The sequence below is a fragment of the Streptomyces peucetius genome (genome assembly GCF_025854275.1).
In the GTDB taxonomy this organism is placed as follows: Bacteria; Actinomycetota; Actinomycetes; order Streptomycetales; family Streptomycetaceae; genus Streptomyces; species Streptomyces peucetius_A.
On sequence record NZ_CP107567.1, the window covers coordinates 5,409,728 to 5,640,413 of the forward strand.

The 230,686-nt window shown below is 69.5% G+C and carries 174 protein-coding genes, 11 pseudogenes and 1 riboswitch (2 of these 186 cut by a window edge); of the genes and pseudogenes, 104 read left to right on the forward strand and 81 right to left on the reverse strand.

Annotated elements, in window-relative coordinates; genetic code table 11:
* The 12 genes from OGH68_RS25035 to OGH68_RS25090 form a co-directional block, all read left to right on the forward strand.
* A protein-coding gene (locus OGH68_RS25035) for an MraY family glycosyltransferase (protein WP_264247210.1) crosses the window boundary here: on the forward strand, positions 1–506 show its 3' portion. Its footprint begins 826 nt before the window's first position; only the last 506 of its 1,332 coding nucleotides appear in the window; the start codon falls outside the window, past its left edge; it ends in the stop codon at positions 504–506.
* 260 nt (positions 507–766) lie between these two features.
* Positions 767–1,099 (forward strand): hypothetical protein, encoded by a 333-nt coding sequence (locus OGH68_RS25040; protein WP_264247211.1) that lies wholly within the window; start codon positions 767–769, stop codon positions 1,097–1,099.
* Positions 1,100–1,458: 359 nt separating this feature from the next.
* Entirely contained in the window at positions 1,459–1,896 is a 438-nt protein-coding gene (locus OGH68_RS25045) for a hypothetical protein (protein WP_264247212.1), read from the forward strand.
* 225 nt (positions 1,897–2,121) lie between these two features.
* Positions 2,122–2,943 (forward strand): F0F1 ATP synthase subunit A, encoded by an 822-nt coding sequence (atpB, locus tag OGH68_RS25050; protein WP_264247213.1) that lies wholly within the window; start codon positions 2,122–2,124, stop codon positions 2,941–2,943.
* Positions 2,944–3,019: 76 nt separating this feature from the next.
* A complete protein-coding gene (locus OGH68_RS25055; RefSeq protein ID WP_005311859.1) occupies positions 3,020–3,259 on the forward strand; it encodes an ATP synthase subunit C in 240 nt (79 codons plus the stop codon).
* A gap of 41 nt (positions 3,260–3,300) precedes the next feature.
* Complete coding sequence (locus OGH68_RS25060) at positions 3,301–3,855, forward strand: F0F1 ATP synthase subunit B (protein ID WP_264247214.1); 555 nt, start codon at positions 3,301–3,303, stop codon at positions 3,853–3,855.
* Positions 3,852–4,667, forward strand: coding sequence for a F0F1 ATP synthase subunit delta (locus tag OGH68_RS25065; RefSeq protein ID WP_264247215.1), 816 nt, complete (start codon positions 3,852–3,854; stop codon positions 4,665–4,667). Before OGH68_RS25060 ends, OGH68_RS25065 begins: the two co-directional genes overlap by 4 nt.
* Positions 4,668–4,802: 135 nt before the next feature.
* Positions 4,803–6,395 carry a F0F1 ATP synthase subunit alpha gene (gene atpA, locus OGH68_RS25070; protein ID WP_264247216.1) on the forward strand — a complete coding sequence of 531 codons (1,593 nt, stop codon included), beginning with the start codon at positions 4,803–4,805 and terminating at the stop codon, positions 6,393–6,395.
* A 21-nt stretch (positions 6,396–6,416) separates the two neighbouring features.
* The gene (locus tag OGH68_RS25075; RefSeq protein WP_264247217.1) at positions 6,417–7,334 is read left to right on the forward strand and encodes a F0F1 ATP synthase subunit gamma; all 918 of its coding nucleotides are present in this window, start codon (positions 6,417–6,419) and stop codon (positions 7,332–7,334) included.
* Positions 7,334–8,776 carry a F0F1 ATP synthase subunit beta gene (gene atpD / locus OGH68_RS25080; RefSeq protein WP_264247218.1) on the forward strand — a complete coding sequence of 481 codons (1,443 nt, stop codon included), beginning with the start codon at positions 7,334–7,336 and terminating at the stop codon, positions 8,774–8,776. The genes OGH68_RS25075 and atpD overlap by 1 nt, the downstream gene beginning before the upstream one ends.
* 196 nt (positions 8,777–8,972) lie before the next feature.
* Positions 8,973–9,347 carry a F0F1 ATP synthase subunit epsilon gene (locus OGH68_RS25085; protein ID WP_264247219.1) on the forward strand — a complete coding sequence of 125 codons (375 nt, stop codon included), beginning with the start codon at positions 8,973–8,975 and terminating at the stop codon, positions 9,345–9,347.
* Between the two features lie 133 nt (positions 9,348–9,480).
* On the forward strand, positions 9,481–9,927 hold the full coding sequence (locus tag OGH68_RS25090) for a DUF2550 domain-containing protein (protein ID WP_100109167.1): 447 nt from the start codon (positions 9,481–9,483) through the stop codon (positions 9,925–9,927).
* A gap of 104 nt (positions 9,928–10,031) precedes the next feature.
* Here OGH68_RS25090 and OGH68_RS25095 read toward each other — a convergent pair whose 3' ends face one another.
* The 3 genes from OGH68_RS25095 to OGH68_RS25105 all read right to left on the reverse strand — a co-directional run bounded on the left by OGH68_RS25095 (position 10,032) and on the right by OGH68_RS25105 (position 13,942).
* The gene (locus OGH68_RS25095; protein ID WP_264250276.1) at positions 10,032–11,798 is read right to left on the reverse strand and encodes a glycoside hydrolase family 18 chitinase; all 1,767 of its coding nucleotides are present in this window, start codon (positions 11,796–11,798) and stop codon (positions 10,032–10,034) included.
* Positions 11,799–12,053: 255 nt separating this feature from the next.
* On the reverse strand, positions 12,054–12,737 hold the full coding sequence (locus tag OGH68_RS25100; protein WP_264247220.1) for a response regulator: 684 nt from the start codon (positions 12,735–12,737) through the stop codon (positions 12,054–12,056).
* Entirely contained in the window at positions 12,734–13,942 is a 1,209-nt protein-coding gene (locus tag OGH68_RS25105) for a sensor histidine kinase (protein ID WP_264247221.1), read from the reverse strand. Before OGH68_RS25105 ends, OGH68_RS25100 begins: the two co-directional genes overlap by 4 nt.
* A gap of 152 nt (positions 13,943–14,094) precedes the next feature.
* Here OGH68_RS25105 and OGH68_RS25110 point away from each other — a divergent pair, with 152 nt between their 5' ends.
* Positions 14,095–14,670 carry a hypothetical protein gene (locus OGH68_RS25110; protein WP_264247222.1) on the forward strand — a complete coding sequence of 192 codons (576 nt, stop codon included), beginning with the start codon at positions 14,095–14,097 and terminating at the stop codon, positions 14,668–14,670.
* Between the two features lie 3 nt (positions 14,671–14,673).
* On the opposite strand, the gene OGH68_RS25115 is transcribed toward OGH68_RS25110, so the two are convergent.
* Positions 14,674–15,246 (reverse strand): cob(I)yrinic acid a,c-diamide adenosyltransferase, encoded by a 573-nt coding sequence (locus OGH68_RS25115; RefSeq protein WP_264247223.1) that lies wholly within the window; start codon positions 15,244–15,246, stop codon positions 14,674–14,676.
* A 260-nt stretch (positions 15,247–15,506) separates the two neighbouring features.
* On the opposite strand from OGH68_RS25115, the gene OGH68_RS25120 reads away from it, so the two are divergent.
* From OGH68_RS25120 to OGH68_RS25130, 3 genes are all read left to right on the forward strand, one after another.
* Complete coding sequence (locus OGH68_RS25120; RefSeq protein ID WP_264247224.1) at positions 15,507–16,355, forward strand: 3-hydroxyacyl-CoA dehydrogenase family protein; 849 nt, start codon at positions 15,507–15,509, stop codon at positions 16,353–16,355.
* A gap of 197 nt (positions 16,356–16,552) precedes the next feature.
* On the forward strand, positions 16,553–16,876 hold the full coding sequence (locus tag OGH68_RS25125) for an STAS domain-containing protein (protein ID WP_018845393.1): 324 nt from the start codon (positions 16,553–16,555) through the stop codon (positions 16,874–16,876).
* Between the two features lie 435 nt (positions 16,877–17,311).
* The gene (locus OGH68_RS25130; protein ID WP_264247225.1) at positions 17,312–19,723 is read left to right on the forward strand and encodes an ATP-binding protein; all 2,412 of its coding nucleotides are present in this window, start codon (positions 17,312–17,314) and stop codon (positions 19,721–19,723) included.
* Positions 19,724–20,265: 542 nt separating this feature from the next.
* Here OGH68_RS25130 and nucS read toward each other — a convergent pair.
* On the reverse strand, positions 20,266–20,928 hold the full coding sequence (nucS, locus tag OGH68_RS25135) for an endonuclease NucS (protein ID WP_264247226.1): 663 nt from the start codon (positions 20,926–20,928) through the stop codon (positions 20,266–20,268).
* A 244-nt stretch (positions 20,929–21,172) separates the two neighbouring features.
* On the opposite strand from nucS, the gene OGH68_RS25140 reads away from it, so the two are divergent.
* Positions 21,173–21,565: an SCO5389 family protein gene (locus OGH68_RS25140; protein WP_100109179.1), complete on the forward strand. Its 393-nt coding sequence runs from the start codon at positions 21,173–21,175 to the stop codon at positions 21,563–21,565.
* Between the two features lie 98 nt (positions 21,566–21,663).
* Here OGH68_RS25140 and OGH68_RS25145 read toward each other — a convergent pair whose 3' ends face one another.
* Positions 21,664–22,695 carry an LLM class flavin-dependent oxidoreductase gene (locus tag OGH68_RS25145; protein ID WP_264247228.1) on the reverse strand — a complete coding sequence of 344 codons (1,032 nt, stop codon included), beginning with the start codon at positions 22,693–22,695 and terminating at the stop codon, positions 21,664–21,666.
* 211 nt (positions 22,696–22,906) lie between these two features.
* Between OGH68_RS25145 and OGH68_RS25150 the strand changes: the two genes are divergently transcribed.
* Complete coding sequence (locus OGH68_RS25150; RefSeq protein ID WP_264247229.1) at positions 22,907–23,236, forward strand: ATP/GTP-binding protein; 330 nt, start codon at positions 22,907–22,909, stop codon at positions 23,234–23,236.
* Between the two features lie 15 nt (positions 23,237–23,251).
* On the opposite strand, the gene OGH68_RS25155 is transcribed toward OGH68_RS25150, so the two are convergent.
* The 7 genes from OGH68_RS25155 to mce all read right to left on the reverse strand — a co-directional run bounded on the left by OGH68_RS25155 (position 23,252) and on the right by mce (position 33,190).
* Positions 23,252–24,079, reverse strand: a complete 828-nt coding sequence (locus OGH68_RS25155) for an ABC transporter permease (RefSeq protein ID WP_319020240.1) — start codon at positions 24,077–24,079, stop codon at positions 23,252–23,254.
* Complete coding sequence (locus OGH68_RS25160) at positions 24,076–25,212, reverse strand: ABC transporter ATP-binding protein (protein WP_264247230.1); 1,137 nt, start codon at positions 25,210–25,212, stop codon at positions 24,076–24,078. The genes OGH68_RS25155 and OGH68_RS25160 overlap by 4 nt, the downstream gene beginning before the upstream one ends.
* A gap of 279 nt (positions 25,213–25,491) precedes the next feature.
* The gene (locus OGH68_RS25165) at positions 25,492–26,271 is read right to left on the reverse strand and encodes an ABC transporter permease (RefSeq protein ID WP_264247232.1); all 780 of its coding nucleotides are present in this window, start codon (positions 26,269–26,271) and stop codon (positions 25,492–25,494) included.
* Positions 26,272–26,274: 3 nt separating this feature from the next.
* On the reverse strand, positions 26,275–27,285 hold the full coding sequence (locus OGH68_RS25170; RefSeq protein ID WP_264247233.1) for an ABC transporter ATP-binding protein: 1,011 nt from the start codon (positions 27,283–27,285) through the stop codon (positions 26,275–26,277).
* A gap of 154 nt (positions 27,286–27,439) precedes the next feature.
* On the reverse strand, positions 27,440–28,378 hold the full coding sequence (locus tag OGH68_RS25175; RefSeq protein WP_264247235.1) for a cellulose-binding protein: 939 nt from the start codon (positions 28,376–28,378) through the stop codon (positions 27,440–27,442).
* A 113-nt stretch (positions 28,379–28,491) separates the two neighbouring features.
* Entirely contained in the window at positions 28,492–32,595 is a 4,104-nt protein-coding gene (scy, locus tag OGH68_RS25180) for a polarized growth protein Scy (RefSeq protein ID WP_264247236.1), read from the reverse strand.
* 166 nt (positions 32,596–32,761) lie between these two features.
* Positions 32,762–33,190: a methylmalonyl-CoA epimerase gene (gene mce, locus OGH68_RS25185; protein WP_005311803.1), complete on the reverse strand. Its 429-nt coding sequence runs from the start codon at positions 33,188–33,190 to the stop codon at positions 32,762–32,764.
* A 145-nt stretch (positions 33,191–33,335) separates the two neighbouring features.
* Here mce and OGH68_RS25190 point away from each other — a divergent pair, with 145 nt between their 5' ends.
* Both OGH68_RS25190 and meaB read left to right on the forward strand, forming a co-directional pair.
* Positions 33,336–34,538, forward strand: a complete 1,203-nt coding sequence (locus OGH68_RS25190) for an acetyl-CoA C-acetyltransferase (RefSeq protein ID WP_264247237.1) — start codon at positions 33,336–33,338, stop codon at positions 34,536–34,538.
* Between the two features lie 27 nt (positions 34,539–34,565).
* Complete coding sequence (gene meaB / locus OGH68_RS25195) at positions 34,566–35,522, forward strand: methylmalonyl Co-A mutase-associated GTPase MeaB (protein WP_264250279.1); 957 nt, start codon at positions 34,566–34,568, stop codon at positions 35,520–35,522.
* A 290-nt stretch (positions 35,523–35,812) separates the two neighbouring features.
* On the opposite strand, the gene OGH68_RS25200 is transcribed toward meaB, so the two are convergent.
* Positions 35,813–36,394 carry a PepSY domain-containing protein gene (locus tag OGH68_RS25200; RefSeq protein ID WP_264247238.1) on the reverse strand — a complete coding sequence of 194 codons (582 nt, stop codon included), beginning with the start codon at positions 36,392–36,394 and terminating at the stop codon, positions 35,813–35,815.
* Between the two features lie 121 nt (positions 36,395–36,515).
* Here OGH68_RS25200 and OGH68_RS25205 point away from each other — a divergent pair.
* Both OGH68_RS25205 and OGH68_RS25210 read left to right on the forward strand, forming a co-directional pair.
* A pseudogene (locus OGH68_RS25205) lies at positions 36,516–37,175 on the forward strand (response regulator transcription factor); the annotation flags it as partial.
* A gap of 71 nt (positions 37,176–37,246) precedes the next feature.
* Positions 37,247–38,665 carry a sensor histidine kinase gene (locus OGH68_RS25210; protein ID WP_264247239.1) on the forward strand — a complete coding sequence of 473 codons (1,419 nt, stop codon included), beginning with the start codon at positions 37,247–37,249 and terminating at the stop codon, positions 38,663–38,665.
* Between the two features lie 51 nt (positions 38,666–38,716).
* Here OGH68_RS25210 and OGH68_RS25215 read toward each other — a convergent pair whose 3' ends face one another.
* From OGH68_RS25215 to OGH68_RS25230, 4 genes are all read right to left on the reverse strand, one after another.
* On the reverse strand, positions 38,717–39,193 hold the full coding sequence (locus OGH68_RS25215) for a MarR family winged helix-turn-helix transcriptional regulator (protein WP_264247240.1): 477 nt from the start codon (positions 39,191–39,193) through the stop codon (positions 38,717–38,719).
* A gap of 122 nt (positions 39,194–39,315) precedes the next feature.
* Positions 39,316–40,098, reverse strand: coding sequence for an AIM24 family protein (locus tag OGH68_RS25220; protein ID WP_264247241.1), 783 nt, complete (start codon positions 40,096–40,098; stop codon positions 39,316–39,318).
* On the reverse strand, positions 40,095–40,745 hold the full coding sequence (locus OGH68_RS25225) for an AIM24 family protein (RefSeq protein WP_264247242.1): 651 nt from the start codon (positions 40,743–40,745) through the stop codon (positions 40,095–40,097). The genes OGH68_RS25220 and OGH68_RS25225 overlap by 4 nt, the downstream gene beginning before the upstream one ends.
* Positions 40,745–41,377: an AIM24 family protein gene (locus OGH68_RS25230; RefSeq protein WP_264250281.1), complete on the reverse strand. Its 633-nt coding sequence runs from the start codon at positions 41,375–41,377 to the stop codon at positions 40,745–40,747. Before OGH68_RS25230 ends, OGH68_RS25225 begins: the two co-directional genes overlap by 1 nt.
* Before the next feature lie 170 nt (positions 41,378–41,547).
* On the opposite strand from OGH68_RS25230, the gene OGH68_RS25235 reads away from it, so the two are divergent.
* The 3 genes from OGH68_RS25235 (at position 41,548) to OGH68_RS25245 (ending at position 43,036) form a co-directional block, all read left to right on the forward strand.
* Entirely contained in the window at positions 41,548–41,892 is a 345-nt protein-coding gene (locus OGH68_RS25235) for a DUF3817 domain-containing protein (protein ID WP_264247244.1), read from the forward strand.
* Positions 41,889–42,182 (forward strand): MTH1187 family thiamine-binding protein, encoded by a 294-nt coding sequence (locus OGH68_RS25240; RefSeq protein WP_264247246.1) that lies wholly within the window; start codon positions 41,889–41,891, stop codon positions 42,180–42,182. The genes OGH68_RS25235 and OGH68_RS25240 overlap by 4 nt, the downstream gene beginning before the upstream one ends.
* Before the next feature lie 203 nt (positions 42,183–42,385).
* Complete coding sequence (locus tag OGH68_RS25245) at positions 42,386–43,036, forward strand: TMEM175 family protein (RefSeq protein WP_264247248.1); 651 nt, start codon at positions 42,386–42,388, stop codon at positions 43,034–43,036.
* Between the two features lie 120 nt (positions 43,037–43,156).
* Here OGH68_RS25245 and OGH68_RS25250 read toward each other — a convergent pair whose 3' ends face one another.
* On the reverse strand, positions 43,157–44,155 hold the full coding sequence (locus OGH68_RS25250) for an ArsR/SmtB family transcription factor (protein ID WP_264247249.1): 999 nt from the start codon (positions 44,153–44,155) through the stop codon (positions 43,157–43,159).
* Positions 44,156–44,230: 75 nt separating this feature from the next.
* On the opposite strand from OGH68_RS25250, the gene OGH68_RS25255 reads away from it, so the two are divergent.
* The 4 genes from OGH68_RS25255 to OGH68_RS25270 all read left to right on the forward strand — a co-directional run bounded on the left by OGH68_RS25255 (position 44,231) and on the right by OGH68_RS25270 (position 48,344).
* On the forward strand, positions 44,231–45,559 hold the full coding sequence (locus OGH68_RS25255; RefSeq protein ID WP_264247250.1) for an MFS transporter: 1,329 nt from the start codon (positions 44,231–44,233) through the stop codon (positions 45,557–45,559).
* 21 nt (positions 45,560–45,580) lie between these two features.
* Positions 45,581–46,093, forward strand: coding sequence for a MarR family winged helix-turn-helix transcriptional regulator (locus OGH68_RS25260; protein ID WP_264247251.1), 513 nt, complete (start codon positions 45,581–45,583; stop codon positions 46,091–46,093).
* Positions 46,094–46,235: 142 nt separating this feature from the next.
* Positions 46,236–46,565, forward strand: coding sequence for a DUF3817 domain-containing protein (locus tag OGH68_RS25265; RefSeq protein WP_264247252.1), 330 nt, complete (start codon positions 46,236–46,238; stop codon positions 46,563–46,565).
* Positions 46,566–46,643: 78 nt separating this feature from the next.
* The gene (locus tag OGH68_RS25270; protein WP_264247253.1) at positions 46,644–48,344 is read left to right on the forward strand and encodes a methylmalonyl-CoA mutase; all 1,701 of its coding nucleotides are present in this window, start codon (positions 46,644–46,646) and stop codon (positions 48,342–48,344) included.
* A gap of 8 nt (positions 48,345–48,352) precedes the next feature.
* On the opposite strand, the gene OGH68_RS25275 is transcribed toward OGH68_RS25270, so the two are convergent.
* Positions 48,353–48,988, reverse strand: coding sequence for a TetR/AcrR family transcriptional regulator (locus tag OGH68_RS25275; RefSeq protein ID WP_413471028.1), 636 nt, complete (start codon positions 48,986–48,988; stop codon positions 48,353–48,355).
* Positions 48,989–49,192: 204 nt separating this feature from the next.
* On the opposite strand from OGH68_RS25275, the gene OGH68_RS25280 reads away from it, so the two are divergent.
* The 4 genes from OGH68_RS25280 to OGH68_RS25295 all read left to right on the forward strand — a co-directional run bounded on the left by OGH68_RS25280 (position 49,193) and on the right by OGH68_RS25295 (position 53,516).
* Positions 49,193–50,161, forward strand: coding sequence for a tetratricopeptide repeat protein (locus OGH68_RS25280; protein WP_264247256.1), 969 nt, complete (start codon positions 49,193–49,195; stop codon positions 50,159–50,161).
* Between the two features lie 731 nt (positions 50,162–50,892).
* On the forward strand, positions 50,893–51,552 hold the full coding sequence (locus tag OGH68_RS25285) for a DUF6230 family protein (protein WP_264247258.1): 660 nt from the start codon (positions 50,893–50,895) through the stop codon (positions 51,550–51,552).
* Positions 51,553–51,643: 91 nt separating this feature from the next.
* On the forward strand, positions 51,644–52,204 hold the full coding sequence (locus tag OGH68_RS25290) for a DUF6114 domain-containing protein (RefSeq protein WP_264247259.1): 561 nt from the start codon (positions 51,644–51,646) through the stop codon (positions 52,202–52,204).
* Positions 52,194–53,516: a hypothetical protein gene (locus OGH68_RS25295; RefSeq protein WP_413471029.1), complete on the forward strand. Its 1,323-nt coding sequence runs from the start codon at positions 52,194–52,196 to the stop codon at positions 53,514–53,516. Before OGH68_RS25290 ends, OGH68_RS25295 begins: the two co-directional genes overlap by 11 nt.
* A gap of 120 nt (positions 53,517–53,636) precedes the next feature.
* Here OGH68_RS25295 and OGH68_RS25300 read toward each other — a convergent pair whose 3' ends face one another.
* The 4 genes from OGH68_RS25300 to pta all read right to left on the reverse strand — a co-directional run bounded on the left by OGH68_RS25300 (position 53,637) and on the right by pta (position 60,094).
* Positions 53,637–55,112: an AAA family ATPase gene (locus tag OGH68_RS25300; RefSeq protein ID WP_264250283.1), complete on the reverse strand. Its 1,476-nt coding sequence runs from the start codon at positions 55,110–55,112 to the stop codon at positions 53,637–53,639.
* Between the two features lie 156 nt (positions 55,113–55,268).
* A complete protein-coding gene (pyk, locus tag OGH68_RS25305) occupies positions 55,269–56,699 on the reverse strand; it encodes a pyruvate kinase (RefSeq protein WP_264247261.1) in 1,431 nt (476 codons plus the stop codon).
* A gap of 102 nt (positions 56,700–56,801) precedes the next feature.
* Positions 56,802–58,004 carry an acetate kinase gene (locus OGH68_RS25310; protein ID WP_264247262.1) on the reverse strand — a complete coding sequence of 401 codons (1,203 nt, stop codon included), beginning with the start codon at positions 58,002–58,004 and terminating at the stop codon, positions 56,802–56,804.
* On the reverse strand, positions 58,001–60,094 hold the full coding sequence (gene pta, locus OGH68_RS25315) for a phosphate acetyltransferase (protein ID WP_264247263.1): 2,094 nt from the start codon (positions 60,092–60,094) through the stop codon (positions 58,001–58,003). The genes OGH68_RS25310 and pta overlap by 4 nt, the downstream gene beginning before the upstream one ends.
* A gap of 389 nt (positions 60,095–60,483) precedes the next feature.
* Here pta and OGH68_RS25320 point away from each other — a divergent pair, with 389 nt between their 5' ends.
* The 4 genes from OGH68_RS25320 (at position 60,484) to OGH68_RS25335 (ending at position 65,932) form a co-directional block, all read left to right on the forward strand.
* Positions 60,484–61,509 (forward strand): ATP-dependent 6-phosphofructokinase, encoded by a 1,026-nt coding sequence (locus OGH68_RS25320; protein ID WP_264247264.1) that lies wholly within the window; start codon positions 60,484–60,486, stop codon positions 61,507–61,509.
* Positions 61,510–61,686: 177 nt separating this feature from the next.
* Positions 61,687–62,847, forward strand: a complete 1,161-nt coding sequence (locus tag OGH68_RS25325; protein WP_264247265.1) for a helix-turn-helix domain-containing protein — start codon at positions 61,687–61,689, stop codon at positions 62,845–62,847.
* 314 nt (positions 62,848–63,161) lie between these two features.
* Positions 63,162–64,817 (forward strand): M4 family metallopeptidase, encoded by a 1,656-nt coding sequence (locus tag OGH68_RS25330; RefSeq protein ID WP_264247266.1) that lies wholly within the window; start codon positions 63,162–63,164, stop codon positions 64,815–64,817.
* Between the two features lie 143 nt (positions 64,818–64,960).
* Positions 64,961–65,932, forward strand: a complete 972-nt coding sequence (locus tag OGH68_RS25335; RefSeq protein ID WP_264247268.1) for a helix-turn-helix transcriptional regulator — start codon at positions 64,961–64,963, stop codon at positions 65,930–65,932.
* Positions 65,933–66,020: 88 nt separating this feature from the next.
* On the opposite strand, the gene OGH68_RS25340 is transcribed toward OGH68_RS25335, so the two are convergent.
* The 3 genes from OGH68_RS25340 to OGH68_RS25350 all read right to left on the reverse strand — a co-directional run bounded on the left by OGH68_RS25340 (position 66,021) and on the right by OGH68_RS25350 (position 69,164).
* Positions 66,021–66,632 carry a helix-turn-helix domain-containing protein gene (locus OGH68_RS25340; RefSeq protein WP_264250284.1) on the reverse strand — a complete coding sequence of 204 codons (612 nt, stop codon included), beginning with the start codon at positions 66,630–66,632 and terminating at the stop codon, positions 66,021–66,023.
* A 229-nt stretch (positions 66,633–66,861) separates the two neighbouring features.
* Positions 66,862–67,485, reverse strand: coding sequence for a response regulator (locus OGH68_RS25345; RefSeq protein ID WP_413471125.1), 624 nt, complete (start codon positions 67,483–67,485; stop codon positions 66,862–66,864).
* A 53-nt stretch (positions 67,486–67,538) separates the two neighbouring features.
* Entirely contained in the window at positions 67,539–69,164 is a 1,626-nt protein-coding gene (locus tag OGH68_RS25350) for an ATP-binding protein (RefSeq protein ID WP_264247270.1), read from the reverse strand.
* 128 nt (positions 69,165–69,292) lie between these two features.
* Between OGH68_RS25350 and OGH68_RS25355 the strand changes: the two genes are divergently transcribed.
* Together OGH68_RS25355 and OGH68_RS25360 are read left to right on the forward strand one after the other, a co-directional pair.
* Positions 69,293–70,663 (forward strand): cation:dicarboxylate symporter family transporter, encoded by a 1,371-nt coding sequence (locus OGH68_RS25355; protein ID WP_264247271.1) that lies wholly within the window; start codon positions 69,293–69,295, stop codon positions 70,661–70,663.
* Between the two features lie 829 nt (positions 70,664–71,492).
* The gene (locus OGH68_RS25360) at positions 71,493–72,944 is read left to right on the forward strand and encodes a cellulase family glycosylhydrolase (protein WP_264247273.1); all 1,452 of its coding nucleotides are present in this window, start codon (positions 71,493–71,495) and stop codon (positions 72,942–72,944) included.
* A 171-nt stretch (positions 72,945–73,115) separates the two neighbouring features.
* Here OGH68_RS25360 and OGH68_RS25365 read toward each other — a convergent pair whose 3' ends face one another.
* Positions 73,116–73,994 (reverse strand): aldo/keto reductase, encoded by an 879-nt coding sequence (locus OGH68_RS25365; protein ID WP_264247274.1) that lies wholly within the window; start codon positions 73,992–73,994, stop codon positions 73,116–73,118.
* Complete coding sequence (locus tag OGH68_RS25370) at positions 73,994–74,917, reverse strand: NAD-dependent epimerase/dehydratase family protein (RefSeq protein ID WP_264247275.1); 924 nt, start codon at positions 74,915–74,917, stop codon at positions 73,994–73,996. The genes OGH68_RS25365 and OGH68_RS25370 overlap by 1 nt, the downstream gene beginning before the upstream one ends.
* Before the next feature lie 91 nt (positions 74,918–75,008).
* Between OGH68_RS25370 and OGH68_RS25375 the strand changes: the two genes are divergently transcribed.
* Genes OGH68_RS25375 through trxA form a run of 3 tightly spaced genes read left to right on the forward strand, consistent with a single transcriptional unit; the run spans position 75,009 to position 76,320 of the window.
* A complete protein-coding gene (locus OGH68_RS25375) occupies positions 75,009–75,530 on the forward strand; it encodes an Lrp/AsnC family transcriptional regulator (RefSeq protein WP_264247277.1) in 522 nt (173 codons plus the stop codon).
* Between the two features lie 58 nt (positions 75,531–75,588).
* Complete coding sequence (locus OGH68_RS25380; protein WP_264247278.1) at positions 75,589–75,981, forward strand: MerR family transcriptional regulator; 393 nt, start codon at positions 75,589–75,591, stop codon at positions 75,979–75,981.
* A 3-nt stretch (positions 75,982–75,984) separates the two neighbouring features.
* Positions 75,985–76,320 (forward strand): thioredoxin, encoded by a 336-nt coding sequence (gene trxA, locus OGH68_RS25385; RefSeq protein ID WP_264247279.1) that lies wholly within the window; start codon positions 75,985–75,987, stop codon positions 76,318–76,320.
* Positions 76,321–76,375: 55 nt separating this feature from the next.
* On the opposite strand, the gene OGH68_RS25390 is transcribed toward trxA, so the two are convergent.
* Entirely contained in the window at positions 76,376–77,815 is a 1,440-nt protein-coding gene (locus tag OGH68_RS25390; RefSeq protein ID WP_264247280.1) for a WGR domain-containing protein, read from the reverse strand.
* 283 nt (positions 77,816–78,098) lie between these two features.
* Here OGH68_RS25390 and OGH68_RS25395 point away from each other — a divergent pair, with 283 nt between their 5' ends.
* Positions 78,099–80,327: a HelD family protein gene (locus OGH68_RS25395; RefSeq protein WP_264247282.1), complete on the forward strand. Its 2,229-nt coding sequence runs from the start codon at positions 78,099–78,101 to the stop codon at positions 80,325–80,327.
* A 48-nt stretch (positions 80,328–80,375) separates the two neighbouring features.
* On the opposite strand, the gene glgB is transcribed toward OGH68_RS25395, so the two are convergent.
* From glgB to OGH68_RS25415, 4 genes are all read right to left on the reverse strand, one after another.
* Complete coding sequence (glgB, locus tag OGH68_RS25400) at positions 80,376–83,423, reverse strand: 1,4-alpha-glucan branching enzyme (RefSeq protein WP_413471030.1); 3,048 nt, start codon at positions 83,421–83,423, stop codon at positions 80,376–80,378.
* Between the two features lie 72 nt (positions 83,424–83,495).
* On the reverse strand, positions 83,496–84,872 hold the full coding sequence (locus OGH68_RS25405; protein WP_264247283.1) for a maltokinase N-terminal cap-like domain-containing protein: 1,377 nt from the start codon (positions 84,870–84,872) through the stop codon (positions 83,496–83,498).
* Between the two features lie 177 nt (positions 84,873–85,049).
* On the reverse strand, positions 85,050–86,786 hold the full coding sequence (gene treS, locus OGH68_RS25410; RefSeq protein ID WP_264247284.1) for a maltose alpha-D-glucosyltransferase: 1,737 nt from the start codon (positions 86,784–86,786) through the stop codon (positions 85,050–85,052).
* A complete protein-coding gene (locus OGH68_RS25415; RefSeq protein WP_264247285.1) occupies positions 86,783–88,780 on the reverse strand; it encodes an alpha-1,4-glucan--maltose-1-phosphate maltosyltransferase in 1,998 nt (665 codons plus the stop codon). Before OGH68_RS25415 ends, treS begins: the two co-directional genes overlap by 4 nt.
* Before the next feature lie 478 nt (positions 88,781–89,258).
* Here OGH68_RS25415 and glgP point away from each other — a divergent pair, with 478 nt between their 5' ends.
* The gene (gene glgP, locus OGH68_RS25420) at positions 89,259–91,937 is read left to right on the forward strand and encodes an alpha-glucan family phosphorylase (protein ID WP_264247286.1); all 2,679 of its coding nucleotides are present in this window, start codon (positions 89,259–89,261) and stop codon (positions 91,935–91,937) included.
* 65 nt (positions 91,938–92,002) lie between these two features.
* Here glgP and OGH68_RS25425 read toward each other — a convergent pair whose 3' ends face one another.
* Together OGH68_RS25425 and OGH68_RS25430 are read right to left on the reverse strand one after the other, a co-directional pair.
* On the reverse strand, positions 92,003–92,143 hold the full coding sequence (locus OGH68_RS25425; RefSeq protein ID WP_264247287.1) for a hypothetical protein: 141 nt from the start codon (positions 92,141–92,143) through the stop codon (positions 92,003–92,005).
* Between the two features lie 62 nt (positions 92,144–92,205).
* Positions 92,206–93,354, reverse strand: a complete 1,149-nt coding sequence (locus OGH68_RS25430; protein WP_413471031.1) for a hypothetical protein — start codon at positions 93,352–93,354, stop codon at positions 92,206–92,208.
* Positions 93,355–93,803: 449 nt separating this feature from the next.
* Between OGH68_RS25430 and OGH68_RS25435 the strand changes: the two are divergent.
* From OGH68_RS25435 to OGH68_RS25455, 5 genes and pseudogenes are all read left to right on the forward strand, one after another.
* Positions 93,804–94,151, forward strand: a pseudogene (locus tag OGH68_RS25435) (glycerate kinase); the annotation flags it as partial.
* A 1,330-nt stretch (positions 94,152–95,481) separates the two neighbouring features.
* The gene (locus OGH68_RS25440; RefSeq protein WP_264247288.1) at positions 95,482–97,050 is read left to right on the forward strand and encodes a VCBS repeat-containing protein; all 1,569 of its coding nucleotides are present in this window, start codon (positions 95,482–95,484) and stop codon (positions 97,048–97,050) included.
* A 23-nt stretch (positions 97,051–97,073) separates the two neighbouring features.
* The gene (locus OGH68_RS25445) at positions 97,074–100,724 is read left to right on the forward strand and encodes a LamG domain-containing protein (RefSeq protein WP_264247289.1); all 3,651 of its coding nucleotides are present in this window, start codon (positions 97,074–97,076) and stop codon (positions 100,722–100,724) included.
* A 150-nt stretch (positions 100,725–100,874) separates the two neighbouring features.
* Positions 100,875–107,759 (forward strand): polymorphic toxin-type HINT domain-containing protein, encoded by a 6,885-nt coding sequence (locus OGH68_RS25450; RefSeq protein ID WP_264247290.1) that lies wholly within the window; start codon positions 100,875–100,877, stop codon positions 107,757–107,759.
* A 1-nt stretch (position 107,760) separates the two neighbouring features.
* Positions 107,761–108,216 (forward strand): SUKH-3 domain-containing protein, encoded by a 456-nt coding sequence (locus tag OGH68_RS25455; RefSeq protein ID WP_264247291.1) that lies wholly within the window; start codon positions 107,761–107,763, stop codon positions 108,214–108,216.
* A 124-nt stretch (positions 108,217–108,340) separates the two neighbouring features.
* Here the strand turns inward: OGH68_RS25455 and OGH68_RS25460 are convergent, their stop codons facing one another.
* The 3 genes and pseudogenes from OGH68_RS25460 to OGH68_RS25470 form a co-directional block, all read right to left on the reverse strand.
* Entirely contained in the window at positions 108,341–109,597 is a 1,257-nt protein-coding gene (locus OGH68_RS25460; protein ID WP_264247292.1) for a tyrosine-type recombinase/integrase, read from the reverse strand.
* Positions 109,594–109,779, reverse strand: coding sequence for a helix-turn-helix domain-containing protein (locus OGH68_RS25465; RefSeq protein WP_264247294.1), 186 nt, complete (start codon positions 109,777–109,779; stop codon positions 109,594–109,596). The genes OGH68_RS25460 and OGH68_RS25465 overlap by 4 nt, the downstream gene beginning before the upstream one ends.
* A pseudogene (locus OGH68_RS25470) lies at positions 109,772–110,167 on the reverse strand (replication initiator); the annotation flags it as partial. The pseudogene OGH68_RS25470 and the gene OGH68_RS25465, both read right to left, overlap by 8 nt.
* A gap of 64 nt (positions 110,168–110,231) precedes the next feature.
* Here OGH68_RS25470 and OGH68_RS25475 point away from each other — a divergent pair.
* From OGH68_RS25475 to OGH68_RS25500, 6 genes and pseudogenes are all read left to right on the forward strand, one after another.
* Positions 110,232–111,478 (forward strand): IS3 family transposase gene (locus OGH68_RS25475; RefSeq protein ID WP_264241225.1). Its coding sequence is split into 2 segments (ribosomal slippage): positions 110,232–110,565 and positions 110,565–111,478, totalling 1,248 coding nucleotides; the frame shifts between segments, so codons are not numbered across the junction.
* A 636-nt stretch (positions 111,479–112,114) separates the two neighbouring features.
* The gene (locus OGH68_RS25480) at positions 112,115–118,204 is read left to right on the forward strand and encodes a DNRLRE domain-containing protein (RefSeq protein ID WP_264247295.1); all 6,090 of its coding nucleotides are present in this window, start codon (positions 112,115–112,117) and stop codon (positions 118,202–118,204) included.
* A gap of 146 nt (positions 118,205–118,350) precedes the next feature.
* Positions 118,351–118,812 (forward strand): hypothetical protein, encoded by a 462-nt coding sequence (locus OGH68_RS25485; RefSeq protein WP_264247296.1) that lies wholly within the window; start codon positions 118,351–118,353, stop codon positions 118,810–118,812.
* A gap of 52 nt (positions 118,813–118,864) precedes the next feature.
* Positions 118,865–119,992, forward strand: coding sequence for an FKBP-type peptidyl-prolyl cis-trans isomerase (locus OGH68_RS25490; RefSeq protein ID WP_264247297.1), 1,128 nt, complete (start codon positions 118,865–118,867; stop codon positions 119,990–119,992).
* Positions 119,993–120,422: 430 nt separating this feature from the next.
* Positions 120,423–120,608: pseudogene (locus OGH68_RS25495) on the forward strand (IS630 family transposase); the annotation flags it as partial.
* Between the two features lie 69 nt (positions 120,609–120,677).
* Positions 120,678–121,924 (forward strand): IS3 family transposase gene (locus OGH68_RS25500; RefSeq protein WP_264241225.1). Its coding sequence is split into 2 segments (ribosomal slippage): positions 120,678–121,011 and positions 121,011–121,924, totalling 1,248 coding nucleotides; the frame shifts between segments, so codons are not numbered across the junction.
* Here OGH68_RS25500 and OGH68_RS25505 read toward each other — a convergent pair.
* From OGH68_RS25505 to OGH68_RS25515, 3 genes are all read right to left on the reverse strand, one after another.
* Positions 121,885–122,916 (reverse strand): replication initiator, encoded by a 1,032-nt coding sequence (locus tag OGH68_RS25505; RefSeq protein ID WP_413471032.1) that lies wholly within the window; start codon positions 122,914–122,916, stop codon positions 121,885–121,887. The genes OGH68_RS25500 and OGH68_RS25505 overlap by 40 nt on opposite strands.
* A 168-nt stretch (positions 122,917–123,084) precedes the next feature.
* Positions 123,085–124,413 carry an FtsK/SpoIIIE domain-containing protein gene (locus OGH68_RS25510; RefSeq protein ID WP_264247298.1) on the reverse strand — a complete coding sequence of 443 codons (1,329 nt, stop codon included), beginning with the start codon at positions 124,411–124,413 and terminating at the stop codon, positions 123,085–123,087.
* Positions 124,413–124,739 carry a hypothetical protein gene (locus OGH68_RS25515; protein WP_264250289.1) on the reverse strand — a complete coding sequence of 109 codons (327 nt, stop codon included), beginning with the start codon at positions 124,737–124,739 and terminating at the stop codon, positions 124,413–124,415. Before OGH68_RS25515 ends, OGH68_RS25510 begins: the two co-directional genes overlap by 1 nt.
* Before the next feature lie 258 nt (positions 124,740–124,997).
* Here OGH68_RS25515 and OGH68_RS25520 point away from each other — a divergent pair, with 258 nt between their 5' ends.
* Entirely contained in the window at positions 124,998–125,858 is an 861-nt protein-coding gene (locus OGH68_RS25520; protein ID WP_264247299.1) for a GntR family transcriptional regulator, read from the forward strand.
* 69 nt (positions 125,859–125,927) lie between these two features.
* On the opposite strand, the gene OGH68_RS25525 is transcribed toward OGH68_RS25520, so the two are convergent.
* Together OGH68_RS25525 and OGH68_RS25530 are read right to left on the reverse strand one after the other, a co-directional pair.
* Positions 125,928–126,266 carry a hypothetical protein gene (locus OGH68_RS25525; protein ID WP_264247300.1) on the reverse strand — a complete coding sequence of 113 codons (339 nt, stop codon included), beginning with the start codon at positions 126,264–126,266 and terminating at the stop codon, positions 125,928–125,930.
* Between the two features lie 245 nt (positions 126,267–126,511).
* Positions 126,512–127,696, reverse strand: a complete 1,185-nt coding sequence (locus OGH68_RS25530) for a helix-turn-helix domain-containing protein (protein WP_264247301.1) — start codon at positions 127,694–127,696, stop codon at positions 126,512–126,514.
* 1,146 nt (positions 127,697–128,842) lie between these two features.
* On the opposite strand from OGH68_RS25530, the gene OGH68_RS25535 reads away from it, so the two are divergent.
* Positions 128,843–129,082: a hypothetical protein gene (locus tag OGH68_RS25535; protein ID WP_264247302.1), complete on the forward strand. Its 240-nt coding sequence runs from the start codon at positions 128,843–128,845 to the stop codon at positions 129,080–129,082.
* A gap of 102 nt (positions 129,083–129,184) precedes the next feature.
* On the opposite strand, the pseudogene OGH68_RS25540 reads toward OGH68_RS25535, so the two are convergent.
* Positions 129,185–129,601 (reverse strand): annotated as a pseudogene (locus OGH68_RS25540) (tyrosine-type recombinase/integrase); the annotation flags it as partial.
* Between the two features lie 162 nt (positions 129,602–129,763).
* On the opposite strand from OGH68_RS25540, the gene OGH68_RS25545 reads away from it, so the two are divergent.
* A complete protein-coding gene (locus OGH68_RS25545; RefSeq protein ID WP_264247304.1) occupies positions 129,764–130,216 on the forward strand; it encodes a hypothetical protein in 453 nt (150 codons plus the stop codon).
* 14 nt (positions 130,217–130,230) lie between these two features.
* On the opposite strand, the gene OGH68_RS25550 is transcribed toward OGH68_RS25545, so the two are convergent.
* Positions 130,231–131,286: a protein kinase family protein gene (locus OGH68_RS25550; protein WP_413471126.1), complete on the reverse strand. Its 1,056-nt coding sequence runs from the start codon at positions 131,284–131,286 to the stop codon at positions 130,231–130,233.
* 312 nt (positions 131,287–131,598) lie between these two features.
* Here OGH68_RS25550 and OGH68_RS25555 point away from each other — a divergent pair, with 312 nt between their 5' ends.
* Complete coding sequence (locus OGH68_RS25555) at positions 131,599–132,270, forward strand: transposase family protein (RefSeq protein WP_264247307.1); 672 nt, start codon at positions 131,599–131,601, stop codon at positions 132,268–132,270.
* 68 nt (positions 132,271–132,338) lie between these two features.
* On the opposite strand, the pseudogene xerC reads toward OGH68_RS25555, so the two are convergent.
* The 3 genes and pseudogenes from xerC to OGH68_RS25570 all read right to left on the reverse strand — a co-directional run.
* Positions 132,339–133,268, reverse strand: a pseudogene (xerC, locus tag OGH68_RS25560) (tyrosine recombinase XerC); the annotation flags it as partial.
* Positions 133,268–133,540 (reverse strand): helix-turn-helix domain-containing protein, encoded by a 273-nt coding sequence (locus OGH68_RS25565; RefSeq protein ID WP_319020241.1) that lies wholly within the window; start codon positions 133,538–133,540, stop codon positions 133,268–133,270. The gene OGH68_RS25565 and the pseudogene xerC, both read right to left, overlap by 1 nt.
* Positions 133,489–134,809: pseudogene (locus tag OGH68_RS25570) on the reverse strand (replication initiator); the annotation flags it as partial. The gene OGH68_RS25565 and the pseudogene OGH68_RS25570, both read right to left, overlap by 52 nt.
* A 44-nt stretch (positions 134,810–134,853) precedes the next feature.
* On the opposite strand from OGH68_RS25570, the pseudogene OGH68_RS36495 reads away from it, so the two are divergent.
* Positions 134,854–135,411, forward strand: a pseudogene (locus OGH68_RS36495) (ATP-binding protein); the annotation flags it as partial.
* Here the strand turns inward: OGH68_RS36495 and OGH68_RS25575 are convergent.
* Entirely contained in the window at positions 135,314–135,991 is a 678-nt protein-coding gene (locus OGH68_RS25575; RefSeq protein ID WP_264247310.1) for a helix-turn-helix domain-containing protein, read from the reverse strand. The pseudogene OGH68_RS36495 and the gene OGH68_RS25575 overlap by 98 nt on opposite strands.
* Positions 135,992–136,267: 276 nt before the next feature.
* Here OGH68_RS25575 and OGH68_RS25580 point away from each other — a divergent pair, with 276 nt between their 5' ends.
* Both OGH68_RS25580 and OGH68_RS25585 read left to right on the forward strand, forming a co-directional pair.
* Entirely contained in the window at positions 136,268–137,713 is a 1,446-nt protein-coding gene (locus OGH68_RS25580; protein ID WP_264247312.1) for an NCS2 family permease, read from the forward strand.
* A gap of 453 nt (positions 137,714–138,166) precedes the next feature.
* Positions 138,167–139,233, forward strand: a pseudogene (locus tag OGH68_RS25585) (M20/M25/M40 family metallo-hydrolase).
* A gap of 474 nt (positions 139,234–139,707) precedes the next feature.
* On the opposite strand, the gene OGH68_RS25595 reads toward OGH68_RS25585, so the two are convergent.
* Together OGH68_RS25595 and OGH68_RS25600 are read right to left on the reverse strand one after the other, a co-directional pair.
* Positions 139,708–140,445: a Clp protease N-terminal domain-containing protein gene (locus OGH68_RS25595; RefSeq protein WP_264247313.1), complete on the reverse strand. Its 738-nt coding sequence runs from the start codon at positions 140,443–140,445 to the stop codon at positions 139,708–139,710.
* Between the two features lie 356 nt (positions 140,446–140,801).
* Entirely contained in the window at positions 140,802–141,344 is a 543-nt protein-coding gene (locus tag OGH68_RS25600) for a low molecular weight phosphatase family protein (RefSeq protein WP_264247314.1), read from the reverse strand.
* Between the two features lie 701 nt (positions 141,345–142,045).
* Here OGH68_RS25600 and OGH68_RS25605 point away from each other — a divergent pair.
* Positions 142,046–142,402, forward strand: a complete 357-nt coding sequence (locus OGH68_RS25605; protein WP_264247315.1) for a hypothetical protein — start codon at positions 142,046–142,048, stop codon at positions 142,400–142,402.
* A 588-nt stretch (positions 142,403–142,990) separates the two neighbouring features.
* On the opposite strand, the gene OGH68_RS25610 is transcribed toward OGH68_RS25605, so the two are convergent.
* The 3 genes from OGH68_RS25610 to OGH68_RS25620 all read right to left on the reverse strand — a co-directional run bounded on the left by OGH68_RS25610 (position 142,991) and on the right by OGH68_RS25620 (position 146,178).
* Positions 142,991–143,968, reverse strand: a complete 978-nt coding sequence (locus OGH68_RS25610) for a GDP-L-fucose synthase family protein (protein WP_264247317.1) — start codon at positions 143,966–143,968, stop codon at positions 142,991–142,993.
* Positions 143,969–144,087: 119 nt separating this feature from the next.
* A complete protein-coding gene (locus OGH68_RS25615) occupies positions 144,088–144,969 on the reverse strand; it encodes an FkbM family methyltransferase (RefSeq protein WP_264247318.1) in 882 nt (293 codons plus the stop codon).
* Positions 144,970–145,086: 117 nt separating this feature from the next.
* On the reverse strand, positions 145,087–146,178 hold the full coding sequence (locus tag OGH68_RS25620) for a glycosyltransferase family 61 protein (protein ID WP_264247319.1): 1,092 nt from the start codon (positions 146,176–146,178) through the stop codon (positions 145,087–145,089).
* 226 nt (positions 146,179–146,404) lie between these two features.
* Between OGH68_RS25620 and OGH68_RS25625 the strand changes: the two genes are divergently transcribed.
* The 7 genes from OGH68_RS25625 to OGH68_RS25655 all read left to right on the forward strand — a co-directional run bounded on the left by OGH68_RS25625 (position 146,405) and on the right by OGH68_RS25655 (position 154,456).
* Positions 146,405–147,670 carry a nucleotide sugar dehydrogenase gene (locus OGH68_RS25625; protein ID WP_264250291.1) on the forward strand — a complete coding sequence of 422 codons (1,266 nt, stop codon included), beginning with the start codon at positions 146,405–146,407 and terminating at the stop codon, positions 147,668–147,670.
* A 174-nt stretch (positions 147,671–147,844) separates the two neighbouring features.
* The gene (locus OGH68_RS25630) at positions 147,845–148,699 is read left to right on the forward strand and encodes a glycosyltransferase family 2 protein (RefSeq protein WP_264247321.1); all 855 of its coding nucleotides are present in this window, start codon (positions 147,845–147,847) and stop codon (positions 148,697–148,699) included.
* Positions 148,700–148,703: 4 nt separating this feature from the next.
* Positions 148,704–150,017 (forward strand): O-antigen ligase family protein, encoded by a 1,314-nt coding sequence (locus OGH68_RS25635; RefSeq protein WP_264247322.1) that lies wholly within the window; start codon positions 148,704–148,706, stop codon positions 150,015–150,017.
* The gene (gene gmd / locus OGH68_RS25640; RefSeq protein ID WP_264247323.1) at positions 149,960–150,973 is read left to right on the forward strand and encodes a GDP-mannose 4,6-dehydratase; all 1,014 of its coding nucleotides are present in this window, start codon (positions 149,960–149,962) and stop codon (positions 150,971–150,973) included. The genes OGH68_RS25635 and gmd overlap by 58 nt, the downstream gene beginning before the upstream one ends.
* 3 nt (positions 150,974–150,976) lie before the next feature.
* On the forward strand, positions 150,977–151,873 hold the full coding sequence (locus OGH68_RS25645) for an FkbM family methyltransferase (protein ID WP_264247324.1): 897 nt from the start codon (positions 150,977–150,979) through the stop codon (positions 151,871–151,873).
* A gap of 35 nt (positions 151,874–151,908) precedes the next feature.
* Positions 151,909–153,354 (forward strand): oligosaccharide flippase family protein, encoded by a 1,446-nt coding sequence (locus tag OGH68_RS25650; RefSeq protein WP_264247326.1) that lies wholly within the window; start codon positions 151,909–151,911, stop codon positions 153,352–153,354.
* Positions 153,355–153,658: 304 nt separating this feature from the next.
* Positions 153,659–154,456, forward strand: a complete 798-nt coding sequence (locus tag OGH68_RS25655) for a class I SAM-dependent methyltransferase (RefSeq protein ID WP_264247328.1) — start codon at positions 153,659–153,661, stop codon at positions 154,454–154,456.
* A gap of 464 nt (positions 154,457–154,920) precedes the next feature.
* On the opposite strand, the gene OGH68_RS25660 is transcribed toward OGH68_RS25655, so the two are convergent.
* From OGH68_RS25660 to OGH68_RS25695, 8 genes are all read right to left on the reverse strand, one after another.
* Complete coding sequence (locus OGH68_RS25660; protein ID WP_319020242.1) at positions 154,921–156,120, reverse strand: glycosyltransferase family 4 protein; 1,200 nt, start codon at positions 156,118–156,120, stop codon at positions 154,921–154,923.
* A 155-nt stretch (positions 156,121–156,275) separates the two neighbouring features.
* Positions 156,276–157,412 carry a glycosyltransferase gene (locus OGH68_RS25665; RefSeq protein ID WP_264247330.1) on the reverse strand — a complete coding sequence of 379 codons (1,137 nt, stop codon included), beginning with the start codon at positions 157,410–157,412 and terminating at the stop codon, positions 156,276–156,278.
* Between the two features lie 86 nt (positions 157,413–157,498).
* On the reverse strand, positions 157,499–158,197 hold the full coding sequence (locus OGH68_RS25670; protein WP_264247331.1) for a class I SAM-dependent methyltransferase: 699 nt from the start codon (positions 158,195–158,197) through the stop codon (positions 157,499–157,501).
* 98 nt (positions 158,198–158,295) lie between these two features.
* Positions 158,296–159,075: a glycosyltransferase gene (locus OGH68_RS25675; RefSeq protein WP_264247332.1), complete on the reverse strand. Its 780-nt coding sequence runs from the start codon at positions 159,073–159,075 to the stop codon at positions 158,296–158,298.
* Between the two features lie 452 nt (positions 159,076–159,527).
* Positions 159,528–160,715: a glycosyltransferase family 4 protein gene (locus OGH68_RS25680; protein WP_264247333.1), complete on the reverse strand. Its 1,188-nt coding sequence runs from the start codon at positions 160,713–160,715 to the stop codon at positions 159,528–159,530.
* A gap of 59 nt (positions 160,716–160,774) precedes the next feature.
* Positions 160,775–161,587: a class I SAM-dependent methyltransferase gene (locus OGH68_RS25685; RefSeq protein WP_264247334.1), complete on the reverse strand. Its 813-nt coding sequence runs from the start codon at positions 161,585–161,587 to the stop codon at positions 160,775–160,777.
* Between the two features lie 64 nt (positions 161,588–161,651).
* Positions 161,652–162,467: a WecB/TagA/CpsF family glycosyltransferase gene (locus OGH68_RS25690; protein ID WP_264247335.1), complete on the reverse strand. Its 816-nt coding sequence runs from the start codon at positions 162,465–162,467 to the stop codon at positions 161,652–161,654.
* A 65-nt stretch (positions 162,468–162,532) separates the two neighbouring features.
* Positions 162,533–163,528, reverse strand: a complete 996-nt coding sequence (locus OGH68_RS25695; protein WP_264247336.1) for a UDP-glucuronic acid decarboxylase family protein — start codon at positions 163,526–163,528, stop codon at positions 162,533–162,535.
* 55 nt (positions 163,529–163,583) lie between these two features.
* Here OGH68_RS25695 and OGH68_RS25700 point away from each other — a divergent pair, with 55 nt between their 5' ends.
* Positions 163,584–164,372: a sugar transferase gene (locus tag OGH68_RS25700; RefSeq protein ID WP_264247338.1), complete on the forward strand. Its 789-nt coding sequence runs from the start codon at positions 163,584–163,586 to the stop codon at positions 164,370–164,372.
* A gap of 15 nt (positions 164,373–164,387) precedes the next feature.
* Positions 164,388–166,211, forward strand: a complete 1,824-nt coding sequence (locus tag OGH68_RS25705) for a DUF4012 domain-containing protein (RefSeq protein WP_264247339.1) — start codon at positions 164,388–164,390, stop codon at positions 166,209–166,211.
* 69 nt (positions 166,212–166,280) lie between these two features.
* Here OGH68_RS25705 and OGH68_RS25710 read toward each other — a convergent pair whose 3' ends face one another.
* Positions 166,281–167,141, reverse strand: a complete 861-nt coding sequence (locus tag OGH68_RS25710; protein ID WP_264247340.1) for a glutaminyl-peptide cyclotransferase — start codon at positions 167,139–167,141, stop codon at positions 166,281–166,283.
* Positions 167,134–167,460 (reverse strand): hypothetical protein, encoded by a 327-nt coding sequence (locus OGH68_RS25715; protein ID WP_264247341.1) that lies wholly within the window; start codon positions 167,458–167,460, stop codon positions 167,134–167,136. Before OGH68_RS25715 ends, OGH68_RS25710 begins: the two co-directional genes overlap by 8 nt.
* A 278-nt stretch (positions 167,461–167,738) precedes the next feature.
* On the opposite strand from OGH68_RS25715, the gene OGH68_RS25720 reads away from it, so the two are divergent.
* Complete coding sequence (locus OGH68_RS25720; RefSeq protein WP_264247342.1) at positions 167,739–169,178, forward strand: polysaccharide biosynthesis tyrosine autokinase; 1,440 nt, start codon at positions 167,739–167,741, stop codon at positions 169,176–169,178.
* Positions 169,179–169,291: 113 nt separating this feature from the next.
* On the opposite strand, the gene OGH68_RS25725 is transcribed toward OGH68_RS25720, so the two are convergent.
* The 3 genes from OGH68_RS25725 to OGH68_RS25735 form a co-directional block, all read right to left on the reverse strand.
* Positions 169,292–171,319, reverse strand: coding sequence for a M4 family metallopeptidase (locus OGH68_RS25725; protein ID WP_264247343.1), 2,028 nt, complete (start codon positions 171,317–171,319; stop codon positions 169,292–169,294).
* 458 nt (positions 171,320–171,777) lie between these two features.
* Positions 171,778–173,673 carry an ABC transporter ATP-binding protein gene (locus OGH68_RS25730; RefSeq protein ID WP_413471033.1) on the reverse strand — a complete coding sequence of 632 codons (1,896 nt, stop codon included), beginning with the start codon at positions 173,671–173,673 and terminating at the stop codon, positions 171,778–171,780.
* Positions 173,670–175,475 (reverse strand): ABC transporter ATP-binding protein, encoded by a 1,806-nt coding sequence (locus tag OGH68_RS25735; protein ID WP_264247345.1) that lies wholly within the window; start codon positions 175,473–175,475, stop codon positions 173,670–173,672. Before OGH68_RS25735 ends, OGH68_RS25730 begins: the two co-directional genes overlap by 4 nt.
* Positions 175,476–175,929: 454 nt before the next feature.
* On the opposite strand from OGH68_RS25735, the pseudogene OGH68_RS25740 reads away from it, so the two are divergent.
* Positions 175,930–176,179, forward strand: a pseudogene (locus OGH68_RS25740) (response regulator transcription factor); the annotation flags it as partial.
* Positions 176,180–176,281: 102 nt separating this feature from the next.
* On the opposite strand, the gene glgX reads toward OGH68_RS25740, so the two are convergent.
* Positions 176,282–178,573, reverse strand: a complete 2,292-nt coding sequence (gene glgX, locus OGH68_RS25745; protein WP_413471034.1) for a glycogen debranching protein GlgX — start codon at positions 178,571–178,573, stop codon at positions 176,282–176,284.
* Positions 178,574–178,770: 197 nt separating this feature from the next.
* On the opposite strand from glgX, the gene OGH68_RS25750 reads away from it, so the two are divergent.
* From OGH68_RS25750 to OGH68_RS25775, 6 genes are all read left to right on the forward strand, one after another.
* Entirely contained in the window at positions 178,771–179,994 is a 1,224-nt protein-coding gene (locus tag OGH68_RS25750; RefSeq protein WP_264247347.1) for a L,D-transpeptidase, read from the forward strand.
* Positions 179,995–180,165: 171 nt separating this feature from the next.
* The gene (locus OGH68_RS25755) at positions 180,166–181,416 is read left to right on the forward strand and encodes a L,D-transpeptidase (RefSeq protein ID WP_264247349.1); all 1,251 of its coding nucleotides are present in this window, start codon (positions 180,166–180,168) and stop codon (positions 181,414–181,416) included.
* Between the two features lie 75 nt (positions 181,417–181,491).
* Positions 181,492–182,259: an enoyl-CoA hydratase/isomerase family protein gene (locus tag OGH68_RS25760; protein WP_264247350.1), complete on the forward strand. Its 768-nt coding sequence runs from the start codon at positions 181,492–181,494 to the stop codon at positions 182,257–182,259.
* A gap of 367 nt (positions 182,260–182,626) precedes the next feature.
* Positions 182,627–183,130 carry an ATP-binding protein gene (locus OGH68_RS25765; protein ID WP_264247351.1) on the forward strand — a complete coding sequence of 168 codons (504 nt, stop codon included), beginning with the start codon at positions 182,627–182,629 and terminating at the stop codon, positions 183,128–183,130.
* A 414-nt stretch (positions 183,131–183,544) separates the two neighbouring features.
* On the forward strand, positions 183,545–184,738 hold the full coding sequence (locus tag OGH68_RS25770; RefSeq protein ID WP_264247352.1) for a hypothetical protein: 1,194 nt from the start codon (positions 183,545–183,547) through the stop codon (positions 184,736–184,738).
* Between the two features lie 27 nt (positions 184,739–184,765).
* Positions 184,766–184,981: a hypothetical protein gene (locus OGH68_RS25775; protein ID WP_413471035.1), complete on the forward strand. Its 216-nt coding sequence runs from the start codon at positions 184,766–184,768 to the stop codon at positions 184,979–184,981.
* Between the two features lie 56 nt (positions 184,982–185,037).
* Here the strand turns inward: OGH68_RS25775 and OGH68_RS25780 are convergent, their stop codons facing one another.
* Positions 185,038–185,676: a GNAT family N-acetyltransferase gene (locus OGH68_RS25780; protein ID WP_264247353.1), complete on the reverse strand. Its 639-nt coding sequence runs from the start codon at positions 185,674–185,676 to the stop codon at positions 185,038–185,040.
* A gap of 100 nt (positions 185,677–185,776) precedes the next feature.
* On the opposite strand from OGH68_RS25780, the gene OGH68_RS25785 reads away from it, so the two are divergent.
* On the forward strand, positions 185,777–185,992 hold the full coding sequence (locus tag OGH68_RS25785; RefSeq protein ID WP_264247354.1) for an EF-hand domain-containing protein: 216 nt from the start codon (positions 185,777–185,779) through the stop codon (positions 185,990–185,992).
* Positions 185,993–186,052: 60 nt separating this feature from the next.
* Here OGH68_RS25785 and OGH68_RS25790 read toward each other — a convergent pair whose 3' ends face one another.
* Positions 186,053–189,052, reverse strand: coding sequence for a DNRLRE domain-containing protein (locus OGH68_RS25790; RefSeq protein WP_264247356.1), 3,000 nt, complete (start codon positions 189,050–189,052; stop codon positions 186,053–186,055).
* Between the two features lie 671 nt (positions 189,053–189,723).
* On the opposite strand from OGH68_RS25790, the gene OGH68_RS25795 reads away from it, so the two are divergent.
* Positions 189,724–197,601, forward strand: coding sequence for a ricin-type beta-trefoil lectin domain protein (locus OGH68_RS25795; protein ID WP_413471036.1), 7,878 nt, complete (start codon positions 189,724–189,726; stop codon positions 197,599–197,601).
* Positions 197,602–197,682: 81 nt separating this feature from the next.
* A complete protein-coding gene (locus OGH68_RS25800; RefSeq protein WP_264247357.1) occupies positions 197,683–198,324 on the forward strand; it encodes a HEAT repeat domain-containing protein in 642 nt (213 codons plus the stop codon).
* Between the two features lie 257 nt (positions 198,325–198,581).
* Here the strand turns inward: OGH68_RS25800 and OGH68_RS25805 are convergent.
* The 5 genes and pseudogenes from OGH68_RS25805 to gcvT form a co-directional block, all read right to left on the reverse strand.
* Positions 198,582–199,153: pseudogene (locus tag OGH68_RS25805) on the reverse strand (transcriptional regulator); the annotation flags it as partial.
* Positions 199,154–199,194: 41 nt separating this feature from the next.
* Positions 199,195–200,565: an L-serine ammonia-lyase gene (locus OGH68_RS25810; RefSeq protein ID WP_264247358.1), complete on the reverse strand. Its 1,371-nt coding sequence runs from the start codon at positions 200,563–200,565 to the stop codon at positions 199,195–199,197.
* 158 nt (positions 200,566–200,723) lie between these two features.
* A complete protein-coding gene (gene glyA, locus OGH68_RS25815) occupies positions 200,724–201,983 on the reverse strand; it encodes a serine hydroxymethyltransferase (protein ID WP_264247359.1) in 1,260 nt (419 codons plus the stop codon).
* 33 nt (positions 201,984–202,016) lie between these two features.
* Entirely contained in the window at positions 202,017–202,391 is a 375-nt protein-coding gene (gene gcvH / locus OGH68_RS25820; RefSeq protein ID WP_264247360.1) for a glycine cleavage system protein GcvH, read from the reverse strand.
* A 78-nt stretch (positions 202,392–202,469) separates the two neighbouring features.
* A complete protein-coding gene (gene gcvT / locus OGH68_RS25825; RefSeq protein WP_264247362.1) occupies positions 202,470–203,585 on the reverse strand; it encodes a glycine cleavage system aminomethyltransferase GcvT in 1,116 nt (371 codons plus the stop codon).
* A 147-nt stretch (positions 203,586–203,732) separates the two neighbouring features.
* Positions 203,733–203,829, reverse strand: a riboswitch (glycine riboswitch).
* A 144-nt stretch (positions 203,830–203,973) separates the two neighbouring features.
* Between gcvT and OGH68_RS25830 the strand changes: the two genes are divergently transcribed.
* The 10 genes from OGH68_RS25830 to OGH68_RS25875 all read left to right on the forward strand — a co-directional run bounded on the left by OGH68_RS25830 (position 203,974) and on the right by OGH68_RS25875 (position 214,677).
* On the forward strand, positions 203,974–204,651 hold the full coding sequence (locus tag OGH68_RS25830) for an AAA family ATPase (protein ID WP_264247363.1): 678 nt from the start codon (positions 203,974–203,976) through the stop codon (positions 204,649–204,651).
* Between the two features lie 472 nt (positions 204,652–205,123).
* Positions 205,124–205,873, forward strand: coding sequence for an enhanced serine sensitivity protein SseB (locus OGH68_RS25835; protein WP_264247364.1), 750 nt, complete (start codon positions 205,124–205,126; stop codon positions 205,871–205,873).
* A gap of 148 nt (positions 205,874–206,021) precedes the next feature.
* On the forward strand, positions 206,022–206,813 hold the full coding sequence (locus OGH68_RS25840) for an enhanced serine sensitivity protein SseB C-terminal domain-containing protein (RefSeq protein ID WP_264247365.1): 792 nt from the start codon (positions 206,022–206,024) through the stop codon (positions 206,811–206,813).
* Positions 206,814–207,026: 213 nt separating this feature from the next.
* Positions 207,027–208,694, forward strand: coding sequence for an ABC transporter substrate-binding protein (locus OGH68_RS25845; protein WP_264247367.1), 1,668 nt, complete (start codon positions 207,027–207,029; stop codon positions 208,692–208,694).
* 86 nt (positions 208,695–208,780) lie between these two features.
* Positions 208,781–209,785, forward strand: a complete 1,005-nt coding sequence (locus OGH68_RS25850) for an ABC transporter permease (RefSeq protein WP_264247368.1) — start codon at positions 208,781–208,783, stop codon at positions 209,783–209,785.
* A gap of 10 nt (positions 209,786–209,795) precedes the next feature.
* Positions 209,796–210,749 (forward strand): ABC transporter permease, encoded by a 954-nt coding sequence (locus tag OGH68_RS25855; RefSeq protein WP_264250297.1) that lies wholly within the window; start codon positions 209,796–209,798, stop codon positions 210,747–210,749.
* 6 nt (positions 210,750–210,755) lie between these two features.
* Positions 210,756–211,754: an ABC transporter ATP-binding protein gene (locus OGH68_RS25860; RefSeq protein ID WP_264247369.1), complete on the forward strand. Its 999-nt coding sequence runs from the start codon at positions 210,756–210,758 to the stop codon at positions 211,752–211,754.
* Positions 211,751–213,082 (forward strand): oligopeptide/dipeptide ABC transporter ATP-binding protein, encoded by a 1,332-nt coding sequence (locus OGH68_RS25865; protein WP_264247370.1) that lies wholly within the window; start codon positions 211,751–211,753, stop codon positions 213,080–213,082. The genes OGH68_RS25860 and OGH68_RS25865 overlap by 4 nt, the downstream gene beginning before the upstream one ends.
* A 46-nt stretch (positions 213,083–213,128) precedes the next feature.
* Positions 213,129–213,803 (forward strand): trimeric intracellular cation channel family protein, encoded by a 675-nt coding sequence (locus OGH68_RS25870; RefSeq protein WP_264247371.1) that lies wholly within the window; start codon positions 213,129–213,131, stop codon positions 213,801–213,803.
* Positions 213,804–213,828: 25 nt separating this feature from the next.
* Positions 213,829–214,677, forward strand: a complete 849-nt coding sequence (locus OGH68_RS25875) for a thioesterase family protein (RefSeq protein WP_264247372.1) — start codon at positions 213,829–213,831, stop codon at positions 214,675–214,677.
* A 303-nt stretch (positions 214,678–214,980) separates the two neighbouring features.
* Here OGH68_RS25875 and OGH68_RS25880 read toward each other — a convergent pair whose 3' ends face one another.
* Positions 214,981–215,553 (reverse strand): TIGR03086 family metal-binding protein, encoded by a 573-nt coding sequence (locus OGH68_RS25880; protein ID WP_264247373.1) that lies wholly within the window; start codon positions 215,551–215,553, stop codon positions 214,981–214,983.
* 86 nt (positions 215,554–215,639) lie between these two features.
* Between OGH68_RS25880 and OGH68_RS25885 the strand changes: the two genes are divergently transcribed.
* A complete protein-coding gene (locus OGH68_RS25885) occupies positions 215,640–216,683 on the forward strand; it encodes a helix-turn-helix transcriptional regulator (RefSeq protein WP_264247374.1) in 1,044 nt (347 codons plus the stop codon).
* On the opposite strand, the gene OGH68_RS25890 is transcribed toward OGH68_RS25885, so the two are convergent.
* Positions 216,652–217,266: a TetR family transcriptional regulator gene (locus tag OGH68_RS25890; RefSeq protein ID WP_264247375.1), complete on the reverse strand. Its 615-nt coding sequence runs from the start codon at positions 217,264–217,266 to the stop codon at positions 216,652–216,654. The two genes, OGH68_RS25885 and OGH68_RS25890, sit on opposite strands and share 32 nt — an antisense overlap.
* 100 nt (positions 217,267–217,366) lie before the next feature.
* Between OGH68_RS25890 and OGH68_RS25895 the strand changes: the two genes are divergently transcribed.
* The 3 genes from OGH68_RS25895 (at position 217,367) to OGH68_RS25905 (ending at position 219,202) form a co-directional block, all read left to right on the forward strand.
* Positions 217,367–217,528: a hypothetical protein gene (locus OGH68_RS25895; protein WP_264250466.1), complete on the forward strand. Its 162-nt coding sequence runs from the start codon at positions 217,367–217,369 to the stop codon at positions 217,526–217,528.
* A 62-nt stretch (positions 217,529–217,590) separates the two neighbouring features.
* On the forward strand, positions 217,591–217,926 hold the full coding sequence (locus tag OGH68_RS25900; RefSeq protein WP_264247376.1) for a hypothetical protein: 336 nt from the start codon (positions 217,591–217,593) through the stop codon (positions 217,924–217,926).
* 112 nt (positions 217,927–218,038) lie between these two features.
* On the forward strand, positions 218,039–219,202 hold the full coding sequence (locus tag OGH68_RS25905; protein ID WP_264247377.1) for a cysteine desulfurase family protein: 1,164 nt from the start codon (positions 218,039–218,041) through the stop codon (positions 219,200–219,202).
* On the opposite strand, the gene OGH68_RS25910 is transcribed toward OGH68_RS25905, so the two are convergent.
* Positions 219,199–219,900: an N-acetylmuramoyl-L-alanine amidase gene (locus OGH68_RS25910; RefSeq protein ID WP_264247378.1), complete on the reverse strand. Its 702-nt coding sequence runs from the start codon at positions 219,898–219,900 to the stop codon at positions 219,199–219,201. The genes OGH68_RS25905 and OGH68_RS25910 overlap by 4 nt on opposite strands.
* 61 nt (positions 219,901–219,961) lie before the next feature.
* On the opposite strand from OGH68_RS25910, the gene mnmA reads away from it, so the two are divergent.
* Positions 219,962–221,089, forward strand: coding sequence for a tRNA 2-thiouridine(34) synthase MnmA (mnmA, locus tag OGH68_RS25915; RefSeq protein ID WP_264247379.1), 1,128 nt, complete (start codon positions 219,962–219,964; stop codon positions 221,087–221,089).
* A 45-nt stretch (positions 221,090–221,134) separates the two neighbouring features.
* Here the strand turns inward: mnmA and OGH68_RS25920 are convergent, their stop codons facing one another.
* Together OGH68_RS25920 and OGH68_RS25925 are read right to left on the reverse strand one after the other, a co-directional pair.
* Entirely contained in the window at positions 221,135–221,959 is an 825-nt protein-coding gene (locus tag OGH68_RS25920; protein WP_264247380.1) for an alpha/beta fold hydrolase, read from the reverse strand.
* 113 nt (positions 221,960–222,072) lie between these two features.
* Positions 222,073–222,870 carry an alpha/beta fold hydrolase gene (locus OGH68_RS25925; RefSeq protein WP_264247381.1) on the reverse strand — a complete coding sequence of 266 codons (798 nt, stop codon included), beginning with the start codon at positions 222,868–222,870 and terminating at the stop codon, positions 222,073–222,075.
* Between the two features lie 102 nt (positions 222,871–222,972).
* Between OGH68_RS25925 and OGH68_RS25930 the strand changes: the two genes are divergently transcribed.
* The 6 genes from OGH68_RS25930 to gatC form a co-directional block, all read left to right on the forward strand.
* Positions 222,973–223,512 (forward strand): TIGR00730 family Rossman fold protein, encoded by a 540-nt coding sequence (locus OGH68_RS25930; protein ID WP_264247382.1) that lies wholly within the window; start codon positions 222,973–222,975, stop codon positions 223,510–223,512.
* Positions 223,513–223,528: 16 nt separating this feature from the next.
* Complete coding sequence (locus OGH68_RS25935) at positions 223,529–224,218, forward strand: SDR family oxidoreductase (protein WP_264247383.1); 690 nt, start codon at positions 223,529–223,531, stop codon at positions 224,216–224,218.
* Between the two features lie 478 nt (positions 224,219–224,696).
* Positions 224,697–225,710, forward strand: a complete 1,014-nt coding sequence (locus tag OGH68_RS25940; protein WP_264247384.1) for a methionine synthase — start codon at positions 224,697–224,699, stop codon at positions 225,708–225,710.
* Between the two features lie 30 nt (positions 225,711–225,740).
* Positions 225,741–227,921, forward strand: coding sequence for an NAD-dependent DNA ligase LigA (gene ligA, locus OGH68_RS25945; RefSeq protein ID WP_264247385.1), 2,181 nt, complete (start codon positions 225,741–225,743; stop codon positions 227,919–227,921).
* Positions 227,922–228,234: 313 nt separating this feature from the next.
* Positions 228,235–230,364, forward strand: coding sequence for a putative bifunctional diguanylate cyclase/phosphodiesterase (locus OGH68_RS25950; protein WP_264247386.1), 2,130 nt, complete (start codon positions 228,235–228,237; stop codon positions 230,362–230,364).
* A gap of 290 nt (positions 230,365–230,654) precedes the next feature.
* Positions 230,655–230,686: the start of an Asp-tRNA(Asn)/Glu-tRNA(Gln) amidotransferase subunit GatC gene (gene gatC, locus OGH68_RS25955; protein ID WP_005311569.1), read on the forward strand. It continues 265 nt past the right edge of the window; the window shows 32 of its 297 coding nt (coding positions 1–32); it begins with the start codon at positions 230,655–230,657; its stop codon lies off the right edge, out of view.

Consider the following 230,686-nt stretch of genomic DNA (forward strand, 5'->3'; position numbering starts at 1 on the left):
CGCTCACGATCATCGCCATCCCGGTCGCGGACCTGCTGCTGGCGATCGTCCGCCGCACCTGGAAGGGCCAGTCGCCGTTCGCCGCGGACCGCGGTCATCTGCACCACCGGCTCCTGGAGATCGGGCACTCCCACAGCCGGGCCGTGCTGATCATGTACTTCTGGTCGGCGCTGATCGCCTTCGGCGTCGTGGCGTACTCGGTGCACTCGGTGATCTGGATCGTGCTCCTGGTCGTCGGTCTGAGCGCGGTCGGCCTCGTGCTCCTGCTCCTCCCGCGCTTCACTCCCCGCGCCCCCGGCTGGGCGGAGAGCTTCGTCCCGCCCCGCTATCGCCGCAGCCGCCGGGCCCGGCAGGCGGCCGCGGCCGAGCAGCCCGAGCCGGCGGTGTCCGGCACCGAGGAGCCGCGCGTGCCGGTCGGGGTGGGCGTCAGCGGTGTCAACGGCGCGACGGCCGTCGGATCGCGCTCCCGCTTCCCGGTCAGGGACCGCGCGGGCTCCAGCCGCTGACTGGAACGTTCCGTAACGTAGATCACAAATTGACGCCCGGCAGAGCGCGTGAACCTACGGCACGGGCCGGATTCGCCCTCGTCGGGATGCGGCCTCGTCGCACGGCGGCGGAGGCCAGTACCTAATGAGCCGTTCGCGCCTGACGATCCCTTACTGATAACTGTGCGTAATCGCCATGTGTTCTAGGGTGATGAACGTCGAAGCGGCGGGCTCAGACCAAGCCGGCCGTGCATCATTCTGGTTTCCAGAGGGGGAAGTTCATGCGCAAGACAGTAACGACAGCCATAGCCGCAGCAACGATCTTCGGGTCGATGGGCATGCTGGCGCCGACCGCCGTGGCTGCCGCTCCGGCTGAGCGGCAGTCCGTGACTGCGCGGGCTGCGGACTGCGTCAAGGTTGTCCGCTGGTACAGCAAGCGTTTCGACCGGATGGTCGAGGTGGAGAACAAGTGCTCCCGAAAGGCGTGCTTCAGTGTGACCGTGGCAGCGCGACGGGACCCGGAGTTCGCGATCGGGGCCAACAAGAAGCAGTCGTTCCGCTACAGCGGGACCCTGTGGACCAAGGGCACCGGCATAAAGAACATCGGCTGCTGACACTTCACTAACCTGGGCCCTGACGCTGCGTGCGTCAGGGCCCAGGTGTGTCCGGGTGTCAACGTGGCTCAGCCCTCGGCGCCACCCCTGAGGCTGGTCGACGCGCTGAGAGTGTCCCATTAACAGACATAGCGGTCTGTTGTCGTGCACACACGGGCGCGTTCACTCTCATGTGTGAGTGTTGGCACACCACTGGGTAAAGACCTCATCAAATAGTTTGTGATACCGTTCACGAGACCCGGAGACAGCGCCGAAGGACCGTAGTGCGACGGTTCGTTGGCCCCCGAGGCCCATCTCGGGACCGGGCCTACGCTCGTCCATGACGACACCTGCCCCCACCAGTTAGCGGAGATGCCGCCATGCCGTCCACCGACGCACGCACCCTTGTTCATGCCGCCGTACCCACCGCAGCCGCCGGCGCTGTTGCCGCCGTCGTCAGCGGTGTGGTCGCGGGTGGCAAGGGCGCGATCGGGGCGATCGTGGCCACGCTGGTGGTGATCCTCTTCATGGGTATCGGGCTCTATGTCCTGCAGCGCGTGGCGAAGTCGCTGCCGCAGCTGTTCCAGGCGATGGGCCTGATGCTCTACACAGCCCAGTTGCTGTTGCTGTTCATCTTTGTTGCGATGTTCAAGAACACGACGTTGTTCCACCCCAAGGCCTTCGCCATCACGCTGGTCGCGCTGACCCTCGTCTGGATCGGTGCGCAGACCCGCGCACACATGAAGGCCAAGATTCTTTACGTCGAACCCGACTCCTCGACCGGCAGCAAGCCCGGAAACAAGGGGCAGTCGTCGTGAGGGGTAGGGCCGGTATAAAGGCGCGTTCGGGATCCTGCTATCGTCCGGTGCCAACTGCGGCATCGCGGGCGCGGGCATCTGAGCTGACGCCTGCTTATTCGCGAGGCTTGATGCCCCACTGCCGCCCCACCATTCGAAACACCAGTCCAGTGCCGACCCGCGGCTGTGTGCCGCGCCGACACAACGAGGTTGCCGTACCTATGCGCCACGCTGAAGGAGCCCGCGGTGAGTGCTGACCCGACGCAGGTGCTCGCCTTCGAGACCGACTGCCACATCTTCGACGGTTGTGGCTTTCCGGCACCGGGCCTGCACTCGTTCCTGTTCGAGCCGCTCTGGGGCGACGGGGACAGCAATCTGTACTTCAACAAGACGATGCTTCTGGCGCTTCTGGGCTCCGTCATCATCGTCGGGTTCTTCTGGGCTGCTTTCCGCAACCCGAAGGTCGTCCCGGGCAAGCTGCAGATGGTCGCCGAAGCCGGCTACGACTTCATCCGCCGTGGCATTGTCTACGAGACGATCGGCAAGCGTGAGGGCGAGAAGTACGTTCCGCTCGTGGTCTCGCTGTTCTTCTTCGTCTGGGTGATGAACCTCTGGTCGATCATCCCCCTGGCACAGTTCCCGGTGACGTCGATCATCGCGTACCCGATGGTCCTGGCACTGATCGTCTACATCCTGTGGGTCAGCCTGACGTTCAAGCGTCACGGATTCGTCGGCTTCTGGAAGAACGTCACGGGCTTCGACAAGTCGCTCGGCCCGGTTGCCTACCTGGCCGCGACGATCGAGCTGTTCTCGAACCTCCTGGTCCGTCCGTTCACTCACGCGGTCCGTCTTTTCGCGAACATGTTCGCGGGTCACACCCTGCTGCTGCTCTTCACGATCGCCAGCTGGTACCTGCTGAACGGCATCGGTTTCGCCTACGCCGGCGTCTCGTTCGTGATGGTCGTCGTCATGACGGCTTTCGAGCTCTTCATCCAGGCGGTTCAGGCGTACGTCTTCGTCCTCCTGACCTGCACCTACATCCAGGGCGCGCTCGCCGAGCATCACTGAGCTCCGCTCGCCCCGTACCCCGCAGACTGCCGGTGGCCAACCCCCACCGGTTCTTGAAAGAGAAGGAAGAACTGGCATGTCCCAGACTCTTGCCGCCGTCACCGGTGACCTCAAGGCCCTCGGCTCCATCGGCTACGGCCTCGCGGCCATCGGCCCCGGCGTCGGCGTCGGCATCATCTTCGGAAACGGCACCCAGGCTCTTGCCCGTCAGCCCGAGGCTGCCGGTCTGATCCGCGCCAACCAGATCCTCGGCTTCGCCTTCTGTGAGGCGCTCGCCCTCATCGGCCTGGTCATGCCGTTCGTCTACGGCTCCTGATCCTCGGACCAGTCCAGTAGAAACAGACGAAAGGCACTGATGTGAACCCCATGGTTCAGCTCGCGGCCGAGGGAGCGGAGAATCCGCTCATCCCGCCGATTCCCGAGCTCGTCATCGGCCTGATCGCCTTTGTCATCGTCTTCGGCTTCCTCGCCAAGAAGCTCCTCCCGAACATCAACAAGGTTCTGGAAGAGCGTCGCGAGGCGATCGAAGGCGGTATCGAGAAGGCCGATGCGGCCAAGACCGAGGCCGAGAGCGTCCTTGAGCAGTACAAGGCGCAGCTCGCCGAGGCCCGTCACGAGGCCGCGCGTCTCCGCCAGGAAGCCACCGAGCAGGGCACCGCGATCATCCAGGAGATGAAGGCGGAAGGCCAGCGGCAGCGTGAGGAGATCATCGCGGCCGGCCACGCCCAGATCGAGGCCGACCGCAAGGCCGCGGCCGCGGCGCTGCGTCAGGACGTGGGCAAGCTCGCCACCGACCTGGCCGGCAAGCTGGTCGGCGAGTCCCTCGAGGACCACGCCCGCCAGAGCCGCACCATCGACCGCTTCCTCGACTCGCTCGAGGACGGCGCTTCGAAGGCCGAGGCAACCCGATGAACGGAGCCAGCCGCGAGGCGCTGGCCGCCGCGCACGAGTCCCTCGACGCGCTGACCGACAACACGTCGGTCGACGCGGCGAAGCTCGCCGGCGAGCTGGCTGCCGTCACCGCGCTGCTCGACCGTGAGGTGTCGCTGCGTCGGGTCCTCACCGACCCGGCGCAGGCCGCCGAGGCCAAGGCCGAGCTGGCCGGACGCATCTTCGCAGGTCAGGTCGGCGGCGAGACCGCCGACCTGCTGAAGGGCATGGTCCGGTCCCGCTGGTCGCAGTCGCGCGACCTGGTCGACTCGCTCGAGGAGCTGGCGAACACCGCAGACCTCACCGCCGCGCAGCGGACCGGTGTGCTCGACAACGTCGAGGACGAGCTGTTCCGCTTCGGCCGGATCCTTTCGTCCAGCACCGAACTGCGGTCGGCACTGACCAACCGGTCGGCCCCGGCCTCCGCCAAGGGCGAGCTGCTGAGCAGCCTGCTGGGCGGCAAGGCCGATGCGGTCACCGAGCGTCTGGTCGTCCGTCTCGTCACGCACCCGCGGGGACGTAGCCTGGAGTCGGGACTCGAGTCCCTGTCCAAGCTCGCCGCGGAGCGGCGGGACCGGATGGTCGCCGTCGTCACCTCGGCGGTGCCGCTCACCGAGGCGCAGAAGCAGCGCCTCGGCGCGGGTCTGGCGCGGATCTACGGCCGTGACATGCACCTCAATCTCGAAGTGGACCCCACGGTCCTCGGCGGGGTCTCGGTGCGGGTCGGTGACGAGATCATCAACGGCACCGTCGCGGAGCGTCTCGACGAGGCGACCCGCCGGATGGCCGGCTGACGCGCGCAGCGCACGAACAGAACAGCAAGACCAGCGGCCCGGTTGGGCCGTGCAGAGATTGCAGAAGATTCCTGGGGGTCGGCCCCCAGACCCCCAAAGAAACTTCGGGCCCAACAAGGAGAGCAGGGAACCCAGATGGCGGAGCTCACGATCCGGCCGGAGGAGATCCGGGACGCGCTGGAGAACTATGTCCAGTCGTACCAGCCGGACGCGGCCTCGCGCGAGGAGGTCGGCACGGTCAGCCTGGCCGGCGACGGTATCGCGAAGGTCGAGGGTCTTCCCTCGGCCATGGCGAACGAGCTGCTGAAGTTCGAGGACGGCACCCTCGGTCTCGCCCTCAACCTCGAGGAGCGCGAGATCGGCGCGATCGTCCTCGGCGAGTTCAACGGTATCGAGGAGGGTCAGCCGGTCACCCGCACCGGTGAGGTCCTCTCGGTCGGTGTCGGCGAGGGCTACCTCGGCCGTGTCGTCGACCCGCTCGGCAACCCGATCGACGGACTCGGCGAGATCGCGACCGAGGGCCGCCGCGCCCTTGAGCTGCAGGCCCCGGGCGTCATGGCCCGTAAGTCGGTGCACGAGCCGATGCAGACCGGCTACAAGGCCGTCGACGCCATGGTGCCGATCGGCCGTGGCCAGCGTCAGCTGGTCATCGGCGACCGCCAGACCGGCAAGACCGCCCTGGCCGTCGACACGATCATCAACCAGCGTGACAACTGGCGTTCCGGCGACCCGAAGAAGCAGGTCCGCTGCATCTACGTCGCCATCGGCCAGAAGGGCTCGACCATCGCGTCCGTGCGCGGCGCCCTGGAAGAGGCCGGCGCGCTCGAGTACACGACGATCGTCGCCGCCCCGGCGTCCGACCCGGCAGGCTTCAAGTACCTCGCCCCGTACACCGGCTCGGCCATCGGCCAGCACTGGATGTACGACGGCAAGCACGTCCTCATCATCTTCGACGACCTCTCGAAGCAGGCCGACGCCTACCGCGCCGTGTCCCTGCTGCTGCGCCGCCCGCCGGGCCGTGAGGCCTACCCGGGTGACGTCTTCTACCTGCACTCGCGTCTGCTGGAGCGCTGCGCCAAGCTCTCCGACGACATGGGCGCCGGTTCGATGACGGGTCTGCCGATCGTCGAGACCAAGGCGAACGACGTGTCGGCGTTCATCCCGACCAACGTCATCTCCATCACCGACGGCCAGTGCTTCCTGGAGTCCGACCTGTTCAACGCCGGTCAGCGTCCGGCTCTGAACGTCGGTATCTCGGTCTCCCGTGTGGGTGGTTCCGCCCAGCACAAGGCCATGAAGCAGGTCTCCGGCCGTCTGCGCGTGGACCTCGCCCAGTACCGCGAGCTGGAGGCGTTCGCCGCCTTCGGTTCCGACCTGGACGCGGCCTCCAAGGCTCAGATGGAGCGCGGCAAGCGCATGGTCGAGCTGCTGAAGCAGGGCCAGTACCAGCCGATGCCCGTCGAGGAGCAGGTCGTCTCCGTCTGGGCCGGTACCACCGGCAAGATGGACGACGTCCCGGTCGCCGACATCCGTCGCTTCGAGGCCGAGCTGCTGGAGTACCTGCGCCGTGAGCGCAAGGACCTCCTGACCAGCATCGCCGAGGGCGGCAAGATGTCGGACGACACCCTCCAGTCCGTCGCTGACGCCATCGCCGCGTTCAAGAAGCAGTTCGAGACCTCGGACGGCAAGCTTCTGGGCGAGGACGCTCCGGTCAGCACCGCCAAGTAGACGACGGAAGGGACCTGACTCATGGGAGCCCAGCTCCGGGTCTACAAGCGTCGCATCAAATCCGTCACCGCGACCAAGAAGATCACCAAGGCGATGGAGATGATCGCCGCCTCGCGCATCGTCAAGGCGCAGCGCCAGGTGGCGGCCTCCACGCCGTACGCGACCGAGCTCACCCGTGCGGTGACCGCGGTGGCGACGGGGTCGACGACGAACCACGCCCTGACCACCGAGGCGGAGAACCCGACCCGGGCCGCGATCCTGCTCATCACGAGCGACCGCGGTCTGGCCGGCGGCTACTCCGCCAACGCCCTCAAGGCGGCGGAGCAGCTCACCGAGCGGCTCCGCGGCGAGGGCAAGGAGATCGACGCCTACATCGTCGGTCGCAAGGGCGTGTCGTACTACGGCTTCCGTGAGCGCAAGGTCACGGAGTCGTGGACGGGCTTCACCGACAACCCGACGTACGCGGACGCCAAGATGGTCGCGGCCCCGCTGATCGCGGCGATCGAGAAGGACACGGCCGAGGGTGGTGTGGACGAGCTCCACATCGTCTTCACCGAGTTCGTCTCGATGCTGACGCAGACGCCGGTGGCGAACCGGCTGCTGCCCCTCAGCCTCGAGCAGGCTGAGGAGGAGACGGCGAAGAAGGGCGAGATCCTTCCGCTGTTCGACTTCGAGCCGTCGGCCGAGGACGTCCTCGACGCCCTTCTGCCGCGCTACGTCGAGAGCCGGATCTACAACGCGCTGCTCCAGGCGGCTGCCTCCAAGCACGCCGCCACCCGCCGCGCGATGAAGTCGGCGACCGACAACGCCGGAGAGCTCATCAAGAGTCTCGGCCGGCTTGCCAACGCGGCCCGCCAGGCCGAAATCACCCAGGAAATCAGCGAGATCGTCGGTGGCGCCAGCGCCCTGGCCGACGCGACCGCGGGGAGTGACAAGTAATGACGACGACAGTTGAGACGGCCGCTGCCACGGGCCGCGTCGCCCGGGTCATCGGCCCGGTCGTCGACGTGGAGTTCCCCGTCGACGCGATGCCGGAGATCTACAACGCGCTGACCGTCCAGGTCGCCGACCCGGCCGAGGACGGCGCGCTCAAGACGCTGACCCTCGAGGTCGCCCAGCACCTGGGTGACGGCGTGGTCCGCGCGATCTCGATGCAGCCCACCGACGGTCTGGTCCGCCAGGCCCCGGTGACCGACACGGGCAACGGCATCACCGTTCCCGTCGGTGACTTCACCAAGGGCAAGGTGTTCAACACCCTCGGTGAGGTGCTGAACGTCCCCGAGGAGAACGGCAACGCCACGGAGCGCTGGCCGATCCACCGCAAGGCCCCGAGCTTCGACCAGCTCGAGTCCAAGACCGAGATGTTCGAGACCGGCGTCAAGGTCATCGACCTTCTCACCCCGTACGTCAAGGGTGGAAAGATCGGTCTGTTCGGTGGTGCCGGTGTCGGCAAGACCGTGCTGATCCAGGAAATGATCTACCGCGTCGCCAACCTCCACGAGGGTGTTTCGGTGTTCGCGGGCGTCGGTGAGCGTACCCGTGAGGGCAACGACCTCATCGAGGAGATGTCGGAGTCGGGCGTCATCGACAAGACCGCCCTGGTCTTCGGTCAGATGGACGAGCCCCCGGGCACCCGTCTCCGTGTCGCCCTGGCCGGTCTGACCATGGCGGAGTACTTCCGCGATGTTCAGAAGCAGGACGTGCTCTTCTTCATCGACAACATCTTCCGGTACACCCAGGCCGGCTCCGAGGTGTCCACCCTGCTCGGCCGTATGCCGTCCGCGGTGGGTTACCAGCCGAACCTGGCCGACGAGATGGGTCTGCTGCAGGAGCGCATCACCTCGACGCGTGGTCACTCGATCACCTCGATGCAGGCGATCTACGTCCCCGCGGACGACCTGACCGACCCGGCCCCGGCCACCACCTTCGCCCACCTCGACGCGACGACGGTTCTCTCCCGTCCGATCTCCGAGAAGGGCATCTACCCGGCCGTGGACCCGCTGGACTCCACGTCCCGGATCCTGGACCCGCGCTACATCACGCAGGAGCACTACGACGCCGCCACGCGCGTCAAGGGGATCCTGCAGAAGTACAAGGACCTCCAGGACATCATCGCGATTCTCGGTATCGACGAGCTGGGCGAGGAGGACAAGCTGGTTGTCCACCGTGCCCGTCGCGTGGAGCGCTTCCTGTCCCAGAACACCCACGTCGCCAAGCAGTTCACCGGCGTGGACGGCTCGGACGTGCCGCTCGACGAGTCGATCGCCGCGTTCAACGCGATCTGCGACGGTGAGTACGACCACTTCCCCGAGCAGGCGTTCTTCATGTGCGGTGGCATCGAGGACCTCAAGGCCAACGCCAAGGAGCTCGGCGTCTCCTGAGTCGGCCGACTCAGCTGTTGGGGGCGGGCACGTCCCGCCCCCTTCGGCACGCATCTCGCTGCACCCCTGGGGGACCGATCCCCCGACCCCGGTCGTGTGCCGGGGGCGGGCCGGGACGCTTCGGTGTCCCGAGCCCTATTAGACTTATGACCCAACACCCGGCATGACCGCCGGGTGGTGACCCGAGGAGCCAACCTTGGCTGCTGAGCTGCACGTCGAGCTGGTCGCCGCGGACCGCAGTGTCTGGTCCGGCGAGGCCACCCTGGTCGTCGCGCGCACCACGTCCGGCGACATCGGCGTCATGCCCGGTCACCAGCCGCTGCTCGGTGTGCTGGAGTCGGGCCCGGTGAACATCCGTACGAGTGAGGGTGGAACTGTCGTCGCCGCGGTGCACGGCGGATTCATCTCCTTCGCGGACAACAAGCTGTCGCTGCTGGCGGAGATCGCCGAGCTGGCGGACGAGATCGATGTCCAGCGCGCCGAGCGTGCGCTGGAGCGCGCCAAGTCGGACACGGATGCCGCCGCCGAGCGGCGCGCCGACGTCCGTCTGCGTGCGGTGGCGGTGCGCTAGTCGCGCCGACTCCGCGGATAGGTTTGTCCCTCAGCCGCGGCCGGCCCGGATCTCCTCCGGGCCGTGCCGCGGCTGAGGCGATGCGGGTGCACGTGGTATTCGGTTACTAGGCGATGCGAGGAGGTCGGTGGAGATGTTCCTCGCTCTGCTTGTGAGCGGTTGCGTTGTCGCGCTTGTGGTGGTCGGACTGTTCGTCTTCGGACTGCGCAGGAGACTGATCCAGCGGTCCGGCGGCACCTTCGACTGCAGCCTCCGCTGGAACATCCGGGAGGGCCAGGACGCTTCCGGCAAGGGCTGGGTGTACGGCGTCGCGCGCTACAGCGGTGACCGGGTCGAGTGGTTCCGGATCTTCTCGTACGCTCCCCGTCCCCGCCGGGTTCTGGAGCGCTCGGCGATCGAGGTGCTGGCCCGCCGTACGCCCGAGGGCGAGGAGGAGCTGGCGCTGCTGTCCGACGCGGTCGTACTGGCCTGTCTGCACCGCGGGACGCGTCTGGAGCTGGCGATGAGCGAGGACGCGCTGACCGGTTTCCTCGCCTGGCTGGAGGCGGCACCGCCCGGCCAACGAGTCAATGTGGCGTGACGTTTCCACCGAGTCGGGTGATTTTGCGTCCCACCGTATGAGCGTGCACGACGAAGCCCGGGAGAGGTGACGCTCCCGGGCTTCGTCGTCAGTGGGGCCCCGGCTTATCCGAGGCCGCTGTTGATCGCGCCGACCAGCTCTCCGTTCGACGTGTCACCGCTGAACTCCCAGAAGAACGCGCCTCCCAGTCCCTGGTTGTTCGCCCAGCGCATCTTGGAGGTGACGGTCGCCGGGGTGTCGTAGCTCCACCAGTTGGTGCCGCAGTGCGCGTACGCGGTACCCGCGATCGTCCCGGTGGCCGGGCAGCTGTTCTTGAGGACCTTGTAGTCCTCGATGCCCGCCTCGTACGTCCCCTGAGCGGGTCCGGTCGCCGTGCCGCCCGGGGCGGACTGGGTCACACCGGTCCACCCGCGCCCGTAGAAGCCGATGCCGAGCAGCAGCTTCTTGGCCGGTACGCCCTTCGCCTTGAACTTCGCGATCGCCTCGGCCGAGTTGAAGCCGGCCTGCGGGATGCCCGAGTACGAGGTGAGCGGGGAGTGCGGGGCCGTCGGACCGTTCTTGGCCCAGGCGCCGAAGAAGTCGTACGTCATCACGTTGTACCAGTCGATGTACTGCGCGGCGCCGCCGTAGTCGGCCGCGTCGATCTTGCCGCCGGACGAGGCGTCGGCGGTGACCGCCGCGGTGACCAGGTTGTTCGTGCCGAACTTGGCGCGCATGGCCTGCATCATGTTCTTGAAGGCCGCCGGGCCGGACGTGTCGCAGCTCAGACCGCAGGCGTTCGGGTACTCCCAGTCCAGGTCGATGCCGTCGAAGACATCGGCCCAGCGGGGGTCCTCGACGAGGTCGTAGCAGGACTGGGCGAAGGCGGCCGGGTTCTGCACGGCCTGGCCGAAGCCGCCGGACCAGGTCCAGCCGCCGAACGACCACAGCACCTTGATGTGCGGGTACTTCGCCTTGAGCTTGCGCAGCTGGTTGAAGTTGCCGCGCAGCGGCTGGTCCCAGGTGTCGGCGACGCCGTCGACGCTCTGGTCCGCGGTGTAGGCCTTGTCGTAGTCGGCGTAGGCGTCACCGATGGTGCACTTGCCGCCGCTGACGTTGCCGAAGGCGTAGTTGATGTGCGTGATCTTCGCCGCCGAGCCGGAGGTCACCAGGTTCTTCACGTGGTAGTTGCGCCCGTAGACGCCCCAGTTGGTGAAGTAGCCCAGCTTGACCTTGTCGCCCGGGCCGGGGCCCGGGTCGCCACCGCCGCCGGTCGTACGGACCGCGACGGCGCCGCTGACCGGTCCGGTCTGGTCGGCGGTGTCACGGGCCTGGACGGTGTACGAGTAGTCGGTGCCGGCGGTCAGGCCCGTGTTGGTGTACGTGGTGCCGGTGACCGTGGCGACCTTGGCGCCGTCGCGCAGGACGTCGTAGTTCTTGACGCCGTTGTCGTCGGTGGCCGCGCCCCAGCTGAGCTTCACCGAGGTGTCGGTGACGTCCGAGGCTGTGGGGGTGCCGGGGGCGGAGGGCGGGTTGTCGCCCGGAACGCTGCCGCCGTCGCAGGAGGCGCCGTTGAGCTTGCAGCCGGACGGCGAGCCGGAGCCGCTGCCGTTGAAGCCGAAGGAGACGGAGGCGCCCGGGGACAGGGTGCCGTTCCAGCCGACGTTCTTGGCGGTCCAGTGGTCGCCGGAGTTGGTGACGGTGGCGTCCCAGGCGGAGGTGACCTTGGTGCCGGAGGGGAAGTCCCACTCGACGGTCCAGGAGCTGATCGTCGTGGTGCCGGTGTTCTTCACCGTCCACTTGCCTTCGAAACCGGTGCCCCAGTCGGAGGTCTTGACGTAGTCGGCGGTGGCCGAGGTGGCCGCCTCGGCGGGCGAGGCGAGGCCCACCATCGCGGCGAAGGGGAGGAGCAACGCGGTCAGGCCGGCGGTTGCTCTCGCTGGCAATCTCGGTCTCGTGCGGGGGGTTTGTGGCGCTTGAGTGCTCAAGGATGCTCCTCGAGTTGAGTGCGGACATGTCAGGGGTGGTCCGTGCACTGGCGCATGCCGCGTGGCTCGTCGCGGCGTGCTCGGTGGAGATTAGGGTGGTCTGGACCAATCGTCAATAGGTCCAGACCAAGGAGGTCGCCCCTGTTGCCCGTTGCGGCGTCAGACCCCCAACTCCTGCGCCAGCACCGCCGCTTGCACCCTGCTCCGCAGCTCCAGCTTCCCCAGCAGCCTGCTGACGTGGGTCTTGACCGTGGCCTCCGCCATCGACAGCCGCCCCGCGATCTCCGCGTTCGACAGCCCCTCCCCGAGGCACGACAGGACCTCCCGCTCCCGCCGCGTCAGCACCTCCAGCACCGCGCGGTCCGAAGCGCCCGCGGACCGTACGGTCCGGGGTGCGGCGAACTCCGCGATCAGCCGCCGGGTGACGGCCGGGGCGATCAAGCCCTCGCCGCGTGCCACCGTCCGCACCGCCCGCAGCAGATCGCCCGCGTCGGTGTTCTTCAGCAGAAAGCCGGCCGCCCCCGCCCGCAGCGCCCCGAAGACGTACTCGTCCAGATCGAAGGTCGTCAGCACCAGCACGTCGGCCAGCTCCTCCGTGACCACCTGCCGGGTCGCGGACACCCCGTCCAGCCGGGGCATCTGCACATCCATCAGGACCACCTCCGGGCGCAGCTCCCTGGCGAGGCGCACCGCCTCCTCGCCGTCCGCGGCCTCTGCGACCACCTCGATGTCCGCGGCGCTGCGCAGGATCAGTACGAGTCCCGCCCGTACCGCGCTCTGGTCCTCCGCGACCAGCACCCGGATCCGGGGGGTGTCCTGCGCGGCATCCGCTTCCACGGTCATGCGGAAGGCTCCTTGTCGTCGTCCGCCACGGGCAGCACCGCCCGCACGCGCCAGATCTTCGCGTGCCCGCCCGCCGGGTCAGGGGCGGGGCCCGCCTCGAACCTTCCGTCCAGCAGCGCCACCCGTTCCTCCATGCCCACCAGCCCGGCCCCCGACCCCGGCGCCCGGGGCCCCGGCCGCCGCCCGAACGGGCTGGTCACCGTCACCCGCAGCGCGCCGCCCGCCCCGCCGGACACCTCGACACGCACGTCGCCGGCCTCCGCGTGCTTGATCGCGTTGGTCAGCGACTCCTGCACGACGCGGTAAGCCGCGAGCTCCACCGGAGCGGGCAGCCGCGTCCCCGTGTCCCGTTCGTCGTGCAGCACGAACGTCAGGCCGCTCGCCGCGCCGTTGGTACCGGCCTGCGCCACCAGGGCGTCGAGGCCCGCCAGGGTGGGCGCGGCGGCCGGCTCCACGTCGCCGCTGCGCTCGCGCAGCAGCCCGATCAGCCTGCGCATCTCGGCCAGCCCCTCGACGCTGTTCTCCCGGATCACCGTCAGCGCCTGTTTCGTGGTCGACGCGTCGTCGATGGAGAGCGCGGCCGTCGAGTGGATGGCGATCGCCGACAGGTGGCCCGCCACCAGGTCGTGCAACTCGCGGGCCATCCGGGCGCGCTCCGCCGCGATCGCCTGCGTCCGGTCCATCTCCGCGAGCAGCGCGGTCTGCTCGGCCCGCAGCCGGGCGGCGTTCGCCGCCTCCCGGTGGTTGCGCACGATCGCCCCGGTGGTCGCGGGGCCGAACGAGACCAGCCCGGTGACGACACCGATCAGCAGGGCGACGGGCTCCCGCAGCCACGCCAGGAACCCGATCGTCACCGCGAGGGTGATCATGCCGGTGGTGACGGGGATCCGGCGGGCGGAGGCCGGAGTGCCGTACACCACCGCCGCGTACACGAGGTCGGCGAACATCAGGACGGTCGCGATGTTGCCGGGGGTGAACGGGTCGAGCACGATCGCGGCGGTGCCGACGGCCAGGGCCGTGCGGGGCATGGTCCGGCGCAGCGGCTCCAGCCCTGCCACCACCACCAGCGGCACCAGCGTCACCCAGGACGGCAGCGGCGCCCGGAGTCCGTTGGTGTGGAGCCCGAGCGCCCAGAGCAGGAGACCGCCGAGCAGACCGGTGACCCCGAGCAGCACGTCGTCACGGTGGGGGCGGGGGAAGCTCACCCGTCCATCAAACACGGCGCCGCTGCCGCCGGGCGTCCGCGCGCGGGGTGAGCCCGCAGTACATCGAAAGATGCAGTCCCGGTTCGTCACCGCCGACGACGAATCCGCGCCCGCCGGCCGACACGCTTGAACCGTACGAAGGGAGAGCTGTCGTGATCGTCACGCTGATCGTGATCTGTGAGATCGGCTTCTGGGTGCTGCTGGCAGCGGGCCTCGCCGTCCGCTACCTGCTGAAGATGCCCCGCACAGGGGCCGCGCTGCTGCTGTGCGAACCGCTGCTGGAGGTTCTGCTCCTGGTGGTCACGGCGATCGACCTCAAGAACGGCGCGGACCCGAGCTGGAAGCACGGCCTGGCCGCGATCTACATCGGTTACACGGCCGGCCACGGCCACCGCACCGTCGAGTGGCTCGACGGCCACGCCGCCCACCGCCTGGCCGGCGGCCCGCCCCCGCAGAAGCCGCCGCGCCACGGCATGGCCCGCGCCCGGCACGAGGGCAGCATCTGGCTGGGCACGCTGGTGGCCGCGGCGGTCGCGACCGGACTGCTCCAGATCGCGATCTGGTACGTGGGCGACGCGGGGCAGACGGAGTCGCTGCGGAGCTGGATGTACGGGGCCTGGCGTGCGGCCGGCATCCACGGCGTGATCGCGCTCAGCTACGCGATCTGGCCGAAGAAGGCCCCGGCCGGCACGTCGGACCGCGAACCGGTCCGCGTCGGGCGTCCCTAGCGGCTAGCGCTCGCCGCCGGGCACCCACAGCACGTCCCCGACCTCCTTGTTCGCCACCCTGGCCAGGATGAACAGCAGGTCGGAGAGGCGGTTGAGGTATGTCGCGGTCAGCGGGTTCATCGTCTCGCCGTGCACCTCCATGGCTGCCCAGGTCGACCGCTCCGCCCGCCGCACGACGGTGCACGCCTGGTGCAGCAGCGCGGCGCCCGGGGTGCCGCCTGGAAGGATGAAGCTCCGCAGCTTCTCCAGCTGCTCCAGGAAGCGGTCGCAGTCGGCCTCCAGCTTGTCGATGTAGTTCTGCTCGACCCGCAGGGGCGGGTACTCCGGGTTCTTCACGACCGGTGTGGAGAGGTCCGCGCCCACGTCGAACAGGTCGTTCTGCACGCGGACGAGGACCTTCACGACCTCCTCGTCCAGCTGCCCCAGCGCGATCGCCGTGCCGATGACCGCGTTGGCCTCGTTGGCATCGGCGTACGCGGAGATCCGCAGGTCGGTCTTGGCGGTGCGGCTCATGTCGCCGAGGGCGGTGGTGCCCTGGTCGCCGGTACGGGTGTAGATACGCGTCAGATTGACCATGTGGCCAGCCTAGTTACGCTCCGGCCCGGCCGGAGACACCTGTGCCGGCCGTCACGGCCCGTGCCGCGGGGGCCGGCCCTCCCCGTCCCGGACAGCCCGCCCCGGCGCCCCGGTGGCCCGTCCCGGTGTGATGTCCGCCATGTGGGACGTGACGCGCATCTCTTAGCGGTCACAGGGGCGCCTCACGGGCGCTAATCTCCGGCAGAGAGCGCACATGTAAACAGTCGTTAAGGCCGTCGAGGCCGTTAAGGAGTGCCGCAGTGGCCAGGAAGCTCGCCGTCATCGGTGCCGGACTCATGGGTTCCGGAATCGCGCAGGTCTCCGCCCAGGCGGGCTGGGACGTCGTACTGCGTGATGTGACCGACGAGGCTCTGACCCGCGGCAAGGACGGCATCAAGGCGTCCTACGACAAGTTCGTCTCCAAGGGGAAGCTCGAAGCCGCCGCCGCCGAGGCCGCGTTGGCGCGCATCACCACCACGACCGACCTGGACGCCGTCGCCGACGCCGACATCGTCGTCGAGGCCGTCTTCGAGAAGCTCGAGGTCAAGCACGAGATCTTCCGTGCGCTCGACAAGCTCGTACGGGACGACGCCGTCCTCGCCTCCAACACCTCCGCCATCCCGATCACCAAGATCGCGGCCGTGACGGAGCGTCCGGAGCGCGTGGTGGGCGCCCACTTCTTCTCGCCCGTCCCGATGATGCAGCTGTGCGAGCTGGTGCGCGGCTACAAGACGAGCGACGAAACCCTCGCCACCACACGGGAGTTCGCCGAGTCGGTCGGCAAGACCTGCATCGTCGTCAACCGCGACGTCGCGGGCTTCGTCACCACTCGCCTCATCTCGGCGCTCGTCGTCGAGGCCGCGAAGCTGTACGAATCGGGCGTCGCCACCGCCGAGGACATCGACATCGCCTGCAAGCTCGGCTTCGGGCACGCCATGGGGCCGCTCGCCACCGCCGACCTGACGGGTGTCGACATCCTGCTTCACGCCACGAGCAACATCTACACCGAGTCCCAGGACGAGAAGTTCGCACCGCCGGAGCTGATGCGCCGGATGGTGGACGCCGGTGACATCGGCCGCAAGAGCGGGCAGGGCTTCTACAAGCACTGACATCGCGACCGGCGTTATCGACCGGTTCGGTATCACCCGCCGGGGTGAATTCGGTATCGGTTCGCTTACAAGTAGCAACCCCTCCGCCTATGCGGCAGTCAGTTGTTGCAAGACGGAGAAGAACAGAAGAAGAACAGTCAGCAGCACAGTGGACACGGGCCGACACGGGGCACGGTAAGCACACTCGGGGAGCGCATATGCACATCAGGGGCGACCATGCCGAGCTGGTCGTCGGGGGCCGCCTCGACGTCCGCAGCGCGGCGGACGCCCGTACGGTCCTGCACTCGGCCGTCGACGACGGAGCCGGCGACCTGGTGCTCGACCTGACCCACCTCGACTCCTGGGACGCCACCGGGCTCGGGGTCATCATGGGCGCGCACCGGCGGGCCGGCCGGTGCGGCCGCCGACTGGTGCTGCGGGGTGTGCCGCCGCAGATGCAGCGGCTGCTCGTGGCCACGCGGCTGCACCGCATCCTCGCCATCGAGGGCGGCCTCGCAGCGGAATCGCTGCCGCGGGTGTGACGCCGGGCTTCCGCGGGTGTGACGCCGGTCCGCCGGCCGCCCGCGGCGGCGAGCGCGCGGACGGTGGCGGTGGCACCGCCGGCGACGGTGGTGGCTTCTGCGGTGGCGGCTCCGACGCGGCAGCGGCGGGAGCGGGCAACGGCGGTGGATGAATCGGTTCGTCAGATGTGACGGGGGCACCAACCGGGCGAGCGGCGCAATCCTCCTGAGACCATGACGTCAGGGACCGGGCGGTACCCCGCAGGTTTCGCGATGCGTGGCGAACGTCTAGGGTTCGATCGCCTGCCCATTCGACAGACCCATGAGGCGGGCTCCGGACCGAGGCGGGCGAAACGTGCAGGAAGGCCGGGAGGGCACCGCACGCGGCCTCGGCACCAAGAGCGCAGTGATCTTGGCGGCGGCAGGCCGGGCGAACCTTATCTGGGAGCTTTGACGATGGACAACGACAGCTTCGGCGAGGGCACCGGACCGGCACGGCCGCCGCGCGACGCCATCACGCCCGGACAGTCCGCGCCCGCGCCCCGGCGTACGGTCCAACTGGTCTCCGGCGACTTCCTGCTCACCGTCAACCCCGTCGACGGCAGCGAGATCGAACCGTGCCCGCCCGGTGAGCAGCCCGGCCGCCCCTCCCGCCGCAGCGCGGTCGACCGCGCCGAGCGTCACCGCGCCGCGCAGCCTCCTGTGCCCCCGGGCCCGGCCGCACCGAGGCCGGCGCTGCTGGAACGCGACGAGGAGCGGGAACGGCTCGTACGGCTCCTCGGTCGCGGCCGGTCCGTCAGGCTCACCGGACCGTCCGGCTCCGGCCGCACCGCACTGCTCGACGCCGTCGCCGCGCAGTGCGACGGCTTCGCGCCCGACGGAGTCGTACGCCTCAACGGCCGGCACCGCTCCCCTGCGGAGCTGCTCCAGGAACTGTTCACGGTCGTCTACGACGCCCCCGGGCACCGCCCCGACCGGAACGCGCTCGGCGGTTTCGTACGTGACATCGGAGCCGTCGTCGTCCTCGACGACCTCGAGTTCGGCGGCGCGGGCCTCGACGAACTGCTCGACGCCGCCCCGGAATGTGCCTTCCTCGTCGCCGCCACTCCCGATGTTCCCGCACCGAGCGCCGACTCCCACCTCGAAGAGGTCTTCCTCAGCGGGCTGGGCCGCGCCGCCGCGCTCGAACTGCTCGAACAGGCCGTGGAACGGCCGCTGACGGAGGAGGAGAGCAACTGGGCGGGCGACCTCTGGTTCGAGTCGGAAGGGCTGCCCCTGCGGTTCGTCCAGGCGGCCGCGCTGCTGAGGCAGTGCGACGAACTGCGGGCCGACCCGGAGGCCTTCGAGGAGTTCGCGCCGTTCGCGGCGGCCGGCGGCAAGGACGTACCGCTGCCGACGCTCGGTGAGGGCGCCGCTCCCGCCCCGTTGCTCGCGTCCAGGCTCAGCGACTCCGCCCGGCGCACCCTGCGCATCGCGGTCGCCCTCGGCGGCGAGGTCCCGCACCAGGCGCATCTGCCGGCCCTCGTCGGCGACACCCACGCGGACGCCGCGCTCGGTGAACTCATGAGCTGCGGACTGCTCTCCCCGGCCGGCCCGCGCTACCGGCTCGCCGCCGGGGTGCTGGCCCAGCTCCGCGAGAAGGGCTACGACGAGGACGCGGTCGGCCACGCCCACACCGCCGCCCGGCACTACACCTGGTGGGCCGGACACCCCTCCGTCACGCCCGAGCGGGCCGTGGCCGAGGCGGACGGCATCCTGGCAGCCCTGAGCGCGCTGGTGCCCGGCCGGGAGGCCGGCCACCCCAGCACGGCGGTGCTCCTCGCCCGCAGCGCCGCGCCCGCCTTCGCGGCCGGACTGCACTGGACGGGCTGGGAACGGGCCCTGCGCGTGGGCTCCGAGGCCGCCCGGATCGCCGGAGAGGTCGCGGAAGAGGCGTACTTCCACCACGAACTGGGCGTCCTCGCACTCTGCACCGGCAACCTGGACCGGGCCCGGGCGGAGCTCGAGACGTCGATCGGCATGCGCGGCGCGCTCGCCGACAAGAGCGGCACCGTCGCGGGGCGCCGGGCCCTCGCGCTCGTCGCCGACCGCGAGTCCCTGCCGACGCCCGCGTCGCCGCTCGCCCTGGGCGACGGGGGGCCCGTCTCCCCTCCACTGGGAGTGCCGGGACTGCCGCCGACGAAGCGGCTGCCGCGGACGGGGCCGGCCGCCGACACGGTCGCCACGGTCGTCGGCGGCGCTTCGGTGGCCCCGCCGGAAACCCCCGCCGGCCCCCCGGCGGGCCGGCGCACGCTCGCCCTGCTCGGCGGCGCCCGCCGCAACCGCGTCGCCGCGGGAGCGGGCACGCTGCTCGCGGCGGTCCTCGGCACGGTGGTCACCCTCGGCATGACCTCCGACCAGGAGGAGCCGCCCGGCGACGGCGTGCGCAACGGGCAGAACGTGAACGAGGGCGACGCCGACGACGACTGGACCGTCGAGGACCCGGTCGCCGACCCGTCCGACGCCCCGTCCAACGACAAGGACGACCCCAAGAAGCCGACGGAAACGGCGACACCGGCCACGGCACCGACATCGACGGGCCGGGCGCCGGCACCGGGGGACAGCCCGTCACCGAGCTCGTCGCGGTCGGGGAGTCCCTCGGACCCGGATTCGCCCTCGAAGTCGCCGTCGAAGTCACCGTCGACGAAGCCGACACTTCCGACCTCACCGTCGCAGTCTCCGGATCCGACACCTCCGCCGGACTCGCCCAGTCCGTCTCCCACTGATTCTTCGACCGGCGACCCTCAAGGAAGCGCGTCCGCCACTGAGTCCGGGGACGCGACCGTCACGAGCAGTGCGTCGGGCTCCAACTCCCCGTCCATCATCTGAGACGCCCGGCCGGGTGCGGGCGGGGGTGTTCCTGCCCCGCCCTGCCTCGGCGGCAGTCTCGCCCCGCATCCGGGCTCCTGGCGTCGCCGCCGCAGACTGTGACCGCAGCTGAGCGTTCACGCGGCCCGGCCCGCGCTACGCGCAGCCGCATGCGGCCCCGCCCCGTCGGTGCCTGGCCGACCGCCCGTTGCGCCATGCGGCTTCAGGGGGTGCGGCCCGGCCTCCGTTGGTGCCAGGCACGAGCGTTCGGCGTGCTACGCATGGTGCGGCCCGCCCCGCCCCCGTCGGTGCCCTGGCCGACGGCCCGGCACGACATACGGTCACAACGCCGTCCTGCCGGCGGACGGCGCCGTCACGGCGGGGGCGGTGCCCGGCGGGCCGCTCGCAGCCGCAGTGAGTGGCCACGGGAGCGCCCCGGTGCGCGGCACGGCCGCACGGGCCGGCCACCGGGTCGGCGTCGGCGGCGGCCGTTTGGGGCGCGGCCGCGCCGCGGTCGCCCGGCGTCGGCGACACCATAAGGGCGGCGTGGCCGGGCCGGTGGGTCAGAAGAGGCGGAGCTTGTCGTCCTCGATGCCGCGGAGGGCGTCGTAGTCGAGGACCACGCAGCCGATGCCGCGGTCGGTCGCCAGGACGCGGGCCTGGGGCTTGATCTCCTGGGCTGCGAAGACGCCCTTCACCGGGGCGAGGTGCGGGTCGCGGTTGAGCAGTTCGAGGTAGCGGGTGAGCTGCTCGACGCCGTCGATCTCGCCGCGCCGCTTGATCTCGACCGCCACCGTCGCGCCGTCGGAGTCCCGGCAGAGGATGTCGACCGGGCCGATGGCCGTGGGGTACTCGCGGCGGATCAGGCTGTATCCCTCGCCAAGTGTCTCGATCCGGTCCGCGAGGAGCTCCTGGAGGTGCGCTTCCACGCCGTCCTTGATGAGGCCGGGGTCGACGCCGAGCTCGTGCGACGAGTCGTGGAGGATTTCTTCCATAGTGATGATCAGTTTCTCGCCCGCTTTGTTCACCACGGTCCAGACGCTGTCGTCACCTTCCTTCAAAGTGCAGGGAGGGGACATCCAGTTCAGCGGTTTGTACGCCCTGTCGTCGGCGTGGATGGAGACACTGCCGTCCGCCTTGACCAGGATCAAACGAGGGGCGGAGGGCAGGTGGGCGGTGAGCCGGCCGGCGTAGTCCACGGAGCAGCGGGCGATGACGAGACGCATGGTCCGCAACGCTACTCGACTCACGCCACACCGCGCGATTCGCCCCGGAAGCGCCCCTCGTTATTTGGCCGGTTGTGTTCCCAATCTCCTGGTGCGCTCAAGTCGGCGCACTTACCGTGGAAGACGGGAGGTTGTCGGCCGTGCACTCTGCGTCGCCGTACAGCATTGGTATGCCGTCGTATCGTCCGCTTCCTCCTTCCCTGCCCGTAAGGCCCCGTTTCGCGGGGCCGCGAGAGGAGAACCCATGTCGCTCGACGTCTCACCGGCGCTGTTGGAACAGGCCGAGCGAGGCGAGGTCGACGAAGCAGCTTTCGTCGACTGCGTCCGGACCTCCCTGCCCTACGCATGGGAGATGATCAGTTCTCTGGTGGCTCAGCTGAAGGTGGACGGCGGCGAGTTCGCCGACAACCAGACGCCTCCGCCGGACGAGCAGGCACGTGGTCAGCTGCTGCGCGCACTCGCGAGTGACGCCATTCGCGGAGCGCTTCAGCGGCACTTCGGAGTGCGTCTGGCATTCCAGAACTGCCACCGCGTCGCGGTGTTCCCGCTGGACTCCTCGGTCGACGAGCGGCTCGCCCGCTTCACCTCGATCCGGGGACAGTTGCTCAATCAGTCGCCCGAACTGCGCGACTGCTGAAGTCTTCTGCTGCCGCTCCGCACCGCAGATGTCCGCCCGGTGCCGGAGCGGCAGCACCTGACCTCAGCCGGTACCCGACCTCCGCCATGACGATGGACTCAGCCGAGCAGCGGCAGTACCTCCGCGCCCACCCGCCGTACGTTCTCCTCGGTGGCCGCGAGGTCGCCCGAGCCCTCGGCGAGGAGCGCGAAGCGGGTGATGCCGGTGCGCTCCGCGGTCGCCGCGAGACGGTCCCCGGCCAGCCGTGGCGGCCCCACCGGATGCAGCGAGCAGAGCAGTTCCGTGTACGCGACGGGGTCGCGCATCGCACGGTGCCGGCCGTCGACGGTCACATGCGCGTCCAGCCCCTGCTTCAGCCAGCCCGGCATCGCCTTGACGAGCGTCTCGGTGGCCTCGTCGGCGCGGTCGGCGATCTGGACGACGCCGGCCGACACATGCCCGGCCGCCCGCACCTGGTCGGGCGAGCGGCCCGCGGCGAGCGCGTGCCTGCGCCACAGGGCGACCATGTCGGCCTTCTCCTCGTCGCCGCAGTGCATACCGAGGAGCATCGGCAGACCCCGCTCCGCCGCCAGCCTGACGCTCTTCGGGGAGGTGCACGCGACGACGACCTCCGGGCCGTCCCCGGGCCCGGCGATCAGCTCGTCCGGCCGGGGGACGACCGGGACCTCCCGGAAGGAGAACCGCTCGCCGTCCGCTCCCACGCGCGGCTCGCGCAGCCAGCGCAGCAGCAGGTCCAGGGACTCGGGGAAGTGCTTCTCGTACGCCGCCGCTCCGGTGCCGAAGACCTCAAGGTCGACCCAGGGGCCGCCGCGCCCCACACCGAGCACGAACCGTCCGCCGGAGGTGAGGTGGAGCAGCGCCGTCTGCTCGCCGAGGGCCACGGGGTGGGCGGTCGGCAGCACGCTCACCGCGGTGCCCACCTGGATCCGGCGGGTGCGGCCGAGCAGGAGCGCGGCGAGCGTCACGGCGGACGGGCACACCCCGTACGGCACGAAGTGGTGCTCCGCCAGCCACACGGCGTCGAGGCCCGCCTCCTCCGCCACCTCGGCGGTGCGCACCGCTCTGTGGAGCGCCTCCCCCTGCCCCTGGCCCGGGAACTGTGCCGCCAGTACGAAAGTTCCAACGCGCATCGCCTTCTGCCTCCTTGCGGCCGACGCGTCACTCCCCCCACAGGCAACAACGCCTGACACGTGCCAAAGGCACGGCCGTTCGCGAAGATCTTGCGATTTTCCGGTAACTGCTCCTGGTGCAGCAGCCGCTTCCCCCGCTGCGGGACGGGCGCCGGCCCCCGGGACCGTACGCTGGACGGGCAACTGTCAGGTCCTGCCCCGTGAGGTGTCCGTGTCCCCGCGCCGCAACCGCCCCCGAGGCGGCGAGAACCCGTCTCAGCGCACAGGCGACGTCGCCGGCCGGTACGGCGGCTTCGGCCGGAGCGAGACCTGGCAGGACGAGGAGTGGTCGGTGCGCCACGTCGCCGGGGCAAATGCCGCCGGCAAGAGGTACCGCTGCCCGGGGTGCGACCAGGCGATCCCCTCCGGTATGCCGCACGTGGTGGCCTGGCCCGAGCACGGCGGGATCGACGACCGGCGCCACTGGCACAAGGCGTGCTGGAACGCGAAGGACCGCCGCACCTCGAAGGTGCAGCGGTCCAGGAACGCGCCGCGGTACTGAACCGCGCCGCCGTTCTCACACGTCGCGGCTGCTCATGGTCGCGTACGCCCCGCCGAGGGCCGCGAGCGAGACACCGAGCATGATCCACACGGATGTCCAGCCGAGCGGGCCGGAGCCTCCGCCCGTCGCTTCGCCGTAGATGCCGATGAGCTGGCTCGGGATCGCGTAGGTGAAGAGGAAGTCGCGCACGCCGGACATGGAGTCGAACCCGAGCATGAAGACCCCCGCCACCATGGGCATCAGCATCAGACCGAGCATGATCGTGATCGCCCCTGCCGAGTGCCTGATCATCGCGCCGATCCCAAGGGCCAGCAGCCCGAGCGAGGCGATGTAGAGGCCCACGCCGACGGTGGCGCGCAACCACTCGTCACCGGTCGGCTCTCCGGCGTCCACCATCGCGTTCTGCATGACGGCCGTGAGCCCGGCGGTCACGGTCGTGATGGCGAAGACGAGCAGGAAGAACACGGCCGCCTTGGCGGCCAGCACCCGGCCCCGGCTCGGGCAGGCCGTCAGCGTCGTGCGGATCATGCCGGTGCCGTACTCGGAGGAGATGGTGAGTACGCCCAGCGTCATCACACAGATGGAGCCGGGCAGTACACCGAAGAAGCCCATACCGAGCACGGACTCGTCGCCCAGCTCGGCAGAATCCCCGGCTGCGGCGACCAGCGCGGCGACCGCGAGACCGATGCCGAGCACGAGCACGATCATCACGCTCAGGGTCCAGATCGTGGACCGCACCGAACGGATCTTCGTCCACTCGGAGGCGAGCGCGTCACCGAAGTGGGCCCCGCGCACCGGGATCGGGGAGGCGTACGAACCGGGCTGCTGGTAGGAGGTGCTCATCGTGCGTCCTCGGGCTTGGTCAGGTCGGCGGGTGCGGCGGCCGGGGGAGCGGCGGGGGCATCCGGAGCGGAGGGCGCTGCCGGCGCCGCGTACGGGTTCTGGCCGGGCTGGGGCGGCGGCGGGGCGTAGAAGCCCTGCTGCGGCACCTCGGGGATGTGCGGCTGCGGCGGGACGTGTCCCATCGGCGGCTGCTGCATCAGGCCCGACTTCTCGTCCGCGGTGGAGCGGTAGTCCACCGCGCCCTGCGTCATCCGCATGTACGCCTCCTCGAGAGAGGCCTGGTGCGGCGACAACTCCCACAGCCGGACGTCCGCCTCGTGCGCCACGTCGCTGATGCGCGGCAGTGGCAGCCCGGTCACCCGCAGCGCACCGTCGGGCTCGGACAGCACCTGGCCGCCCGCCTCGGCCAGCGCGGAGACGAGCTTCTCACGCTGCTGCGGCTCCGTCTGCGGCGTGCGGACCCGGGCGAAGTCCGCCGAGTTGTGCGAGATGAAGTCCTTCACGCTCATGTCGGCCATGAGCTGCCCGCGGCCGATCACGATCAGGTGGTCGGCCGTCAGGGCCATCTCGCTCATCAGGTGCGAGGAGACGAAGACCGTACGGCCCTCGGAGGCCAGCTGCTTCATCAGGTTGCGGACCCACAGGATGCCTTCGGGGTCCAGGCCGTTGACCGGCTCGTCGAAGAGCAGCACCCGCGGGTCGCCGAGGAGCGCCGCGGCGATGCCGAGCCGCTGCCCCATGCCGAGCGAGAAGCCCTTGGACCGCTTATTGGCGACCTCGTGCAGGCCGACGACGCCGAGCACCTCGTCCACCCGGCGGGCCGGGATGCCGGAGAGCTGCGCCAGCGACAGCAGATGGTTGCGGGCGCTGCGGCCGCCGTGCACCGCCTTCGCGTCGAGCAGGGCACCGACCTGGCGGGGTGCGTTCGGCAGTTGCCGGAAGGGGCGGCCCTCGATCGTCACCTGACCCGACGTCGGACGGTCCAGGCCGAGGATCATGCGCATCGTCGTGGACTTGCCGGCGCCGTTGGGGCCGAGGAAGCCGGTGACGGCCCCGGGCCGCACCTGGAAGGAAAGGTTGTACACGGCCGTCTTGGCGCCGTAGCGCTTCGTCAGGCCGACTGCCTCGATCATTCTCCAGCCCCATCGACTTTCGGGTCGTCGGGGCACAGGCGGGTCCAGCCGTACGCCCCCGTAAGTGCTAGGAGGATAACCGGGGCGCGGCGGTTCCGGCCAAGGCGTAACGAAGGGGCCTCGGTCACGGCCGTCCGTGACCGCATTACGGTGGACCACGAGGGCCTTTCTGGTTGGTGTAGACGTCGTAATCCACACCGAACCGGAAGGCCCTCACCTGTTCAAGATCCCTCAGCCGAGACCTGGCTCACCCGTCCACAACCTCCCGGGACAGAACACCTAGGCGTCCCGCTTCTTCAGCACGAGGAGGCCCCCGGCCAGCGCCGCGGCGACCCAGAGCACCATGATGCCCAGGCCCGTCCAGGGACCGTACGGGGAGTCGCCGCTGTTCATGGCGTTCGGGACCACCTGCATGATCTTCGCGCCGGCCTGGTCGGGGAAGTAGCGCGCGACGTCCCTGGCGCCCGGCACCGCGGAGAGGATCTGCGAGACCAGGAAGAAGAACGGCATCAGGATGCCCAGCGACAGCATCGAGCTGCGCAGCATCGTGGCGACGCCCATCGAGAAGAGCGCCATCAGGCCCATGTAGATGCCGCCGCCGACGACGGCCCGCAGCACGTTCTCCTCGCCGATCGTCGTGCGGTGCTCGCCGAGCAGCGCCTGGCCGAGGAAAAAGGTGAGGAAGCTGGTCGCCATCCCGACCGCGAGGGCCAGCAGCCCGGCCACCGCGATCTTGCTGAAGATGAAGGTGGCGCGCTGCGGCACCGCGGCCAGTGAGGTGCGGATCATGCCGGAGCTGTACTCGGTGCCCACGACCAGCACCCCGAAGACCACCATCGCCAGCTGCCCGAGCACCAGTCCGGAGAAGCTGATGAGCGTCGGATCGAAGGTCAGCCGCTCGGCGGGGGGCAGATCGTCGAAGGTCGCGTTCATCAGGGCACACAGGGCCGCGCTCATCGCGACCGTCACGACAAGGGCGCTGATCAGCGTCCAGCGCGTCGACGCGACCGTACGGATCTTGGTCCACTCGGACCGCAGGACGGCAGGTGTCGAGGCCATCGGTCAGGCTCCCTTGTCGCGCGGGGCCCACTGGGGGGCGCCTCGGCCGGCGGGCGGGGCGACGGCGTCCGGTGGCGGGGCGACGGCGTCCGGTGGCGGCGCGCCCGGGGCGGAGTGTGCGTGGTACTCCACCGCGCCTGCCGTCATCTGCATGAATGCCTCCTCGAGCGAGGCCCGCTGCGCACTGAGCTCATGCAGCACGATCCGGTGCTCGGCCGCCAGCTCGCCGAGCTGCTCCGTGCTCGCGCCGTCCACCTCGAGCGCGCCGCCGCCGGTCTCGACGACCGTCATACCGGCGGCGTGCACCATGTCCCGCAGCTGTTCCTGCTGCGGCGAGCGCATCCGTACATAGCTGCGGGAGTTCTCGTGGATGAAATCGGCCATGGAGGTGTCGGCGAGGAGCCGGCCCTGCCCGATCACGATCAAGTGATCGGCTGTCAGGGCCATTTCACTCATGAGGTGCGAGGAGACGAAGATCGTCCGGCCTTCCTGCGCGAGGGTTTTCATCAGATTGCGGATCCAGTGAATTCCCTCAGGGTCCAGACCATTGACCGGTTCGTCGAACATCAGGATCTCCGGATCGCCCAGCAGAGCCGAGGCGATTCCCAGCCGCTGGCCCATGCCCATCGAGAAACCCTTGGACTTCTTCCGCGCCACCGGCGTCAGCCCGACCAGGTCGAGCACCTCGCCGACCCGGCGCTCCGGGATGCGGTTGGACTGCGCGAGGCAGAGAAGGTTGTTGTACGCGCTGCGGCCGCCGTGCATCGCCTTGGCGTCGAGCAGGGCGCCGATGTACTTCAGCGGCTCGTCGAGGTCACGGTAGTGCCTGCCGTCGATCCGGACCCTCCCGCTGGTGGGATTGTCCAGGCCGAGCACCATGCGCATCGTCGTGGTCTTGCCCGCACCGTTGGGACCGAGGAAACCGGTCACCACACCCGGCCGGACCATGAAGGAGAGATGGTCGACGGCGACCTTCGTACCGAAGCGTTTGGTGAGACCCTCGAGCTCGATCATGCGTTCACGCTACGGGCGCCCGAGGGGCCGCGCCACCCTGTTCCTCCAACTTGAGGGCTCGGTTCGCGAAGCGGCCGTTCCTCCTCCGGTGGACGCACGGATGCCCGGTGCCATGTGGCACCGGGCATCCGTGCGAGCGACCGACCCGAAGGCGTCAGCGGGACTGCTGCGCCGGGACCCCGCGGGAGATGGGCTCCTCGTCGGCGGGCGTGCCCGCCGCGGCCACCGCGGCACCCGTCAGCGTCGCCAGCATCTCGCGGACGTTGGTCAGCTGGGCGTTGATCGAGTCGCGGCGGTTGGTGAGCGCCGCCAGCTCGCGCTCCGACTCGCTGCGGATACGGTCGGCCTTGGCGTTCGCGTCGGCCACGATGTCCTCGGCCTGGCGCTGCGCGGTCTCCACCGTCTGACGGGCGCGGCGCTCCGCGTCCGTGCGCAGCTTCTCCGCCTCGAGGCGCAGCTGCTCGGCGCGGTGCTCGATCTCCGCCAGCCGCTTCTCCGCCTTCGCCTGACGCGACGCCAGGTCGCGCTCCGACTGCTCGCGGCGCTTGGCCAGGTTGGTCTCGAAGTCCGCGGCGGCCTGGGCGGCCTTGGCGCGGGTCTCCTCGAAGAGCGCGTCGGCCTCCTCGCGCTTGGACTGCGCGTCCTTCTGCGCCTCGCTGCGCAGCGCCTGGGCCTCGCTCTTCGCCTTGTCGACGATGCGGATGCCCTCGTCCTCCGCCTTGGCCTTGCGCTCGGCGGCGAACGACTCGGCGTCGTTGCGCACCTGCTGGGCGGCGGACTCCGCGAGCTCACGGTGCTGCTCGGCGGCGCGACGGGCCTCCTCGCGCAGGTCCTTCGCCTCCTCCTCGGCGAGGCGGAGGATCTTCTCGACGCGCGCACCGAGACCCGCGTACGACGGCTCGGCGTCGTTGACCTGGGCCTGGGCGTTCTGCGTCTCGAGGTGGAGCTCCTCGATGCGCTTTTCCAGAGAGGTGATTCGGGCCAGAGCACTATCACGGTCGGCGACGAGTTTGGTAATGCGGTCGTCCACCTGACCGCGGTCGTAACCACGCCGCACGAGCTCGAAGCCGAAGGGGGAGGAAGTGTCGCTCATGGGGTTCCTGTCAATGAGACCGGTGAGGTGTTAGAGGGAATCCTAGGGGTCGAAGCGGCGTGTCATCGAGCGGATGCCGGTTTGATCTGGAGAATGTCCAGCCTTTTGAGTGGCTAGCCGTCGGACGACTTGCCACTCGAACGTGTACCCCCTGCTGACGCACCGGCCTTGACACCTCCGGCGGAACCGCCGCCCGCCGACTTGCCACCGGCCGGGGCCTCGAAGGATTCCAACGCCTCGAGGACGTCCTGGACGCGGGAGATCTCCGCCTGGATGTCCTCGCGCCTGCGCACCAGTACGTCCAGCTCCCGCTTGCCCTCCTCGACGGTGCGTCCGGCCTCGCGGTCGGCCTCCGCCTTGGCCCGCTCGCCCTCGCGGATCAGCTCGGCCTTCTTCTGCTCGGCCTCCTTCAGCAGCCCCTCCGCCTTCTTCACGGCGGCGATCCTGACCTTGCTCGCCTCCGAATTGGCGTCGGACAGCAGCTCCTTGGCCTTCGCCTCGGCCTCCGCGCGCTGCTCCTCGGCCGCCTTGACCAGATGGTCGACGCGCTCGCCGGCCGTCCGCATCTGCTCCGCGGTCTCCCGGCGGGCACGCGCGTGCAGTTCCTCGACCTCGCTCTCCACCCGGGCCCGCAGCTCCTCGCCGCGCTCCCTTATGGCCGTCGCGTCGCGCCGGGCACCCACGAGCAGCTCGTCGGCGTCCGTACGGGCCTTCTCCACCAGCGAGTTGCCCTCGACCGTGGCCTCGGAGACCAGCCGCTCCGCCTCCTTGCGGGCCACGCCGACCATCGTGTCGGCCTGCTCCTCCGCCTCGGTGGCCGCGCGCAGCGCCTCCTCCTGGGCCTTGGCGATGAGCTGGTCGGCCTGCTCCGCGGCGTCCGCACGGCGCTTGGCGGCCGCCTCTCGCGCCTCGTCGAGCAGCCGGTCGGCCTCCGCGCGGGCCTCGGCGCGCAGTTGCTCGGCCGCCGCCTCCGTCTCTGCGCGGTGCCGCTCGGCCTCGGCCCGGATGCGTTCCGCCGCCTGCTGCGCGGACCCCACCGTCTCCGCGGCCTCGGCGCGCAGCCGCTCCGCCTCGCTGTTCGCCTCGGCCCGCAGGCGCTCGGCGTCGCTCGTGGCCTCGGCCCGCAGCCGTTCGGCGTCGCTCGTGGCGTCCGCCCGCAGCCGCTCCGTCTCCGCGGCGGTCTCCGCCGTGATCCGCTCGGCCTCGCCGCGCGCCTCACCGATGAGCTGGTCGGCCTGCTCGGCCGCGTCGGCACGCCGCTTGTCCGCCGCCTGCCGCGCCTCGTCGAGCACCTGCTCGCGGTCGGCCCGCACGGCCGCCCGCAGCTCCTCGATCTCGGCCTCGCCGTCCACCTTGATCTGCTCGGCCTCGGTGAGCAGCCGTGTCGCCTCGGCGTCGGCCGAAGCACGCAGCTCCGCCGCCTCGTTCCGCAGCCGCTCGCTCTCACTCGCGGCCTCGCCGATCAGCAGGTCGGCCTGCGCGGCGGCCTCGGAACGGATCCGGTTGGCGTCCTCCCGGGCCTCCGCCCGGGTCCGCGCCGCGTCCTGCTCGGCGGACGCGACGGCGTCCGACGCCTCGGTACGCATCCGCTGCACGTACTCAGCGGTGTCCGCCCGCAGCCGGTCCGCCTCGCTGATCGCTTCCGTGACGGTCCGCTCGGCGAGCGCCTGCGCGGCGTCCGCCTCCTCCTGGGCCCGGGACCGCAGCCGGCCGGCGTCCTCCGCCGCCCGCTCGCGCTCCGCGTACGCGTCGGCGCGGACCCGGTCGGCCTCCTCCTGGGCCTCCGACCGGGTGCGCTCCGCCGAGTGTTCGGCGGCGCTGCGCAGCCCGGCGATCTCCTGCTCGGCCTGCTCCTGCAGCCCGGCGACGGAGTCCCGCACCTGCTGGGCCGTCTGCTCGGCGGAGGACACCATCTCGGTGGCACGCCGGTCGGCCTCCTCGACCAGCCGCTGCGCCTCGGCCTGTGCCTCCTCCACCCGGTTACGGGCGGACGCGAGAAGCTCCTCGCTCTGCTCGCGGGCCCGTTCGCGCTCCTCGCCCGCCTCGGCGCGCGCCGACTCGAGGGTCTCCTCGGCCTCCCGGCGGCGGCGGGCCGCCTCCTCCTGGGCGGCCGCCAGCGCCTCCGCGGCCTCCGTGCCCACCCGCTCGGCGGCGGCCGCGGCCTCCGCCCGTACCCGGTCGGCGGTCTCCTGGGCCTCGTGCTTCAGCCGCTCGGCCTCCGCGGCGGCGTCACTGTGCAGCCGTACGGCGGCGGCCTCGGCCTCGGCGCGGGCCGCCGACGCGTCGGACGCGGCCTCGGTCCGCAGCCGCTCCGCCTCCTGCTCCGCCTGCTCCTGGAGCGTCCGCAGCCGCTCGGCGGCCTCCGCGCGCAGCCGTTCGGTCTCCTCCGCCGCCTCGCGGCGGATCCGCTCGGCCTCGCCACGGGCCTCGGCCAGCCGCTCCTCGGCGGCGGCGAGCCGTGCCTCCGCCTCGGTGTGCAGCCGGGTCAGTTCCTCGGCCGCCTCCGCCTGACGGGCCGCTATGCCGCGCTCGCTCTCCTCGCGCAGCTCGGTCGCGGCCGTCTCCGCGGCCGTGCGCACACCTTCGGCCTGCTCCTCGGCCTCCGCGCGCAGCCGGTCGGCCTCGGCACGGGTGCGCTCCAGCGTCTCCTCGGCCTGCTTGCGCAGGGTCGTGGCACGCTCGATGGCCTCCGTACGGACCTTCTCGCTGTCGGCACCGGCCTTCGAGCGCAGTTCGTCGGCGTCGGTGCGCGCCTTGGTCAGCAGCTCCTCAGCGGTGCTCGCCGCCTCCTCGATCTGCTGGACGGCCTCGCGTCGGGCCTCGCCGCGGATCCGCTCGCCCTCGGCGACGGCCTCCGCGCGCAACTGCTCGGCCTCGCCGCGCAGCCGGCGGGCCTCCTCCTGGAGCTCGACCGTCTTGGCGCGGTACTCCTTGGTGTCGTCCTTGGCGGCGCCCTTGAGCTGGTCGGCCTGCTCCGCGGCCTCGCCGCGCAGCCGGTCCGCCTCCGCCTCGGCCTCACGCCTGATGCGCTCGGCCTCCTCGCTTGCCGCGCGGGTGGTGGCCTTGGCGTCCTCCGACGCCTTGGTCAGCACCTCCTCGGCGGTGCGGGCGGCCTTCGCGAGCGCGGCGGCCGAGTCCTCCGCAGCGGCGGCCCTGGCCTTCTCGGTCGCCGCCTCGACCAGCTTCTCCGCCTCGGCGCGGGCGTCGGCGAGCGCCTGCTCCGCCTCCGCCTTGAGGGTCTCGGAGTCCTTGGTCGCCTCTTCGACGAGCCGCGCGATCTGGGCCTTGGCCGTACGGGTGCGCTGCTCGTTGATCGACTCGGCCGACGAAAGCTGCTTGGCCGCCGACTCCTTGGCCTCCGAGAGCACCTTCTCCGACTCCGCGCGGGCCTCGCGCAGCTTCTCCTCGGCCTCCTGCATCCGCTGCTCGGCCGCACGGCTGAGCTCCGCGGCCTGCTGCCGGGCCTGGTCGGACTCGGCGGTCGTGGACGAACGCAGCCGCTCCGCGTGGGCGGTCGCCTCCTGCGCCTGGCTGGACGCGGCGTTCAGCAGCCGCTCGGCGTCCTTGCGGGCCCGCAGCAGGATCGCCTCGGCCTCGGCGCGGGCGGTCTCCGCCTCGGAGCCGAGCCGCCTGCGGGCTTCCTCCGCGATACGGGCGGCCTCCGCGCGGGCGGCCGCGACCGCCTGCTCGGCCTCGGCGCGGGACTCCTCCAGCAGCCGGTGCGCCTGCGACTCGCTGCGGGCGCGCAACTGCTCGGCCCACGCGACGTTCTCGTTGACGTGCGCCTCGACGGTCTGGCGACGCTCGGCCAGCTCCTGGTCGAGACGCTGCCTGCGCTGCACGGCCTCGTTGTGCAGCTCCGCCTGCAGCCTCGCCTGGTGCTCGGCGTGCTCCTGGAGGATGCGCTGCGTCTGCGCCCGCACCTCGCGCAGTTCACGCTCCGCGTCCTGGCGGAGCTGGTCGGCCTGGAGCTGGGCGTTCCGCAGCAACTGCTCGGCCTGGTAACCGATGTCGGCGCTGTCGTAGGCCGGACGGGAGGCGAGACTGCGCCGCGCCTCGTGGAGTTTGGCGCGCAAGACCTCGACCTGGTAGCCGAGGTCCTCGGCATGCTGGACGGCCTTCTCCCGCTCGGTCTTCAGCCGGTCCATCTCGGCCTCGAACCGCGAGAGGTGGTCGTCGTCAGCTCGGTGGCTCTCCTGGCGTTCGTAGCCCCGCACTGCGCGGTCCCATCCGTCCCCTGGTCGCAACTGTCTCCAAGCGAGCACCGTTCGCCGGCGAACGGCCCCCCGGGGAATGGTGACAGATCAATGACGGAGACGCGGCACGGCCCCGACCCGGCCCCGGCCCGGAACGGCCCACTCTACCGGGCCGGGAAACCTCAGGTCAGTGCTCCGTTGCAGACGTGACGAGTTCGGTGAGTACGCCGTGACAGTCCTTGGGGTGGAGGAAGGTGATCCGGGAGCCCATGGAACCGATCCGCGGCTCGTCGTAGAGGACCCGTACGCCCTTGTCACGGATGTCCTGCGCGTCCGCGTCGACATCGGCGGTGCCGAAGGCGATGTGGTGGACGCCCTCACCGTTCTTGGCCAGCCACTTCCCGACCGCGGAGTCCTCGCGGGTGGGCTCGAGCAGCTGGAGGTAGGAGGCGCCGCCGTCGGACGTCTCGTTGATCTTGAGCATGGCTTCCCGGACGCCCTGCTCCTCGTTGACCTCCGAGTGGAACACCTCGAAGCCGTACGTGGCCCGGTAGAACTCGACGGTCCTGTCGAGGTCGAAGCAGGCGATCCCGATGTGGTCGATTCGCGTCAGCATGGAAACAGTGCAGCGCCACCGGGGGTGGTTACGCAACGTGCTCGCCATCACACCGGTCGGCCGGTGACCCGGAGCCGTACCGCTCAGTACATTTGAAGTAAACCCTCGTTCACTCCTCAGCCGCGGCTGAAAGGGGATCGTCCTCATGTCAGGAACGACCGGTAACACCTCCGTGATCGTCGCGGGAGCCCGCACGCCCATGGGCCGCCTGCTCGGCTCGCTCAAGTCCTTCTCCGGCGCCGACCTCGGCAGCTTCGCCATCAAGGCCGCGCTCGACCGGGCGGGTATCGGCGGCGATCAGGTGCAGTATGTGATCATGGGCCAGGTGCTCCAGGCCGGTGCGGGCCAGATCCCGGCACGCCAGGCGGCCGTCAAGGCGGGCATCCCCATGAACGTTCCCGCTCTCACGATCAACAAGGTGTGTCTGTCCGGACTCGACGCCATCGCGCTCGCCGACCAGCTGATCCGCGCCGGCGAGTTCGACATCGTGGTCGCCGGCGGCCAGGAGTCCATGACGAACGCGCCGCATCTGCTGCCGAAGTCCCGCGAGGGCCACAAGTACGGCGCGATCGAGATGCTCGACGCCATGGCGCACGACGGCCTGACCGACTCCTTCGAGAGCATCCCCATGGGTGAGTCGACGGAGAAGCACAACACCCGCCTCGGCATCCCGCGCGCCGTCCAGGACGAGATCGCGGCGCTCTCCCACCAGCGGGCCGCCGCCGCCCAGAAGAACGGCCTCTTCGAGGCCGAGATCACGCCCGTCGAGATCCCGCAGCGCAAGGGCGACCCGATCCTCTTCTCCAAGGACGAGGGCATCCGCCCCGAGACGACCGCCGAGTCGCTCGGCAAGCTGCGCCCCGCGTTCGCCAAGGACGGCACCATCACCGCCGGCACGTCCTCGCAGATCTCCGACGGCGCCGCGGCCGTCGTCGTGATGAGCAAGGCCAAGGCCGAGGCGCTGGGCCTCGAGTGGATCGCCGAGATCGGCTCCCACGGCAACGTCGCCGGACCGGACAACTCGCTCCAGTCCCAGCCGTCGAACGCCATCCGGCACGCGCTGAAGAAGGAGGGCCTGGACGTTTCCGACCTGGACCTCATCGAGATCAACGAGGCGTTCGCGGCCGTCGCCCACCAGTCAATGACGGACCTCGGCGTCACACCGGAAAAGGTGAACGTGAACGGCGGCGCGATCGCGCTCGGCCACCCGATCGGCATGTCCGGCGCCCGTGTGGTGCTCCACCTGGCGCTGGAGCTCAAGCGCCGCGGCGGCGGCGTCGGCGCGGCAGCGCTGTGCGGCGGCGGCGGTCAGGGCGACGCGCTGATCGTCCGCGTCCCGGCCAAGTAGTCCTAGAGAAATCGGAGCAGCACGATGGTGGTGGACGTCCCCCAACTGGTCGCTCAGGCACGTGAGGGCAAGCCGCGGGCCGTGGCCCGGCTGATCTCACTCGTCGAGGGGGCGTCCCCGCAGCTCCGGGAGGTCATGGCGGCACTCGCGCCGCTGACCGGCGGCGCGTACGTGGTCGGCCTGACGGGCTCGCCGGGCGTCGGCAAGTCCACGTCGACCTCCGCGCTCGTCTCCGCCTACCGCAAGGCCGGGAAGCGGGTCGGCGTCCTCGCGGTCGACCCGTCCTCGCCCTTCTCGGGCGGGGCGCTGCTCGGCGACCGCGTCCGCATGTCGGAGCACGCCTCCGACCCGGGCGTCTACATCCGCTCCATGGCCACCCGCGGCCATCTGGGCGGCCTCGCCTGGTCCGCGCCGCAGGCCATCCGCGTCCTCGACGCGGCCGGCTGCGACGTGATCCTCGTCGAGACGGTCGGCGTCGGCCAGTCCGAGGTGGAGATCGCCTCCCAGGCCGACACGTCCGTGGTGCTCCTCGCGCCCGGCATGGGCGACGGCATCCAGGCGGCGAAGGCCGGCATCCTCGAGATCGGCGACGTGTACGTCGTGAACAAGGCCGACCGCGACGGCGCGGACGCGACGGCCCGCGAGCTCAACCACATGCTGGGCCTCGGCGAGGCCCGCGGCCCCGGCGACTGGCGCCCGCCGATCGTGAAGACGGTCGCCGCGCGGGGCGAGGGTGTCGACGAGGTCGTCGAGGCGCTGGAAAAGCATCGGGCGTGGATGGAGGAACACGGCGTCCTCGCCGAGCGCCGGGCCCGCCGGGCGGCGACGGAGGTCGAGACGATCGCGGTCACGGCGCTCCGGGAACGCATCGGCGACCTGCACGGCGACCGGCGCCTGGGCGCGCTCGCGGAACGCATCGTCGCGGGCGAGCTGGACCCGTACCGGGCGGCGGACGAGCTGGTGGCGGGCCTGACGCAGTCGTAGGCCGGGGCCGGTTTCCCTTCCCGGCCCCTTCCTGAACCGGGGCAGGCCCCGGGCCCTGTCCCGCCCTGCGGGCGGGGGAGTGGGGCTCCGCCCCGGCCCGTACCGTGCTTCGCACGGTGGCCTCAAACACCGGCCGGGCTGGATATGCCGCTGCGCGGCAAACCAGGCCGGCCGGGCACATGCAGCCTCGCCGGCGTTTGAGGCGCGGGGGTTCGGTGGGGGTCCCCCCAGGCCGCCGGGCCTAGGGGGAGGAGCCCCCGGTTTCGGGGAAGGGCGGGGAGGGGAAAGCGTCAGTCGTCCGCGCGGTCGTTCGTGACCGTCGCCGACTTCGCGTCGACCGACACCTCCTTGCCGTCGCCCAGTTCGACCTCCCAGTGCGCCGCAGCGTCGTCGTCGAAGTCGACCGACGTCACCGTCGCGCCGGGGTGCGCCTTCAGCGCCGCCCGGGCCGCCTCGCGGGCGTCCACCGAGGCAGCGCGCAGCGCGGCACGGTCGTCGTCGTCCCTGTCGCCGTCGTCGTCGCGGTCATCGTCGTCGTCCTCCCGCAGCGCGCCGCTCTTCGCGTCGACCTTCAGCTCGTGCTCGCGGTCGTCCTTGCCGACGACTTCCACCTCCCAGTGCGCCGCTCCGTCGTCGTCGAGGTCCACCGAGTCCACCGCGCCCGGGGTGTGCTTCAGGGCCGCCGTCACCGCCTCGGTGGCCGTGATGCTGCCCGCGGGCCGCTCGGCCGCCCGGTCGTCGTTCCGGTCCTGGGCTGAGCGCGACGCCGTCGACGCCGGCGCGTCGTCCGAGGCCAGTGCCGCAGCCGTGTACGTACCGCCTCCCACCAGCACCGCAGCCGCCACCGTCGCGATCACCAGGTTGCGCTTCATCTTGGGGTCCTCCCGTTCGGACTGTTCGTTCAGCGACGGGAACCACTCTTGCCGCGCAAGGCTGAACGCAGCCTGAAGGCACCTGAAGAGTTCTTCAGCCGCGGTTTGCGACCCTGAGCGCATGAGGTTGTTGATCGTGGAGGACGAGAAGCGGCTTGCCCTGTCCCTCGCCGCGGGGCTGTCGGCCGAGGGCTATGCCGTGGACGTCGTCCACGACGGTCTCGAAGGGCTGCACCGGGCGGCCGAGGGCGTGCACGACCTCGTCGTGCTCGACATCATGCTGCCCGGCATGAACGGCTACCGCGTCTGCGCGGCCCTGCGCGCGGCCGGTCACGACGTGCCGATCCTGATGCTGACCGCCAAGGACGGCGAGTACGACGAGGCGGAGGGCCTCGACACCGGCGCGGACGACTACCTCACCAAGCCGTTCTCGTACGTCGTCCTCGTCGCCCGCGTCAAGGCGCTGCTGCGGCGGCGCGGCGGCAGGGGCGGCGGTTCGCCGGTCCTGGTGGCGGGGGACCTGCGGGTCGACACGGCCGCCCGCCGCGTCCACTGCGGCGATGAGGAAGTGACACTCACGGCGAAGGAGTTCGCGGTGCTGGAGCAGCTCGTCACCCGCACCGGCGAGGTCGTCGGGAAGCCGGAGATCCTCGAACACGTCTGGGACTTCGCCTACGAGGGCGATCCGAACATCGTCGAGGTCTACATCAGCGCCCTGCGCCGCAAGCTCGGCGCCGACCGGATCCAGACCGTTCGCGGCGCCGGCTACCGCCTGGTGGCGGTCTCGGCAAAGGCCGAAGCGCAGACAGATGCGCAGGCAGATGCGCAGGCGCAGACCGCGGAGGAGGCGCCATGAGGTCGGTACGGGCCAGGGCCGCCCTCGGCGCCACCCTCGTCGTCGCCGTCGCCCTGGTCGCGGCCGGAACCGCCGTACTGCTGTCGCTGCGCGCCAACCTGATCGACCGGACGGACCTTCAGGCGGAGGTCGCCGCGCGGGACGTGGCGTCCCAGATCGCGCTCGGCGTGCCGTACGACCGGCTGGAGCTGCCCGACGAGGACGACGAACGTCCGGTCCAGGTCGTCGGCGACGGCGGGCGGGTGCTCGCCGTCAGCGAGCACCTGGAGGCGATCGACGGCACCGGAAGCACGGACGTCCGTCCGCAGTCCGCCGCCACGGACCGCGGCGGTGACGACGATGACGACGACAACTCCGACCGGGGCCAGGTCTCCTCCGACGACCCCCGCTTCGGCTCGGGTACCGCCACCGTGGACGGCGACCGCGCCGACTTCCGGTTCGCCGCCGTCGAGGTGGGCCTCGACGACGACCGGACGGTGACCGTGTACGCGGGCGCGCCGCTGACGACCGAGCAGGAGGCGGTCACCACCGTGCGCGACGCGATGCTCGTCGGCCTGCCGTTGCTTCTGGCCGTCGTCGGCGGTGTGACGTGGCTGGTCACCCGGCGCGCGCTGAGGCCCGTGGAGGGCATCCGGCGGGAGATGGCGGCCATCACCCGTTCCGAGGACCTCGGACGCCGTGTCCCCGAGCCCGGTTCGGGGGACGAGGTCGCGAGGCTCGCCCGTACGACGAACGAGACCCTGGCGGCCCTGGAGGCATCCGTCGAGCGGCAGCGGCGCTTCGTCGCGGACGCCTCGCACGAGCTGCGCAGCCCCATCGCCTCGCTGCGTACACAGCTCGAAGTGGGCGCCGCGCATCCCGAGTTGCTGGATATGCCCGGCGCGGTGGAGGACACCGTACGGCTTCAGCAACTGGCGGCGGATCTGCTGCTGCTGGCGCGGCTGGACGCGGGGGAGCGGCCGGGGCACGCGTTGCTGGACCCGGCGCAGCTGCTGGCGGAGGAGGTGGCCCGCAGGACCGGCGACCGTCTGCCGGTGCAGGTGACGGTGGCCGAGGGGCTGCACGTGGCCGGGTCACGCGGCCAGCTGGCCCGGGTCGTCGGTAACCTGCTCGACAACGCCCAGCGTCATGCGGCGACTTCGGTCGCCGCGTCGGTCCGCCGAGAGGGTGGCCGGATCGTGCTGGCCGTCGCGGACGACGGGGCGGGAGTGCCGGAGCAGGACCGCGAGCGGATCTTCGAACGGTTCGTACGTCTCGACGACGCCCGCACCAGGGACGAGGGCGGCGCCGGGCTTGGTCTGGCCATCGCCCGGGACGTGGCGCGACGGCACGGCGGGACGCTTACGGTCGGCCGGTCGGCGTCCGGCGGGGCGCTTTTCGAGCTGACCCTGCCGGACGCGGACCGTGGTCGCTGACGCCAGGAACACAACCTGCCGCGACAGGCAGGTAGGCAGTCGGGCAGCCGGCTAGAGCTTGCCGCGCCGGCCGCGCAGATGCTCGGCGACCGGTGTCAGCGACTCCCGCAGGTCGGCGAGCGCCTCGGGCGACAGCAGGTCGATGAAGTGCTTGCGCACGGATGCCACATGGTGCGGCGCCACTTTCTGCATGGTCGCGACGCCGTCGTCGGTGAGCACGGCGTACAGGCCGCGCCGGTCCGACTCGCAGTTCGCGCGCCGCACGAGTCCGGCGTTCTCCATACGGGTGACCTGGTGGGAGAGGCGGCTCTTGGACTGGAGCGTGGCCGCCGCGAGATCGCTCATCCGCATCCGCCGGTCCGGTGACTCGGAGAGGTTGACCAGGATCTCGTAGTCGTTGATGGTCAGGCCGAACGGCTGGAGGTCCTTCTCGAGCTGGTGCATCAGCAGCTTGTTGACTTCCAGATGCGTGCGCCAGGTGCGCTGCTCGTCATCGGTCAGCCAGCGAGTGGCCGTCTCGGTCTCCATATATGGATTCTACCTAAGAAGTTGAAAAGCGGACGAAGTCGGGGGATGTGACGTCCGGCACCTGTACACCCAGGGGTGTACGGGGGCGCAGACGTTCGACGTCACACTCCGCAGACTACCGCTCACAGCCCGAAGCGACGCTGGAGGTCCCCCAGCTGGCCGGGAAGGCGCGGTGCGGAACCGGGCCGGCCGGCCGCACCGGCCGGCCCGTGGGCGCCCGGAACGCCAGGTTCCGAACCCACCGTGCCGGTCGGCTGCTCCGGCATCAGCGCCTCGCTCGACTGCAGCAGTACCGTGCCCGCCCCGACGAACTCGAACTGGTGCTCCTCGCCCGACGCCCCGCCGATACCGGTCAGCGCCCGCACGCCGCCCATGACACCGGTCATGTAGCCGTGGTCGTAGTGGTGGCAGGGAGAGGGGCAGTCCGCCCAGCCCACCAAGGCCTGGGGGTCCACCCGGATCGGCGGCTCCATGAAGACCACCGGACCGTTCGACGCCGCCACGAACTTGCCGGTGCCGATCAGCGTCAGAAACCCCGGCACGATCGACTGCTTCAGCGCCAGGGAAGGCTGGTACGCCAGCAGATTGCCGGAACGGATCGTCAGGTTTCCGTCCTCGAGATCGAAGGAGTTCACGTCGAACGCACGGTCGGCCAGCAGCATCTTCCCGCTGCCCTCCGCCACCACCCAGTCGCTCGCGTGGAGCGGTGAGTGGAACGACGTCCGCATCAGCCGGTCGAGGCGGCCGTGGCCGATTCCGTTGAAGGCGATCTGCCCGTAGTAGGCGATCATCTTGCCCTTCTGCAGGAACCACTGGGAGCCCTTGAGCTCCACGCAGAAGGTGTAGGAGTTGACGTTGTCGTCGCTCGGCAGCGTCGTCGGATCGAAAATCACCGGGGTGCTCACAGCTTCTCCTCCGACGCCTGGACGTACACCGCTCCGCTGCCGCTCAGCTCCAGCTGGAACGCCTCGCCCGAGCCGCGTCCCACCATGTCGCGCCAGCCGAGCGCCGTGGACAGCTTGTTCCGTACGTCGCCGTGGTGCGCGACATACGCCTGCGGATCCACATGGACGGGCCTCGACGGTGTGATCGGCAGCTCGATCACGCCGCCGTGGGCCATCACCGCGACCGCGCCGTGCCCCTTGAGGGTCGTGGTGAACAGGCCCTGGCCGGACACCTGTCCGCGCACCATGCCCATGACCCCGCCCTCCGAGCCCATGAACATCGTGCCCTGCTGCAGGGTGCCGTCGAAGGCGAGCAGCCGGTCGGCCTCCACGTAGAGGGTGTCGCCGGTCAGCTGTACGACCTGGATGTGGTGGCCGCCGTGGCCGAACATCACCGTGCCGTTGCCCTCCACGGTCATCAGCGGGGTCGCCTCGTTCGCCACCCGCCGGCCGATCATCGACGCCAGTCCGCCCTGGCCGCCGGTCATGTTGGGCGTGAAGCTGACCTCGCCCTTGTAGGCGAGCATCGCGCCACGCTGGCTGAACATCTTCTGGCCGGGCGTCACGGTGGCCTCGACCATCTTCGAGTTGATCTCGCGGAACGGCATCAGACGTCCCCTCCGAGGGTGTTCCGCTCGCTCGGCTGAACATAGACCAGTCCGTCGCCCTCGAAGCGGATCTGGAACGCCTCACCGCCGCCCTCGCCGAGGAAGGTGCGGAACGTCACGCCGGACTGGAAGTCCTGCCGCAGATTGCCCTGGTGGGCGATGTACGCGCCGGGATCGACGGAGAGCGGGTACTGGGGTGTCACCCGCAGCACGACGGCCGTGCCGTCGGACATGATCGCCACCTGTCCGGTGCCCTCGACGGTGGTCGTGAACAGGCCGTTGCCGCTCGCGCCCCCGCGCAGTCCGGTGAAGGTCGTGCCGGTGCGCAGACCGCCGTCGGTGCACAGCAGATTGCTGGACTCGACGTACAGCGTGTCGCCGTGCAGCTGCACCAGGTTGATCTCGCTCGCCCGGTCGGCGAAGTAGCAGGTGCCCTGCCCCTTCACCTCCATCATGGTCATCTGCTCGCCGGTGAGGCGGCGCGTGACCATCCCGCGGATGCCCTCACCGCCGCCGGTCATCTTCTTGAAGGCCATCTGGCCGTCGTAGGCGACCATCGACCCGTTCTTCGCTCTGACGGTGTCGCCGGCCATGTCGACCGCGAGCACCTTGCCCTCTTGGACCCGGAACATTGCCACGGGCCCGACGTTATCCGGTGAGAACGGACCCGGACAGCGTCCTGGAGAAGGATCCGGACCCTGACAAAGAGTTCGCAACGTGGCCTGCCACAATGGTCCGGAAGCTTGTGCATGCATTCACAAGATCCATGCCGCCGCCCGACCATCGCCAACGAAGGTGAACCGTGGACATCAAGACCGCCGCCTCCCTCCACCGCCTGCGCCTCGTCTCCGTGCCGGAGGCCGTCTCTTTCCTCCTGCTGCTCGTCTGCTCGGTGCTCAAGCGCACGACCGACTTCAACGCGGTGCCGGTGATGGGCGCGGTCCACGGTCTGCTCTTCGTCCTGTACGTGCTCTTCTGGCTGGACGCCTGGAACCGCACCAAGTGGGACGTGAAGACCGCGGCCCTCTACTTCGTCCTCTCGGTCCTGCCCTTCGGCGGCTTCTTCGCCGACCGCAGGCTCAAGCGCGAGGCCGACGACGCGGTCATCGCCTCCCGCGCCCGCCGCGAGGACGCGGTCGACGCATGATCGTCGCCTTCTCCGTCACGCCTCTGGGCGTCGGCGAGGACGTGGGCGAGTACGTCGCCGACGCGGTCCGCGTCGTACGGGAGTCGGGGCTGCCCAACCGTACGGACGCCATGTTCACCTCCGTCGAGGGCGACTGGGACGAGGTGATGGACGTGGTGAAGCGCGCGGTCGCCGCCGTCGAGGCCCGCGCCCCGCGCGTCTCCCTCGTCCTCAAGGCCGACATCCGGCCCGGCGTCACCGACGGCCTCACCTCCAAGGTCGACACCGTCGAACGGCACCTCTCCGCCTGAGCCCGGCGGGTGGTCACGCCACGGGCCCGGCAGGGGGGGGGCGGGCGTCAGCGCGACACGTCTGCGCCCCGGCCGCCCGGCGCCGGGCGCATCACGTACCGGCCGCCCGGTGGCCCCGGGTCGTGCGCGTTCGTGCCCCGGCCCTGCGCCACACGGGCTCAAATCGGGGTATTCAGGGGCATTTGCCCCTAGGGTGAGGCAGCGTGACGGGTCACCAGCGCGTGCGGGACGACGAGGGGAGCGCGGTCCGGCTGCTCGCACTGTCGGACGGCGTGTTCGCCATCGCGATGACATTGCTGGCGCTGGACATCGGACTGCCCGTCGGGCTGGATCCCGACGGTTTCGAGGAGGCGCTCGCGGACGTGATGCCCAGCGTCTGGGCGTACGCGCTCAGCTTTGTGGTCATCGCCGCGTTCTGGCGGGGCCACCACCAACTCTTCCGGTACGTCGAGAAGGTGGATGGAACGGTCGTCAAACTGGGCCTGCTGGGCCTGGGGCTGATCGCTCTGATGCCCTTCCCCACGACGCTGCTGGCCGAGTACGGGGACCTGTCCTCGTCGGTGGCCGTCTACTCCGGCGCCGTCGCCGTCATGGGGGTCTCCCAACTCGCTCTGACGATCGCGCTGTGGAAACGCCCGTGGCTGGCCGGTGCGGCGCCGTCCGAGCGCGTCCGCCGCAACGACATGGCCGATCTCGCGGCGACGGCGCTGGTCTTCGCCGTCGCCGTGCCGCTCGCCTTCGTGTCCCCGACGGGCGCGAAGCTGTGGTGGGCGGTGCTGATCCCGGTCAAGTGGGTGCTCGGCGAGCGGGGCAACCGCCTGCGCGCCGCCGCCGGAGGCGATGCGGGTGCCTGAGGGGCCCGTGGCACGATCACGGTCGTGAACCGTGCCGCCCCGATGCCGGGCGCTCCAGGTACGCCCTTGCCCACCGCCGGTTTGTCGGTCGGGTACTCGTCGCCCAGGTGCGTGCCCGGGTCAGGACCCGCCCGGCTGAGGTCCGGCGAGAGTGATGCCCAGCGGGGTCCGCTCGTACAGCACCTGGTGGCCGTAGCGGCGCGAGGTCAGCAGGCCCGCCGCCCGCAGCACCGAGAGATGCGCCGACACGGTCGAGGGCGCCAGCCCGAGCAGCCGCGCCAGCGCCGACGTCGACGCCGGTTCGTCGAGCGTGCGGAGCACGTCCGCCCTCGCCCGGCCGAGCAGCGCGGCCAGGGCCTCCGGCGTGCGGTCCTGCGGCGGCGACCACAGACCACCGATACCGCGCGCCGGATACACGACCGCCGGCTGCCACGGCGGCTCGAAGCCGCTGATCACATCCGGCCAGCAGAAGACGCTCGGCATGAGCACCAGACCCTGGCCGCCCAGCGACCGCACATGGTTCCCGCGCATGCCGTCGATCTTCAGGGTGGCGTCCTCGAAGGCCAGTCGGGGGCTCAACTCCCCGACCAGCCGCCCGAAGCCGCCCTCCGCCAGCCGCCGTGAGTGGTACGCGACATCCGCCTCCAGCAGCGCGCGCAGCCGTGGCCACTCCGGCTCGATCAGCGTGTGCCAGACCTGCTCCAGCAGATCCGCCAGCCGCCGGACCGTACGGGCCGGGTCCGCGAGCAGGGAGCGGCCCAGCGCACTGTGCGCCGCGCCTGGCGTCGCGGCGAGGGCGGCCGCCATGTCGTCGCGCGCCGTCTTCGGCAAAGTCGCCCGTACGACCGCGAGCTCCTCCTCGAACGGCACGGCCGGACCGAGCGGCGGCGGACAGAAGAAGTCGGGGTTGTGGCCGCCCCCGGACGGCATCAGCAGCCACAGGGGCCGCAGGTCGATCCCGGCCGCCGCCGCACGGATCCCCCGCAGCCACGGCAGGTGGTAGCCGTGGCGCTCGGGGCGGGCGAGGGTGCGGACCGCCTCCTGGGTCTCCCAGAGCGGGGAGATCGCGAACCGGCAGTGGAGCAGGTCCTGTTCGGCGAAGTGGAGATGGAACGGCATGGCACCCGGCCCGGAAGATTCGGCGTGAGCCGAAAGTCTAGGGGGAGCGGGGCCGGCGGCGCGACGCTGATCCGCATGCCGACCGAGTCCCCTTCGCCTCCCTCGTCCGACGACACCAGGACGCCTCCGCGCCCGTCACCGCCCTCGTCGCCCCGCGCCGGCTACCGGGCCGTGTTCGCCGTACGGGAGTTCCGTGCCGTGTTCGCCGCGCACGTCCTGTCCCTGCTCGGCGTCGTCGTCAGCGAGATCTCGCTCACCGTGCTCGTGTACGACCTCACCGGCTCGCCGCTCCTGAGCGCCCTCACCTTCGCGCTCGGCTTCCTCCCCTACCTCCTCGGCGGAACGCTCCTCGCGGGCGTCGCCGACCGGTACCCGGCCCGGCGGGTGCTCGTCGTCTGCGACCTGGTGTGCGCCGCCTGCGTGGCGGTCATGGTGCTGCCCGGCACCCCCGTCGGCGGCCTGCTCGCGCTGCGCTGCGCCGTCGCCGCCGTGTCACCCGTCTTCACCGGCACACGGATGGCGGCGCTCACGGACATCCTCGGCGAGGGCGAGCTGTACGTGCTGGGCCGCTCGCTGCTGCGGATCGTCTCCCAGAGCGCGCTGCTCGCCGGGTTCGGGGCGGGCGGTCTGCTGCTGACGGCGCTCTCGCCGCGGCAGGCGATCGCGGTGACGACGGTGACGTTCCTCTGCTCGGCGCTGCTGCTGCGGTTCGGCACGAAGGACCGTCCCGCGCGCTCGGGCAGCGGCGGCGGCGCGCTCCTCGCGGACTCGCTCGCCGGGGCCCGGCTGATCCTGCGCGACCGCCGGATCCGCGTGCTGCTGCTGCTGTTCTGGCTGCCCGCCATGTTCGTCGTCGCTCCCGAGGCGCTGGCCGCGCCGTACGCCCACGAACTCGGCGTCGGTCCCGCCTTCCTCGGCCTCCTGATGTGCGCGATGCCGGTCGGCCACATCGCCGCCGAGCTGTACGCGGGGTCGGTGCTGAGCCCTCGGTCCCGCTCCAAGATCGTGCTGCCCGTCGCCGCCGCGGGCCTGCTGCCGCTGCTGGGCTACGCAGTGCGCCCCGGCCTGGCGTGGACCCTGGCGCTGCTGGCCCTGACCGGTGTGGGCGCGGCGTACGTCATCGGCCTCGACCAGTGGTTCGTCGAGGCGGTCCCCGACGAGCTGCGCGGCCGGGCGATGACGCTGATGACGGCCGGGCTGATGACGATCCAGGGCGTCGGCATGGCGCTGGCGGGGCTGGCGGCGGAGTTCTGGCCGGTGCACGCCGTCGTCACCGGGGCGGGAGTGCTGGGCACCCTGTGCTCGCTGGCGCTCGTCGTCGAGGCGCGCCGGAGCGGCGCGGCCCGACCGTCCGATGAAACGGTTGAAGGACCGAAGGGCGAGACGGGGCTGACCACCATGTGACCAGTCGGTAAGGTCGGTGCCGTGCCGAAGCCGCTCAGTCTTCCCTTCGATCCGATCGCCCGCGCCGACGAGCTGTGGCAGCAGCGCTGGGGCCCCGTGCCGTCGATGGCGGCGATCACCTCCATCATGCGCGCCCACCAGATCCTGCTCGCCGAGGTCGACGCCGTGGTCAAGCCGTACGGACTGACCTTCGCCCGCTACGAGGCGCTGGTGCTGCTCACCTTCTCCAAGGCGGGTGAGCTGCCGATGTCCAAGATCGGCGAGCGGCTGATGGTGCACCCCACCTCGGTGACGAACACGGTCGACCGGCTCGTGAGGTCCGGCCTGGTCGACAAGCGGCCCAACCCGAACGACGGCCGCGGCACGCTCGCCTCGATCACGGACAAGGGCCGGGAGGTCGTGGAGGCCGCCACCCGCGAGCTGATGGCGATGGACTTCGGCCTCGGCACGTACGACGCGGAGGAGTGCGCGGAGATCTTCGCGATGCTGCGCCCGCTGCGGGTCGCGGCCCACGACTTCGAGGACAAGGGCTGAGGCAGTCCGATACGCCGAACGCCTGTGATCCGCCCGTACCCTCGCCCCAGGGGGATGGCCCGGTCCTGACGCGATAACGGGTGATCGCGCAGGTCTGCTCCCCGCCGCCGCGGGGATTTCCCGGGCGGTTACGCTCGTGGGCATGAAACAAACCGTGCTGACCCGCTACCGGGTGATGGCGTACATCACTGCCGTGTGGCTCCTCGTGTTCACGGGCGCCATCGTCATGAAGTACGGGTTCGACACCGGCGACACCATGCTGATCTCGCAGATCCACGGTGTGCTCTTCATCGTCTACGTGATCTTCGCCTTCGATCTCGGTTCCAAGGCGAAGTGGCCGTTCGGAAAGCTGCTGTGGGTGCTGGCCGCGGGCTGCATCCCCTTCGCGTCCTTCTTCGTCGAGCCGAAGGTGACGCGCGAGGCACGCGCCCTGATCGCCGGCGAGCCTGCCGCCGCGACGGCGGACGCGTAGCAGCCGCAAAGCGCCGCGAGCGGGCTCGCGGCGCTTTGCCATCGACATTTACTAGGACGTCCTAGTAAATTCGTGGGTATGGACGCTGAAGCGATCGAGGAAGGCCGCCGACGCTGGCAGGCCCGTTACGACAAGGCCCGCAAGCGGGACGCAGACTTCACCACGCTCTCCGGGGACGAGGTCGAGCCGGTCTACGGCCCCCGCCCCGGGGACACGTACGAGGGCTTCGAGCGCATCGGCTGGCCCGGTGAGTACCCCTTCACCCGCGGACTGCACCCCACCGGCTACCGCGGCCGCACCTGGACCATCCGCCAGTTCGCCGGCTTCGGCAACGCCGAGCAGACCAACGAGCGCTACAAGATGATCCTCGCCGCCGGCGGCGGCGGGCTCTCCGTCGCCTTCGACATGCCCACCCTCATGGGCCGCGACTCCGACGACCCCCGTTCCCTCGGCGAGGTCGGCCACTGCGGTGTCGCCATCGACTCGGCCGCCGACATGGAGGTCCTCTTCAAGGACATCCCGCTCGGCGACGTGACGACGTCGATGACGATCTCCGGCCCGGCGGTCCCGGTCTTCTGCATGTACCTGGTCGCCGCCGAGCGCCAGGGCGTCGACCCCGGCGTGCTCAACGGCACCCTGCAGACCGACATCTTCAAGGAGTACATCGCGCAGAAGGAGTGGCTCTTCCAGCCCGAGCCGCATCTGCGTCTCATCGGCGACCTGATGGAGCACTGCGCGCAGGGCATCCCCGCGTACAAGCCCCTGTCGGTCTCCGGCTACCACATCCGCGAGGCCGGGGCGACGGCCGCGCAGGAGCTCGCGTACACCCTCGCCGACGGCTTCGGCTACGTCGAGCTGGGCCTGTCCCGCGGTCTGGACGTCGACACGTTCGCGCCCGGCCTGTCGTTCTTCTTCGACGCCCACCTCGACTTCTTCGAGGAGATCGCCAAGTTCCGTGCCGCACGACGGATCTGGGCGCGCTGGATGAAGGAGGTGTATGGCGCGAAGACCGACAAGGCGCAGTGGCTGCGCTTCCACACCCAGACCGCCGGTGTCTCCCTCACCGCCCAGCAGCCGTACAACAACGTCGTGCGCACGGCCGTCGAGGCCCTGTCCGCGGTCCTCGGCGGCACCAACTCCCTGCACACCAATGCCCTCGACGAGACCCTCGCCCTCCCCAGCGAGCAGGCCGCCGAGATCGCGCTGCGCACCCAGCAGGTGCTGATGGAGGAGACCGGCGTCGCAGGCGTCGCCGACCCGCTGGGCGGTTCCTGGTACGTCGAGCAGCTCACCGACCGCATCGAGGCCGACGCCGAGAAGATCTTCGACCAGATCGGGGAGCGCGGCCGCCGGGCGCACCCCGACGGGCAGCACCCGATCGGTCCCATTACCTCCGGCATCCTGCGCGGCATCGAGGACGGCTGGTTCACCGGCGAGATCGCCGAGTCCGCCTTCCGCTACCAGCAGGCGCTGGAGAAGGGGGACAAGAAGGTCGTCGGCGTCAACACCGCCACCGGCTCCGTCACCGGCGACCTGGAGATCCTGCGGGTCAGCCACGAGGTCGAGCGGGAGCAGGTGCGGGTGCTGGCCGACCGCAAGGGCCGCCGCGACGACGCGCTCGTACGGTCCTCGCTCGACGCCATGCTGGCCGCCGCCCGTGACGGCTCCAACATGATCGGCCCGATGCTCGACGCCGTGCGGGCGGAGGCCACGCTCGGCGAGATCTGTGACGCGCTGCGCGACGAGTGGGGCGTCTACACGGAGCCGCCCGGCTTCTGAGCCCTCCGCTAGGTGTTCAGGGAGCCCAGCCCCGACACCAGCAGGACGGTGAAGCGGCGCGCCCACTCCTCGTCCACCGGTTCCGCGCTCACCAGCGTCCGGTGGACGACCGCGCCCGCCACCACGTCGAAGATCAGGTCCGTGTTGCGGGCTGCCGCCCGGGGGTCGCCCTCGTACTGCAGCTCGCCGCGGGCCTGAGCGCGTTCCCGCCCCTCGAGGACGAGTCGCTTCTGCCGTTCGACGATCGCCGAACGGATCCGGCCGCGCAGCGCCTCGTCCCTCGTCGACTCGGCGACGACGCCCATCAGCGCCGTCTTGGTCTCGGGCCGGCCGAGCAGATCGGCGAACTGCAGGACGACGCCCTCGACATCCGCGGCGAGGCTGCCGCGGTCCGGGAGCTCGAGCTCGTCGAAGAGGACGGCGACCGCGTCGACGACCAGTTCGTTCTTGTTCGCCCAACGGCGGTACAGAGTGGTCTTGGCCACCCCCGCCCGTGCCGCCACGTCCCCCATGGTCAGCTTCGACCAGCCCAGTTCCACGAGGGAGGCGCGGGTCGCCTCCAGGATCGCGGCGTCGGCCTCGGCGCTGCGGGGACGCCCGGTACGACCCGTACGCGGGGGTTCGGGGGAGGTGCTGCTGGACATGCCCGCGACCATACCCGCCGGTAAGGAGAAAGGCGGCTGTGAGGCAGCTCACCGGAAAACCCTTCACGGTGCGGGTCGTGCGCCGATACGCTACGGCTCGTAGCGAAAGCCGTGACCGGCTCGTCGCGACAGCCACGAGGCGCCGAGGTGGGGACCTGGCGCCGACTTTTTCACATGGGCGCGCGGAAGGGGGAGGATGTACGCATGCAGCCTAGGAACATGTCCATGAGCGGCGTCGTCGACCTCGCCGCGGTGAAGGCGGCCAACGAGGCCAAGGCCAAGGCGGAGCAGGCGAGGGCCGAATCCGCGCGTCAGGGTGGTGGCGGTGCCGTGTCCCCCGCCGCCCTGGTGATCGACACCGACGAGGCGAACTTCGAGCGCGACGTCCTCCAGCGCTCCACCGAGGTCCCGGTCGTCATCGACTTCTGGGCCGAGTGGTGCGAGCCGTGCAAGCAGCTCGGCCCGCTGCTGGAGCGCCTCGCCGCCGAGTACAACGGCCGTTTCGTCCTCGCCAAGGTCGACGTCGACGCCAACCAGATGCTGATGCAGCAGTTCGGGATCCAGGGCATCCCCGCGGTCTTCGCGGTGGTGGCCGGCCAGGCGCTGCCCCTCTTCCAGGGCGCGGCCCCCGAGGCCCAGATCCGTCAGACGCTGGACCAGCTCGTGCAGGTGGCCGAGGAGCGCTTCGGCCTGACCGGCATCGCGGTCGACGCGGACGCGTCGGGCGAGGCCGACCAGGCCCCCGTGCCGGCCGGCCCGTACGACGCACTGCTCGAAGCGGCAGTGCAGGCCCTGGACGCGGGCGACTTCGGCGGCGCGATCCAGGCGTACCGGAACGTGCTCTCGGACGATCCGGGCAACACGGAGGCGAAGCTCGGCCTCGCGCAGGCCGAACTGCTGGGCCGGGTGAAGGACATGGACCCGGGCAAGGTCCGCCAGGACGCGGCCGACAACCCGGCCGACGCCGCCGCGCAGATCGCCGCGGCCGACCTGGACCTCGTCGGCGGTCACGTGGAGGACGCCTTCGGCCGGCTCGTCGAGACGGTGCGCCGTACGGCGGGCGACGAGCGCGACGCGGCGCGGGTGCGGCTGCTGGAGCTCTTCGAGGTGGTCGGTCCCGACGACCCGCGGGTGACGGCGGCGCGACAGGCGCTGGCGCGCGTGCTCTTCTGAGGCCAGCCTCCGGACCGGTCCTGGGGAGTCCCGGATGTTTCACCGGCGGGTAGAGGGCGTTTTGTTGACGCTTCATTGACAGCCGTTATGACAAGGGTGTCCCGAGGATCCCGTTACGGCGGATTTGTGGCGGTGGCGCTGACGTGGCGTCACCGCCGCTTTGGCGACACAGCGACAAAACCCGACCCGGCTTTGCCGAAACTTGGTAAACGTCGAGCGGTGTTACTCGCAGTACAACAACCCTCTGATTCTGTCTGGTTATCGCCGTCTATCGCCCCATCTGACGGCAGTGGGGACCGTACCGAGCGTGCTCGCGTGACATCGTGCGGTCGTGGCGGGGTTATCGGGGCATTACTGCCCAGTAATGAACCCCCTTGTGCCCTGGCCTGGAATGGACAACGATCGGCGACGCTCGGTCCAATACCGCACCAGCCCGGCTCCCAGCCGTGCCGCGGCCCCTTGGGTCCCCACCGGGCCGATCGGCGACAGTGGCGCCGGTCGCGGACAGGGGGGTTCCTGCCACAGGAACGGCAGGGCCTGTCCGACAGGTTGTGCGTGATGAGTCAGGCGCGACCAGTGGTTGTCGCTCGGGGGTGATCGCCGGTGTCTTTCGGACGCACATCGCGCCTGAGAGAGCGGGCGCTCTCCTTCCCGAGGACGTAGCACTTCTCCCATCCCAGGACGGGCCCGAGGCCCGGACCGGAGATGTACGTCCGAGAAGGAGGAAAGTCATGGAGTCTATGGCTCGTGGTGGAACCAGATGGAAGCGGTTCGCCCTTGTCATGGTGCCGAGCGTGGCCGCGACGGCCGCGATAGGCGTCGGCCTGGCACAGGGGGCGCTCGCCGCGTCCTTCGCGGTGTCGGGCCAGGAGTTCAAGGTCAAGGCCGGCCACCTCGTGGGTCATGGATTCGCCCAGTACGGCGGCGTGGACATGGGGTACACGAACGTCAAGGAAGGCGAAGCGAAGGCCCCGCGGCCTGTCGCCATCTCGACGTTCCGGGACGCCAAGATCCACAACATGTGTCAGTCGGTGGTCACCGACGTCCCGGGCCTGGGCAAGATCACCCTGCGCCTGGAGGCCGGCAAGGGCGGTAAGCCGGTCGTCGCCGAAAACCTCTACCTCGACGTCACCGACCTGAAGGCCGACGCCAAGTTCGAGGACATCGACATCGGCGTCGCGGCCAAGGACACCGACCGTCGGAAGGGCGGCAAGGGCCCTGAGGTCAAGGACTCGTCCATCATGCAGAACGGCTTCGCCCAGCAGGCCAGGGTGGCCACGCTGGACAACGTCGAGCAGAAGGCCTGGGCGACCACGGCCGCATCCTTCAAGCTCAGCGGCCTGAGCATGAAGCTCAAGAAGGGCGACGGCCCCGGCGTCGAGTGCTTCTGACGCAGTGCCGTCCCGGCGGGCGGGTGAACCACAGCGGCTTCGCCCGCCCGTCTCTTCACACCAGCAACGCCAGTTCCAGGGAGCTGTTTTCATGAGCGCCGAGTCTGCAGTGTCACAGGGCCGGGACGAGCACTTCGCCCGAGTCCTTCGGCGGAACTTCCGTAATTGGCGGGGGCAGCGGCCCTTCTGGGCAGGCCTGTTCACTCTGCTCGGCGGAATCCCCATCGCCTACTTCCCGTACGCGAGCCTCCAGCTCGGCCAGATGACGCTCTCCATGTCGACGACCGGCGGCGCGGGTTCGCTCATCATCGGCGTACTGCTCGTCACGCTCGGCCTCACGATGTGGTTCCAGGCGGTGGCCAGGGTCTTCGCGGGTGTTGCGACGATCCTGCTGGCGCTGGTCTCCATCCCGGTCTCCAACCTGGGTGGCTTCCTGATGGGCTTCCTGCTGGCTCTCGTCGGCGGCGCCATGGCGCTGTCCTGGGTGCCGGTCAAGGGCCCCGCCGCCGTGGCAGAGGCCGACGACACGACCACGGCCCCGGTCGACACCGACCCCGACACCCTGCCCGTACCTGAGCAGTGGGACGGCTACGGGACGGACACGCACGAGACAACCATCGAAGGCAACGGCGGGAGGAACAGTGCCGGGTGACGTGACACCACCGCTGACCGCGGCCGCGGGCGGCGACGGCTCGCGGGAGAGAAGAGGGCCGCGGCACGCCGCCCCCAGGAAGTCGCTGCTCACCAGGCTCCAGCTGCCCGCGAGCAAGGCGATAGCCCTGGCCGCGATGCCCACCGCCGTCTTCGTCGGCATGGGTCTCACGCCCAAGCTCGCCCTGGCCGACGACAAGGAGATCCCCTTCGCGCCGGGCCCGTGCGTGACCCGCTCGGACGAGCCGTCGGAGTCCGCCTCACCGTCCCCGACGGAGTCGGCGAAGCCGTCCGCCTCGCCGTCCCCGACGGACACGGCCGAGCCGGAGCCCGCCCCGACCGCCACGTCCGACACCGGCATCGGTACCGGAGCCGAGGACGAGGCGCAGGAGCCGAAGCCCGCCGAGAGCCCGTCAGCGGCCGGAGCGGAGCAGAAGGCGCCCGCGCCGGAGCCGTCGGCCGACGAGACCGAGAAGAACCCGCTCGACCCGCTGGGTGTGGGCGACAAGGTCAAGGACTTCTTCGACGGCGTCGGCGACACGCTGCGGGGTGAGCCGGCCGAGACGCCGTCTCCGAGCGACACCGCGACGAAGCCGGCCAAGGAGCCGGCGGAGAAGCCCGTCGCGGTTCCCGCCGACGAGCCCGCGGACAAGCCGGCGGAGAAGGCCACCGACGTGGTGGACGACACCGTCGATAAGACGAAGGAAGCGATCAAGGACGCTGCCGAGAAGGCCGGCGCCAAGGTCGAAGAGCTGGACGAGAACATCAAGGGACTCGACCCCGTCAAGGACGAGGACATCCCCGAAGGCGCCAAGCCCCGCTTCCCGTGCCCCACCCCGGACCCGGACGCCCTGGCGGCCGCCGAGCTCGAACCGGGCATCCCGCTGCTCCCGGACGACCCGTGGATCCTCGAGAGCTCGAGGCTCGAGCTGACGGGACTGTACTACCACGGCATCGTCGAGGTGAAGACCGGCAGCGGCAAGATCAAGAAGGCCCTGAAGTTCACCGCGACGGAGGTGGACATCAAGGACCTGCACCAGCTCGTGGTGGGCCCGAACGGTACGACCGCGCACGTCGAGGCGCGCAAGGGTTCCCATTCGACCATCACCAACGGCACGGTGACGATGTACACGGAGGAGCTGAAGGGCAACCTCTTCGGCATCATCCCGGTCACGTTCAGCCCGGAGACCCCGCCGCCGCTGAACGTCCCCGTCGCGATATTCACGGACGTGAAGGTCACTCAGGCCGGCCAGTTCGGCGGGACGCTGACTGTCCCCGGCCTGCACAACTACTTCACCGGCGGCAACGCCTGACCCCAGGACCACCGGGAGCCGCGAAAAGGCTGTGGGCCGCACCCGTTCAGGGGGGTGCGGCCCACAGCCCTTCTGGCACAGCAGTGGAAGTCCGCTCGTAGGGCTCTTTCCCTGCGCGGCTCACACCTTCCCGTACAGCATCGCCAGATCGACGAGCCCCACGTCCCGCGACCCGTCCGCCGCCGCGCGGGCCTTTGCGTTGAAGCCCGCCCCGCTGAAGCACAGCAGCCGCGTGCGGGTGGTGTCGTAGCGCCCCGCTCGTGTGATCAAGTCGCGTACGTGCGCCAGGCGTTGGACGCGGGCTCCGCCCGTCTCGTCGTTCCACTTGGCCTCGCCGATGGCCAGCAACGGCGGTTTGCCGCTGCCCTCCGGGATTCCCACGACCGCGACGTCGACCTCGTGGCCCTTGCGCGTCGCGGCGTCGTGGACCACGCCGTGGCCCACGCGGGCAGGGAGGCCGCCCAGCCATTCGGGGTCGGCGTGGTGCAGGGTCCATTCGCGGCAGACCTGCTCGAAGTGTGGTCCGAGGACGTTGCTCACGAAGCGGCGACGACTGGCCTGCCAGACCCGGGCGGCGCTGCCGGGGCGCTCCAGCTGATCCCAGACGGGGCGCATGACGGCGTGGTAGAAGGCGATCAGCGGTTCGGCGATCCGGTAGGTGGGGCGGTTCTCGCGGAAGGCGTCCGCGTCCCGGTGGAGGAGGCCGGCGTCCTCCAGGACGGTGATCGGATGGGCGATGTCGGTGGCTTTGCGCTCCAGGTAGCCGGCCATGCCGCCGCGCGTCGCGTTGCCGTCGGCGACGGCGCTGAGGACGGAGAGGTACAGGGCGGTGTCGCGCAGGTCGGGCTCCTCGGCGAGGAGGTAGCGGGCCTCCCGGAAAAGCGGCGTCTCCGGGTTGAGGACCGTGCGGACGACCCAGTCGTCGAAGTCGTCCGGGCCGGACGGACTGTCGCCGCGGGCGAACTCACGCCGGTAGGCGGGCGTGCCGCCGACGATCGCGTTGACCTGGAGCGCGAGCCGCGGGTCTGAGATTTCCCAGAAGTCGGCCGCGAGACGGTGGTCGAGCGTACGGACGATCAGCTCGAGCCCTGCCCGTCCACGCAGCGGCGCGTTTCCTGACAGCATCCGGCCCATGAACGACAACGCCGAACCGCACAGCAGCAGCCGCGTACGGGAGTTGGTGCGCTCCGCCCGCAGCGGGCGCAATGCCTCCTGGATGATCGACGGCAGCTCCGGGTTGGCCCTCACCAGGTAGGGGAATTCGTCGAGGACCACCGGCACCGGCCGGTCCGCTCCCAGGGCGAGGAGCGCGTCGACGGCTTCCGACCAGTTGGCGAAGTGGTAGGGGGTGGCCGGCCGCGCGTGCGCCGTGAGCGACGCGCCGATCCTTCGCAGCGACTCGGCGTCGGTGGCCTCGGTCGCACCGAAGTAGAAACCGTCGCCCGCTCGGCATGCGGCGTCCAGCAGGAACGTCTTGCCCTGGCGGCGCCGCCCGGAGACGACGCCGAGCGTGGCGCCGGGCTGTTCGTCCGTGATGAACCGGGACAGCGCGGACCACTCATGGTTCCGGTCGAACATTTCTGCGGGTTTGAGCAGCATGCCCGTCCTCATGGAGATAGGGGTACGTTTCTATAAACTGTACTCCTATAAGCCTCCCTGCTCACGGCCGAAACGGGCGTCGGCCCTGAACGAAACGGGCGGCCTCCCGACCCGTGGGCCGAGAGGCCGCCCGTACGGCGGAAGGACGGGGCGTCAGTCGCGCTCGCCGCCGCCCAGGTGGTGGACGCGGACCATGTTCGTCGTGCCGGGCACGCCCGGAGGCGAACCGGCCGTGATGATCATGACGTCGCCCGCGTTGTAGCGCTGGAGCTTCAGCAGCTCCGCATCGACCAGGTCGACCATCGCGTCGGTCGTCTCGACGAACGGCACCAGGAAGGACTCCACACCCCAGCTCAGTGTCAGCTGGTTGCGGGTGGACTGGTCGGTGGTGAAGGCCAGGATCTGCTGTTCGGCGCGGTAGCGGGAGAGGCGGCGGGCCGTGTCGCCGGACTGGGTGAAGGCGATCAGGGCCTTGCCGCCCAGGAAGTCCGCGATCTCGGCGGCCGCACGGGCGACCGAACCGCCCTGGGTGCGCGGCTTCTTGCCGGGGACCAGCGGCTGGAGGCCCTTGGAGAGGAGCTCCTCCTCCGCCGCGGAGACGATCTTCGACATCGTCTTGACCGTCTCGATCGGGTACGCGCCGACCGACGACTCCGCGGAGAGCATGACCGCGTCCGCGCCGTCCAGGATCGCGTTGGCGACGTCGGACGCCTCCGCGCGCGTCGGGCGCGAGTTGGTGATCATCGACTCCATCATCTGGGTCGCCACGATCACCGGCTTGGCGTTGCGTCGGCACATCTCGATGAGGCGCTTCTGCACCATCGGGACGCGCTCGAGCGGGTACTCGACGGCCAGGTCGCCGCGCGCCACCATGACCGCGTCGAACGCCGCGACGACGTCCTGCATGTTGTCGACCGCCTGCGGCTTCTCCACCTTGGCGATGACGGGGACCCGGCGGCCCTCCTCGTCCATCACCTTGTGGACGTCCTTGACGTCGGCCGCGTCCCGGACGAAGGACAGGGCGACCATGTCGCAGCCCATGCGCAGCGCGAAGCGGAGGTCCTCGACGTCCTTCTCGGACAGGGCCGGGACGTTGACCGCCGCGCCGGGCAGGTTGATGCCCTTGTGGTCGGAGATGACGCCGCCCTCGACGACGATCGTCTTGACCTGCGAGCCGTCGACCTCGACGACGCGCAGCTCGACGTTGCCGTCGTTGATCAGGACCTGGTCGCCCTTGGAGACGTCCTGCGGCAGACCCTTGTACGTGGTCCCACAGATGGACTTGTCGCCGGCGACGTCCTCCGTGGTGATGGTGAACTCGTCGCCGCGGACCAGCTCGACCGGTCCCTCGGCGAAAGTCTCGAGGCGGATCTTGGGACCCTGGAGGTCGGCGAGCACGCCCACGGCGCGCCCGGTGTCCTCCGACGCCCGGCGGACGCGGTGGTACCGCTCCTCATGGTCGGCGTGGGTCCCGTGGCTGAAGTTGAAGCGGGCCACGTTCATACCGGCCTCGATGAGCGCTTTCAGCTGCTCGTATGAGTCGACGGCGGGGCCCAGTGTGCAGACGATTTTGGAACGGCGCATAAGGCGGATCCTATCGGTTTGTTTCCCTGCGGAATATTCCGTCTGGTGGAATGTACAAATGGGCGCCAGCCCGCTCAGGCGTTCATGAATTCACTTCACCACTCACATCACCAGCTCGAAGGTCTGACGTGCGATCTCGAGTTCCTCGTCCGTCGGTACCACAGCCACCGCCACCCGCGCGCCCTCGGGCGAGATCAGCCGCGCCTCGCCCGACCGTACGGCGTTCAGCCCGGTGTCCACCGCGAGGCCGAGGCCCTCCATGTCCGCGAGCGCCGCCTCCCGCACGGGCACCGCGTTCTCGCCCACGCCGGCCGTGAACGCCACCGCGTCCACCCGGCCGAGAATCGCGTAATACGCCCCGATGTACTTCTTCAGCCGGTGGACGTAGATGTCGAATGCCAGCCGTGCGCGCTCGTCGCCCTCCTCCATGCGGCGGTGGATCTCCCTCATGTCGTTGTCCCCGCACAGACCCACCAGACCGCTCTTCTTGTTGAGCAGCGCGTCGATCTCGTCCGTGCTCATCCCGGCGACCCGCTCGAGGTGGAACGTCACGGCCGGGTCGATGTCACCGGACCGCGTACCCATCACCAGGCCCTCCAAGGGCGTCAGCCCCATCGAGGTCTCCACGCACCTGCCGCCGGCCACGGCGGAGGCGGACGCGCCGTTGCCGAGGTGCAGCACGATGACGTTCACCTCCGACGGGTCCTTGCCGAGCAGCGCGGCCGTGGCCCGGGAGACGTACGCGTGCGAGGTGCCGTGGAAGCCGTAGCGGCGGATGCGGTGCGCGTCCGCGGTGTCCACGTCGATCGCGTACCGGGCCGCCGCCTCCGGCATCGTCGTGTGGAAGGCCGTGTCGAAGACCGCGACCTGCGGCAGGTCCGGTCGCAGCGCCTGTGCCGTACGGATGCCGGTGATGTTCGCCGGGTTGTGCAGCGGCGCGACCGGGACGAGCCGCTCGATCTCCGCGAGCACCTCGTCCGTGACGACCGTCGGGGCGCTGAACCGCAGACCTCCGTGCACGACGCGGTGGCCGATCGCGGCGAGTTCGGGGGAGTCCAGACCGAGACCGTCGTGCGCCAGCTCGTCGGCCACCGCCTTGAGCGCCGCGTCATGGTCGGCGATCGGGCCCGAGCGTTCGCGGCGGCCGCCGCCGCCCTCCGGAGGGGTGTGCACGAGGCGGGACGTCGCCTCGCCGATCCGCTCGACCAGCCCCACCGCCAGCCGCGACGAGTCCCGCATGTCGAGCAGCTGGTACTTCACCGACGACGAGCCGGAGTTGAGGACGAGGACGCGAGTGGCGGTCATGCGGAGGGCTCCTGGGCCTTCGAGGGGTCCTGGGACTGGATCGCGGTGATCGCGACCGTGTTGACGATGTCGCTGACCAGCGCACCGCGCGACAGGTCGTTGACCGGCTTGCGCAGACCCTGCAGCACCGGCCCGACCGCGACGGCACCCGCCGAGCGCTGCACGGCCTTGTAGGTGTTGTTGCCGGTGTTCAGGTCCGGGAAGATCAGGACCGTCGCCCGGCCGGCGACCTCGGAGTCCGGCAGCTTGGTGGCGGCGACGGAGGGCTCGACGGCCGCGTCGTACTGGATGGGGCCCTCGATCCTCAGGTCCGGACGGGACTCGCGCACCAGCTTCGTCGCCTCGCGCACCTTGTCCACGTCGGCGCCCGACCCCGAGGTGCCCGTCGAGTACGACAGCATCGCGATCCGCGGTTCCACGCCGAAACGGGCCGCCGTCGCGGCCGACTGGACGGCGATGTCGGCGAGCTGGTCGGCGTCCGGGTCCGGGTTGACCGCGCAGTCGCCGTAGACGAGGACCTTGTCGGCCAGGCACATGAAGAACACGGACGAGACGATCGACGCCTCGGGCTTCGTCTTGATGATCTCGAAGGCGGGACGGATCGTCGCCGCCGTGGAGTGCACCGAGCCCGACACCATGCCGTCGGCCAGGCCCTCCTGCACCATCAGGGTGCCGAAGTAGTTCACGTCCGCCACCACGTCGTACGCCAGCTCGACCGTCACGCCCCTGTGGGCGCGCAGCCCCGCGTACCGCTCGGCGAAGGACTGGCGCAGCTCGGAGGCCGCGGGGTCGATCAGCTGGGCGGCCGACAGGTCGATGCCCAGGTCGGCGGCCTTCTTGCGGATGATCTCGGTGTCGCCGAGCAGGGTCAGGTCGCACACGTCCCGGCGGATCAGCACATCGGCCGCCCGCAGCACCCGCTCCTCCGTGCCCTCGGGCAGCACCACGCGGCGGCGGTCGGCACGCGCCTGCTCCAGCAGCTCGTGCTCGAACATCATCGGCGTGACCCGGCTGCTGCGGGCCACGGAGAGCCGGGCCAGCAGGTCGGCGGTGTCCACATGGCGCTCGAAGACACCGAGCGCGGTCTCCGCCTTGCGGGGCGTGGAGGCGTTCAACTTCCCCTCCATCGCGAACAGTTCCCCCGCCGTGGGGAAGCTGTTGCCCGCCACGGAGACGACCGGGGTGCCGGGGGCGAGGCGCGCCGCGAGGGTGAGGATCTCCTCGCTCGGGCGCTCGTTCAGTGTCAGCAGGATGCCCGCGATCGGTGGAGTCCCCGCCGAGTGCGCGGCGAGCGCGCCGACGACCAGGTCGGCGCGGTCGCCCGGGGTCACGACGAGGCAGCCGGGGGTCAGCGCCGGCAGGAAGCTCGGGAGCATCGCGCCGCCGATGACGAAGTCCAGAGCGTCGCGCGCGAGGCCGGAGTCGTCGCCGAGCAGGACCGTGCCGCCGAGGGCGTGGGTGATCTGGGCGACCGTGGGCGCGGAGAGCGCGGGCTCGTCGGGGATCACGTAGCAGGGGACCGGGAGGCGGGCCGCGAGCCGCTCGGCTATGCCCGCCCGCTCGTCGGGGGCGACCCGGTTGGCGACCATGGCGAGGACGTTGCAGCCCAGGACCTCGTAGGCGCGGAAGGCATTGCGGGTCTCCGCTCGTACGGACTCGGGGGTCTGGCCCTTGCCACCGACCACGGCGATGACGGAAGCGCCGAACTCGTTGGCGAGCCGGGCGTTGAGCGCCAGTTCGTCGGGGAGCTGGGTGGCGGCGTAGTCGGTGCCCAGGACGAGCACCACCTCGTACTCCCTGGCCACCGCGAGGAAGCGTTCGACCAGGCGCGAGACCAGTTCGTCCGTGCCTTTCTCGGCCTGGAGCGCGGCCGCCTCGTGGTAGTCCATGCCGTAGACGGAGGCGGAGTCCTGGGAGAGCCGGTAGCGGGCCCGCAGCAGTTCGAAGAGCCGGTCGGGACCGTCGTGGACAAGGGGGCGGAAGACGCCCACCCGGTCCACCTGGCGGGTCAGGAGCTCCATGACCCCCAGCTCGACCACCTGCCGTCCGTCGCCGCGGTCGATCCCGGTCACGTAAACGCTGCGCGTCACGCGTGCTCTCCCGTCCATGTCCATGACGTGACGTCGATGCCTGCCATGACGTCCGTACTGGGCGTGCCACCGCCCCGAGTGCTCCGGCGGACCGCCCTGGGCCGCGCCGTGCGGGACGGCGAGAACGGGCGCGCCGGAGAGCCGCTCGGGGCGGCATTGCCCTCTTGACAATACCTCCGAGGGTGGCTAAGGCGCCCGCCGGGCGGCAGCGGGCGCGGAGTAGCAGGGAGCGCGGTCGCTCCGGGACGCGTGGGACAATCGGAGATGGTTCATCAGGACGACAGGACGACAGGACGACCCAGGGGCGGCCCAGGGACGTGCCGGGCGACCCGGGACGGCAGGACGGGCCCGGGACGGCAGGACGACCGACGAGCAGGAGACACAGCACGATGCGCATCGGAGTTCTCACCGCAGGCGGCGACTGCCCAGGTCTGAACGCAGTGATCCGCTCGGTCGTGCACCGTGCCATGACGGGGCACGGCGACGAAGTCATCGGTTTCGAGGACGGATTCAAAGGTCTCCTCGACGGCCACTACCGTCCGCTCGACCTCAATGCCGTCAGCGGCATCCTCGCCCGCGGCGGCACCATCCTCGGCTCGGCCCGCCTGGAGCGCGGCCGGCTGCGCGAAGCGGCCGAGAACGCGGCGGAGTTGGCGAAGCAGTACGGTCTCGACGCGCTCATCCCGATCGGCGGCGAGGGCACGCTCACCGCGTCCCGGATGCTGTCCGAGGCCGGGATGCCCGTCGTCGGCGTCCCCAAGACCATCGACAACGACATCTCCTCCACCGACCGCACCTTCGGCTTCGACACCGCCGTCATGGTCGCCACCGAGGCCATCGACCGCCTCAAGACCACCGCGGAGTCCCACCAGCGCGTCATGGTCGTCGAGGTCATGGGCCGGCACGCCGGCTGGATCGCCCTGGAGTCCGGCATGGCGGGCGGCGCGCACGGCATCTGCCTGCCCGAGCGGCCCTTCGAGGTGAGCGACCTGATCAAGATGATCGAGGAGCGCTTCTCCCGGGGCAAGAAGTTCGCGGTCATCTGCGTCGCGGAGGGCGCGCACCCGGCCGAGGGCTCCATGGAGTATGCGAAGGGCGAGATCGACCAGTTCGGCCACGAACGCTTCCAGGGCATCGGCAACCGCCTCGCCACCGAGCTGGAGCGCCGGCTCGGCAAGGAGGCCAAGCCGGTGATCCTCGGCCATGTGCAGCGCGGCGGCACGCCGACCGCGTACGACAGGGTCCTGGCGACGCGCTTCGGGTGGCACGCGGTGGAGGCCGCGCACCGGGGCGAGTTCGGGATGATGACCGCCCTGCGCGGTACGCACGTGGTGACGGTGCCGCTGGCCGAGGCGGTCACACGGCTGAAGACCGTTCCCGAGGACCGGATGTTCGAGGCGGAGTCCGTGTTCTGAGGCTTCGTCCGGTCCGCGGCCGCGGTCCGCTGGTTGCGATCCGCGACATGTGGCCTTGATCGTCCCCCGTGGCGATCAAGGCCACATGTCTTTCCCCCGCCGGTGGTTGGCGCAGACCACTCTTGAGTTCCGGGGCCCGTCTCGCAAGGCTGTTCCCCGTCCGGGACGTGTCCGACCTTGTCCCAGCAGGTCAGCGGCCGGGACGACCGACGGCAGAACGGGGTGCTGCGGATGGATCTCGCCGGTGGACGTGCTCCGGACCCGGAGCGGGTACGTGACTCGGCCTCCTTCGTCGCCGCGATGCAGGACCTCAAGGACTGGTCGGGCCTGACCTACCGGGAGTTGACGTCGCGGGCGGAGACGGTCGGCGACGTGCTGCCGCGTTCGACGGTGGCCAACATGCTCGCCCGCAGCACCGTGCCGCGCGAGGAACTGGTCGCCGCGTTCGTACGCGCCTGTGGTGTCGAGCCGGGCGAGATCGACGTCTGGCTGCGGGTGCGGAAGGAGCTGACCCGACGCGAGCGGCCGGCGCACACGGACCGGGATCCGCAACATCGACCGGAACCGGAACCGGAAGCCGAACCTCGAACAGAAGCCGAACCTCGAACAGAAGCGGAGCTGGAGCAGGAACCCCGACCGGAGCATGAGCCGCAACCCCGAACGGGGCCGAGACCCGTGCCCGGGTCCGCCTCCCTGCCCCGGCGGTCCGAGGGCGCGCCGGCCCGGCGCAGTCGGCGCCGGGCATGGGTCGTCACCGGGGCCGCCGCACTGGTGGCCGCCGCCGCGGCCCTGGCCGCCGTACTGCTCCCCGCCGACGACCCGGACGACGGAACGTCGCCGCGGCCGGTGACGGGTCCGGCCCCCGGCCCGGTGCAGATCCGGGCGGTGCACTCCGGGCTCTGTCTCGCCGAGCAGGGCGGGCAGAGCGGTCAGCTCTACCAGCAGCCCTGTTCACCCGATTCCGTCCCGCGGTTCTCCCTGAAGCGGCTCGGCTCCGACTGGCGGCTCGAGACCTTCCACACCACCTTCGGCCGGGGCTGCACCGGCGTCCAGGAGAAGTCCACCGAGATCGGCGCCCCGGTGGAGGACCAGGAGTGCGGTAAGCGCGGACCGGCGGAGGCCTTCCGTCTGGAGCCGGTCGGCGAACCGGTGCGCGGCTACCGCATCCGCCCGCTCCACAGCGATCTGTGCGTCGCCGTCGAGGGCGGCGCCACCGCGGCGGGTACCGACCTGCGCCAACTGGCCTGCACGGAACAGGCCGAGGGCGAACTCTTCTCCTTCGATCCCGTCGATCCGGTCGATCCCGTCGACCCGCGTCCCGGCACGTCTTCCGGCTGAGCACGCCGGCTTCGGGCGGCGCGGGATCCCGCCGTCAGCGACTGCGGGCGCTGTGACGGGATTCGGCATGTCGGGTATACGACACCTCTTGTCTGACCACTGTCATTCATGCCCTGGTTGCCGGCAGTCTCGGCCGCGTTCACCCGAGGCGATCGGCACACCACGTCCCGTCAGGCTCGCCAATCGGCGGCGTTCCTGACGGGCCGTGCGGTTCCGGCTGCCCCGGCGAGCTCCTGACAGGACGGCGCCCGCACCCCGGCCCGTCACCCCCCATGTCCGCGATCCCCACGCGGCCCTTGCCGAGGAGTACCTGAGTGACACGCACCACCACCCGTAGGACGACCGTCCGGGCCGCCGTTCTCACGGCCTGTGCCGCCATGGTCGTCGTCGGGATCCAGTCCGGTTCGGCGACGGCCGGATCCGACGGTACGGCCGACGCGACGGCGACCGCGCCCGCTCCCTCGGAGCGCGCGGCCGCGCTGAAGTCCGCGCAGGCCGAAGCCGGTTCACAGGCGAAGGCCCTCGGGCTGGACGGCCGCGAGAAGCTCGTGGTCCGCGACGTGATCAAGGACGCGGACGGCGCCGTGCACACCCGCTACGAGCGCACCTTCGACGGGCTTCCGGTCCTCGGCGGGGACCTCGTCGTCCACCAGAAGGACAACGGCAGGCGCAGCGTCACCAAGGCGACGGACGCGCGCATATCCGTGCCGAGCACGTCCGCCGATCTGCCGGCGTCGGCCGCGAAGAAGGCAGCGCTGAAGGTGTCGGCGGAGCACGAGAACGCCCGTGCGGCGGCGAAGACCGCGCGCAAGGTGGTCTGGGCCGCTTCCGGCAAGCCCGTACTGGCCTGGGAGACCGTCGTCACCGGCGTGCAGCACGACGGCACCCCGAGCGAGATGCGCGTCGTCACCGACGCGGCCACCGGCGAGGAGCTGTTCTCGTACGAGACCGTCCACACCGGTACCGGTACCGGTACCGGTGACTACAACGGCACCGTCCCGCTGACGACCACGGCCAACGGCAGCACCTTCGACCTCAAGGACGGGGCACGCGGCGGCCACCGCACCTTCGACCTGAACCAGGGCACCTCCGGCACGGGGACCCTGTTCAACGACGCCGACGACGTCTGGGGCGGCGGCAGGCAGAACGCGGGGGTCGACGCCCACTACGGAGCGGCCGTCACCTGGGACTACTACAAGGACGTCCACGGCCGCAACGGCATCAAGAACGACGGTGTCGCCGCGTACTCCCGGGTGCACTACGGCGACAACTACGTCAACGCCTTCTGGTCGGACTCGTGCTTCTGCATGACCTACGGCGACGGCGCCGGCAACAGCAAGCCGCTCACCGCGCTGGACATCGCCGCCCACGAGATGACGCACGGCGTCACCTCCAACACCGCCCGGCTGGTCTACCGCGGTGAGTCCGGCGGCCTCAATGAGGCGACCAGCGACATCTTCGCGGCCGCCGCCGAGTTCCACGCGGGCAACAGCAGCGACGTCGCCGACTACCTGGTCGGCGAGAAGATCGACATCCGTGGCAACGGCACCCCGCTGCGCTACATGGACAAGCCGAGCAAGGACGGCAACTCCCACGACTACTGGTCCAGGTCGCTCGGGCGGGTCGACGTGCACTACTCGTCGGGTCCGGCCAACCACTTCTTCTACCTGCTGTCCGAGGGCTCCGGTGCCAAGACGGTCAACGGCGTCGACTACGACAGCCCGACGTACGACGGCAAGGCGGTCAGCGGCATCGGCATCGCGAAGGCCGAGCAGATCTGGTACAAGGCGCTGACCGTGTACATGACCTCCACCACCGACTACCAGGGCGCGCGCACGGCCACCCTGTCGGCGGCGGGCGACCTCTACGGCGTGAGCAGCGCGGAGTACCAGGCGGTCGACGCGGCCTGGGCGGCGGTCAACGTCAACGGCGGCTCGACCGGCGGCGGCAAGGGCGCCAAGACGGGCTGATCCGGGACGCTCACAACCCCGCGCCGACGGCCGTTCGCGTTTTCGAAGTGTTATTGCACAATGTGGTTCGGCTCACGTGCCGAGCCTGGAGACATCTGACATCATCTCTCCGCCGGAACAGCACGTCGGAGGGGGCGGGTCCCGTGGCGGAGCCCGAGCGTACGGGTCGCATACTGCCGGTCGACGACCCCGGCCTGGAGAAGGTGTACGCCGAACTCGCCCGCTCCCCCTGGCACGACTCGGGGAGCCTGGCCGCCGCGACGGGGCTGACCCCCGGGGAGGCGCGCGAGGCGCTCGACCGACTGCTGGACATGGGGGCGGCGGAGCCCGCCGCGGGCGTACCGCTGGAGGCGGCCGTCCGGCCGCCCGGTGCGGTGTCCGCCGACTGGGTGGGCCGACTGGAGGAGCAAGTGCTCCTCTCCCACCGGGCCGTCGAGTCGCTCACCCAGCAGTACCTGGCGGCACGGGGCGCCGGGAACACCTCGACGATCCGCGCCGTGCCGGCCGAGGAGATGCTGCGTCTGTTCGCGGCCGGCCAGGACAACTGCCGGTCCGGTGTGCGCGGTATCGCCGCACCGCCCTTCGCGCAGGCGCTCGGCGCCAACGACGAACGCCAGATGAAGGCCATGGCCCGGGGCGTCGTCTACCGCACCATCTACGCGGCGGAGGCGCTGAACCAGCCGGCCGCCCGGGCCAGCATGCTGCGCACGCTGGCCCGGGGCGAGGAAGGGCGTTTCATCGCCAGGACGCCGATGAAGCTGGTCATCTTCGACGAGGACCTGGCGCTGGTGCCCACCGCGTCGCCGAACCGCACCTCCGAGTCCCTGGTGATCGGCCGCTCCGCCCTGCTCGACGGTTTCATCAGCCTCTTCGAGACTGTGTGGGAGATGGCGATGCCGCTGGGCGGCGAGGGGGAGGCGGACGTCGATCTCCGGGACCAGGAGAGGGAGTTGCTCTGCCTGATGGCCGCCGGCTCCACCGACCTGCGGATCGCCCGCCACTTCGGGGTCTCCCCGCGCACCGTCGAGCGCAGGATCAAGACGGTCCTCGACCGGCTGGGCGCCACGAGCCGGTTCCAGGCAGGAGCCCTCGCCGCCCGCCGCGGCTGGCTGTGATCCCCGGCCCGGCGACCGGGGCAGGCTGTGACGCCCGGCCCGGCGACCGGGGCCTGCAGTGACGTCGGCCCGGCCCGCCCGGGGAAGGTCAGCCGCGCGCCAGGTCCCAGAAGTGGTCCACGATCCGTCCCAGGAACTCCCGCCCCGGCTCGCCCGTGTCCTCGGACGCGGCACCCCAGCTGAGCGTGGCCACCATCCGGGACTGGTAGTCGGTGTGCAACTGCTGGAGCACGTCCTCGATGTGGTCGCGCTCCAGCGGAACCATCTTGCCGACCGGCCGCACGTACGCCTGCCAGCGTGAGGTCACCGCACTGCGCAGCAGCTCCGCCAGGTCCTCGTCGCGGCCGGTGGCGGCGAGCAGTTCGCGGGGCGTCAGGCCGAGCACGCCGGCGAGGGCGGTGGTCTGCCGCTCGTTCCCGCGCCATCGGCCCGACTCCTCCATCCGCTGATACGCGGAGGCGTCCATGCCGACCCGTCGGGCGAGTTCGTCCGGCGCGAGACCACGGGCGATCCGGTGCTCGCGCAAGGTCGTGGCGGAGGCCAGCAGTTCACCGGGCGAGCACCACAGGACCCCGGCGAGCGCGGTCAGCTCCCGGGAGTCGGGCACGGCGAGCCCCCGTTCCCAGGCCGCGACCTTGTCCGGGGTGACATGCATGCCGTACTGGGCCCGCAGCCCGTACGCCACATGACCGGGTGCCATCCCCAGCGCCTCGCGCAGACGGCGCGCGGCGGGGGCGTTGAAGGGAGGGGAGGGGTTGTGCTGCACCCGCACAACGTAGGCGCGGCGGTCCTCGTACGACTACGGTGCGTACACCCAAAGCCACGGCTCGTGGAAACGTCCCACATGATCCTGCCGGGGATGTGTCGGTGTCTGTTACCGACCGGTCGGATCGTCAGCTTTTGACCGCTCCGGAGAGCACGGCGCCGGCTCAGCGGACGGTGCTGATCCAGCGGTACTGGAGCTCGGGGCGGCCGATCTGGCCGTACTGGGGGGCGCGGGCCGCCCGCCCGGCAGTCACGAGATGTTCCAGATACCGGCGCGCGGTGATGCGCGAGATGCCGACGGCGGCGGCGGCCTCCGTGGCGGTGAGCCCTTCCGCCGACTCGCGCAGCGTCCGTGTGACCGCCTCCAGCGTGGGGCCGCTGAGACCCTTGGGGAGGGACGCGGTGGTACGGGGGGTGCGCAGGGCGGCGAGGGTGCGGTCGACCTCGTCCTGCCCGCTGGCCTCACCGGCGGAGGAACGGAACTCGGCGTAACGGGTGAGCCGGTCGCGCAGGGTGGCGAAGGTGAACGGCTTGAGGACGTACTGCACGACGCCGAGGGAGACGCCCTCGCGGACGATCGCCAGATCGCGGGCGGAGGTGACGGCGATGACGTCCGCCAAGTGGCCGGCCGCGCGCAACGACCGTACGAGCGCCAGCCCGTGGCCGTCGGGCAGGTAGAGGTCGAGCAGCAGCAGATCCACGTCCGTGCGCTCCAGGACACGTACGGCCTCGGCGCGTGAGTGGGCGACACCGGCGACCGTGAACCCGGCGACCCGGCCCACGTACATGGCGTGCGCGTCGGCGGCGACGGGGTCGTCCTCGACGACGAGGACACGGATCGTCACGTGGTCACCTCCGCGGGTCTCAGCGGCAGACGTACGGTGAACTCCGCACCGCCTTCCGGGCTTCGGGCCAGTTCGACGGTGCCACGGCCGCGGTGCACCGCCTGCTGCACGAGCGCGAGCCCGAGCCCGCGGCCCGCGCCGTGCGTGGACCAGCCGCGCCGGAACACCTCCGCGGCGTCCTGCGGGTCGACCCCGGCGCCGGTGTCGCCGACCCGCAGCAGTACTTCACCGTCCTCGACCCGCGCGGTGACGGTCACGCGTGCCCGTTCACCGCGGCCCGGCACCCCTTCGGTCCCGGCCACCGGTTCACAGGCCGCGTCGACCGCGTTGTCGATCAGGTTGCCCAGGATCGTCACCAGGTCGCGGGACGGGAGCGTACGGGGTATGACGCCGTCGTCGATGCTGCTGTCCTCGGTGAGGACCAGTTCCACACCCCGCTCGTTTGCCTGCGCCGCCTTGCCGAGGAGCAGCGCCGCCAGCACCGGTTCACCGACTGCGTCGACGACCCGGTCGGTCAGGGTCTGCGCCAGCTCCAGTTCGGCAGTGGCGAAGGCGACCGCCTCGTCCGCCCTGCCGAGCTCGATCAGGGAGACGACGGTGTGGAGCCGGTTGGCCGCCTCGTGGGCCTGGGAGCGCAGGGCCTGGGTGAAGCCCCGCTCGGAGTCGAGTTCGCCGGACAGCGCCTGGAGTTCCGTGTGGTCCCGCAGGGTGACCACCGTTCCGCGCCGCTCACCGCCCACCACCGGCTGGGTGTTGACGACGACGACGCGGTCGGCGGACAGGTGGACCTCGTCGACCCGCGGCTCGGAGGCCAGCAGCGCGCCGGTCAGCGGCGGGGGCAGACCGAGGTCGGCGACAGGGCGCCCCACCGGATCCTCGCCGAGCCCGAGCAGCTCCCGCGCGCCGTCGTTGGCGAGTGCGATCCGGCGGCTGCCGTCGAGCATGACGAGCCCTTCGCGGACGGCGTGCAGAGCGGCCTGGTGGTAGTCGTGCACGCGGCCGAGCTCGGTCGCGTTCATGCCGTGGGTGTGGCGCCGCAGCCGCGCGTTGATGACGTACGTGCCGAGCCCGCCGAGGGCGAGCGCCGTCCCTGCCATGGCGAGCAGCGCTGTGACCTGGTCGCGCACCTGCTCGGTGATCTCCTCGACGGTGATGCCGGCGCTGACGAGCGCGACGACCTTCCCGCCGTCGTACACCGGAGCCACCGTGCGCACGGACAGGCCGAGCGTGCCTACGTACTGCTCGCTGTAGATCCGGCCGTCGAGTGCCGGCTTTATGTGGCCGAGATAGGTGCGTCCGATCCGCTCGGGCACCGGGTGTGTCCAGCGCCGCCCCTCCGGGTCCATGATCACGACGAAGTCCATGTCGGCGTCCTCGCGCAGACCCTCCGCGTACGGCTGGAGCACCGCCGACGGGTCGGGGGACCGCACGGCCGCGGCGACCGACGGCGAACGGGCGGCGGCCGCGGCGGTGGCCCGGGACTGCAGGCGGGCGCTCTCCTCGGCCTGAGACCGGTCCGTGAGGTAGGCGAACAGCGCGAAGCCCGCGACGATCGCGGCGACGAGCACGACCTGCATCGCGAAGAGCTGGGCCGCGAGGCTGCGAGGGCGGGGGATGCGCATGGGTTCAGTCTGCCTGGCCGGATTTGTGTGAACGAAACGAACGCAAGGGTGACCGGTGTCACAGCCCTGGTGGATAGTCGCTGAGATCCACCGGGACGTGGACGCATATTCCAACGAGGAGGCACCCCGTGGCCACTACAGCCGCAGGCAAGCGGGACCGTACCCATTATCTGTATCTGGCAGTCATCGGCGCCGTGGTGCTCGGCATCATCGTCGGTTTCGCTGCCCCGGGGGTGGCCGTCGAGCTCAAGCCCATCGGCAAGGGCTTCGTCAATCTCATCAAGATGATGATCTCGCCGGTGATCTTCTGCACGATCGTGCTCGGCATCGGCTCCGTGCGGAAGGCGGCCAAGGTCGGCGCGGTCGGCGGACTGGCCCTCGGCTACTTCCTCGCCATGTCGACCGTGGCCCTCGCCATCGGCCTGGTCGTCGGCAACGTGCTGGAGCCGGGTTCCGGTCTCCACCTGACCGAGGCGGCGCGCGCGGCCGGCGCCGAGCAGGCGTCCGGTGGCGGCGAGAGCACCACGGACTTCCTGCTGGGCATCATCCCGACGACGCTGGTCTCCGCCTTCACCGAGGGCGAGGTGCTCCAGACACTGGTCGTCGCGCTGCTGGTCGGCTTCGCCCTGCAGGCCATGGGTTCGGCGGGTGAGCCGGTGCTGCGCGGCATCGGGCACATCCAGCGAGTGGTCTTCCGCGTCCTGGCCATGATCATGTGGGTCGCGCCGGTCGGTGCCTTCGGCGCCATCGCCGCCGTGGTCGGCGAGACCGGTCTCGACGCGCTGAAGTCGCTGGCCGTCATCATGATCGGGTTCTACGTCACCTGTGCCCTGTTCGTCTTCGTGGTGCTGGGCCTGCTGCTGCGCCTCGTCGCCGGGATGAACATCTTCACCCTGCTGAAGTACCTCGGCCGTGAGTTCCTGCTCATCCTCTCCACCTCCTCCTCCGAGTCCGCGCTGCCCCGGCTGATCGCGAAGATGGAGCACCTCGGCGTGAGCAAGCCGGTGGTCGGCATCACCGTTCCGACCGGCTACTCCTTCAACCTCGACGGCACCGCGATCTATCTGACGATGGCCTCGCTGTTCATCGCCAACGCGACGGGAGCGCCGCTCAGCGCCTCCGAGCAGATCTCGCTGCTCGTCTTCATGATCATCGCCTCGAAGGGTGCGGCGGGCGTCACCGGAGCGGGCCTCGCGACGCTGGCCGGCGGCCTGCAGTCGCACCGGCCGGAGCTGGTCGACGGCGTGGGCCTGATCGTCGGCATCGACCGCTTCATGAGCGAGGCGCGTGCCCTGACGAACTTCGCGGGCAACGCCGTGGCCACGGTCCTCGTCGGCACGTGGACCAAGGAGATCGACAAGGGCCGGGCCGCCCAGGTGCTCGCCGGCAAGGTCCCCTTCGACGAGAAGACGCTGGTCGACGACCATGCCCCGCAGGGCGGCGACGAGGCGGACGTCCCCGCACCGCGGGACGACGAGCGTGAGCCCGTGAAGGTCTGATACCCCGCTGACCTTCTTCCCCCGGCGTGTGCCGGACCCTCTTCCCCCTTGGGTCCGGCACACGCCGATGTGCGTTCTCCGGCGCCCTGCGGTTACGGAGTGACGCCGATGTTGGTCAGTCCTTTCGTCTCCCCGGTGACCGTGTTCGACGCGTGGACGACGTTCGGCCGCTCACGGCACCTCGACGTGGACGTGAATCGAGGACAACACCGGGACGTTCCCCCCGCCTGGGACCTTCGCCAACGGATACCAGACGCACCACCCCGCCGCCTCCCGGATAGCCGGCGCCCTTGACGTCGACGGGCTCGGCGGTGACGTACGGGCCGATGCGGCTGTTCTCCACGAGGACGCGGTCCGAGTGGTCCGCTCCGTCCTTGTTGCCGTGGCAGCCCCGCGGACCCGAGGTAGAGGCCCTCGCCGTACTGCGGCTTGACCAGCCCGGTGCGTTCGACGACGGAGTCGCGGATCACGCCGTCGGCGGAGGAGCGGCGGAAGTGCACCCCGTTTTCCTCCACGTGGTGCACATGCAGCCAGTCCAGGGTCACATGGTGCGAGTTCGTCCAGGACCACGCCTTCTTGGAGTCCCTGACGGTGAACCCGTGCAGCTTCCGGTACGGCGCCGAGTACAGCCAGAGTCCGTAGCCGGGGTCCCAGCCGGCGGTCGGCACGGGGCAGGACGGCGCCTTGCTCAAAACCGATCAACGTCCATGTATATGGACGACGATCTGACGGAGAGAGATTGTCGTGCACCTTGCGAAACCCTTCCAGCCCTTGGTTCCATCGAGTTAGGAAAGTTTCCTAACGTCCAACTTCCGGATGGAGCCCCCACATGAGACCGGCTCGTTTCCAGCTACGCCCCGCCACGGCCGTGGCGGCACTCGGCAGCGCCCTGCTCCTCGCCCTCACCGCGGCACCCGCTCCGCCCGGCCTCGCCGCGCCGGCGGTGGACCGCGCGGCCCCCGCCGCCTCCGTGGCGGAGGCCGCCGCCCCCCGGATGACCGCGGAGATCACCCGGACCTCGGTGTGGGACACCGGCTACACCGCAGGCGTGACCGTCGCCAACGGCGGTGACACCAAGGCCACCGGCTGGAAGGTCGAGTTCGACCTGCCCGCGGGGACGGAGGTCTCGAACCACTGGTCGGCCACCCAGGTGCGGAGCGGGCAGCACTACACCTTCACCAACGCCTCCTGGAACGGCGACATCGCCCCCGGCGGACAGGAAGGCTTCGGCTTCAACGCCCGGGGGAACGGACTGCCCCTCAACTGCACCGTCAACGGCCTGCCCTGCGACGGCGGCGACGGAACGCCCACCGACCCGCCCACCGACCCGCCCGCGGACGGGACCCCCGTCGCCGTCAACGGACAGCTCGAGGTGTGCGGCACCAAGCTCTGCAACGAGCACGGCAACCCCGTCCAGTTGCGCGGCATGAGCACCCACGGCACCCAGTGGTACCCGCAGTGCCTGACCCGCGGCTCACTCGACGCCCTGGCGGACGACTGGAACGCCGACGTCCTGCGGGTCTCCACATATGTGCAGGAGGAGGGTTACGAGACCGACCCCCGGCACTTCACCGATCTCGCCGACTCCTTGATCCAGCAGGCGACCGACCGGGGCATGTACGTGATCGTCGACTGGCACATGCTCAGCCCCGGCGACCCGTACCACAACCTGGACAACGCCCGGAAGTTCTTCACCGACATCGCCAACCGCAACAAGGGCAAGAACAACATCCTCTACGAGATCGCCAATGAGCCCAGCGGCGTGAGCTGGTCGAGGATCAAGAGCTACGCCGAGCAGATCATCCCGGTCATCCGGAACATCGACTCCGACGCACCCGTCCTGGTCGGCACCCGCGCCTGGTCCTCGCTCGGCCTCTCCGAGGGCGGTGACGAGCGCGAGGTCGTGAACAATCCGGTGAACGCCGCCAACATCATGTACACCTTCCACTTCTACGCCGCCTCGCACCGTGAGGAGAACCTGGCTGCCCTCTCCCGGGCGGCGGACCGGATCCCCATGTTCGTCACCGAGTTCGGCACCCAGGACTACGCGGGTGAGGGTGCCAATGACTTCGCCATGTCCCAGCGCTACCTCGACCTGATGGCGGCCGAGAAGATCAGCTGGGTCAACTGGAACTTCTCGGACGACCACCGCTCGGGTGCCGTCTTCAAGACCGGCACCTGCAACAACGACGGCCCGTGGGCCGGTACGTCGTCCCTGAAGGAGGCCGGCGTCTGGATCCGCGACCGGATCCGGACCCCGGACAACTTCCCGACGAGCTGACCCGCCACCGCCACCGCCACCTTCACCGCCCCGCGCCGCCCGTCCGGGCCTGACCCGGGCGCGGGCCCGCCGCCGCGCCGGCGCCGGGCCCCGGTACCGACCGGTCGGGTCCACCGGCCGGTCGGGTCCACCGGCCGGTCGGGTGCGCGGGCCGGTCGGATCCACCGGCGGTCAGGCCTCGAGTGACGCCGACTCGGCGGCGGTCAGCACGAGATCCGCTGCCGCGGCCGAGTCGGTGACGGTGCCCGGCCGGCTCGCGCCGGGAATCGGCACCACCGTCGGCGACTTCGCCAGCAGCCAGGCCAGAGCCACCTGCTGCGCGCTGACGCCCCGGTCGCGGGCCACGGCGTGGAACGCCTCGTACGGCCCGGTCGCGGCGAGGGCCGACGGGCCGTCCAGCGAGCTGCGCGATATCCCGCCCAGCGGGCTCCACGGCAGGAACGCCAGCCCCAGCTCCGCGCACAGCCGCAACTCCGGTTCGCTGTCGCGCACCTCGGGCGAGTACCGGTTCTGTACGGACACCAGCACGTCACCGAGCATCTCGTGGGCCAGCAGGATCTGGTCCGTGTCGACGTTCGAGATCCCCGCCCGCAGGATCGTCCCCTCGGCCAGCAGTTCCGTCAGTGCGCCCAGCGACTCGGCGTAGGGGACGTCCGGGTCCGGCTTGTGGAGCTGGTACAGCCCGATCGCGTCGCCGCCGAGGCGGGCCAGGGAGCCCTCGGCGGCCCGCTTGAGATGCTTCGGGTCGCCGTTCACGCTCCAGCCGCCGTCGGCGGTCCGGCCGCGCCCGCCCTTCGTGGCGACGAGCACGGAGCCGGTGTCACCCCCGTACTCGGACAGGGCGCGCGCGACCAGCAGTTCGCCGGGACCCGGTCCGGCGCCGGGTACGTGGTACGAGTCGGCCGTGTCGATCAGGGTGACGCCGGCGTCGAGCGCGGCGTGGATGGTGGCGACGGCCCGCCGCTCGTCAGGATGCCCCTCGATGGACAGCGGCATCGCCCCGTATCCGATCGCTCCGACGCGGAGATCTCCGATGGTGCGGTGGCGCATCAGTCCTCGTCCTTCGGTGTCTTTCGCCCCGGCGCGTGCAGGGTCTCGGCGACCGCGGTGCCCAGCCATGCGGAGGTGTGGGTGAAAGGGAAGCCGAGCCGCGCGGCCCGGGTGTTGTCCATGGCGTAGGAACGGGCGAAGGAGAACGGGGAGAACGTGCCCACCTCCACCGAGGCGAATTCCGCGGTGCCGCCGGTCACGCGCCGGACCGCCTCACAGATGTCGGCGGTGACGAGCGGGCCGTGGGAGTTCGCGTTCACCGGGCCGGTGAATTCCTGCCCCACTGCCCAGAAGAGGAAGTCGGCGATCTCGTCCACGGATATGTAGGTCGCGGGCCGGTTGTCCGCGGGGACGCGGATCGGCCTGCCGTCGCGCATACGGGAGGCGTAGTGCTCGACGCGGCCGGTGAAGTCGTCCGCGCCGCCCAGGACATGGGCCGACCGCACGGACGCCCACGGCAGGCGGGGGTCCGCCGCGAGGACCGCTTCTGCCTGGCGCTTTCCCTCGCCGTAGTGCCGCTCCAGATATTCCGGGTCGTCCCAGGGGGCGTCGAGGTCGACGGTGACGCCGTGCGGGTCGACGGCGTCCTCGCGGACGGGGGTGTCGGAGTCCTCGTACTCGTACACCTCGACCGTGGAGGTCAGGAGATAGCGGCCGGTGCGGCCGCCGAAGACGCGCCGGGCGGTCGCTGCCTGACGCGGCGTGTAGCAGACCTGGTCGACGACGACGTCGAAGGTCCGGTCGCCGAGGGCGTTGTGCAGCGATGCCTCGTCGTTCCTGTCGGCGACGAGATGGCGCACGCCCCCGGGCGGTGCGGAAGAGCCGCGATTGACGACGGTGACCCGGTCGCCGGCGGCAAGCAGTCGTGCGACGAGCCGCTTTCCGAAGTAGCGACTGCCCCCGATGACGCATACCTCGCGCATTTCCCTGACTCCCCGATTCCTCGATTTCACCCGGTGTTACGGCTTCCGGTACCAGTGTTACGTTGACGGACGGCGTCCTGAAGGGGGAAACATGGGAGATCCGGCGTCGGAGCAGAGGGAACCACGGCAGTTGCGGCTCGCCGCCGGTGAAACGTCGGTGGGCGCCTTCGATGCGGTGGACCGGCACATCCTGGAGATCATGCAGAGCGACGGCCGGATCAAGCTCAGCGAGCTCGGCCGCCGGGTGCGACTGAGCCCCGCCGCGGTGACCGAACGCGTCCGCAGGCTGGAGACGTGCGGTGCGATCACCGGCTACGGCGCCCATGTGGCGCCCGCCCGGCTCGGCTACGGAATCCAGGCCTTCATCCGGATCGATCCGCACGCCGGCTACAACTTCAAGCATCCGCGGACGCTGGAGCTGCTGGAGCGGCCCGAGATCATCGAGGCGCACCATGTGGTCGGCGAGGACTGCTGGATCCTCAAGGTCGCGGTGACCGACACGGTCCATCTGGAGGAAGTGCTCGACCAGATCTCCGCGCTGGGCCGCACGGCGACGTCGATCGTGCTGACCTCACCGCTGCCCCGCAAACCCCTGCTGCCGCACGGCGGTTGACGGCGGCCGGAGCGGCGGCCGTTGCCTTGACGTCGGCGTCAAGGCTTACGGTCGGGTCATGCGAATCGGCGAGCTCGCGGAGCGGGCCGGGACGACCACCCGCACCCTGCGCTACTACGAGTCCCGCGGGCTGCTGCCCGCCCGGCGTGCGGTGAACGGCTACCGCACCTACGACGAGGACGACCTGCGGCTGCTCCGGCAGATCCGGACCCTTCAGGACTTCGGGTTCGACCTGGAGGAGACCCGGCCGTTCGTCGAGTGCCTGCGCGCGGGCCATCCGGCGGGCGACTCGTGCCCGGCCTCGATCGCCGTCTACCGGACCAAGCTCGCCGAACTGGACGCCCTCATCGGGCAGTTGCGGTCCGTGCGGGCGCAGGTCGGTGCGCAGCTCATGCGGGCCGAGGCGCAACTGCCGCAAGGCCCGGACCCACAGTGCGAATTCGGAGGCTGACGAATGATCCACGCAGAAGGTGTCGCCGCCGTGACGGACACGGACTTCGACACCGAGGTGCTGGGCGCGGACCGCCCGGTTCTCGTCGAGTTCGCCGCGGACTGGTGCGGCCCCTGCCGCCAGCTCGCCCCGGTGCTGAGCGCGGTCGCGAAGGAGGAGACGGCACGGCTGAAGGTGCTCCAGATCGACGCGGACACCAATCCGGAGACGGTCACGCGCTACGGCGTGCTGTCCATGCCGACCCTGATGGTCTTCCACGGGGGCAAGCCCGTGAAGTCCATGGTCGGCGCCCGTCCCAAGCGCCGGCTCCTGCAGGAACTGGAGGACGTGCTCGGCTGACCGGCACCCCACCCCGCCCCACCCCACCTCGCCCCGGCGCCCCGCCGCGGCCGCCTCAGACCAGCCGGCGGATCTCGCCGCGCACGCGGTAGAAACCGGACTGCGCCGGGTGCAGCGCGTCCACCACGTACCGTGCGCCCACTTCGCGTATCCCGCGGGGGAACTGGACGTTCCAGGAGGGCTCGAAGCCGTCCGAGACGACGTGCACCCGCAGCTTCCCGCCCACCTGGACGCACTCCACCACGACGCCGCCGGCCGGTGGTGACGAAACCGTGGCCACCGCCCTGAGGGAGGCCGCGGGGGTGTAGGTCGGCAGCGCGGCGGCGGACTTGACGTCCTTGGCGACGGGGACCGTGCCCTGCTGGGCGGAGGCGACCGCCGACTCGCTCGCGTCCATGCACACCAGCGAGCCCTCGGTGGTGACCATGTACAGCTTCTCCTCGTGGTACTGCATGGACAGGGCGGACCCGTCGCCGGTACGGAGCTTCCACAGGCGCCTGCCGTCGGCGGCGAAGCAGTAGACCGAGGACGAGGAGTCGCCCGCGAACACGTACCGCCCGTCCGGCGAGGTGGCGCACGAGTACACCGCCGTGTCGCAGCGGAACGTGGCCTCGATGGTGCCCGTCCGCTTCGACAGGCGCTGCACCACGTGCCGGGCCGTGCCGGCGTATACGGAGGTGTCCTCCTGCCAGCCGAAGAGCACGGCGCCGGTCGTCGGCGTGTGCCACAACTCGCCGCTGCCGTCGGGGCAGTACGCGGTGACGCCCCGCTGGTGGCCGTGGTACACGGCCTGTTCGTCCGCCCGCACCATCCAGGCGTGCTCGCCGGACGACTTCCGGGCCCACTGGTACTCGTCCTCGTGGTCGATGACGGTGAGACCGCCGTCGACGCCGGAGACCTTGAGCACGCCCTCCCTGATGTCGAGCCAGAGGATGTCGACGTCAGCCGCTATGTCGTACGCGGCGAACGGCAGCTTCGACGACAGGTCGTACACCTTGCCGTCGTCGCAGCCCGCGTAGATCCAGAAGTCGTCCGCCACCAGGCACTTGACGCCGTCCGGCAGGGAGTACCGGGCCAGTACCTCACCGTCGTGACCGAGGGTGTAGACGTCACCGGCCTGGTTGCCCACCCAGCAGCGGTCCTCGTCGATGTGGATGCCGAAGGCGGCGGAGCCTGTCCGGAACCGCCACAGGACCGGTGCCGTGGAGCGTGCGGTGGACGGCGCCGACGTCACCTGGCGGCGCGTCACCGGACGCGCGGCGCGCTGTCCCTGCACGGCGGGCGCGTACCCTTTGCGCACCTTCTCGCCGATCTTCTTCGCCGCGGCGGCCTGCGCCTTCTCGACGGTCGGGAAGGACGACGTCTGCAGCTGTCCGGCAGCTCCGATCCGGCCGTAGCGCACCGAGACGGACGTCCCCTCCACGACCACCTCGTAGAACTTGTGCGCCGTGCCGTCGTCCTGCGACAGCTCCAGATACGTCTTCGTCCGCGACATGGCAGACCCCTCCCCAGGACCCAACAGACGGCCGTCCCCGCCCGTTCCCACTGCGAAGAACGCTACGGGCCACCACTGACAAGGGCCGGTCCACGCGGCCCGCGCCGCACGTGCGGAGGCCGCCCCGACACGTCCCCGAGGACACAAGAAACCCCGGTCCGAATTGACGGCCGGGGTATTTCGCTGCGTATATTGGTGGTTTCCGTGTTGGTGAATCCGCAGCACCATGGAGAAGCGTCACGGAGAAGTTCAATAAACGAATCCTATCGCGTCAGGAGCTGAATTGTCAACCGAGGAATTGCGGCGGGAACAGCAATTCGTCTCCCTCGTGCACGAGCGGCTCGATCAGCTCCGTGACGAGGCCGAATCCGCCCTGAGCAGCACGATCGCGCAGGGCGGGACCGGTCGGCAGTCGCGGGTGGAGCGGGACATCGGCGTCGTCGAGCACTCGGCGACGCTCGCCGCGCTGAATGCCGCGGACTCCGGGCTCTGTTTCGGACGCATCGACCGGCGCGACGGAGTGACGCATCACATCGGGCGCACCGGAATCCGCCGCGACGACGCGGAAAGGACACCGCTGCTGATCGACTGGCGGGCCCCGGTCGCGCGCCCGTTCTACCTCGCGACCGGTTACGAGCCGATGGGGCTGCGCCGCCGCCGGCACATCACCACACAGGGTCGGACGGTCACCGCGCTGCACGACGAGATCATGGATCTCGCCGACACCACCCGCACCGGTTACGAGTCCCACGACGCGGACGAGGTGCTCCTCGCCGCGCTGAACAGCGCCCGCACCGGACGGATGGGCGACATCGTGTCGACCATCCAGGCCGAGCAGGACCGGATCATCCGCGCCCCGCAGCGCGGTGTGCTCGTCGTCGAGGGCGGGCCCGGAACGGGGAAGACCGCCGTCGCGCTGCACCGGGCCGCGTATCTGCTGTACGCGCACCGGGAGCAGCTCGCCAAGCGCGCGGTGCTGATCGTCGGGCCCAACCCGGCGTTCCTCGGCTACATCGGGGAGGTGCTGCCCTCGCTCGGCGAGACGGGTGTGCTGCTGTCGACGGTGGGCGAGCTGTTCCCCGGCGTCCACGCCACCGGCACCGACAGCTCCGCCGCCGCCGAGATCAAGGGCCGTGACGCCATGGCCGGCGTACTGGCCGAGGCGGTGAGGGACCGGCAGCAGGTGCCCGGCAAGGACGCGCCGCTCGTCGTCCCGCACGACGACGGCGATCTCGTCATCGACTGGGGCATGGCCGTCGAGGCACGCCACAAGGCCCGCGAGACCGGGCTGCCGCACAACCTGGCCCGGCCGCACTTCGTGTTCCGGATCATCGACGATCTGACCGCCCAGCTCGCCGACCGCATCGGCGCCGACCCGTACGGCGGCCCCAACTTCCTCGGCCCCGACGACATCGCGCAGCTCGGCAAAGCGATCGCCGCCAGCGCCGACGTGCACGCCGCGATCGCCACGCTGTGGCCGCCGCTCACCCCGCGGGAGTTCCTCGCGGACTTCCTCGCCGAGCCGACGCATCTGCCGGAGGAGGAGGCCGCGCTGCTCAGACGTGCGACGGGCCCGTGGACACCCGCCGACGTGCCGCTCCTGGACGAGGTCGCGGAACTCCTCGGTGAGGACGACTCCGCCGCCCTGGCCCGTGCCGAGGCCGAACGCGCCCGGCAGATCGCCTACGCACAGGGCGTGCTCGACGTCTCGTACGCCTCGCGGACGTACGAGTTCGAGGACAAGGACGACGAGGACTCGGAGGTCCTCGCCGCGCACGACATCATCGACGCCGAGCGGATGGCGGAGCGGCAGGAGGAGGCCGACCACCGCAGTGCCGCGGAACGCGCCGCCGCCGACCGGACCTGGGCCTTCGGGCACATCATCGTCGACGAGGCGCAGGAGCTGTCGCGGATGGCGTGGCGGCTGCTGATGCGGCGCTGCCCCACCCGGTCGATGACGCTGGTCGGCGACCCGGCGCAGACCGGTGACGCGGCCGGCTGCGCTTCGTGGCGGGACATCCTCGAGCCGTACGTCGGTGACCGCTTCGAGCACACGACGCTCGGCGTCAACTACCGCACGCCCGCCGAGATCATGGAACTGGCGGCCGAGGTGCGGCGCAGCGAGGACCCGGAGTTCCGGCCGCCGCGCTCGGTGCGTTCCACGGGCGTCGAACCGTGGGAGGTCACCGTGGAACCGGCCGGCCTCGCCGCGACCGTCGCCGCCCGGGTCGCCGACGCGCCGCACGAGGGCCGGATCGCGGTGATCGCGCCCGCCTCGCTGCACCCCGCCCTGGCCGACGCGCTTCCCGGCGTGGCCGCCACCGGTGAGCCCGACCTCACGCAGCCCGTCGTGCTGCTCGACGCGAGGACGGCCAAGGGCCTGGAGTTCGACACCGTGATCGTGGCGGAGCCGGAGCTGATCCGCTCCGGCTCCGCGCACGGTGTGAACGATCTGTACGTGGCGTACACGCGGGCCACCCAGCGCCTGGGCGTGGTGCGCGCCGCCCGGTAGGCGCCCGGGACGGTCACGGGCACACGGCCGTGACCGTCCCGGAGCGCCTCACGCCGGCCGGAACCAGATCGTCGCCAGCGGCGGCAGCGTCGGGGCGATCGACGCACGCCGACCGTGCGACTCGACCTGCTCGGGCTTCAGCGGGTCCGCGTTGAGCACGCCGGAGCCGCCGAAGCGTTCCTCGTCGGTGTTGAGGACCTCCTTCCAGGCGGTGACCGATTCCGGAACGCCCAGACGGAAGTCGTGCCGCACGACCGGCGAGAAGTTGCTCACCGCGAGCAGCGGCGCGCCGTGCTTGTCGAAGCGCAGGAAGGCGAAGACGTTGTCCTCCCAGGCGCCGCCGTCCACCCATGCGAACCCCTCGGGCACGGTGTCCAGCTGCCACAGCGCGGGGGTCTCGCCGTACACCACGTTCAGTTCGCGCACCAGGTCCCGCACGCCGCGGTGATCGGGCTCCGCCGCGTACGACGGGTCGAGCAGCCACCAGTCCGGGCCGTGGCCCTCCGACCACTCCGCGCCCTGGGCGAACTCCTGGCCCATGAACAGCAGCTGCTTGCCCGGGTGGGACCACATGAAGCCCAGGTACGCCCGATGGTTGGCCCGCTGCTGCCACCAGTCGCCGGGCATCTTGCTGACCAGTGCCCGCTTGCCGTGCACCACCTCGTCGTGCGAGATCGGCAGCACGTAGTTCTCGCTGTAGGCGTACACCATCGAGAACGTCATCTCGTTGTGGTGGTACTTGCGGTGCACGGGCTCCTTGGAGACGTACACGAGCGAGTCGTGCATCCAGCCCATGTTCCACTTCAGGCCGAAACCGAGCCCGCCGTGGTGTGTCGGGCGGGTCACGCCGTTCCACGCCGTGGACTCCTCGGCGATCGTGACGACCCCCGGGTTGCGCCGGTAGACGGTGGCGTTCATCTCCTGGAGGAAGGCGACGGCGTCCAGGTTCTCCCGGCCGCCGTGCTCGTTCGGCGACCACTGGCCGTCCTCGCGCGAGTAGTCGAGATAGAGCATCGAGGCGACCGCGTCGACCCGCAGCCCGTCGATGTGGAACTCCTCGCACCAGTACGTCGCGTTGGCCACCAGGAAGTTGCGCACCTCCTTGCGCCCGTAGTCGAACTCGAGCGTCCCCCAGTCGGGATGGGCCGCCCGCGCCGGGTCGCTGTGCTCGTACAGGGGACGGCCGTCGAACTCCGCCAGCGCCCAGTCGTCCCGCGGGAAGTGCGCCGGCACCCAGTCCACCAGAACACCGATGCCCGCCCGGTGCAGGCTGTCCACCAGGTACCGGAAGTCGTCGGGGGTGCCCATCCGGGACGTCGGCGCGTAGAAGCCGGTCACCTGGTAGCCCCAGGACCCGCCGAACGGATGCTCGGCGACCGGCATGAACTCGACATGGGTGAAGCCGAGGTCCTTCACGTACTTCGGCAGCTGCACGGCCAGCTGGCGGTAGGTCAGCCCCGGGCGCCAGGACGGCAGATGCACCTCGTATACGGACAGCGGCGCCTCGTGGAGGAGGCGGTCGGCGCGGTGCGTCATCCACTCCTGGTCGCACCACTCGTGGTGCGACTCGGTCACGATCGACGCGTTGGCCGGCGGCACCTCGGTACGGCGGGCCATCGGGTCGGCCCGCTGGGTGTACGAGCCGTCCGGGCGCATGATCTCGAACTTGTAGAGCGCGCCGTCCCCGACCTCGGGCAGGAACAGCTCCCACACTCCGGTACCGCCGAGGGAGCGCATGGGGAAGCCGGTGCCGTTCCAGAAGTTGAAGTCGCCGACCACGCGCACACCACGGGCATTGGGCGCCCAGACGGTGAAACGCGTGCCGGTGACGCCCTGATGGGTCATCGGATGGGCGCCGAGCGCCTTCCACAGCTCCTCGTGCCGGCCCTCGCCGATCAGATGCAGATCGAGCTCGCCGAGCGCGGGCAGGAAGCGGTACGGGTCCTCCACCTCGAAGCCGTCCTCGTGGCCCTCGTAGGTGACGAGGAGGCGGTACTCGGGGGTGGTGAGCAGCGGGAGCACGCCGGAGAAGAGGCCGTCGCCGTCGTCGTTCAGCTGGGCGCGCAGGCCCTTGGCGAGGACCGTGACGGACAGGGCGTGCGGGCGCAGCACCCGCAACTGGACGCCGCCGCGCACCGAATGGGCGCCGAGCAGCGCGTGCGGATCGTGGTGGCCGCCGCTGAGGAGCCGGGCCCGGTCGTCGCCGCCGAGCGGCTGCGCCGCACGGACCCCGCGCCCGTCACGCGGCCGCGGCGCACCCGCAGCCTTGCCCCGGCCGGCCTTCCCGGGGCCGCTCGCCCCGGCACCGGCTCGGGCCGCCGGGTCGCCCGTCGCCCCGCCTGCCCCGGCGGTTCTGCCGACCGGGGCGCGCCCGGTGCCGGCGGGCGCCGGTGCGTTCTTGTCGGACGCGCCGCGCCTGCTCGCGCCCGGCTTCCGGCCGGCGCTCTCCGCCCGGGCGGCGGTGGCGCCTTCCCCCGGGGAACCCGCGCCGCCTCGGCGCCTCTCCCGCGAGGCGCCCTTACCGGCCTGCAACGGCCCGGCCTCTGCGGCGACCGGGCGGGCCGTGCGCGAGGCGTCCGCGGAACCTGCCGCGTCCTCGCTCGGGCCGACCGGCTCCGGTACGGTCGCGACGGCCTCGGCGGTGACGACGGCGGAGCCGGCCGCGCCCGTCCGGGCACGCTTCGTACGGCCGGAGCCCCGTGCCCCTCCCGTACCGGCTGCCGGCTCGCCGCCACCGTCCGGCGCCGCCACGGCACTTGTGCCGTCCGCGGCCGCCGAGCCGTCACCGCCGGCTCCCGCCGCGTCCTGCCCGGTGTCCGCCCGGCCGCCGAGGCCGGCGGGGGGTTTCCGGGCGCCTGACGAGCGGCCGCCGGCGTCCACCGCCCCGGCCGCCCCGGTCACGTCCGCGGAGCCGGCCTCTGTGGCCGGGCCGCCGGTACGCCCGTCCGTCCCGGCGGAGGCGGGGCGTTCTCCCGTGCCGCGCACCGGCTCCGGTCCGGCCGGCACGGCGGTGTCGGTGTCTGCGCTGTGCGTCTCGGTCGGCTGGTGCGGGACTTCCGGTCCCGGGGACTTGCGGGACGACGGTCGGGCGGTCACGGATTCGGCCTCCTCGGGCGGCGAACTGCGGTGGGGGACGGTACGGGTCAAAGTCAGGTCGGGGTCGGTCGGTCAGTCGAGTGCGGCGAAACGTTCGATCGCGGCCATCGGCACCGGCAGCCAGTCCGGCCGGTGCCTCGCCTCGTAGACGACCTCGTAGACGGCCTTGTCGGTCTCGTACGCGCGCAGCAGTTCGGGCTCCGAGCGCGGATCGTCACCGCCGGCCTCGGCGTACCCGTCGCAGTACGCCTCGCGGCACCGTTCGGCCCAGGCCGCGTTCCAGGGGCGGTGCGTACGGGCCGCGTAGTCGAAGGACCGGAGCATGCCGGCGACGTCGCGTACGGCGGGCTGCGGCCGGCACCGTTCGGTGAGCGGCCTGGCGGGCTCGCCCTCGAAGTCGATCACGGACCACGGGGCGTCCTCGGGGCCCCGCAGTATCTGGCCCAGGTGCAGGTCGCCGTGGACCCGCTGGGCGGCCCAGGTGCGGCCGCGCGCGCCGAGCGCCTCGACCGCGTCGAAGGAGGCGCGCAGCCGCGGCGCGTACGGCACCAGCGCCGGTACCGCCCGGGTCGCCGCCTCCAGCCGCCGGACCATCGCCGCCGCCAGCCGTTCGGTGTGCGGGCCGCCGAGCTTGACCGTCGGCAGGGCGTCGGCGAGCGCGGTGTGCACCTCGGCGGTGACCCGGCCCAGGGCGCGCGCCTCGCCGAGGAAGGGGCGGTCGTCCGCCAGGGCCTCCAGCGCGAGCACCCAGCCGTCGCGCGAGCCGGGCAGGAACGGCTGGAGGACGCCCAGGGTGAAAGGTTCCGGCGTGGCCGTTCCGTACCAGGCGACCGGCACCGGCACCCGCTCGCACCCGGCGCGGGCGAGGGCGAGCGGCAGCTCCAGATCGGGGTTGGGGCCGGGGTGGATACGGCGGAAGAGTTTGAGGATGTACGCGTCGCCGTAGACCAGCGAGGAGTTGGACTGTTCGGCGTCCAGGGGCCGGGCGGGCAGGTCCGCCGGGATCGCCGGCGCGCCGTCGAACCGGTCGAAGCGCAGCGGGCCGAGCGAGCCCGGGGTGCGCAGCCGTTCCAGCAGGAGCGTGGCGAGCCGCGGGTCGCGGGTTCCCTCGTACACGGTCCGGCCGGCGAGCGGCCCTTCGGTGAGGTGGCCGATCAGCGCGGGGGCGAGAGCCGGCGGCAGGGTCTCGCGGACACCGATGAGCAACTGGTAGCAGTCGCCGGACGACGGCGAGGGCGCTTCCCGCTGCCGGACCCGTACGAGGAGATGCAGCAGTCCTGGACCCGGCCCGTCCAGGGGCAGCAGCTCCGTCGCGGAGACGAGCGAGAAGCCTGCGACCGCACATCCCTTGCCCGCGAACCAGCGCTGACCGGGCAGCCACCGGCGCAGCGACGGGGCGAGCGAGGGAAGCAGACCGAGCGGAGTCCGGGTGGATGCAGCCTCCGACATGGGCATCGCGTCCTTTCCCCGGGTACACCACGAATGCGCAAAGTGTCCCGGATTGCAGCTGTGGCTGTCCGGCGGCGCGCGGGGATGAGGGGGGAGTGCCCGGTGCGGGGCGGCGGAAACCGCCCCGCCGGAGTAGGGGGCGCCTTTCGGACCGGTCGGGTCCCCCTCGTGGGCACGTCAGGATTTGGGCGCGACGGCCTTCGCGTCCTTGCGCAGACGGAACCAGTAGAAGCCGTGACCCGCGAGGGTCAGCAGATACGGCCACTGCCCGATGGGCGGGAACCGTACGCCGCCGATGAGTTCCACCGGATGCCGTCCCGCGAACGTCCGCAGATCGAGCTCCGTCGGCTGCGCGAACCGCGAGAAGTTGTGGACGCACAGCACCAGATCGTCCCCGCCCTCCTCCTGGGAGGGCAGCTCCCGCAGGAACGCGAGCACGGCCGGGTTGGACGAGGGCAGCTCCGTGTAGGACCCGAGCCCGAAGGCCGGATTCTGCTTACGGATCTCGATCATCCGCCGGGTCCAGTGCAGCAGTGACGACGGCGACGACATCGACGCCTCGACGTTGGTGACCTGGTAGCCGTAGACCGGGTCCATGATGGTCGGCAGGTAGAGCCGTCCCGGGTCGCAGGAGGAGAAGCCCGCGTTGCGGTCGGGGGTCCACTGCATCGGCGTGCGCACCGCGTCCCGGTCGCCGAGCCAGATGTTGTCGCCCATCCCGATCTCGTCCCCGTAGTAGAGGATCGGTGAGCCGGGCAGTGACAGCAGCAGCGCGGTGAACAGCTCGATCTGGTTGCGGTCGTTGTCCAGCAGCGGGGCGAGGCGGCGGCGGATGCCGATGTTGGCGCGCATCCGCGGATCCTTGGCGTACTCCGCGTACATGTAGTCGCGCTCTTCGTCCGTGACCATCTCGAGGGTCAGCTCGTCGTGGTTGCGGAGGAAGATGCCCCACTGGCAGTTCTTCGGGATGGCCGGTGTCTTGGCCAGGATTTCCGAGACCGGGTAACGGGACTCGCGCCGTACGGCCATGAAGATCCGCGGCATCACCGGGAAGTGGAAGGCCATGTGGCACTCGTCGCCGCCGGCGCGGTAGTCGCCGAAGTAGTCGACGACGTCCTCCGGCCACTGGTTGGCCTCGGCCAGCAGCACGGTGTCGGGGTAGTGGGTGTCGATCTCCTTGCGGACCCGCTTGAGGAAGGAGTGGGTGCGCGGGAGGTTCTCGCAGTTGGTGCCCTCCTCCTGGTACAGGTACGGCACGGCGTCCAGCCGGAAGCCGTCGATGCCCAGGTCCAGCCAGAACCGCAGCGCGGAGATGATCTCCTCCTGCACGGCGGGGTTCTCGTAGTTGAGGTCCGGCTGGTGGGAGAAGAAGCGGTGCCAGTAGTACTGCTTGCGCACCGGGTCGAAGGTCCAGTTCGACGCCTCGGTGTCGACGAAGATGATCCGGGCGTCCTGGTACTGCTTGTCGTCGTCCGCCCAGATGTAGTAGTCGCCGTAGGGCCCGTCCGGGTCGGTGCGGGACTCCTGGAACCACGGGTGCTGGTCGCTGGTGTGGTTCATGACGAAGTCGATGATGACGCGCATGCCGCGCTGGTGGGCGGCGTCGACGAACTCCACGAAGTCGGCGAGGTCACCGAACTCCGGCAGCACGGAGGTGTAGTCGGCGACGTCGTAGCCGCCGTCCCGCAGGGGGGACTTGAAGAACGGCGGCAGCCACAGGCAGTCCACGCCCAGCCATTGGAGGTAGTCCAGCTTTGCGGTGATGCCCTTCAGGTCGCCGACGCCGTCGCCGTTGCTGTCCTGGAAGGAGCGGACCAGGACCTCGTAGAAGACGGCCCGCTTGAACCAGTCGGGGTCGCGGTCGCGTGCGGGGGTGTCCTCGAACGTGTCGTGGACGGGCTCATTCACGATCATGATGTGGGTGACCCTCCGGTCTGCTGGGACGGTCGCAGGGTGAGGACGTGCGCGGGCGCGCGGCCCGGCTCGAGGCGCACATAGTTGGCCCTGCCCCAGTGATAGGTCTCGCCGGTGAGCTCGTCGCGCACCGGTACGGTCTCGTCCCCTTCGAGACCGAGTTGCGGCATGTCCAACGAGACCGTGGCCTCCTGGGTGTGGTGGGGATCGAGGTTGGCGACGACGAGGACGACGTCGGATCCGGAGCGTTTGGAGTAGGCGATCATCCGGTCGTTGTCGATGTGGTGGAAGTGGATGTCGCGCAGCTGCTGGAGGGCCGGGTGGCGGCGCCTGATCCGGTTGAGCGTGGTGATCAGCGGTGTGATCGTACGGCCCTCCCGTTCCGCCGACTCCCAGTCACGCGGGCGGAGTTGGTACTTCTCCGAGTGCCGGTACTCCTCGCTCCCGTACCGCAGCGGGACGTTCTCGCAGAGCTCGTAGCCCGCGTAGAGACCCCACGAGGGTGAGAGGGTCGCGGCGAGCACCGCGCGGATCTCGTAGGCGGGCCGGCCACCTTCCTGGAGGTAGGCGTGGAGGATGTCGGGGGTGTTCACGAAGAAGTTGGGCCGCATGTAGGAGGCGGCCTCGCCGGCGAGCTCCGTGACGTACTCGGTCAGTTCGTGCTTGGTGTTGCGCCAGGTGAAGTACGTGTACGACTGCTGGAAGCCGATCGCGCCCAGGGTGTGCATCATCGCCGGCCTGGTGAACGCCTCCGCCAGGAAGATGACGTCGGGGTCCGAGCCGTTGATCTCCGCGATCACCTTCTCCCAGAAGACGACCGGTTTCGTGTGCGGATTGTCGACGCGGAAGATCCGTACACCGTGGTCCATCCAGAACCGCAGCACGCGCACCGTCTCGCGGACGATGCCCTTCATGTCCGCGTCGAAGGCGATGGGGTAGATGTCCTGGTACTTCTTCGGCGGGTTCTCCGCGTACGCGATGCTCCCGTCGGCCCGGTGGTGGAACCACTCGGGGTGCTGCTTCACCCAGGGGTGGTCGGGGGAGCACTGCAGTGCGAAGTCCAGCGCCACCTCCATGCGCAGCGAGCGGGCGGCCGTCACGAAGTGGTCGAAGTCGGCGAGCGTGCCGAGGTCGGGGTGGACGGCGTCGTGCCCGCCGGAGGCGGAGCCGATGGCCCAGGGCACGCCGACGTCGTGGGGGCCCGCGGTGAGCGCGTTGTCCGGTCCCTTGCGGTGGGTGGTGCCGATGGGGTGGATCGGCGGCAGGTACACCACGTCGAAGCCCATCGCGGCGAGCGCGGGCAGCCGTTCCGCGGCGGTGCGGAACGTGCCGGAGACCGGCGGTTCGCCCTCCTTGACGACGGCGCCCTCCGAACGGGGGAACAGCTCGTACCAAGAGCCGTACAGCGCCCGCCGCCGCTCCACCAGCAGGGGCAGCGGCGGGGAGGCGCTGACCAGTTCACGCAGCGGATGACGGGCCAGGGCGGCGTCGGCGTCGGCGGCGAGCGCCGCGGCGAGCCGTGCCGCGGCGGGCCGGGTCGTGTCGCGCAGGGCGTCGACGGCGGCGAGCACGGCCTCCCGGCCGTCCTTCTTGGGCACGCCGGAAGCGGCGCGTTCGTACAGCTCCGCACCCTCGGCCAGCACCAGTTCGGTGTCGATCCCGGCAGGGATCTTGATGCCGGCGTGGTGGCGCCAGGTGGCGACGGGGTCGCTCCAGGCCTCGACGGTGTAGGTCCAGTGGCCTTCTGCGGCGGGGGTGACCTCCGCTCCCCACCGGTCGGTACCGGGGGCGAGTTCCCGCATGGGGATGAAGGGGCCGGGGCGGCCCTTCGGGTCGTGCAGCACGACATTGGCGGCGACAGCGTCGTGGCCCTCGCGGAAGACCGTGGCGGTGACCTGGAAGGTCTCACCCGCCACGGCTTTCGCGGGCCTTCTGCCGCAGTCGACGAGTGGGCGGACGTCCAGGACGGGGATGCGACCGATGAGCGAGTTCACAACATCACCTGAGGGCTGTGCGGGCAGGTCGGATGGAGCGGAATGTCTCGTTTGTGCGGGCCGAGTCTCATTTGACTAGGTTTTATTTGTATCTGCTGAGTCGGTGACTGGCGGGCTGCGGGCATGTCCGCTCCTGTCCGCGTTCACTCGGGTGGACGGTAGGGAGGCCGATCGAGGGGTGCTCTCGCCTGCGTTCCGGGTGAGCCTTCCCACGCCCTTCGGGTGGGCAATCCGGTGATGTGTTAACTACTAGGACGTACGGGGTCGCACAAGACACACGAGAAGAGACCGGCCCGTCACGAGGCCGGAATCCGTCTCGTCCGACGGCCGTTCACCCCCCGGTCACCCCAGTGCGCCCGGCGTACGACCGTGCGCCGTGGTTAGGTTCGGCGCGGACCGATACCGTCGGAAATGACGGAAAAGGACGCACCGTCGTGCGTCCCCTCGGATGCGTACCTCCCCTGCGAAGGTGGAACCTGTGAAGGCCATTCGTCGATTCACCGTCCGCCCCGTCCTCCCCGAGCCGCTCGGGCCGCTCAGTGACCTCGCACGCAATCTGCGCTGGTCCTGGCACACCGAGACCCGAGAGCTCTTCCGATGCGTCGATCCCGAGGGGTGGCGTGCCGTCGGCGGCGACCCCGTACGGCTCCTCGGGAACGTCTCCGCCACCCGTATGGCCGAACTGGCCAAGGACCGTCGTTTCCTCCGCCGGCTCACCGCCGCCGCCGACGACCTCGACGACTATCTGCACGGCCGCAGGTGGTACCAGTCCCACGGCGGTGACGGGGGCCCCGACGCCCCCGCCTTCCCGGACGCCATCGCCTATTTCTCCCCGGAGTTCGGGGTCACCGCCGCCCTGCCCCAGTACTCCGGCGGCCTCGGCATCCTCGCCGGCGACCACCTCAAGGCCGCCAGCGACCTCGGCGTCCCGCTCATCGGCGTCGGCCTGCTCTACCGCCACGGCTACTTCCGCCAGTCGCTGTCCCGCGACGGCTGGCAGCAGGAGCACTACCCCGTGCTCGACCCCAACGAGCTGCCGGTCAGCCTGCTGCGCGAGGCGGACGGCGCCCCCACCCGGGTGTCCCTCGCGCTCCCCGGCGGCCGCTCGCTGCACGCGCACATCTGGGTCGCCCGGGTCGGCCGCGTACCGCTGCTCATGCTCGACTCCGACATCGAGGACAACGGGCCCGGCGCCCGCGACGTCACCGACCGGCTGTACGGCGGCGGCAGCGAACACCGGCTGCTCCAGGAGATGCTGCTCGGCATCGGCGGCGTCCGGGCGGTCCGCGCGTACTGCCGGCTCACCGGCCATGCGGCGCCCGAGGTGTTCCACACCAACGAGGGCCACGCCGGCTTCCTCGGCCTCGAACGCATCCGCGAACTGGGCGAGCCCGCCGAGCACGGCGGCAGCGGCCTCGGCTTCGACGCCGCGCTGGAGGCGGTGCGGGCCGGGACCGTCTTCACCACCCACACCCCCGTACCGGCCGGCATCGACCGCTTCGACCGCGAGCTCGTCGCACGCCACTTCGCCGAGGGCGCCGAACTGCCGGGCGTGCCCGTCGACAAGGTGCTCCAGCTCGGCATGGAGACCTACCCGGGCGGCGAGCCCGGCCTCTTCAACATGGCGGTGATGGGCCTGCGCCTCGCCCAGCGCGCCAACGGCGTCTCCGAACTGCACGGCGCGGTCAGCCGCAGCATGTTCGCCGGACTCTGGCCGGGATTCGACGCGACCGAGGTGCCGATCACCTCCGTCACCAACGGGGTGCACGCCCCGACCTGGGTGGCACCCGAGGTGTTCCGCCTCGGCGCCCGCCAGATCGGCGCCGCCCGCACCGAGGACGCCCTGTCCGTCGGCGGCTCGGGGCGCTGGGACTCCGTCGGCAACATCGCCGACGCCGACATCTGGGAGCTGCGCCGGTCACTGCGCGAACAGTTGGTCCACGAGGTGCGGGACCGGCTGCGAGCCTCCTGGCGCCAGCGGGGCGCGGGCTCGGCCGAACTCGGCTGGATCGACGGCGTACTCGACCCGGACGTACTCACCATCGGGTTCGCCCGCCGGGTGCCGTCGTACAAGCGGCTGACGCTGATGCTCCGCGACCGTGAGCGGCTGACGGAGATGCTGCTCCACCCCACCCAGCCGATCCAGATCGTCGTCGCCGGCAAGGCCCACCCGGCCGACGACGGCGGCAAGCGGCTGGTGCGGGAGCTGGTGCGCTTCGCCGACGACCCGAAGGTGCGCCACCGCATCGTTTTCCTGCCCGACTACGGCATGGCGATGGCGAAGAAGCTCTACCCGGGCTGCGACGTCTGGCTGAACAACCCGCTGCGCCCCCTGGAGGCCTGCGGCACCAGCGGAATGAAGGCCGCGCTGAACGGAGCGCTCAACCTGTCGGTCCTGGACGGCTGGTGGGACGAGTGGTACGAGCCCGACTTCGGCTGGGCGATCCCCACTGCCGACGGCGCGTCCACCGACGAGGACCGCCGTGACGAGCTGGAGGCGGCGGCGCTGTACTCGCTGATCGAGGAACGGGTCGCCCCCCGCTTCTACGACCGGGGCAACGGCGGCCTGCCCGATCGCTGGATCGAGATGGTCCGCCGCACCCTCACCACGCTCGGTCCCAAGGTGCTCGCAGGCCGCATGGTGCGCGAGTACGTGGAGCGGCTGTACGCGCCCGCCGCGCAGGCGCACCGGTCCGTCGACGCCACCGGCGCCCAGGAGCTCGCGGCCTGGAAGTCCCGGGTGCGCGCGGCGTGGCGGCAGGTGGCCGTCGGCCACGTGGAGGCCGTCGACCAGGACGCGGTGGGGGGTTCCTCGGGCACGGCCGGTCTCGGTGCGACGCTCACGCTGCGCGTCCAGGCGGCGCTCGGCGAACTGCGGCCGGAGGACGTCGAGGTACAGGTGGTCGCGGGCCGCGTCGACTCCGACGACACCATCCGCGACGCTCGCACCTTCCCGCTGAAGCCGGCGAGCGGCCCGGACCTGGAGGGCCGCTGGGTGTACGAGGGCCCCCTCGCCCTGGACCGCACGGGACCCTTCGGCTACACCGTCCGCATCCTGCCCGCCCACCGGCTGATCCCGGTGGGCGCGGACCTCGGGCTCGTCGCGGTGCCGACGGAGTCGGCGGTCGAGGCGGCGGGAGGCGTGCTGCTGCGGTGACGCGGTGACGCGGTCGTCTTCACGTGTGCCCCCGGTCCGGAACCCCGGGCCGGGGCACACATGCGTCACAGCGCCGCCAGGGCCCTCAGCACCAGCGAGGTGTGATGTCCCGGCTTGGGGATCAGGGACTGTACCTGGCCGTGCGGGTCGAGCACGACGGCCGCCCGCGCGAGCAGTGAGCGCCCGCCGGACTGCACCTCCGGCACGCCAGAGCGTCCGGCCGCGGCTCGATGAGGCTCAGGCAGGAGCCCCCGCGCCGTGCGCGATGTCACGCCTCCGGAGCCCGGATGGTGACCGTGGTGAACGGCGTGGGCTCGGTGCCCGTCCAGCGGTGGAGTACGGCCTGGCCCGTCTGCCGGGTGACACCGCCGTCGTGGTCCTTGGCCGCCTCGCCCACGTAGAACTGGCCGTCGTCGAGCGCGACCAGCCCGAACTGCCCCGGCGAGTCCCAGCCGTAGGTGTCCGACCGCGCATGGTGGACTCCCTGTGGGACCAGGTCCAGCAGCTGCCCTTGCTCCGGCTCCGGCTGACCCCGAAGCGGCCCGGCTTCCGGGACGCGGTCGCCGTCGACCACGAAGAGGGACGAGTTGGGGAAGGTGGTCTTGGTTCCCTTGTACGTGGCCATCAGCCACCGGCGGCTGTGCGCGTCGTACTCGAGGTTCTGCACACCGTAGGTCGTGTTCCCCGTGTACACGAAGTACTTGCCGTCGGGCTCGGAGGGCCCGACGCGGTGCGGCTGTGACTCCGTCAGAGGCCGCTGGAACGCGCTCCAGTCGCGGATGTCGTACTGGAGCAGGACCTGATGGTCATTGTCCGTGCGGCCGGTGTGGGGGTACACCCCGTAGGCGACGGTCAGCTTCTGCTGCCCGCCCTTCTTCCCGAACGCCGGGCCGAACGCCAGCCCGTCGATGCCGCTGCACCCGTAGCGGTGGTCCGCCGTGCGCGCGGTGTTGCCGTCGAAGGCGCCGTCGCCGTCCATGTCGGCCGTGTAGTCGTCCACCACCTCCTGGAGGTGAACGGTGGACACGACCCCGCTGGTGGCGGCGTCCATGTCCATCCGGCTGATCCGGTCGCCGTCCAGGATCGCGATGTAGAAGGCCTTCTCCTCCTTGTACTCCAGCGAGCCGTAGACCCGCCGGTCGTCCGTGTTGAAGTCGAGATCACCCAGATGCCCGGCGAAACCGGTGACCGAGCCGACCGGACGTCCCTCCAGGTCTGTCTTGACCAGGAGGTTGGTGAACGAGAAGTACATGAATCCCTTGCGGTCCAGGGCCATGCCCTGCAGGTGCCCGGACTGCCAGCCACCGCCGTCGATCCTGAGCGGTCGTCCGGGTGCGTTGCCCGGTGGTTCACCGCCCCCCGCGACGGCCAGGGTGCCGGTGATCGCCGCTGCCGAGCAGGCAGCGACGGACAGCAAGCCGTAGAAGCGCGACTTCCTTTTGACGGTCCCTCCCCGTGTTCTTGGCGCCCGGACCGCGCCCACCAGAGGGCGTCCGACGCATCCCACGTGGCCCCACACGCAGGAGGAAGCCGGAGCCCTGCGGGCTTCCGGCAACCCAACAGTCATGCGACAGGCGGCAGACCGTTCTTGCGTTTGATTCTACCCTTTCCCGGCTTCCAAACGGCTATGACCCTCCGCACCCGGTGGCCCGGCGACCCGCCGTCGGCAGTCCGAGGTTGTGTGGAGCTCTCGAACGCGTCGACGGCGTACGGGCACGACGCGCCGGGCAGGTGCTTCACGACCATCTTCGGCGTGCGACGTCGGACGATGGCAGAGTGGCATGACATCCGGCGGTGCCGATAGGACCGGGGCGCGATGGCAAGGTTTGCAAGGTGACGGACGAAGCAGTTACTCAGCTCGCGTGAGTGCTCGTCGCGGCTGACAAGTTCAAGGGCTCGCTCACGGCCGGTCAGTCACCGAGCGGGTGACCGCCGGTCTGCAGCGGGTCGTGCCCGCGCTGGCCGTGGAGGCCGTGCCCATGGCGCACTGTCGCCGCGGTAGTGGCCGCCGGGTTGGAACGCCGCGAGGTGCCGGTCACCGGGCCGCGCGGCCAGACCCTCACCGTTGCCTATTCCCTACGGGACGGCGCCGCCGTGGTCGGGATGGCGCATGCTTCCGGCCTCCAGCACCTGCCGGCGGGCGTCTTCGGGCCACCGACAGCGACGATGCGTACGACTCTGAGGAACTGCTGCGCGCCGCGCTCGGCCAGGGCGTACACGGCCTGTTCCCCACCCACGCCTTCCCGAACCCGGGGCAAGCTACGGCCTCCCCCTCCCGGGCAGTACGGGGGTTCCGCCCCCTGGGCGAGTGTGCCGGGCCTGCCTCGGTTCTGGTACCACGCCTCGTGCGGTGGCCTGAAACGCCGACTGGGCCGGATGCCCCCCGTCGGGCGGGCACGAATTCGCTCCGCACATCAGCCTCGCCAGCCCGGGCGCATCGGGTTTGGTCGACGTCTGGGGCTGGGGTTCGGAGGCGAAGTCTCTCGTCCCGCTGGAGTAGCCATTCTGCAGTCGACTAGTAACGCACCCATGTGGGGTATGTGATCGAACTGTGATCACCCCTGATGAGTTGATGTCCGGATATGTGATCTTGTGAAGTTGGAACGGCACATGGAATAGTCCTGCTCCGCTTCTGTGGGCGGCCTGTTACAGAAGGGAGTTGCAGGTGGGGGCGTCGGGCGGAGCGGGGAAGCTTCGAATGGTGTGGACTGGTCCGTGAGGCCAGAACGCCTCGCAAGCCCTTCGAACACCTGCAGATGCGCTTGAGGGTCTCGGCCCATTCGGGAATGGGAGCTTCGGCCGGTAACTGAGTGGCTGCGCCTGCCTGATGAGGTGATGTGCCACTGAGAGGGGGGCAATGCCGTGTGTTTGAGCACGCGTTTGGCGGTCCAGGGGCAAGCGATCGCGTCGTGGTCAGGCTGCTGGCGCGGGGAGCGGGATCGGCGCGATGCGCCGTTCTCGCTACAGGCTGCGCCGGAGTGACGTACGACATGTGCTCATGGCGGGCCCTCTGACGTCACATCTGCCGACCTGACAACCGTCGTCTTTGCCAGAACGCGCCCGTCGGGTCCACAGCCTCTATGACGATGAAAGGCCGAGTCAGCGTCTCGCTGGACCTGCAGAACGTCTTGGAACGGGCAGGGATTGACCTGCTGTACGCCGACCACGACGCAGCCCTCGGAGGTCGCTGTGAAGCTGTCGTCGGACTGTCGGGCCGGAAGTTCGACGAGCGGTACCTGCGTGAGGGCTGCGTACCGGTTCGAGACATCCCGTGCAGCGCGCCCCGAACTGGCGGGCAGTGGCGAGGCTCGTGCGGTCTTGATCCCGGCTCGGCCCGTGACGGCTGCGGCGGCCCCGCATAACTTTTGCGAGTTGCAGTGCGCCGAGGCGGGCCCGGCAAAGCGCGCTTGCCAGTGAGCTCCCCTCTCGTCGCTGCTTCGGCGCCAACCCCGACGTCACCGAGCAATCAATGGAGCCGGCCGATGGCCGAGCAGAATCTGGCGGCTGGACAACAGCCGGAATAGGCAAAGGAGGAGTAATTTCAGTGACCATCTCATTGCGCCCGCCACAGCGTGCGCCCCGACGACGAACGGTGCTCGCCACGAGTGTTGTCGTCCTGACTATCCTGGGTCTCGGGATCGGTCCGGGAGAGCGGCTTGCGTCGACTGCCGCGGCCGCCACTGGCTGTTCAGGTGTGGAGTCCGACTTCAACGGTGACGGGGTTCGCGATGTCGTTATCGCGGATCCTGAGGCGGCCGTCGGCGGCAAGGAGCGGGCAGGCCTGGTTCGCATCGTCTACGGCGGTGGCAGTGGCGGACTCGAGCTGTCACAGGACTCGGCAGGGATCCCCAACGCCGCAGAGCCAGGAGACGAGTTCGGGCATGCGCTGGCCGTCTACGATGCCAACGCGGACGGCTGCTCCGATATCGTCATCGGCAGCCCCTACGAGGACATCGCTACGAACGTCGACGCGGGGCTTGTGCAGATCGTGTACGGGGCGCCGACGGGCCTGAACAGCGGTAAAGCCGTCACAGAGCATTTCCAGGGATCGAACGGGACCCTCGGAGGAGGGGCCGAGTCGGGTGACTGGACCGGCTATGCGCTGGCTGCGGGCACGTCCTCGGCAGGCACTCCGTATCTACTGATCGGTGCCCCGGGGGAGGCACTCGGTTCGTCGGAGGACGCCGGGGTCTTCTTCTACGTGCACGGCACCACCCAGACGGTCACCGGGATCCACCAGGACAGCACGACCGGCGGTGCCGTCCCGGGCGCCCTCGAGACCGACGATCGCTTCGGCGCGTCACTTGCCGCCGCACCCACCCACTTCGCCGTGGGCTCACCTGGCGAGGCGATCGGCACGACGACGTTTGCCGGCGGCGTCGCGGTCTTCAGTCACACGCTGCTGAACGGCTCCCCCAAGACGGTCCTCGGGTTGGGTCAGGATGTGGATGGCGTCTCAGGAACCGCGGAAGCCGGCGACGGGTTCGGAACCTCGCTCGCCATGGTCCCGTACCGGCCTTCAGGGGCCACCTCCACCACCGAGTCGTTGCTGGCGGTCGGTGTGCCGGGAGAGGACCTGTCCACGACCGTCGATGCGGGTGCCGTCCAGAACTTCCGCATCAAGACCTCAGACACCTTCAGCCAACACGCGTGGGTGGACCAGAACTCCCTCGACGTCGAGGGCGAGGGCGAGGCAGGCGACTTCTTCGGCCAGCGGCTCGCCGCGGTCAACACCGCGCCCAACAGCGTCAGCACCGGGGCCAGCACGCGGCTCGCCATCGGCGCCCCCGGCGAGGAGTCTGCGGAGGAACACCGTGAGAAGGGCGGCGTGCACATCGTGCCGATGATCGGCGCGGCCGGCGCGTCCGATGCCTGGATCGAACCCGGCTACGGCATTCCCAGCGAAGCCGCGGCTCTGCAGCTCGCCGGACTGAGTCTCGCGAGCAGCCCGGCCGGGCTGTACGTCGGCATGCCCTACGGGCCCGCCGGGGGCCATGGCGTTCACCTCTTCCCCTGGGCGGTGGCGAACGGCGGCGCACCCACACAGAGCTTCAGGCCCGGTGAGGGCGGAATCCCCGCCAGCGACATCGCCTTCGGGGCGGCGGTGCGCTGATGAACGATATGGAGAACGGGCGGATGTCCAGACGAATACGGGGCGGCCTCGTGCTACGCGGCGCGCTCGCCGCGGTGGCGGCGAGCGCCGTGCTGACGGGAGGCTTCAACCCCCTCCCGGACGACTTCGCAGGGAATGCTCCTGCACCGGACCAGTCGGCGGTCGGCATCGGCACACCCGTGCAGACGGAGGCCGAGGCCCTCACGGTGGCGCAGAAGAGCGGCAAGAAGATCGAGATCCTCGGTATGCGCACCGCACGCCGGGAGATCTTCGCCGAGCCCGACGGGACCTTCACCGCCCGCCAGTACACCAACCCGATCCGTACGTTCCAGGACGGCGGCTGGGTCGACATCGACAAGACCTTGATGCGGCGGGCCGACGGCACCGTGGGGCCCAAGGCGATCGCCGTAGCCCTGTCCTTCTCGGATGGCACTGCCGGCGAGCCGTTCGTCACCATGAACCAGGCCGGCCGTGAGCTCGCGCTGACCTGGCCGTACGGCAAGCTGCCCGCCCCCGTGCTCGAAGGCGAAACAGCCACGTACAAGGACGCACTGCCAGGGATCGACCTGGTCGTACGGGCCGAGGCCGACGGCTTCGGCCATCTCCTTGTCGTCAGAACCCCCGAAGCAGCGGCCGATCCCAGACTGGCGAGGGTCGACCTGGGCCTGCAGACGGATGGACTCACCATGAAGGAGAACGCCTCCGGCGCGCTCCTGGCCGAGGACGCCGCTGTCGGCGGCACCGTGTTCGAGGCCGGCAAGCCTGTGATGTGGGACTCGGCAGCCGTCAAGGAGGCCGCCGCCAGGGCTCAGGGCCCGAAGGCCGTTTCCAAAGCGCTCGCCGCAGCATCGGCGGAAGCGGCTCCCGCACCCATTGTCGCGCCGAGGGCCGCACTTGCCGGCCCGGGCGGCGGCGGCAGGACGACACCGCTGGGCATCGAGCTCGGCGAGGGAAAGTTGTCACTCGTCCCCGACCAGAATCTTCTCAAGGACAAGGACACTGTCTTCCCGGTCGTCATCGACCCGATCGAGCGCACGACCTCACGCGCCGCGTGGACCGGCGTGATGTCCGGCTACCCCGGCGAACAGGACTGGAAGTACTCGGGAAGCGCGGGCGTGGGCAAGTGCCCGACCGACTACAGTCCGGTCTCCTGCAACGGTGTCGGGGTGCGGCGCCTGCTGTTTACGATGCCGATGTCGTTCTACAAGGACAAGCAAATTCTTGGAGCGACGTTCTCCGCGCGGATCGACCACATCTACAGCGCCACGCCGACCGCCGAGTCGATCCGGCTGTACCGCATCGGCGGCAAGAACTACAGCATCACGTCCTCCAGCGACTGGTCCAGCACCTCGGACGACTGGGACGACCACATCGGCACGGTCGACAAGGCGATCTCGCCGACAAGCTGCTCCAGCCAGGCAAACCTCCACTTCGAGGGCGGCTCCACCGGCGAGTTGACCACGGAAGTGAAGACGGCGGCGGCCGAAGGCTGGTCCTCGATGACGCTGGGGCTACGTGCGGGGGACGAGACCACCTTCCCCGGGTGGAAGCGCATCTGCGGCAACACCTACCTATCGATCAAGTACAACAACCTGCCGCGCAAAATCACCACCCTTTCCCAGAATCCGGGCGGTGTCTGCGAATCGGGCGCAGACCGGCCGTACAGCGAAGTCCCACCGCAGCTGCAGGCCATCGCGAGCGACCCCGACCACGACAACGGCAACACCGACAAGGTGAAGGTCCAATTCAAGGTGGACTGGACGGACCCGTTGACGAACGAGGCAAAGAGCTACACGTACCTGACGCCCACGTGGTTGTCCCCCACCTCCGGCACCAAGTTCGTGCACACCGTGAAGTCGACGATCCCGCAGAACACCGTCATCTACTGGAGCGCACGCGCCTACGACGGTGACGGCTACGGACCCTGGAGCTACGACGGCGACACCGTGCGGTGCGAGTTCGTCTACGACAAGACGATGCCGGGCGCACCGAGTGTCCTCTCCAAGCAATACCCGTCCGACACCGTCTACCACGACGGCGTCGGCACATACGGCAGCTTCACCTTCTCGCCCAACCCGAACGACCAGGCCGCCAACGCCGACGTGGTGAAGTACCGGTACGCCTTTGACAGTACGGCCACCCCGGCCACCACGGTCACCGCCTCCACGGCCGGCGGACCAGCCACCGTCACGTGGATGCCGACCAGACCGGGCCGGCACTGGGTCGACGTCATCGCCGTCGACAAGGCGGAGAACCCGAGCACCAAGGCACACTACGAGTTCCTGGTGACTGAGGGCACGCCCGTCGCTGCTCAGTGGAACTTCGCCGATGTGGCAGGCAGCACAGAGGCGCACGAAGAGACTGGCGTGTTCTCCGCGAACACCGGCACAGGCGTCGCCTTCGAGGCCGAAGGCCCTGGCGGCAAAGTGGACTCGGCCGCGCACTTCGACGGCTCCCCCGAGGCGTACGCCGACGTGAGCAAGACCGTGCTCGACACCTCCAAGGGCTTCAGCGTCAGCGCATGGGTACGCCCCAGCGGCACGCCCACCCGTGACATGGCGGTGGTCAGCCAGGACGGCACCGGCGAGCCCGGCTTCACCCTCGGCTACGACCACACAGCCGGTACCTGGGCGTTCTCCGTCCCCGTGACCGACGTCGAGTCCCTCGGCGAGTGGAAGGCGGTCGCCACCGGTGTCAGCGTGCTCCCCGACCAGTGGGTGTTGCTGACTGGCGTGTACGACGCGACCACGTCCGAGCTGCGGCTCTACGTCAACAAGGACTCCAAGGGCGTCGCTCAGCGCCGCTCCGTGTGGAGGTCCTACGGCCCGCTGCAGATCGGCCGCTCCACGGCCAAGAGCGGCTACCGGGACAACTTCGCCGGCGATCTTGCCGAAGTCCGCGTCTTCGACCGGGTGCTGCCCGCCGCACAGGTGGCGGAACTGATGACCGTCAAGCCGGAGCGCGAGAACTACTGGCAGCTCGACTCGGTGACCGAGGGAGATTCGCCGGACACCGGGACGGGGCAGGCACTGACCCTCGCGGGCGGCGCCAATGTGTTCATCCCACCGTCCGACGACCCCTACTACGGGGGCCCTTACCCGTTGGTCGGCGCCGGTCATCTGATGCTCGACGGCGACGGGGACTACGCATCGACGGCGACCCCGCCGGTCACCGGCGCGGTGGGCTTCACAGTGGCAGCACGCGTCAGGCTCACAACGCTCGATCCGGTCAAGTCCCAGACCGTGCTGTCGCTGCCGGGGTCTGCGGCGAACCGCCTCGCGGTTCGCTACCGGCCCGGCACGGACGCCGGAACGCCGTCGATGTGGGAGCTGGCGGTCGCCGAATCCGACTCGGCCACGGCACCGGTGAAGTCGTTCGCCGACGACCAGGTGCTCCCGGACACCGACCCGCAGGGGCAGCATCTGGCAGTCGTTTACGACGCGTTCGCCAACGAGATCCGGCTGTACGTGAACGGCATGCTCGCCGACCTCGCCCACGGGACGGACGACACGCTGTGGGCCGCCACTGGCGGTCTCCAAGTGGGCCGTTCCGCACTCAGCGCCGGCAGTGAGTATTTCGCGGGCGAGATCGACGAAGTCCGCGTCTACAGCGGAGCTGCGGACAAGATCGCGGTTCAGAAGATGGCCAACCCGATGTCCCTGCCGGACATGTGATCCCGACGGGCCGGTGGGCCGATCCCCGTGGCGGCCCACCCGCCCGTTACCTTCCCACCCCTCTACGTGCGGAGACACGTGATGCCATTTCGTGGCCGGTTGCTGAACCGGCGCATACCAGGGCGGTTGCTCGCAGCGACCGCTCTCGGCGTGACCATCGCCTTGACCGGCAGTACGGTCCAGGCCGTCCCCCTCACACAGGATCAAGCAGGCCGGGGTAGACCCGGCGTCCAGGACTTCGGCGACCCGGTGCAGGGCGTCGACGCCAAGGCCAAGTCACGCCCGCCCGACCCGGCCAGGAAGGCCGCCGTCACCGCACTCGACAAGCCGGTCTGGCCTGCCGGCGGCAGCGCCGAACTGTCCGTGGCGGCCTCCCCGCCGAAGACCGGGACCAAGGTCGGCGGCCTGCCCGTCTCGGTCTCCGCGGTGAAGTCGAAGCCGTCGAAGGCGGCCAGGACAGGAGCCGCCGCGGCCCCGTCCGCGCCCGCCAAGGTCAACGTGGACGTCCTTCCCTCCCGACGGGCCGCCGATCTTGGTGCGGGTGCGCTGCTGCGTGTCGAACGCGCCGACGACCGGGCCGAGAACGCCGCGGTTCGCCTCTCCGTCGACTACTCGGCCTTCGCCGAGGGTTACGGTGGCTCGTACGCCTCCCGGCTGCACCTCGTCCAGCTCCCGGCCTGTGCGACGGTCGCCACACCCGGCAGCAAGGCGTGCCCCGAGCTGCCGAAGCCGCTGCCGACGGTGAACGACGTCGAGGACCGCACCGTGTCCGCGACGGTCGTCGCCGCGCCCGCACCCGAGCCGGGTCCCTCGACCATGGCCGTCGAAGGCGCGCAGCTCGTCGCGCTCGCGGCCGGCCCCTCCTCGGCCCAGGGCACGTACAAGGCCACTCCGCTGTCCCCCTCGGCCAGCTGGAGCGTCGCCAACTCATCGGGTGGCTTCAGCTGGAGCTACCCGATGCGGACGGTGCCCACGCCGGGTGGCCAGTCCCCGAGCATCGGTCTCGGCTACTCATCACAGTCCGCCGACGGACGCACCTCGGTGACCAACAACCAGGGGTCCTGGGTCGGAGAGGGCTTCTCGTACGACCCGGGCTACATCGAGCGGCGTTACAAGCCGTGCTCCGACGACGGCCACTCCACTTCCGGTGAGCAGTGCTGGGCGTTCGACAACGCCTCGATCATGCTCAACGGCAGCTCGTCGGAGCTGATCAAGGACGACAAGACAGGGGAGTGGAAGTTCTCGTCCGACGACGGCACCAAGGTCGAGAAGGCCACCGGCGCGACGCACAACGGCGACAACGACGGCGAGCACTGGAAGGTCACCACCTCCGACGGTACCGAGTACTGGTTCGGGCTGAACCGCCTGCCCGGCTGGACCAGCGGCAAGGAGACGACGGGCTCCACCTGGACCGTCCCCGTCTTCGGTGACGACTCCGGCGAACCCTGCTACAACGCCACCTTCACCAGCGCCCACTGCAAGCAGGCGTGGCGCTGGAGCCTCGACTACGTCAAGGACACGCACGGCAACGTGATGTCCTACTTCTACGCTCCCGAGACGAACCACTACGCCTTGAACGGCAAGACGGACGTCAACGGCACCGCGTACCACCGGGGCGGTTACCTGAAGCGTGTCGACTACGGTCAGCGTGACGGTGCCGTGTACGCCGCCAAGGCGCCCGCCCGTGTCGTTTTCGAGGTCGCTGAACGCTGCCTGCCGACGGCGGACTTCGACTGCGCGGAGGCCAAGCGGACCGAGGCGAACGCCTCCCACTGGCCGGACACCCCTGTCGACCAGGAGTGCAAGGCGAACACGAAGTGCACCGTCGGCCAGACCTTCTGGACGACGAAGCGCCTGACCGGCATCACCACGCAGATGCGCAAGAGCGCAACCGAGTACCAGGATGTGGACGCGTGGACATTGACGCATCTGTTCACGGACAACGGTGACGACTCGAAGACTCTGTGGCTGACGAAGATCAACCACGAGGGACGGGTCGGTACCACGGCGAAACTGCCCACGCTGGAACTGTCCGGCGAGCAGCTCGCCAACCGGGTCGACGCCGTGGGCGACAACATCGCACCGTTCCACCGCTACCGGCTCGCCTCCGTCCTGAGCGAGACCGGGGCGCAGCTCGACATCAACTACGCACCGACCGAGTGCACCAAGGACGCGCTGCCCAAGCCGGGCGAGTCGACGAAGCGCTGCTACCCGGTCAAGTGGGCGCCCCCCGGCACCATCGAGCCCATCACGGACTGGTTCCACAAGTACGTGGTCGCCGAGATCGTCGAGACCGATCGCACCGGCGGCAGCGACTCGCTCGTCACCCGGTACAACTACAACGGTGACGCGGCCTGGCGCAAGGCCAAGCCGGACGGCATCACCGAGGACAAGTACCTCACGTGGGGCGGCTGGCAGGGCTACGGCAAGGTCACCGTCACCTCGGGCAGCGCCGACAAGCAGACCTCGCGGATCGACTACACGTATCTGCAGGGCATGGACGGCGACAAGAACGCGTCGGGCGGCACGCGTTCGGTGCAGGTCACGGACTCAACCGGAGTCACGTACACAGACTCGGAGGAGTTCACGGGCCACCAGCTCGAGGCACACACCTACGACGGGACCAAGCTGGTCTCCAAGGTGATCAACGAGCCGTGGAAGCACAACACGGCGACACAGACCCGCACCTGGGGCACCTCCCACTCGGTCATCGTCCGCTCCGACGTGGAACGCGGATACAGCCTCCTGTCCAACGGCGACTGGCGCGAGACGAAGAGCACCACGAAGTACGACACTGCGAACGGCACCGGCCGCGCGGTGGAGGTCGAGGACCTCGGCGACGTCTCCACGGCCGTCGACGACACCTGCACCCGCACCTGGTACGCGGACAATGCCGCCGCCAACATCCTCTCCCTGCCGTCGCGCAGTGAGGCCGTGGGTGTAAAGTGCTCGGTCACCCCGGACCGGAAGACCCAGGTCCATGCCGACGAGCGGACCTCGTACGACGGCAAGGCGTTCGGCGAGGCCCCGATTAAGGGCGACGCCACCAGGACCGAGCGCCTCACCGCCCACAACGGCACCACCGGCACGTACCAGGTCACCGGCACCACCACGTACGACGCCTTCGGTCGCCCGCTGTCCCAGACGGACGCTTCCGGGGCCGTGACCCGGACGGCGTACACCGATGTCAACGGCCTGATCTCGCAGACCAAGAACACCAATGCCCTCGGCCACGTCACGACCACCGACTACGCGCCCGCCTGGGGCATGTCGGCCGGTCAGACCGACCCGAACGGCAAGCGCACCGACCTGGCCTACGACGCCCTGGGCCGCCTGACGTCTGTCTGGCTGCCGGACCGGGCGAAGACCCAGACACCGAGCATCAAGTACTCGTACAACGTCCGCCGCGACAAGGTGACGGCGGTCAAGACGGAGAAGATCGAGAACGGTGGCTCGTACGGGGCCGAGTACCAGCTGTATGACAGCCTGCTGCGCCCGCGCCAGCTCCAGACGGAGGGCCCGGGCGGGACTCGCATGGTCGCGGACGCCTTCTACGACGGAACCGGTAAGGTCAAGAAGACCCATCTCACGTACAACGCGGCCAACCCTCCGTCGGACGAACTGCTGGAAGTCCACAACGGCGAGGTGGGCCAGCAGAGTTTGATGGAGTACGACGGCCTCGGCCGCCCGACGGCGCAGATCGTGGCCGTGTCGGGCGTCGAGCAGTGGCGGACCACCACCACGTACAACGGTGAGCGGACCACGGTCGACCCTCCGACGGGCGGCGTGCCCACCACCACCATCACGGACTTCGCGGGCAACACCAAGGAGATCTGGTACTACCGGGGCGATTCCCCGAACGGGCTGTCCGGCTACGACGTCACCAACTACACCTACACTCCGAAGAACCAGCTCAAGACGGTGACGGACGCCAAGGGCAACCAGTGGCGTTACGAATACGACCTGCTGGGCCGCAAGACGAAGAGCATCGACCCCGATGCGGGCACGTCCACGACGGTGTACGACGCGCTCGACCGTCCGGTGACGGCCACGGACAGCCGCGGCAAGAAGATCTCCACGGTCTACGACAAGCTCGGCCGCACCCTGTCCACGTGGCAGGGGGAGCCCACGACCGGCACCCGCCTCACGGAGACGCGCTACGACAAGGCAGGTCTTCTGGGGCACGCCTGGGCCGACATCAGCTACATCTCGCCGACGGAGTCGTTCGGCACCGTCATCATGACCTGGGACGACTTCTACCGTCCGCTGAAGACGAACTACGTGGTGCCCGCCTCGCAGGGGGCACTCGCCGGCTCGTACACCTTCACATCGGTCTACAACAGTGACGGCACCCTTCAGTCCACCGGTCTGCCTGCCGCGGGCGGCCTGCCGGCCGAAGTGCTCGTAAATGGCTACGACGAGCTGCAGCGCCCGACGACACTCACGGGCTCGACCCCGTATGTCACCAACACGATCTACTCCAACCAGAGCCATCTGCAGCAGCTGGAGCTGTCGACCGGTAGCGGCAAGAAGGTCTGGCAGACCTTCGACTACGAGACCGGCACCGATCGTCTGAAGCGCGTGGTGGTCGACGTCTACGGCGCGGCCGCACCGGCGAAGGAGGCGCACTACTCCTACGACCAGGCCGGCAACGTCCTTTCCATCGCGGACACGTCGAACGCTGCCTCGCCCGACGTGCAGTGCTTCGGCTACGACTCGCGCCAGCGCCTCGCCGAGGCGTGGAGCCCCGCCTCCACCGTGGCCGACGCCTCAGGAAGCGGCTCGATCGGTTCGGCGGCGCCAGTGGCAGGCAAGGGCCCGACGGCCTGCCAGGCCGCCCCGGGCGCGAACCCGCTCGGTGGGCCGGCTCCGTACTGGAAGTCGTACGTCACCGACGCCATCGGCAACCGGACGTCCGAGACGGTCCACGACGCAAGCCTCGACCCGACGAAGAACATCACCCGCACCTACAGCTACGGCGGCGCGGGAACCCTCGGTGACGGCCCGCACCAGCTGACCAAGGTCGTCGAGAACACCCCGACCGGCGATCGGCAGTCGACCTACGAGTACGACAACACCGGCAACACCACCAAGCGCACGATCGGCGGCGACGCCCAGGTGCTGGAGTGGACGGACACCGGCAAGCTCGCCAAGGCGACGGAGGCCGACGGGTCGGAGACGACCTATCTGTACGACAGCGGCGGCAACCGGGTCCAGCGCAAGGACCCGACGGGCACGACGGTGTACCTGCCCGGCATGGAGCTGAAGCTCTCGGCCGACGGCACCAAGGAGGAAGCCACCCGCTACTACTCGCACGCGGGCCAGACGGTCGCGGTGCGCACGAACGACGGCAAGGTGTCGTTCATCGCCTCCGACCACCACGGCACAGGTGAAGTCGCCATCGACGCCGCGACGGGCTCGATCTCGCAGCGCCGCTTCGACCCGTTTGGTGTCGAACGGGGCGAGGCGACCGGCACATGGCCGGGTGAGAAGGGCTATGTCGGCGGCACGATGGACAAGTCGACCGGGCTGACACATCTGGGCGCGCGCGAGTACGACGCGGTCATCGGCAGGTTCATTTCCGTCGACCCGATCATCGAACACACGCAGCCGCAGCAGATCAACGGCTACAACTACGCCAACAACTCCCCAGTGACCCATGCCGATCCGAGCGGCATGATCATTCCCGAGTGTCTCGAGGGTCGCATCGAGTGCAGTGGCGGACAGCCCGTACGCCCCGGCTCGATCGATGATGCGGACAAGGATGTCGATGACGCGGAGGACGAGCTAGCAGGGGCACAGGGCCAGCAGACTGCTGCCAAGCAGCGCATCAAGGCGGCAGGCAAGGCCCTGGTGCAGATCGCTCGGGACCTCCTGGGTGTCGACGCCGCCCTTGACTGTGTCTCCAGCGGCGACATGGGCGCCTGCGGCGAGACATTGCTCAACATCGCGGGCAGCTTCGCCGGCGGTATCGCGGGCAAGATCCTCGCCAAGTACGGCGCACCGTGGAACTGGGCTAAGGGCGCCAAACTCGCGAAGCGCGTCGTCGGCCTGGTGGGCGACCTGATAGGTGGCGTCAAGGACCTGTGGGCGGCCAACAAGGCGGTCAGCAAGGCCCAGGACGGTTTGGCCAAGGCGAAGGACGCCCTGGCGGCGGCCAAGGCGAAGGCAGCAGCCGCCCTGAAGAAGGGCAAGTGTCACAGCTTCCTGCCCGGCACGGAGGTCCTTCTCGCCGACGGCACGACCAAACCGATCGAGGACGTCGCACTCGGTGACAAGGTCACTGTCACCGACCCCGAAACCGGTGAGACGACCATCCGCGAGGTAGCGGGCACGATCGTCACCGAGGACGACAAGCACTTCGTCGACCTCACCATCACCGGTGCCTCGGGCATTCCTGAGGCATTGATTGCCACCACGACGCATCCGTTCTGGGTCGTGTCCAAGGGCGAGTGGATCGAGGCGGGCGACCTCCTCCGCGGCATGACTCTGCGCACCCCTGCGGGTGACATCGTCGAGGTGACGGACACGCGCCACTTTGACCAGCGTCAGCGCACCCATGATCTGACCATCACCGGTATCCACACGTACTATGTGCTCGCGGGGGCTACACCGGTCCTGGTTCACAATTGTGGTGGTGCGCTAGAGGGCGCTCAGGGAGTCGCTGATGCGTCAGCTTCCATTCGCCCTTCCGCAGCAAGGCCAGCGGTTGCGGAAGCGATTCAGTTGCCGAGTGGGCGGGTCATAGCGAGTGCCAGTGTTCGCGGAGCAACGGTTCGCATACACCCGGCCGTTCAGGCAGTCCTCAACACGGTTGCTCCCGGCGCCCGCGGCGTCGGTCATGGACAATGTGGGATGGCTGTATGTCTCTCGCAGGCGCTCTTTAGCGGAGAGAGCCCAATGGGAGCCGATGCGGCAGCAGTCCTGATCAGAGGCGACGTTGGTCACCCCAAGCACGGATTCCCGGTGGGCCCGTGTAATAGCTGCAAGGCTCTTTCTGAGCACTTCAACCTCAACTTCTTGACAGGTGACTAGGGTGAGTGAGCTATCCGAAGAGGCTGAGCGGGCACTCCTGCTCGCAGGTTGGACGCCTGGCCGGTGCGTTGATACATCGGCCTGGCGTGCCCGACTGGAGGACTCTGGATTCGTCATGCACGAGGCGGCCGAGAGCTTCCTCTCCGAATTTGGTGGCCTGTCTTTCGAGTACGGCGGTGATGGGATTTCGCGGGCGCGAGAAGCCTTCGAACTTGATCCACTACTCGCACTCGGCGAGGATGACAGATTTAGCGAGTGGGGTGAATTGACCGGGGTGACACTGTTCCCGATTGGTGAACTCGATCAGGGCAGGTACTTCCTTGGTCTCGATGAAGCGGGGACGATCTACCTTGTAGCCGATTGGCTCGCGCAGTTTGGTGTGGGCCTCAACGGGATGGAAAGTCTCATTCTGGGCGTCGCGCCAGAAGTGCTCTACGATTGCTATCCGCAACCTTGATTACCGGAGTTCGGCTCAAGGCCGTCATGGCTTATCGAGTTTGACGGAACGGTTGCAGCCAGAAGCCCGCCGGTTGATTTCCGGCGGGCTTCTGGGGTGTTTGACGGCAACGGTGACGGCAACGTCAGCGGACGGCTGCTGTCGGAGGTGAGTCGGCAGGGTGGTCGTCGAGAGCGTCGTTGAGGGTGTCGATGGCTTGACGTTGGAGGCGGAGCTTCACGTGGGCGTAGACGCCGGCGGTGACGCCTATGTGGGCGTGACCGAGGAGTTCTTTGATGACGACGAGGTCGACGCCCTGCTCCAGCAGCAGGGTGGCGGTCGAGTGTCGTAGGTCGTGGAAGCGGATGCGGCGGAGCCCTGCGCGGTCGAGGAGGCCGCGGAAGCGGCGGGTGAGGTTGGCGGGGTCGAGGGGGCCACCGGTGGGGGTGGTGAAGACGAGCCCTCGTTCCTTCCAGCCCGTTCCGGGGACGGCGCGCTCCTTCTCCTGGCGTTCCCGGTGGCTCTTCAACGACTGGACGCACCCCGTGGGCAGGGCGATGCGGCGTTCGGATGCGCGGGTCTTGGTGGGCAGGGCGGTCAGGCCGCTGGTGCGGGTGCGCTGGAGGGAGCGTCGGATGCTGGCGGTGCCTGCGTCGAGGTCGAGGTCTTCCCAGTGGAGGCCGAGGAGTTCGCCTTTGCGGAGGCCGGTGCGCAGGGCGAGTTCGTACAGCGCGTGCAGCCTGTCACCGCCCGCCGTATGGAGGAGCTGTCGGGCCTCGGCTGCTGTGAGGGGCTGGAAGCGTCTCGGGCGGGGTGCCACGGTCTTGACGTTCCGGGCGACGTTGCGGGGCAGCTCGTCCTCGCGGACGGCGTGTTCCAGAGCGGACTTCAGGACCGAGTGCACGTAGGTCACGGTCAGCGGCGACAGCACCTTGCGGCAGCACTGGTCGATGGTGCAGCAGCGCTTCCGGACGGTGTCCAGCCCCTGGGCGCAGCACTGGCAGGTGGTGCGGAGCCGGTCAAGGAAGGTTCGCACGTCCCGTGTGGTCAGGCGGGCGAGCTTCTTCCTGCCCAGCCCGGGGATGAGGTAGAGGCGGATGCAGGTGCCGTATCGAGTGTGCGTGTTCTCGCGGAGCTGATGGACGGCGACGCTGCCGAGCCAGTAGGCAAGGTACTCGCCCACAGTGCTGTCTGCTGTTGCGACGGGGAGACCGCGGTTGCTGTCTGCGATCTTCCCGGCGAGCTTGTCCGCAGCTTCCTTCCTGATGGTCCCGTAGACGCGCACGCGCTTGCGGCTGCCGTCGGCGGCGAGGACGTAGCCGGCGGCCTCCCAGCGTCCGTCCTTGCGCTGGTAGATGGTGCCCTCGCCGTTTGCGCGGGCCTTCCCCTTCGGGGCCGTCATCGGGCGGCCCCTTCCAGATGCAGCTGGATGTAGTCGGTGAGCGCGTGGACGGGGATGCGGCGGGCGCGGCCGATCGTGAGCGAGGCGAGACGGCGGCTGCGGATCAGGTTGTAGAGAGCGGATCGGCCGATCTTAAGGCGGGCCATCACTTCGGGCACGGTGAGGAGTTCGTCGTCACGCACGGGCCGTCACCGCCTCGGAGCGGGTGCCGCCGACGAGGCGGGCGAGTCGTTCGAGGTCGGGTGTGAAGCCGGTGCCGTCGAAGGCCCAGTGGGCGAGTACGAGAGTGGTCGCCTCGGGCGTGGGGGTGTGGCGGCGGTGCCAGGCGGCGCGGGCCTCGCGGAGTACGCCGAGGGTGGTGGAGTAGGTGCGGGTCTTCGTGGAGAAGTGGCCGCGGAAGCCGAGCATGTGGGCCCAGTTCCGCAATTTCAGGTGTTCGAGGTCGCGGCGGGCGCCGAGGGCCCAGGCGGTGCGGATCATGTGGGCCGCGTGGTCGGGAATGGTTTCCTGGCCGAGCTCGGCGATCAACTTCAGGCGGTGGTCGAGGGTGCCGGTCGCGCTTTCGGCGCCTCCCCCCGGGGAGTGGACACCTTGATCCGGCCTCTGACCTGGGGCCGTGGAGGAGATGTCCCTTATGGTGATGAAGTTCTACTCGCTGGAGTTCAAGGCGGATGCCGTCGCGCTGTACCTGTCTGATCCGGACCTGACCCTGGCCGGGGTCGCGGAGGACCTGGGCGTGAGCCGGGGCACACTGCGGGACTGGGTGCGGGCCGAGCGGTCCCGCCGCAGCGAGCTGGGCACGACCATGAGCACGACGAGGAAGACCAAGGAGCCGGCCACGGTGAGCGAGCCCACCCGCGAAGAACTACAGGCCGAGATAGCGGCCCTGCGCACCGAGCTGAAGCAGGTGCGCAAGCAGAACGCGACGCTCGCAGAGGAACGCGACATCCTGCGCAAGGCCACGAAGTTTTTCGCGACCGAGATGACCTGGTGAACCGCTGCCAGTTCATCGAGGACCACCGGCAGACCCACGAGGTCCAGCGGTTGTGCCGACTCCTTGAGGTGGCCCGCTCCAGCTACTACAAGTGGCGAGACGGGCGTGACGCCCGCGCCGAGCGCGAGCAGGCCGACGAGGATCTGGCCGAGAAGATCCGGGCCATCCACACAGACTCCGACGGGACGTATGGCGCCCCGCGGATCACGGCCGAGCTCCGTGACACCCACGGCATGGTGATCAACGAGAAGAAGGTCGCGCGCGTCATGCGCAAGTTCCGCATCACCGGCGTGCGCCTGCGCAAGCGCGTGCGTACGACCGTGCCGGAACCGTCACAGACGCCGGTACCGGACCTGTTCAAGCGGGACTTCACCGCTCACGCGCCGAACTTGAAGTACATGGGCGACGTGACGTACCTGCCGGTCGGCGACGGCGAGCATCTCTATCTCGCGACGGTCCTGGACTGCTTCTCACGCCGGATCGTGGGCTGGTCGATCGCCGATCACATGCGCACCGACCTGGTCGCCGACGCGCTGACGATGGCTGCCGCCACCCGCGGCAGCCTCGATGGCGCCATCTTCCACAGCGATCACGGAGCGCAATACGGATCACGACAATTCGCTGATCTGTGCGCCGAGTTGGGCGTCATCCAATCCATGGGCGCGGTCGGCACCAGCGCGGACAACGCCGCCTGCGAGTCCTTCCACGCCTCCCTGAAACGCGAGACACTCCAAGGCGCCCGCCGCTTCGGCGGGCCCGGCGCCTGCCGGCGCCGCGTCTTCAAATGGCTGACGCGTTACAACATCAGACGCCGTCACTCGGCGAACGGGCAACTCAGCCCCGTCGCCTACGAGCAGCGATCAGCTACTCTGACACTCGCCGCATAACCACACGAACTGGTGTCCACTTTCCGGGTGGAAGGCCCCACATGTCCCGCGGCCAGAGCCGTCAGACTCCCCATATCGCGCGGGCCGCCGGCCTGGACGCCCACGACGTCGCGCTCGCACAGGACGACCCGACCCGGGTTGGCCTGACCGGCTAGGGCAAGGCCGCGCCCGAACTGTTCCCGCACCTCAGCTGCGACCGTCGACATGCACCGCCGATTGTCCGCAATCGCGGCATGCAGACCACATGGCGCCGCCAGAGTGCGCATCCATTCTCTGGCAGGCGTTCGCTGGGGCGGACCCCCGTAGTCCCGCGAACGCCAGCAAGTCTGGCTGGAGTTGGCCAGTCGGGCTATACCAGCGCAGCGGGGCTTGGTTCCCAGAACAGCGAAAGAGTGACCATGATCACACGCTGGCTATCCGCTCAAGTTGCCCGGTATGGCGCCTCTGCCTGCTTATTTGATCTTTTCTCTCTGGATATGTTCCGCGTTGGTAATGCTTGTTACTTCTCAATAAGGGTGAGAATTCAGGATGAATCGCGATCATCTGCCTGCTCCGGAGGAGCGAGGGCGGATCTGGAGCGGGAGGAGCCTCCGCTATATAGCGGGCGGGCTCGCTCTGCTTTTGTCCGTAACGGTGATGGAAGGCGCGGCTGTTGGCGCTGAGTCGCAGTCGGTCCAGGCCGAGAGACCGACGAACCTCGGCCCTGCCCAGGCCGACGACGAGACGTCGGCGCAGGTGATGGCCCGGCTGCAGAAGCGGCGGATCGAGATCCTGGACGCGCGGACGGATTCGACGACGAGTTGGGCAAATCCAGACGGGACGGTGACGGTGGAGTCCTTCACCGGTCCGATCCGGGTGAAGGACTCCCATGGCGCGTGGCAGCCGGTGGACGTGACGCTGTCAGAGGTGGACGGCAAGGTGCTGCCCAAGACCGCGGCCGCGGACATTGCCTTCTCCGCCGGCGGCAGCGCGGCGCCGCTGGCGCAGGTCACCCGCGGCGAGAAGACCTTCGGCGTGGCGTGGGAGGGCGCGCTGCCCAAGCCGGTACTCAACGGCAACACGGCCACCTACCCGAACGCGGTCCCTGGCGGAGACGTGGTGGTCTCCGCGCTGCCGGAGGGCTTCTCCCACTCGGTGGTGCTGCGCGAGCGGCCGAGCGGTCCGGTGGAGTTCCGCCTGCCCGTGAAGGCCAAGGGCCTCACTCTCGATGAGACGGCCGATGAGCGACTGCGCTGGCAGGACAGCAAGGGCAAGCAGGTCGCTGCTGCTCCGCCGCCGCTGATGTGGGACGGGACGGAGGATGCCAAGTCCAGGGAGCCGGAGAACACCGCGATCGTCACCACTACCGTGGAGACGACCGCTGACGGCCGGCAGACGCTCGTGCTCAAGCCCAGTGAGGCGTTCCTGTCCGACCCGGATGTGACGTATCCGGTGGTGGTGGACCCAACGAACACGCTGGCGGGTCCGACCACGGACACCTGGATCCAGTACGACGCCTACCCGAGCAGCCAGCGTGGTTCGACGGAGCTGAAGGCGGGCACCTACGACGGAGTGCAGAAGGCCCGGTCGTTCCTGAAGTTCGACGTGGCCAAGTATGCGGGCAAGAAGATCGTGGACACTGATCTGCGGCTGTACTCGTACTACTCGTCCACCTGCTCCACCTCCGGCTCGGGTGTGCAGGTGCGGCGCGTGACCTCGGATTGGGATCCGTCGGCGGTCTCGTGGTCGGCGCAGCCGTCGACGACTACCACGGGTGCGGTGACCTCGACCGCGGCCAAGGGCTACAACTCCTCCTGCCCCGCGGGTCTGGTCTCCTGGGATGTGGATGCGGTCGTGCAGGCGTGGGCCGACGGCCAGCCCAACTACGGCGTCCGCCTGGCGGCAGTCAGCGAGACCGACACTCTCACCTGGCGGCGGTACCGTTCGGCGAACTACGTCGACGGCGCCCATGACCCCAATGTTGAGCCGTCGCTGACCGTGACCTACAACTCCTACCCGGCCGTGCCGACCGCGCAGGCGATCACGCCGAGCGCGGTGAACGCGTACAACGCCAAGCGGTATGTGACCTCACTGACCCCGACCATGTCGGCCAAGGTGAGTGATGTGGACGGCGGGACGGTCAAGGCCCAGTTCGAGGTCACCCCGGACCCCGCCTACAACGACACCACCTACACCTACACCGCGCTCAGCGGCAGTGTGGCCTCGGGCTCGACCGCCTCGCTGACCATCCCGTCGACCAGCGCCTTCCCCGCGGGTACGCATCTGCGGTACCGGGTCCGCGGCTACGACGGCTCCCTGTACGGATCATGGACTGGTTACACCGCGTTCGTTCTCAACACCGCCAAGCCCGCCGCCCCCAGCATCGTCTGCGACCCCTACACGAAGGACACCTGGACCGCCAAGGCCGCCAACGGTGCGCAGTGCACATTGGACACCACCTCCACCGACGGGCAGGGCTACTACTGGGGGTTGAACGATCCCAACACACCCAACCGGGTCGACGACACAGTCGACGGCAACGGCGGCGACCCTAAGACGGTGACCATCAATCCGGCCGACGGATGGCACACCCTCTACGCCAAGACCGTCGACTCCGGCGGCAACCTCTCCACCAGCGCGACCGAGTACAAGTTCGGTATCGGCGCCGACGGGGCCGCCATCCTCACCCCCGGTGACGGCGATCGCCCCGCACGCCGGGTGGCGCTCTCCGCCACGGGCAAGCCCACCTACACCGGGGTGACCTACCAGTACCGGCGCGGCGAGACCGATGCCTGGGCCAACGTGCCGCTGGCCGACGTCACCAAGAACTCCGACGGCTCGGCCGTCACCGCTTGGCCGCTGGCCGCGCCCAACGGCGCGCCGCCCGCGCTCGTGTGGAACATCACCAGCACCTTCGCCGATGACGGCCCCATCGACGTGCGGGCCGCGTTCACCGACGGCACCACCACCGGCTACTCCCAGCCGGTGACCGTCACCGTCGACCGTGACGCCGGCACCGCACCGTTTGAGGAGGTCGGTCCTGGTTCGGTGAACCTGCTGACCGGGGACTACACCCTCTCAGAGTCCGACGCTTCCGCGTTCGACATGAGCGTGACGCGTACCGCCTCCTCACGCCGCCCGGATGCAGGAGCGAAGCAGGAGGGTCAGGCGCCGATCTTTGGCCCGCAGTGGACCTCCGGCACGGTTGCGGAACTCACCGAATCCGACTGGGTTTATGTGAAGAAGACGTCGGCGACCTCCGTCGCCCTGGTCGATGTCGACGGTGAGGAGACCGGCTTCACCGCCACCACCGGCGGCGGCTGGACGCCTGAGCCCGGTGGCGAGGACCTGACCCTGACCGGTTCGCTGACCGGATCCTTTACGCTCAAGGACACCGAGGGCACGACCACGACCTTCACCAAGGCCGATCCGGCCGTGACGACGTGGGCGATCTCGTCGACGTACCTGCCGACAAGCAACTCCACCACCAAGGTGGTCTCGCAGACGACCACGGTGGACGGTAAGACCGTGGCCCGGCCGAAGTGGGTCATCGCGCCCACCTCCGCGGTGTCCGCCTCGACCTGCGAGGCTGATCCGTCGACCAAGGGTTGCCGCGTGCTGGAGTACCTGTACCCGGTCTCGACGACTGCTACCGCCACGTCGTTCGGTGACTACGTCGGACGGGTCAAGCGGATACGCCTGTGGTCCACCGCCCCGGCCGCGACCACCTCGACCGCGGTGTCCATCGCCGCCTACGCCTACGACGATTCAGGCCGTCTGCGTGAGGTGTCGGACCCGCGGATCTCCCCTGCACTGAAGACCGCTTATGACTACGACGCCGCAGGCCGGGTCACCACGCTGACGCCGCCCGGCGAGCTGCCGTGGACGTTCACCTACGGCACGGCCGGCAACGCGGCCACTGCCGGTGCCGGCATGCTCCTGAAGGCATCCCGTCCCGGCCTGCATCAGGGCTCATCCGACATCACCGAGGGCACTGCCGCCACGAGCGTCGTCTATGACGTACCGCTGAGCGGCACCACCGCCCCGTACGCGATGGGCGCGGCGGACGTGAAGGCATGGGGCCAGTTCGATGTCCCCACCGACGCCACCGCCGTCTTCCCTGTGGACGTCACCCCGGCCGGCCACGCCGGTTCCAGCCTGACGGCGACGGACTACAAGCGTGCCACCATCACCTACACCGACGCCTCCGGCCGCGAGGTCAACAGCATCACTCCCGGTGGCCACATCACCACCACCGAGTACGACCGGTTCGGCAACACCGTCCGGGAACTCAGCGCCGGCAACCGCGCAATCGCGCTCGGCCTCACCGCGTCCGACACCGCGGTCCAGACCAGCCTCGGCATCACGCAGTACTCCAACGCCGAACGTGCCGAACTGCTCTCCACCCGCTCGGTCTACAACGCCACCGGAACCCGGGAACTGGAGGAATTCGGCCCGCTGCGCCGAGTGGAGCTGACCAAGGATCTGGTCTCCGGCAGCACGACGCTGCTGCAGGCTGGTGCGTCCGTGGCCGCTCGCACCTGGACGGTCAACGAGTACGACACCGGCCGCCCAACCGACGGCACGGCGACGGTCGAGAACCAGGTCACCAAGAGCACCACCGGTGCCCAGATCCTGGACTTCCCGACCATCCACGCCGAGACCCGCGCCACCCAGACCGACTACGACTGGGTCAAGGGCCTGCCGGTCAAGGTGATCCAGGACCCCGCCGGCCTGGCCCTCACCACCACGACCGAGTACGACGCCCAAGGCCGCATCACCAAGCAGCGTCTCCCCGGCGCGACCGGAACAGACGCGGCCACGAGAGTGACGACGTACTGGTCCGCGACCGGTACCGGCACCTGTGCCGGCCGCCCGGAGTGGGCTGACCTGGTCTGCTCCACCGGCCCGGCCGGCGCCATCACCGGCGGCGGCACCAACCCGAGCCAGCTGCCCACGTCCACTACCGAGTACGACCAGTGGGGCAACCCCACCAAGCTCACCGACACCGCGAACGGTGTCACCCGCACCACCACCACGACCTACGACGTGGCCGGCCGCCCGACGAAGGTCACGGTCACCGGCGGTCTCGGTCAGGCGGTGCCCGAGTCCACCACCGAATACGCCACGGACACCGGCAAGGTGATCAAGACAATCTCGCCGACCGGCGGGACGATCACCAAGGCATACGACAAGCTCGGCCGCCAGATCTCCTACACCGATGCCGACGGCGGCACCACCACCACCGAGTACGACCTGCTCGACCGCCCGGTCAAGGTCACCGACACCGTCCCGTCCACCGTCACCTACACCTACGACCACACGGCCGAACCGCGCGGCCTGGCCACGAAGGCCACCGACTCCATCGCCGGTGCCTTCGAGGCCACCTACGACGCGGACGGCTCGGTCGCTACCGAGAAGCTGCCCGGCGGCTACACCCTCACCACCACCGAGGACACCACCGGCGCCACCACATCCCGTCTCTACACCCGCGACACCGACGGCGAGATCGTCGTCTCCGACACGGTCACCGAGTCCGTCCACGGCCAGGTGACCGCCCACACCGGCTGGTCCGACCAGAGCTACCGCTATGACAACACCGGCCGCCTGACCACCGTCTTGGACACCGTCAGCGACGTGTGCACCCGCCGAAGCTACGCCTTCGACCAGCGCACCAACCGCACCGCGCTCACCACGGCCACCGCCGCCGCCAACGCAGCCTGCCCCACCACGGGAGGCACCACTACCAGCCACGCCTACGACAGCGCCGACCGCCTCGTCGACACCGGCTACACCTACGACGCATTCGGCCGCACCACCGCTCTGCCGGGCAGCACGCTCGGCTACTACGCCAACGACCTCGCCTACCAGCAGACCGCGAACGGCAAGCGTCAGATCTGGCAGCTCGACGCGAACCTGCGTTTCCGCTCCTGGACAGTCGAAACCGACACTTCCGGGACGTGGACGCAGACCGCCTCCAAGCGCAACCACTACGACAGTGACAGCGACAACCCCCGCTGGATCATCGAGGACACCACCAGCGGCGACCTGACCCGCAACGTGGAGTCCATCGGCGGTGACCTCGCCGCCACCACCAGCAAGACCGGCGACACCGTCCTGCAGCTCACCAACATCCACGGTGATGTGGCGCTCCAGCTCCCCCTGGACACGACCAAGGCACCAACGGCCCTGGACAGCGACGAGTACGGCATCCCGCGCACCAGTCAGGCGGCCGCCCGTTACAACTGGCTCGGCGCCAAGCAACGCTCCACCGAGACCCTCACCGGCCTCACCCTCATGGGCGTCCGCCTCTACAACCCCACCACCGGCCGATTCCTCTCCATGGACCCGCTCTACGGCGGCTCGGCAAACGCATACGAATACGCGAACGCAGATCCCCTGAACCGGTACGACCTCGACGGCCGATGGGCGATCTTCAAGACATTGTGGAAGCAACGCAAGCATGTCAAGCGTTTCGTCAAGTGGTCAACACGCTACAAGCCGACGAAGTGGCTCTTCTTCGCCAAGAAGAACAAGAATTTCGTGATGCGCGACGGCAGGCCCGGAATCCATTGGGGCAACCACAAAAACCGGCTCGAATGGGACCGTGTGAACAAGTGGCACTACAATAAGGCCGGAAGTAAAGGCCATTACAGCCCCTGGCGTGGGGTCTGGAATCTTGCCAAACACATCCGAGGCAAGACCAAGATCAACGCTAGGAAATCAAGATTTGGATGGCGTCGCTGACACGCCACCGACCTGCCGCCAAGGCGATGTTCGCCGGTAAACGAAGCACGTAACCATTACGCTGCAGCAGGTGCTGACCGCGCGGACACGGAAGGCGTCCGCGCGGTCAGCGCCTAGCGCAGGAATAGAACGGGAGGAATGTGAGAATGCTCGTAACAGCCGAAAATGAACATGACATGGAGGTATTTCTGCGGTGTGTGGGGGAGGCGCTGGCACGACAGAAAGCAAAGACGACAATCGACCTCTACGTCGACGACGACAACCTGGCCATCGATGCGCAGGAGGCCTTCGCAATCTTGCGATCAAGGGGGGATGCAGTTGCATCCTCTGGTGGGGCCACATTCCTCTCCAGGCTCCTGCGTCAGAAAGATCCCTACATGGGCTGCGACTTGGACCTGTCCAATGACGAAGATCGCCGGTTCTTTTCGCTGCTCGCCCACCGTGTGATCGGCTGTGAATCCTGGATCGATGACGAGCAGGTTTTTTCCTCCTCAGGCGCCAGCGGTCCTGTGTGGGTAGGCATGGGTGATTCAATCGAAAACGACCTCATTGGATCAGCCCGCAAGGCCGGCGCGAATAGCCTAAGGATTATCGACGTAGGAAATTAGTTACGATACTTCCAAGCCTTTCCTGCGACTGGCAGTCAGAGGCCCCTGGAGCATGGCCATTTCGTGCCCCGCGAACCCCGCCCGCCTGCATGTATCGCCTGTATGTATCGGCTGCAAGGGTTCGGCGAGGGCCTGGGTCTATGTTTCTTTGAATCTAAGGACTTTCATGCGTCGAAACGCAACGTTCCTCATTTTGGCCGCGCTGCTTCTGTCGGGATGCAGCAGCAGTGGCTCCTCATCGGTCGAATCTGGTGGAGGCCACCGGCCGCTGCCCGCACCGACGGTGTCCGTGTCCCGGCAGGCCGTGCCAGCCGCCGTGACGACCGACACGGTACTGCCCATCGTGTCCGGGGAATTCGGGCGGAAAGGCACCATCACCATCCCGAAAGCCGAGCCCAGCGGAAAGTTCGTCCTGACCACCGCCTTGCCGGGCCAAGGCCGGGAAGCCCGTAAGAACGACATCGTGATCGCCGACTACACCGCCAAGACCTGGAAGCGCGGCACGACGCTGCCCAGCACCTACGACGAGGGAAGCGCCCCCACGGTGTTTCCCGTCGGCCAGGGAGCAGTGATTCCCGCCCTGGACCGTGCCGTCCTCGGGCAGCGAGCCGGCAGCCGGATCCTCGTCGTGGCGCCGCCCGGTGCCGCCTACGGCACTACCGGCAACGCCCAGCTCGGCGTCTCGGGCACCGATACCGTCGTCTTCGCCGTCGACATAACGAAAGTCATCGGGGCGAAGTCCACTGTCCCCGGGCAGCAGCAGGACGTGCCTGAGGCGCTGCCCCAGGTGAACGCCGACCGCTCAGCCGTCGCGATCGCCGTGCCCGACACAACCCCGCCAAAGAGCATGGTCTCCAAGGCACTGATCAACGGCTCCGGCCCCCCGGTCAGGGCCGGCCAGACGGTGGTGTTCCGGCACGCCGCTGCGGTGTGGGGCACCAACCGCGGCAACGAGGAGGCCACGCTTTTCGGCTCCTCTTGGTCCCAGGGGCCCACACCCGTCGTCATCGGCCGCGGCAACCTCATCACAGGACTGGATAGGGCCCTGGTCGGGGCGAAGGTAGGCAGCAGGATGCTGCTCGTCGTTCCTCCGGGCCTTGCCTACGGGGACCAGCCCCAAAAGGGGATCCCAGCCAAGTCCACTCTTGTCTTCGTCGTCGACATCCTGGCGGCAGCGTAGGGCCGAACGCGGGTGCCGAGTGTGTCACTGGGACTGCCTGGTCAAGGGCGAACCCTCGGCTCTGACGGCGGAGGCGCTACCCGGAACCACAACTCCGGGCAGCGCCTCCGCCACCTCACTGCCCCAGCGTGCGGCGGCTACGGGGCGGGGTGGAACCCACCACGGGCAGGGAAACGATCTCCGCCGAATTGGGAAGCGATCTTCAGGCGGCGCTTTCGCTGCATGCCAGATGCACTCGTGAAAGGCCCTCAGCGGCCCGGCTGGCGTCGTGCTTGAACGCACTCTTGCCGGCCCTGACCGGGGGACGCGGCCGTCGCGAGGCTCTCGCGGCGGTCAGCGCCGGTCTAGTGCTGTGACCGCGTAGGTTCGCCGGGTTGGTGGTCGCGACGGTTGAATGTGCGGTGACGTCCATTCGACCGCTGGAGGCGCGGTGGCTGAGCCTGTCCGTGTACGCAGGTTGACCGACCAGGAGGGGCAGAAGCTGCAGCAGATCGTGCGCCGGGGCAGCACGAGTTCGGTGCGCTATCGGCGCGCGATGATGCTGTTGGCCTCGGCGGGCGGGAACCGTGTGCCGGTGATCGCCCAGCTGGTGCAGGCCGACGAGGACACGGTGCGGGCGCCTCCCCCCGGGGAGTGGACACCTTGATCCGGCCTCTGACCTGGGGCCGTGGAGGAGATGTCCCTTATGGTGATGAAGTTCTACTCGCTGGAGTTCAAGGCGGATGCCGTCGCGCTGTACCTGTCTGATCCGGACCTGACCCTGGCCGGGGTCGCGGAGGACCTGGGCGTGAGCCGGGGCACACTGCGGGACTGGGTGCGGGCCGAGCGGTCCCGCCGCAGCGAGCTGGGCACGACCATGAGCACGACGAGGAAGACCAAGGAGCCGGCCACGGTGAGCGAGCCCACCCGCGAAGAACTACAGGCCGAGATAGCGGCCCTGCGCACCGAGCTGAAGCAGGTGCGCAAGCAGAACGCGACGCTCGCAGAGGAACGCGACATCCTGCGCAAGGCCACGAAGTTTTTCGCGACCGAGATGACCTGGTGAACCGCTGCCAGTTCATCGAGGACCACCGGCAGACCCACGAGGTCCAGCGGTTGTGCCGACTCCTTGAGGTGGCCCGCTCCAGCTACTACAAGTGGCGAGACGGGCGTGACGCCCGCGCCGAGCGCGAGCAGGCCGACGAGGATCTGGCCGAGAAGATCCGGGCCATCCACACAGACTCCGACGGGACGTATGGCGCCCCGCGGATCACGGCCGAGCTCCGTGACACCCACGGCATGGTGATCAACGAGAAGAAGGTCGCGCGCGTCATGCGCAAGTTCCGCATCACCGGCGTGCGCCTGCGCAAGCGCGTGCGTACGACCGTGCCGGAACCGTCACAGACGCCGGTACCGGACCTGTTCAAGCGGGACTTCACCGCTCACGCGCCGAACTTGAAGTACATGGGCGACGTGACGTACCTGCCGGTCGGCGACGGCGAGCATCTCTATCTCGCGACGGTCCTGGACTGCTTCTCACGCCGGATCGTGGGCTGGTCGATCGCCGATCACATGCGCACCGACCTGGTCGCCGACGCGCTGACGATGGCTGCCGCCACCCGCGGCAGCCTCGATGGCGCCATCTTCCACAGCGATCACGGAGCGCAATACGGATCACGACAATTCGCTGATCTGTGCGCCGAGTTGGGCGTCATCCAATCCATGGGCGCGGTCGGCACCAGCGCGGACAACGCCGCCTGCGAGTCCTTCCACGCCTCCCTGAAACGCGAGACACTCCAAGGCGCCCGCCGCTTCGGCGGGCCCGGCGCCTGCCGGCGCCGCGTCTTCAAATGGCTGACGCGTTACAACATCAGACGCCGTCACTCGGCGAACGGGCAACTCAGCCCCGTCGCCTACGAGCAGCGATCAGCTACTCTGACACTCGCCGCATAACCACACGAACTGGTGTCCACTTTCCGGGTGGAAGGCCCTTCGGCTCCCTTGGTGGCGTACTTCGCCACGTACCCGGCGACCTTGCCCTCGGTGATGGTGGTCCCGTCCTGGAAGGCGGCGGACCGGATGACCTTGACATCCAGCTCCTTGCCGAAACCGAAGGAGTAGGTCCGGCCGTCGATCTCAGGCCCGTCGACGTGGGAGCGGGCGGCGGCAGTGCGGACGGCATCGGCCAACATTTCGGGCGTGGCCCACGCGGGTGGCGGGGTGTGGCCGCCTCCGGGACCGTCGAGGCGGATCACAGCGTGGAAGTGGATCAGCCCGCGTCGCTGGTACTCAGCGACCTTCGCGTACGAGACGCGGGCGACCTTGGGGAGCAGGCGCTGGGGGATTCCGGCTACGGCGGCGATGGTGCGACGCAGGTGGAGCATGAAACGGGCCCACAGGGCGGAGGCGTGGGCGTTCCACAGGACCGCGCCCCTGTAGTCGTACCGTTCGGCGTTGAGCGGGGTGCCGAGGGCCGGGTCGTCCTTGGCGTGGGTGCGCCCGCACCCGCAGCGCGCGGAGGAACTGGAGCGCCGACCGTGAACCGGACCGTACGACGGGGCGGTGAGCGTGGCAAACACCCTCGGGTGGGCAGCAACTTGCTCAGGGATGCTCTTCCCGCCGCGCAGACCGGCGGCCATGAGATGGAACGTGTCCTGCCGGTACAGCTCGGCGCAGGAGGGGCAGCGGGTGGTGCGGCGGTTGCCGCAGCGGACCAGGAGGTGCCCGGCGGGCATCTTCGTAGAGTCCAGGTGCCGCAGGATCTCGCCGGTAGCGGTGTTGATCTCGGTGCAGTGGCCTTCGAGCCGGATGGGCTGGGCGCAACCACCAAGGGAGGAGAGCTGTCGGACGAGGCCCGGCAGGTCCCGGTAGGAGGTGAACGCCGCCAGCTCGGCGGTGGTCGGCTCGGGCCGGGGGATTGTGGCGGTGGGGTCGTGCGATGGCATGCTGGCAGGACCTCTCAGCGTTCCGGCACACGTGTGTGCCGTGGATTAGGGGGGAAAGGCCCCGGCAGGGGCGAGGGTTTGGCGACTACACGCCTCTGCCGGGAATCACTGCGATACGGGACCGGGGCGGTCCTGGTTTTGGCTGCTCGGGCGGATGGCCGGCGGGTGTCACGCGGCCTTGCCGAGGTCGATGTGGTCGGGGAGTTCGCGGATCTGGAGTCCGTCGGCGCACATCAGATCGTTGATCTGCCAGCAGGCTTCGGTGGGCAGGTAGACGGAGCGGAGCCGGACGGGGGTGCGCATGTCGCCAACGGAGGCGATCGAGACACCGGGCGGCATTTCCCGGTCGGCGGCGGTGATGTCGAGTTCCCGGCCGTCCGGGAAGAGGTGCAGGAAGTCCTCCGTGGTGTCGACGCGGTGGCAGATCCGGGCGGACAGGTTGGTGCGTACGGCGGTGGTCAGTACGTCGGCGGAGGGCTTCTGGGTGAGGAGCCAGAGCCGGATTCCGAACTTGGCGCCCTGGCTGGCGATGGCCATCAGTTCGGCCTCGAAGCGCTCGCGGGCCTTGCGGTCCGGGTGCCGGGTGTAGTTCGCCACTTCGTCGATTGCCAAGACGATCAGAGGCAGTTCGGGGCTGAAGTTGGTGATGCGGTCGGTACGGCCGGACCAGAACAGCCGCTCCCGCCGCTGCATCTCCTCCCGCACCCAGCGCAGGATCTCCGTCGGCTCGTCCGGGTGGATCGAGTCGGAGACCTTGTAAGCGGTACGCCACCAGGGGGCGACCGCCCCGAGGTTGGGGTCGATGACGATCAGGCGTACGTCCCGCATCAGGGACGCGTAGGCGAGCAGGGTGTTCACGGTGATCGACTTGCCCGAGCGGGTGGTCCCGGCGATCAGGGCGTGTGCGGAGAGGGCGAGGTTGAGCACGATGGGGGTACCGTCCTCGTCCCACCCCAGCAACACGTCATCCGTGGAGACGAACTGCCCCGGACGGCAGACCGGGGACCCGTCGGGGCCGAGCAGCGGTGAGCGGATCACGGCCTCCAGCGGTTCGCGCCGGAACCCGCGCGCCACGATCACCCCGGGCTTGGGCTGGGAGATCCGGATGCGCCGCATCCCCCACGCATCGCGCAAGCCCTCGTTCGCGTCCTGCCAGGCGCTCAGCCCCACCTGCGGGAGGGCGTCCGCGGTGACGGTGACGCCGAACGGGTCCGCTTCGGTGTGGAGGCGAGGCGCCAGCACCCTCGGCTTCGCGGGCGTCTCCTGCGGGCTGAAGTGCTGGAGCACCGTCGGAGTGGCGTCCTTGACCGCCAATTCCAGCATCAGGGCCAGGCGCTTCCAGCCCCACCGGATCCGCCGCGCCTGACGAAGGCTGATACGGGTCTCATCGTCGGCCCGGTACCAGCGCACGAAGCAGAATCCGGCCCAGGCGAGCAGGCCCAGCACACAGAGGCAGACAATCAACAGCAATCCGGTGCTGAGCGCGTTCGTCGGCATCAGGCGGCCGTCTTCACGGTGATGGCATCCGCGCGGAGCGAGATGCCGTGCCGGTCCTTGCCGTTGATCTCGTTCTCCCAGGCCGAGGCGACCAGGCCGGTGAAGATGACCGGCATGCCGACCTTGAGGCCCTTGCCGAGACCGGGCTCCGGCACGTTGACGGTGATCACTTCGGCGCGGCCGTTGAACGCGAACATCACGTCCACCTGGTGCAGCTGGGCACCGGTGCCCCGGTCGATGGCGGCCTCCCGGCCTTCGCGGTCCTTGAACCGGGGGCGGGGCTCGGAGGCCAGGATCTCCAGAGCCTGGGACTGGTCGATGGGCATGGTCTTCACGGCAAACCTCCAGGTGAGAGGGGGTGAATCACCCATGTGGGTGATCGCATGCCGCAACCATACATCCATTCCATCCGAAGTCCATCCCCATTGAATTCCATCTGTTGTCGGGGTGGTCCATCCGTCGGGCGGCTACCCTGACACCGAGGGCGGCTGAGCTGGTGAAACACAGAGGTGGCGGCCCGCCAGCGACCTGCGAGATTCGGACCCGGACCAGGGATGGATATGCCTCGTGTTGACGACGCGCGCTTGACGTTCGAGCGCATCGCGGACGACCTGCGGCAGCAGATCCGGGAGGAGAAGCTGCGGCCGGGTCAGCTGCTGCCGACCCAGAGCCAGCTCATGCAGGAGTACAAGGCGTCGAGCCTGACCGTGCAGAAGGCGATCCGGCTCCTACGCAACGAAGGCTGGGTCATCGCCCGCCAGGGGCGCGGCACGTTCGTCACGCGGTCGGCCGACTTCGAGGAAGCCTTCGAGAACGTCGCCAGCGATCTCCAGCAGCAGATCTACACCGGCACGCTGGCACCCGGAGCCAAACTTCCCGCCCGCGAGGTCCTGGCCGACCACTACTCGGTGCCCCTCAACGTCGTCACCAACGCCATCGCCCTCTTGGCCGGCAACTTCCTCCTGCGCTACACGGGCGAGGTGCCCGGCGAGGACGTCTACGTACGGGACTGGGACGACCACGGCTTCGCCACGCAGCTCATCCACGGCCGGCTGGTCAGGAAGATCCGGGACGGATCACTGTCCAGGGGCTCAACGGTCACCGTGAACGAAGTGGTCGACACGATCGGCGGCGACGCAGAAGCCGCGGATCAGGCCCTGACCTTCCTCGCCCTAGAGGGCCGGGTCAAGAAGGTCCACCGGACGAGCGGGTCACGCCAGGAGAGTGCGTACGTCATCGTGGGCGGCGAGTTCGGGACCGAGCTGCCCGTCACCGTGGAACCGGTGGACGAGGAGTCCGACACCCCGGCCAGGGAGTTCCCTTCCACTGCCGGGCTCGCAGAGCTGGCCTACAAACTGGAACGCGCCCTAGAGCAGATCGACGAACTCCAAGAGCGCGTCGATCGCCTGGAGCGCGGCCAGCCCTCGGGTGCCGAGGCGGGCTGAAGAACTCAGCCAGGAAAGACAGGGAGTCCCCGAGGACACAGCCTCAGAGACTCCCCGTGTTTGGCCCGGCTACGCCATGCTGTCGCCGTCGCCCTGACCGCCGATAACGTCAACGTCCTCGCCAGCGGGTACGTGAACTCGGGCACCCCGACTGACGGCGATGCGGTGCACGCTGGTCAATGCCTCGGTGAGCTGAACCGCCAGCAGATGCAGTTCTCCCGGTGTCCAGGAGCGCCCTTCAAGGACCTCCTGCGCCTCTTCGATGAGGTCGTCGGCCAGGCCGAGTTGCGTGGCCTCGATGTTGTCGGCGAGGCGTGACAGGAATCCGGTCCCATCCCCGGCGAGGTAGCACGGCTTGCCCTCCCCACCCGTCCATGGCAGCAGCCGCAGGTCATCGGCCAGGCTCATACGGCCGCCCCCGTTCCGCGTGCGATGTTGCGACGGAGGCCCCTGGTGAGCCAGGTCAAAGGCAATAGTGGCTCGAAGGTGTGGGCGATACAGTGCGGCATGTCGACGCTCCTACAAGGCGTTGGCCACGCCCCCGGACCGTCCACAACGGTCGCGGGGGTCTTCTGACCCTTGCATCGTGGCGACAGCCGAAGGCCGGAACTATCAGACATCGCTGATAGCACCGGCCATTGATTGACGCTATGTCACATTCCGAGCCACGAGCCGTAGCTGTTGAAGCTGTCCGGCATCCTGCGTCTCGCTGATTCCAGCCCGGCATACGTCTCGCGCGCCGTGGGGTGATACCGCGTCTGCTGAGGCGCGAGCTTGCGTGCTGCCAACAGGCTCTTGAACGCCGAGTCGGTCCGGCCGGTCCACATCTGCGCCCGGGCCACCTCAACCTGGTGATGCGCGACCCGGGACGGCGGCCACCCATCTGGGATTGCGGTGTCCTCGGCAGCCTGCACGGCTTCGGGGTACAGGTCGAGTTCCGCCAGCACGCTCACTCGGTGCACGCTGACATTGGTCGGTCCGAACGACAGCCAGTGGACCTTCTCCGCCGGTCCGGTCCGCTCGGCAATGCGCTGCGCCTCGCCGAGATGTGCCTCGGCCGCCTCCCGGTTCTTCTCCCGGCCCGCAAGCACAGCCGCACCCAAGTGCATCTGCCCGGTGACGACATCGAGGACGCGCCCGGCCTCGGCCTGCTCCAGCGCGGCCATTCCCAAAGTGACCAGCCGCTTGCCCGTGCGGTAATCGCTCGCCCGCAGATACGCCAGCGCCCGCAGGTACTGACGCATGCCACCCAGCACCGGGTCTGAGGCGCGCTGCGCGGCCCAGTCCATCCGATCCAGTGCCACCGCGCACAGGTCGGGGAACCCGAGCTTCGTCGTCACGTCGTACGCCGTGCGGTATGTATTGGCGAGCAAGCGCCAGTGTCGGTCAGTCAGGGCCGTGTGCGCCATCGTGGTGGCCTCGTGGATCAGGCCAGGGAGGTCTGCGGCGACCTGCTTGATGTTCGTCGCGCGGACCAGCGCGCACAGTGTCTCGGCGTGTTCCTCCAGTTCCTGCACAGGGCGCGGATTCACGTCCGGGTCGGGGCCGAGATCGTAGATGTTCAGAGCCTCGCGGATCGGGTTGATCAGCCCGTCCAATTGATCCTGGCGCAGCTCCGTCAGGTAGGGCTGCCCGGTCAGCTCGGTCACCGGGACTGAGAGAGCGCGGGCCAACGCGCCGATCACGGAAGGGCTCGCGGGCAAGGCGCCCTGCTCCACCTTGGTCAGCGTGCTGTACGAGACATGGGAGAGATCGGCCAGCTCACGTTGCGTCAATCGGCGAACTTTGCGCGTGTGCGCGATGCGTGCGCCCGTGTGCTCGGCAGTGTGCGGGGGCATACTGGTCTCCGTTCTGCTTCGACACCAGAACGGTACCCCTGGCCAGTTACGGGGGAACGGCGATTGGCCCCCACCATCGGGCGGGGGTCATCGCGCAGCCGACCACCACCTGACCTTGCACCGTCGAGCAGGGGCACCAGGCCACCACGCCAGCGTGCAACCCCAGCCAACGGCCACGGCGTACCGCCGAAGCAGGATGCGTCCAAACTTTCTATACGTCTTCAAGGCGACCCGCTGGCGCGGGTCGCGCGCGGCACGGCCGCCCACCCGGCCCGCTCTCGGCTCCGCCACCGCGGGCCGGCCAGCGACCAGGCCGCGCAAAGACAGCGCAGCGGATGACCAGAAGCGCGAAGAAGCCCGGGCGTTCCAGCACGGCGAGGGCCAGGCCGACGGCGAGGCAGCGGCAGGGCCTTGGCCGGTGCGCAGCTCGCGGGCGGGGGCGGCCGGCTCCGTGGGCTTTACCCACCTGTTCGGGCCGGGGCCCGCGTCGGGCAAGGCCAGGGGGCCACTCGTTCAAATTCCGGGCAGGATCAAAGCCTGCCCGAGTTGCCGGCCAGCGTACGGCCCCCTGACCATGCCCGACCCCAACCCGAACAGGACACCGGCCAAAGCCCACTCCACCGCCCTCACGCACGTAGCCGTCTGACGGCAACGCCGACGGCAACAGCGGCGCACAACACGACACTTCCACGCACACCCACGGACTGGCCGAATTCCGCTGACCTGCGAAAACGCAGATGACAGCACCTCAGCACGCACACGTACTATGTGCTGGCAGGGGCCACGCCGGTCCTTGTTCACAACAGCAACTGTTCTCCATTCGCCGACGGAGATATCTGGGACGGTTCATTCGACGTTGGAGGGCAGACGGTTGAGGCCATGGCGACCGTCAGAGCGGCCGGAGACACCGTGCATCTGGACGGATTGATGGTCTTCCCGAAGGGGACTCAGGGGCTGAGTCGCGCCCCGATTGGGCCAGATGCAATCCGGCAGATGAAGAGCTCCATCGCCGAGCAGGCGAGATCCCAGGGGTATAGCACCGTCGTACTGAACTATGAGCGGCATATCCCGAAACCGGACGGCAGCATCTACAAGCGCCCAGGGTCGATGACCTTGGACGTCGCAAAGATTCTAGGAGATTAGAGAATGGATCGGTCTCGACTGGACGGGTTGGCATTGAGTATCACGGGCCGAGGTCAAGTGGAGCGGGAGCCGGTATTCCGGGAACTGCGGGAACTGGGCCTGTCGCCGATCGAAGCAATCTACGTAGCTTCTCGTGTGCTTGGCCTGTCTTTGCCCGAGGCGAAGACCGCGATCTATGCGAGCACCGCCTGGCGTGATCAGCAAGAGGATTGGCAGCGGCTTCAGTCTGGCCTTGAGGAGTGAAGACGCTCGCCAATCTAAAATCGCGGTAGCAAATCTGAAGCCCCGCCAGGCCTCTCCTGGCGGGGCTTCAGCGTGCTCTGACGGCAGTAGTTGACGGCAACGTCAGCGGACGGGGACTGCGCAGCGCGGTGGGTCGTCGCCGTCGTCGGGCTGGCCGGCGGCCTCGGCGGGGTTCCGGAGGGCGTGGCCGAGGAGGTCGATGGCGTCTCGCTGGAGGCGGAGTCGGACGTGGGCGTAGACGGTGGCGGTGACGCCGATGTGGGCGTGGCCGAGGAGTTTCTTGATCACGACGAGTTCGACGCCCTGTTCCAGGAGCAGGGTGGCGGTGGAGTGCCTGAGGTCGTGGAAGCGGATGCGGCGGAGGTTGGCCTTGGGAAGGAGCGTGCTGAAGGTGCGGGTGAGGTTGGTCGGGTCGATCGGTCTGTCCTGCGGAGTGGTGAATACGTGTCCGCTGAGCTGCCATTCGGCGCCTGCACTGTTGCGTTCGTGCTGCTGCTGTTCACGATGGTGCTTCAGTGAGCCTCCGCCAACTTGAAGTCGCAGGTCAGCGGTCTGGTGTGACCGGCTCTCGAAGTGCTCACGCTGGTCGTGCGCGGCTGTCTGCGGAGTAGATCATCTGACGGAGCCGGACGTTTCGCTGGTTCTGCTCGCTGGGGTCAGGCGGCCATTTACGATCCATGCATGGATCCCGAGCTACTGGAACGGATCACCGCGCGACGCGCGGAACTGGACCAGCTCGAAGAACGGCTGGCCAAGCAGCTGACGGAGGTACGGGCCGAGCGAGACGAACTCGCTGTCGCCGAACGGGTCCTTGAGCGGGTGAGCGAACAGATCGCTCATGAGCGCGTCTCGGCCTCGCCGGTGCCCACGCAAGTGGGCGGGCGGGCGGTCATGCTGATCCCGCACCGCACCTCCGATGTGGAGGAGAGCCTGCTCCCGCCGGACTACCAGCGCATTCTCGCCGCCGTGCGGCAGGCCGCGGGACCGGTCATGGCTCGGCAGGTCGGCGAGCTGCTGGGAGTGGACGTCAGCGTCCGGGCCAAGCTGGAACCGCTGCGCGGGAAGCTGGTCAGACTCGTCGACCGCGGCTGGCTGCGGAAACTACCCGACGGCCGGTTCGCCCCCCGTCTGTGACCGGGTGCAGGTGATCACGTACTTCGCTCCATCCGACAGATCGTTGCCAGCGGATGGGGAGCTGCTCGGCTCTCTTGCTGAAACTCGCGATAGAAGTTGCCCATCACCGCGGCGACCGGTGCGTAACGGACAAGGAGCGACGCGATCGACGAGGGAACCCCCTGCGGGGGCATCCCTTGGGCGCACGTATTCACAAACGTCTTGCGTTCTTCCGGTGTGTACCCGTAGAGAGCGACGGCCAGCCAGTTCACCAGGTGGGTGACGGCGTAGCACTGGTCGTAGGTGCGGTGCTGGTCGAAGAAGTCGGCCTCGTCCTGTGTGCGGTCGAAGCGTGAGGAGACCGCGAGGCCGTAGTCGGTGAAGAAGAGCCGGTGGCCGTCGGTGAGGATGTTCTCAAAGTGGGCGTCGAAGTGCAGAAGCCCGCGGTCGTTCATGAACGCGATTCCGGCTTTCAGCTCGTCATCGACCATGGCGCAGGCCCGCTCGGCCGCCTCGTCGCCGGCCCCGATCTGGACGCCCAGCCAGTCGTGCAGGTTCTGCGGGATGTACTCCAGGAACAGCACGAGGCTTGCCGTGGACTGCTGGAGAGCTTCGATCCGTCGGCGTACCGCTGGTCCGTCTCCCCAGTATGCGACCGCTCGGTCCACATCGGCCAGTTCCTCGGGAAGCGGCTGGCCAGAGTCTGGTATCACCCGCCAGTGGTACATCAAGGGAAAGCCCTCGTGGTCTCCGGCGATCACCCAGTTCGTCGTCATGGTGTGCGCGGCCAGCTCCCGCCAGGCCCCGAACCCCGGGGCGCCGATGGTACCGATGCCGTAGTGACAGAAGGCCGGGAGGCCGAACAGATTCGCGGTGGAGTGAACATGCTCCGGCCGTCGCTCCAGAGCGGTCAGCCGTACCTGCTTGACGAAGACCTGGATTCCCTCGACCTCCAGCAGGACCGTCTTCCCGCCGATGCCCGACCCCAGCGGTGCGCCGGCGTCCACGAACTCGCGCAGACTGCGGTCATTGCGCAGCGCCAACGATGTGGAAACGGCGCCGTGTGCGGCCAGACGAGCACCGCGCGACATATCAGGGCCCTTCACTCACGCTTCCAATCGTGCCCCGCTCTTGTTCAACGGCTTCAGCAGACACCGGGACGCGGCCAAAGGCCACTCTCCCACGTCGGGGCCGGCGAGACGTGGCGTAACTGAGGGCCCTCCGGATGCCGTTGAGGCTGTGTGACGAAAACCGAAGAGCCTGCCGACAAATCCTGCGCACTCACTTACCAGTGCCGTTTACCGCTGTCCACGCGCACCGTCAGTTACCTCGCCGGGCTACTGCGACGACATCTGAAGGTGATCCGGTCCAGGTGGCGGATCCTGCCGCTCGGAAGGATCGCGGTGATCGTCTTGGCCGTGCTGCGGCACGACCAGCGCTTGGCCGACATGGCCGGCGGCAACAACGTGTCCGAGTCCACCGTCCGCCGCTGGCGCGACGAACTGATCACCCTGCTCGCCGCGCAGGCCCCACGACTGGACCGCGCCCTGAAGAAGGTCGTCAAATGGGGCGGGGAGGTTGTCCTGATCGACGGCACCCTCATCCGCACCCAGCGTCGCACCGGCAAGGCAGACCGGCGGAACTACTCCGGCAAACACCGTAACCACGGCCTGCACTTCCTCGCCCTGACCGACGAGGGAGGCCGCCTGATCTGGATATCCGCCGCCCGCCCCGGCCGCACTCACGACATCGCCGCCGCCCGCCACGACCACGTCGTGGCCCACCTGCGAGCCGTCGGCCTCGGTGCCCTCGCGGACCTCGGATTCCGCGGACTGGACAACGACGTGCTCGACCCTGTGATCGTCACCGGCTTCATGGCCAGCCGCACCCACAAGCTCACTCCCGGCCAGAAGGACGCCAATCAGGTCCTCGCCACGGGACGCACACCGGTCGAACACGGATTCGCTCACCTCAAGAACTGGCGGGTGCTCACCAAACTCCGTACCGATCCTGCCCGTGCCACCCACCTCCTGAGGGCGCTGCTCGTGTTGACGAACCTCGAAGTCAACCGCTGACAGACGATCTACGCCGCGGACTGCCGCCCACGACCAGCGGGAGTATGCCGAGGACCAGTCACACCAGACCGCTGACCTGCGACTTCAAGTTGGCGGAGGCTCAGTGAGTGCAGGCAGCGAGCGGGGAGAGCAATGCGGCGTTCCGAGGCCCGGGTCTTGGTGGGCAATGTGGTGAGTCCACCCGAGCTGGTGCGCTGCAGAGTTCGGCGGATAGCAGCGGTACCGGCGTTGAGGTCGAGGTCTTCTCAGCGGAGGCCGAGGAGTTCGCCCTTGCGGAGTCCGGTGTGGAGGGCGAGTTCGAACAGGGTGTGCAGCCGGTGTCCGCGCGCGGCGGTGAGGAGCTGGCGGGCTTCGTCGGCGGTGAGGGGTTCGAAGCGTCGGGGTCGGGGTGTGCCGATGCGGACGTTGCGGGCGACGTTGCGCGGGATCTCCTCCTCGCGCACCGCGTGTTCGAGGGCGGACTTGAGTACGGAGTGAATGTAGGTCAGCGTTAGCGGGGAGAGTCGCTTGGAGCAGCACGACCCGAGGGCGCAGCAACGGGGCTCATCACGGCCAGTATCGATGCCGCGTGCGCAGCACTGGCAGGTGGTGCGGAGCTGGTTGAGCCACGTACGGACGTCCTTGGCGGTGAGCTTGGTGAGCTTCTTCTTGCCGAGACCGGGGATGAGGTAGCGGTCGACGCAGGCGGTGTACCGGGTGTGGGTGGTCTCGCGGAGGTGGTGGACGGCGACGGTCTCCAGCCAGTACGTCAGGTACGCGGCCAGGCTGCCCTGCGCGGACGGGATGGGGACGCCGCGGTTGCTGGCGGCGATTTTCTCGGTCAGTTTGGCGAGCGCTTCCTTGCGGGTGGTGCCGTAGACGCGGACGCGCTTGCGGATGTTGCCAGGGGCGAGGACGTATCCGGCGGCCTCCCAACGGCTGTCCTTGCGCTGGTAGACGGTTCCGTCGCCATTGGCGCGGCTGCGGCGGGAGGTGGGGGTGTCGCGGGGCGTGGTCATCAGGCGGCTTCCTGTTCGAGGCGGGTGCGGATGAAGTCGGTGAGTGCATGGGTGGGGATGCGGCGGGCGCGGCCGAGGGTGATCGAGGAGAGTTGGCCTGAGCGGAGGAGGTCGTAGACGGCGGAGCGGCCGAGCTGGAGTCGGGCCATGACCTGGGGCACCGTCAGCAACTCCAGCGCCGGGCCCGCAGGGTGGAGGACGGTGGGCGGGGGTGAGGTCATCAGAAGCCCCCTTCGGCCGCGAACTGCCGTTCCAGTTCCTTGCGGTGCCATACGGAGGCGGCGAGGAGACTCGCGCCGGGGCTGTAGCCCGAGCCGAGGTAGTCCCAGTGGCCGGCGACGAGAGTCGTGTCCGCATCGGAATCGGGGAGGCCGGCGTGGGCGTGGGCCTGTTCGGTGCACCAGGCGCGGCGCGTCGCGCAGCGCGCCGAGCGTGACGGAGTAGGAGCGGGATTTGGTGGAGAAGTGGCCGCGGAAGCCGAGCATGTGCGCCCATTTCCAGAGCTTGAGGTCGGCGAACTCCGGCAGGCGGCCGAGCTCCCAGCAGGTGCGGATCATCTGCCGGACGTGCCGGGCGACGGCGAGCCGGGGCAGTGACCGGGCCTGTCCGGTGCCGTCGCAGGCGGTGCAGGGGAGCGGGGTTCCGTGGGGCAGGAGAGTGGCGCCGCGTCCCTGGCAGGGGCGGCAGTACAGGGCGCGGTCGAGGGTGCCGGAGGCGTCGGCGGATTTGGTGGCGTACTTGGCCACGTAGGCGGCCACGGTCTGGTCGGTGAATTCGCTGTCGGTGCCGAAGGCCGTGATCTCGGATACGTCGAGCTGCTGGCCCCAGGTGAGTTCGCGTTCCCCGATCGCGTCCGAGGTGACCGTGACGCGGACCCGTTCGGCGGCGGCGCGTACGGCGTCGGTGAGCTTGGCGACGGTGGCGTACGGCGGCGGGGGCTGGCTGGTGCCGTCGGGGCCGTCGAGTCGGATGACGGCGTGGAAGTGGACCAGGCCGCGCTTCTGGTACTCGGCGACTTTGGCGAAGGAGATCCGCAGGACCGCGTGGGCGGCCCTCTGGGTCATTCCGAGCCCGGCGGCGAGTTCCCGGCGCAGGTAGGTGGTGAAGCGGGCCCACAAGGCTGAGGCGTGGGCGTTGAACAGGACCGCACCCGCGTAGTCGTACGTCTTCGGGTTCAGCGGCGTCCCGAGCAGGGCGTCCGTGGGGTCGTGGAGCTTGCGGCAGCGGCAGGGGCGGATGTCGCCGCCGGGGGTGGTGGGGCGGTTGTGGACGGGGCCGAAGGACGGCGGGGTGAGGGTGACGAAGACGCGGGGGTGGGTGCGGACGGTGTCGGGGACGGTCTTGCCGCCGGACAGGCCGGCGCGGACGAGGTGGTAGGTGTCGGCTGCGTAGAGACGGGCGCAGGCCGGGCAGCGGGAGGCGCGGCGGTTGCCGCACGCGGTGAGCAGGCTGCCCGTCGGCTCGTCGGAGGAGGTGTAGGAGCGCAGTACCTCGCCGGTGGTGGTGTCGATGGTGGCGGCGCGGCCGTAACGTCGCCCGGGCGTGGGCCGAACTTCGCGCGGTCCTCGCGCACTGGGGGCTCGGCAGCATCGAGGACGAGGCGTCGCTCGTGCTGTCCGAATTACTGACCAACGCCGTCCGGCACGCGATGGCCGCCGGTCGGGAGATCGAGACTCGGTACCTCCAGATGGTCGACGGTCTCCGCATCGAGGTCCATGACGCCTCCGAGGTCCGCCCGTTGATGGCGCTTCCGACGGAAGGCGCGACCGGTGGCTGGGGTCTGCCCCAGGTCGATGTGCTAGCCGCGAAGTGGGGTGTCTGCGGCCGTGAGGGGGCCGGGAAGTCGTCTGGCGGAGCTCTCGCGCACGTAGCGTCGGTCGGAGGTCGCGACGACGGGGCCTCACGGTTCCGGTCGGCGCGGCGCGCGACGGCGACGCCCGGTGGCGGCCGGGCCGTCGCGCGGGGCGGTCACGGAGACGGCCGGCCGCTCCGACAACGTTTCCTCTGGGTTCGGCGAACCGCCTGTCGGGCGAGCGGCGGGTGTGTCAGTTCGCCGGCAGCCGGTCCCAGAAGGTGTCGACGATGCCGTCGAGATAACGTCGCCCGTCCTCGCCGGAGGCCGTGGTGCCACCGGCCCGGCTGAGCGTGGCGGCCATGAGGGTCTCGTACTCCGTCTGCATGGACCGCAGTGTGTCCTTCAGGTCGCGGCGGTCCATGGACACGAGCTTGGCGATGGCCTTGATGTGGGCCTGCCAGCGAGTGGAGACGGCTTCGGTGAGGAGGCGGGCGAGTTCCTCCTCGAGGCCGGTGACGGCGATGAAGTCCCGTGGCGGCAGCTTGAGCACGTCGCCGAGTGCGGCGGACTGCCGTCCGTCGCCGGCCCATCGGCCGGTTTCTTCCATGTGGCGGTAGGCGTCGAGGGGGAGACCGGTCGCGCGGGCGACCTCCTCGACGGGGAGTCCGCGGGCGATGCGGTGCTCGCGCAAGGTGCGGGGGCGTCCCATGAGTTCGGCGGGCGCGCACCACAGCGCACCGGCCAGGGCTGTGAGTTCCTCGGCGGCGGGCAGGGCCGTGCCGCGTTCCCAGGCGGCTATGTGGTCGGGGGTGATGTGGGTCATTCCGTAGGAGGCGCGCATGCCGTAGGCGACGTGGCCGTGGGCCATCCCGAGTTTCTCGCGCAGGGTCCGGGCGGCGCGCGCGTTGAAGGGGAGCATTGGATGCACGGGCTGAGAGTAGGTGGTTACTCCGGGCTACTCCATGATCACCGTCGCCTGCATCCCCTTTTGAGAGATAGGTCGCGGAGGATTTCGTAGGAAGCGACAAAGCCAGCCCCTACTGGTAAATCACCGTTCAAAACGCGTCAGTTGTGCTTTGTGTCACGCCACGTATGATCCGCTCGCAAGGCGCCGCATGTGCGTTCGCACAACTGCCTTTACCCGGGCTTCCGGCGGCACCTCGTGCATTCCCCTCTTACCGTTGCAGGCCCAGGAGACGCAGTCATGAAGACCAGCGCGACAAGCCCGGCCGGTGCGCCGCCCACCAGAGCCGGCGGCCCGTTCGACCGGTTCTTCCGGATCAGTGAACGTGGCTCGACATACGGTCGTGAGATACGCGGCGGATTCGCCACGTTCTTCACCATGGCGTACATTCTCGTGCTCAACCCGATCATCCTGAGCAGCGCCAAGGACAAGTTCGGCGACCAGCTCGACGCCGGCCAACTGGCCACCGCCACCGCCCTGGTGGCCGCCGTCATGACCCTCATCATGGGCGTGGGCGGCAATCTGCCGCTCGCCCTGGCCGCGGGCCTCGGCATCAACGCCGTCGTGGCCTTCCAGGTCGCCCCGCTGATGAGCTGGGACGACGCGATGGGCCTCATCGTGCTCGAAGGTCTGCTCATCTGCGTCCTGGTGCTGACCGGTCTGCGTGAGGCCGTCATGCACGCCATCCCGCAGCCGCTCAAACAGGCCATCAGCGTCGGCATCGGCCTGTTCATCGCCTTCATCGGCTTCGTGGACGCCGGATTCGTCACCCGTATCCCGGACGCGGCGAACACCACCGTGCCCGTGCAGCTCGGCACCGGTGCCCTCACCGGGTGGCCCATGCTCGTCTTCTGCCTCGGCGTGCTGCTGACCATCGTGCTGCTCGCGCGCAAGGTCAAGGGCGCCATCCTCATCAGCATCGTCCTGATGACCGTCGTCGCCATCGTCGTCAACGCCGTCGCCGACGTGAAGTCCTGGGGCCTGACCTCGCCGTCCCTGCCCGACAACCCCTTCGCCGCGCCCGACTTCGGGCTGCTGGGCAACTTCGATCTGCTCGGCTCGTTCGGTCAGGTCAGCGTGCTGACGGTGGTCCTGCTCGTCTTCACCCTGATCCTGTCCGACTTCTTCGACACCATGGGCACCGTCGTCGGCGTCACGGCCGAGGCCGGACTCCTCGACGAGCGCGGGCAGGTGCCGGACCTGGGCCGTGTGCTGCTCATCGACGGTGCGGCCGCCGTCGCCGGTGGTGCCGCGTCCTCCTCGTCCGCCACCACGTACATCGAGTCCGCCGCCGGTGTCGGCGAAGGCGCCCGTACCGGTTTCGCCAACCTCGTCACCGGTGGTCTGTTCGCGCTGGCGCTCTTCCTCGCCCCGGTCCTCACCATCGTGCCCCTCCAGGCCGCGGCCCCCGCGCTCGTCGCCGTCGGGTTCCTGATGATGACCCAGGTCAAGCACATCGACTGGGACCGCTACGAAGTCGCCGTCCCCGCCTTCCTGACCATCGTCGTCATGCCGTTCACGTACTCCATCACCAACGGCATCGGCGCCGGCTTCATCGCCTACGTGGTCATCAAGGCGTGCCTCGGCAAGGCCCGCGAGGTGCACTGGCTGCTCTGGGGCACCGCGGCGCTCTTCCTGGTCTACTTCGCCATCGACCCGCTGGAGCAGCTGCTCGGCATGAAGTGACCGGACGACGGCACTTGCCCTGGTGGCTTGGCACGTTGCGGCGATCTGCCGGTCGGGCACAGCGAGTACGTGCTCGAACGGCTCTGACGCCGGCGAACGGCCGGGCGAGCGGGGAGCGGCTCGAGCCGCTCCCCGCCGCGCCGGTCGAGGCGTCAACGCGCCGCCGGCACAGCACCGAAGGACGGCCACGCCATCGTGCAGGCCCTCTCCGAAGGGTGCATCGCCACACTGCTGGTCCTTGCCGGGCGCGCGGGATCGAGGTGGACCGGGCACGGCTCGGTGATGTCCCGGCGGATGGGGAAGTCCGGGGGCGCGACTGCAAGAAACGGCAGCGGAGCCGGGGCGAAGCATCCCGCTGACGTCGGTCGGGGCGCGGGCGGAACTCCGGTACGGCGCGGCACGTACTCTTGCGGCGTGACGAAGGGCAAGACCGTAGGTGTGAGTGTCGACGCGATGCTCGAGGACCTCAGGACGCTCGTCGAGACCGAGTCTCCGTCGCGTGATCCGGACGCCTTGACGGCATCGGCCAAAGCTGTCGCCGCTGTCATCGAGAGCCGCCTCGGCGGGCAGGCCGTCCTCGTCGACAGCGAAGCGGGGCCGAACGTCCACTGGTCAGGTGGTGGCGATCCCAAGGTACTGATCCTTGGTCACCACGACACGGTGTTCCCGCTCGGCACCCTTGAACGCCGCCCTTTCATGGTCAAGGACGGGCATGCGACCGGCCCCGGCGTCTTCGACATGCTCGGCGGGCTGGTTCAGGCCGTTCATGGCCTGGCCGTGCTCGACGACCGGTCGGGCGTCGAGATCCTGGTGACCGCCGACGAAGAGGTCGGCTCACGCTCCTCGCGAGCCCTTCTCGAAGAACGAGCCATGGCCTGTGGCGCCGTACTCGTGCTTGAGGGCGCCGCTGAGGGCGGAGCGCTGAAGACCGGCCGTAAGGGCTGCGGCACGTTCCAGGTCTCCATCTCGGGCCGGGCGTCGCACGCGGGCCTCGAGCCCGCGGCCGGGGTCAACGCCCTGGTCGAAGCAGCACACCAAGTGCTGGACATCGCGGCGCTCGGGCGGCCCGACGTCGGCACGACCGTCACCCCGACCGTCGCGTCCGCAGGAACACTGGACAACGTCGTCCCCGCACAGGCGACCGTCGTCGTCGACGTGCGGGTCGAGTCGGCCGACGAGAAGGAACGTGTCGAAGCGGCCTTCGCGGCACTGGCCCCGCATCTCGACGAGGCGGAGATCGCAGTTGCGGGAGCCGACAGCCGGCCCCCGATGCCTGAGTCGGCGTCGGCCGGGCTCTTCAGCGAGGCCCAGCGACTGCTTCCCGGTATCGAAGGCACGGCAGTCGGCGGCGGAAGCGACGGCAACTTCACCGCCGCACTGGGGGTGCCGACCCTCGACGGCCTGGGAGGGTCGGGGGTGGTGCCCACGCCGACCACGAGTACCTGGTGATCGACGCCATGGCCGAGCGGGCGAACCTTGTCGCCGGACTGGTGAAGGCCGTGAGGGCTCAGAGGCCCTGACGAAAACCGCTGGAAGTGCCGGCCTGCACCTCCGTCGCCCGGTTCACAGCTACGCGGTCTTTGACGCGGTCGCCCACGCGAACCCGTCCGGGTCGGTGAACGGCCCGACCTCGCTGCCGATCGTGAGCCGGTGCGATCCGGTGCCGTCGGGAGAATCGCCGGCGACCTTGGCCAGGGTACGGCGCTTGTCCCAGCCGGCCGACGTCGTCCTCGCGGTACGACAGCCGTACCCGGACGGCGGCGCCCGGTACGTGCTCGGCCGCGTTGGTCAGGGACTTCTGGACGACGCCGAGCACGGCCCGGTCCGTCATCGGCGGCAGGGCAAACGGGGTGCCGCTCTCCTCCGTCAGTTCGACGGGAATGCCGGAGCCCCGCGCCCGTTCGACGAGCGCGGGGCCCCGGCGTTCTCCGCGCATGCCTCCACCTTGCAAACGGCCCCTGGTCAGAGCCGAAAGCGATGGCACGGCCGCCCGCTCACTTCTTCTGCGTGCCGAGGAAGGGGGCGAGCAGTTCGGTGATGTGCTGCTCGGTGGCCTCCTTGGTCAGGCCGAGGCCGGACAGCGGGCCGGTGCCGTTCTCCGCCTCCAGCAGGGCCAGCAGGATGTGCTCCGTGCCGATGTAGTTGTGGCCGAGGCGCAGGGCCTCACGGAAGGTGAGCTCGAGTGCCTTGCGGGCCCGGGCGTCGTACGGGATGAGCTCGGGCAGTTCCTCGGCCGGAGCCGGCAGCGCCGTGGTGACGGAGCCACGGACCATGTCGAGGGTCACGCCCTGCTCGGTGACCGCCTTGGCGGCGAGGCCGTCCGGCTCGGCCAGCAGCCCGAGGCCGAGATGTTCCGGACTCACCTGGGCGTTGCCGGCGGCGCGGGCCTCGTTCTGCGCGGCCATGACCACGTTCCGGGCGCGGTCGGTGAAGCGGCCGAAGCCCTGGCTGGGGTCGAGGTCGAGCGGCTGGTCGGATTCCTTGGTGACGAAGCGCTTCTGGACGGCCTGCTTGGATACGCCCATGGACCGGCCGATGTCGGTCCAGGAAGCCCCGGAACGCCGAGCCTGGTCGACGAAGTGGCCGATGAGGTGGTCGGCGATGTCGCCGAGGTGGTCGGCGGCGATGACCGCGTCGGAGAGCTGGTCGAGCGCGTCGGTGTGCGCCTTCTTGATGGCGTCGATCAGATCGTCGAGCCGGACGGGATGAGTCATGCGGACTGGATCTGTCATGCGACAACCCTAGGTTGACGATCCGATCGTCGTCAACCTTTGGTTGTCGCTCGGTCTGCTGGGCCACCAGGGAATCGCAGTCACGGACAGTCGGCAGCACCCTGCGCACTCCAGGGCGCGCGGCACTGGCTGCCCCAGGCCGGCGACCATCTGCTGGAAGTCCGCCTCGTGGGGCAGCGCCGTGCCGTCCGTACGCCGGCGGCGCTCCTCGTTAGACCGATCCGTCGGCCATTCGCTTTTTGGCGACCTGTCAGGCAGGTGTCTCCATTGGAGCGCCCCTCCCGGCATGACCGACCACCCCAGAACCATCGGCACCAGCCTGGGCCTTCGCCCCCCACGCGAAACGGCGGGGCCGGCTAGCCGGTCCGCATGGATGCGGCGATCTGCTCCACGATCTCCGCGATCTGAACCAGGCACTCCTGTACTTGTAGGGGAGGGGCGCCAAGAGGGTCGTTCACGTCTACGCCACCCGTGTGTGTCGACACGGCACCACGGCGAGCGGCCGCGCCCTGGACGAGGGTTGCAAACCGTGCGGCCGGATCCACGACGCCAGCGGCGTCCTCTCGGCGCACCAGCCCGGCGAATTCGCGGAAGGTGAATGCACGGGACAACGCACGCACAGGAGACAGCCGCACAGCAGCCTCACGATGTTCCGTCGCGGCGCCCAGCACCAGGTCCGCGTTTTCGACCATCTCCTTGGTCAGTCGGCGGGAGCCCGCCCCGCAGGGCTGCACGCCACGTCCGAGGAGGAAAGAGGCGACAGTTGCCGCCATCGGCATATCCGCGACAGCCCGTGTGCCGGCACTGCTCAAATGGATCACCTGCCGATGCTCGAAAAGTTGGTGCCTGAGCAGGCACTCGGCAAGCGGAGAGCGATAGAGGTTGCCGGTGCACACCACGAGTACACGGAACGGGGGCACACACGCTCCAGGAGGGGAGGAAGAGCAGACCAAGACGTGCGACGCGGTGCCAGTATTCACCCGGCACCTCCGTCGGGTGGGTACTTCGATGAGCGTTTCTTTCCCGGCTGTGCGTCTGTGTGTTCGCCGCCTGCGTCACCAGCCATGGTCGGGCCTTGACCGACCAGGAGATCTGCCGAAGTCCAGGGACGTCCGAACGGGAGCGGTGCCGGGCGGCAAAGATCCCTGATGGGCCGTTGACGGCTTCCTCGGCCCACGGTGGACCGCATGGCTCGCCACCTCCTCGAACGGAGTGTGCCGGCCCCAGCGCGTGCTTCGCCGAGGCGGTTGCCATCGAAAGCCCCGTATTGGCCGGCTTGGCTCCTCGTGTCGTGAGGGTGCTGGAGGCCGGTCCGGTGATCTACGTACGCCATACGGCGTCTTATCACCTGAAGACGCTTAACAGGTGCTATTCGGCGCCATCTATCCCGCATACCGTACTCGCGGGTCGGACCACGTCGTCGGCCTGATTCCACTTGAGGAGCGTGAATGCGATGACAGCGTCATCGAAGTGGCGTGCTGCCTTCGCGGCCACGGCAGCCTCTGCTGTCCTGGCCGCAGTCCCAGTCGTAGGTGCCCAACCTGCCCACGCCCAGCCGTATCCACCCGATGCCCCGAGCCTGACCCTCAGCGCCACCACCGTGGACGCAGGAGACGAGCTCAGCTTCACCGGAACCGGGTTCGATCCGAACGAGGGGGTGGGTGCATTCCTCCTCTCGAGACCGATCAAGCTGGGCTTCTTCACCGCCGACAGCGACGGCACGGTGGAGGGAACCGTCACCATCCCCAAGTGGACGGACCCGGGCGAGCACACCTTCCGTCTCAAGGGAAAGGAATCGAAGCTCAAGCTCTCAGCCGAGATCACCGTACGCTCGCACAAGCCTCACCTCGCCAACACCGGTGAGGACCGCTCGGGTCTTCTGATGGGCGGAGCCGCAGGGCTGCTCGTGCTCGGAGGCGGCGCGATGATGGCCGTCCGGCGACTGAATCGCGACTGACCTCCTGGTCTCATCAGGCAGCTCCGAAGCCTGTGGCAATACCGGCGGCCGACAGCCGATCTCCCGACACATGACCTCGCGTCGTCGTCGGGGCCCGGCTGTCGGCCGCTGCCGCGCTGGCCCTCACGGAAGGCCGCCGCGCGGCTCGACCCCCACCTGCGCAAGATGGCCGTCGCCAACCGAAACGCGGGCAGGCCGCATCCAAGCGCTACCGCAGGGCGAAGCGGCATGCTGCCGAGGCGCGCGGAAGAAGGCCCGTAGCGCATGGACATGGCCCGCAAGTGGGCCGAGCGCGAGAGCGGGCCCTGCAAACCGGGCCACCCACCCACTGCGTTGCTCAGGGCTGCCGAGGCGGCTTGCGGACAGCGGGCAGTCTCAACTGGATCTGTCCGTCGCAGGACAGGGACGCCGCCAAGGAGCGCCTCCTCAGAGGCTCCCCTTCCGACCGGCCGCCACTTGCCGGCACGGCTGCACACCGCGGTGCGCAGCCGAGGCAGGGCCGCAGTGTGTGCCGTAGACCTTCTGCGGATGCGTGCCGCGCGGGCCAATCGCCGCTGGCTCCTGAGTCGGCGCGGGCCGCGGAGCCCGTCAGTGCCTCAGCGTGCCCGACTCGAGGCTCTCCACGTACCACGCATATGTCTGGGCGATCCCTTCCCGCAGATCGATACGAGGAGTCCAGCCGAGGGCGGTGAGCCGGGACACGTCGAGGAGCTTGCGCGGCGTACCGTCCGGCTGGGTCGGATCCCACTCGATGCTCCCCCGGTACCCGACCACATCCGCCACGAGTGCCGCCAGTTCCCGGATGCTCAGATCCGTGCCGGTGCCGACGTTGACCGGGCTGTCCGCGTCGTAGCTTTCCAACAGGTGCAGGCACGCCCGGGCCAGATCGTCCACATGGAGGAACTCCCGACAAGGCGCGCCGCTGCCCCAGTTCACCACCCGTCGCACACCCGACACCTTCGCCTCGTGGAAGCGCCGGATCAGGGACGGCAGCACATGGGAGTGCTCCGGGTGGAAGTTGTCACCGGGCCCGTACAGATTGGTGGGCATGGCGGAGATCCAGGGCAGACCGTACTGGCGTCGTACCGCCTGTACCTGCAGGATGCCGGCGATCTTGGCGATGGCGTAGGCGTCGTTGGTCGGCTCCAGAGGACCCGTCAACAGCGCCTGCTCGCGGATGGGCTGCTCGGCGAACTTCGGGTAGATGCAGCTGGACCCCAGGAACAGCAGCCGCTCCGTGCCGTGCTTCAGGGCGGCGTCCAGCACGTTCACCTGGATACGGAGATTGTCGGAGAGGAACTCGGCGGGCCGGGTGGCGTTCGCCTTGATCCCCCCCACCCGCGCGGCCGCGAGCACGACCACGTCGGGTCGCACGGCCGCGAACCAGTCGAGGACTGCACCGCGCTCGCGCAGATCCAACTCCGCCGACCCGGGACCGACCAGGTCGGTGAATCCCTCCCGCGCCAGGTGCCGCCATACCGCTGATCCGACGAGCCCCCTCCTCCCCGCAACGAGTACGCGTGCCGAGCGGTCGAGGGGGCGGTGGTCGTATCTGTCCGTTGCCACTCCACAGACGGTCGGCGCCGAAGCGTGAGTGGCGTCACTGCCGGCGTTCGTGCAGGTTGACATGGGAGTCGCTCCTTCAACGAGGGCCACGGGTGAGATCGGGCCTGGAACGCACGAAGTCAGCACGTGCTTCCGGACCGCCCTGCGGCCAATGCGTCCCGGGTGAAGAGGAAATTCACATAGCGCGCCGGTGGAACGAAGCCCGCCGTCACGGGTGCAGGCCCCCTGCTGCCGAGATGCTGAATGTGACGGTAGCCCAGGTCGAACGCGGTCTCCCGGACCTTGCTCAAGGCTGCCTCGTCGAGGCACTCCGCGATGATGGCGGGGTGGTGGACGCGAATGCTCTTCTCCAGGCCGCGCAGCACCTGCGGTTCGAGTCCCTCCACGTCGATCTTGATGAGGTCGACCGCACGGCCGTCGAGTACCTCGTCCCCCGTGGTGACCTCCACGTCGGCGATGCTTTGCGCGGGCCACCTGTCCAGCAGCGAGGCTTTCGTCGCGTTGGCGGGGATCTTCAGCCGGGTGCGCCCAGGTGTATCCGAGAGTGCCTTGTCGATGACGGTGACACGGCTCTCGAACCGGTTGGCCCGGATGTTGCGGTTCAGCATGCGGGTTGCGGCCGGGTTGGGTTCAATGGCCAGAGCCTCCAGGTGCGGGTTGGCCCTGCAGGCGAGGAGCGTGTAGATGCCGGAAAAGGCACCGATGTCGACGAACCGGCGTGCGGTGCGGGCGAGTTGGTACACGAGCGGGTGGGTGGTCTCCTCCCAGTGCCGCATGTTGGTCCAGATCAGGCCCCGGGCAAGGATGTCCGCGTCGCTGCTGACGTAGCGGAAGGTGCGTCCGTCGGGGGCTCGTAGGCTCCATTCTCCCGTCGGATGCAGGCGTCTCCACACCGCGCGGGGCACTACGCCGCGCAGAGCCGCGGCCCGAACAGCCCGCTGGCAGCCCGGAACGCGGAGGAAGAGGTCGCGTGTGCTGGTCAAGATGTCTTTGGAGGGCACGGGCGGCAGCATAATCAGGGCATATGGCGCAAGGTTCGCCTGTGAGGTGTGTTGCTGCGCGGGGCGGCCGAATTCACTCCGGCGCCGGACTCCGGCACCCGACCGTTGTGGCACAGCTCAGCACCCGGCGCCCGCCCCCTCGTTCACGAGCGCGTCGAGCCGATCCAGTGGTGCGACGGGCGAAGCGACGACGTAGTCGTAGTCGATGCCGAGGTTGCGGCTCAAGCGGGCATAGCAGTCGTTGAACCACGAGTCAGGAAAAATCTCGATCACATGCTCGGCCCGCTGAGCCCACACCAGGTTGGCCAGACCGGCTCCGTGCGGAGCAATGACCGTACGGGCGCCGGCGAACAGCCCTCGCTGCTCCTCGAAGGACAGGTCCTGGGCGTACACCACTGTGACTCCCGCCTGCCGCATCGCGCGCTCGACCTCTGCCTCGTTTGACAATGCTCGCTTGGAATCCTTCAAGCGGCTTACGTAGACGGCGTCGACGTCGGCGGGGTCCGCAGGAAAGGCGGCGCGCAATCGGTCGATCTCAGCACGTTGAACGAAGCCGGACATGGGCTCGACGGCGGCGAGGACGCACGAGTCGACGTGTGCGATGTCGTCCAGGCGAACGATTCTGGAGGGTCCGACCAGGTGTTCCGCAGCCGCCAGTACATGGGCCGGCACGCTCCTCGGCATCAAGAGCAGCGCCTCAGGCTCGACACTGAGGGCGAAGACGGCGGCGGGGAGTACCTCGAGCAGCCAGTGGTAGTAGCCCGTCGGCGCGAAGGCGATGACGGGACGACCAGCGAGTCGCCTGACCGGGAGCAACGGTTCGTGGCGGACGTCGCCCCAGCCCAGCGACCGGATGAGGGATCCGTAGCTCTCTTCCAGGACGGGGCCGCCGGGCAGCCAGATGAGGCCGCTGTGCGGGCTGAGCAGCACGTCGTGAAGTCGGTACGCATGGCGCTCGTCGAACGCCTTGGACCGGCGGAACCGCGGTGGGAAGCCGACGGGGAAGTCGTAGCGCTCGACCACGGCCTCGGTCCTGGTGAAGGACTCGCTCACATGCCTGGCGATCCTGGGCTCGTGCATACGTTCCGCGATCGAGCGCACGTAGACCCGCGGCATTCCTCCTGAGACCGGTCCGAGCAAAGCCTGGCTGGCGGTCCTTGCCATCAGAACTCTGCCGCGGGCTGTCAGTTCGCGCAGCTTCGGCGTCATACCCCGGAACGTAAGACCGGGCAGCTGGTGCTCTTCGGTTACGCGCCCACCATCAGGCGCGTATTCACCCATTGCGCCGGTGCCGTTCGGCGCCGGTTACGGAATCAGAGTGATCCCCCGGCAGACACATGGGGAGAAGGGAAGTCGTAGCGGGCCGGGCATGCGACGTTGGGATCGTGATACTCCATTCTGAAAATCCGGGGTGGTAAGTGTGGGTCCTCCCCCAATCCGGGACCAGCGCAAGCTGATCGTCGTCGGTCAGGGATACGTAGGTCTCCCGCTGGCCATGCGCGCGGTGGAAGCGGGATTCTCCGTCATCGGCGTGGACACGGACGAGTTCCGGGTCAAGCGTCTGGCGTCCGGCGATTCGTACATCGAGGGAGTCAGCAATACGCGCTTGATCACGGCTCTGGACAGTGGCCGCTACAAGGTGACCACCGACTACGACGAAATCTCCGACTTCGACGTCTGCGCGATCACCGTGCCGACGCCGCTGCGTGAGGGCGTGCCGGATCTGAGCTTCGTGGAATGTGCCGCCCGGAGCATCGCCTCTCATGTCACCCCTGGCGCCACCGTTGTTCTGGAGTCGACCACCTACCCCGGCACCACGGAGAGTCTGCTGCGGCCATTGCTGGAGAACGGCAGCGGACTGAAGGCCGGTGCGGGATTCCACCTCGGCTACAGCCCCGAGCGTATCGACCCGGGCAATCCACAGTGGCAGCTGGAGAACACTCCCAAGGTGATCTCCGGGATCGACCCGGCGTCACTGCAGGACATCGAGCGTTTCTACGCACGCATCGTCGAGCGCACCGTGCCCGTGTCCTCCTGCCGTACCGCGGAGCTGACCAAGCTGCTGGAGAACACCTTCCGTCACGTCAACATCGCCTTGGTCAACGAGATGGCGACGTTGTCGAGGGGGCTCGGAGCGGACATCTGGGAAGCCATCGAGGCCGCCGACACCAAGCCTTTCGGCTTCATGGCGTTCAGGCCGGGCCCCGGTGTGGGCGGGCACTGCTTGCCGGTGGACCCGTCCTATCTCTCCTGGCAGGTCAAGCGGCTGCTGAAGCAGAGTGTCCGGTTCATCGCGCTGGCGAACGAGATCAATGATCGTATGCCGGACCACGTCGTCTGGCGAATCAGCCGGGGCCTGAACGAACGCGGCAAGTCGGTCAATGGCTCGCGGGTCCTGCAACTGGGCCTGGCCTACAAGAAGAACACCGGCGACATCCGCGAGTCACCGTCCATCATGCTCGCCCGGTCACTGCAAAACCTCGGCGCCCGGGTCGTGGCGGTGGAACCACACACCGACTCCTATCTTCTTCCCCCGGACATCGTCTGCGTGGAACTGACCGAAGCCGAAGTCCGGGCGGCCGACGTGGTCGTCGTGGCAACAGATCACGATGAATTCGACTATGCGCTCGTCGAGCAGGCCGGGGCGTACATTTTCGATACCCGCAACCGCTGTCGGGCGGAACAGGTCGAGGTCCTGTGACCCCGCCTTCATGTGCCCAGTGCGTTGTGATCGGAAAACAAGGGGCGGGTCCGCCGGTCATCCTCCTCGGCGCCGTCACGTGGTCGAGCTCGTTCGGATCAGCGCGCGGCCTGGTTGAGGACTTACGGGCGATTCACCCCGTAAGGATGAGGCCTTCCAGTTGAGGAGTCTCACGTGCCACCAGTCCGCATCGCGGTGCTGATGACCAGTCACAACCGCCAGGAGAAAACCCTCGCCGCACTCGCCGCGCTCGCCGAACAGCGCGGGCTGCCGGAGGACACCACGGTACGCACCTACCTGGTGGACGCCGGCAGCACCGACGGCACACCCGAGGCGATTCGCGCTGCCCACCCCGAGGTGCAGGTCACCACGGTCGGCCCTGACATCTACTGGAGCCACGGTATGCGGATCGCGAGCCGCAACAGTCGGCGAAGCGGCGAACCGGCCTGGGACTACCAGCTCTGGCTCAACGACGATGTGACGCTGGATGGCGACGCCCTCACCGTGCTGCTCGGCACCGCACACGCGGTCGGCCCCGGCAACGTCGTGGTCGGCGCCGTGCGTGCGTCGGCCGATGACCGCACCACGTACTCGGGACGCCGCGGCCGTGCACTCGCGCTGGTCGAGCCCACCGGTCGCCCCGAGCGCTGTGACACGTACAACGGCAACGTGGTGCTGTTGCCCAGGGCGGTGTGTGAACGGGTCGGCGACATCGACGAGGTCTTCCAGCACGGCATCGGCGACTACGATCACGGATTCCGCGTCCGCCAGGCCGGTATCGCCGCCTATGTGACGCCCTGTCATGTCGGCATCTGTGACCGCAACCCACCGCACACCGGGTCTCGAGAACCGGGCATCGGTGTGCGCGAGGCGCTGCGCCGGATCACCTCGCAGCGTGAACTGCCGCCCCGTCAATGGTGGGTCTACTGCCTGCGGCACGGCTGGCCGCGGGCCCCGCTGCTGATGTTCTCGCCCTATGTGAAGACCGCGGCGCGAGCCTCCTTCCGTCGCTTTCCCGCAGGGAGGTGATCCCTTGCTACTCGATCCGACGACACTGCTGCTCGGCTGCGCCGCGCTCATCGGCTGCGCGGCACTCACCGCAAGCTTCGTCCGCTGGCCCGTCTGGGGAATCGGCCTGTATATCGCCGTCCAGCTCTGGCAGACGCAACAGAACGTGCGTCAGTCACTCCCGGGCGCGGGCCTGAATCTGTTGCCCACTGATGTGCTGACCGTGTGTCTGCTGTTCGCTGCCCTCATCATGCTCAGGGGGCGATGGCGCGGCGCCCCGGCCCTGCTTCTCGCCCTGTTGGTACTCACCGGCTACGCACTGATCCGCGGGTTCGGGGTCTTCGGTATCCAGGCGGCGGGCAATGAAGCCCGAACCAACTTCATTCAGCTCCTCTGCGCCGCACTCTTCGTCGCCGTCCTCTCCACCCGTCTGAACCTGGTGCGCGCGGTCACCCACATCTGGGTGCTGGCAGCCTGTGCTCTGTCATGCCTTGCTCTGCTGGGCTGGCTGAACGTCGGTATCGGCTCCAACTCCGACCAGATCATGGTCGACGGAGTGCTCACCAACGCCCGCCCGGTAAGTGCTGCTCAAACACTGGTCATCGGCCAGGCGGCCATGATGCTGCTGTGTGGTCGTGGCTCCGCGCGGGTCAGGGCGCTGGCTTCGTTGCTCCTGGTGGTTGTCATTCTGGCCCAGCACCGCACCATCTGGCTGGCCGTGGGCATCATGATCACGGGCTGGCTGCTGTCCCGCCACCGGCAGACGGGATCCCGTGCTGCGGCACTGGCCGTTCTGGGCTCGCTCGGCATGCTCTCCATGCTGGCCGTTTCGTGGGGAGCCGCCGGCGGGGTCACCTCAAAACTCACCGCCTCCAGTGAAGACGATCGAACGCTGGTGTGGCGGATGGAGGGCTGGCACGCTCTGCTGCCGCGGCTCAAAGAGGTGCCGGACTGGCTAATGGGTCTGCCCTTCGGATCCGGGTACGACCGCGTGATCAACGGAGTATTCGTCGCTGTGTCGCCCCACAACTACTACCTGGAGGTCTTGCTGCGTCTCGGCCTCCTCGGCGTTGCGGTACTCCTCCTGGTGTATGCCACGGCATGGCGCGCGGCAGGAGCGGACAGTGAGCACAAACTGATGCTCCGGCTGCTCATCTGTAGCCAGTTGGTCTACATGATCACCTACTCCCTTACTCCCGAACAGGCCGTGATCCTCGGTCTGTTGACGGCCTGCGCACAGCGGCGCGGCGCCTGTCGTCCCCCCACCATCGAGGAGTCGCCATGTCTGACAAAACCGCACTCATCACCGGCATCACCGGCCAGGACGGCTCGTATCTAGCCGAGCTCCTGCTCTCCAAGGGCTATCTGGTGCACGGCCTCATCCGCCGCTCCTCCACCTTCACCACCCAGCGGATCGACCACCTCTACCAGGACCCGCACGAGCCCGACGCCCGCCTCCGGCTGCACTACGGAGATCTGGCCGACGGCTCCCGCATCGCTGCCCTGCTGGAGGGCATCCAGCCCGACGAGGTCTACCACCTGGCCGCCCAGTCGCACGTCCGGGTCTCCTTCGACGAACCCGAGTTCACCGGGACCACCACGGGCCTGGGCACCACCCGTCTCCTCGAAGCCATCCGGATGACCGGGCTGCCGTGCCGCTTCTACCAGGCCTCCAGTTCCGAGATGTTCGGGACGACCGCGCCCCCGCAGTCGGAGTCGTCGGTCTTCCACCCGCGCTCGCCGTACGCCGCCGCCAAGGTGTACGCGTACTGGATCACCCGCAACTACCGTGAGGCGTACGGCGTCCACGCCGTCAACGGAATCCTCTTCAACCATGAGTCCCCGCGCCGCGGCGAGACCTTCGTGACCCGCAAGATCGCCCGCGCCGCGGCCCGCATCGCCCGCGGCGAGCAGGACGCCCTCCATCTCGGCAATCTGGAGGCCCGTCGGGACTGGGGCTACGCGCCCGAGTACGTCGACGCGATGTGGCGCATGCTCCAGCAGGACGAGCCCGGCGACTTCGTGGTCGCCACCGGCACCAGCTACAGCGTGCGCGACTTCCTGACATTCTGCTTCGAGCACGCGGGCCTCGACTGGGAGAAGCACATCCGCTTCGACGAGCGCTATCTGCGCCCTTCCGAAGTCCCCGATCTGGTCGGTGACGCCTCCAAGGCCGAACGTGAACTGGGCTGGAAGGCCACCGTGCACGCTCCGGAACTGGCCCGGATCATGGTCGACGCCGAGTTGGCTGCCGTCCCGGCTCCGGCTCGCGAGCGTTCGCTGACGGGAGCCTGAGCGATGACCACCGCCGCCGTCCAGCAGCTGAGCCATGTCAAGCCCGTGCTGCGCGGTGCCCGTGACCTGTTGATGCGCTCGCGTACCTTTCAGCGGGCGGTACGGGGCGGAACCGTACGCGGCCATGTGCCGCTCACCGTCTGGCGGCACTTGCACCCCACCGGCGTCTGGAAGGTGCACGCACCCGACGGCAGCACATTCCACTACCACTGCGACCCGGACGACGTACTCGCCGGGCCGGTGGTCTGGACGGATCTGCGGCTGTGGGAGGAGGCCACCCATCCGCTCTTCTACCGGCTCGCCCGCACCGCGCGCGGGTTCCTGGACGTCGGGGCCTATGCCGGCCTCTACACCCTGCTGGCCTGTCAGGCCAACCCGCGGCTGCACGCCGTCGCGGTCGAACCGAACCCCGTCGTGGTCCGGATGCTCCGCCGCAATCTCGACGTCAACGGTTTTGGACCCAGGGTGCACGTCATTGACAAGGCCCTCTCAGAGGCACCGGGCCGGGCGCGGCTGACCGTGCCGGAGCGCATCACCACGGCCACCCTGCGCGACGGAGCCCACGCCCCCGGGCGCAGCAGCGTCGACGTGGAAGTGACCACGGCGGACCTCGCGGTCGGCGACAGGCCCGTCGACCTGGTGAAGATCGATGTGGAAGGTCTCGAACCGGACGTGCTGCGTGGCATGTCCCGGATTCTGGCCGCCCACCGTCCGACCGTGATCGCCGAGTGCCTCGACCGGGCAGCCCTGGAACGGCTGCGCTCCACGGCCGCCGAGTTCGGCTACCACCGTGTCCACCACCTCACTCCGCATGGACCCGTCGCCGTACCACCCGGTTTCGTCCCTCCCCAGCGCCACCAGAACTTCCTGCTGACGACGCCCCCCTTCCCCCCTTCATGACCGATGCTCCGAAAACCGCAGGTCGCGTCCGGTCAGTGCTCAGCTGGAGCTACGGCGGCGCTGCCGTAGCCGTGGTTCTCCAGCTCGGCTACACCGCCTGGACCGCGCGCGTGGCGCCGCACAGCGCCTTCGGCGCCTACGCGATCGCCCTCACGGTGACGCAGTTGCCCGGGCTGATCGCCACGGCCGGTCTGGCGACCTGCGTCCTGCGTGCCGAGCGACTCAGCCGCGCACTCCTCCGCTCCGCGCTCCGGCTCTCCATGCTGACCGGCGTGGCCTGCTGGGTGGTCGTCGAGGTCGCTGCCCCATGGTGTGCGGTGCTGTGGGACATGCCCGAACTGACGGTGCTTCTCAGGCTGTTGGGTTGCCAGTATCTGGTGGCGCCGACAGGTTGCGTGCTGTTGGCCGCACTGCGCCGGGCCGGCCTGCCCGGCTACGCAACGGTCGCCGAGCTCACCGGGCAGGTGGCAGGCTGCGTGGTCGCTGCCGTCGTACTCACCCGCACCGGTTCTCCGGCCGCCCTTGGCCTGGCACTTCCGGTCGCGGCGTTCATCACCTTCGGAATCTCCGTGAGCGGATCGGCGGCGAAGCTCGTTCTGGCGAGGGACTCGGGCGCTCCATCCGGTTCTCTGCTGGGGCTGTCCGGGTTCCTCACCGGCTTCGCGCTGCTGCGCACCCTGGGGGCCAGCGCTCCGCTGTGGGTGGCGGGCCGATTGCTCGGTCCCGGCACGGCCGGGCTTTGGTCCCGCGCCCAGATGCTGTCCGACGTACCGGTGAACATCCTGCTCAGGGGCCTCAATCAGGCGGCTGTACCGTTGCTCGCCGACCGCCGCAGCCAGGGACTGCCACTGACCCGGCCCGCGCAGCATCTGCTGTATGCCGCTTCTGCGGGCTTCGTCGCCTTCGGTGCTTTGGCCGGCGCCGGACCCGCTGCGCTCACCCTGCTGCTCGGACCCGGCTGGGAAGGGGCCGTAGCGCTGGTGCCCGCATTCGCCGCGTGGGCTGCACTGCAGGTCGTATATGCAGCCGGGTGTTCGCTGGATCTTGCCCGTGGGGCCCGACGCGACCTCATCCGCGCGCAGCTGGTTCTGCTCGTCGTCACTGGAGTGGGGCTCATCGGCGCCGTCGGCTGGCGTGAGCCACTGCCGTTCATCGTGACCGGGGTGGCTGGGCTGGCCGTCGGCCACGTCGCCCAGTTGGTCCGCTGGCACAGAACCGACACGCTTGACGCCGGCGGCGTGGGCCGCGCCCATCTCACGCACTTTGCGGCCGGGGCCATTCTTGCTGTGGCCGGCAACTGGGGCGACCGCGCGCTGGGCGGTTTGCCCGGCGCGGTGCTCGCCATGTCTCCGGTGCTGCTGGGGGGTCTGTTACTGCGCGGTCGGTTGCCGGCCTACCAGGCAGCCGCCGAGATCGGACTGCTGCGCCGCCCAGGTCGCAGAGTGAAACAATCCGCGACCGTTCCGGTTCCCCGGCCGTGAGGGGAGCCCTGCAAGAATGATGCGGCCCTTGACGTCAGTCGCAGCAGCCGTCCTCATCCTGGAGCGACAGCGCCCGAAAGAGTCGGTGACTCGTATGGCAATCGGAGCCTCCCGCCCAAGGAAGCGACACCATGCGGAATCAGGTGCGATTTCACCGAGGCATCGCTTGAGAATGAGTGGGGGATGCCCAGAGGTTCCCATGCCTCACCCTATTTCCTGTGCAACACCCCAGAGGTTCTCATCTGCTCGACGACACTGCCGTGATATGACAAAGGTCCGACCGAGCGGCCGACAGGGAGAGCAAGTGGCGGCGAAGCTGGCTACCGAACTTGAATCGTTCCGGAGCATTTGGAAGGGAGGGTTTTTCGGGGCAGACCCGCTCGAACCACTGGACTCCCTGTACGGGCTGTGGGGCTACACATCGATGCAGCACGCCATTTACCTGGCCTGCATCAAGCCGTACATCAACAGCAAGACCAGTGCCGTGGAGATCGGCCCTGGGCGGGGAGCCTGGACGCGTGCCATGGTCGGTGCCGGCGAGGTCACCTGCCTGGATGCCCTCTCGGCCGAGCACAACGGCTTCTGGCAATACGTCGGCCGGCGCGAGAACCTTCGGTACTTCAAGGTCGAGGACTTCAGCTGCAGCATGCTGGCCGACGACAGCGTCGATTACCTGTTCAGTTTCGACGCGCTGTGCCACGTCAGTTTCGACGGTATCTCCGCTTATATGGCCAGCCTCTTTCCGAAGTTCCGGTCAGGGGCACATGGCTTCATCATGGTGGCGGACTACGCCAAGTACAACAGCTTCGTGGAGAACCTACCCCGTTTCGACGTGACGCGGACTCTGCTGGCGAAGAACAGTGGGCAGTTGAAGCAGCGCCTGGTCGACGTCTACCTGCTGCCGCTGCAGACACGCGCCCGCAACCGAGCTCCCTGGCGCCCCCTGAATCTCTCGGAGGACGACGTGGCACGTCCGGGCCGGTGGTACAACGCAGGCGGCACGCGCACCTGCGAACTCCTGGAGAAGTTGGGCTACGAGGTTCTGGATCCGGACATGGAACTGGACTACCGCAGCCCGGTCATTCACTTCCGCAAGCGATGACAGCAGTTTGAGGAAGGCCCAAGGACGGGCCAGGAATCAGTGCGGGGTGGTCAACCGAACTGCTCCTCGTTGACGCCGTTGTCCGGCCCTGGGGGAAATGGTCCCCCTCACGCTGCCGCCACACCGGCTTGCCGCGGCGGTCTCGTCCGTGCCGGCCGCTTCGGCAAAGGCGGGCTCGTCGGGCGACGCCCCGGCGGCGTACGCCTCGAGGGCCCGCAGCATCGTGGTCCACGGTGCTCCCAGATCGCCGTCGGCCTGCACGACGGTGCATCCGCCATCGGCCATCGTCCGCCCCAGATGCCTTCATAGCGCCGCCACTTGGGACGGAGGTGACGGCGCCGCGGGCCGGGCATGCACGCGCGGCCGGATCGGCCGTCCATACATGTACCGCCAGCCGCTGTTCACCCTCGGCCGGCAGACATCATTTCCAACCAGCAGGCCAGCCGGGGCTCGGCACCGGAGCGCTAATTGGGCTGGCCGGGCAGCACCCGCAAGGCTGAAGCACGTCGGGCAACCTGTTCGTACTCGGCTTCGTAGGCTGGTACGACGTTGGGCCAGGCGAAGAGCCGAGCCCGCGCAAGAGCCTGTTGGCTCAGCTGGGCACGGAGGTCGGCGTTCTTCGCCAGCCGCACAACGCCCTGGGAGATCGACTTGGGTCGACGCACGTCGACCAACTCGCCGGCGCGGCCGAGATCGAGGAGCCAGGGCACCGCTCCCGAGGAGCGGCCAGCCACTACCGGCAGTCCTCGTGCCATGGCTTCGAGCACGGTCATCCCGAAGGATTCTTCGAGAGTGGGTGCCACAAAGACATCTGCGGTGTCCATGGCGGCGAGCACTTGCTCTGCCGGCATAGCGCCGACGAAGGTTACTCCGTCAGCCAGTCCATGGCTGAGTGCCCAGCGTTCAGCCTGACCTCCGGGGCCGTGTCCGCCGCCGATCAGCGTCAGTTCGACATCCCCCAGCTCATCACGAATGGCAGGAAAGGCGCGCAGGAGGGCGCTTGTGTTCTTGCCCTTCGAAAATCCGGAGCTCACCGACAACAGGTGTCGAACAGGCTGATGCGTCCTTGGCGGCTCGAGTCTGAACGCAGAAGTGGGGAGGCCGTTTGGCACCACGGTGGTCCTGCCTCGGCACCATCGCCGCAATCGATCACCGATGTAGGGCGAGACCGCCGTGAGGTGTCTCGCTTTCGCCAGACATCGGCCTTGCATGGCGAGCCGCACCATCCGATAGGCGTCCGGCTGGTGTCTCAGGATGGCGGGCGCCCAGTCACGTACAGTGACCAACGCGGGATGCCGTCCTGACAGAGCTCCCAACGCGAACTCATATGTCCAATGGGCGTGCACCACGTCGACATCTACCGAGTCGAGTAGTGTGCGAACGGCCTCGCGTTCCCGCCGGAAGGCGTCTCTGGCGCGGTGCCGATGGCGGTAGGGGCCGGTCAGGACATCGACGGTACCGATGCGTGAGTGCACAGGTCTGTCGATTTCGAGACTCAGCGTCACCAGGGTCACGTCATGACCTCGTGACGCAAGCTCCGCGACCATTGCTGCTGTGCCGGGTCCTCCCAGACCTTTGGGTGTGGTCTGCTCCGTGGACTGGTCGAGCAGACGTGCAAGCCGCGGTAGATCAACCGGCGCAGCGATAGCTACTCGCATGGCCATCCTTCCTGGTTGTTGGGCGCTGCTCACACGGGACCTGATACGTGAATGATGCGAGCGAATGCCCCGTTGGCCCGGACCTTGGTGCGGGGCGAGGAGAAGGACGTGCCCCGGTCCCGGGATCGTGCAGCGCGCGCCGGCTGCATGTCATCAACACGTCAACGGTGGCCATGGGCACTCCCAGGACGCACCAGGCGATGATAGATCTCGGCGTAGTCGGCTACGCCCCGCTGCAGGCTAAATCGATCCCCAAATGATTGATCCGCACCCATAGGAGGCCCGCTCCTGCAGAAATGTTCAGCCTTCTCGATGGCGGCGGAAAGCTGCGCGGGGCCGGTGTCGGTCAACCATGCAGCCGGGCTGGCTCCTGCTACATCCCTGAGTCCGGGAACATCTGCGAGCACCAACGGCAGACCGGTCATGAGCGCTTCGACAGCAGCCAGCCCGAGTCCCTCGTACGCGGAGGTCATGACAAACACATCTGCGGCGTGCAATGCCTGCAAAGGATGCCTGTTTCCCAGGAATTGTACTTGGCGTGAGATGCCCAACTGTTCGGCGAGGCGTCGCTCCTTGCCGGTTCCGTCCTCATCTCCCACGTGGAGGTACACCAAGTCCGGCAACCCGGAGATTTGAGCGACCGCTTCCAGGATCGCCTCATGGCGCTTGACCGGCCCGCAATTCCCGACGCTGACCACCACGAAGTCGTGGTCGTGAAGGTTCAGGGCTTGCCGGGCCTGGTTCCGCTGATGCCTTGTCGGGGGTGTGAACTCCTTGCTGCACCAGTTCTCAATGACCTGGGACGGGTTCCCGAAACGACGCTTCTCATTGTCGGTCACCCCATGGCTCACGCCTACGTGAACGACGCCCATGCGGCGAAGGACCTGGCGCTGCAGCTTTCGCTGTGTACGCAGCATGCCGCCGAATCCGAAGACGCTGTGCACCGTGCGGACGACCCCTGCTCCAGCGCTGAGGGCCGCGAGGCCGAAGTAGAAGCTGGCTCGCTCGGGGTGCAGGTGAACCACGTCGTAGCCGCCGTCGCGCACCCGGCGGGCGAGCCGTGGCGGTACACGGAACAGCTGTCGGTCCGGCTCGTGGAGCACCCTGTAGCCGACATCTCGTAGGTCGGCCGCGAAGGGGCCGGGCTCGGGCCCCACAGCAAGCACGTCCACCTCGATGCCGTGATGCTTCCACTGCCCGGCGGCCGTATGGAGCATCACCTCGGCTCCCGAGGCCCGCAGTCGGTTCAGAACGTGCAGAACGTGAACATTCCTGCGCCCATATCGGCCGTGTTCCATTCGGGACCTCCGTTGGGTTGAACCCGAGCAGCCAGGTCTCGACCGTCGGGTCAGCCAGATGCCGCTGTTCGTCCTTCAGGCGCGTGTCAACGAGCGAGGCCCTGGACCGTCTGCTGCGTGGACCGTTCCCAGGATGGATTCTTGACGGCTACTGCTTCCACGACGAGGGCGAACTCCTCACGGATCTCCATGTCCCTCAGATCAGGATCGTCGCTCTGCCTCGGTTCGAACCTGCGGACGTCGGTGAACCCGGCCAGGGTCAGTTCGTCACGCAGTGCCTGGAAGTCCCACAGGTATCCAGTGTGGTGGCCGCACTCCTGAAAGGCGACACGGAGCAGGTCAACGGGATGATGGGCTTCATAATTCTTCGTGTTCGACAATGCGATGAGGCGTCGCATTTCGTGGTCTCTCTTTGTGTAGCGTTCCACCAGATACTCGACGTCCGGCGTTGCCAGTCGAATTCTTCCGCCAGGGACGAGTGCTCGGTACGCTTCACGGAACAGCCTTCTGTTGGGCTGCATGCGCAGGTGCTCGATCACATTGTCGGCATAGATGTGACTGGCCGATGAAGTCGGCACCGGCCAGCGTTCTGTCGCATCAAGGTAGTGGCGCGTACACCAACTGACGTCAGTGCCGATCCATCCGGGGCGTCTCGTTCGGTGGGCGCCGATCTCGATCTTGCAGGGGGATGTCGCCGACGTCAGAGCTCGGGAAAGTCGAAAACGAGCAACCGGACGATTCGCCGCAGCCAATGCGAATTTAATGGTCTCCTTGGGCAGTGACATGACGACAGTGTGGCATGAACCCTCCGAGCGTATAGAGCGGACACTCTGTCTGCGCCCAAATTCGGCCCGCCCGGCCCGCTGGACTCGGCGTTCTCCGCTCACGCTTCCCGCTCGAGCATTTCGAGCAGGCCATTGCAGAAACGCGCCGCCATGCCGTCGATCGTGTAATTTACGGACTCTCTTCGGCATGCTTCGCGGAGTGATGCCAGACGGGGGCGGTCGTTGAGCAATTCCTGAACTGCAGCCGCGTATGCCGCTGGATCATCCGGTGTGACCACGGCGTTGCGTCCGTTCTCCAGGTATTCGAACTCCGGGGCGTGCCACGGCCAGTTGGTGGTCACAACGGGTGTTCGGAGGGCGAATGAGTCGACCGCGCACAGGCCTACTCGTCCTGGCATCAACATGACGTCGGATACCGCGCCCAGCAGCGCCACACGCCTACCGGAGTGATGGCCCAGGGCCACCACCGGGCCGTCAGCGACAGATGCGGCCTCCACCAGATGACGGTCGGCGCCGTCTCCGGTCACCAGCAGTCGAAAGCCGGGAAGAGCAGCCGCCAGGTGGCGGGCGCAATCCAGTAGGAGGGGGATTCGCTTCGGAGCGTCGAGCCCACCCACGAAGAGAGCGGTGCGTCCGGGCACAAGGCGCAGGCGCTTGCGGAGTTCGGCGGCCTCGGCGTGCTCGGGTGTTCCAGGGATTTCCGCGCGGCTGCGTGTGACCGCCAGTTCCGTGGTGTCCACGCAGTTGCGCAGGACGGTGATCCGGTCGACGGGGAAGCCGCGAGACGACGCGTGCGCTGCTCCCCCCTCGGTGTAGGCGAAGAACCAGTTCGCGCGGCGCGTGACGACGTCCTTGGCCGCTTCCTGGAAGCGGCTCATACCCTTCGTATAAGTACGGCCGTGGCCCCACAGAGCGACCTGGGGGGAGTGGCCCGCGGTCGATCTCATCCGTCGCCTCGCCAGTAGCCAGTACGTCTCGAGGTTGTGAAGCGCCTGTTCCAGCACGACAACGTCAGCGGTGGCCGTCCTGTGACGCACCTCGTGCCAGAACACAGACGGTCCGCCCGGTACGGTCAGGCGCCAGGTCGGAACCTCTACCGCGCCGGCACAGCGAGCGGCGTCCCGGCGTGCCGCAACGCTGGGCGGCGGTGGCCCGTGAAGGACGTTCAGGGTGCAATCGGCGGCCTCGAGGCGTTCTTGCACACTACTGAAGAAGGCCGTCCTGTAGTGGGGGACATAGGGCTGCACCACGGCGATCCGTCGCAGGCGTTTCGAACTCTTCGGCATCTCGTCCCATCACTGATCGTGGTTGTGCAACCTGGTCGCCGCCGTCATTCGAGTACGCGGGACCGGCGATGGGTGATGGCAGCGGCATAGACCTTCTCCATGCATGCAGTCCAAGTGCTTTCCGCGTATCGATCCGCGAACGCTTTCCGGCAATGAGTGCGAAGCGTGGGGAAGTGTTCGGAGGCTCGCAGCAGTGCGGGCCGCAGAGGTTCGTCCGTGCCGATGGTCATCCCCGTGCCCTGCTCACGCACGAGGTCCCCCACCGTGGAACCGGTGAATGCGATCACCCCCAACCCTGCGGCCAGAGCCTCGATGTAGACCAGGGGTTCCGCCCCTTCCAGGCAGCGGCCGGGGAAGACCAGTCCCTTCTGGGACGGCAGGCGACGGCGTAGTTCATCGTGCGGCAGTTCACCCAGGAAGCGCACCGTCGGCGGAGAGACTCGACGGCACTCCTCGGCCAGTGGGCCGTCGCCGATGACGTCCAGGGGCTCATCCGCCGGCCACCGGCGAAGGAGTTCCACCAGGCCCTTTTCCTCGCTGATCCGTCCCACGAAGACCCACCGCGAGCACGTCTCTTCCGCAGGTGACGAACCCGATCCGCGACCAGCGGCAAGTTCGGGGGGCTCCGCGGTGAAGTTGGGCACCAGAGCGAGCCGCTGCTGTGGGATGCCGGCCCTCAGGTACATCTGCCGACTGGTTCCGGACAGGACCACCAGCCTGTCGGCATGGTGCAGAAGCGGGTTGGCTGCAGCCTGCTTACGGCCTGCCCACGCGAGTGGGACCGTGGCGGTTCGCGAGCCTCGATAGCATCCGTACCGCAACCCGGCCCAAGGGTCCCCGTCCAGGCAACGCGTGCATGTGGCTCCATGGCGGTAGAACGTTGCCGAAGCGCACAGAGCCCGGTAGTTGTGCAGGGTGCCGACCACTGCGCCTTCCCAACGAGCCAGCCACCTGCGCCCGAAATTGGGAAACAGGTTGTGCACGTGCACCACATCGGGACGAAGCTGTCGAAGCGTTGGAAGCGGCGTGAGGCCATGCCCCGTGGCGACCGTGATCGCGGCCCGAAGTGGGTAGAGCGGTGTGCGGCTCAGCTCGTCGGTGTGAGCGGCCACGAGGTGGGTGTCATGGCCTGCTCGCCTCAGCGCCTCCAACTGGGCCAGTACGGCGCAGTTCTCACCGCTCGGGCTCCCGGATCCGTAGAAGCTGTGCACAAAAGCGATGGTGTAGGTCACAACGGCACCCCGTGATGTCGTTCAGGCGCGTTCTCTTCCGATCCGTCAAACGCTCGGCGTCACTTGCGTTGCCGAGCCACCAGATTGAAGGTGGTCGGAGGAAAGAACCGCTCTCCGATTGTTTGAAGGACTCCGGACTGCGTGGACCAGTAGCGCTGCACCTCCACTGCCTCGAAGTTCTGCGCGAGGAGGTCACGCAGTGCTTCCTCGTCGACGCCGTCGCGGACGACGTGGTACTCGACCATGTCGGCCTCATTGGTGTCGTCGTACACGCCACGGATTCGGCGCAGGCGGGTGGCGAGACCCCGGCGGAGGTGACCCTGCCCCAGGCGCCACAGAAAGTACGCGTTGCGGTCGAGGTTCATCGACATCCGTGAACGCCGTGGATACCACAAAGGATCCTGGGCGCTGAAGAAGGATCCGCCCGGAGCGATCTGACCTACCACCCTTTCGATCGTTCCCAGATAGTCGGGGATGTGATGCAGGACGGAGATGCACACCACTGCGTCGACACCCCCGACCTGCCAGGAGCCGGTGCCGTCCCGGTCGTGGATCACGGTGACATCCGGATTGTGGCGGTAGCGGCTTTGGAGGATGCGAACGCTGGGCGCGCTCATCTCCGTTACCGTGACCTGCGCACCGGCGGCCAGGAGATGATCGGTGAAGGTGCCGTGGCCGGCGCCCAGTTCGAGTACTCGGCATCGCCCGTGCTGGTCGATGACCTCCCGCACGAGAGTATGCAAGCAGGAGATGAGTCGGCCTCGGATCGTGTGATGGCGAATATGCGGCGAGCCCTCGGCGTAGTCGTGCCCGAGGCCGTGCTCGCGCTCCTGCAGCTCCATCATCGTGGGCTTGGCCTGAGTTGTCGTCATGGCGAGTCACCTTAGGTATTCCACGTGGCATGTCATGTTCCGCGGCGCACGCGGCGGCCGGAATTCAGGTGATCGGCGACCTGACGCACTCGTCGCTCGGCTGCGTTGTCAGAACCGCCTGCCGTACCACCCCGCGTACGAAACGCGCGTTGCCGAACAGATACCGCCGCCACAGACGACGTGGTTCGCGGCCGAGCCGGAACAACCATTCCAGCCCGTTGTTCTGCATCCAGGGCGGTGCCTGGCGTTTGGTGCCCGCGATGAAATCGAAGGCCGCGCCCACCGCGACGGCCACCACGGGCAGTTGGGCACACAGGTCTGCGGTCCAGCGGTCCTGCTTGGGGGTGCCGAGGCCCACCCATACGATGTCCGCACCGGCGGTGCGGATGTTTTCGGCCTGGCGGCACAGTTCCTCGGCGTTCAGCGGGCCGAACGGAGGAGAGCATGTGCCGACGATCCGCGTCCCGGGGAAGCGGCGGACCAGTTCCCGGTGAAGCCCGTCCAGCACCTGCGGTGTGGAGCCGAGGAGGTAGTGGCGCACGTCGGTGTTCTGGCTCAGGGCAAAGACGTCCAGCAGCAGGTCCGGCCCGTACACGCGAGTGCTCGGCAGCGCTGTGCCCCGGTGGAGAAGCTGGTTGGCCCAGACGACTGACTGACCGTCGGGGAGGTTCAGAGAGGCCGAGCGAAGAAGGCTGCGAAGTTCGGTGTCCCGGTCCGCAAGCGCGAGCGTGTAGGCGTTCGAGAGATGGACGTCGCTGCCCTGCCGGGTGGTGGCCGCCTCCGAAGCATCAGCGTCGGCATGGCGCGCTTCGCGAACCCTGCGGGCAAGGTGCAGCACATGGCGGGCCGCGTTCTCCCGGGTGTGCGCCGTGATGGGCACGCCAAGGCACTCGACCACGGGAGCGGCTGGGGCCGCAGGGGCCCGCTGGGCACTGGTCGGGGGCGTCATGAGCGGGCTTGAGGGATCGGCGACGAGGAGATGGGGCCGTTCCAGCGTTCGGTGAAGTCCCCGGAACCCAGGCGGCGGAAGTAGGTGATCGTGTCGCACAGCCCCCGCTCCACCGGAGTCGTGGGTTCCCAGTCCAGCAGTTCCCGAGCCTTGGTGATGTCCGGGCGCCGTCGTTCCGGGTCGTCCTGGGGGCGTGGGATCAGTGCGATGTCGGAGGTGGTCCTGGACAGCTTGCCGATCCACTGGGCCAGTTCAAGCATGGACACCTCATGAGGGTTGCCCAGGTTGACCGGACCGCCGTGGTCACTCATCGCCATGCGGAGCAGTCCGTCGACCACGTCGTCCACGTAGCACAGCGACCTGGTCTGGCTGCCGTCGCCGGTGACCGTGATCGGCTCTCCCCGCAGTGCCTGGCTGATGAAGGTGGGGATGGCCCGCCCGTCGTCTGCGCGCATCCGCGGGCCGAACGTGTTGAAGATGCGCACGATCTTGGCATCGACGCCTCGGCATCTGCGGTAGGCCATCGTCAGCGCCTCCCCGAAGCGCTTCGCCTCGTCGTACACCGAGCGGGGGCCGACGGGGTTGACGTGGCCCCAGTAGCTCTCCGGCTGGGGGTGGACCAGCGGGTCCCCGTACGACTCGGAGGTCGAGGTGAGCAGAAAGCGCGCGCCCTTCGCGGCGGCCAGGTCCAGGGCGTGCCAGGTGCCGACCGACCCCACACGAAGCGTCGCCAGGGGCAGCCGCAGGTAGTCGGCGGGCGAGGCAGGGGAGGCCAGGTGGAACACGGCATCCACCTGGCCCGCCACCTCGAGCCCATGGGTGATGTCCCGGTCGTTCAGCTGGAAGCGTCGATTCTCCTTGAGGTGTTCGACGTTGTGGGGGCTGGATGTCAGGAAGTTGTCCACGCAGACCACCTCGTGGTCCTCATGGAGCAGCCGCTCGCAAAGGTGGGACCCGATGAAGCCGGCCCCGCCCGTCACTACCGCACGCATGCGTGTCCTCTCGGCCGCCGCGCCCCAGGGGGACAGGCGGCAAGTAGCAGTGTCATTGCTGAAGCTCAGGTTGATGTCGTGTTTCCATCCATTGGTCAGTTATCTGCTGATTGGGGACCTTGAGCGGGAATATGACATCGAATCAGATCGCTTTTCACCCATTCTGCCTACAAAGGGGTATGGAATGCTCGTATCCGCTGGAGAGATGTCACACGATCGGCAGCCCCTGGATCGGCAGGCGGCGTGGGGAGGCCTGGCAGCCAAACGGGTCATCGACCTGATGGGGGCCAGTGTCCTGCTCCTGGTGCTGGCGCCGGTTCTCCTGGCGGCGGCCGTTGCTGTGAAAGTCGACACTGCGGGCCCCGTGCTCTTCCGGCAGCGACGCACGGGCTGGCAGGGCGAGGAGTTCCACGTCCTCAAGCTGCGCACGATGCGGGTCGGGGCCGAGAGGATGCGCGGGGCCGTGGCGGCTCGCAACGAGGCCGACGGGCACCTGTTCAAGATCCGCGACGATCCGCGGGTGACCGCGGTCGGGCGCTGGTTGCGCCGCTTCTCCCTGGATGAGCTACCGCAGCTGATCAACGTACTGAACGGGCAGATGTCCCTGGTCGGCCCCCGGCCTCTGCCTGTGGAGGACTCGTCGTTCACCGGGAAGGCACGCCGTCGCCTTCAGGTCCGGCCGGGACTGACCGGGCTGTGGCAGATCAGCGGCCGGTCCGACTTGGCATGGGAGGACGCCCTGCGTCTGGACCTGGAGTACGTTGACACGTGGTCCATCCGGCTGGACTTGGCGATCCTCTTCCGCACCTTGCCTGCCGTGCTGCGCGGTAACGGCGCCTACTAGGGCCAGCGTGTGAGAATGCCGCGTCTGAAGAGCCCGAACCTCCGTACTGTCGGCCGCCTGCTTCGACAGCGCCACGTCCTCCTGCCCGTGTGCGCCGCCGCCGTCCTGCTGTTGGCCGGAGCCGGCTGGATCGCCGTCACCGGTGTGCTCGCTCGCAGCGAACTGCTCGCTGCCCAACGGAGTCTGGAGTCTCTGCGCGGGCAGGTTGCCGCTGACTCGCCCCCCCGGGGCTCCGCCCAGCGCCTGCGAACTGTTGAGGCCGCCGTGCACCGGGCTGCGGAACACGCAGCCCGGGCGCACCGCCTCACCACCGGGCCGGCCTGGTACTCCGCGGCCCACCTGCCCCTTCTCGGAGGACCGCTGCGCACCGTGCGCGGTGTCGCTGAAGCCTCCGACCGGCTGACCCACGAGGTGCTTCCTCCACTGGTGCGCACCGCTGCCCACGTGGGGGCCGACGCGGGAGGCGACGTCGGACATCTCGATCTCGCCGCGCTGCGCCACGCAGCTCCCGCTCTGAAACGAGCCGCGCGCAGCGCCTCGGAAGTGCGCACGGACGTCGACGAGTTGCCCCGCAGTACCTGGATGTCGGCCGCTGACAATGCCCGGGCCCGGCTCGCCCAGCAGCTCGGTCCGATCAGTACCGCCACTGACGACGCCGCCATGGCGGCCAGGGTGATTCCGCCCATGCTCGGAACGGACGGGCCGAGGCGTTATCTGGTGGTGTTCGAGAACGCCGCCGAGGCCCGGGGCACCGGCGGGCTTCCCGGGGCGTTCGCGGTGCTCACCGCGAAGGAGGGTCGGCTGCGCTTCGAGGACTTCGGCAATGACACCGAACTGTCCGACATCCGTGCCACGGTCGACCTGCCGGACGAGTACGTCAGCCTTTATGGCCCCAACGCTCCGACGAGCACGTGGGTCAACACGAATCTGAGTCCGCACTTCCCGTACGCCGCCCGCATCTGGACCGCTGCCTGGCGCGCGCACAACGGCCGGCGACTGGACGGTGCGATCTCGCTCGACCCCGGTGCGTTGTCCGGTCTGCTCGCGCAGTCCGGATCCGCCTCGCTGGCCGACGGGACGGTCGTCACCGGCGCCAACGTGGTCGATCTCACTCAGCGCACCAGCTATGCGGCGTACAAGAACATCGAGGAGCGCAAGGCGTTCTTCCTCGACGTCGCGCGTGCCGTCGCCGATCGGCTGATGGGAGCCATGGACGATCCGGCGCGCCGCCTGCCACTGTTCAAGGCCCTGCGGGAGCAGCTGCAGGAGGGACGGATCAAGGTGTGGAGCGCTCACCCCGAGGAGCAGCGTGAGGTGCTGAAGCGTCCTTTCGGAGGTGCCCTGCCGGATGGGCCCGCGCCACTCGCCGGGCTGGTGGTGACCAACGCGGCGGGCACCAAACTGGACTATTACCTGGACCGACACCTGGTGTGGGAACCGGGCGCGTGCAGGGCTGGGGAGCGTGAAGTCACCGTGACCGTACGCCTGTCCAACCGGGCACCGGCCTCGGGGCTGCCCTCGTATGTCACCCAGCGGGTGGACGAGCCGCCCTACCCTACCCGGCCCGGCGACAACCGGCTGCTCGTTTCGTACTTCGCCAGTAAGCAGTCCGCGCTGACCAAGGCCACACTCGACGGCCGCCCGGTGCAGTTGGCCTCAGGGGGCGAACGCGGCCATCCCGTGTACATCCTGGACCTGGAGATGCCCGTGGGGTCCACCCGTACCCTGGTGCTGCACCTGCTGGAGCAGCGCAGCGAGCTGCCCCCGACCGTGTTGCGTCAGCCGCTGGTCCGTCCGCTGCACGCCACGGTTCGGCCGTACGGTCCGTGTGACGACTGACCATCGGGTGGCGTTACGGTCCCTCGGGCCGGGGACGTCGTGCGCTCGAGTCGTCGGCACCTCGACGAGTCAGCGGGGCCCCCGCTTCGCCGGGACGAACAGGACGCGGAACGTCTTGGGCCAGAACTTGCCGGTGATCAGGAACTGGTTGGTGCCGGGAACGGCCGCGATACCGTTCAGCACGGATCCGCGCACGCTTTCGTCCTCGCGCAGCAGGCCCGAGGCGTCGATGCTCGCCGTCACCACACCGGTGGCGGAGTCGATGCGCACGATCCGGTCAGTGGACAGGACATTGGCGTACACGGCCTCGCCGACGCACTCCAGTTCGTTGAGCTTCGTCACCGGTCGGCCGCCCTGGGTGACGGCGATGTCGCCCGTCCGCGCAAGCGTCCCGGGGTCCCGGAACGTCAACCGGGACGATCCGTCGCTCGTCACCAGCCGGTTCCCGGGCGGCTGGTGGCACACTCCCCAGCCTTCGTCGGGGTACGGGACACGACGCACCTCCGACAGCGTCCTCGCGTCGCGTTCGATGGCGATCCGGTTCCGCCACGTGAGCTGCCAGAGTTTCCGGCCGAGCACGGTGATCCCCTCACCGAACAACGGCGCGGGCAGCGCTGTGCGGACGGTCGGGCGCCCGCCGGGCGGGCCCGCCCGCACCGAGGACCGACCAGCCAGGCCGGTGCCCTCGTACAGCGTGTCGCCGGCCATCTCCAGTCCCTGGGTGAACGCCTGCGGATCGTGCGGAAGAACCTCGAGCACCTTGACCCGCAACTGCTCGACGTCGTCAGCGGAGATCGACTCGCTCTCCGCTGCCCTGCTCCCGGCGGCCGCGCCGGACGTGGTGTGTTCCATCGTGTCCCCCGCCGCGCAGGAGGTGAGCAGCACCGCCCAGAGCACGGCTGCCACGGCGATTCGCAGGCGTTCAGGCACGACAGGTACCCCCTCCGTCCGGCGTCCGGACGAGGTCGGAGGTCTCGGCGATGTTCCGCGATGTGACGAAGCAGCGCCGTTTCCCAGGCACACCGAGCATCAGCGGCAGGATCCCGGATGCGACGGCGGCGCCGGTCATGGCCGGGGTGCCGCGGTCGAGCTGCCGCGAGAGCCGCTCCCGGGTCCCGTCGGTCGGCCGACCGCCGCAGCGCGACAAGCTCACGTAGGGCCGTGAGCAGTTCGGAGCGAGCAAGCAGTCCATTTCTTCACTCTCCTCGGTCATGTACGGGCCGGGCGGCGCGGCGACGGCCTTGACCAAGACTGAATACACGGACCATCAGCGCGCACGACTGCCGCACAGTGCGGCGTTGCTCAGAAGCCACCAGATGGTGTAGCGCTCGCTCTGCCTCGGCGCACACGCACTTTAGACGGTGGGCCGGACCGCCGACGGACGCGTGTCTGCCACCAGGGCTGTTTGTCGGGCCGACATGGGGGTGGCTACCCGGACTGAGTTGTTCGAGCCCCTATTTTCAGTGTGCAAATAGGGAGCAAGCGTCATCTTCGTGCGGCTTCCTCGGTTCTATGATGGGGTACAGGTTGGATCTCCACGGATTCCTGAAGGCTCTTGCCAGACGCTGGCCGACCGTTCTGGTCTGCCTGGTTCTCGCGGTCGGGACGGCGCTCGCCGCCACGAACCTGACCACCCCCGTCTACGAAGCCAGGACTCAGCTCTTCGTCGCCACCCGCACTGGTGAGGACACCGCTCAACTGAGCCAGGGGCAGACGTTCTCGCAGGCCCGCGTGCAGTCCTACGCCGCCATCGTCCCGACCCGTCGGGTGACTGAGCCCGTGGTGCGTGAGCTGAAGCTGCGCATGACACCGGAGGAGCTGGCATCGAGGGTCACCGCCGAGGCCCCGCTCGACACCGTGCTCATCAACATCACCGTCCGGGACACCGTTCCCAGTCGTGCCGCCAAGATCGCAAACGCCGTCGCCGCGGGTTTTACCGCCGTCGTCGAGCGACTCGAGAGACCTACGCAGTTGAACCGGCAACCCTCAGCATACGAGCCGGGCGGACCGGATGTGCCTGATTCCCCCGTGTCGTTGGGCGTCACGCAGCCGGCGGTTGTGCCCGCCGATCCCGTCTCGCCACGCCCGCTGCTCAATCTGACTGCCGGAGTGCTCGGCGGACTGCTGCTGGGTGCCGGACTCGTCGTCCTGCGCGAGACCCTCGATACCACTGTCAAGACGAGTCAGGCGCTGAGCGAGTGCACCGGGCTGCCCAGCCTCGGATCCATCCCGTACGACAGGAATGCACCCAAACAGCCGCTCGCCGCCGTCACTGGGAACTCCGGGCGCGCCGAGGCGTTCCGCAAGCTGCGCACGAATCTGCAGTTTGCGCAGGTCGACGACCGCCCCCAGATCATCATGGTGACCAGTTCGCTGCCCGGCGAGGGCAAGACCAACACCGCGGTGAATCTGGCTCTCTCCCTCGCCGAGGCAGGCGTGTCCACCTGCCTGGTCGACTGCGACCTACGCCGCCCGACTGTGGCCAAGACCTTCGGTCTTGTCGAGGATGCCGGACTGACAACCGTGCTCATCGGACAGAGCCGCGTCGAAGAAGTCATGCAGCGGGCCGGCAGTCGCCTCTCGGTGCTCGCCAGCGGCGCTACGCCTCCCAACCCCACCGAGCTGCTGGCCTCGGCGCGAATGGGCGAGGTCCTGGGTGAGCTCGCAACCACTTATGAAGCGGTGATCGTCGATACCGCGCCGTTGCTGCCGGTCGCCGACACGGTCGGACTCGCCCCACTGACCCAGGGCTCGCTACTGGTCGTCCGTGCCTCCAAGACCAGTCGTGACCAGGTTCGCACCGCCGCCGAAGCGTTGGAACGCGTGGGAAGCCGCATCCTCGGCACCGTCTTCAACATGGCTGCGACATCCCAGAGCGACAGCTACGGCAGCTACACGACGTACGGCGAACTTCCCGCGCCCCGTGTGTCGGTCCACCCCAAAGAGGGGGCAGGCCTTGACTCCTGACCTTGGACTGTCGGTCAGCAGTTGCCGGGTTTGACCGGGGGCTGGAAGGGCGCTGCCCGGGAGCCGTGACGGCGTCCCGGGCAGCGCCCTGGATCAGATACGAGGCGTCAGCCTCAGAACGTGAGCTTGAAGCTGTTGATGTAGCCCGTGTCGTAGCGGGCCACGTCCTGCACCCGCAGCTTCCAGGTGCCGTTGGCCGTCTCGCTCGAGGCGTTGACCGTGTAGGTCTCCTTGACGTCGTTCGCGGAGTCCGAGCCGCTGGGGTTCTTCAGGCGGTACGCGGTGCCGTCGGGGGCGAGGAGGTCGATGACGAGGTCACCCCGCCAGGTGTGGACGATGTCCACGCCGACCTTGAGGGCGGACGGGGCGTTGCCCGAGCGGCCGGTGACGTTGACGGACGAGGTCACGGCGGCGCCGGCGTCCGGGATGGTCACGTCGGCGGTGTTCTCGAAGACCGTGCCGTCGCCCGGGTCGCCGCCGCCGTCCCCGGGACGGGAACCGACGTTGATGCCGGCCCAGGCGTCGGTGACGGACTTGACCTCGGCGCTGCTCGCTCCGTACAGCTCCGTCGCGACCGCGAGGGTGCCGGCACGGGCACCCGCGTAGTCGGTACGGGAGTTGAACTTCGTGGTGAGCGCCTTGTACCAGATCAGTGCGGCCTTCTCGCGGCCGATGCCGGTCACCGGCAGGCCGTCGGAGGTCGGCGAGTCGTAGCTGACGCCGTTGATCGTCTTGGCGCCGCTGCCCTCGGAGAGCAGGTAGAACCAGTGGTTCGCCGGGCCCGAGGAGTAGTGGACGTCGACGTTGCCGATGCCCGAGTACCAGTAGTCCTTGGAGTTGCCGTCCCTGCTGGGCTTGTCCATGTAGCGCAGCGGGGTGCCGTTGCCGCGGATGTCGATCTTCTCGCCGACGAGGTAGTCGCCCACGTCCTGGGAGTTGTTCGCGCTGAACTCGACGGCCGCGGCGAAGATGTCGCTGGTCGCCTCGTTGAGGCCGCCGGACTCGCCGCTGTAGACCAGGCCGGCGGTGTTGGAGGTGATGCCGTGCGTCATCTCGTGCGCCGCCACGTCGATGGAGGTCAGCGGCTTGCTGTTGTTCGCGCCGTCGCCGTACGTCATGCAGAAGCAGCTGTCGGACCAGAAGGCGTTGACGTAGTTGTTGCCGTAGTGGACCCGGGAGTAGGCGCCCACGCCGTCACCGCGGATGCCGCTGCGGCCGTGCACGTTCTTGAAGTAGTCCCAGGTGAGGGCCGCGCCGTAGTGCGCGTCGGCGCCCGCCGTCTCGGCGTTCGAGGGCGAGCCGTTGCCCCAGATGTCGTCCGGCCCGGAGAAGAGTGTGCCGGTGCCGGAGGTCCGGCCGCCCAGGTTGTACGTCTTGTGGTCGCCGCGGTTCGTGTCGGTGAGCGTGTACGACGGGGCCGTGCCGAGGGTGACCTGGCCGCTGTACTGGGTGTTGCCCGTGCCGTTGTGGATCGCCTGCCACTCGAAGAGCTTCTCGCCGGTGGCGGCGTCGGTCACGACGTGCAGCTCGTTCGGGGTGCCGTCGTGCTGGAGGCCGCCGACCACGGTCTCGTAGGCGAGGGTCGGGGTGCCCGTACCCATCCAGACGACCTTGCGGGGCGCCCGCTCGGCCTCCGTGTCCTTCGAGCCCTCGGCCCTGGCGACGCCGAGGGCCTGCTTCTCGGCGGTGGCCGGCGCGACGTCGGCGCGGGTGTCGACGTTCCTCAGGGCGGCGCGGTTCGCCTTGGTGACCGCCTCGGTCGCACCCGTCGCGGACTGGGCGACCACGAGGTCGCCGCCGAGGACCGGCAGGCCCTCGTAGGTGCGCTCGTAGCGGGTGTGCGTCGTGCCGTCGCGGTCCTGGGTGACGTCCCGGACGACGAGCTTCTCCTTGGCGGAGAGGCCGATTTCCTTCGCGGTGGCGGCCGTCGTGGCGGACGCCTCGCGTATCAGCTCCGCGCGCTGGGAGGGGGACAGGTTCTTGGGGAGCGCGCCGGGGTCGGCCTTGCCCGCCTGCGCCGCGGCGGGGGCCGACGGCTGGGCGGCGGCGGAGGTTCCGGTCTGGAAGCCGACCGCGAGCATGGCGGCAGTGGCAACGAGAGCTCCGGTCGCGGTGGCGCGCCGGCGATGCGTGGGTCTCACGCGGACTCCTTCTGCGAGGGGGGTACCGGTCGGCTGGGTGGGCCGGCCGGGCAGAGCATGCGGAGCGGTGGTGCGTGGATCGCAGGAAGAGTGACAGCCGTGAACGCTTTCTGTCAGGGGCGCGACAAGAAGTTGGCCGGAATTCGTTCGTTGCCCGATAGGTCATGTTCGTTAAGCGGACGTTTCGCGGGCCGTTGCCCTGGTGGGCGGTCCATTCGCCCGGGCCTGTCCCATAGAGCGAACGGAAGTTCACACGGAAGTCTGCCTCTGTGAAGACGGTGTTGAACGGAACGGGGCTTCCGGTGGGGGCGGCTGCGACCGGTGTGGCTCATTCCGCACCGCGCGCGGCGCGCTGCGGGCGCGCCGTTGCACCGACACTGCCGACCCGGTGCCGGGGCGCTTCCCTGGCGGCATCGCCCGTGCCCCGGCCGCGCCGCCCGTCCCGGCGGCGCCCCGGCTCAGCCGACCACGCTGTCCCGCCACGCCCGGTGCAGGCCCGCGAACCGGCCCTCGCCGGCGATCAGTTCGTCAGGCGCGCCGTCCTCGACGATCCGGCCGTGCTCCATCACCAGCACCCGGTCCGCGATCTCGACCGTCGACAGCCGGTGCGCGATCACCACCGCCGTACGGCCCTCCAGGACCGTGTCCATCGCCCGCTGCACCGCCCGCTCGCCGGGAATGTCCAGCGAACTCGTCGCCTCGTCGAGGATCAGCACCGCCGGGTCGGCGAGCAGTGCCCGGGCGAAGGCCACCAACTGCCGCTGCCCCGCCGAGATCCGGCCGCCGCGCTTGCGCACGTCCGTGTCGTACCCCTCGGGCAGGGAAGCGATGAAGTCGTGGGCGCCGATCGCCTTCGCCGCCTGCTCGATGTCCGCCCGGGACGCCTCCGGCCGCCCGATCGCGATGTTCTCCGCGACCGTCCCGGAGAACAGGAAAGCCTCCTGGGTCACCATCACCACTCCGCGCCGCAGTTCGGGCACGGCGAGATCGCGCAGGTCGGTGCCGTCCAGCAGCACCCGGCCATCGGTCGGGTCGTAGAAGCGGGCCAGCAGCTTGGCCAGCGTCGACTTGCCGGCGCCGGTCGAGCCGACGACCGCGACGGTCTGCCCGGCCGGGATGGTCAGGTCGAAGCGGGGCAGCACCTCCCCGCCCGTACGGTAGGCGAAGCGGACCTGCTCGAACACGACCTCGCGGCCCGGCCTGCCGGACTCCCGCTCCGGCAGGGCGCGGGGCTCGCGCGCCTCCCGCACCGTCGGTGTCTGGGCCAGCAGGCCCGCGATCTTCTCCAGCGAAGCGGCCGCCGACTGGTAGGAGTTGAGGAACATCCCGAGCCGGTCGATCGGGTCGTACAGCCGCCGCAGATACAGCACCGCCGCTGCCAGCACACCCAGCGCCAGCGTGCCCCCCGCGACCCGGTACGCGCCCCACAGGACCATCGCCGCGACGGCGGTGTTGGCGACGAGCCGGGAGCCGACGACATAGCGGGCCATCTCCAGCAGCGCGTCGCCGTTGCGGCGCTCATGGCGGTGGTTGAGCACCCGGAAGTCGGCGTCGTTGGCCCGCTCACGCCGGAAGGCGCGCACCGGGCGGATGCCGTTCATCGTCTCCGCGAACTTGACGATGACCGCCGCGATCGCCGTGGAGCGGTTCATGAAGACCGCCCGGGCCCGGCGCTGGTAGAGCCGTACCAGGAGGTAGAGCGGGACGAACGACGCGACGGCCATGCCGCCGATCCCTAGGTCCAGCCAGAGCAGCATCGCCGAGATGTACACGAAGGCGAGCACCACACCGATGAGCTCCTGCAGCCCCTCGCTCAGCAGCTCGCGCAGCGACTCGACATCCGTCGTCGAGCGGGAGATCAGCCGGCCGGAGGTGTACCGCTCGTGGAAGTCGACGCTCAGCGCCTGCGCGTGACGGAAGATCCGGCCGCGCAGATCGAGCAGCACGTCCTGGTTGACCCGGGCGGACGCGCGGATGAAGGCGTACTGGAACGCGCCCGCGGCCCCCGCGCACAGCGCGTACCCCACGCCGACGGCGATCAGCGGGCCGTAGTCGTGCGCGCGGAACGCCGGGACGCCGCGGTCGATCGCGTACGCCACGAGCAGCGGGCCGGACTGCACCGCCGCCTGCTGGAGGAGCAGCAGCACGGCGGCGAGCGCGACACGGGCGCGTCGGGGCGCGAGCAGCGAGCGCAGCAGCGCCCCGGTCGCGCCCGGAGGCGCCGGGAGCGCGTCCTTGTCGAACGGGTCGTCAGGGGCCGGGGCGTCGGTGCGTCCCGGGACGACGCCCGTACCGGCGGGGGCCTCGATGCCGTCGGGGGTGTCCTGGGCGGTCGTCGGGGGCGTCGTCGTCACGGTGTGTTCCCTTCGGCGGCGCTGCGTTCGGCGTCCGTGCCGGACATCAGCCAGGCGTACTCCGCGTTCGTACGCAGCAGTTCGTGGTGGGTGCCCACTGCGGCGATGCGGCCCCCCGACAGCAGCGCGACACGGTCCGCGAGCATCACCGTCGAGGGGCGGTGGGCCACCACCAGCGCGGTGGTGTCCGCGAGGACCCGGCGCAGCGCCGCCTCCACCAGCGCCTCCGTGTGGACGTCGAGCGCCGAGAGCGGGTCGTCGAGGACCAGGAAGCGCGGCCGGCCGACGACGGCACGCGCCAGCGCGAGGCGCTGGCGCTGGCCGCCGGACAGGCTGAGGCCCTGCTCGCCGACCTGGGTGGCCGCGCCGTGCGGCAGGGCGTCCACGAAGCCGGCCTGCGCGATGTCCAGGGCGCGGTGCAGCTCCGCGTCGTCGGCGCCGCCCGCGCCGCCCATCAGGACGTTCTCGCCGACGCTCGCGGAGAACAGCGTCGGCTCCTCGAAGGCGACCGACACCAGCTCCCGCAGCCGCTCGCGCGGCATGGTGGTGATGTCCTGCCCGTCGAGCGTGATCCGCCCGCCGGTCGGCTCGTACAGCCGCGGTACGAGGGCGGTGAGCGTGGTCTTGCCGCTGCCCGTGCCGCCGACGAGGGCCATCGTCTCGCCGGGGCGCACGTGCAAGTCGATGCGGGCGAGGACGGGCGCGGTGCCCGCGGGTGCGTCGGGGTAGCGGAACTCGACGCCCTCGAAGCGCAGTCCCCCGTCCGTGCCCCGGGACGGCGGCTGCGAGACGGCGTCGTACGTCTCCTGCTCCTCCTCCGCGTCCAGCACCTCGAAGTACCGGTCCGCCGCGGTCGCCGCCTCCTGGCTCATGGCCAGCAGGAAGCCGATCGACTCGACCGGCCAGCGCAGTGCCAGAGCCGTCGAAAGGAACGCCACGAGCGTGCCGGCGGAGAGGCCGCCGTCCGCGACCTGGATCGTGCCCAGCACCAGCGCCGCGCCGATGGCGAGCTCCGGGATGATCGTGATCAGGGCCCAGACGCTGCCCAGCAGGCGGGCCTTGCCGAGTTCGGTGCCGCGCAGCCGCTCCGACAGGGCGCGGAAGGCCTCGGCCTGACTGCGGTGCCGGCCGAAGCCCTTGATGATCCGGATGCCGAGGACGCTCTCCTCGACGACGGTCGTCAGGTCCCCCACCTGGTCCTGCGCCTTCCGGGCGACCAGGGAGTACCGGGCCTCGAAGAGCGAGCAGACGAAGACCAGCGGCACGACCGGGAGCAGCAGGACGAGCCCGAGCGTCCACTCCTGCCCGAGCAGGATGACGAACCCGACGAGGATCGTGGTGCCGTTGACGAGCAGGAAGGTCAGGGGGAACGCCAGGAACATCCGCAGCAGCATCAGGTCCGTGGTGCCGCGCGAGAGCAGCTGACCCGAGGCCCACCGGTCGTGGAAGGCCACCGGGAGGCGCTGCAGATGCCGGAACAGGTCCGCCCGCATCGCCGCTTCGACGCCGGCGAGCGGCCGGGCCACCAGCCACCGCCGGAATCCGAACAGCAACGCCTCCGCGATGCCCAGCGCCAGCAGGAGCAGCGCGCCGAACCAGACCCCGCCCGGGTCGCGGCCGGCGACCGGCCCGTCGACGATCCACTTCAGCACCAGCGGGATGACGAGGCTCAGGCACGAGGCCACGACGGCGACGAAGGCGGCGCTGAACAGACGCGTACGGACCGGCCGGACGTACGGCCACAGCCGCAGGAGCGAACGCACGGCGGAGCGGTCCCGGGTATCCGAATGTGTTGTGGGCATCAGGTGCGAGCCTACGAGTGACCACTGACACGGCTCACGTGGTTTTCCGCCAGGCGGAGCACACCCGGTTCGGCTTGTCGTGGCCCGGAGCGACCGGCCGGTACTTCCGCGGGAGCAGTTCGGGCCGGGCCGACCGTCCGAGCCCCGCCACGCCGTGCGGGCCCGCGTCCCGCCACGCCGTGCGGCCACCAGGCCGGCCGGGCCCACCCCGGATCAGGCGGGGCCGTGCCGGCTGGGCCCGGGTGCTTCCCGCACGCGGGGCACGTCCCGGCGCAGCGCCCGTCCACGGCCGAGGTCGCAGTGCCGTGTCAACCGATCGGACGATGCCGCTTCGAGCGCGATGGGCGATGCCGCGGGCGCCGGCCCCGCGGGAGTCTTCGGGGCATGAAGATCGTGAAGTGCGGGCCTGATCGTCGTCGACGACCACCCCGTCGTACGGGACGGCCTGCGCGGCATGTTCGAGTCGGCGTCCGGCTTCCGGGTCCCGGGCGAGGCCGCCGACGGGGAGGAGGGTGTGGACCTCGCGCTGCGGCTCGACCCCGATGTCGTCCTGATGGTCCTGCGCATGCCCGGCGGCGGGGGAGTGGCGGCCATCGCGGAGCCGGCCCGCCGCGGCGCCCGGTCCCGGGTCCTGGTGCTCACCACGTACGACACGAACGCCGACACGCTGCCCGCCATCGAGGCCGGCGCGACGGGCTGCCTTCACCCACACCTTCGCCAAGCTCGGCGCCAAGGACCGTGCCGCCGCGGTGGCACGGGCGTACGACCGCGGCATCCTCGGCTGAACCGCCTCCTGTACGAGCGCCCTACGCCCGCACCCGCAGCAGGAGCACGGACCGGGCCGGCACCCGCACCACCGCACCCCCCTCGTGGACCGTGCCCGGCGGGGCCGCCTGATCCTCCTGCGAGGTGTCGACCACCAGCTCGTACGCCTCCGCCCACGGCGGGCCCGGCAGACGGAAGTCCACCGGCTGTGCCGCCGCGTGCAGCACCGTCAGGAAACTGTCGTCGGTGACCTGCTGCCCGCGTGCGTCGCGGCCGGGGATGTCGCGGCCCGAGAGGTACAGGGCGAGGGTGGCGGACCGGGCGTACCAGTCGCCCTCCGTCATCTCCCTGCCGTCGGCGGTGAACCAGGCGAGGTCCCGCAGCCCGTCCGCCGTCTGCGGCCGGCCGGAGAAGAAGGCGCGTCTGCGCAGCACCGGATGGCGGTGGCGCAGTGCGAGCAGCCGCCGGGTGAGCTCCAGCAGACCCGCCGGGCCGGGCTCGTCGAGGAGCGACCAGTCCAGCCAGCTGACCTCGTTGTCCTGGCAGTAGGCGTTGTTGCTGCCGCCCTGGGTGCGGCCCATCTCGTCACCCGCGACGAGCATCGGGACGCCCGTCGACAGCAGCAGCGTGGTCAGCAGGTTGCGCAGCTGCCGGCGGCGCAGCGCGTTGATGTCCGGGTCGTCACTCTCGCCCTCGGCGCCGCAGTTCCAGGACCGGTTGTCGTTCGTCCCGTCGCGGTTGCCCTCGCCGTTGGCCTCGTTGTGCTTGCGCTCGTAGCTGACCAGGTCGCGCAGGGTGAAGCCGTCGTGGGCGGTGATGAAGTTGATCGACGCGTACGGCCGCCGGCCGCCCCAGGCGTACAGGTCGCTGGAGCCGGACAGCCGGTAGCCGAGGTCGCGGACGTCGGGCAGGGCGCCGCGCCAGAAGTCCCGTACGGCATCGCGGTAGCGGTCGTTCCACTCGGTCCACAGCGGCGGGAACGCGCCGACCTGGTAGCCGCCGTTGCCCACGTCCCACGGCTCGGCGATCAGCTTCACCCGCCGCAGCACCGGGTCCTGTGCGATGACGGCCAGGAACGGGGACAGCATGTCGACGTCGTGCATCGAGCGGGCGAGGGCCGCCGCCAGGTCGAAACGGAAGCCGTCGACGCCCATCTCGGTCACCCAGTAGCGCAGCGAGTCGGTGATGAGCCGCAGCACCTGCGGCTGCACCACATGCAGGGTGTTGCCGCACCCCGTGTAGTCCGCGTACCTGCGGGCGTCCGGCTGGAGTCGGTAGTAGCCGCGGTTGTCGATGCCGCGCAGGGAGAGCATCGGCCCCAGTTCGCCCGCCTCCGCCGTGTGGTTGTAGACCACGTCGAGGACGACCTCGATCCCGGCGGCGTGCAGCGCCCGCACCATCCGCTTGAACTCGCCGACCTGCTGGCCCGCGGTGCCCGACGCCGCGTAGGCCGCGTGCGGGGCGAAGTAGCCGATGGAGTTGTAGCCCCAGTAGTTGACGAGCCCGCGCCGCAGCAGATGGTCCTCGTGCGCGAACTGGTGCACCGGCAGCAGCTCCACCGCCGTCACCCCGAGCCGCACCAGGTGCTCGATCGCCGCCGGGTGGGCGAGCCCCGCGTATGTGCCGCGCAGCTCCTCCGGGATGCCGGGGTGGCGCTTGGTGAACCCGCGTACGTGCACCTCGTAGATGACCGAGTCCGCCCACGGCGTCTTGGGCCTGCGGTCGTCCATCCACTCGTCGCCGCCCGCGTCGTCGTGGACCACGACCCCCTTGGGCACGTACGGGGCGGAGTCCCGGTCGTCGCGCACGGTGTCGGCGACGTGCTGCTCCGGCCAGTCGCGGACGTGCCCGTACACCTCGGGCGGCAGCCGGAAGTCCCCGTCGACCGCGCGGGCGTACGGATCGAGCAGCAGCTTGGCCGGATTCCAGCGCGCACCCGTCCAGGGGTCCCAGCGGCCGTGCACCCGGTAGCCGTAGCGCCGGCCGGGGCCGACGCCGGGCACGAAGCCGTGCCAGATCTCATGGGTCAGTTCGGTGAGCGGCAGCCGGGTCTCCTCGCCCGACTCGTCGAAGAGGCAGAGCTCCACGCCCTCCGCGCCGCCCGCCCACAGGGCGAAATTGGTCCCCGCGACCCCGTCGGGCCCCACCCGGTACCGCGCCCCCAGCGGCGTCGGCGCCCCCGGCCACACCGGTGGCCGGCCACGGGCCGTGTCCGGTCCGCGGCCGTCCCGCCCCAGGCGGCCCGCGGCCGCCCCGGCCACCGCCGAACGGGTGCCGGGCGGCCCGCCCGGCACCTCCTCCCGCACCGTCTCCTGCTCGGCTGCGCTCGACACCTGCCGGCCTCCCGCGGCTCGTCGGGCCCTGCTGGAGGTACTGCCAGGCCCCGGGGCTCCGGTGGAGCCGGCCCGCGGCGTCCCGGCCGCGGCGCCCCCACTCGTGGTCCTCCCACCATTTCTGCCCGCGCCGCCCCCGTCCCAACATCGCCCGCCGGCGACGTTGCCCGCGCAGGGTGCTCGTCGTTGACCGGTACGTGAGACATGTACTGATGCGGGCAGGACGCAGGGCCGCCGTCGCCCTGGCAGGGGCAGGACTGATCGCGGGCCTCGTCGGCTGCTCCGGCGGGACCTTCGGTATCGGGGACAAGCCGGGAGTGGAGGACACGATCCGGGTGACTCCCGAGGACGGCGCGAAGAAGGTGCGCCCCGACGACACCGTCGAGGTGCGGCTGCCGAGCGGCAGGCTGGAGCGGGTCACCGTCACGCGGATCGAGGACGCCGCGAGGACCGAGGTCGAGGGCGAGATCTCCGAGAACGGTCTCCGGTGGAGACCCAAGGAGGGCAGCCGTCTGAAACCCGCCGCCAAGTACAGCGTGGACGTGGTGGCACTGGACGGCCACGGCCGCCGGGCGGCCCGCCACACGACGTTCACGACCCTGGTGCCGGAGAGCCGGTTCATCGGCTACTTCAAACCGGAGAACCGTCAGACGGTCGGCACCGGCATGATCGTTTCCTTCGCGTTCAACCGGGAGATCGAGAACCGGGCGGCCGTCGAACGCGCCATCCGCGTCAGCTCGAAGCCGCCGGTGGAGGTCGTCGGCCACTGGTTCGGCAAGGAGCGGCTCGACTTCCGTCCCCGTACCTACTGGAAACCGGGTACCGAGGTCACCGTCGACATGCGGCTGCGTGACGTGGAGGCCGCGCCCGACGTGTACGGCATCCAGGACAAGACCGTCACCTTCACCGTCGGCCGGTCCCAGGTGTCCCGTGTCGACGCGTCGGAGCACACCATGCGGGTCGTGCGCGACGGGGAGCTGCTGGCGACGCTCCCCGTCACCGCCGGTGCGCCGAAGACCACGACGTACAACGGGAAGATGGTGGTCACGGAGATGTACGACGTGACGCGCATGAACGGCGCGACCGTCGGCTTCACCAAGAAGGACGGCAGGAGCGAGTACGACATCAAGGACGTACCGCACGCCATCCGGCTGACCACCTCCGGCACCTTCCTGCACGGCAACTACTGGGAGCCCGCCGACACGTTCGGCTCCACCAACGTCTCGCACGGCTGCGTGGGGCTGCGGGACGACAAGGGCGGCAGCAGCGAGTCGCCGGCCGGCTGGTTCTACGACCGGACCCTGATCGGTGACGTGGTGGAGGTCGTCGGCTCCAAGGACAAGACGGTCGCACCGGACAACGGCCTCGGCGGCTGGAACCTGGACTGGGAGCGGTGGAAGGCGGGTTCCGCACTGCGCTGACCCCGCCGGGTCCCTCGCCGGCCTGACGCACCCGCAGATCTGGGACCGAACAGTGACGTTCGAGTGCACATGTGGTGACCTGCGGTGTGATTGTCTATCGCCGTGCGCGCGTGAAGCGCGCGGGGGTGCAGGCCGTGGCGCTGCCAGGCCGTGCGAGGGGAGAACACGACGGTGAACGGGCAGCCGATATCGGGGGCATCGGCCGGAACCGGACGCTGGCGCGGGGGCGCCGCGCTGTCCGCTCTGGTCATGGGGGCGATGCTGGTACTGACCGCCTGCGGCGGGGGTGGGGGCTCCGGCAAGGGCGGTGACACGGATCCCGGCCGCAAGGACGGCAGCGGGAAGGTCGAGAACGCGGCCTCGCAGGCGGTGGTCACCATCACGCCGAAGGACGGCGCGGACGCGGTGGCGACCAGCGGCGCGCTCAAGGTCACCGCGGCGAAGGGCAAGCTGACCACGGTCGTCGTGCAGGACGACAAGGGCACGAAGATCGACGGCAAACTGGCGGCGGACGGCGCGAGCTGGGAACCGCTGCACCATCTGGCCGGCTCGACCAAGTACAAGGTGCACGCGATCGCCGAGGACGCGGAAGGCCGGGAGTCGGCCAAGGACACGAGCTTCACCACCCTCGTGCCCGAGAACACCTTCATCGGCCACTACACGCCGGAGGACAAAACCACCGTCGGCGTCGGCATGCCGGTCTCCATCAACTTCACCCGCGGCATCACCGAGCCGGAGGCCGTCGAGAAGGCCATCACGGTCACCACGGAGCCGTCCGTGCCGGTCGAGGGCCACTGGTTCGGCAACGACCGCCTCGACTTCCGCCCCGAGAAGTACTGGTCCCCCGGCACCAAGGTGACGGTCAGGCTCAACCTCGACGGCGTCGAGGGCCGGCCGGGTGTGTACGGCAAGCAGGCCAAGAGCTTCTCGTTCACCATCGGCCGCAGCCAGGTCTCCACCGTCGACGCGAGCGCCAAGACCATGAAGGTCGTGCGCGACGGCAAGGAGATCAAGAACATCCCGATCACCGCGGGCGCGCCGTCGACGACCACGTACAACGGGCAGATGGTCATCAGCGAGAAGTACAAGGTGACCCGCATGAACGGTGCCACCGTGGGCTTCGGCGGCGAGTACGACATCAAGGACGTGCCGCACGCGATGCGACTGTCCACCTCGGGCACGTTCATCCACGGCAACTACTGGGCCTCGCCGGGCACGTTCGGCTCGGCGAACGTCAGCCACGGGTGCGTCGGGCTGCGCGACGTGCGCGGCGCGTACGACAAGAACACCCCGTCGGCCTGGTTCTACAACAACTCGATCATCGGTGACGTGGTGATCGTGAAGAACTCCAAGGACAAGCAGATCGCCCCCGACAACGGCCTCAACGGCTGGAACATGTCCTGGGCCGAGTGGACGAAGTAGCACACCCCGCCGGGCCCGGTGCTGTGAGCAACAGCACCGGGCCCGCTCGCGTTAACGCGGACTAACCTTCGCCCCATGACCGTTTCACTCGAAGTCTCCGAAGGCGTCGGCACCATCAGGCTCGACCGCCCCCCGATGAACGCCCTCGACATCGCCGTCCAGGACCGGCTCCGTGAGCTCGCGGAGGAGGCCGGCCGGCGCGAGGACGTGCGGGCCGTCATCCTCTACGGCGGCGAGAAGGTGTTCGCGGCCGGCGCGGACATCAAGGAGATGCAGGAGATGGACCACACGGCGATGGTCGTGCGCTCCCGTGCCCTGCAGGAGTCCTTCACCGCCGTCGCCCGCATCCCCAAGCCCGTCGTCGCGGCCGTCACCGGCTACGCCCTCGGCGGCGGCTGCGAGCTGGCGCTCTGTGCCGACTACCGGATCGCCGCCGACAACGCGAAGCTCGGCCAGCCGGAGATCCTGCTCGGCCTGATCCCCGGCGCGGGCGGCACCCAGCGGCTGTCCCGGCTGATCGGCCCCTCGCGCGCCAAGGACCTCATCTTCACCGGCCGCATGGTGAAGGCGGAAGAGGCGCTCACCCTCGGCCTGGTGGACCGGGTCGTCCCCGCCGCGGAGGTGTACGAGCAGGCGCACGCGTGGGCCGCGGGGCTGGCCAAGGGCCCCGCACTGGCGCTGCGCGCGGCCAAGGAGTCGGTGGACGCCGGTCTCGAGACGGACATCGAGACGGGGCTCGCGGTGGAACGGAACTGGTTCGCGGGGCTGTTCGCCACGGAGGACCGGGAGCGCGGCATGCGCAGCTTCGTCGAGGAGGGGCCGGGCAAGGCCAAGTTCCTCTGACCGGGGCTGTCCGGCCTCGTTCTCCGAGTGGCGGCCCGGCTGGGCTGCCGTGGCCCTGAGGGTCCTCGGATTCAGTGGTCTCAGGGCGCTCCGGGCGGGACCTGACGGGCCGTGCGACGGACGTCGTCGGCGATGCGTCAATCGCATGAGCCGACAGGTCCCGCCAAGTGGCAACCTCGGGGCGCAGTGGCTCCGCCGAGCGCCGGTGTCATCCGTAAGTGTGGCATCGGCGCAGCTCAGCGCGGGTATCAGTGGCTGCATGAGGCCGGAGTCATATGCCGATCCACCCTCCCGGAACGCTTCATTCCGGGGCGCCTTTTCCCTCGGAACGCCTACACGGACGGTCGAGCCGGGTCATGATGGAGGCATGGCGGGCCTCGAGGGTGTGGGACAACCGCGGCAGCGCGTCGGCGCCACCGCAGCACGGTGGGCACCAGTCGCCGACGACGAACAGGCCCTCAGGATCCTCGAGTTGTTCGGCAGTCCCGTCGACGGCGAAGTGCGCCTCCCCTCCCGTCCCGAATCGGCCGCGACCGCCCGCCGGCTCACCCAGTGCGTGGTGCTGCGCCAGTGGTCGCTCCCCGCGCAGACCGGCGAGCACGCGGTGCTGCTCGTCTCCGAACTGGTCGGCAACGCGGTGCGCCACACCGGCGCGCGGGTCTTCGGCCTGCGGATGCTGCGCCGCCGCGGCTGGATCCGCATCGAGGTCCGCGATCCGTCCCGGGGGCTGCCCTGTCTGATGCCCGTCACCGAGATGGACACGAGCGGCCGCGGCCTCTTCCTCGTCGACAAGCTCGCCGACCGGTGGGGCGTCGATCTGCTGCCGCGTGGCAAGACCACCTGGTTCGAGATGCGCGTCACCGAGCGCTGACCCGGGACCCGGCCGCCCTGCGGTGCCGCTTCCGGACGCACAGAAGCCCCCTTGCGCCGGGGTGACGGCGCCGCGGGGGCTTCTGTGCGGAGCGCCGTGGATCGGGGGGGGTGTGTCCACGGCGGCTGATGTCGACCGGCCCGGGTCAATGGGGGTCGTGTCGTCGACTATGACAGACGGACGCCTCATCTCCAAACCCGCTAATCCTATCTTTTCAGAAGAACCGGACAATTCCTCAAGGGATCGTAGGTGAGATGCCACACTTGCCTGTCATTCCATGAACGGGTATCCCGACAGCGGAGTAATCCTTCGGTCGCGTGATCGATTCGGCCGATGCGGTCGCGCGACCCGCGCGAGCGACCGAATTGTGTGAATCATTACTTTTCCACGTTCTGCGCCCTACTGTGCTGTCCCGTGAAGACACCCCTGACGAAGCGGACCGCCGCACTGTTCGCGGGCGCCTTCCTCGTACTGCTCGCGGGCTGCGCCCAGGGCGGCGAGGGGGCCGGAGCGCGCGGCACCCCGGCGGCCGTCGCGAGCGCCACGCCCGCCGGGCCAAAGAAGGCATCGGTCGGAACGGCACTCCCCGGTATGCCGCCGGTCCTCGACCCCGAGGACGTCTACGCCGCCGACCGGCCCGGCATGCTCTCCCCGGTCGTCAAGGACTTCCCGTCCCGGGTCTACGTACCGAACACCAACTCCAACACGGTCTCGGTCATCGACCCCCGAACGTACAAGGTCATCGACACCATCCCGGTCGGGGTGCAGCCGCAGCACGTCGTGCCGTCGTGGGACCTCAAGACGCTGTGGGTCAACAACAATCGTGGCCACACGCTCACGCCGATCGACCCGGCGACGGGCGAGGCGGGCAAGCCCGTCGACGTGCACGACCCGTACAACCTCTACTTCACGCCCAACGGCAAGTACGCCGTCGTCATGGCCTCCCTGGACCGCGAACTCGTCTTCCGCGACCCGCACACCATGGAGATCAAGCACACGGAGCCGGTCTCCTGCTACGGCGTCAACCACGCAGACTTCTCCGCGGACGGCCGGTACTTCATCGTCTCCTGCGAGTTCTCCGCCGAACTCCTCAAGGTCGACACCGAGAGGATGAAGGTCGTCGCCCAGCAGAAGCTCCCGTTCGAGGGCGCCATGCCGCAGGACGTGAAACTCTCGCCGGACGGCAAGACCTTCTACATCGCCGACATGATGGCCCACGGCGTGTGGGTGCTCGACGGCGAGAAGTTCACCCAGCCCAAGCTGCTGCCCACCGGCAAGGGCGCCCACGGCCTCTACATCGGCCGCGACTCCAAGGAGATGTACATCCCCAACCGCGGCGAGGGCTCCATCTCCGTGTTCGACTTCGCCAAGGACGACCTGACGAAGAAGTGGTGGCTCCCGGACGGCGGCAGCCCCGACATGGGCGGCGTCTCCGCGGACGGCAAGGTGCTGTGGCTGTCCGGGCGTTACGACGCGGAGGTGTACGCCATCGACACCAGGAGCGGCAAGCAGCTCGCCCGCATTCCCGTCGGCAGCGGCCCGCACGGCCTCGCGGTCTACCCCCAGCCCGGTCGCTACTCCCTCGGCCACACCGGAGTGTTCCGTTGACCCGGTGCCCAACGCGCCCATCGGGGGGTGACGGCCACCACGTACGACCACGACCTCTACAAGCAGTGGAACAGCGCCTGGAACTACTACGTCGACGCCCCCGGGGGCGTCGATGCCAACGAGACCATCGGTGACACCCACAAGTGGGCCGCGCAGGTCGAGGTCGCCTTCCCCGGGGGTGTCGCACGGGACTTCGTCGTCGGGGCGTGCCCGTCGACAACGAGACCAAGCGCGAGATCGTGACCAGGTGCAAGGACAACCCGAACCTCCCCTGGCGCCTCTGACCTGCACGGTCCGCCTCAGCGGGCCGTGAGAACCGCCTCCGAGGCCACCGGCCGGTAACCGGCCCGCTGGAACGCCCGCACGCTGCGGGCGTTGCCCGGCGACTGCTGCGACCACACCACCGGGCCCGGCACCAGGTGCCGGGCCGCCGTCGCGAGCCGCGGCCCGAGGCCCCCGCCGCGTGCCTCCTCGTCGACCTCGACCGACACTTCCCACCGGCCGGCCAGCCCCCGGCCCAGGACCAGCACGCCGCCGTCCGCCGCCCACACCCGCACCTCGTCACGCCGCTTCAACGCGGCCGCCACGCGAGGGTGTTCGCGGTCCTCGATCTCCCGCAGCCCGATCTCCGGGGAGCCCGGCAGCGCGTCCGCGACCGTCACCAGGTCGATGGTGTCCATCCGACGGCCCGTGCGGGCCATCAGCGCCGCCAGGAAACCCGGATTCATCGTGGCGGCCAGCCGGTCCGAGTTTGTGGCCGCCAGCTCGGCCCGTACCCACTCGGGGTCCTCGGCGGTGAAGACGACCGAGTGCGCGGTGAACGCCACCACGCCCTCCTCGCGGGCGCCGGGCCGGCCGACCACCGTCACCGCGCCGTCCGCCGGCGGGAAGCGCCCCTCCGCGGCCTCCGCCAGAATGCTCGCCAGTGCCTCACTCATCCCGTACCTCCCCGCTCGCCCTGCGCCCTCCCCTCCATGATCGCCGACACGGGCCGATAATCTGACCCCCGTCAGCAATGCACCAAGAAGGGGTGGACCTGTGGCGGACATCGAGGAAGCACGCAAGGCGTTCGACCGTTACGACGCGGACGGCGACGGCTTCATCACCGCGGCCGAGTACAAGACGGCCATGGCTCAGATGGGCGACTGGAACGTCACCGAGTCGGTGGCCGAGGCCGTGATCGCCGCACAGGACACCAACAGCGACAAACTGCTGTCGTTCGACGAGTTCTGGGCGCACCTGAACAAGGCCTGAGGCGAAGCACGGCTGCCCCGCCCCCGACGTCGGGGGCGGGGCAGCGGCATTGCGTCAAGCTCAGCCGAAGCTCTTGACCGCGCTCCAATCCGTGCTAAGGATCACGTTCGGCGTCGGTGACCCGACGCTCGTCTTCGACGGGTGATGGACCGACGTCTTGCCGTCCGTGCCGGACCGGGCCCACATGTCGGGCACCCGGTCACCGTTGAGGTCGGGTACGCCGATGATCGCCGACACCTGTGACTGCGTCCACCCGGTCCCGTACAGCACATCACCGTCGCGGGACGCGGCCGCCGTGGTGAGCGACGCGAGTTCGACGCTGTCCGCCTGCGGGCCCGGCTTTCCGTGGCGGACGTACACGTTGCCGTTGTCCGGGTTGCGCCACACCAGGTCGGGTGTGCCGTCGAGGTCGGCGTCCGCCACGTTGACGATCTCCCGGCCCGGTCCCCAGGCACTGCCGTTCATCAGGGTCGCCTGCTGGAAGCTCGCGCCCGTGTACCCGGTGAGCGCCCAGTAGGCGTTGCCGGCGCGCAGGAACAGGTCCGGCAGTTTGTCGCCGGTCACGTCCCCGACCGCCTTGATCTGTGTCCACGTCGACGGGGCCGGGGCGTTCGACGGCAGCCGGACGCGCAGGCGCTTGTCCACGTTGAAGCTGCCGTAGCCGTCCCCGGGGTACAGCCAGAAGCCACCGTCGGGTGTCCGGGCGAACAGATCGGTCGTGCCGTCGCCCGGGTAGGTGTCGGAGTGTTTGGCGATCAGAGCCGCTTCTCCGTTGGCGGGGTCGTACCAGTGACCGGCCGGGTTGAGCTTGTTGTCGGAGGTGTAGGAGGCGTCGAGGTAGCTGTAGAGGTCACCGTCGATGCCGCCCATCAGAGTCTGCAACTCGCCGGCCGCGTTGATGATGAGCAGATCGGGCCGCCCGTCACCGCTTGTGTCGCCCGGGCCGTCAGGCATGTCGCCCGGCGGTAGGTAGAACGTGTAGTTGGTGCGCTGGCTGCGGTTGCCGTAGGCGTCGAAGGCGTAGACCGTCAACGTGGTCGGGCCGGAGTGCGGAGGCTTCAGGTCCGGAATCGTGGCCCGGCCGTTCGTGGCCTCGACCACCTTGTACCCGACGCTTTCGAAGGCGTAGTGGAACGTCGCGGCGTCCTGGGCGCTGAAGGTGATGGAGCCGGTCTCGCCGAACTTCACCGTCGCCCAGGTCATGCCGTCGTCAGTCGCCTGCTTGAACACCTCGGTCTCGATGTCCGGAGCCGGCGGGGCATCACCGTCGACGGTGATCCGGCAGGGCTCCGTACCCGGCGGGAAGAAGCTGGAGACGGCGCCTTCGGTGTCCTCCGCGCGCACGTCCCAGGCGTAGGTGACGCCGTCGGCCAGCGACTCGGAGGGGACCTCCAGGGTGGCCTTGCCGTTGCTGAGGGGTGTTCGGAGGTTGCCCGCGGGCGCCGGAGTGCCGGTCTTCCAGAAGCGGAACCGCAGGCTCTTCAGGTTTCCGTCGGGGTCGGTCGCCGACGCGGACAGCGTCAGGTCGGTCTTGCCGACCGTCCGACCCAGACCCGGACCGGGGACGCAGGCGCCTCCCGGAGTGGTCGTACCGCCTGTGGGCTCCTGGGGCGCCCGGTTGTAGTCGACCTCGAGGGTGGCGGAGGTCGCGCGGAACTTGCGCCAGGTCTTGGTGTCGTTCTCGCTGGTGGCGTGCATGCCGAGCGTGATGCTCGACGACCCGGCGTCGGCGCCCTTCTGCGCGGCGTTCTGCACGTTGAACTCCACGTACTCGTCCAGGCAGCCGGAGCCGTAGCCGTGTGCGAAGGACTTCGCCTCCTGCAGCGTGCCCCAACTCGGCTGCTTGTTCCAGGTGGTGCCGGACGAGATGGCGCCGGTCATCTTCAGCTGGAACTGGCGGGGATCGCACGACCAGGAGTGGTTGTTGAGCACCTTGAAGACGCCTCGGGTGACCTTTGCGCCCTTGAGGCTGCTGGAGTACCCCATGCGCCAGAAGGAACGGGCCGTTCCCCCGGTGTCGTCCTCGTGGCCGACTCTGGCGTCCGACGTGCCGGAGTTGAAGTTGGTGCCGTTGTAGAAGCTGGTGTTGGGATAGGGCTTGTACGCGGTCGTCCAGGCATTCCAGCCGCTTCTCAGTGTCGGGTCCACGAAGACGGGGAACCGGACCTCCGGGTCGTCGAACACCCCGGTCGCCGCCGCGTCGAGGTGCAGCAGGGCATCGCCGGTGCCATCGCCGTCGAGCCGTGAAGGCATGGGGGACTGGTGCGCCCCGGGTTCGACGCCGGCGAGTCCGGAGAGCTTCAACACGTCGGCCGCAGTGGCCACGGAGGTGCTGACGGGAGCCTCCGGGGCTTCGGGGTTGCGCCCCGCGGAGTCCCAGACGAAGGGGGTCGGAATGGAGGTGATTTCCTCTCCCGATTCCTTGTCCACCACTTGGACCCCGCCGGTGGTCGCGTCGTGCTCGAACCGTGCGGTCGCCGAACGCAGCCCGAAGGTGATGTCCTCAAGTTCCTTCTGCTCGGCGGCCTCCGGGGTCTTGACGATCAGCAGCTGACCGAAGCCGCCCTCCTCGCGAGCCACCACCAGCAGGTCCACCGCGGGAAGCACCTCGGAGTAGAGCGCCCTCGGCCCGTCGAGCACCGGCTCCGGCAGCGCACCGGGCCAGGTGTAGGCGACGGTGTGCCCGGCGATGTCGACCTCCGCCAGGACGGTCGTCCCGGTCTCACCGCCGGGTTCCTCGTCGGCCCGCACGGTCAACGGCACGCGCCCGTACGAGCGGTCCGCGCGTCCGTTGGCCCTGGAGGCGTCCGGGAAACCGTTGGAGAAGCGCACCGGCAGCGGGGCGTTCACCGGCCGGACGCCGAGCGCGCCCGGGGCTTTGGCGGTGCGCCTCAGCTCGGTGTCGATCGCCGACCATGTGCCGTCAGCCTGCTTCACGCGCTGCGGCAGCGCGTGGATCCGGCTGCGCAACTGTCCGTTCGGCAGAGCCCAGGTGAGGTTGGTGGCGGTCGTCGCAGTGTCCACGAGGACCTGCTTGCCACTGCGCACCGCCAGGGCCATGGCGGCCGCCTCGTCACGGGGACCGGTCTTCGCAGGTGTGGCCTTAGTGGCCCGAGTTCCCTGCGGTTCTGTCTCGCCCCCCGGCCACCACGGCAGCAGGGCGGCTACGAGTGCGGCCAACAGGAGGCCGAGGCTGAAGGAAAGCCTGGTGCGCGTGCGCACGAACGGACTGAGCAGGCGGGGCGGCGGCGCGGTCACGGCGGTCTACTCCCGTGGGGACCAGGCGGAAAGGGGCAGCACGGACGGCCCCGTACGGCGGACCGCGGGGCAGAGGCGCGCACACGGTCACACGCGGTCGGAGATACGTCCACCTACACGAAATTCACCAATCCGTTACAGGTGCGGGGTGGTTGACTCGGCCGCACCCGACAACCGCTCTTTCGCGGCTTCTCCGCGAGCGTAATGGCGTAGATGGGTTGATCTTGACGATCCGTCCGAACTCTGCACGTTGTCGGTTTCTGATCCACTTCGTTCAGTGACGCATGTCACTTCGATCGTTTCGCCACGACCTTGGGTGATCTTGCGTGTCGCTGCGGTCATGGCAGAGGGTGCCAGGGCACATGCCGCAACCGGCGTGTGCTCTTTGCTGTATTCACAAGTCCTTTGCAGAACCTCTTCTTGTGCCTGGGTGGGAGTCGACGCGTATGCGTGCTTCAGGTCCGCTGTCGTGGATGGGGCGTGGTCGCCTGTCCGTGCCGGCCTCGGTCGGACGACGTCGCAGGCTCGGCCGCACGGCCACTGTGGTCCTCCTGTCGTCCGTGTTGACGGCGACCAGCCTCGGTGCACAGGCCTGGGCGATCCCGGGCGACGGAATGAGCCGTGAGCAGACGCAGGTCGATCTGCCGGACATCCCGGAGAGCGAGCCCACAGAACAGGACGAGGCCGCCGAGACGAGTCTGACGACCGCCGACGAGGTCCCGGCCGAGCCATACGTGCCGCAGGCCGTGACGCCCTGGCAGGAGGACAGCGGCACGGTGGACCTGACCGGCCTGCAGCCGGGCTCCACGCTTCCGGTGGCCGACCTCCCCGTGGAACTCGGTGTTCCCGAGGGCGCAGATCCCGCCACTCTCGCCGGCGAGTGGAAGGTGGACCTCGCCGCTCCGGAGGCATCCCAGACCGCGGGCGTCGCCGGTCTGATCATGCAGGTGACGCCGCCCGCGACCGTCGACCCGGCGGCAGAGGTCTCCCTCAGCGTCGTCACCACCGACTTCGCCGACCTGTACGGGCCGCAGGCAGCCGACCGGTTCGGCCTGATGCTGCTGCCGGAATGTGTGATCACGTCACCCGACAGTGGCGACTGCTCCGCCGACGGCGGGACCGAAACCCTGTCCGGCGACTTTGACGACACCTTCGAGCCGGTGCAGAGCACCGTGGAGGTGACCCCGGCCGAGGACGCCTCCGCCACGGCCGAGGGTGCAGAGCAGGCACCGACGAGGAGCGTCGTCACCGGCACGGTGCCCGTCGGGCCACTGCTGGGCGGCGCGGCTCCGTCCACGGCCACCGGCGCCTCGGTGCGCACCGCCGCACTGCCGGCGGTCGACTCCGCGAGCCCCCGCGTCGTCGGGGCCCTGGACACGGGAGCTTCGGCGGGCGGTGACTTCACGGCCACGCCGCTGCTGTCGTCGGGTTCCTGGGCGGCAGGGTCCTCCTCCGGCGCGTTCACCTACTCGTACCAGGTGCAGACGCCGGAGGTCGCGGGTGGCCTGATGCCGAGGGTCGCCCTGTCCTACTCCTCGCAGTCCGTCGACGGCCGCACCTCCGCCACCAACAACCAGGCCTCGTGGATCGGTGACGGCTGGGACTACAACCCCGGCTTCATCTCGCGTACCTACGCCAACTGCCGCCAGGACGCGGTACCGAACGAGAGCGAGCAGGAGCCCAACAACCGTACCCACCGCACCGCCGATCTCTGCTACGGCTCCGAGAACGCCACGCTCTCGCTCGGCGGGATGACCACCGAACTCGTCTGGGACAAGGACAAGCAGAAGTGGTTCACCGCCAACGGCGACGGCTCCAAGATCGAGCTGAAGAAGAACACCGACCTGGACAACGGTGACGGCGACGGCGAGCACTGGGTCGTCACCACCCGTGACGGCACGCGCTACCACTTCGGTCTGCACCGTCTGCCCGGCTGGGACGACAACGGGGACAACAAGGACGATCCGACGACCGACTCCGTCCTCACCGTCCCGGTCTACGGCAACCACCCGGGCGAGCCCTGTTACAAGGCGGGCAACTGGGCCGGATCCCACTGCACCCAGGCCTGGCGCTGGGGGCTCGACTACGTCGAGGACATCCAGGGCAACGCCATGTCCCTGTGGTGGAAGCGCGACACCAACCACTACGCCCGGAACTTCAACTTCAAGGCCCCGGTGGAGTACCACCGCGACGGCTACCTGAGCCACATCGACTACGGGCAGCGCAGCGACAGCATCTTCTCCGCCCCCGCCCCGGCCCGCGTGAGCTTCTCCGTGGATGAGCGCTGCTACGCAGAGGGCTCGCTGGCCTGCATTGATACCAACTTCACGGCCAAGGACCCCGGCAAGTACCGCATCTGGTACGACACCCCGGCCGACCTGCGCTGTGCCGCCCAGCAGAAGTGCTGGAACGCCGGTCCGTCGTTCTGGTCCCGCATGCGCCTCGACACGATCACCACCTCCGTCCAGCGGCAGCCGGGCACCACTGCCCGGCAGGAAGTGGACGAGTACAAGCTCACGCAGTCCTTCTCGGACCTCACGACCGGACCCAACACCGCCCTCTGGCTGGAGTCGATCACCCGTACCGGCTACGGGCGCAGCGGCGCGGCCGGCCCCAAGACCGATCTGAACGGCGTCCGTTTCGAGGCGCAGGACATGCCCAACCGGGTCAAGCGGGACAACCGGCCGGAGTTCGCCCGCCAGCGGATCTCCCGGGTCATCAACGAATACGGCGGCGAGACCGTCATCACGTACCGGACACCCACGGGTGAGTGCGCCACCGGCACCGGTCTGCCCGCGAAGGGCGACACCGCTGCGCTGAAGGCCAACGACCGCTTCTGCTACCCCGTGTACTGGCACCCCGACGCGGGGGCGGAGGACATCGACTGGTTCCACAAGTACGTCGTCAGCAGCGTCGAGGAACTTCCCAACATCAACGGCTCGTACGGGACCAGGACCGACTACTCGTACGAGAACCCGGCCTGGAAGCTCGCGGAGCAGGAGTTCACCAAGAAGGCCACGCGTACCTACTCCCGGTTCGCGGGCGTCGAAAAGGTCACCGTGCTCACCGGCGCGAATGACGACGTGATCGGCAGCAAGCGTTCCAAGGCCGTCACGCGCTACTTCCGCGGCATGGGCGGCGACGTGCCCTTGCTCGACATCACCGGCCTCTCCCAGAACGAGATAGCGAAGGACGAGGAGCCGTTCGCCGGACGGATCGCCGAGGAACTCACCTACGCCGACGCCGCTGCCGACGAGAGCGACTGGCTGACGCGCAGCGTCACCCACCCCGAAGCCACCCTCCTGGCCGCGCGCGAACGCGGCACCGGCCTGAGCCCGCTGCGCGCCTGGCGGGTCACGGAGCCTCGTCAGGTCTCGTACACCAAGTCCTCCGGCACCGGCGACGACGTGCGCAAGGAACGCGTCGTCGAGACCCGCACCACCCACGAGTCGACCTACGGTCTGCCCACCCAGATCGAATTCCTGGGCGACAAGGACAAGGCCGGCGACGAGTCCTGCACCCGCCTCGAGTACCAGCACGAGCCCAACCGCAACATCATCGGGCTGACCAGGCAGACCCGGACCAGCGCCTCCACCTGCGCCGACGCCACCTTCGACGACCTGGCCACGCTCAGCTCCGCCCTCCGCACCGCCTACGACGGCAAGGCATACGGCACGGCGCTCACCACGTCCTCCCGCGGTCTCGCCACCCAGACCTGGTCACTGAAGGCTGACGGCTCAGGCTTCCAGAGCGACGGAACCACCGGCTTCGACGCGATCGGCCGCGTGGTCCGGCACACCGACCCGGACCAGAAGTCCTCCACGATCACCTACGATCCGCCCACCGGTCAGGCGTTCAAGGTCATCGAGCGCAACTCCCTCCAGCACGAGCGGATTCAGGAACTCGACCCGGGACGAGGAGTCGCTCTCAAGACCACCGACACCAACGGTCACGTCAGCCACGCGGAGTTCGACCCCCTCGGCCGCCTCGTCAAGGCATGGTCACCGGGACGCACCCCTTCCGAGTCCGGGGTACCGGACTTCGAGGCCGTCTACACCATTCCCAAGTTCAATCCTGACGACGAGGACCGCGAGCCGCCGTACATCACCACCCGCGCACGCGGTCACGAGAACCGCATCGAGACCTCGGTCGCCATCTACGACGGCCTCGGGCGCGAACGTCAGACCCAGGAGCAGGCCACAGGCGGCGGCCGACTGGTCACCGACACCCTCTACAACAGCTCCGGCGAAGTGTGGAAGACGAGGAACGCCTACTACACCGAGGGCGCACCCGAGGGCGTGCTGTTCACGCCGCTGGCCGACACGGCCGTACCCAACGCCACCCGCTACATGTACGACGGCCTGGGCCGCGTCGTGCGGGAACTGCCGATCCTGAACGGCGTGGCGAACGACGCACGTGCCACCCGCTACGAGTACGGGGCAGACCACTCAACCGTCATCAACCCGTCGGGCGCCGCCTCCTACCGGATGTACTCCGACGCCCTCGGCCGCACCGCCCGCCTCGACACCTTCACCGACGCGGCCCGCACCGAGAAGACCTCGATGCGGTACACGTACGACGAGCGGGGCATGCTGCGGAGGGTCACCAACTCCGCCGCCCCGGACAGCCCCTGGACCTGGACCTACGACCACCGGGGTCGCATGGTCACGGCCACCGACCCGGACACCGGCACCACCCGCACCACCTATGACCACCGGGACCGGCCGCAGACCGTCACCAACGCCCGCAACATCACCGTCTGGACGGGCTACGACGAGCTGTCCCGCCCCAAGGAGCAGCGACTCGACAGCTCCGGCGGCACTCTCCTCAGCGCCTACACCTACGACACGGCCCCCGGCGGCAAGGGCCTGCCGGCCTCCGTCGCCCGGTACACCGACGGCCAGCCGTACACCATGAAGGTCGGCGGCTACACCGACGACTACGCACCGCTGTCGACCACGCTGACGCTGCCGCAGACCCTCGCCGACACCTGGGGCCTCGACTCCTCCTACACGTACAGCTACGGCTACAACGACAAGGGCCAACTGGAGTCGGCCACACTCCCGGCCGTCGGCGGGTTCGACGCCGAGAAGATCGTCACTCGCTTCAACAGCGAGGGCCTCCCGCTGTCCGTGTCCGGCAAGGACTGGTACGGCGCCGAGGTCGTCTACTCCCCGTACGGGCAGGTGCAGCGCTCAACGCTCGGCGCACAGCCCAACCGGGTCTGGACCCAGAACACCTACGACGAGGCCAGCGGCGCACTTCTCGACCAGCAGGTGTACCGCGAGCAGACCGGGGACAAGGCCGTCGTCGGCGGAAACCTCGTCTCGAAGCGCGCTTACGGCTACGACGACGCGGGCAACGTCACCTCGATCCGGGAGCACGCCCTCGGCATCGACGAGCGGCAGTGCTTCACCTACGACCCGCTCGGCCAGCTCACCAAAGCCTGGACCTCCAAGAACCAGGAGGACTGCGCCCCCGGCCCGATCGGCACCGACGGGACCGTCAACGTCTCCGACGGCAAGGACGGCTCCGGCTACTGGCAGGAGTACGAGTACGACCTGCTCGGCAACCGTTCGAAGCTGACCGAGAAGAACCCGGCCGGCGTCACCGGCAAGAACGCCGAGACCACCTACACCTACGGCAAGGACGGCAACCAGCCCCGCACCCTCACCAAGGTCACGAAGAACTACGTCGCCCCGGGCGGCGCGCAGGTCACCGCCGAGGCGGAGCGGCTGTACGAGCTGACCGGCGAGACCAAGTCCGTCACCTCGCTGGACAACGGCGACAAGCAGGAGCTGTCCTGGACGTACGACGGCCAGGTCGAGCGGATCACCGGCCAGGGCGGGAACGGGAAGTCCCCGTACGTCGGCCTGGCGGACAAGTGCCTCGACCTGTGGCTCGGCCGCACCGACCCCGGCCAGCCGATCCTGCTCCACGGCTGCAACGCCTCCCCGGCGCAGAGCTGGACCTTCACCCCTGTGCCGGGCCAGGCCGACGCCGACCTCGGCACGCTGACCATCTACGACAACTGGTGCGTCCAGCCGACCGGAAGCACCGCGGGCTCGGCGCTGCAGCTGCAGAAGTGCGACGGCTCCGCAGCCCAGCGGTTGAAGCGCACCGCCGCCGGACAGCTGACGCACGTCGCCTCCGGCCTGTGCCTCGCGGTCAAGGACGGTGCCGGCGTCGACAAGACCCCGATCGTGCTGACGACCTGCTCAGCCTCCTCGACGGCCCAGCAGTGGGAGCCGCAGAACGAGACCCGTCACATCTACGGCCCCGACGGCTCCCGGCTGCTCACCATCCAGGGCCGGCAAGCCACGCTCAACCTCGGCGAGGCCCAGGTCACCGTCCAGAAGGGCGGCGCCCTGGTCAACACCCAGCGCTCCTACGGGGCTCCCGGCGGCTCGGTCATGCGCTACGGCAACGGCAACGGCGCCGAGTCGCTCGTCGCCCTCGCCGGCGACCACCAGGGCAGCCCGTACGCCGAGGTCGCCCTCAGCGGAGACATGACGGTCCGGATCCGCAAGCAGGACCCGTTCGGCAACCAGCGCGGCACCGACACCGTCGGCGTCAACATGCAGACCCGGACCGGGTTCCTGGGCGCCGTCCGGGACGACGCCTCCGGCTACACCCCGCTCGGCGCCCGCCTCTACGACCCGGTCGTCGGCCGCTTCCTCTCCGCCGACCCGGTCCTCGACCTGGCCGACCCGGTCCAGGCCAACGGCTACGCCTACGCCCACAACAACCCGGTCACGCTGTCGGATCCGACCGGTCTGGCGGTGGCCCTGAACGCCTCGGAGCGGGCAGCGGCACTCGCCGGCGCGGGCCTGAGCCCGGCGCAGGTCGCGCAGGCGCAGGCGACCATGGGCAAGTCGCTGACCTCGGTGATCCTTGCGGCGGCGTGGGGTGTGCTGTCGGACTTCATCGGCCTCGGGGACGCGATGGCCTGCTTCGGCGGGGACATGTGGTCTTGCGGCAGCCTGATCCTCGGAGCGATCCCCTGGACCAAGCTGGGCAAGATCCCGTCGGTGCTGAAGGCGATCGACCGGACGATCTCCGCGATCAAGGCGTTCCGAGCGGCGAAGAAGGCGGCCGAAGCCGTCCTGGCCGCGGCGCGGGCGGCGGAGAAGGCTGCGCTCGCAGCGAAGAAGGCGGCGATCGAGAAGGCCAAGAAGGCGGCGCAGGCCGCCAAGAAGAAGGCCGCAGACAAGAAACAAACGACCAGTAACAAGGCCGTCAACAATACGAAGAAGACCGGTAACCCGGTCCAGAAGCAGGCCCAGGCCAAGTCCAACCCCAAGGGCTCCTCCGCATCCGCGACCCACGGTGGCAAGGGCTCCGGCGGAGGAGGCAAGAGCGCGGACAAGCCCGGCGGTTCGTCCGGCGGCTCCTCCCGATCCTCGGGCGGCAGCAGCGGAAGCGGCGGCAGCGGCAAGACGGGCGAGGGCAGCGGCGGCTGTTCGACGAGGAACAGCTTCACCCCGGGCACCAAGGTGCTGATGGCCGACGGCACCACCAAGCCGATCGAGGACGTCAAGGCCGGCGACAAGGTCCTGGCCACGGACCCGAAGACGGGTGAGACCCGGGTCGAGACGGTCACCGCCGAGATCAAGGGTGAGGGCCTCAAGTACCTGGTCAAGGTCGTCATCGATGTCGACGGCTCATCCGGCACGAAGACGGCAGAGGTCACCGCGACCGACGGCCACCCCTTCTGGGTCCCCGAGCTCGGTGAGTGGATCGACGCCACCGACCTGCGCTCCGGCCAGTGGCTCCGCACCAGCGCCGGCACCCACGTCCAGATCACGGCCGTCACCCGCTGGACCAGTCAGGGCGCCACGGTCCACAACCTGACCGTCTCCAACGTCCACACGTACTATGTGCTGGCGGGGGCTACGCCGGTTCTCGCCCATAACTGTGGGACCGGTGACTCCGACAGCTTGTCGGATAGCGGTGGGGGCACATCCGGTGGTGCGACGCGCACGGACATGCCCTACCGCGGCGACGGCGAGACTGTTCTTCACGGTCACGGATCCTGGCGTCCTGAGAACGGAACAGTGACAGTCCCTGAAGGCACCTTCGTTGCCTTCTACGGGGAGCACGGATTTACGATCTCCAGGCAACAGGGGATGAGGATCTCTGGCCCTGGGGGCCCGCGGATGACACCGGTTGCAGTTGCCGGCCCAGGGGATGAGATCCCCAACTACACTCTGGCACCGCTGGGTCCGGGGTTCACATTCCGGAACGGATCAACTGTTGTTGAGGCAAGGACGCTGCTCAGTGACTTGCTTCAGCCGAACATGGGAACCTGCCATTGGGCAGCCTGTCGAGGGGGTAGAAACCCCAGATAGTATGGGCCAGGGCTGAATTGTTCAGCGCTCCCACGGGAAGGCTTGATGCCTCTCCGTGGGAGTTCTATTTTTGGAAGTGGCATGGAGTTTCTCGACCTCTCGCCCTACGAGTACAGGAAGTTCCCCCTCCCGATGCGCTCGGTCGGGTGGTTGGGGCGTCGATTTGGCGTGCAGGGCGGCGGTGCGCAGAATGTGACTGTCGCCGATATGCAAAGATTCAAGGGCGCCTCGCGGCGTTTGGGGAGCGTCACGCTGGGAACGCACGAATGCGAATTCTGTCCCGCAGATCTCCCCTTTGAAGGCAACGGGGAGTATCGATACTATTGTAGGAGTGGAGAGGTTTATGCCGCTCCGAGCATGATTCTGCACTATGTGGACGAGCATGGGTACTGTCCTCCCAGGGAGTTCCTGGAAAGTCTGCATAAGATTGATCAACTGGACTGGGATTGGCGTGCGGAGCGACTGATTGCGATACTCCGGGACGATTCAGAGGATTTCGACTTTCGGTGCGAGGCGATTATCGATCTCGTGCACTGGAAGGACCCTCGGGTGTTGCGGGTGCTAACGGATTCGGTTAAGGATGAAGAACTGGTCGATATCGCGGGAGACGAAATCGGCCGGTCTCTGGGGATTCTTGTGGCATGTGGGTTCGCGGGTGATCTTCGTGTCGAATCCTTGCCCGGCATAGTCAAACTTGGCTTTGAGCAAATCGTTCGGAAGTGAGTAGAATTCAACCCGGCCGATATTTTTTCTTGTGATGCACTCGGAGGCGATCCCAGTGATTTGGTCTTCGCGCGGAATCGTTGTTAGTTCAGGTGCGGGGCGCTCGCCGTTTGTCGACCAATGGTGGTGGTAAATCCGACAGCCCAATGGATCGATTGACGAACCTTTGACCAAGGCCCCTTGCGGGAGTCTCAACGACTGCGGCTCGGTGTCTCATCCATGGATTGCGGACTGGTGCCATGGGCGCAGGCCGCTTACAGGTGGTCGGTCTCCAGTGGGCGCTCAGCCAGAGTGGCGCGGTGCCGTACACGGGCGCGCTGGTAGACGCTGTAGCGCACCTCGTCCGACTCCTGCATGGCTTTGATGGCACCGGAAACATCCACGAGTTCATAGCGGACCTGGCTGATGGGGTAGTTGAATGCCGCAGGATCGTACGAGCCGAACGCCTTGCCGCGTGACTCGGCGCGATCCATGGCTCCTCCGCCTCGCGGATGTACCGCAGTACGCCTGCGCGGTCGCCGGTCTGCGCAACGGCGTGTGCTTGGTGGCCGGCGAGGCATGCCCACATCCGGGGGTCCGGCGTTCGGGGAGGCAGCGGCGTTGGCCGGCTCCATGGCCTTGGCCCCTTGGTGGAGGTCGACTGCTTGGACGCTCATGCCGCGGCGTGGTGCAGCATGTCAGGTGGTTCTCGACCGCGCCCGCCAGTTTCAGGGCCTTGTCGTAGTAGTGCTGTGCCAGGCCCGTGCAGTCCTTCGTCCACGGCCATGTAGCCGGTCAGATACAGCAGGTCCGTAGCCGCGGACAGCATCGCTTTCGACCCGTCAGGCGGACGGGTCTCAGCCGCCATCCTTCAGTGCCCGGCTGCCACGCTCAGCACTCGATGATGTTGACCGCGAGCCCGCCCCGCGCCGTCTCCTTGTACTTCACCGACATGTCCGCGCCCGTGTCCTTCATCGTCTTGATGACCTTGTCCAGCGACACCTTGTGGCTGCCGTCGCCGCGCATCGCCATCCGGGCCGCGGTGACGGCCTTGACCGCCGCCATGCCGTTGCGCTCGATGCACGGGATCTGGACCAGGCCGCCGACCGGGTCGCAGGTGAGGCCCAGGTTGTGCTCCATGCCGATCTCCGCGGCGTTCTCGACCTGCTCGGGCGAGCCGCCGAGGACCTCGGCGAGCGCGCCCGCGGCCATCGAACAGGCGGAGCCGACCTCGCCCTGGCAGCCGACCTCGGCGCCGGAGATGGAGGCGTTCTCCTTGAAGAGCATGCCGATCGCGCCCGCGGCGAGCAGGAAGTCGACGATGCCCTCCTCGTCGGCGCCCGGCACGAAGTTCATGTAGTAGTGCAGGACCGCCGGGATGATGCCCGCGGCGCCGTTGGTGGGGGCGGTGACGACCCGGCCGCCGGCGGCGTTCTCCTCGTTGACGGCCATAGCGTAGAGCGTGATCCACTCCATGGCCAGCGCCTGCGGGTCGCCCTCGGAGCGCAGCTTGCGCGCCGTGGTCGCGGCGCGGCGGCGGACCTTGAGGCCGCCGGGAAGGATGCCCTCGCGGGACATGCCGCGCGAGACGCACGCCTGCATGACCCGCCAGATCTCCAGCAGGCCCTCGCGGATCTCGTCCTCGGTGCGCCAGGCCTTCTCGTTCTCCAGCATCAGCGCCGAGATCGACAGACCGGTCTCCTTGGTGAGGCGCAGGAGCTCGTCACCGGTGCGGAAGGGGTGCTTGAGGACCGTGTCGTCCGGGATGATCGGGTTGTCGCCCGCCACCGCGTCCTCGTCGACGACGAAGCCGCCGCCGACGGAGTAGTACGACTTCTCCAGCAGCGTGGCGCCCTCGGCGTCGCGGGCGGTGACCGTCATGCCGTTGGCGTGGTACGGCAGGGCCTTGCGGCGGTGCAGGACCAGGTCCTCGTCGAAGTCGAAGCCGATCTCGTGGGCGCCGAGCAGATTGATCCGCTTGGCCGTCCTGATCCGCTCGACCTGCTCGTCGGCGGTCTCGACGTCGACGGTGCGGGGGGAATTGCCCTCCAGACCCAGCAGGACGGCCTTCGGCGTGCCGTGGCCGTGGCCGGTCGCGCCCAGGGAGCCGTAAAGCTCGGCGCGTATCGAGGTGGTGTGGGCGAGCAGGCCCTCGTTCTTCAGGCGCCGGGCGAACATCCGGGCGGCGCGCATCGGGCCCACCGTGTGGGAGCTGGACGGGCCGATGCCGATCGAGAACAGGTCGAAGACCGAGAGGGCCACGGGAAACTCCTTGTGGGGTGGTAGACGCCGTTGTCTGCCGGGTGGTGCAGAGGCATTGCGTGGGTGCGTGGTGCTGACGTGGTGCGGGGCACCGCGCTCACGGTTCCAGTGTGCGCGGTGCCCCTTTTGTTTTGCTCCGGGCTGTTACGGGAGATCCGTCACAGACCGGGGTAGAGCGGGTGCTTCTCGGCCAGGGCCGTCACCCGGGCGCGCAGCGCCGTCACGTCGTACGACGGCTTCAGCGCCTCGGCGATGATGTCCGCGACCTCGCGGAAGTCCGCCTCCTGGAAGCCGCGGGTGGCGAGCGCCGGCGTGCCGATCCGCAGACCCGAGGTGACCATCGGCGGCCGCGGGTCGTTCGGGATGGCGTTTCGGTTGACCGTGATGCCGACCTCGTGGAGACGGTCCTCGGCCTGCTGGCCGTCCAGCTCGGAGTTGCGCAGGTCCACCAGGACCAGGTGCACATCCGTGCCGCCGGACAGGACGGAGACGCCGTGCTCGGTGACGTCGGCCTGGACCAGGCGCTCGGCGAGGATGCGGGCGCCGTCCAGCGTGCGCTGCTGGCGCTCCTTGAAGTCCTCGGACGCGGCGACCTTGAAGGAGACCGCCTTCGCCGCGATGACGTGCTCCAGCGGGCCGCCCTGCTGGCCTGGGAAGACCGCGGAGTTGATCTTCTTCGCGAGCTCGGCCGTGGACAGGATCACGCCGCCGCGCGGACCGCCGAGGGTCTTGTGCGTGGTGGTGGTGACGACGTGGGCGTGCGGCACCGGGTTGGGGTGCAGACCCGCGGCGACCAGGCCTGCGAAGTGGGCCATGTCGACCATCAGGTATGCGCCGACCTCGTCGGCGATCCGGCGGAAGGCCGCGAAGTCCAGCTGACGCGGGTACGCGGACCAGCCGGCGACGATCAGCTTCGGCTTGGACTCCTTGGCGAGCCGCTCGACCTCTGCCATGTCGACCTGGCCGGTGGCGTCGTCGACGTGGTACGCGACCACGTTGTAGAGCTTGCCGGAGAAGTTGATCTTCATGCCGTGGGTCAGGTGACCGCCGTGGGCCAGGTTCAGGCCCATGATCGTGTCGCCCGGCTTCAGCAGCGCGAACATCGCGGCCGCGTTCGCCTGGGCGCCCGAGTGGGGCTGCACATTGGCGTGCTCGGCGCCGAACAGCGCCTTGATGCGGTCGATCGCGATCTGCTCGACCACGTCGACGTGCTCACAGCCGCCGTAGTAGCGGCGGCCCGGGTAGCCCTCGGCGTACTTGTTGGTGAGGACGGAGCCCTGGGCCTCCATGACCGCGACCGGAGCGAAGTTCTCCGAGGCGATCATCTCGAGGGTGGACTGCTGACGGTGGAGCTCGGCGTCGACAGCGGCGGCGACATCCGGGTCCAGCTCATGGAGAGGGGTGTTGAGAAGCGACATCACTCGGTCCCTAAGGTCTTGGTCAGCGCTCGGTCAGCCGGCGAATTCGGTGTACTCGTCCGCGGAGAGCAGGTCCTTCGGCTCCTCGCTGACACGTACCTTGAACAGCCAGCCGCCCTCGAACGGGGCGGAGTTCACCAGCGACGGGTCGTTGACGACGTCCTCGTTGGCCTCGGTGACCTCACCGGAGACGGGGGAGTACAGATCGCTGACCGACTTGGTGGACTCCAGCTCGCCGCAGGTCTCGCCCGCGGTCACCGTGTCACCGACCTCGGGGAGCTGGACGTACACCACGTCGCCGAGCGCGTTGGCCGCGTGCTCCGTGATGCCGACCGTCGACACGCCGTCCTCGGCGGTCGACAGCCACTCGTGCTCCTTGCTGTAGCGCAGCTGCTGGGGGTTGCTCATGACGTGAATTCTCCTGTACGCGGGGGAGTGCTGGTGAACGGGAGGAGGGTGCGGACGATCACGTCCCGCACCGCAGGATCACTTCTGGCGCTTGTAGAACGGCAGCGCCACGACCTCGTACGGCTCGTGGGTGCCGCGGATGTCGACGCCGACACCTTCGGTGCCGGGCGCGGCGTGGGCGGCGTCGACGTAGGCCATCGCGATCGGCTTGCCAAGGGTCGGGCTCGGCGCTCCCGAGGTGACCTCGCCGACGACCTGGCCGCCGGCGACGACCTGCATCCCGGCGCGCGGCACGCGGCGGCCCTCGGCGATCAGGCCGACCAGCTTGCGCGGGGGCGCGGTCTCCGCGCGCTCGGCGGCTGCGGCGAGCGCCTCGCGGCCCACGAAGTCGCCCTCCTTCTCGAACTTCACGACCCGGCCGAGGCCGGCGTCGAACGGGGTGAGTCCGGTGGTCAGCTCGTGCCCGTACAGCGGCATGCCGGCCTCCAGGCGCAGCGTGTCGCGGCAGGAGAGACCGCAGGGGATCAGACCGGCCGGCGCGCCCGCCTCGGTCAGCGCCAGCCAGAGCTTCTCGGCGTGCTGCGGCTCGACGAACAGCTCGAAGCCGTCCTCACCGGTGTAGCCGGTACGGGCGATCAGCGCCGGGACGCCCGCGACCGTGCCGGGCAGGCCCGCGTAGTACTTCAGGCCGTCCAGATCGGCGTCGGTGAGGGACTTCAGGATGCCGGGGGACTCGGGGCCCTGGACGGCGATGAGCGCGTACGCGTCACGGTCGTCGCGGACTTCTGCGTCGAAGCCCTGGGCGCGCTCGGTGAGGGCGTCCAGCACGATCTGGGCGTTGCCGGCGTTGGCGACGACCATGTACTCCTGCTCCTGGAGCCGGTACACGATCAGGTCGTCGAGGATGCCGCCGTCGGCCCGGCAGATCATCGTGTAGCGGGCGCGGCCGGGGCCCACGGTGCCGATGTTGCCGACCAGGGCGTAGTTCAGCAGGTCGACGGCCTGCGGGCCGGTGACGGTGATCTCACCCATGTGGGAGAGGTCGAAGAGACCGGCCTTGGTGCGGACCGCGTTGTGCTCGTCACGCTCACTGCCGTACCGCAGGGGCATGTCCCAGCCGGCGAAGTCGGTCATGGTGGCGCCCAGCGACCTGTGCAGGGCGTCGAGTGCTGTGAGACGAGGGGGGGTGGTCATGGATATGGCTCCCAGGGCATGGGTCGAGGACAATCCTCCCCATCTGTCATCGGAACCTGAGAGGTTCGCCCCGACCACGCGTACGGGTAGTCGTGACTTGCACCTTGGGTGGAGCCGGCTCGAGACGGCTCGCTTTTCAGATCTGCCTCATCGCGCGCGGTACGGGGCCTGAGAGATTCAAGGGAGGAACTTGCTCCTTCGGCGCCCGCCACACAGGTGGCAGGGACTCTCCCGCGCGGATTCAAGCGGCCGGTATGGAGTTGGCGCGCACATCATTGCACGCATCGGGGAAGAGTGGAGCGAGAGGCCGCCCTGAAATCACTTGAGCCGCATTACCACTTCTTTACACTTCATGGGCAAGGGTGTGGGATGACCCGAAGGGGGAGGCATGACGTTGCAGCCGACCGGTGCATACGCCACGACCACGGGGGTGCCCGCACCGCCCGCCATGCAGGCCGCCCCGGCACCGGCGGAGACGGCGCCGCCGTCCCTCGTCCCGGTTCTGCGCGACCTGCGTGAGCGCGCCGGGCGCAGCCCGCACAGCCTGGTCTTCGGCGCGGGCGACGTGGTGGTGGTCTCCGGCCTCCCCGGCAGCGGCAAGTCCACGCTGATGCGGCGCGCGGCGCAGGGCCTCGGCATCGACTCGCAGGACACCCGTGACCGGTGGGACGCCCGTGCCCCGCGCCTCCTGCCGTACGCCGTCTACCGCCCGCTCGTGCGGCTGGCCCACTACACCGGGCTGCGGCGCGCGCTGCGCTCGGGCCAGAGCGTCGTCGTGCACGACTGCGGCACACAGGCATGGGTCCGGCGCTGGCTCGCCCGCGAGACGCGGCGGCGCGGCACGTCCCTGCACCTGGTGCTGCTCGACGTGACCCCCGAGGTCGCGCGAGCGGGCCAGCGCGAGCGCGGGCGTGGCGTCTCCGGCTACGCCTTCGCCCGCCACCGCCGGGCCGTGTCCCGCCTGGTCGCGGACGCGGAGGCGGGGCGGCTGCCGTGGGGCTGCGCGTCGGCGGTCCTGCTGGACCGCGAGGCGGCGGGGGCGCTGGGGCGGCTGGGCTTCGGGTGACGGTGGGGGCGTGGCGGAGGGGGCCGCTGCGCGGTGCTTGCCCCCTCGCCGCCCCTTCCCGAAACCGGGGCTCCGCCCCGGACCCCGGTGCCGCCCTGCGGGTGGTGTACCGCGCTTCGCGCGGTGGCCCCAAGCGCCGGCCGGGCAGGAAATGCCGCCGCGCGGCAAACCAGCTGCGGCGGCAACTCCAGCCCCGCCGGCGTTTGAGGCGCGGGGTTCGGGCGGAGCCACGACGGGGCCGGCAAGTTCCAGCCTCGCTCTCCCACGTCCGCCAGGCCGTAGGGGGAGAGGCGCGGGGACACGGTGGCGGAGCCCCCGGTTCGGGAAGGGGCGGGGAGGGGAACGGCTCCGCGCAGCGGCCCGCCCGCCCCACACGCGGTCGCCCGCGGCGCTAAGGTCGGGGCGGGCATGCCCCGCGCGACCGGGCAGGGGCAGCACAGCACGTACGCACGTACGAAGGACGATCGCGCGCATGGACATACCGCCCCCCGCCTGGCCGGCCAACGAGCTCGAAGAGGTGCTCGCCGCCTCCCTCGGCAACCCCGCGGCCGGAGGCCGCCTCGTCGAGGTGCTCGGGCGCAGCCAGGTATGGATACCGCTCCCGAACGGCGGCGGCCCGGACAGCCGCAGCCTCGATCTCCCCACCATGGAGATCGACGGCGCCGCCTTCGTGCCCGTCTTCAGTTCCGAGCAGCAGTTCCTCCAGTGCGTCGGCGGGCACATGTCGTTCACCGTCGCCCCCGCCAGGGACTTCGCCCGCGGTCTGCCGCCGCAGCTCGGCGTCGCCGTCAACCCGGGCGGTGCCGTCGGCGTGCCGCTGCCTCCGCCCGCTGTCGCCGAACTGTGCCGTGCCGGGCGGACTCCGCTCGACAGCGTCGCCTCCGGTGGCCGGGTCCGGCTCTTCGAGCCGGACTGGCAGGAGGAGCCGGTCGATTTCCTCGCCGCCGCCGCGGGCGAGTTCGAGAGCACCGGCGTCGTCACGACCGCCCGCCGCACGCTCGCCTCCGTCGAGGGCGACGCGCCGACGCTGTTCATCGGCGTCCAGCTGTCGTCGTGGGAGGGCGCCGACCGCAACGCCCCCATGGACGCCCTGGGCAGGGCCCTGGGCCGGGTCCCGCTCCCGTGGCCCGTCAACCTGGTGCTTCTCGACGTTGCGCAGGACCCGGTGGGTGACTGGATGCTGGAGCGGGTGCGACCGTTCTACGAGCGACAGCACGCATAGTGGTCAAGTCTTTGCCGGCGCGGCCGATTAAGCTGGTTTGATGGCCTGACCAGCCTGACAGCGGCCGTGCGGATCGGCGCGCGATTCGCTGCGTGGACGGTGGGCGAACGGTGGGCGAAACGGTGGGACCGAAGAGGGGCGGAACAGGGTGAGTGCGTCAGGCACCGCGGCGGCCGGGCAGGTCGAGCACATGCTGCGCCAGGTGACTCCGGGCCGCTACGACGCGTACGAGGCGCTGCTGCATGCCCTCGCCGATCCCTCGGCCGGCCGGATCTGGATGCTGCTGTGGCACGGGCAGCCCGGCTCGCCCGACGCCCAGTACGGAAACATGGAGGTCGACGGCGTCTGCTACGCGCCGTGCGTCACCTCCGCCCAGGAACTCGCCGTCTCCGGCTGGAACCGCGGGCACGAGGTCACCAGCGGCCGCGACGTCGCCCGCGCCCTCTATCCGGACCGCTGGGGGATCTGGCTCAACCCGCACGCGCCCGGCGGCGGCGTCGGCATCCCGTGGCTGGATCTGCGCCGTATCGCCACGGGCCTCGACCGGATGCCCGCCGGGCCGCTGCGGCTGACCGAGCCCGCGATCGAGATCCCGCAGTTCTACGCCCTGCTGACGCAGAACGCGCACCGCACGCCTGCCGTCCGGTCGCTGCGGCGCGCCTGGGTGCAGCCGTCGATCGGGCCCGCGTACCTGGCGATCGGCCTCGACCTGTACGACACCGCCCCGCAGTCGGTCGAGGCGGTGCGCGTGATGATGCAGCAGTCCGTCGCCGCGGTCCCGGACGGCCTGCCCGTGTCGACGGTGGCCATGTCCGACGAGTACGACCCGGTCACCATGTGGATGCGGGTCAACGCACGTCCCTTCTACGACCGCGACGCCCACGCCGGGGCCCCGGCCGCCGGCGGTGGCTACGGCTACCCGCCGCCGCACACCGGCTGAGCTGCGACGTCGCGGCGGACAGCGGGAGGGAACTCCGGCCGATGTCAAGGGTGTTAACTTGCCAGGCAAGGATGTCCCGTATCTGCCCGGTTTGTTGAGTGTCCGGGTCTCGAGTAGGTATCACCGTTATCCGGACTGTTCTCCCGGGTGTCTCCCGTCTGTAGTGTTCGGCCGTCAATACCTCTCCACACGGCGGAACCCTGGGGTGGACCCATGCGAATATTCAAGTCCGGAGCTGTCCGGGCGATCACGGCGGCGGTGGCCGTCGGCCTGATCGCCACCGGCTGCGCCAGCGAGCGGGGCGAAGGGGACAAGGGGGGCGACAAGGACACCTTCGTGTTCGCCGGCGCCGGCGACCCCGGTTCTCTCGACCCCGCCCTCGCAAGCGACGGTGAGACCTTCCGGGTCACCCGTCAGGCCTTCGAGGCGCTTCTCGAGCACGAGCCAGGGGGCAGTGAGCTCGTCGGCGGTCTCGCCGAGAAGTGGTCGAGCAACCCCGGAGGCACTGTCTGGACGTTCAACCTGCGCAAGGGTGTGAAGTTCCACGACGGAGAGGCGTTCAACGCCGCGGCGGTCTGCGCGAACTACGACCACTGGTTCAACTGGAAGGGCACCTACCAGCTGGACGCGGTCTCCTACTACTGGCGCAAGATCATGGGTGGCTTCGCCGAGAACGAAGCACCGGAGGCGCCGCCGGCGAACTACAAGTCCTGCACGGCGAAGGACGAGCACACCGCGGTCATCGAGGTCAACGAGCCCTCGGCGAACCTGCCCGGCGGCTTCTCCCTCCAGGCGCTGGCGATCCACTCGCCGAAGGCCATCAAGGAGTACGAGAAGCAGGACGCGACCGCCAAGGGCGACGCGATCACGTACCCGAAGTACAGCCAGGAGGCCGGCACGGTCGCCGGTACCGGCCCGTACAAGATCGTGGAGTGGAACAAGGGCAACAAGGAAGTCACCCTGGAGCGCTTCGACGACTACTGGGGTGAGAAGGCCAAGGTCAAGAACCTGATCTTCCGTACGATCGACACCGAGTCCGGCCGCCGTCAGGCGCTGCAGGCAGGTGACATCGACGGCTACGACCTGGTCGCCCCCGCCGATGTGAAGACGCTCGAGAACGATGGCTTCGAGGTCCCGACCCGTGACGTCTTCAACCTCTTCTACGTCGGTATGACGCAGACCGCGAACCCGGCGCTGAAGAAGCCCGAGGTCCGCCAGGCCATCGCCCACGCCATCGACCGCGAGGGCATCGTCAAGACGCAGCTGCCCGAGGGCGGCAAGGTCGCGACCCAGTTCATGCCGCACACGGTCGCCGGTTTCTCGGACAAGGTGAAGACCTACCCGTTCGACACCGCCAAGGCCAAGGCGCTCCTCAAGCAGGCGGGTGAGGAGAAGCTCAAGATCGAGTTCTGCTACCCGACCGAGGTCACCCGCCCCTACATGCCCGCTCCGCAGGACATGTTCGAGCGCATGAAGGCCGACCTGGAGAAGGCCGGCGTCACCGTTACGCCCAAGGCCATGAAGTGGGCTCCGGACTACCTGGACGCCACCGAGACCGGCTCCTGCGCCCTGCACATGCTCGGCTGGACCGGTGACTTCAACGACGGCTACAACTTCATCGGGACCTGGTTCGCGAAGAAGGACAAGCAGTGGGGCTTCGATGAGAAGAAGGTCTTCGACGCCGTGAACGCCGCGTCGAAGATCGCCAACCCGAGTGACCGGGTGGAGGCCTACAAGAAGGCCAACGAGACGATCATGGAGTACCTGCCCGGTCTCCCGATCTCGTCCTCGCCGCCGGCCATCGCGTTCGCCAAGAACGTGAACCCGCCGAAGGTCTCCCCGCTGACGCAGGAGAACTTCGCCGAGGTCTCCTTCAAGTAATCGAAACCCCAGCGGGTCCGCCCGGCCACAGAACCTCGGTGGCCGGGCGGACCCGCATCGACGCACGTAAGAAAGGGGCATGCGGGGTGCTGCGACTCGTCGTACGAAGACTGCTACAGCTCATACCCACCCTGCTCGGCCTGTCGGTTCTGCTGTTCCTGTGGCTGAACCGGCTGCCCGGCGGACCCGCCTCAGCGATCCTGGGCGAGCGGGCGACCGAAGCCGAAGTGGCGCGCATCAACCGGGCGCTGGGGCTCGACCAACCCGTCTACGTCCAGTACTGGCGCTTCATCAAGCGCGTTTGCGAACTGGACCTCGGCACGTCCGTCCAGACCGGTCAGCCGGTGTGGGACGAATTCACGACGCGGTTCCCGGCCACGGTGGAACTGAGCATCGTCGCGATCCTGATTGCCATCGTTGTCGGGATCCCACTCGGCTACCTCGCGGCCAGGCGCAGGGGCGGCTGGACGGATGTCGCCGCGGTCTCGGGATCGCTGATCGGGATCTGCATCCCGGTGTTCTTCCTCGCCCTGATCCTCAAGAGCATTTTCTCCATCAAGCTGGGGATGTTCCCGACGTACGGACGGCTCGACGACGGGATGGACGCCACCACCGTCACCGGGTTCGCCGTCTTGGACGGCCTGTTGACCGGTGAGTTCGACGCGGCCGTGGACGCGCTGCACCATCTGATCCTGCCTGCGGTCGCGCTTGCCTCCATCCCGCTTGCCGTCATCGTCCGGATGACCCGGGCCAGCGTCCTGGAGGTTCTCGGCGAGGACTATGTCCGCACCGCCGAGTCGAAGGGACTCGAGAAGAAGGTCGTTCGTGGCCGCCATGTGCTGCGCAACGCGCTGCTTCCCGTGATCACCGCCGTCGGTCTGTTGACCGGAAGCCTGCTGTCGGGCGCGGTGCTGACCGAGTCGGTCTTCTCCTTCAACGGCATCGGCAACTTCATCCGCACCTCGATCGATGCCCGTGACTACCCGGTGCTCGTCGGGTTCATCCTCTTCATCGCGATGGTGTACGTCCTCATCAACCTGCTCGTCGACCTCGCGTACAGCATCATCGACCCGAGAGTGCGGGTGCACTGACGTGACGACCATGACGAAGAAGGCCGACAAGATCGATCGGCTCGCCGAGTTGATGCACACGTCGGAGGTCACCAGCGGCGCGAGCCTGTGGCGTGAGGCCATGCGACGGCTGCGGGCCAGCAAGATGGCGATCATCGGCGGCGTCATCATCGCGCTGTTCGTGCTCCTTGCGATCGTCGGCCCGTGGATCGCCCCGTTCAGCCCGTCCGCCCAGACGTGGCGAGGCGAGGTTTTCGTCAATAGGGGCGAGTTCGTCGGCGCACGCGACGGGAACTGGTTCGGCCTCGACCACTTGGGCCGCGACATGTTCTCCCGGATCCTGGTCGGCGCCCGGCAGACGCTGCTGGTCGGTGTGGTGTCGATGCTCATCGGTCTGATCGTCGGCGCGAGCGTCGGCGTTCTCTCCGGGGCGGCCGCGACCCTCGGCGGCAGGACGGGGCAGCGCATCGACACCCTGGTCATGCGCTTCACCGACATCATGCTGTCGCTGCCGTCGCTGTTGCTGGCCGTCTCGATCGCCGCGGTGATGGGCCAGTCCCTGACAACCGTGATGATCGCCGTCGGTGTCGTCCAGATCCCGATCTTCGCGCGGCTGCTGCGCGGTTCGATGCTGGTGCAGGGCGGCTCCGACTACGTGCTCGCGGCCAAGGCGCTCGGCATCCGGAAGAAGCGGATCGTCTTCACGCAGATCCTGCCGAACTCCCTCAGCCCGGTGATCGTCCAGGCGACGCTCTCCCTCGCCACCGCGATCATCGAGGCGGCGGCGCTGTCCTACCTGGGCCTCGGCAATCCCGATCCGTCGATCCCCGAGTGGGGCGTCATGCTCGCCCAGGCCGAACGGTTCTTCGACAACGAGCCCATGATGGCGGCCTACCCCGCGATCGGCATCATCATCACCGCTCTCGGCTTCACCCTGCTCGGCGAGGCCATGCGCGAAGCCCTCGACCCGAAGCTGCGAGGCTGAAGTCCCATGGCACTGCTCTCTGTTGAAGAACTCAGCGTCACCTTCACCGCCAAGGGCCGCAAGGACTCGACCGCGGTCGACGGTGTCTCCTTCGACGTCGACCAGGGCCAGGTCGTGGGCCTCGTCGGAGAGTCCGGCTGCGGCAAGTCCGTGACCTCGCTCGCCCTGATGGGGCTGCTGCCCGCCAAGGGCGTGAGGATCGGCGGACGGGCCGTCTACGACGGCCAGGACCTGCTGAGCATGAACGCGCGCAAGCTGCGGGACATGCGCGGCAGCCAGCTGGCGATGATCTTCCAGGACCCGCTGTCCTCGCTGAACCCGGTCATCCCCATCGGCGTCCAGGTCACCGAGATCCTCGAGCGCCACCGCGGCCTCAAGGGGGAGGTCGCCCGCAAGGAGGCCGCCCACCTGCTGGACCGGGTCGGCATCCCCGACCCGGACCGGCGGCTCAAGGAGTACCCGCACCAGCTGTCCGGCGGTATGCGCCAGCGTGCGCTCATCGCCATGGCGGTCGCCTGCGCACCCCGGCTGCTCATCGCCGACGAGCCGACGACCGCGCTGGACGTGACCATCCAGGCGCAGATCCTCGAACTCCTCAAGGAACTGGTCGACCAGGAGGGCACCGCCCTCCTGATGATCACCCACGACCTCGGTGTCGTGGCCGGCCTCTGCGACCAGGTCAACGTCCTGTACGCGGGCCGGGCCGTGGAGTCCGCGGGCCGCCGCGATCTGTTCGCCCACCCCACCCACCCGTACGCGCACGGACTGCTCGGCTCCATCCCGAGGCTCGACGCGCCGCGCGGCGAACCGCTCAGCCCCATCCGCGGATCCATCAACGACCGGATCGCCTGGGCCGACGGCTGCGCCTTCGCGCCCCGCTGCGACCGGTACACGATGGAGTGCCTGACCGGCACACCCGAACTGACCGAACCACGCGCGGCCGGACACCAGGTCCGGTGCGTCAACCCGGTCCTTCCCAAGTCCAAGGCGGAGGTCTCGGCATGAGTCTGCTCGAACTCGACGACGTCAAGGTCCACTTCCCGGTCAGGAAGGGCATCATCTTCGACCGCACGGTCGGCCACGTCTACGCGGTCGACGGCGTGTCGCTCAAGGTCGAGGCCGGTCAGACCTACGGGCTGGTGGGCGAGTCGGGCTGCGGCAAGACGACGCTCGGCCGCGGCGTGCTGCGGCTGGTCGACATCACCGACGGCGAGGTCGTCTTCGACGGCACCGACCTGGCGAAGCTGCCGGAGGAGGAGATGCGCCGGTACCGCCGGCGTCTGCAGATGGTCTTCCAGGACCCGCTCGGCAGCCTCAACCCGCGGCAGAACATCGAGTCCATCCTCAGCGAGGGCATGGCCGCGCACGGGATCGGCAAGGACCAGGACGAGCGCCGGGAGAAGATCAAGGCGATCCTCGCCAAGGTCGGCCTCCCCACCAACGCGCTCTCCCGCTACCCGCACGAGTTCTCCGGCGGTCAGCGTCAGCGCATCGGCATCGCCCGCGCGCTGGTCCTCGAGCCCGACGTGATCATCTGCGACGAGCCGGTCTCCGCGCTGGACGTGTCGGTTCAGGCGCAGGTGATCAACCTGCTGGAGGAGCTCCAGGAGTCGCTGGGACTGACGTACCTCGTCATCGCCCATGACCTCGCCGTCGTCCGCCACATCTCGGACGTCATCGGCGTCATGTATCTGGGCTCTCTGGTGGAGGAGGCGCCGAGCGACGCGCTGTACGCGGGGCCGAAGCACCCGTACACCAAGGCGCTCATGTCGGCGGTGCCGGTGCCCGACCCGGAGGTCGAGGACCGGCGCGAGCGGATCCTGCTCCAGGGCGACCTGCCCTCCCCGGCGAACCCGCCCACCGGCTGCCGCTTCCACACGCGGTGCCCCTGGGCGCAGGACAAGTGCGCCGTCGAACGCCCCGTACTGACGGACGTCGGCGACGGGCACAAGGTGGCCTGCCACTTCGCGGCCGAGATCGAGGCCGGAACGATCGGGATGACGCGGGAGACGGGCATCGAGGCCGTCACGCGGACCGAGGAGGTCGCGGCGGAAGGCCCCGACGAGCCGAAGGCCGAGGTGCCGGCGCAGGCGTCCGGCAAGGACGCGTCGGCGGCGGTGGCCGGTGACGCGGACACCGACGAGGAGCCCGACGGCGACGGCGGTGACTCGGACGCGGCCGCCGCTTCCGACGAGGGCACGGCCGAGGAGACCGCTCAGGCCACCGCTTCGACCGAGGACAACGCCGAGGCCGAGGCCGACGGGCCGGCAGCGGACGGCGACGACGCTCCGCAGTCGGACGCCTCCGTCAAGGAGTCGAGCACGACCGCCTGACGGACTGCCGCGGAGCTTGGAGCACCGGGCGTTGTAGAACTGTCCGGTGCTCCAAGAACTGTTCACGCCCTCCGTCCAGCACGCGCTCGAGCTCGTCGGGATCTTCGTCTTCGCGATCTCGGGGGCGCTGCTCGCCGTGCGGAAGAACTTCGACGTCTTCGGCATGGCGGTCCTCGCCGAGGTCACGGCGCTCGGCGGCGGTCTGCTGCGTGACCTGATCATCGGGGCCGTACCGCCCGCCGCCTTCACCGACCTCGGCTACTTCGTCACCCCGCTGGTGGCCACCGGACTGGTGTTCTTCCTGCATCCGCACGTCGAGCGGATCCAGGTCGCCGTCAACGTCTTCGACGCGGCCGGCCTCGGCCTGTTCTGCGTGTCGGGCGCCACCAAGGCGTACGAGTACGGCCTCGGGCTCACCGCGTCGGCGACCCTGGGTCTCGCCACAGCCGTCGGCGGCGGCGTACTGCGCGACGTGCTCGCCAACGAGGTGCCGTCGCTGCTGCGCTGGGACCGCGATCTGTACGCGGTGCCCGCGATGGTGGGCGCGACGATGGTCGTGCTGTGCATCCGGTTCGACGTCCTGAACCCCTTCACGAGCGGACTCGCCGCCGTGACCGCGTTCCTGCTGCGGCTGCTGGCCATGCGCTACCACTGGCGCGCGCCGCGAGCGTGGAACCGGCGCTCCGAGGCGAGTGAGGACGAGCACAAAGCTACCGCTTAGTAGTTGCTTGTTGTACGGTACCGCCATGGCAGAAGCAGTGATTCGGGCGACCGTCGGCAACAGCGAGTTCGACCGCGACACGGCGGTCACCCTGCGAGAGCCGGGCGTCTACGACGCGGAGCTCTCGGCGGGCTGGACGATCATCCACGCCGTCAACGGCGGCTATCTGCTGGCACTCCTGGGCCGGGCGCTCGGCGACGCGCTGCCGCACCCCGACCCGTTCTCGGTGTCGGCGCACTACCTCACGGCCTCCCAGTCGGGCCCCGCGGTGATCCGCACGGAGACGATACGCACCGGGCGCACCCTCTCCACCGGGCAGGCGTCCCTCTTCCAGTACGCGGAGGACGGGACCGAGGTCGAGCGCATCCGTGTGCTCGCGACGTACGGCGACCTGGACAGCCTCCCGGACGACGTCCGCACCACCGCCAAGCCGCCGGCGATCCCGCCGATCGAGCACTGCCTCGGTCCGGCCGACGGGCCGGCGCCGATCCCGGGCAGCTCGGCGATCACCGAGCGGCTGGACATCAAGCTGGACCCGGCGACGGTCGGCTGGGCGGTCGGCGCACCGTCGGGCAAGGGCGAGATGCGCGGGTGGTTCGGGCTGGCCGACGGGCGTGACGCCGACCCGCTGTCGCTGCTGCTGACGGTGGACGCGCTGCCGCCGACCTCGTTCGAACTGGGCCTCACCGGCTGGACCCCGACCGTCGAACTGACCACCCACATCCGCTGCCGCCCGGCACCGGGACCGCTGCGCGTCTCGATCACGACGCGGAACCTGGCGGGCGGCTTCCTGGAGGAGGACGCGGACGTCTGGGACTCCGCGGACCGCCTCGTCGCCCAGTCCCGTCAGCTGGCCAAAACCCCCAGGGGCTGACACGCCCCGCCCCCGGGGCGCGGGGTCGGCCGACGTCTCCGGGGGCGGCCAGTGCTCACCGGCCCCGGCGCCGCAGGCGCGCAGCGCTCACCGGGTCTGACGCCTCGGGGCCGCGCTCTCGCCGTGCGACACCCGGGGGCTGCGCCGCTCTCGCCGGGTGAGACCCCGGGCCGCGCCGTGCTCGCCGCCGCGCGGGCCCGTCCGCAGGGGCGGCGGGTCCGTCGGCGAGGGGCACCCGCCATGCGCGGAGAGTCCCGCGGCCGCCCCACGTCATGGCGCACCAGGGGCCGGGCGCTCACACCTTCACACCTCGCGGCCGAGCCACGACGCCAGCCGGTCGTAGGCATCGGCGTCCGCCGGGGCCTCGCGCACGGCGGCGAACGGCACCTGCTCGCCGCGGCGGTCCGCGGGCAGTGCCTGCCGGGCCAGCGGCAGGACGGCGAGGGCCAGTTCCTCGTCGAGCGGCATCCGGTGTCCGAGCGCCCGGGACAGGTCCCAGGTGTGGGCCAGGGTCTCGATGACATATCCCCCGACCACCGCCGCGCCCGGTACGCGGCCCCACGGCACCGTGTACTCGCCGGCGAGTTTCGCGTCGTCCGCCCAGGCCGCGGCGGCCTGCCGCAGCACCTCCTCGAAGGCGGCGCTCCAGCCGTCGTCCGCCACGCCGTCCGTCCGGATCGGCACGGCCATGCCGTCGCCGCCCTCTCCGACCACCGCGAAGCGGCGGGTGACGCCCACGAGATGAGAGATCAGCTGCCGTACGTCGTACTCCTCGCACGGTGTGGAGAGAGCGAGATCCCCGGGGCCGACGGTCCGCAGCAGTTCCGTGAACTGGGCGGCGGTGCGGGCGTACAGGGGGCGAGGGTCGTTCGTCATGTCCGGTTCCTTCGGTCCGTGCTGCGGTGACGGACAGCACGATGCCCGGATAACCTGACACCTTCCGTCATGTTTCCGGAGGGCCCGTGAAGTCCGACCGGCTGCTGTCGATCCTGCTGCTCCTGCAGACCCGCGGCCTCGTCCCGGCCTCCGAGCTCGCCGAGCGGCTCGAGGTCTCCGTGCGCACCGTCTACCGGGACGTCGAGGCGCTGTCGTCCGCCGGTGTCCCGGTGTACGCCGAGCGCGGCCGGAACGGCGGCATCGCTCTGCTGCCCGGCTACCGCACCGACGTCACCGGGCTGACGGCCGACGAGTCCCGGGCGCTGTTCGTCCTCGCCGCGCAGGGGGCCCACCGCGCCCTCGGGCTCGACGAGGCGCTGAGTTCCGCGCTGCGCAAGGTGATGGCGGCGCTCCCCGAACCGCACCGGCCCGCCGCCGAGTTGACGAGCCGCCGCATTCTCGTCGACCCGGACCGCTGGATGGTGGCCCCCGGGGCGGCGGCCGAGCTGGACACGCTCAGCTCGGCCGTCTTCGCCGACCGCCGCCTGGTGCTGCGCTACCGGCACAGCGGCACGACCCGGCTCCGCAGGTACACCGTCGACCCGTACGGCCTCGTCGTGAAGGCGGGGGTCTGGTACCTGGTGGCCGACCACCGGGCCGCGCCGCGGCTGTACCGCGTCGATCGGGTGGGCTCCGCGCGCGTGACCGAGGAGCCGGTGCGACGCCGGCCGGGGTGCGAACTGGCCGACGTGTGGGAGGTGCTGCGCCGCCAGGTCGAGGAACGACCGGCCGGGACGCGGGTCACCGTGCTGGTGCAGGAGGAGCGCCTGGACCTGTTCCTGCGCATCCAGGCCGCGCAGGTGGCGGGCGCGCCCATGGCGTGCGGCGACGGCTGGTCGCGGGTACCGCTGGTGCTGCCGGCTCCCGGAGCGGTGCGGAGCCTGCTCGCGTTCGGCGAGAGCGTCGAGGTGCTGGAACCGGCAGAGGCGCGCGAGACCCTCGCTGCTGCGGCCGCCGCCGTCGTGGACCTGTACCGCGGCAGCCGCGCCGGCGCCGCACCGCCGCGTGCGGCCCGCGCCTCCGGCCGCCGTCCGGCGGTCAGTCCAGCCAGTGACGGCGGCCCAGACTGATCAGCCGCAGCTGACGACGCGTCGTGTCGGCCACCCGTCCCTCGCCCTCGGGGCCCGCCTCCAGAAAGGCGTATCCCGCCGCCATCATGTGGTCGACGTACACGGCGGCCAGCATCCGCAGATCCTCCTCCGTCCAGCCGGCCGACTCCGGCTCGTCCGCGCAGAACTGCGCCACCTCGTCGGTGAACCGCCGCAGCTGCTCGGCAATCGCCGCGCGGACCGGGGCCACACCGCCGTGCCGCTCGCGGGCGACGAAGCGGACATGGAGCGGAGAGGTGCGGACCAGGCCGGCGATCAACGCGACCGCGTGCTCGATGCGCTGCTCGTCGTCGTCCGCGTGGAGCGCCTCGCCGATCGGTACGTGCAGACTGCCGAGCGTCTCGTCCACCAGCGCCACTCCGAGATCGGCCATGTCCCGGAAGTGCCGGTAGAACGCCGTCGGGGCGACGCCCACGGCCCGGGTGACCTCACGCAGTCCCAGGCTGCTCAGGCTCTGCTCCTCCAACAGCCGCAGTGCCGCGTCGAGCAGGGCCTGGCGGGTCCTCTGCTTCTGGGCCCGCCGGACGCCCACCGTGTGACTCATGGCATCGAGTAAACAACCGTTCTCCGAAGAAGGGAAGAGTAGACTCGCCAGTCAGTGAACACTCGTACCGACAACTGTTCACCGAGAAGTCGCCGAAAGGATGACGATGTTCGCCCTCGTAGCAGCACTCCTTCTGATGGGAATCATGCTGGGCGCCGTGGTCCACCTCCCCGCGTCCGTCTCGCTGGTGGCCGCCTCCGTCATCGGCTGCTGGCTGCTCGTCTTCGCCGTGCGCGAGCGCGGCCGTGCCCGCCGCGACTGAACCGCCCGCACATCCTCGTACGCCCGCACAGTCCTCGTACCGCCACCGGAAGGAGAGACGTCATGCGCATCGCCGAACTCGTACGTCCGCAGCCCCGCGGCGACGACCGGACCGCCGCCACGGCCGGCACCGTGACCGCGAAGGGCCCCGCCGCGGAACGCCGCGAGGACGCCGACGGGATGGCCGTCGCCGCGTTCGTGCTCGGCCTCGTCGGACTGCTCGTGATGAACATCGCACTCGGCCCGGCCGCCGTCGTGCTCGCGGCCCTCGCCCTGCGGCGCGGCACCGCGCGCCGTGGCCGCGCCCTGCTGGGCCTGACCCTCGGAGTCGCCGACCTCGTGGTGCTCGCCGTGCTCGTGACCCTCGACGGAACAGTCGTCTGGAGCCTCGGCGGCTGACAACCCGTGCGCCGGCCGGGGGTCCGAGCCGCTCCCGGCGCGCACCCGCGGTGGCCGTGCACCCCTGCGCCGCGTCCGTGCCCCCGCCGGGCCTCGTAGAATCGGGGCCACCATGGCTTACCTCGACCACGCCGCGACCACTCCGATGCTGCCGGAGGCGATCGAGGCGATGACCGCCCAGCTCGCCGTCACCGGCAACGCCTCCTCGCTCCACGCTGCCGGGCGCCGGGCCCGCCGTACCGTCGAGGAGGCCCGCGAGACCCTCGCGGAAGCCCTCGGCGCCAGGCCCAGCGAGGTCGTCTTCACCTCGGGCGGCACGGAGGCCGACAACCTCGCCGTCAAGGGCCTGTACTGGGCCCGCCGCGGCGCCGACCCTGCCCGGACCCGAGTCCTGGCCTCCCCGGTCGAGCACCACGCCGTGCTCGACGCGGTGGACTGGCTCGGCGAGCACGAGGGCGCGACCATCGAGTACCTGCCCGTCGACTCCTACGGCAGGGTCCAGCCAGAGGCGCTGCGCGCGGCCCTCGAACGGAACCCGGACGACGTGGCCTTCGCCACCGTCATGTGGGCGAACAACGAGATCGGCACGGTCATGCCGGTCCGTGAACTCGCCGACGTCGCGGCCGAGTTCGGCGTCCCGCTGCACGCCGACGCGGTTCAGGCCTTCGGGCAGCTCGACGTCGGCTTCGCCGCGTCCGGGCTCGCCGCGATGACCGTGTCCGGCCACAAGATCGGCGGCCCGTACGGCATCGGCGCCCTGCTGCTGGGCCGCGAGTACAGCCCGGTTCCGGTTCTGCACGGCGGCGGCCAGGAACGCCACGTACGCTCCGGCACCCTGGACGCCCCCGCCATAGCGGCCTTCGCGGTGGCCGGCCGGCTGGCCGCCGAGCACCGCGAGGACTTCGCCCGTGACATCGGCCGCCTGCGCGACGACCTTGTGCGCGCCGTGCGCGCCGCCGTCCCCGACGCGATCCTCCACGGTGACCCCACGGACCGACTGCCCGCCAACGCCCACTTCACCTTCCCCGGCTGCGAGGGCGACTCCCTGCTCCTGCTGCTCGACGCCCAGGGCATCGAATGCTCCACCGGCTCCGCCTGCACCGCCGGCGTCGCCCAGCCCAGCCATGTCCTCCTCGCCACCGGCACCGCCCCCGACCTCGCCCGCGGCACCCTCCGCTTCAGCCTCGGCCACACCTCGACGAAGGCCGACGTGGAAGCGGTCGCCCAGGCCATCGGCCCTGCGGTGGAACGGGCCCGCACGGCGGGCCTGAGCTAGTTCCTCGCGGCTGCCTCCGCCGCCTCTGCCGCCTTCCGCGCGGCGGGCATCGCCGCCGCGACCAGCTTCATGTACTTCGGCCAGTCCCAGTGCGGGCCCGGGTCGGTGTGGTCCGTTCCCGGGACCTCGACGTGACCGATGATGTGTTCGCGGTCGACCGGTATGCCGTAGCGGACGCAGATACCGGCCGTCAGTTTCGCCGACGACCGGTACATCGCGTCCGTGAAGTCCTGTGGACGGTCCACGAAGCCCTCGTGCTCGATGCCGATGCTGCGCTCGTTGTACGAGCGGTTCCCCGCGTGGAAGGCGACGTCCAGCTCGCGGATCATCTGCGCCACATGGCCGTCCTTGCGCACCACGTAATGCGTCGCGGCGCCGTGGCCCGGGTCCTTGAAGACCCTCAGGGCCGAGGGATAGCTGCCCTGGACGACATGGATGACCACCATGTCGATGCCGAAGTCGTCGGGGCGGTCGGCGAGCCGCCAGTTCGCCCGCGACGCGGCCGTCCACTCCGCGCCCGCGTGGTCCAGCTCTCCCTCCTTGCGCGGTTTGGCCATGCCCGGCAGCCGCCACCAGGCCTGCCGCAGCTCGTCCTGTACCAGCAGGCCACCGCCCACGAGCACCGCGCCGGTGCCGATCAGCACGGTCCGCCGGCTCACGCCGCGGCCGCCTCTGCCGTGCTTCTTCTCGCTCCCCATGCCGGTGACAACGCAAACGCGCGAGCGTTCGGTTCCCCGGGGCCCGTACCCTGGTACCGCTATGACTGAGACCTCCCAGCGCCCCCTCCGTGTTCTCGCCGCCATGTCGGGCGGAGTCGACTCCGCCGTCGCCGCCGCCCGTGCCGCCGAGGCGGGTCACGACGTCACCGGCGTGCACCTGGCACTCTCCGCGAACCCGCAGTCGTTCCGGACCGGAGCGCGCGGCTGCTGCACCATCGAGGACTCGCGCGACGCCCGCCGCGCAGCGGACGTCATCGGCATCCCCTTCTACGTGTGGGACCTGGCCGAACGCTTCCGCGAGGACGTGGTCGAGGACTTCGTCGCCGAGTACGAGGCGGGCCGCACGCCCAATCCGTGCCTGCGCTGCAACGAGAAGATCAAGTTCGCGGCGCTGCTGGACAAGGCGCTCGCGCTCGGCTTCGACGCCGTGTGCACCGGCCACTACGCCACCGTCGTGGTGAACGACGACGGCACCCGTGAACTGCATCGGGCCAGCGACATGGCCAAGGACCAGTCGTACGTCCTCGGCGTGCTCGACGACAAGCAGCTCGCGCACGCGATGTTCCCGCTCGGCGACACGCTGACCACCAAGGACGAGATCCGGGCCGAGGCCGAGCGGCGCGGGCTGGCGGTCGCCAAGAAGCCCGACAGCCACGACATCTGCTTCATCGCCGACGGCGACACCCAGGGCTTCCTCGCGAAGCGGCTGGGCCGGGCCGAGGGCGACATCGTCGACGAGTCCGGCGCCAGGCTCGGCAGCCACGACGGTGCGTACGGCTTCACCATCGGCCAGCGCAAGGGCCTGCGCATCGGCCACCCGGCCCCCGACGGCAAGCCGCGCTACGTCCTCGACATCTCCCCGGTGAACAACACCGTGACCGTCGGCCCGGCGGAGGCGCTGGACGTCACCGCCCTGACCGCGATCAAGCCCCGCTGGTGCGGCGCCGCCCCGACGGGCACCGGCACGTACACGGCGCAGCTCCGCGCCCACGGGGGCGAGACCGAGGTCACGGCGGAACTGGTCGACGGCTCCGAGCTGCGGGTCGCCTTCGCCGAGCCGGTGCGGGGCGTGGCCCCGGGCCAGGCGATCGTGCTCTACGACGGCACCCGCGTGGTCGGCTCGGCGACGATCGCGACGACGACCCGCCGGTCCACCGCGGTCGCGTAGGCGCCGCCGGTTCCGTACGGGGCGATCGGCACCGGGCGTCCGGTCTCAGGCGTCGCTGTCGTCCGAAGCCACGTGCGTGCCGAGGAACTTCAGCAGCGCCTCGTTGAACCGCTCGGGCTGCTCCACGCCGGGGAGATGCCCGGCGTCGTCGATCACCGCGAGCACGGCACGGGGCATCAGACCGAGCATGGCCTCCGCGTCGGCAACCGGGGTGTAGACGTCGTCCGCGCCGACCACGATCAGCGTCGGGGTCCTCACCCCGGCGAGCGTCTCACGGTAGTCCGGGCGCTCGGCGCGGCCGCGCAGCGCGGCCGCCGCGCCCTCCGGGGCGGTGGTGCGCATCATCGTCAGCACGAGCTCGGCGACATCGGGCATCGCGGCGACGTTGTACGGGGCGAGCATCTTGTCGATCACCTCGTCCGCGTACCCGTCCATCCCCTCGGCGAGCAGCCGGTCGGCCAGGCCGCTGCGGAACGCCTTGCCCTCCTCCGTCTCCGCGACCGGAGAGGTGTCGCTCAGCACGAGCGCCCGCACGCGAGGTGCGTACGCCTGCTGGAACGCCATCGCGATCTGCCCGCCCATCGACACGCCGCCGATCACGGCACGCCGCAGGCCGAGATGGTCGAGGACGCCCGCGATGTCGTCGGCGAAGTCGGAGAGCAGGGTCTTCCCCGGCACCACCGCGCTCTCCCCGTAGCCCCGCAGGTCAGGGGTGACCACCCGGTAGCCCGCGGCGCCGAGCGCCTCGGCCTGGGGCGCCCAGAGGGTGCGGTTGAAGGGGTGTCCGTGGACGAGGACCACGGGCGGACCGTCGGCCGGGCCCTGGTCGCTGTAGTGGATCGCGGCACCGTTGACGGTCACTGGGCTCATGTCCGGAACCCTACAAGGGTCATCAGCGGCATGATCGGCAATCACCCTGGCACGGAGTGGAGTTGGGGCACCTGGCGGCCCTTCGCCGCCCTCGCGGCGGCCCTTGCGCCCGCTCAGGACGTGAAGAACTGCAGCAGCGCCGGCGCCAGGACGTGGGGGGCCACTTCGTGGGTCTGGCCCGTCAGGGTGCGATGGCGGCCGTGGGGGAGGGCGCGGGAGACGGCGACGGCGGCGTCCCGCATGCCCGCCGGGCTCGCGCCGCCGTCGGCGACCAGCACCGGAACGGAGACCGTGCCGAGGAGACCGGTCGGCACCAGGCCGTCGCCCATCACCTCGTGGTCGTACGCCAAGGTGTGCGCGAGCGCTTCCATGTCGGCCCACACGGGCAGCAGCCGGAGCCCGGACAGTGCCTGCGGGGGCATGCCGACCGCGCCGAGGAACTCGGCCAGCGCGTCGCCCCGCCGGCCCCGCGCCAGCAGGGCCGTCGTCCGGCCGGTGTACTCCGTGTTCCGGTCCCGTGCCGCCGGGTCCGTCTCGAACGGGGGCTCGTAGAGCGAGAGCCGGGTGATCGGCACCCCGGCGGCCGCCGCGCGCAGAGCGAGCGCCGCGCCGGAGGACATGCCGTGGACGGCGGCGCTGCCGCCCGCCGCGGCGATGACGGCGGCCAGGTCCTCGACCTCGCGCTCCACCGCGTACGGCACACGGTCGCCGCTCGCGCCGCGGCCCCTGCGGTCGTACGTGAACACGGTGAAGTGCGGCGCCAGCAGCTCGGCCAGCGGGGCTTCCGACGCGGACGTGCACAGCGCGCCGCTCACCATGACCAACGGGGCGCCGTCGCCCCGCTGTTCGTACGCGACGAGGGTGCCGTCCGCGGATCCGGCCTTCTTCACAGCCGTGCTCGTGGTGTCCATAGGAGGAGTGACCGGGCCGGTCGTCGGAACTCATCGCTCACCGCGGAGAAAGCCGGAGAAGAATTTCGGGGGATGTCGGTGGGCGCCCGTACGGTGGGTTCCATGAACATCTGTGTCTTCCTCTCGGCCGCCGACCTCGACGAGCGCTACACCCGCCCCGCACGTGAATTCGCCGAGCTGATCGGCAAGGGCGGGCACACGCTGGTGTGGGGCGGCTCCGAAAGCGGCCTCATGAAGGTCGTGGCGGACGGCGTGCAGGAGTCCGGCGGCCGGCTGGTCGGGGTGTCCGTGGAGTTCCTGCAGGCCAAGGCGCGGAGGAACGCGGACGAGATGGTGGTCGCCAAGGATCTCGCCGAGCGCAAGGCGCTGCTGCTCGCCAAGTCGGAAGCCGTTGTGATCATGGTCGGTGGCACGGGGACGCTCGACGAGGCGACCGAGATCCTGGAGCTGAAGAAGCACGGCCACCACACCAAGCCGGTCGTCCTGCTCAACGCCGCCGGGTTCTACGACGGTCTCAAGCAGCAGTTCAAGCGGATGGAGGACGAGGGGTTCCTGCCGCTGCCGCTCACCGAGCTGGTCTTCTTCGCCGAGGACGGCGCGGGTGCGATGGCCTACCTCGAGGAGATGGCCGGCGTGCAGTAGTGCGAGCATGTCGGGCATGACCACGCATCTCATCACCGGCGCAGGATCAGGCATCGGCGCGGCCGTCGCGCGCCGTCTGCACGAGCGGGGCGACGATCTCGTCCTCGTGGCGCGCGACGCGGGCCGGGCCAAGGAGTTCGAGGCGCGGTACCCGGGAGCCGGCACCCTCGTCGCCGACCTGGCGGACCCCGACCGGATCTCCTGGGCCCTCGGGCACCAGTCCATGCCCGAGAGCGTCGACACGCTGCTGCACATCGCGGGCGTCGTCGACCTCGGGCCGGTCGCGGAACTGCGCCCCAGGACCTGGCGGCAGCAGCTCGACGTGAACCTGATCGCCCCGGCCGAGCTGACCCGGCTGTTCCTGCCGCAACTGCGCGCCGCCCAGGGCCACGTGGTCTTCGTCAACTCGGGCGCCGGGCTCAACGCGCACGCCGAGTGGGGTGCGTACGCGGCCTCCAAGCACGGCCTCAAGGCGCTCGCCGACTCGTTGCGGCACGAGGAGCACGCGAACGGGGTGCGCGTGACGTCCGTCTACCCGGGTCGCACCGCCGGCCCGATGCAGGCCAAGGTGCACTCGCAGGAGGGCAAGGAGTACGACGCCTCCCGCTGGATCGACCCCGGGTCGGTCGCCACGGCGATCATCACCGCGCTCGACCTGCCGCGCGACGCCGAGATCAACGACCTGACGGTGCGCCCGGGCCGCTGACCCCACCAGGGCGCGCGAAGCGCGCCGTGCCCCGCCCGCATCCGGTCCCGGTCGGCCCTGGCCTCCTGCCGGCTCCGCCGGCCATGGGCTTCGGCGGACCGCTCGTCGGCCTTGGGCCCGGTCGACCCCGCGGGCCCCGGCCTCCGGCCGACTCGGCTGGCTTCCGGCTGGCCTTCGGCCCCGGACTTGGCCTTCGGCCCCGGACTTGGTTTCCGGCTCGGGCCCGGTCTTCGGCCCGGCCGGGGCCGCGCCCCTTCCGGGTGCCGGCCGTGTCGGCTCCAGCTGTCAGGCCGGCCCAGGCCCCGGCCCCGGGCTTGGCCTCAGGCCGGCCTCGGCCTTCCAGCCTGGTCGGCGCCGCCCTGCGGCTCGGCCACGGCCCCGGCCCCGCGGGCCCCGGCCCCGTGCCGGGCCCGTGCCGCGTGCGGGCTGGGCGTTGTCCGGTCACGCCGGGGCCGTCCGGCCCGCGTACGCTTCCCGGGTGAGCGAGAAGAACGAGTTTCCCTGGGGCCCCGCCACCGGTGTGGGGTCCATGCCCGGCGGCGACGCGCGCGAGGCGGCGAGGACGGTCACCGGGACGTTCGAGGAGTTTGTGCACCTGGCCGAGCTGCCGGCCCGCGGACCCGGCGCCGACATGATCGGCCGGACCATCGGGCTGCTCGTCGAGATGTACGCCCATGTGGAGCCGAGCGGCTGGCGGATCAGCGACCGGCCCGGCCGCGACACCCGCCGGGCCCGGTCCTGGCTGGGCGAGGACCTCGACGCACTCGAGGAGTTCACCCAGGGCTACGAAGGCCCGCTGAAGGTGCAGGCGGTCGGCCCGTGGACGCTCGCCGCCGCGCTGGAACGCCGGAGCGGCGAGGTGGCCCTCGGCGACCCCGGCGCCTGCCGTGACCTCGCGGCCTCGCTCGCCGAAGGGCTGCGCGAGCATCTCGCCGACGTGCGCCGCCGGGTGCCGGGTGCTCACGTCGTGCTCCAGCTGGACGAGCCGTCCCTGACCGCCGTGCTGCGCGGGCGGATCAGGACCGCCAGCGGCTACCGCACTCACCGCGCCGTGGACCGCCAGGTCGTCGAGAGCGCGCTGCGGGACGTCATGGCGGTGGCGGACGGGCCGGCCGTCGTGCACTCCTGCGCGCCCGACGTGCCGTTCGCGCTGCTGCGCCGTGCCGGTGCGCAGGGCATCTCGTTCGACTTCGGGCTGCTCACCGAACGTGACGAGGAGTCGATCGGGGAGGCGGTGGAGGCCGGGACCAAGCTCTTCGCGGGCGTCGTCCCCTCCACCGACGCCGCGTCGGCCGGATTGTCAGTGGGCGCCGATATCGTCAAGGGTGTACGGACACTGTGGCGCAGGCTGGGGCTGGATCCGGGGACTCTCGCGGAGTCACTGGTGATCACCCCGACATGCGGGCTCGCGGGCGCCTCGCCCGCGTACGCCCGCGCGGCCCTCGCCCACTGCGTCCGTGCCGCGACATCACTCGCGGACAACCCTGAGTAACGGGTGCACGGACAACGGGAGGACGAAACGGTGGCCGGCGAACAGCAGACGACCCTGCCCGCACAGGCACGGGAGCAGCACGCGCTCCTCGCCGAGCAGATCGAGGAGCACCGCTTCCGGTACTACGTGAAGGACAGCCCCGTCATCTCCGACGCGGAGTTCGACAAGCTGCTGCGCGAGCTCGAAGGGCTCGAGGAGCAGTACCCGCAGCTGCGTACGCCCGACTCGCCGACCCAGAAGGTCGCGGGGGACTATGAGACGGAGCTGTCCAAGGTCGAGCACCGTGAGCGGATGCTCTCCCTGGACAACGCGTTCGACGACGCGGAGCTCGCCGCCTGGGCGGACCGCGTCGCGCGCGAGGTCGGTGCCCCCGGATACCACTTCCTGTGCGAGCTCAAGGTCGACGGCCTCGCGGTCAACCTCACGTACGAGAAGGGCAGGCTGACCCGCGCGGCCACCCGCGGCGACGGCCGTGTCGGCGAGGACATCACTCCGAACGTGCGCACCATCGCCGGCGTCCCCGACCGGCTGAAGGGGGACCGTATCCCCGCCCTCGTGGAGATCCGCGGCGAGGTCTACTTCCCCATGGAGCAGTTCCAGGAGCTCAACGCCCGTCGTGTGGAGGCCGGTGAGCAGCCGTACGCCAACCCGCGGAACTCCGCCTCCGGTTCACTGCGTCAGAAGGACCCCAAGGTCACCGCCAAGCTGCCGCTGCACATGGTGGTGCACGGCATCGGCGCCCGTCAGGGCCTGACCATCGACCGTCTCTCGCAGGCGTACGACCTGCTGCGCGAGTGGGGCCTGCCCACGGCGCGGCACAACAAGGTGGTCGGCTCGCTGGAGGAGGTGCGCGAGTTCATCGCCTACTTCGGTGAGCACCGGCACTCGGTGGAGCACGAGATCGACGGCGTCGTCGTCAAGCTCGACGAGATCCCGCTGCAGGGCCGCCTCGGCTCCACGGCGCGGGCCCCGCGCTGGGCGATCGCCTGGAAGTACGCGCCGGAGGAGGTCAACACCAAGCTGGTCAACATCCGTGTCGGCGTCGGCCGCACCGGCCGCGTCACGCCGTACGCGCAGGTCGAGCCGGTGACGGTGGCCGGCTCGGAGGTGGAGTTCGCCACCCTGCACAACCAGGACGTGGTCAAGGCCAAGGGCGTCCTCATCGGCGACACGGTGGTGCTGCGCAAGGCCGGTGACGTCATCCCCGAGATCCTCGGCCCGGTGGTGGACCTGCGGGACGGCAGCGAGCGGGAGTTCGTCATGCCCGCCGAGTGCCCGGAGTGCGGGACGGCGCTGCGCCCCATGAAGGAGGGGGACATCGATCTGCGGTGCCCCAACGCGCGCTCCTGCCCGGCACAGCTGCGGGAGCGGGTCTCCTATCTCGCGGGCAGGGACTGCCTGGACATCGACCACTTCGGCGAGGTGGTCGCCGCCGCGCTGACCCGGCCCCTGGAGCCGGCCGAGCCGCCGCTGGCGGACGAGGGCGATCTGTTCGATCTGACCATCGAACGGCTGCTCCCCATCAAGGCGTACGTCCTCGACCAGGACAGCGGTCTGCCCAAGCGCGACCCCAAGACCGGCGAGGAGAAGGTCGTCACGGTCTTCGCCAACCAGAAGGGCGAGCCGAAGAAGAACGCCCTGGCGATGCTCGCCGGTATCGAGGCCGCCAAGCAGGCACCCCTGGCCCGGCTCATCAACGGTCTGTCCATCCGTCATGTCGGGCCAGTCGCGGCCCAGGCACTCGCCCGTGAGTTCCGTTCCATCGAGCGGATCGAGCAGGCGACGGAGGAGGAACTCGCGGCGACCGACGGCGTGGGCCCGACCATCGCCGCCGCGCTCAAGCAGTGGTTCGCGGAGGACTGGCACCAGGAGATCCTGCGCAAGTGGCGTGCCGCGGGCGTCCGGATGGAGGAGGAGGCCGGACAGGACGAAGGCCCCCGGCCGCTCGAAGGACTGACCGTCGTCGTCACCGGCACGCTCGAGAACCACACCAGGGATGGCGCAAAAGAAGCGCTCCAGAGCCTCGGAGCGAAAGTGGCCGGTTCCGTATCGAAGAAGACGAGCTTCGTCGTGGTCGGTGACAACCCCGGTTCCAAGTACGACAAGGCCGTGCAGTTGAAGGTGCCGGTTCTGGACGAGACGGGCTTCGCCGTGCTGCTCGAACAGGGACCTGACGCGGCTCGTGAGGCGGCTGTGACGCAGGAGACGTGACAAAAGGGGCTCGGACGGGCGCTCGAAGGGGGCGCACGAAGAGCGCCACCACGACACGAGGGGCGGGATCCGGACGCTCCGAGCACCGCAGGAACGCCCAGTACGGGTCACCCGTTCAGCGCATACCAGATGGATAAGGGTGGCCGGGTCGCATTCGGGCAAGAGCTGTAGAGCGCTGCCCGTACGAGCCTCCTGCGGCCTACTGTTGAGATGCGCGCCTGTCGTGCACGGCTGCGTGGTGGGATTTCAGTCGTGGTGGCATGACAACGGAGCCATCGCGAGGCAGGCACCGCCGGCTGTGAGAGGGACGGGAATGAAACCGACCGAGAGCGCTGCCCCGGTCTCACGGCCGCGTGCACTCGCGGCCCTGGCGCGCAGGGTCACCGGCCTGCCCGCGGTCGTCGTGGCGTGCGCCGCGCTCCTGCTCGCCACCGGAATCGTACGGACCGTCGTCGAAGGCCACGCGCTGTTCCCCGCGGCGGCCAACGGATGGTCGCTCGCCCTGCTCACCGGGATCATCGTCGGCCACCTCGTCGCCCTCGGCCGCGACCGCTGGTGGGGCGGCACCGGCTCCGGCACCGCGCTGACGCTCGCCACGCTGCTGCTGTACGGCTGGGTGCCGGCCGGTCTGGTCAGCCTCGCCGTCGTCGCGGTCGTCGGCACGGCCTGCCGCAACCGCTGGCGGCAGGGTGTGCTGCACGGCGCCGTCGATGTCCTCGGCATCGGCGCGGCCGCGCTCGGCCTCGCCCTCTTCGGCGTCGTCCCCAGCGTCGAGCGGCCCTGGGACCCGCTCGGCTGGGAGCTCGAGGCCGCGCCCGAGGTGATCCTCGCCGCCACGGCGTATCTCGGTGTCACCCGGCTGCTGCTCTGGTACGTGCTGGCGCCCCAGGGCGGCGGACTGCCGACCGTCGCCCGCACGGCGCTGCTCAGGCAAGGGCTCGTTGCCGTCGCGCTCGTCGGCATCGCGCCGCTGATCTGCGTCGTCGCCGTCGCGCGACCGATGTTCCTGCCCCTGTTCGCCGTACCTCTCATCGCGCTCGACTCGACGGTGTGGATCGCCAGGGCCAGGGCGGAGGAGCAGCTGCGGGACCCGCTCACCGGTCTGCCCAACCGCCAGTGGCTGCTGGAGCGCACCTGGTCCGCGCTCGAGGACGCGGAGAGCAGCAGCGCGCGGGCCGCGCTCGTACTGATCGACCTCGACCGCTTCCGGTCCGTCAACGACACCCTCGGGCACCTCGCGGGCGACCGGCTCCTGCTGCAGATCGCCGAGCGCCTGCGGCAGGCGCTGCCGCGCGGCGCGGAGGCGGCCCGGCTCGGCGGAGACGAGTTCGCCGTACTGCTGCCGACGGCGGACTCCACGACCTCCGCGCAGCGCGTCGCCAGACACCTCGTCGCCGAACTCTCCTCGCCCCTCGACCTCGACGGGCTCACCCTCGTCCTGGAGGCCAGCGCCGGACTCGCCGTCTTCCCCGACCACGCCCTGGACGCCGAAGGGCTGCTGCGCCGCGCCGACGTGGCGATGTACCAGGCCAAGCGCGACCGCACCGGCGTCGAGGTGTACGAGTCCAAGCGCGACAGCAACACCCCCGACCGGCTCGGGCTGCTGGGCGACCTGCGCCGGGCGCTGGACGCAGGCGAGGTCGAGCTCCACTACCAGCCCAAGGTCCGCTTCGACGGGCACGTCGCCGGACTGGAGGCGCTCGTCCGCTGGGTCCACCCCGAACGGGGGCGGGTCCCCCCGGACGAGTTCATCGCCATCGCCGAGTCCTCGGGGCTGATGCCGCATCTGACCGAGTACGTCCTCGAGACCGCGCTCGGACAGGTCGCGAAGTGGCGTGCGCAGGGCCTCGAGGTGCCGGTCGCCGTCAACGTCTCCCCGCGCGACGTCCACACGCCCGGTTTCGCCGGCGCCGTGGCCGCGAGGCTCGCCCGGCACGGGGTCCCTCCGGGTGCGCTCCAGCTGGAGATTACGGAACACGTGCTGCTGGAGGACCCGCAGCGCGCCGCGGACACGCTGGCCGGTCTCGCCGACCACGGCGTCAAGATGTCGCTCGACGACTTCGGTACGGGCTACTCGTCGCTGGTCCACCTGCGCCGGCTGCCGGTCAGCGAGCTGAAGATCGACCGTTCCTTCGTGGCCCGGCTCGCGATCGACACCGAGGACGCGGAGATCGTCCGCTGCACCGTCGACCTGGCCCACTCGCTCGGCCTGCTGGTTGTCGCGGAGGGCGTCGAGGACGACGAGACCTGGGAGCGGCTGAGGGACCTGCGCTGTGACGCGGTGCAGGGCTGGCTGGTCGCCGCGGCGATGCCGCCGCAGGAGACGACGGCGTGGCTGCTGGCCCGCGGCGAACGAGGCTGGCACCGCCCCGCCCTCCCGTCCGGCGAACTCCCCCCGCCCCAGCCCCGCGCCGACCGCGCCTCCGGCCGCGCGGTCTCGTAGCCCCCGCCGGGGGCGGTTGTCCCGGGCTGGCCCCTGCCGGGGGCGGGGCAGGCCCCCGACTCACCGCCCCGGCAGCTGCCGGCGCGGTGAGGGGCCGGCGTGGTTGACGGGCGCGGGCGCGGAGCTTCTCGCGCAGGCGGGCGGGGCGTCGGCTGCCGCCACGGGGTCCGGGGCGGAGCCCCGGTTTCGGGGGAGGGCGGGGAGGGGGAAAGCAAACCGTTTCACGGTCACCCGCACCCGCCCCATAGGATTGGGCCAAAACCATCACACTCACCCCAGAGGATCGCTGCATGCCTGGCATCACGCGCGAGGAGGTCGCCCA

Excerpts from the sequence above, each read along its gene's own strand:
- OGH68_RS25040 (WP_264247211.1), top strand. The coding sequence starts at position 767 with ATGCGCAAGACAGTAACGACAGCCATAGCCGCAGCAACGATCTTCGGG.
- OGH68_RS25045 (WP_264247212.1), top strand. The coding sequence starts at position 1,459 with ATGCCGTCCACCGACGCACGCACCCTTGTTCATGCCGCCGTACCCACC.
- OGH68_RS25055 (WP_005311859.1), top strand. The coding sequence starts at position 3,020 with ATGTCCCAGACTCTTGCCGCCGTCACCGGTGACCTCAAGGCCCTCGGC.
- OGH68_RS25065 (WP_264247215.1), top strand. The coding sequence starts at position 3,852 with ATGAACGGAGCCAGCCGCGAGGCGCTGGCCGCCGCGCACGAGTCCCTC.
- atpA (WP_264247216.1), top strand. The coding sequence starts at position 4,803 with ATGGCGGAGCTCACGATCCGGCCGGAGGAGATCCGGGACGCGCTGGAG.
- OGH68_RS25075 (WP_264247217.1), top strand. The coding sequence starts at position 6,417 with ATGGGAGCCCAGCTCCGGGTCTACAAGCGTCGCATCAAATCCGTCACC.
- atpD (WP_264247218.1), top strand. The coding sequence starts at position 7,334 with ATGACGACGACAGTTGAGACGGCCGCTGCCACGGGCCGCGTCGCCCGG.
- OGH68_RS25090 (WP_100109167.1), top strand. The coding sequence starts at position 9,481 with ATGTTCCTCGCTCTGCTTGTGAGCGGTTGCGTTGTCGCGCTTGTGGTG.
- OGH68_RS25095 (WP_264250276.1), bottom strand. The coding sequence starts at position 11,798 with ATGGTGGGCCTCGCCTCGCCCGCCGAGGCGGCCACCTCGGCCACCGCC.
- OGH68_RS25100 (WP_264247220.1), bottom strand. The coding sequence starts at position 12,737 with ATGACCGTGGAAGCGGATGCCGCGCAGGACACCCCCCGGATCCGGGTG.
- OGH68_RS25115 (WP_264247223.1), bottom strand. The coding sequence starts at position 15,246 with ATGGTCAATCTGACGCGTATCTACACCCGTACCGGCGACCAGGGCACC.
- OGH68_RS25125 (WP_018845393.1), top strand. The coding sequence starts at position 16,553 with ATGCACATCAGGGGCGACCATGCCGAGCTGGTCGTCGGGGGCCGCCTC.
- OGH68_RS25130 (WP_264247225.1), top strand. The coding sequence starts at position 17,312 with ATGGACAACGACAGCTTCGGCGAGGGCACCGGACCGGCACGGCCGCCG.
- nucS (WP_264247226.1), bottom strand. The coding sequence starts at position 20,928 with ATGCGTCTCGTCATCGCCCGCTGCTCCGTGGACTACGCCGGCCGGCTC.
- OGH68_RS25140 (WP_100109179.1), top strand. The coding sequence starts at position 21,173 with ATGTCGCTCGACGTCTCACCGGCGCTGTTGGAACAGGCCGAGCGAGGC.
- OGH68_RS25145 (WP_264247228.1), bottom strand. The coding sequence starts at position 22,695 with ATGCGCGTTGGAACTTTCGTACTGGCGGCACAGTTCCCGGGCCAGGGG.
- OGH68_RS25155 (WP_319020240.1), bottom strand. The coding sequence starts at position 24,079 with ATGAGCACCTCCTACCAGCAGCCCGGTTCGTACGCCTCCCCGATCCCG.
- OGH68_RS25160 (WP_264247230.1), bottom strand. The coding sequence starts at position 25,212 with ATGATCGAGGCAGTCGGCCTGACGAAGCGCTACGGCGCCAAGACGGCC.
- OGH68_RS25165 (WP_264247232.1), bottom strand. The coding sequence starts at position 26,271 with ATGGCCTCGACACCTGCCGTCCTGCGGTCCGAGTGGACCAAGATCCGT.
- OGH68_RS25170 (WP_264247233.1), bottom strand. The coding sequence starts at position 27,285 with ATGATCGAGCTCGAGGGTCTCACCAAACGCTTCGGTACGAAGGTCGCC.
- OGH68_RS25175 (WP_264247235.1), bottom strand. The coding sequence starts at position 28,378 with ATGAGCGACACTTCCTCCCCCTTCGGCTTCGAGCTCGTGCGGCGTGGT.
- mce (WP_005311803.1), bottom strand. The coding sequence starts at position 33,190 with ATGCTGACGCGAATCGACCACATCGGGATCGCCTGCTTCGACCTCGAC.
- OGH68_RS25190 (WP_264247237.1), top strand. The coding sequence starts at position 33,336 with ATGTCAGGAACGACCGGTAACACCTCCGTGATCGTCGCGGGAGCCCGC.
- OGH68_RS25200 (WP_264247238.1), bottom strand. The coding sequence starts at position 36,394 with ATGAAGCGCAACCTGGTGATCGCGACGGTGGCGGCTGCGGTGCTGGTG.
- OGH68_RS25210 (WP_264247239.1), top strand. The coding sequence starts at position 37,247 with ATGAGGTCGGTACGGGCCAGGGCCGCCCTCGGCGCCACCCTCGTCGTC.
- OGH68_RS25215 (WP_264247240.1), bottom strand. The coding sequence starts at position 39,193 with ATGGAGACCGAGACGGCCACTCGCTGGCTGACCGATGACGAGCAGCGC.
- OGH68_RS25225 (WP_264247242.1), bottom strand. The coding sequence starts at position 40,745 with ATGCCGTTCCGCGAGATCAACTCGAAGATGGTCGAGGCCACCGTGACG.
- OGH68_RS25230 (WP_264250281.1), bottom strand. The coding sequence starts at position 41,377 with ATGTTCCGGGTCCAAGAGGGCAAGGTGCTCGCGGTCGACATGGCCGGC.
- OGH68_RS25240 (WP_264247246.1), top strand. The coding sequence starts at position 41,889 with ATGATCGTCGCCTTCTCCGTCACGCCTCTGGGCGTCGGCGAGGACGTG.
- OGH68_RS25250 (WP_264247249.1), bottom strand. The coding sequence starts at position 44,155 with ATGCCGTTCCATCTCCACTTCGCCGAACAGGACCTGCTCCACTGCCGG.
- OGH68_RS25255 (WP_264247250.1), top strand. The coding sequence starts at position 44,231 with ATGCCGACCGAGTCCCCTTCGCCTCCCTCGTCCGACGACACCAGGACG.
- OGH68_RS25265 (WP_264247252.1), top strand. The coding sequence starts at position 46,236 with ATGAAACAAACCGTGCTGACCCGCTACCGGGTGATGGCGTACATCACT.
- OGH68_RS25270 (WP_264247253.1), top strand. The coding sequence starts at position 46,644 with ATGGACGCTGAAGCGATCGAGGAAGGCCGCCGACGCTGGCAGGCCCGT.
- OGH68_RS25275 (WP_413471028.1), bottom strand. The coding sequence starts at position 48,988 with ATGTCCAGCAGCACCTCCCCCGAACCCCCGCGTACGGGTCGTACCGGG.
- OGH68_RS25280 (WP_264247256.1), top strand. The coding sequence starts at position 49,193 with ATGCAGCCTAGGAACATGTCCATGAGCGGCGTCGTCGACCTCGCCGCG.
- OGH68_RS25285 (WP_264247258.1), top strand. The coding sequence starts at position 50,893 with ATGGAGTCTATGGCTCGTGGTGGAACCAGATGGAAGCGGTTCGCCCTT.
- OGH68_RS25290 (WP_264247259.1), top strand. The coding sequence starts at position 51,644 with ATGAGCGCCGAGTCTGCAGTGTCACAGGGCCGGGACGAGCACTTCGCC.
- pyk (WP_264247261.1), bottom strand. The coding sequence starts at position 56,699 with ATGCGCCGTTCCAAAATCGTCTGCACACTGGGCCCCGCCGTCGACTCA.
- OGH68_RS25310 (WP_264247262.1), bottom strand. The coding sequence starts at position 58,004 with ATGACCGCCACTCGCGTCCTCGTCCTCAACTCCGGCTCGTCGTCGGTG.
- OGH68_RS25320 (WP_264247264.1), top strand. The coding sequence starts at position 60,484 with ATGCGCATCGGAGTTCTCACCGCAGGCGGCGACTGCCCAGGTCTGAAC.
- OGH68_RS25340 (WP_264250284.1), bottom strand. The coding sequence starts at position 66,632 with ATGGCACCCGGTCATGTGGCGTACGGGCTGCGGGCCCAGTACGGCATG.
- OGH68_RS25345 (WP_413471125.1), bottom strand. The coding sequence starts at position 67,485 with ATGTACGTGGGCCGGGTCGCCGGGTTCACGGTCGCCGGTGTCGCCCAC.
- OGH68_RS25350 (WP_264247270.1), bottom strand. The coding sequence starts at position 69,164 with ATGCGCATCCCCCGCCCTCGCAGCCTCGCGGCCCAGCTCTTCGCGATG.
- OGH68_RS25360 (WP_264247273.1), top strand. The coding sequence starts at position 71,493 with ATGAGACCGGCTCGTTTCCAGCTACGCCCCGCCACGGCCGTGGCGGCA.
- OGH68_RS25365 (WP_264247274.1), bottom strand. The coding sequence starts at position 73,994 with ATGCGCCACCGCACCATCGGAGATCTCCGCGTCGGAGCGATCGGATAC.
- OGH68_RS25370 (WP_264247275.1), bottom strand. The coding sequence starts at position 74,917 with ATGCGCGAGGTATGCGTCATCGGGGGCAGTCGCTACTTCGGAAAGCGG.
- OGH68_RS25375 (WP_264247277.1), top strand. The coding sequence starts at position 75,009 with ATGGGAGATCCGGCGTCGGAGCAGAGGGAACCACGGCAGTTGCGGCTC.
- OGH68_RS25380 (WP_264247278.1), top strand. The coding sequence starts at position 75,589 with ATGCGAATCGGCGAGCTCGCGGAGCGGGCCGGGACGACCACCCGCACC.
- trxA (WP_264247279.1), top strand. The coding sequence starts at position 75,985 with ATGATCCACGCAGAAGGTGTCGCCGCCGTGACGGACACGGACTTCGAC.
- OGH68_RS25390 (WP_264247280.1), bottom strand. The coding sequence starts at position 77,815 with ATGTCGCGGACGAAGACGTATCTGGAGCTGTCGCAGGACGACGGCACG.
- OGH68_RS25405 (WP_264247283.1), bottom strand. The coding sequence starts at position 84,872 with ATGTCGGAGGCTGCATCCACCCGGACTCCGCTCGGTCTGCTTCCCTCG.
- treS (WP_264247284.1), bottom strand. The coding sequence starts at position 86,786 with ATGATCGTGAATGAGCCCGTCCACGACACGTTCGAGGACACCCCCGCA.
- OGH68_RS25445 (WP_264247289.1), top strand. The coding sequence starts at position 97,074 with ATGTCCAGACGAATACGGGGCGGCCTCGTGCTACGCGGCGCGCTCGCC.
- OGH68_RS25460 (WP_264247292.1), bottom strand. The coding sequence starts at position 109,597 with ATGACGGCCCCGAAGGGGAAGGCCCGCGCAAACGGCGAGGGCACCATC.
- OGH68_RS25480 (WP_264247295.1), top strand. The coding sequence starts at position 112,115 with ATGGAAGGCGCGGCTGTTGGCGCTGAGTCGCAGTCGGTCCAGGCCGAG.
- OGH68_RS25485 (WP_264247296.1), top strand. The coding sequence starts at position 118,351 with ATGCTCGTAACAGCCGAAAATGAACATGACATGGAGGTATTTCTGCGG.
- OGH68_RS25490 (WP_264247297.1), top strand. The coding sequence starts at position 118,865 with ATGGCCATTTCGTGCCCCGCGAACCCCGCCCGCCTGCATGTATCGCCT.
- OGH68_RS25505 (WP_413471032.1), bottom strand. The coding sequence starts at position 122,916 with ATGCCATCGCACGACCCCACCGCCACAATCCCCCGGCCCGAGCCGACC.
- OGH68_RS25510 (WP_264247298.1), bottom strand. The coding sequence starts at position 124,413 with ATGCCGACGAACGCGCTCAGCACCGGATTGCTGTTGATTGTCTGCCTC.
- OGH68_RS25515 (WP_264250289.1), bottom strand. The coding sequence starts at position 124,739 with ATGCCCATCGACCAGTCCCAGGCTCTGGAGATCCTGGCCTCCGAGCCC.
- OGH68_RS25525 (WP_264247300.1), bottom strand. The coding sequence starts at position 126,266 with ATGAGCCTGGCCGATGACCTGCGGCTGCTGCCATGGACGGGTGGGGAG.
- OGH68_RS25530 (WP_264247301.1), bottom strand. The coding sequence starts at position 127,696 with ATGCCCCCGCACACTGCCGAGCACACGGGCGCACGCATCGCGCACACG.
- OGH68_RS25535 (WP_264247302.1), top strand. The coding sequence starts at position 128,843 with ATGGATCGGTCTCGACTGGACGGGTTGGCATTGAGTATCACGGGCCGA.
- OGH68_RS25545 (WP_264247304.1), top strand. The coding sequence starts at position 129,764 with ATGGATCCCGAGCTACTGGAACGGATCACCGCGCGACGCGCGGAACTG.
- OGH68_RS25550 (WP_413471126.1), bottom strand. The coding sequence starts at position 131,286 with ATGTCGCGCGGTGCTCGTCTGGCCGCACACGGCGCCGTTTCCACATCG.
- OGH68_RS25565 (WP_319020241.1), bottom strand. The coding sequence starts at position 133,540 with ATGGCACCGCAAGGAACTGGAACGGCAGTTCGCGGCCGAAGGGGGCTT.
- OGH68_RS25580 (WP_264247312.1), top strand. The coding sequence starts at position 136,268 with ATGAAGACCAGCGCGACAAGCCCGGCCGGTGCGCCGCCCACCAGAGCC.
- OGH68_RS25595 (WP_264247313.1), bottom strand. The coding sequence starts at position 140,445 with ATGACAGATCCAGTCCGCATGACTCATCCCGTCCGGCTCGACGATCTG.
- OGH68_RS25620 (WP_264247319.1), bottom strand. The coding sequence starts at position 146,178 with ATGACGCCGAAGCTGCGCGAACTGACAGCCCGCGGCAGAGTTCTGATG.
- gmd (WP_264247323.1), top strand. The coding sequence starts at position 149,960 with ATGTCTGACAAAACCGCACTCATCACCGGCATCACCGGCCAGGACGGC.
- OGH68_RS25645 (WP_264247324.1), top strand. The coding sequence starts at position 150,977 with ATGACCACCGCCGCCGTCCAGCAGCTGAGCCATGTCAAGCCCGTGCTG.
- OGH68_RS25660 (WP_319020242.1), bottom strand. The coding sequence starts at position 156,120 with ATGGCCATGCGAGTAGCTATCGCTGCGCCGGTTGATCTACCGCGGCTT.
- OGH68_RS25665 (WP_264247330.1), bottom strand. The coding sequence starts at position 157,412 with ATGGAACACGGCCGATATGGGCGCAGGAATGTTCACGTTCTGCACGTT.
- OGH68_RS25670 (WP_264247331.1), bottom strand. The coding sequence starts at position 158,197 with ATGTCACTGCCCAAGGAGACCATTAAATTCGCATTGGCTGCGGCGAAT.
- OGH68_RS25675 (WP_264247332.1), bottom strand. The coding sequence starts at position 159,075 with ATGAGCCGCTTCCAGGAAGCGGCCAAGGACGTCGTCACGCGCCGCGCG.
- OGH68_RS25685 (WP_264247334.1), bottom strand. The coding sequence starts at position 161,587 with ATGACGACAACTCAGGCCAAGCCCACGATGATGGAGCTGCAGGAGCGC.
- OGH68_RS25695 (WP_264247336.1), bottom strand. The coding sequence starts at position 163,528 with ATGCGTGCGGTAGTGACGGGCGGGGCCGGCTTCATCGGGTCCCACCTT.
- OGH68_RS25705 (WP_264247339.1), top strand. The coding sequence starts at position 164,388 with ATGCCGCGTCTGAAGAGCCCGAACCTCCGTACTGTCGGCCGCCTGCTT.
- OGH68_RS25735 (WP_264247345.1), bottom strand. The coding sequence starts at position 175,475 with ATGCCCACAACACATTCGGATACCCGGGACCGCTCCGCCGTGCGTTCG.
- OGH68_RS25760 (WP_264247350.1), top strand. The coding sequence starts at position 181,492 with ATGACCGTTTCACTCGAAGTCTCCGAAGGCGTCGGCACCATCAGGCTC.
- OGH68_RS25765 (WP_264247351.1), top strand. The coding sequence starts at position 182,627 with ATGGCGGGCCTCGAGGGTGTGGGACAACCGCGGCAGCGCGTCGGCGCC.
- OGH68_RS25780 (WP_264247353.1), bottom strand. The coding sequence starts at position 185,676 with ATGAGTGAGGCACTGGCGAGCATTCTGGCGGAGGCCGCGGAGGGGCGC.
- OGH68_RS25790 (WP_264247356.1), bottom strand. The coding sequence starts at position 189,052 with ATGGCCCTGGCGGTGCGCAGTGGCAAGCAGGTCCTCGTGGACACTGCG.
- OGH68_RS25795 (WP_413471036.1), top strand. The coding sequence starts at position 189,724 with ATGGGGCGTGGTCGCCTGTCCGTGCCGGCCTCGGTCGGACGACGTCGC.
- OGH68_RS25800 (WP_264247357.1), top strand. The coding sequence starts at position 197,683 with ATGGAGTTTCTCGACCTCTCGCCCTACGAGTACAGGAAGTTCCCCCTC.
- glyA (WP_264247359.1), bottom strand. The coding sequence starts at position 201,983 with ATGTCGCTTCTCAACACCCCTCTCCATGAGCTGGACCCGGATGTCGCC.
- gcvH (WP_264247360.1), bottom strand. The coding sequence starts at position 202,391 with ATGAGCAACCCCCAGCAGCTGCGCTACAGCAAGGAGCACGAGTGGCTG.
- gcvT (WP_264247362.1), bottom strand. The coding sequence starts at position 203,585 with ATGACCACCCCCCCTCGTCTCACAGCACTCGACGCCCTGCACAGGTCG.
- OGH68_RS25830 (WP_264247363.1), top strand. The coding sequence starts at position 203,974 with ATGACGTTGCAGCCGACCGGTGCATACGCCACGACCACGGGGGTGCCC.
- OGH68_RS25835 (WP_264247364.1), top strand. The coding sequence starts at position 205,124 with ATGGACATACCGCCCCCCGCCTGGCCGGCCAACGAGCTCGAAGAGGTG.
- OGH68_RS25845 (WP_264247367.1), top strand. The coding sequence starts at position 207,027 with ATGCGAATATTCAAGTCCGGAGCTGTCCGGGCGATCACGGCGGCGGTG.
- OGH68_RS25855 (WP_264250297.1), top strand. The coding sequence starts at position 209,796 with ATGACGAAGAAGGCCGACAAGATCGATCGGCTCGCCGAGTTGATGCAC.
- OGH68_RS25860 (WP_264247369.1), top strand. The coding sequence starts at position 210,756 with ATGGCACTGCTCTCTGTTGAAGAACTCAGCGTCACCTTCACCGCCAAG.
- OGH68_RS25865 (WP_264247370.1), top strand. The coding sequence starts at position 211,751 with ATGAGTCTGCTCGAACTCGACGACGTCAAGGTCCACTTCCCGGTCAGG.
- OGH68_RS25875 (WP_264247372.1), top strand. The coding sequence starts at position 213,829 with ATGGCAGAAGCAGTGATTCGGGCGACCGTCGGCAACAGCGAGTTCGAC.
- OGH68_RS25880 (WP_264247373.1), bottom strand. The coding sequence starts at position 215,553 with ATGACGAACGACCCTCGCCCCCTGTACGCCCGCACCGCCGCCCAGTTC.
- OGH68_RS25890 (WP_264247375.1), bottom strand. The coding sequence starts at position 217,266 with ATGAGTCACACGGTGGGCGTCCGGCGGGCCCAGAAGCAGAGGACCCGC.
- OGH68_RS25895 (WP_264250466.1), top strand. The coding sequence starts at position 217,367 with ATGACGATGTTCGCCCTCGTAGCAGCACTCCTTCTGATGGGAATCATG.
- OGH68_RS25900 (WP_264247376.1), top strand. The coding sequence starts at position 217,591 with ATGCGCATCGCCGAACTCGTACGTCCGCAGCCCCGCGGCGACGACCGG.
- OGH68_RS25905 (WP_264247377.1), top strand. The coding sequence starts at position 218,039 with ATGGCTTACCTCGACCACGCCGCGACCACTCCGATGCTGCCGGAGGCG.
- OGH68_RS25910 (WP_264247378.1), bottom strand. The coding sequence starts at position 219,900 with ATGGGGAGCGAGAAGAAGCACGGCAGAGGCGGCCGCGGCGTGAGCCGG.
- mnmA (WP_264247379.1), top strand. The coding sequence starts at position 219,962 with ATGACTGAGACCTCCCAGCGCCCCCTCCGTGTTCTCGCCGCCATGTCG.
- OGH68_RS25920 (WP_264247380.1), bottom strand. The coding sequence starts at position 221,959 with ATGAGCCCAGTGACCGTCAACGGTGCCGCGATCCACTACAGCGACCAG.
- OGH68_RS25925 (WP_264247381.1), bottom strand. The coding sequence starts at position 222,870 with ATGGACACCACGAGCACGGCTGTGAAGAAGGCCGGATCCGCGGACGGC.
- OGH68_RS25930 (WP_264247382.1), top strand. The coding sequence starts at position 222,973 with ATGAACATCTGTGTCTTCCTCTCGGCCGCCGACCTCGACGAGCGCTAC.
- OGH68_RS25935 (WP_264247383.1), top strand. The coding sequence starts at position 223,529 with ATGACCACGCATCTCATCACCGGCGCAGGATCAGGCATCGGCGCGGCC.
- OGH68_RS25950 (WP_264247386.1), top strand. The coding sequence starts at position 228,235 with ATGAAACCGACCGAGAGCGCTGCCCCGGTCTCACGGCCGCGTGCACTC.